At 59.2% G+C, this 175,677-nt stretch carries 174 protein-coding genes, 7 tRNA genes, 1 other RNA gene, 1 pseudogene and 2 riboswitches; of the genes and pseudogenes, 118 read left to right on the forward strand and 65 right to left on the reverse strand.

Going from position 1 to position 175,677, the window contains the following annotated elements; all coding sequences use genetic code 11:
- The 9 genes and pseudogenes from BN1128_RS08975 to npr all read left to right on the forward strand — a co-directional run.
- Window positions 1–119 (forward strand): annotated as a pseudogene (locus tag BN1128_RS08975) (3-deoxy-D-manno-octulosonate 8-phosphate phosphatase); the annotation flags it as partial.
- Window positions 116–676, forward strand: a complete 561-nt coding sequence (lptC, locus tag BN1128_RS08980; protein WP_042867838.1) for an LPS export ABC transporter periplasmic protein LptC — start codon at window positions 116–118, stop codon at window positions 674–676. The pseudogene BN1128_RS08975 and the gene lptC, both read left to right, overlap by 4 nt.
- Window positions 663–1,190, forward strand: coding sequence for a lipopolysaccharide transport periplasmic protein LptA (lptA, locus tag BN1128_RS08985; protein WP_042867839.1), 528 nt, complete (start codon window positions 663–665; stop codon window positions 1,188–1,190). The genes lptC and lptA overlap by 14 nt, the downstream gene beginning before the upstream one ends.
- A gap of 3 nt (window positions 1,191–1,193) precedes the next feature.
- Window positions 1,194–1,919: an LPS export ABC transporter ATP-binding protein gene (gene lptB / locus BN1128_RS08990; RefSeq protein ID WP_042867841.1), complete on the forward strand. Its 726-nt coding sequence runs from the start codon at window positions 1,194–1,196 to the stop codon at window positions 1,917–1,919.
- A gap of 65 nt (window positions 1,920–1,984) precedes the next feature.
- Window positions 1,985–3,424 carry an RNA polymerase factor sigma-54 gene (locus BN1128_RS08995; RefSeq protein WP_042867843.1) on the forward strand — a complete coding sequence of 480 codons (1,440 nt, stop codon included), beginning with the start codon at window positions 1,985–1,987 and terminating at the stop codon, window positions 3,422–3,424.
- A gap of 21 nt (window positions 3,425–3,445) precedes the next feature.
- Window positions 3,446–3,733 (forward strand): ribosome hibernation promoting factor, encoded by a 288-nt coding sequence (gene hpf, locus BN1128_RS09000; RefSeq protein ID WP_005305957.1) that lies wholly within the window; start codon window positions 3,446–3,448, stop codon window positions 3,731–3,733.
- Between the two features lie 2 nt (window positions 3,734–3,735).
- The gene (gene ptsN / locus BN1128_RS09005; RefSeq protein ID WP_042867845.1) at window positions 3,736–4,182 is read left to right on the forward strand and encodes a PTS IIA-like nitrogen regulatory protein PtsN; all 447 of its coding nucleotides are present in this window, start codon (window positions 3,736–3,738) and stop codon (window positions 4,180–4,182) included.
- A 42-nt stretch (window positions 4,183–4,224) separates the two neighbouring features.
- Window positions 4,225–5,091 carry an RNase adapter RapZ gene (gene rapZ, locus BN1128_RS09010; RefSeq protein WP_042867848.1) on the forward strand — a complete coding sequence of 289 codons (867 nt, stop codon included), beginning with the start codon at window positions 4,225–4,227 and terminating at the stop codon, window positions 5,089–5,091.
- A gap of 20 nt (window positions 5,092–5,111) precedes the next feature.
- The gene (npr, locus tag BN1128_RS09015) at window positions 5,112–5,384 is read left to right on the forward strand and encodes a PTS phosphocarrier protein NPr (protein WP_005314403.1); all 273 of its coding nucleotides are present in this window, start codon (window positions 5,112–5,114) and stop codon (window positions 5,382–5,384) included.
- Between the two features lie 18 nt (window positions 5,385–5,402).
- On the opposite strand, the gene BN1128_RS09020 is transcribed toward npr, so the two are convergent.
- From BN1128_RS09020 to BN1128_RS09075, 12 genes are all read right to left on the reverse strand, one after another.
- The gene (locus tag BN1128_RS09020; protein WP_042867852.1) at window positions 5,403–7,307 is read right to left on the reverse strand and encodes a BglG family transcription antiterminator; all 1,905 of its coding nucleotides are present in this window, start codon (window positions 7,305–7,307) and stop codon (window positions 5,403–5,405) included.
- A gap of 104 nt (window positions 7,308–7,411) precedes the next feature.
- Window positions 7,412–8,152 (reverse strand): 2-dehydro-3-deoxy-phosphogluconate aldolase, encoded by a 741-nt coding sequence (gene dagF / locus BN1128_RS09025; RefSeq protein WP_042867855.1) that lies wholly within the window; start codon window positions 8,150–8,152, stop codon window positions 7,412–7,414.
- A gap of 108 nt (window positions 8,153–8,260) precedes the next feature.
- Window positions 8,261–9,376 (reverse strand): DgaE family pyridoxal phosphate-dependent ammonia lyase, encoded by a 1,116-nt coding sequence (locus tag BN1128_RS09030; RefSeq protein ID WP_042867858.1) that lies wholly within the window; start codon window positions 9,374–9,376, stop codon window positions 8,261–8,263.
- Window positions 9,360–10,499, reverse strand: coding sequence for an amidohydrolase/deacetylase family metallohydrolase (locus BN1128_RS09035; RefSeq protein WP_042867860.1), 1,140 nt, complete (start codon window positions 10,497–10,499; stop codon window positions 9,360–9,362). The genes BN1128_RS09030 and BN1128_RS09035 overlap by 17 nt, the downstream gene beginning before the upstream one ends.
- Window positions 10,500–10,541: 42 nt before the next feature.
- Complete coding sequence (locus BN1128_RS09040; RefSeq protein WP_042867862.1) at window positions 10,542–11,192, reverse strand: DUF4310 family protein; 651 nt, start codon at window positions 11,190–11,192, stop codon at window positions 10,542–10,544.
- 11 nt (window positions 11,193–11,203) lie between these two features.
- Window positions 11,204–11,980 (reverse strand): DUF4311 domain-containing protein, encoded by a 777-nt coding sequence (locus BN1128_RS09045; protein WP_042867863.1) that lies wholly within the window; start codon window positions 11,978–11,980, stop codon window positions 11,204–11,206.
- Between the two features lie 40 nt (window positions 11,981–12,020).
- Complete coding sequence (locus tag BN1128_RS09050) at window positions 12,021–12,317, reverse strand: DUF4312 family protein (protein ID WP_042867865.1); 297 nt, start codon at window positions 12,315–12,317, stop codon at window positions 12,021–12,023.
- Window positions 12,317–12,682, reverse strand: coding sequence for a glycine-rich SFCGS family protein (locus BN1128_RS09055; protein WP_042867867.1), 366 nt, complete (start codon window positions 12,680–12,682; stop codon window positions 12,317–12,319). The genes BN1128_RS09050 and BN1128_RS09055 overlap by 1 nt, the downstream gene beginning before the upstream one ends.
- A complete protein-coding gene (locus BN1128_RS09060; RefSeq protein WP_042867868.1) occupies window positions 12,683–13,045 on the reverse strand; it encodes a transcriptional regulator in 363 nt (120 codons plus the stop codon). It abuts the gene before it with no gap.
- 317 nt (window positions 13,046–13,362) lie between these two features.
- Window positions 13,363–14,502 carry an outer membrane-stress sensor serine endopeptidase DegS gene (gene degS / locus BN1128_RS09065; protein WP_042867871.1) on the reverse strand — a complete coding sequence of 380 codons (1,140 nt, stop codon included), beginning with the start codon at window positions 14,500–14,502 and terminating at the stop codon, window positions 13,363–13,365.
- An 89-nt stretch (window positions 14,503–14,591) separates the two neighbouring features.
- Entirely contained in the window at window positions 14,592–15,953 is a 1,362-nt protein-coding gene (locus tag BN1128_RS09070) for a Do family serine endopeptidase (RefSeq protein ID WP_042867873.1), read from the reverse strand.
- Window positions 15,954–16,034: 81 nt separating this feature from the next.
- Window positions 16,035–16,415: a Z-ring associated ZapG family protein gene (locus BN1128_RS09075; RefSeq protein WP_042867875.1), complete on the reverse strand. Its 381-nt coding sequence runs from the start codon at window positions 16,413–16,415 to the stop codon at window positions 16,035–16,037.
- Window positions 16,416–16,555: 140 nt separating this feature from the next.
- On the opposite strand from BN1128_RS09075, the gene zapE reads away from it, so the two are divergent.
- The 8 genes from zapE to BN1128_RS09115 all read left to right on the forward strand — a co-directional run bounded on the left by zapE (window position 16,556) and on the right by BN1128_RS09115 (window position 22,729).
- A complete protein-coding gene (gene zapE / locus BN1128_RS09080) occupies window positions 16,556–17,650 on the forward strand; it encodes a cell division protein ZapE (protein WP_042868273.1) in 1,095 nt (364 codons plus the stop codon).
- A 266-nt stretch (window positions 17,651–17,916) separates the two neighbouring features.
- On the forward strand, window positions 17,917–18,345 hold the full coding sequence (rplM, locus tag BN1128_RS09085) for a 50S ribosomal protein L13 (protein WP_042039071.1): 429 nt from the start codon (window positions 17,917–17,919) through the stop codon (window positions 18,343–18,345).
- 15 nt (window positions 18,346–18,360) lie between these two features.
- Window positions 18,361–18,753, forward strand: a complete 393-nt coding sequence (gene rpsI / locus BN1128_RS09090; RefSeq protein ID WP_042019610.1) for a 30S ribosomal protein S9 — start codon at window positions 18,361–18,363, stop codon at window positions 18,751–18,753.
- A 295-nt stretch (window positions 18,754–19,048) separates the two neighbouring features.
- Complete coding sequence (petA, locus tag BN1128_RS09095) at window positions 19,049–19,639, forward strand: ubiquinol-cytochrome c reductase iron-sulfur subunit (RefSeq protein WP_005305890.1); 591 nt, start codon at window positions 19,049–19,051, stop codon at window positions 19,637–19,639.
- Between the two features lie 2 nt (window positions 19,640–19,641).
- On the forward strand, window positions 19,642–20,859 hold the full coding sequence (locus tag BN1128_RS09100) for a cytochrome b (RefSeq protein WP_042867879.1): 1,218 nt from the start codon (window positions 19,642–19,644) through the stop codon (window positions 20,857–20,859).
- A complete protein-coding gene (locus BN1128_RS09105; protein ID WP_042867880.1) occupies window positions 20,856–21,590 on the forward strand; it encodes a cytochrome c1 in 735 nt (244 codons plus the stop codon). The genes BN1128_RS09100 and BN1128_RS09105 overlap by 4 nt, the downstream gene beginning before the upstream one ends.
- Window positions 21,591–21,677: 87 nt before the next feature.
- Window positions 21,678–22,307 (forward strand): stringent starvation protein SspA, encoded by a 630-nt coding sequence (gene sspA, locus BN1128_RS09110; RefSeq protein ID WP_005314352.1) that lies wholly within the window; start codon window positions 21,678–21,680, stop codon window positions 22,305–22,307.
- On the forward strand, window positions 22,304–22,729 hold the full coding sequence (locus BN1128_RS09115) for a ClpXP protease specificity-enhancing factor (protein WP_042867882.1): 426 nt from the start codon (window positions 22,304–22,306) through the stop codon (window positions 22,727–22,729). Before sspA ends, BN1128_RS09115 begins: the two co-directional genes overlap by 4 nt.
- A 47-nt stretch (window positions 22,730–22,776) precedes the next feature.
- Here the strand turns inward: BN1128_RS09115 and dolP are convergent, their stop codons facing one another.
- From dolP to BN1128_RS09135, 4 genes are read right to left on the reverse strand one after another with little or no spacing between them, the layout of a single operon-like run.
- The gene (gene dolP / locus BN1128_RS09120; RefSeq protein ID WP_042867884.1) at window positions 22,777–23,355 is read right to left on the reverse strand and encodes a division/outer membrane stress-associated lipid-binding lipoprotein; all 579 of its coding nucleotides are present in this window, start codon (window positions 23,353–23,355) and stop codon (window positions 22,777–22,779) included.
- Between the two features lie 4 nt (window positions 23,356–23,359).
- Window positions 23,360–23,950 (reverse strand): D-sedoheptulose-7-phosphate isomerase, encoded by a 591-nt coding sequence (locus BN1128_RS09125; protein WP_005305871.1) that lies wholly within the window; start codon window positions 23,948–23,950, stop codon window positions 23,360–23,362.
- Between the two features lie 9 nt (window positions 23,951–23,959).
- A complete protein-coding gene (locus BN1128_RS09130) occupies window positions 23,960–24,352 on the reverse strand; it encodes a YraN family protein (RefSeq protein ID WP_156140166.1) in 393 nt (130 codons plus the stop codon).
- Window positions 24,273–26,060 carry a penicillin-binding protein activator gene (locus tag BN1128_RS09135; RefSeq protein ID WP_042867888.1) on the reverse strand — a complete coding sequence of 596 codons (1,788 nt, stop codon included), beginning with the start codon at window positions 26,058–26,060 and terminating at the stop codon, window positions 24,273–24,275. Before BN1128_RS09135 ends, BN1128_RS09130 begins: the two co-directional genes overlap by 80 nt.
- 199 nt (window positions 26,061–26,259) lie before the next feature.
- On the opposite strand from BN1128_RS09135, the gene rsmI reads away from it, so the two are divergent.
- The 16 genes from rsmI to lfiJ all read left to right on the forward strand — a co-directional run bounded on the left by rsmI (window position 26,260) and on the right by lfiJ (window position 41,391).
- Window positions 26,260–27,093, forward strand: a complete 834-nt coding sequence (gene rsmI / locus BN1128_RS09140; RefSeq protein WP_042867890.1) for a 16S rRNA (cytidine(1402)-2'-O)-methyltransferase — start codon at window positions 26,260–26,262, stop codon at window positions 27,091–27,093.
- 61 nt (window positions 27,094–27,154) lie between these two features.
- An RNA gene (gene rnpB / locus BN1128_RS24085) (RNase P RNA component class A) lies at window positions 27,155–27,540 on the forward strand.
- A 227-nt stretch (window positions 27,541–27,767) separates the two neighbouring features.
- Window positions 27,768–28,643: a lateral flagellar motor switch protein LfiM gene (gene lfiM, locus BN1128_RS09145; RefSeq protein ID WP_167335802.1), complete on the forward strand. Its 876-nt coding sequence runs from the start codon at window positions 27,768–27,770 to the stop codon at window positions 28,641–28,643.
- 7 nt (window positions 28,644–28,650) lie between these two features.
- On the forward strand, window positions 28,651–29,028 hold the full coding sequence (lfiN, locus tag BN1128_RS09150) for a lateral flagellar motor switch protein LfiN (RefSeq protein ID WP_042867894.1): 378 nt from the start codon (window positions 28,651–28,653) through the stop codon (window positions 29,026–29,028).
- A complete protein-coding gene (gene fliP / locus BN1128_RS09155; RefSeq protein WP_042468028.1) occupies window positions 29,028–29,762 on the forward strand; it encodes a flagellar type III secretion system pore protein FliP in 735 nt (244 codons plus the stop codon). The genes lfiN and fliP overlap by 1 nt, the downstream gene beginning before the upstream one ends.
- Window position 29,763: 1 nt before the next feature.
- Complete coding sequence (lfiQ, locus tag BN1128_RS09160) at window positions 29,764–30,033, forward strand: lateral flagellar biosynthetic protein LfiQ (RefSeq protein WP_005314303.1); 270 nt, start codon at window positions 29,764–29,766, stop codon at window positions 30,031–30,033.
- Window positions 30,030–30,812 carry a lateral flagellar biosynthetic protein LfiR gene (gene lfiR / locus BN1128_RS09165; RefSeq protein ID WP_042867898.1) on the forward strand — a complete coding sequence of 261 codons (783 nt, stop codon included), beginning with the start codon at window positions 30,030–30,032 and terminating at the stop codon, window positions 30,810–30,812. Before lfiQ ends, lfiR begins: the two co-directional genes overlap by 4 nt.
- Entirely contained in the window at window positions 30,809–31,945 is a 1,137-nt protein-coding gene (gene flhB / locus BN1128_RS09170) for a flagellar biosynthesis protein FlhB (protein ID WP_042867901.1), read from the forward strand. Before lfiR ends, flhB begins: the two co-directional genes overlap by 4 nt.
- A 3-nt stretch (window positions 31,946–31,948) precedes the next feature.
- A complete protein-coding gene (gene lfhA, locus BN1128_RS09175) occupies window positions 31,949–34,024 on the forward strand; it encodes a lateral flagellar biosynthesis protein LfhA (RefSeq protein WP_042867903.1) in 2,076 nt (691 codons plus the stop codon).
- A 195-nt stretch (window positions 34,025–34,219) separates the two neighbouring features.
- Window positions 34,220–34,307: riboswitch (cyclic di-GMP riboswitch) on the forward strand.
- A 139-nt stretch (window positions 34,308–34,446) separates the two neighbouring features.
- Window positions 34,447–35,823, forward strand: coding sequence for a lateral flagellar response regulator transcription factor LafK (lafK, locus tag BN1128_RS09180; RefSeq protein WP_042867906.1), 1,377 nt, complete (start codon window positions 34,447–34,449; stop codon window positions 35,821–35,823).
- 11 nt (window positions 35,824–35,834) lie between these two features.
- Window positions 35,835–36,161 (forward strand): lateral flagellar hook-basal body complex protein LfiE, encoded by a 327-nt coding sequence (lfiE, locus tag BN1128_RS09185; RefSeq protein WP_081097860.1) that lies wholly within the window; start codon window positions 35,835–35,837, stop codon window positions 36,159–36,161.
- Window positions 36,162–36,178: 17 nt separating this feature from the next.
- Window positions 36,179–37,921 carry a lateral flagellar M-ring protein FliFL gene (gene fliFL / locus BN1128_RS09190; protein ID WP_082030395.1) on the forward strand — a complete coding sequence of 581 codons (1,743 nt, stop codon included), beginning with the start codon at window positions 36,179–36,181 and terminating at the stop codon, window positions 37,919–37,921.
- A complete protein-coding gene (fliGL, locus tag BN1128_RS09195; RefSeq protein WP_042867913.1) occupies window positions 37,908–38,936 on the forward strand; it encodes a lateral flagellar motor switch protein FliGL in 1,029 nt (342 codons plus the stop codon). The genes fliFL and fliGL overlap by 14 nt, the downstream gene beginning before the upstream one ends.
- Window positions 38,937–38,948: 12 nt before the next feature.
- Entirely contained in the window at window positions 38,949–39,641 is a 693-nt protein-coding gene (gene lfiH, locus BN1128_RS09200; protein WP_042867918.1) for a lateral flagellar assembly protein FliH, read from the forward strand.
- Window positions 39,634–40,965, forward strand: a complete 1,332-nt coding sequence (lfiI, locus tag BN1128_RS09205; RefSeq protein WP_042867921.1) for a lateral flagellar FliI-like assembly ATPase LfiI — start codon at window positions 39,634–39,636, stop codon at window positions 40,963–40,965. Before lfiH ends, lfiI begins: the two co-directional genes overlap by 8 nt.
- A gap of 9 nt (window positions 40,966–40,974) precedes the next feature.
- Complete coding sequence (gene lfiJ, locus BN1128_RS09210; protein WP_042867922.1) at window positions 40,975–41,391, forward strand: lateral flagellar protein LfiJ; 417 nt, start codon at window positions 40,975–40,977, stop codon at window positions 41,389–41,391.
- A 3-nt stretch (window positions 41,392–41,394) separates the two neighbouring features.
- Here the strand turns inward: lfiJ and lfgN are convergent, their stop codons facing one another.
- The 3 genes from lfgN to lfgA all read right to left on the reverse strand — a co-directional run bounded on the left by lfgN (window position 41,395) and on the right by lfgA (window position 42,972).
- A complete protein-coding gene (gene lfgN / locus BN1128_RS09215) occupies window positions 41,395–41,838 on the reverse strand; it encodes a lateral flagellar protein LfgN (protein ID WP_042867923.1) in 444 nt (147 codons plus the stop codon).
- Window positions 41,835–42,110: a flagellar biosynthesis anti-sigma factor FlgM gene (flgM, locus tag BN1128_RS09220; RefSeq protein ID WP_042867924.1), complete on the reverse strand. Its 276-nt coding sequence runs from the start codon at window positions 42,108–42,110 to the stop codon at window positions 41,835–41,837. Before flgM ends, lfgN begins: the two co-directional genes overlap by 4 nt.
- A 76-nt stretch (window positions 42,111–42,186) precedes the next feature.
- Window positions 42,187–42,972 carry a lateral flagellar basal body P-ring formation protein LfgA gene (lfgA, locus tag BN1128_RS09225; RefSeq protein ID WP_042867925.1) on the reverse strand — a complete coding sequence of 262 codons (786 nt, stop codon included), beginning with the start codon at window positions 42,970–42,972 and terminating at the stop codon, window positions 42,187–42,189.
- 57 nt (window positions 42,973–43,029) lie between these two features.
- On the opposite strand from lfgA, the gene lfgB reads away from it, so the two are divergent.
- The 23 genes from lfgB (at window position 43,030) to lafU (ending at window position 61,907) form a co-directional block, all read left to right on the forward strand.
- The gene (lfgB, locus tag BN1128_RS09230; protein WP_042867927.1) at window positions 43,030–43,419 is read left to right on the forward strand and encodes a lateral flagellar basal body rod protein LfgB; all 390 of its coding nucleotides are present in this window, start codon (window positions 43,030–43,032) and stop codon (window positions 43,417–43,419) included.
- A gap of 2 nt (window positions 43,420–43,421) precedes the next feature.
- Window positions 43,422–43,847 (forward strand): lateral flagellar basal body rod protein FlgCL, encoded by a 426-nt coding sequence (flgCL, locus tag BN1128_RS09235; protein WP_042867929.1) that lies wholly within the window; start codon window positions 43,422–43,424, stop codon window positions 43,845–43,847.
- A 3-nt stretch (window positions 43,848–43,850) separates the two neighbouring features.
- Window positions 43,851–44,546, forward strand: coding sequence for a flagellar hook assembly protein FlgD (locus BN1128_RS09240; protein ID WP_042867931.1), 696 nt, complete (start codon window positions 43,851–43,853; stop codon window positions 44,544–44,546).
- Between the two features lie 18 nt (window positions 44,547–44,564).
- Complete coding sequence (gene flgEL, locus BN1128_RS09245; RefSeq protein WP_042867933.1) at window positions 44,565–45,758, forward strand: lateral flagellar hook protein FlgEL; 1,194 nt, start codon at window positions 44,565–44,567, stop codon at window positions 45,756–45,758.
- Between the two features lie 10 nt (window positions 45,759–45,768).
- On the forward strand, window positions 45,769–46,503 hold the full coding sequence (gene lfgF, locus BN1128_RS09250; RefSeq protein ID WP_042867935.1) for a lateral flagellar basal-body rod protein LfgF: 735 nt from the start codon (window positions 45,769–45,771) through the stop codon (window positions 46,501–46,503).
- Window positions 46,504–46,580: 77 nt separating this feature from the next.
- A complete protein-coding gene (gene lfgG, locus BN1128_RS09255) occupies window positions 46,581–47,366 on the forward strand; it encodes a lateral flagellar basal-body rod protein LfgG (protein WP_042867936.1) in 786 nt (261 codons plus the stop codon).
- A complete protein-coding gene (flgH, locus tag BN1128_RS09260; RefSeq protein WP_042867938.1) occupies window positions 47,366–48,037 on the forward strand; it encodes a flagellar basal body L-ring protein FlgH in 672 nt (223 codons plus the stop codon). The genes lfgG and flgH overlap by 1 nt, the downstream gene beginning before the upstream one ends.
- Before the next feature lie 8 nt (window positions 48,038–48,045).
- Entirely contained in the window at window positions 48,046–49,152 is a 1,107-nt protein-coding gene (fgIL, locus tag BN1128_RS09265) for a lateral flagellar basal body P-ring FlgIL (protein ID WP_042867940.1), read from the forward strand.
- 8 nt (window positions 49,153–49,160) lie between these two features.
- Window positions 49,161–49,559 (forward strand): rod-binding protein, encoded by a 399-nt coding sequence (locus BN1128_RS09270; RefSeq protein WP_042867942.1) that lies wholly within the window; start codon window positions 49,161–49,163, stop codon window positions 49,557–49,559.
- On the forward strand, window positions 49,559–50,878 hold the full coding sequence (lfgK, locus tag BN1128_RS09275) for a lateral flagellar hook-associated protein LfgK (RefSeq protein WP_017411903.1): 1,320 nt from the start codon (window positions 49,559–49,561) through the stop codon (window positions 50,876–50,878). Before BN1128_RS09270 ends, lfgK begins: the two co-directional genes overlap by 1 nt.
- A 10-nt stretch (window positions 50,879–50,888) precedes the next feature.
- Window positions 50,889–51,788 (forward strand): lateral flagellar hook-associated protein LfgL, encoded by a 900-nt coding sequence (lfgL, locus tag BN1128_RS09280; protein WP_005314249.1) that lies wholly within the window; start codon window positions 50,889–50,891, stop codon window positions 51,786–51,788.
- 21 nt (window positions 51,789–51,809) lie between these two features.
- Window positions 51,810–52,811 (forward strand): hypothetical protein, encoded by a 1,002-nt coding sequence (locus BN1128_RS26195; RefSeq protein ID WP_042867946.1) that lies wholly within the window; start codon window positions 51,810–51,812, stop codon window positions 52,809–52,811.
- 50 nt (window positions 52,812–52,861) lie between these two features.
- On the forward strand, window positions 52,862–54,148 hold the full coding sequence (locus tag BN1128_RS26200) for a motility associated factor glycosyltransferase family protein (RefSeq protein WP_042867949.1): 1,287 nt from the start codon (window positions 52,862–52,864) through the stop codon (window positions 54,146–54,148).
- Window positions 54,145–54,420 (forward strand): hypothetical protein, encoded by a 276-nt coding sequence (locus BN1128_RS09295; RefSeq protein ID WP_042867951.1) that lies wholly within the window; start codon window positions 54,145–54,147, stop codon window positions 54,418–54,420. Before BN1128_RS26200 ends, BN1128_RS09295 begins: the two co-directional genes overlap by 4 nt.
- Window positions 54,421–54,606: 186 nt before the next feature.
- Window positions 54,607–55,446, forward strand: a complete 840-nt coding sequence (gene lafA / locus BN1128_RS09300) for a lateral flagellin LafA (RefSeq protein WP_042867953.1) — start codon at window positions 54,607–54,609, stop codon at window positions 55,444–55,446.
- A gap of 120 nt (window positions 55,447–55,566) precedes the next feature.
- Window positions 55,567–56,850, forward strand: coding sequence for a lateral flagellar capping protein LafB (gene lafB, locus BN1128_RS09305; RefSeq protein WP_042867955.1), 1,284 nt, complete (start codon window positions 55,567–55,569; stop codon window positions 56,848–56,850).
- A 54-nt stretch (window positions 56,851–56,904) separates the two neighbouring features.
- Window positions 56,905–57,297, forward strand: coding sequence for a lateral flagellar export chaperone LafC (lafC, locus tag BN1128_RS09310; protein ID WP_042867958.1), 393 nt, complete (start codon window positions 56,905–56,907; stop codon window positions 57,295–57,297).
- Between the two features lie 122 nt (window positions 57,298–57,419).
- Window positions 57,420–57,758, forward strand: a complete 339-nt coding sequence (locus BN1128_RS09315) for a hypothetical protein (protein WP_042867960.1) — start codon at window positions 57,420–57,422, stop codon at window positions 57,756–57,758.
- On the forward strand, window positions 57,749–58,837 hold the full coding sequence (gene lafE / locus BN1128_RS09320; RefSeq protein WP_042867962.1) for a lateral flagellar hook-length control protein LafE: 1,089 nt from the start codon (window positions 57,749–57,751) through the stop codon (window positions 58,835–58,837). The genes BN1128_RS09315 and lafE overlap by 10 nt, the downstream gene beginning before the upstream one ends.
- Before the next feature lie 38 nt (window positions 58,838–58,875).
- The gene (gene lafF, locus BN1128_RS09325) at window positions 58,876–59,334 is read left to right on the forward strand and encodes a lateral flagellar basal body-associated protein LafF (protein ID WP_042867963.1); all 459 of its coding nucleotides are present in this window, start codon (window positions 58,876–58,878) and stop codon (window positions 59,332–59,334) included.
- A gap of 7 nt (window positions 59,335–59,341) precedes the next feature.
- The gene (gene lafS / locus BN1128_RS09330) at window positions 59,342–60,055 is read left to right on the forward strand and encodes a lateral flagellar system RNA polymerase sigma factor LafS (RefSeq protein WP_042867965.1); all 714 of its coding nucleotides are present in this window, start codon (window positions 59,342–59,344) and stop codon (window positions 60,053–60,055) included.
- Between the two features lie 47 nt (window positions 60,056–60,102).
- The gene (lafT, locus tag BN1128_RS09335; RefSeq protein ID WP_005314215.1) at window positions 60,103–60,960 is read left to right on the forward strand and encodes a lateral flagellar motor stator protein LafT; all 858 of its coding nucleotides are present in this window, start codon (window positions 60,103–60,105) and stop codon (window positions 60,958–60,960) included.
- The gene (lafU, locus tag BN1128_RS09340) at window positions 60,960–61,907 is read left to right on the forward strand and encodes a lateral flagellar motor protein LafU (RefSeq protein WP_042867969.1); all 948 of its coding nucleotides are present in this window, start codon (window positions 60,960–60,962) and stop codon (window positions 61,905–61,907) included. The genes lafT and lafU overlap by 1 nt, the downstream gene beginning before the upstream one ends.
- Before the next feature lie 380 nt (window positions 61,908–62,287).
- On the opposite strand, the gene BN1128_RS09345 is transcribed toward lafU, so the two are convergent.
- Window positions 62,288–63,148: a lytic transglycosylase domain-containing protein gene (locus tag BN1128_RS09345; protein WP_042868277.1), complete on the reverse strand. Its 861-nt coding sequence runs from the start codon at window positions 63,146–63,148 to the stop codon at window positions 62,288–62,290.
- 257 nt (window positions 63,149–63,405) lie between these two features.
- Between BN1128_RS09345 and BN1128_RS09350 the strand changes: the two genes are divergently transcribed.
- From BN1128_RS09350 to mutT, 20 genes are all read left to right on the forward strand, one after another.
- Window positions 63,406–63,702 carry a hypothetical protein gene (locus tag BN1128_RS09350; RefSeq protein WP_042867971.1) on the forward strand — a complete coding sequence of 99 codons (297 nt, stop codon included), beginning with the start codon at window positions 63,406–63,408 and terminating at the stop codon, window positions 63,700–63,702.
- Between the two features lie 240 nt (window positions 63,703–63,942).
- The gene (gene mraZ, locus BN1128_RS09355; protein ID WP_042867973.1) at window positions 63,943–64,401 is read left to right on the forward strand and encodes a division/cell wall cluster transcriptional repressor MraZ; all 459 of its coding nucleotides are present in this window, start codon (window positions 63,943–63,945) and stop codon (window positions 64,399–64,401) included.
- Window positions 64,402–65,340 carry a 16S rRNA (cytosine(1402)-N(4))-methyltransferase RsmH gene (gene rsmH, locus BN1128_RS09360; protein ID WP_042867975.1) on the forward strand — a complete coding sequence of 313 codons (939 nt, stop codon included), beginning with the start codon at window positions 64,402–64,404 and terminating at the stop codon, window positions 65,338–65,340. It abuts the gene before it with no gap.
- A gap of 3 nt (window positions 65,341–65,343) precedes the next feature.
- Window positions 65,344–65,658, forward strand: coding sequence for a cell division protein FtsL (ftsL, locus tag BN1128_RS09365; RefSeq protein ID WP_042867977.1), 315 nt, complete (start codon window positions 65,344–65,346; stop codon window positions 65,656–65,658).
- Window positions 65,655–67,406 carry a penicillin-binding transpeptidase domain-containing protein gene (locus BN1128_RS09370; RefSeq protein ID WP_042867979.1) on the forward strand — a complete coding sequence of 584 codons (1,752 nt, stop codon included), beginning with the start codon at window positions 65,655–65,657 and terminating at the stop codon, window positions 67,404–67,406. Before ftsL ends, BN1128_RS09370 begins: the two co-directional genes overlap by 4 nt.
- 198 nt (window positions 67,407–67,604) lie before the next feature.
- On the forward strand, window positions 67,605–69,089 hold the full coding sequence (gene murE, locus BN1128_RS09375) for a UDP-N-acetylmuramoyl-L-alanyl-D-glutamate--2,6-diaminopimelate ligase (protein ID WP_042867982.1): 1,485 nt from the start codon (window positions 67,605–67,607) through the stop codon (window positions 69,087–69,089).
- Window positions 69,086–70,441 (forward strand): UDP-N-acetylmuramoyl-tripeptide--D-alanyl-D-alanine ligase, encoded by a 1,356-nt coding sequence (locus BN1128_RS09380; protein WP_042867984.1) that lies wholly within the window; start codon window positions 69,086–69,088, stop codon window positions 70,439–70,441. The genes murE and BN1128_RS09380 overlap by 4 nt, the downstream gene beginning before the upstream one ends.
- Window positions 70,435–71,517, forward strand: a complete 1,083-nt coding sequence (mraY, locus tag BN1128_RS09385) for a phospho-N-acetylmuramoyl-pentapeptide-transferase (RefSeq protein WP_042867986.1) — start codon at window positions 70,435–70,437, stop codon at window positions 71,515–71,517. Before BN1128_RS09380 ends, mraY begins: the two co-directional genes overlap by 7 nt.
- A gap of 3 nt (window positions 71,518–71,520) precedes the next feature.
- Window positions 71,521–72,804: a UDP-N-acetylmuramoyl-L-alanine--D-glutamate ligase gene (gene murD, locus BN1128_RS09390; RefSeq protein WP_042867988.1), complete on the forward strand. Its 1,284-nt coding sequence runs from the start codon at window positions 71,521–71,523 to the stop codon at window positions 72,802–72,804.
- Complete coding sequence (ftsW, locus tag BN1128_RS09395; protein ID WP_042867991.1) at window positions 72,801–73,985, forward strand: cell division protein FtsW; 1,185 nt, start codon at window positions 72,801–72,803, stop codon at window positions 73,983–73,985. Before murD ends, ftsW begins: the two co-directional genes overlap by 4 nt.
- Window positions 73,982–75,067: an undecaprenyldiphospho-muramoylpentapeptide beta-N-acetylglucosaminyltransferase gene (gene murG / locus BN1128_RS09400; protein ID WP_042867993.1), complete on the forward strand. Its 1,086-nt coding sequence runs from the start codon at window positions 73,982–73,984 to the stop codon at window positions 75,065–75,067. The genes ftsW and murG overlap by 4 nt, the downstream gene beginning before the upstream one ends.
- Window positions 75,064–76,518: a UDP-N-acetylmuramate--L-alanine ligase gene (murC, locus tag BN1128_RS09405; protein WP_042867995.1), complete on the forward strand. Its 1,455-nt coding sequence runs from the start codon at window positions 75,064–75,066 to the stop codon at window positions 76,516–76,518. Before murG ends, murC begins: the two co-directional genes overlap by 4 nt.
- A gap of 97 nt (window positions 76,519–76,615) precedes the next feature.
- Window positions 76,616–77,368 carry a cell division protein FtsQ/DivIB gene (locus BN1128_RS09410; protein ID WP_042039042.1) on the forward strand — a complete coding sequence of 251 codons (753 nt, stop codon included), beginning with the start codon at window positions 76,616–76,618 and terminating at the stop codon, window positions 77,366–77,368.
- Window positions 77,349–78,608: a cell division protein FtsA gene (ftsA, locus tag BN1128_RS09415; RefSeq protein WP_042867998.1), complete on the forward strand. Its 1,260-nt coding sequence runs from the start codon at window positions 77,349–77,351 to the stop codon at window positions 78,606–78,608. Before BN1128_RS09410 ends, ftsA begins: the two co-directional genes overlap by 20 nt.
- A 39-nt stretch (window positions 78,609–78,647) precedes the next feature.
- Window positions 78,648–79,799 (forward strand): cell division protein FtsZ, encoded by a 1,152-nt coding sequence (gene ftsZ, locus BN1128_RS09420; protein WP_005305686.1) that lies wholly within the window; start codon window positions 78,648–78,650, stop codon window positions 79,797–79,799.
- Between the two features lie 101 nt (window positions 79,800–79,900).
- A complete protein-coding gene (gene lpxC / locus BN1128_RS09425) occupies window positions 79,901–80,824 on the forward strand; it encodes a UDP-3-O-acyl-N-acetylglucosamine deacetylase (protein ID WP_042868000.1) in 924 nt (307 codons plus the stop codon).
- A 140-nt stretch (window positions 80,825–80,964) separates the two neighbouring features.
- Window positions 80,965–81,870 carry a M23 family metallopeptidase gene (locus BN1128_RS09430; protein WP_042868002.1) on the forward strand — a complete coding sequence of 302 codons (906 nt, stop codon included), beginning with the start codon at window positions 80,965–80,967 and terminating at the stop codon, window positions 81,868–81,870.
- A gap of 59 nt (window positions 81,871–81,929) precedes the next feature.
- Window positions 81,930–84,650, forward strand: a complete 2,721-nt coding sequence (gene secA / locus BN1128_RS09435) for a preprotein translocase subunit SecA (protein ID WP_042868003.1) — start codon at window positions 81,930–81,932, stop codon at window positions 84,648–84,650.
- Window positions 84,651–84,723: 73 nt separating this feature from the next.
- Window positions 84,724–85,908 (forward strand): tetratricopeptide repeat protein, encoded by a 1,185-nt coding sequence (locus BN1128_RS09440; RefSeq protein WP_042868004.1) that lies wholly within the window; start codon window positions 84,724–84,726, stop codon window positions 85,906–85,908.
- Window positions 85,909–85,916: 8 nt separating this feature from the next.
- Entirely contained in the window at window positions 85,917–86,324 is a 408-nt protein-coding gene (gene mutT / locus BN1128_RS09445) for an 8-oxo-dGTP diphosphatase MutT (protein WP_209428555.1), read from the forward strand.
- 73 nt (window positions 86,325–86,397) lie between these two features.
- Here the strand turns inward: mutT and yacG are convergent, their stop codons facing one another.
- The 9 genes from yacG to BN1128_RS09490 form a co-directional block, all read right to left on the reverse strand.
- On the reverse strand, window positions 86,398–86,592 hold the full coding sequence (gene yacG / locus BN1128_RS09450; RefSeq protein ID WP_042039030.1) for a DNA gyrase inhibitor YacG: 195 nt from the start codon (window positions 86,590–86,592) through the stop codon (window positions 86,398–86,400).
- 9 nt (window positions 86,593–86,601) lie between these two features.
- Window positions 86,602–87,324: a cell division protein ZapD gene (gene zapD / locus BN1128_RS09455; RefSeq protein ID WP_042868008.1), complete on the reverse strand. Its 723-nt coding sequence runs from the start codon at window positions 87,322–87,324 to the stop codon at window positions 86,602–86,604.
- Between the two features lie 37 nt (window positions 87,325–87,361).
- Complete coding sequence (gene coaE, locus BN1128_RS09460; protein WP_042868011.1) at window positions 87,362–87,976, reverse strand: dephospho-CoA kinase; 615 nt, start codon at window positions 87,974–87,976, stop codon at window positions 87,362–87,364.
- Between the two features lie 18 nt (window positions 87,977–87,994).
- Window positions 87,995–88,867, reverse strand: a complete 873-nt coding sequence (gene tapD, locus BN1128_RS09465; RefSeq protein ID WP_042868013.1) for a type IVa prepilin peptidase/methyltransferase TapD — start codon at window positions 88,865–88,867, stop codon at window positions 87,995–87,997.
- A gap of 62 nt (window positions 88,868–88,929) precedes the next feature.
- Window positions 88,930–90,171, reverse strand: a complete 1,242-nt coding sequence (locus BN1128_RS09470; protein ID WP_042868015.1) for a type II secretion system F family protein — start codon at window positions 90,169–90,171, stop codon at window positions 88,930–88,932.
- 132 nt (window positions 90,172–90,303) lie between these two features.
- Entirely contained in the window at window positions 90,304–92,010 is a 1,707-nt protein-coding gene (gene tapB, locus BN1128_RS09475) for a PilB family type IVa pilus assembly ATPase TapB (protein ID WP_042868017.1), read from the reverse strand.
- Entirely contained in the window at window positions 92,011–92,448 is a 438-nt protein-coding gene (locus BN1128_RS09480; protein WP_042868018.1) for a pilin, read from the reverse strand. It abuts the gene before it with no gap.
- Between the two features lie 321 nt (window positions 92,449–92,769).
- Entirely contained in the window at window positions 92,770–93,627 is an 858-nt protein-coding gene (nadC, locus tag BN1128_RS09485; protein ID WP_042868022.1) for a carboxylating nicotinate-nucleotide diphosphorylase, read from the reverse strand.
- 5 nt (window positions 93,628–93,632) lie between these two features.
- On the reverse strand, window positions 93,633–94,103 hold the full coding sequence (locus BN1128_RS09490; protein WP_042868026.1) for a retropepsin-like aspartic protease family protein: 471 nt from the start codon (window positions 94,101–94,103) through the stop codon (window positions 93,633–93,635).
- Window positions 94,104–94,251: 148 nt separating this feature from the next.
- On the opposite strand from BN1128_RS09490, the gene ampD reads away from it, so the two are divergent.
- From ampD to BN1128_RS09520, 6 genes are all read left to right on the forward strand, one after another.
- On the forward strand, window positions 94,252–94,824 hold the full coding sequence (gene ampD / locus BN1128_RS09495; RefSeq protein ID WP_042868028.1) for a 1,6-anhydro-N-acetylmuramyl-L-alanine amidase AmpD: 573 nt from the start codon (window positions 94,252–94,254) through the stop codon (window positions 94,822–94,824).
- Between the two features lie 276 nt (window positions 94,825–95,100).
- Window positions 95,101–95,865, forward strand: coding sequence for a pyruvate dehydrogenase complex transcriptional repressor PdhR (gene pdhR / locus BN1128_RS09500; protein ID WP_042039018.1), 765 nt, complete (start codon window positions 95,101–95,103; stop codon window positions 95,863–95,865).
- Between the two features lie 79 nt (window positions 95,866–95,944).
- Window positions 95,945–98,605, forward strand: coding sequence for a pyruvate dehydrogenase (acetyl-transferring), homodimeric type (aceE, locus tag BN1128_RS09505; protein WP_042868032.1), 2,661 nt, complete (start codon window positions 95,945–95,947; stop codon window positions 98,603–98,605).
- 85 nt (window positions 98,606–98,690) lie between these two features.
- Window positions 98,691–100,580 carry a pyruvate dehydrogenase complex dihydrolipoyllysine-residue acetyltransferase gene (gene aceF, locus BN1128_RS09510; protein ID WP_042868034.1) on the forward strand — a complete coding sequence of 630 codons (1,890 nt, stop codon included), beginning with the start codon at window positions 98,691–98,693 and terminating at the stop codon, window positions 100,578–100,580.
- A gap of 160 nt (window positions 100,581–100,740) precedes the next feature.
- Window positions 100,741–102,168, forward strand: coding sequence for a dihydrolipoyl dehydrogenase (gene lpdA / locus BN1128_RS09515; protein WP_042868036.1), 1,428 nt, complete (start codon window positions 100,741–100,743; stop codon window positions 102,166–102,168).
- A gap of 126 nt (window positions 102,169–102,294) precedes the next feature.
- Complete coding sequence (locus BN1128_RS09520; RefSeq protein WP_042868039.1) at window positions 102,295–103,257, forward strand: GGDEF domain-containing protein; 963 nt, start codon at window positions 102,295–102,297, stop codon at window positions 103,255–103,257.
- Window positions 103,258–103,342: 85 nt separating this feature from the next.
- Here BN1128_RS09520 and BN1128_RS09525 read toward each other — a convergent pair whose 3' ends face one another.
- Both BN1128_RS09525 and BN1128_RS09530 read right to left on the reverse strand, forming a co-directional pair.
- On the reverse strand, window positions 103,343–104,989 hold the full coding sequence (locus BN1128_RS09525; RefSeq protein ID WP_042868041.1) for a methyl-accepting chemotaxis protein: 1,647 nt from the start codon (window positions 104,987–104,989) through the stop codon (window positions 103,343–103,345).
- Window positions 104,990–105,147: 158 nt separating this feature from the next.
- A complete protein-coding gene (locus tag BN1128_RS09530; RefSeq protein ID WP_042868043.1) occupies window positions 105,148–107,058 on the reverse strand; it encodes a methyl-accepting chemotaxis protein in 1,911 nt (636 codons plus the stop codon).
- 250 nt (window positions 107,059–107,308) lie between these two features.
- Here BN1128_RS09530 and BN1128_RS09535 point away from each other — a divergent pair, with 250 nt between their 5' ends.
- Together BN1128_RS09535 and acnB are read left to right on the forward strand one after the other, a co-directional pair.
- Window positions 107,309–109,567: a patatin-like phospholipase family protein gene (locus tag BN1128_RS09535; RefSeq protein ID WP_042868045.1), complete on the forward strand. Its 2,259-nt coding sequence runs from the start codon at window positions 107,309–107,311 to the stop codon at window positions 109,565–109,567.
- 228 nt (window positions 109,568–109,795) lie between these two features.
- Window positions 109,796–112,393: a bifunctional aconitate hydratase 2/2-methylisocitrate dehydratase gene (acnB, locus tag BN1128_RS09540; protein WP_042868279.1), complete on the forward strand. Its 2,598-nt coding sequence runs from the start codon at window positions 109,796–109,798 to the stop codon at window positions 112,391–112,393.
- A gap of 84 nt (window positions 112,394–112,477) precedes the next feature.
- Here the strand turns inward: acnB and BN1128_RS09545 are convergent, their stop codons facing one another.
- Window positions 112,478–113,227, reverse strand: coding sequence for a 3-oxoacyl-ACP reductase family protein (locus BN1128_RS09545; RefSeq protein ID WP_042868047.1), 750 nt, complete (start codon window positions 113,225–113,227; stop codon window positions 112,478–112,480).
- A 176-nt stretch (window positions 113,228–113,403) separates the two neighbouring features.
- Between BN1128_RS09545 and BN1128_RS09550 the strand changes: the two genes are divergently transcribed.
- Window positions 113,404–114,327, forward strand: a complete 924-nt coding sequence (locus BN1128_RS09550; protein WP_042868050.1) for a LysR family transcriptional regulator — start codon at window positions 113,404–113,406, stop codon at window positions 114,325–114,327.
- Between the two features lie 71 nt (window positions 114,328–114,398).
- Here the strand turns inward: BN1128_RS09550 and BN1128_RS09555 are convergent, their stop codons facing one another.
- Window positions 114,399–115,310: a LysR family transcriptional regulator gene (locus tag BN1128_RS09555; RefSeq protein ID WP_042868052.1), complete on the reverse strand. Its 912-nt coding sequence runs from the start codon at window positions 115,308–115,310 to the stop codon at window positions 114,399–114,401.
- Between the two features lie 77 nt (window positions 115,311–115,387).
- Here BN1128_RS09555 and BN1128_RS09560 point away from each other — a divergent pair, with 77 nt between their 5' ends.
- The 4 genes from BN1128_RS09560 (at window position 115,388) to mdtD (ending at window position 120,166) form a co-directional block, all read left to right on the forward strand.
- A complete protein-coding gene (locus BN1128_RS09560; protein ID WP_005314128.1) occupies window positions 115,388–116,005 on the forward strand; it encodes a LysE family translocator in 618 nt (205 codons plus the stop codon).
- A 117-nt stretch (window positions 116,006–116,122) separates the two neighbouring features.
- Window positions 116,123–117,517 carry a D-arabinono-1,4-lactone oxidase gene (locus BN1128_RS09565; protein ID WP_042868054.1) on the forward strand — a complete coding sequence of 465 codons (1,395 nt, stop codon included), beginning with the start codon at window positions 116,123–116,125 and terminating at the stop codon, window positions 117,515–117,517.
- Between the two features lie 71 nt (window positions 117,518–117,588).
- On the forward strand, window positions 117,589–118,716 hold the full coding sequence (locus tag BN1128_RS09570; RefSeq protein WP_042868056.1) for a CobW family GTP-binding protein: 1,128 nt from the start codon (window positions 117,589–117,591) through the stop codon (window positions 118,714–118,716).
- Window positions 118,717–118,777: 61 nt separating this feature from the next.
- Window positions 118,778–120,166 carry a multidrug transporter subunit MdtD gene (gene mdtD / locus BN1128_RS09575; protein ID WP_042868058.1) on the forward strand — a complete coding sequence of 463 codons (1,389 nt, stop codon included), beginning with the start codon at window positions 118,778–118,780 and terminating at the stop codon, window positions 120,164–120,166.
- A 20-nt stretch (window positions 120,167–120,186) separates the two neighbouring features.
- Here mdtD and BN1128_RS09580 read toward each other — a convergent pair whose 3' ends face one another.
- The 3 genes from BN1128_RS09580 to folB form a co-directional block, all read right to left on the reverse strand.
- A complete protein-coding gene (locus tag BN1128_RS09580; RefSeq protein ID WP_042868060.1) occupies window positions 120,187–120,675 on the reverse strand; it encodes a YbaK/EbsC family protein in 489 nt (162 codons plus the stop codon).
- 124 nt (window positions 120,676–120,799) lie between these two features.
- Window positions 120,800–121,309: a 2-amino-4-hydroxy-6-hydroxymethyldihydropteridine diphosphokinase gene (folK, locus tag BN1128_RS09585; RefSeq protein ID WP_042868061.1), complete on the reverse strand. Its 510-nt coding sequence runs from the start codon at window positions 121,307–121,309 to the stop codon at window positions 120,800–120,802.
- Window positions 121,310–121,361: 52 nt separating this feature from the next.
- On the reverse strand, window positions 121,362–121,733 hold the full coding sequence (gene folB, locus BN1128_RS09590) for a dihydroneopterin aldolase (protein ID WP_042868063.1): 372 nt from the start codon (window positions 121,731–121,733) through the stop codon (window positions 121,362–121,364).
- Window positions 121,734–121,902: 169 nt separating this feature from the next.
- Between folB and plsY the strand changes: the two genes are divergently transcribed.
- The 6 genes from plsY (at window position 121,903) to BN1128_RS09620 (ending at window position 124,620) form a co-directional block, all read left to right on the forward strand.
- On the forward strand, window positions 121,903–122,565 hold the full coding sequence (gene plsY / locus BN1128_RS09595; RefSeq protein WP_042868065.1) for a glycerol-3-phosphate 1-O-acyltransferase PlsY: 663 nt from the start codon (window positions 121,903–121,905) through the stop codon (window positions 122,563–122,565).
- Window positions 122,566–122,612: 47 nt separating this feature from the next.
- Window positions 122,613–122,688, forward strand: a tRNA-Phe gene (locus BN1128_RS09600).
- 52 nt (window positions 122,689–122,740) lie between these two features.
- Window positions 122,741–122,816 (forward strand) — tRNA-Thr (locus BN1128_RS09605).
- 10 nt (window positions 122,817–122,826) lie between these two features.
- Window positions 122,827–122,902: transfer RNA gene (locus BN1128_RS09610), tRNA-Phe, on the forward strand.
- Between the two features lie 8 nt (window positions 122,903–122,910).
- Window positions 122,911–122,986 (forward strand) — tRNA-Asn (locus BN1128_RS09615).
- 290 nt (window positions 122,987–123,276) lie between these two features.
- Window positions 123,277–124,620: a potassium channel family protein gene (locus tag BN1128_RS09620; RefSeq protein WP_042868067.1), complete on the forward strand. Its 1,344-nt coding sequence runs from the start codon at window positions 123,277–123,279 to the stop codon at window positions 124,618–124,620.
- 135 nt (window positions 124,621–124,755) lie between these two features.
- On the opposite strand, the gene BN1128_RS09625 is transcribed toward BN1128_RS09620, so the two are convergent.
- Entirely contained in the window at window positions 124,756–125,088 is a 333-nt protein-coding gene (locus tag BN1128_RS09625) for a hypothetical protein (protein WP_042868069.1), read from the reverse strand.
- A gap of 130 nt (window positions 125,089–125,218) precedes the next feature.
- Between BN1128_RS09625 and BN1128_RS09630 the strand changes: the two genes are divergently transcribed.
- Together BN1128_RS09630 and BN1128_RS09640 are read left to right on the forward strand one after the other, a co-directional pair.
- On the forward strand, window positions 125,219–125,734 hold the full coding sequence (locus BN1128_RS09630; RefSeq protein ID WP_042868070.1) for a ClbS/DfsB family four-helix bundle protein: 516 nt from the start codon (window positions 125,219–125,221) through the stop codon (window positions 125,732–125,734).
- A 347-nt stretch (window positions 125,735–126,081) separates the two neighbouring features.
- Complete coding sequence (locus BN1128_RS09640) at window positions 126,082–127,254, forward strand: CD0519/CD1768 family membrane protein (RefSeq protein ID WP_042868072.1); 1,173 nt, start codon at window positions 126,082–126,084, stop codon at window positions 127,252–127,254.
- A gap of 61 nt (window positions 127,255–127,315) precedes the next feature.
- Here BN1128_RS09640 and BN1128_RS09645 read toward each other — a convergent pair whose 3' ends face one another.
- Complete coding sequence (locus BN1128_RS09645; protein WP_042868074.1) at window positions 127,316–128,329, reverse strand: chemotaxis protein; 1,014 nt, start codon at window positions 128,327–128,329, stop codon at window positions 127,316–127,318.
- Window positions 128,330–128,537: 208 nt separating this feature from the next.
- Here BN1128_RS09645 and BN1128_RS09650 point away from each other — a divergent pair, with 208 nt between their 5' ends.
- The gene (locus BN1128_RS09650) at window positions 128,538–129,257 is read left to right on the forward strand and encodes an SDR family NAD(P)-dependent oxidoreductase (protein ID WP_042868075.1); all 720 of its coding nucleotides are present in this window, start codon (window positions 128,538–128,540) and stop codon (window positions 129,255–129,257) included.
- Here the strand turns inward: BN1128_RS09650 and BN1128_RS09655 are convergent.
- Entirely contained in the window at window positions 129,244–131,310 is a 2,067-nt protein-coding gene (locus BN1128_RS09655) for a tRNA(Met) cytidine acetyltransferase TmcA (protein ID WP_042868077.1), read from the reverse strand. The genes BN1128_RS09650 and BN1128_RS09655 overlap by 14 nt on opposite strands.
- On the reverse strand, window positions 131,307–131,621 hold the full coding sequence (locus BN1128_RS09660; RefSeq protein ID WP_042868079.1) for an HlyU family transcriptional regulator: 315 nt from the start codon (window positions 131,619–131,621) through the stop codon (window positions 131,307–131,309). Before BN1128_RS09660 ends, BN1128_RS09655 begins: the two co-directional genes overlap by 4 nt.
- A 137-nt stretch (window positions 131,622–131,758) precedes the next feature.
- Between BN1128_RS09660 and BN1128_RS09665 the strand changes: the two genes are divergently transcribed.
- The 4 genes from BN1128_RS09665 to BN1128_RS09680 all read left to right on the forward strand — a co-directional run bounded on the left by BN1128_RS09665 (window position 131,759) and on the right by BN1128_RS09680 (window position 135,446).
- Entirely contained in the window at window positions 131,759–131,965 is a 207-nt protein-coding gene (locus tag BN1128_RS09665; protein WP_042868081.1) for a bacterioferritin-associated ferredoxin, read from the forward strand.
- A 145-nt stretch (window positions 131,966–132,110) separates the two neighbouring features.
- Window positions 132,111–132,590 (forward strand): bacterioferritin, encoded by a 480-nt coding sequence (gene bfr, locus BN1128_RS09670; RefSeq protein ID WP_005314068.1) that lies wholly within the window; start codon window positions 132,111–132,113, stop codon window positions 132,588–132,590.
- A 203-nt stretch (window positions 132,591–132,793) separates the two neighbouring features.
- Entirely contained in the window at window positions 132,794–134,899 is a 2,106-nt protein-coding gene (locus BN1128_RS09675) for a DUF885 domain-containing protein (RefSeq protein ID WP_042868083.1), read from the forward strand.
- Between the two features lie 88 nt (window positions 134,900–134,987).
- Complete coding sequence (locus tag BN1128_RS09680; protein ID WP_042868085.1) at window positions 134,988–135,446, forward strand: methylglyoxal synthase; 459 nt, start codon at window positions 134,988–134,990, stop codon at window positions 135,444–135,446.
- Window positions 135,447–135,560: 114 nt separating this feature from the next.
- Here BN1128_RS09680 and BN1128_RS09685 read toward each other — a convergent pair whose 3' ends face one another.
- On the reverse strand, window positions 135,561–136,148 hold the full coding sequence (locus BN1128_RS09685; RefSeq protein WP_042868087.1) for a superinfection exclusion B family protein: 588 nt from the start codon (window positions 136,146–136,148) through the stop codon (window positions 135,561–135,563).
- 204 nt (window positions 136,149–136,352) lie between these two features.
- A riboswitch (yybP-ykoY riboswitch) is annotated at window positions 136,353–136,460 on the forward strand.
- An 88-nt stretch (window positions 136,461–136,548) separates the two neighbouring features.
- On the opposite strand from BN1128_RS09685, the gene BN1128_RS09690 reads away from it, so the two are divergent.
- Window positions 136,549–137,535, forward strand: coding sequence for a sodium:calcium antiporter (locus tag BN1128_RS09690; RefSeq protein WP_042868089.1), 987 nt, complete (start codon window positions 136,549–136,551; stop codon window positions 137,533–137,535).
- A 95-nt stretch (window positions 137,536–137,630) separates the two neighbouring features.
- Here BN1128_RS09690 and ansB read toward each other — a convergent pair whose 3' ends face one another.
- From ansB to BN1128_RS09705, 3 genes are all read right to left on the reverse strand, one after another.
- On the reverse strand, window positions 137,631–138,689 hold the full coding sequence (gene ansB / locus BN1128_RS09695) for an L-asparaginase 2 (RefSeq protein WP_042868091.1): 1,059 nt from the start codon (window positions 138,687–138,689) through the stop codon (window positions 137,631–137,633).
- Between the two features lie 131 nt (window positions 138,690–138,820).
- On the reverse strand, window positions 138,821–139,015 hold the full coding sequence (locus tag BN1128_RS09700) for a heavy-metal-associated domain-containing protein (RefSeq protein ID WP_042868093.1): 195 nt from the start codon (window positions 139,013–139,015) through the stop codon (window positions 138,821–138,823).
- A 307-nt stretch (window positions 139,016–139,322) separates the two neighbouring features.
- Window positions 139,323–140,273: an AEC family transporter gene (locus BN1128_RS09705; RefSeq protein WP_042868095.1), complete on the reverse strand. Its 951-nt coding sequence runs from the start codon at window positions 140,271–140,273 to the stop codon at window positions 139,323–139,325.
- 140 nt (window positions 140,274–140,413) lie between these two features.
- On the opposite strand from BN1128_RS09705, the gene treR reads away from it, so the two are divergent.
- The 5 genes from treR to BN1128_RS09730 all read left to right on the forward strand — a co-directional run bounded on the left by treR (window position 140,414) and on the right by BN1128_RS09730 (window position 146,108).
- Complete coding sequence (gene treR / locus BN1128_RS09710) at window positions 140,414–141,361, forward strand: trehalose operon repressor TreR (RefSeq protein WP_042868097.1); 948 nt, start codon at window positions 140,414–140,416, stop codon at window positions 141,359–141,361.
- A 191-nt stretch (window positions 141,362–141,552) separates the two neighbouring features.
- Window positions 141,553–142,983 carry a PTS trehalose transporter subunit IIBC gene (gene treB / locus BN1128_RS09715; protein WP_042868100.1) on the forward strand — a complete coding sequence of 477 codons (1,431 nt, stop codon included), beginning with the start codon at window positions 141,553–141,555 and terminating at the stop codon, window positions 142,981–142,983.
- 65 nt (window positions 142,984–143,048) lie between these two features.
- Window positions 143,049–144,710 (forward strand): alpha,alpha-phosphotrehalase, encoded by a 1,662-nt coding sequence (gene treC / locus BN1128_RS09720; protein ID WP_042868103.1) that lies wholly within the window; start codon window positions 143,049–143,051, stop codon window positions 144,708–144,710.
- A gap of 3 nt (window positions 144,711–144,713) precedes the next feature.
- Window positions 144,714–145,325: a sugar O-acetyltransferase gene (locus BN1128_RS09725; RefSeq protein WP_042868106.1), complete on the forward strand. Its 612-nt coding sequence runs from the start codon at window positions 144,714–144,716 to the stop codon at window positions 145,323–145,325.
- A 450-nt stretch (window positions 145,326–145,775) separates the two neighbouring features.
- The gene (locus BN1128_RS09730; RefSeq protein WP_042868110.1) at window positions 145,776–146,108 is read left to right on the forward strand and encodes a hypothetical protein; all 333 of its coding nucleotides are present in this window, start codon (window positions 145,776–145,778) and stop codon (window positions 146,106–146,108) included.
- A gap of 163 nt (window positions 146,109–146,271) precedes the next feature.
- Here BN1128_RS09730 and BN1128_RS09735 read toward each other — a convergent pair whose 3' ends face one another.
- The 7 genes from BN1128_RS09735 to nhaC form a co-directional block, all read right to left on the reverse strand.
- Window positions 146,272–147,702 carry a gamma-aminobutyraldehyde dehydrogenase gene (locus BN1128_RS09735; protein ID WP_042868113.1) on the reverse strand — a complete coding sequence of 477 codons (1,431 nt, stop codon included), beginning with the start codon at window positions 147,700–147,702 and terminating at the stop codon, window positions 146,272–146,274.
- A gap of 29 nt (window positions 147,703–147,731) precedes the next feature.
- Window positions 147,732–148,559 carry an ABC transporter permease gene (locus BN1128_RS09740; RefSeq protein ID WP_042062244.1) on the reverse strand — a complete coding sequence of 276 codons (828 nt, stop codon included), beginning with the start codon at window positions 148,557–148,559 and terminating at the stop codon, window positions 147,732–147,734.
- Window positions 148,560–148,696: 137 nt separating this feature from the next.
- The gene (locus BN1128_RS09745) at window positions 148,697–149,665 is read right to left on the reverse strand and encodes an ABC transporter permease (protein WP_052445505.1); all 969 of its coding nucleotides are present in this window, start codon (window positions 149,663–149,665) and stop codon (window positions 148,697–148,699) included.
- Window positions 149,662–150,675 (reverse strand): ABC transporter ATP-binding protein, encoded by a 1,014-nt coding sequence (locus BN1128_RS09750; protein WP_042868121.1) that lies wholly within the window; start codon window positions 150,673–150,675, stop codon window positions 149,662–149,664. Before BN1128_RS09750 ends, BN1128_RS09745 begins: the two co-directional genes overlap by 4 nt.
- A 143-nt stretch (window positions 150,676–150,818) precedes the next feature.
- Window positions 150,819–151,964 (reverse strand): ABC transporter substrate-binding protein, encoded by a 1,146-nt coding sequence (locus BN1128_RS09755; protein WP_042868123.1) that lies wholly within the window; start codon window positions 151,962–151,964, stop codon window positions 150,819–150,821.
- A 197-nt stretch (window positions 151,965–152,161) separates the two neighbouring features.
- Window positions 152,162–153,085 carry a LysR family transcriptional regulator gene (locus BN1128_RS09760; protein ID WP_005346246.1) on the reverse strand — a complete coding sequence of 308 codons (924 nt, stop codon included), beginning with the start codon at window positions 153,083–153,085 and terminating at the stop codon, window positions 152,162–152,164.
- Between the two features lie 104 nt (window positions 153,086–153,189).
- Window positions 153,190–154,599, reverse strand: a complete 1,410-nt coding sequence (nhaC, locus tag BN1128_RS09765; protein WP_042868127.1) for a Na+/H+ antiporter NhaC — start codon at window positions 154,597–154,599, stop codon at window positions 153,190–153,192.
- 302 nt (window positions 154,600–154,901) lie between these two features.
- Here nhaC and BN1128_RS09770 point away from each other — a divergent pair, with 302 nt between their 5' ends.
- Window positions 154,902–155,108 carry a hypothetical protein gene (locus BN1128_RS09770; RefSeq protein ID WP_042868128.1) on the forward strand — a complete coding sequence of 69 codons (207 nt, stop codon included), beginning with the start codon at window positions 154,902–154,904 and terminating at the stop codon, window positions 155,106–155,108.
- A 3-nt stretch (window positions 155,109–155,111) separates the two neighbouring features.
- Here BN1128_RS09770 and BN1128_RS09775 read toward each other — a convergent pair whose 3' ends face one another.
- The 7 genes from BN1128_RS09775 to rsmC all read right to left on the reverse strand — a co-directional run bounded on the left by BN1128_RS09775 (window position 155,112) and on the right by rsmC (window position 159,807).
- Window positions 155,112–155,378 (reverse strand): late competence development ComFB family protein, encoded by a 267-nt coding sequence (locus tag BN1128_RS09775; protein WP_042868130.1) that lies wholly within the window; start codon window positions 155,376–155,378, stop codon window positions 155,112–155,114.
- Between the two features lie 109 nt (window positions 155,379–155,487).
- Window positions 155,488–155,573, reverse strand: a tRNA-Leu gene (locus BN1128_RS09780).
- A 44-nt stretch (window positions 155,574–155,617) separates the two neighbouring features.
- A tRNA-Leu gene (locus tag BN1128_RS09785) sits at window positions 155,618–155,703 on the reverse strand.
- Between the two features lie 56 nt (window positions 155,704–155,759).
- Window positions 155,760–155,845, reverse strand: a tRNA-Leu gene (locus BN1128_RS09790).
- Between the two features lie 116 nt (window positions 155,846–155,961).
- The gene (glgA, locus tag BN1128_RS09795; protein ID WP_042868132.1) at window positions 155,962–157,422 is read right to left on the reverse strand and encodes a glycogen synthase GlgA; all 1,461 of its coding nucleotides are present in this window, start codon (window positions 157,420–157,422) and stop codon (window positions 155,962–155,964) included.
- Window positions 157,412–158,671, reverse strand: a complete 1,260-nt coding sequence (gene glgC / locus BN1128_RS09800; RefSeq protein WP_276325058.1) for a glucose-1-phosphate adenylyltransferase — start codon at window positions 158,669–158,671, stop codon at window positions 157,412–157,414. Before glgC ends, glgA begins: the two co-directional genes overlap by 11 nt.
- A 107-nt stretch (window positions 158,672–158,778) precedes the next feature.
- Window positions 158,779–159,807 carry a 16S rRNA (guanine(1207)-N(2))-methyltransferase RsmC gene (rsmC, locus tag BN1128_RS09805; protein WP_042868136.1) on the reverse strand — a complete coding sequence of 343 codons (1,029 nt, stop codon included), beginning with the start codon at window positions 159,805–159,807 and terminating at the stop codon, window positions 158,779–158,781.
- A gap of 280 nt (window positions 159,808–160,087) precedes the next feature.
- Between rsmC and dapA the strand changes: the two genes are divergently transcribed.
- The 4 genes from dapA to BN1128_RS09825 all read left to right on the forward strand — a co-directional run bounded on the left by dapA (window position 160,088) and on the right by BN1128_RS09825 (window position 164,459).
- On the forward strand, window positions 160,088–160,960 hold the full coding sequence (dapA, locus tag BN1128_RS09810; RefSeq protein ID WP_042868138.1) for a 4-hydroxy-tetrahydrodipicolinate synthase: 873 nt from the start codon (window positions 160,088–160,090) through the stop codon (window positions 160,958–160,960).
- 94 nt (window positions 160,961–161,054) lie between these two features.
- Complete coding sequence (locus tag BN1128_RS09815) at window positions 161,055–162,695, forward strand: sensor domain-containing diguanylate cyclase (protein ID WP_042868140.1); 1,641 nt, start codon at window positions 161,055–161,057, stop codon at window positions 162,693–162,695.
- Between the two features lie 4 nt (window positions 162,696–162,699).
- Window positions 162,700–163,803 carry an EAL and HDOD domain-containing protein gene (locus BN1128_RS09820; protein WP_042868142.1) on the forward strand — a complete coding sequence of 368 codons (1,104 nt, stop codon included), beginning with the start codon at window positions 162,700–162,702 and terminating at the stop codon, window positions 163,801–163,803.
- A gap of 65 nt (window positions 163,804–163,868) precedes the next feature.
- A complete protein-coding gene (locus tag BN1128_RS09825; protein ID WP_042868145.1) occupies window positions 163,869–164,459 on the forward strand; it encodes an HAD family hydrolase in 591 nt (196 codons plus the stop codon).
- 139 nt (window positions 164,460–164,598) lie between these two features.
- Here BN1128_RS09825 and hfq read toward each other — a convergent pair whose 3' ends face one another.
- Window positions 164,599–164,961 carry an RNA chaperone Hfq gene (gene hfq / locus BN1128_RS09830; RefSeq protein WP_011707507.1) on the reverse strand — a complete coding sequence of 121 codons (363 nt, stop codon included), beginning with the start codon at window positions 164,959–164,961 and terminating at the stop codon, window positions 164,599–164,601.
- Between the two features lie 177 nt (window positions 164,962–165,138).
- Between hfq and BN1128_RS09835 the strand changes: the two genes are divergently transcribed.
- Genes BN1128_RS09835 through BN1128_RS09845 form a run of 3 tightly spaced genes read left to right on the forward strand, consistent with a single transcriptional unit; the run spans window position 165,139 to window position 168,624 of the window.
- Window positions 165,139–166,416 (forward strand): paraquat-inducible protein A, encoded by a 1,278-nt coding sequence (locus BN1128_RS09835; protein ID WP_042868283.1) that lies wholly within the window; start codon window positions 165,139–165,141, stop codon window positions 166,414–166,416.
- Window positions 166,409–168,055 (forward strand): intermembrane transport protein PqiB, encoded by a 1,647-nt coding sequence (pqiB, locus tag BN1128_RS09840; protein WP_042868146.1) that lies wholly within the window; start codon window positions 166,409–166,411, stop codon window positions 168,053–168,055. Before BN1128_RS09835 ends, pqiB begins: the two co-directional genes overlap by 8 nt.
- Complete coding sequence (locus BN1128_RS09845; protein ID WP_082030394.1) at window positions 168,055–168,624, forward strand: PqiC family protein; 570 nt, start codon at window positions 168,055–168,057, stop codon at window positions 168,622–168,624. Before pqiB ends, BN1128_RS09845 begins: the two co-directional genes overlap by 1 nt.
- A gap of 84 nt (window positions 168,625–168,708) precedes the next feature.
- Here BN1128_RS09845 and ompA read toward each other — a convergent pair whose 3' ends face one another.
- A complete protein-coding gene (gene ompA / locus BN1128_RS09850) occupies window positions 168,709–169,767 on the reverse strand; it encodes a porin OmpA (protein ID WP_042868285.1) in 1,059 nt (352 codons plus the stop codon).
- Between the two features lie 232 nt (window positions 169,768–169,999).
- On the opposite strand from ompA, the gene BN1128_RS09855 reads away from it, so the two are divergent.
- On the forward strand, window positions 170,000–170,734 hold the full coding sequence (locus BN1128_RS09855) for a substrate-binding periplasmic protein (protein WP_042868150.1): 735 nt from the start codon (window positions 170,000–170,002) through the stop codon (window positions 170,732–170,734).
- A 56-nt stretch (window positions 170,735–170,790) separates the two neighbouring features.
- Here BN1128_RS09855 and BN1128_RS09860 read toward each other — a convergent pair whose 3' ends face one another.
- Window positions 170,791–171,798 (reverse strand): SGNH/GDSL hydrolase family protein, encoded by a 1,008-nt coding sequence (locus tag BN1128_RS09860; protein ID WP_042868287.1) that lies wholly within the window; start codon window positions 171,796–171,798, stop codon window positions 170,791–170,793.
- Window positions 171,799–172,036: 238 nt separating this feature from the next.
- Here BN1128_RS09860 and BN1128_RS09865 point away from each other — a divergent pair, with 238 nt between their 5' ends.
- Complete coding sequence (locus BN1128_RS09865; RefSeq protein ID WP_042868152.1) at window positions 172,037–172,417, forward strand: YgiW/YdeI family stress tolerance OB fold protein; 381 nt, start codon at window positions 172,037–172,039, stop codon at window positions 172,415–172,417.
- Window positions 172,418–172,486: 69 nt separating this feature from the next.
- On the opposite strand, the gene mltC is transcribed toward BN1128_RS09865, so the two are convergent.
- The 4 genes from mltC to gspB form a co-directional block, all read right to left on the reverse strand.
- Window positions 172,487–173,587 (reverse strand): membrane-bound lytic murein transglycosylase MltC, encoded by a 1,101-nt coding sequence (mltC, locus tag BN1128_RS09870; RefSeq protein WP_042868154.1) that lies wholly within the window; start codon window positions 173,585–173,587, stop codon window positions 172,487–172,489.
- Window positions 173,588–173,828: 241 nt separating this feature from the next.
- Window positions 173,829–174,101 carry an oxidative damage protection protein gene (locus tag BN1128_RS09875; RefSeq protein WP_005313967.1) on the reverse strand — a complete coding sequence of 91 codons (273 nt, stop codon included), beginning with the start codon at window positions 174,099–174,101 and terminating at the stop codon, window positions 173,829–173,831.
- An 8-nt stretch (window positions 174,102–174,109) separates the two neighbouring features.
- Complete coding sequence (gene mutY / locus BN1128_RS09880; protein WP_042868156.1) at window positions 174,110–175,171, reverse strand: A/G-specific adenine glycosylase; 1,062 nt, start codon at window positions 175,169–175,171, stop codon at window positions 174,110–174,112.
- 101 nt (window positions 175,172–175,272) lie between these two features.
- Window positions 175,273–175,677: type II secretion system assembly factor GspB (gene gspB / locus BN1128_RS09885; RefSeq protein ID WP_042868159.1), on the reverse strand; the 405-nt coding region annotated here is incomplete at its 5' end.

Genomic DNA, 175,677 nt, shown 5'->3' on the forward strand with positions numbered 1-175,677 from the left:
TGGCCCGGGCCGACATGGTGACCCGATTGGCCGGTGGGCTGGGTGCTGTGCGCGAGGTGTGCGACCTCATTCTGCAGGCACAAGGGCTGGGTGACTATCAGCCAGAGGCCTCGGTATGAGCAGACAGACGCTGCTGTTCGCCCTGCTGTTTCTGGTGGCGCTGGCCGCCTGGCAGCTCGGCGACATCGAGCTGGTGCCGGAGCCGACCGCCAAGGTCGAGAACTATCAGCCGGATTTCACCGCCAAGAATCTGGTCACCACCCGCTTTGATGTCGAGGGTCGTCGCACCGAGCGGCTGGAGTCGGAGTATGCGGAGTATTACCAGCTCCTCGAACAGGCCACCTTCAACAAGCCGGTGGTCTACATGTTCGACAAGCAGGGCGAGGCCGAGTGGAAAGTCACGGCCGATACCGGCGTGCTCAACACGGATGACAACGTGATCCTGCGGGACAAGGTACATCTGGACGGCCTGCTGCCCGCCTCCTTCATCTCCACGCTGGATACCCCCTATCTGGAGCTGGATCTGGTGACCCAGAACGTGAGAAGCAATCAGCAAGTCAGCATAGTGGGTAAGGATTTCCAGACCGAGGGCGTTGGCCTGAAGGGTCATCTGGAACGCAAATATTTTGAATTACTGGACCAGGGCCATGCCATATATTTCAATGAAAAACGTTAATCTGGCCCTCGCGGCCCTGCTGCTGTGCGGCACCGTGAGCGCCAAAGAGTCCGACTTTGCCGAGAAGGTCTACGTGGATGCGGTCAAACAGGTGGCCGAGATGCAGGACAATCGCATTACCTTCAGTGACGATGTCATCATCACTCAGGGCACCATCAAGATTAAGGCCGACAAGGTAGTGGTGATCCGCTCCGGCGAGAAAGGGGCCGAGGTCATGACGGCCTATGGCAATCCCGCAACTTTCTTCCAGATCCTGGACAACGGCAAGCCGGTCAACGCCCACGGCAACAGCATCCGCTACGAGCTGAAGAACCGGCTGGTGACCATCACCGGCAATGGCCAGCTCAAGCAGGAAGACAGCCAGGTCAACGGCGATCTGATCCGCTACGACATCGTCAAACAGAAGATGATCGCCGAGAGCAAGGGCCCGACCCAGCGCGTCAAGACTGTGTTCCTGCCGGATCAGGTAGAGAACTTCGACAAGCCAGCCGATCAGAAGAAGCAGGGAAAATAAGCCATGGCAGTGTTGAAAGCAGTCGGCCTGCAAAAAAGTTACAAGCGCCGCATGGTGGTCAGCGATGTGAGCCTGGAAGTGGGTACCGGCCAGATCGTCGGGTTGCTAGGCCCAAATGGTGCCGGCAAGACCACCTCCTTCTACATGATAGTGGGGCTGGTGCAGAGCGATGCCGGTCTCATCACCATAGACGATCAGGACATCAGCCTGCAGCCCATGCATATCCGAGCCCGCAACGGCATAGGCTATCTGCCGCAGGAGGCCTCCATCTTCCGCCGCCTGTCGGTGTTCGACAACCTGATGGGGGTCATGCAGACCCGCAAGGGGCTGAGCCGCGAAGAGCGGGAAGACAAGGTCGAACAGCTGCTGGAAGAGTTCAATATCACCCACATTCGCGACAACCTGGGTCAGAGCCTGTCCGGAGGGGAGCGGCGCCGGGTCGAGATCGCCCGCGCGCTGGCGGCCGAGCCACGTTTTATCCTGCTGGATGAGCCGTTTGCCGGGGTCGACCCCATTTCTGTGATAGACATCAAGAAGATCATCCAGCATCTGAAAGATAGGGGCCTGGGCGTCTTGATCACCGACCACAACGTCAGAGAGACTCTGGACGTATGCGAGAAGGCTTATATCGTCAGCCACGGCAAGATGATTGCCGAAGGTGCACCGGCCGAGATACTGGCCGATGAACAGGTCAAGCGCGTCTATTTGGGCGATCAATTCAGTCTATAGTAAGGGGGCATCTCTTCATTTCCTTTGACGACTGCCTCGCTGAACATAAGGATATCCCGACGTAGATGAAGCCGACATTACAGTTGCGTCTCGGTCAGTCCCTGACCATGACGCCGCAATTACAACAAGCGATTCGTCTGCTCCAGCTCTCCACTCTGGAACTCCAGCAGGAAATTCAGCAAGCGCTCGATAACAACCCCTTGCTGGAGCAAGAGGAGAATGAGGTGCAGGAGACCAGCCCGGAAGAGCCGGTCGACGCCAGTCAGCTCGACTCCAGTGATGCCATGGCCCAGGATCAGATGCCGGACGAGTTGCCGGTGGATACCACTTGGGAAGATGTCTATTCGGCCGGCACGGCCCAGAGCGCAGGCCCCATCCACGATGGGGAAGACAGCGTCTATCAGGGTGAAACCACCGAAAATCTGCAGGACTATCTGCTGTGGCAGATGCGACTCACGCCATTCAGCGATCTGGATGCCGCCATTGCTCTCGCCATCATAGATGCCATCGACGATTCTGGTTATCTGACCGTCTCCCTCGAAGATATACAGGCGGCGGTGAGCAGCGAGGATGTAGAGGTAGAACTCGACGAGGTCGAGGCCGTGCTCAAGCGAGTGCAGCATTTCGATCCGGTCGGCATCGCCGCCCGCTCGGTGCAGGAATGCCTGTTGATCCAGCTCGGTCAGTACGCCCCCGAACTGCCCTGGCTCACCGAGGCCAGAGAGGTGATCAACGAGCACATGGACTTGCTCGGCAATCGCGATTATCGCACCCTGGCGCGCAAGACCCGGCTCAAGGAGAGCGACCTCAAGGAGGTACTGGATCTCATCCAGCAGCTGGAGCCCAGACCGGGCAATGGCATCATACAGAGCGACTCCCAGTACGTGATCCCAGATGTGACCGTGGTCAAGAAGGGCTCCAAGTGGGTGGTCGAGCTCAATCCCGATTCCGCGCCGCGCATCCGGGTCAACGAGACCTATGCCGCCATGGCCCGCCAGGCGCGCACCAGCCAGGATACCCAGTTCATCCGCTCTCATCTGCAAGAGGCCAAGTGGTTCATCAAGAGCCTGGAGAGTCGCAATGACACCCTGCTCAAGGTGGCCAGCTGTATTGTCGAGCAGCAGCAGGGCTTTTTCGAGTATGGTGAAGAGGCCATGAAACCCATGGTGCTCAACGACATCGCCGAAGCGGTGGAGATGCATGAGTCGACCATTTCCCGGGTAACGACCCAGAAATACATGCATACGCCCCGCGGCATCTTCGAACTGAAGTTTTTTTTCTCCAGTCATGTGAATACCGAAGGAGGAGGAGAGTGCTCATCGACCGCAATTCGCGCGCTGATCAAGAAGCTGGTGACGGCAGAGAACCCCGCCAAGCCGCTAAGTGATAGCAAGATCGCGGATTTGCTGGCCGAACAGGGTATTATGGTGGCGAGACGCACGATCGCAAAGTACCGTGAATCCTTGTTGATCCCGCCATCCAATCAGCGCAAACGCCTGGTTTAGGCAAAACAAAAGGAAGACGTTATGCAAATTAACCTGACCGGACACCATGTCGAGATCACCGAAGCTCTGCGTGATTATGTGAATAACAAATTTGCCAAACTCGAGCGTCACTTTGACCACATCAACAATGTTCATGTGGTGTTGAGCGTAGAAAAACTGAACCAGATCGCCGAAGCCAAGCTGCATGTCAGCGGTGGCGAGGTGTTCGCCAATTCACAGCATGCCGACATGTATGCTGCGATTGATACCCTGCTGGACAAGCTGGATCGGCAGATCATCAAGCACAAAGATAAGTTAAATCAAAAATAACTATGCAACTTGAACACATACTGAGTCGGGACTGCACCAAAAGTGCGGTCCCTTGTACCAGCAAGAAACGCGCCCTTGAGATCATCAGTGAATTAGCCGCTGAACGCCTGGGTACCTCTCGTCAGGCGTTATTCGAGTGCCTGCTGGCCAGAGAAAAGATGGGCAGTACCGGTATCGGTGCCGGTATCGCCATTCCCCACGGCCGGATCGGTGACGAGTTTCCGCCGACCGCCATCCTGATGACTTTTGCAGAGCCTATCCCCTTCGACGCCATCGACAATCAACCGGTTGACCTGCTCTTTGCCCTGCTGGTGCCGGAAAGTGAGTGCAAGCAGCACCTCAAAACCCTTTCCCTGATGGCATCCAAACTGGGTGACAAGGCGGTTTGCCGCCAGTTGCGCCAGGCAACCAGCGATGAAGATCTCTATCAGATCATGACCTCGGCCTGATATGCAGGCCCCTGTCATGACCCCAAGCGGTGAGGGAACAAGATGCAATTAATAGTGGTAAGTGGGCGCTCCGGCTCGGGCAAGACAGTTGCCCTGCGTGTGCTGGAGGATCTCGGTTATTACTGCGTGGATAACCTGCCGGTCAACCTGCTGCCCCAGTTGATCGTGTCGGTCGAGAGCCAGTATGACAAGCTGGCGGTCAGCATTGACGTGCGCAACCTGCCGGTGAGCCCGGACAAGCTGGAGACCCTGCTGGCCCAGGTGCGCAACGAGGGCCGGGTCGAATTTTCCAGCTTCTTCTTCGATGCGGAAAATTCCACCCTGCTCAAGCGCTACGGCGAGAGTCGCCGGCTGCATCCCTTGTCGCGCAAACAGCTGTCGCTGGATGAGGCGATCCGGGAAGAGACCCACCTGCTGGCACCGCTCTCCTCTACCGCCGATCTGCGCATCGACACCACCAACCTCAGCATTCACGACCTGAGCGAGCTCATCAAGACCCGGGTGCTCGGCAAGAAAGAGAACGAGCTGGTGCTGGTGTTCGAGTCATTCGGCTTCAAGTACGGCATCCCCAAGGACGCCGACTTCGTGTTCGATGCCCGCTTCCTGCCCAATCCGCACTGGATCCCCGAACTCAAGCCCTTTACCGGCAAGGACGAGCCTGTGGCCCGTTACCTCTCCAGCCAGCCGGACGTGATGCAGTTCATCCTGCAGATTGAGCACATGCTGGCGACTTGGCTGCCGCATCTGGAGCGCAACAATCGCAGCTATGTGACTGTGGGGATTGGTTGCACCGGTGGTCAGCACAGATCAGTGTTCATCGCCGAACAGCTGGCCAGCGCATTCCGGCTGCAGGGCAAGAACGTCCAGATCCGCCACCGCACCCTCGACAAGAGTGCGCCGCAATATTGATGGACCAATAGGAAGATCAGATGACCGTCTCAGCCTCTGTGGAAGTGAAGAACAAACTGGGTATGCATGCCAGACCGGCCATGATGCTGTTCGAGCTGGTACAGGGCTTCGACGCCCACGTGCTGCTGCGCAACGAGGATGGCATAGAGGCCGATGCGGACAGCGTGATCGGCCTGCTGATGCTGGATTCCGCTCAGGGCAAGCAGGTGGAGGTGCAGGTGGAGGGCCCCGAAGAAGTGGAGGCGCTGGCTGCCGTGGTGGCGCTGTTCACCTCCGGCTTCAACGAGGAGTGACTCATTCCCCGCCCTGGTTCAGGAACCGGTGCGCGCCAGCCCCTTGAAGCTGGCAAAATCCCGACAAGCCAGCAGATTCTTGCTGGCTTTTTCGTTCATCAGCGCCAGAAACAGATCGTAGAGACCCATTGCCTCTTCGTAGTCCGTCTTGCTGATGGCCAGCACGAATATCAAAGTGGCTGTCTCGCCGTTGCCCCAGTCGATTCCCTGAGGTGCCAGCACTGTATAGACCAGGGTGCGGCGGGCCAGCAGGCCGAGGGAGTGGGGCAGGGCTATGCCTTCTCCCAGCAGGGTGGAGACGATGCGTTCTCGTTCGTGGAGTGAACTTCTGAACCCCGCTTCTACCAGGTCTTCCTGTTCCAGCTGATCGCAGATGCGGGCGAACAGCTGGCCCTGGTTGAGCGGCTCATTGATCACCATGAAGTGGTCGGCATCGAAGTATTTGTCGAGCAGGTAGGGGCGGGTGCGGTCGATCAGCACCAGCTTGCCAAGCTGTTCCAGCTGATACTGGGTCGGGAAGGGGGCGACTTGCACCACGGGCGCGTTCTTCTCGCCCACCTTGATAGTGCTGATGACGAAGTCCTGCTCGATCCGCGCCAATCCCTCGTAATCTCGCACCGACTCCAGCGTCGTCAGCTGGAGCTGGGGATATTCCCGCTTGATGCGCGCCTCCAGCACCCGGAAGGTGGCGTTGCCGGCGTCGCACAGCAGCAGCGCCTGGGGACGGCGGGTGTAGCCGATGTCGTAGTGGCGCTCCAGCCCTACCCCGATATGGATTACCAGGTAGCCGATCTCGTGGTGGGTCAGCCGGTAAGGGGTCTGTTTTATCCACTCAGAGATGGCAGCCAGCGTGATGTCGTAGGCGAGGGGATAGTACTGCTTGATGTGATCCGCCAGTGGATTGTGGCTGCCAATCTGGTATTTGACCCGCAGCAGCATGGCGCTGATGTGGGTCTGCAGATCCGCCCGCAACTGCAGATCGCCGCGCAGATCATAGGGGTAGTGCTGGTGGATATAGGCGAGCAGATGCTCGACCAGCTGCTCGCTCTCGGCGGCCATGGCCGGGCTGAGCCTGGGCGTGTCGGCGGTGAGGCGGGCCTGGATCTGGATGGCGAGGCAGGCGATCTCCTCTGCTCCCGGTGGTGTCAGGGTCGGCAGCTCGGTGTAGATGTCGCGGGCTACGGCGGCCAGCGTTGTTGTGATGTCGTCGCTGGCAAACTGGCGCAGCTCGTGGCCGGCTGCCTGGCGCAGCAGGGCGACTGCGCAGTAAATGGCGAGCTGCTGCAGGCTCTCGTCGGCGAGGCGCAGCTGGTGATGGCCGAGCTGGGCATGGATGTGATTGCCCACTACCTCCAGCGTCTTGCTGGGGCAAAGGTTGGGCAGCAGGCTCTGCAACTGGTTGTTGTGGATCAGCTCCTGATAGAGCAGCTGGGTGAGGCAGGCCCGGATCGCCGTCTCGCTCCCCTGGATGCGCATGCCCAGCCGTGGCTTGCTGTCGATGAGCAAGCCAAAGTGGGCGAGCCGCTCCCGCACCTCCGCCATGTCTCCCTGCAGTGCCGCCCGGCTCAGATACCAGGTATCCGCCAGCTCGTCGAGTTTGATCCCCTGTTCCGCCGTCAGCAGCAGGATCTGCAGGTGCAGCACCCGCTCGCGGCTGGTGCGCGGCAGGCTGCTCTCCTGCTCCTGGGCTGCCAGCAACTCGTCAAACAACCCCTGATTGTAAATCTTGAGCTGGTAGCCACTGCCGCGCTGGTGGATCAGGTGGGCGCCGTGGGTGGCGATCAGCTCGTTGAGGGTCGCTACGTCGGTGCGCACCGTGCGGGTGGAGACATTGAGGCGGCGAGCCAGCTCCTCCTGTGGCAGCGGTTCTGCATGGAGCTGGGTCAGCAGTTGATGGAGTCTGGGGTGGGGCAGCTTGGTCATGAGGGGGGACTGGACTCCTGTCGCGAAATAAAGGGTCGATGTTAACAAGCGGGTCATTAACAAGCCAGGCACCGGCCAGTGATCGGACCGGTGCCATCTTTTCGTCACGCCAGCAGCCGCTTCACCGTGGCCAGCAGGGTGCGCACATCCTCGGGGCGTGTCTGGCCGCTCTCGCTGTCGATGATGGAACTGTAGACGTGGGGGATCACCTTTTCGACACCGGCGTCCAGTGCGATGCGGACTATCTCCTCGAAGTTGTCGAGATCGATTCCACCTGTGGGTTCCAGCCAGAAGCTGTGGCGAGCACAGGCTTCGGCGACCGCCTGATACTCGTCACGGCAGGTGAGGCCACCCATAGGGAAGAACTTGACCGAACTGCCGCCCATGTCCTTGAGCAGGGCGATGGCGGTATCGATGGGCACAATCCCGTCCGGCTGCTGGGCACTGAAGGGACCGGTGGAGATCTTCACCAGACCCGGCGTGCCGGTGGGGGAAATGAGGCCATTGACCAGTGTCTCTGGCTGGCCCAGCAGCGCCCGGCTGGCACCGACCCCGGTGAACACCTGATTGACGTGCTGGGGCTGCAGCTGGCAGGCCAGCTCGGCCACCATGGCGGACTGGCGTGGATCGCCCGCCCCCAGCCCGATGGAGAGGGCGTTGTCGATGAGTTTCGCGTACTCCTTCATATCGGCGACCGCAGAGGACACATCCGGATAGTTCTTGGAGAGCACACCGACCAGCACATGGCCTTCGGCCGCCTCATAGATGTCGACGGCATTCTGTTTGGACCCTGCCAGCACGTTGAGGCAGACACGGTTGCGGTAGTAATTGGGAGTTAGGGACATCAGTGATCCTCCTGAATTAGATATGGTCTTCGATGACGGCATACTGTTTGGAACCCGCTAATACATTGAGGCAGACGCGGTTGCGGCAGTCATTGGGAACAAGGGACATCAACGGTTCTCCTGAACGAGGTTGGCAATGGCGGCATGGATCTGGTCGAGCTGGGGGATGGTGACACTGCGCACATCGATCTCGACATGCCCCTCGTTGGCCTTGTAGCCACGGCAGTAGATGGCAGGATTGCCCTGTTGCAGTCGAGTCACCAGTTGCACTGTGGTCATGCCGATCTGCTGGTGATCAAAAGCGATATCGGTGCGGGCTATGTCGCGCCCCGCGCTGTCCCACACCACTTTGGCGCTGACGCCCGGCAGCAGATTGAGTCGCTCGATGAAGGGGGCCATCTTGGCAACCATGGCGGCGCCGCTCTCCTTCTCTTTTTCCAGATAGCGCTCGATGGCATGAGTCAGGCCGAGGATCCCCTCCTTGCCCACCTTCATGGCGCGGCCTATGCCGTTGGCCTGCTGCTTGACCCACTCCACATACTGGCGTTTGCCGAGCACCAACCCGCTGGTGGGGCCTTCGATGGCCTTGGCACCGCTGTAGATGACCAGATCCGCCCCCTGGTTGTAATAGAGACGCAGATCCTCTTCGGCCGCCGCATCGACGATCAGTGGCAGCTGGTGGGCCATGGCCACCTCGGCCGCCTCTGCCACCGACAGAATGCTCTTCTGCACGCAGTGGTGGGACTTGATGTAGAGAATGGCAGCTGTGTTGGCATTGATGGCAGCGGCCAGCTGGGCAGGGGAGCACTCATTGGCATAGCCAGCCTCCACCACCTTGCCTCCCCCCAGATTGACCATGGTGCCGACCGGCGCGCCGAAGTTGACGTTGTGCCCCTTGGGCAGCACGATTTCACTCGGCACCCCGTGGGCATGGGCATGCAGCTGCTCCAGCCGGTAGGGGTCGCCACGCACTATCACGGCGGCCACCGCCTGGGCTATGCCGGCGCTGGCGCAGGAGACCACCACAGCATCTTCCACATCCAGCAAGCCTGCCAGATAGGCGCCTGTCTTGTTGACCAGATCCTTCACCTCGAAGTAGTGGCCCAGGCCGAAGTTGACCGCATCGACCACCTCCTGCTCGGGGGTGGAGACGCCGAGAATGGTCATGCGCCCGGAGGCGTTGATCACAGGTTTGAGCTGATATTTCTCATAAACAGAAGGCATGGTGTGATTTCCCATAGTGAGTCAGAACCAGTTCGCCCCCCACCAGGGCGGCGAGGGGAAGCAGTTGTAGATCGCCGCTGCGCGATTGCGCCTCGGTATCCATAAACAGGGTCGGGCCGCTGGCCAGTTCGAACAGGGTCAGATCGGCATCCGCGCCCACCTCGAGTCGTCCCTTGCCGGTCAGGCGAAGCGCATCGGCGGCATGGTCGGTGACGCAGGCGAGCACCTGCTCCAGCGTCATGCCGATGGCGAGAAACTTGGACATCACCTGGGCCAGGCTGTAGACGGGCCCCTTGATACGGTTTTTGCAGTAGATGTCGGAGCTGATGGTGTGGGGTAGTATCCCCTGGCGGATGGCAAGCTCCGCCACCTCGAAGCTGAAGCTGGCGCCGCCGTGGCCTATGTCGAGCAACAGGCCCCGTTTCATCGCCTCGCGTACCGCGACCCGCAGCTCGCCGGCCGGGGTCAGGATGCGGTTCGGTTTGCCGTTGAAGCAGTGGGTCAGCAGGTCGCCATCCCCCAGCAGGGCGACTATCTCGTCAAGGTCCGGCGGCGTGTTGCCCACGTGCACCATCAGCGGCAGCCGGCCGTGGGCCTGCTGCAGCGCCTTGGCCATGCGCAGCGGCTGCAGGCCGTTTTCACCCACCACACTGCCGCTCATGCGCGCCTTGATGCCGACAATAAAGCTGGGGTGACGGGCAATGGCTGCCGAGGCGAGTGCCATGTCCAGATCCCGGCTGTTCGCCAGCTCGTTCTGGCGCAGCAGGCCGATGCGGGAGATGTTGAGCAGGGCATGCACCCGGGTCTTGCAGCCCGAAGCGAGGCGCTGGAAGTCGTCCACGTCGTCGGCGCCTGTGCTGCCCGCGTCTATGACGGTGGTGACGCCGGACTCCACGCCCACCTTGTCCGGCTCATCGTGATAGATGGGGGAGGCGGGATAGCAGTGGGTGTGGCCGTCGATCCAGCCCGCACTTACATGCACCCGGCCAGCCAGATCCAGGGTTTGCTTCGCCTCGGTCTTTGCCGGCAGCTGGCCGAGGTCCGCTATCTTGCCGTCCCGGATGGCGATATCGATGAGCTCGCCATTTCCCTGGCGTCCCGCTCTGATGATCATGTCATGCATGGTGATGACCTCGAAGAGGCCGCCCCGCAGGGCGGCGGGGGCTTATGCAAGGGCGACCGGGAAGAAGGTGCCGAGCAGCATGGCACCCAGGATGGCACCGCCTGTGATGGGCTTGTTCCACACGTAGAACAGCAGTGCACCCAGCAGGGAGCCCAGCCCAATGGGGATGGAGGCGCCCATGGCGGAGAGGATGATCAGGGGGCCCAGGAAGCGGCCCGAGCTGTTGCCAGCTCCCATCATCACATCCGCCCCGTAGGTGGAGTTGCTCTGGTTGATGGTGAACTTGCGCGCCAGGATGATGATGCCGCCGATGGCGACCCCTATGGCCATGCCGGTCGCCAGCGAGGCACCGAAGTTCTCCACCGGGTAGAGGATGCCGGCACCCAGCAGCAGGGCAGGCACGCCCAGGCCGACCCCGGTCTGAATGGCGCCGCCTATATCCAGGATCCCCACCAGGGAGCCTTCTATGATGCGGGCAAACAGGAAGCTGGCACCAAAAGCCGCCACCGCGCCGTAGGCCCCTGTGTCCATGCCGGCTTTCAGCATGGCGACGAAAGCCACCTCGTTGAAGGCGCCGACCCCGTACAGGTAGTACATGTGGGTCCCGGCAAAGACGCCGGCCGAGAGCAGGCCGACGAAGATGGGGAAGGACCAGTCGGCGTACCAGAAGTTGTTTTTCAGTTTCTCATCCATGTGGTGGCCCCTTATTTGCCGCTAAGCAGGTTATGGACGTTCTCCAGCCACAGGGGAATGCCCATATGGAAGGATTCAATCAGTTTCATATCGAAGCCGCGGAAGAATCCGCTCAGCACGAACAGCAGCACTATGGCGGCCATCATCACGCGAGTGACGTGGTTCCAGCCGCTCTCCTCCACTCCCTTGCCGATCAGGATGCCGAGCACCAGACCCGGTACCGCGTTGCCCATGATGAGCTGCGCCAGACCGCCGAAGATGGTGGCCCAGAAGCCGGATTTCTTGCCCGCCTCTATGGCTGCCAGCCAGAAGATCACCGGCATGACGGTGTTGACCAAGAGATTTGCAGCCGGCACCAGCACCTTGACGGCGGTGACTTGCAGGGCTTCCGGCACTGCGGCGGCCGTGCTGTTGAGGAAAGCGACGACGATGGCGCCTATGATGCCGCCGGCGATGGCCATCTTCTTGGGATCGTGCAATGTGGTGGCGAGATCCCGGTTCTTGACCAGCAGTGCGGCCGTGGCCCAGTGCGGAATGATGCGGTGATCCACGTCCTGAGTGAAGGCTCCGGCCGCCACGGTCGAGGCCCAGGCGTTGAAGAAGAAGCCGAGGCCGAACGAGAAGTGGGAGGCAGGATCCCCTTCGCAGGAGTTGAGCTCGCCCAGGGTACGGAAGGCGCCCATGCCCTGTACGGTCGGGGCGTGGAACATGCGTGCCGCGCCAGCCCCCACACCGACGCCCACCAGGCCGCCGATGATGAGTGACTTGATAAATATGATTAGAAACATCCAGGGTATCCTTCTTGTTAGGGGGGGCCAGCGGGTGGCGTCACACCAGGGTGAACGTCACTTGCTCGGCGTCCAGGCTGGTGACCTTGACCGTGATCTCCAGCTGGACGCGGAACTCGCGGCGCTGGCGCGGCAGGAAGAAGAACAGGAACTTCTCCACCCGAACCGACTCTTCGGCCTTGAGCACCTGCACCTCGACCGGTTCGATCCGCAGCATCACGCGCGGGTTGTCCTTGAGCAGACTATGCTGCACCTGGCTGAGGGCGGCGGCGAACGCCTGCTGGCGGGTCGCCCCCTTGCCGTTGACAATGACCTGGGTGGTGAAGTTCTCTTTCATCAGACGCGTCCGTGCTTCTTGGCGAAGGCTTCGACCAGCTTCTGGCCCAGCTCTTCCTTGTCCATGAAGCCGAAGCCCAGCACCACGCAGCCGTCATTGATGGCGGTGACACCTTCCTCGACGGAGCGCATGCCGTAGCGGCACTTGTAGCCGTACTTGGTCTGGGCCGTGATGGCGCCGGCGCCGCCGCTGCCGCAGAAGGAGATGCCGAGATCCGCCTGCTCCTTGTTCATCACATCACCGAGCTTCATGTCGGCGGCCATGCCAGGGATCACGGTCACGATGGCGCCGGCGGTTTCTGCCCCGGCACCCACTTTCTGACCCTTGCCGAGGCGATCTCCAATCACGAGTTTGATGGCTGACATTTAGATATCTCCTTTGAGTGAGCTGAGTTCGTTTTCTTTGGCGACTTCGAAATGGACGGACAAGAGGTGCGCCTCTTCATAGGCCAGCTTGTCCAGCCAGGCGACGACCTGCTCGGCCAGTCGCAGGGAAAGGGGGGAGATCTCCTCGAACAGGCTGAGGTCGATCTCCGGCAGGGACTCGCCGCTATGGGAGCGCCACACCATGGCCTTGACGTGGGAGGCCAGCATCTGTTTCTGCACCTCGTTGGGACGAATGCCCTGCTCGCCGAGCAGGGAGTGGATGCGTGCCAGGACCAGGTCGGTCTGGCGTAGCAACGCCGGGCTATCCGGGGTCAGGTTCTGGTCATGAGTCTCTGTTTGCAATGTCTGCTCTCCAAGGCTGGCAGAAGGGATGGCTTTACCCTAAGCCCGCAGGGGTGCGCAGAGGAGGCAGCATTTTTCCAATTCGAAGCGGAAATTCCTGCTCGACTGGGCTGAAAACGACGTTTTTTGTGCGTTGGAGGGGGAAAGGGCTGCTATCGGGGCCGACTTAGTGTGATCGGTGGCGCACTTGGTCCGCGGGTCTGGCCCGACAAGGCTTGGTGGAAACTGTGAGTCGCCTCACGGATGGCAAGGAAAATAAGAGGGCATTGAGATGACAAAGGGCGGAATCCCGCCCTTGTGATGGAGAGGGCCGGGCGTCAGCTGGCAGCAGCGGCGCTCGCGTTGGAATTGCCCTTGTTCTGCTGCTTTTGCTGGTAGCGCAGGTCTTCTTCTATGGTGACTTGCACCTCCAGTGGCTTGCCATCACGAAACACCGAGATGGTGAGCTTGGTGCCGGGGCGGCTTTCGACGATCTTGTCCATGGCGGAGCGCACGCCACTGATGGCTTCCCCGTTGATCTTGAGCAGCACATCGCCTCGCGTCAGCCCGCCCCTGGCCGCCGGGCCGTTGGGATCCAGGCTCTCGATCACCAGGCCGCGCAGATCGCCCAGGTTCATCATGCGGGCCACTATGGGGTTGATCTCGACGCTGGAGATGCCGAGGTAGCCGCGGATGACCCGGCCATTGGCGATCAGCTCGTCCATGATCCGCTTGGCCAGCTTATAGGGGATGGCGAAGCTGATGCCGTAGCTCTCCTGATTGCCGTTGAGGTGATAGGCGGCGGTGTTGATGCCGACCAGGTCACCGCGGGCGTTGACCAGGGCGCCACCCGAGTTGCCCTCGTTGATGGCGGCATCGGTCTGCAGCAGATCCTGCCGGCCGTTGCTGTCCGGCCCCATGCTGGAGAGGCCGATCCGGCCGGTGGCACTGATGATGCCCTGGGTGATGGTCTGGCCGACGTTGTAGGGGTTGCCGATGGCGAGCACCACATCCCCCACATCCGGCAGCCGTTCTGGATCCTGCGGGATCACCGGCAGGTTGTCCGATTCTATGTAGAGCACCGCCAGATCGGTCAGCTGATCGGTGCCGACCAGCTCGGCACTGAACACACGGCCATCCTGCAGCGCGACTATGATCTGGTCCGCATCGGCGATGACATGGTAGTTGGTCAGCACATGGCCACGTTGGCTCATGATGACGCCGGAGCCCAGCCCCTGAGGCCTGAGTTCGGCCTGGTTGCCCTGATTGCGGGCGAAGCTGCGGGTATAGATGTTGACGACGGCAGGGCCAGCCCTGTGGGCCGCATAGGAGAAGCTCAGCTCGCGAGCATTGGTGATGATGCCGGGCAGCTGGGCACCGCCCCGGAAATCGGGAAACAGCAGCAACAGGAGAGCCGCCACGGTTAAACCGAAGCCGACAGACTTGCCCAAGTAACTGATCAAAGGTGGGATTTTCATGTCATTCTCATCCGTACATGCAGCGGGCAGAGAATAACACTATCGGTGGATAAAAATCACCCGCGGCGAGGGCCGCGGGTGTGAGGGCGTTAACGTATCACCAGGTAGAGGGAAGACTCCCCGCGCTGGATGTTCAGTGCCAGCACCTCTGGCTTGTTCTTGAGCGCCTTGGTCAGCTCGTCCAGCGAGTTGATGCGCAGACGGTTGACCCCGATGATGATGTCGCCCTTCTGCAAGCCGGAGGCGGCGGCAGGGGAGCGAGGATCGATATCGGAGACGGCTACACCGGTGACCGGTTCGGCGGTGGTGCTGAGCTTGGCCCCTTCCAGTGCCGGGTGCAGCACGCTGGCGAGGATCTCGCTGTCATCCGCCTTCTTAAGGATGACCTTGACGGTCTGCTCCTTGCCATCGCGGATGAGACCCAAGGCGACCTGCTTGTCGGCCCCCATGGTCGCTATCTTGGCGCGCAACTCACCGAACGAGCGGATGGCTTTGCCATCTATGCTGATGATGATGTCGCCCGCCTTGATGCCGGCCTTGGCGGCGGCGGAGTCGGGCATGACCTGGTTGACGAAGGCGCCATCCTTCTTGTTGTAGCCGAAGGTCTTGGCGATCTCTGAGGTCAGCTCGGTCCCCGTGATCCCCAGCTGGCCACGGCGTACTTCACCGTACTTGACTATCTGTTCGGACAGATCGCGCACCATGTTGGACGGAATTGCGAAGCCGATGCCGATGTTGCCACCGTTCGGGCCCAGGATGGCGGTGTTGATGCCGATCAGCTCACCGCGCAGGTTGAGCAGGGCGCCACCCGAGTTGCCGGAGTTGATGGCTGCATCGGTCTGGATGAAGTTTTCCAGATTTTCGATGTTGAGGCCGCTGCGGCCCAGGGCGCTGACGATGCCGGAGGTGACTGTCTGGCCCAGGCCAAACGGGTTGCCGATGGCCAGCGCATAGTCACCGACTCGCAGTTCGTCCGAATCGGCAAACTTGATCTGGACCAGATCCTCGGCCTTGATTTGCAGCAGCGCTATGTCGGACTGCTTGTCTTCACCTATCTTCTTGGCCGCATATTCACGACCATCTTTCAGATTGACCTTGATCTCGTCCGCCTCGTGCACGACGTGGGCGTTGGTGATCACGTAGCCCTTCTTGGCATCTATGATGACGCCTGAGCCCAGCGCCTGGAAGGGCTGCTCGCTCACCTGCTCGTCAGGCATGTTGGGGCCGAAGAAGAAGCGAAATTGTTCCGGCAGACGCTGGCGGGTGATTTTTTTGCCAGAGACGGAAATGTTGACCACGGCAGGCGTGACCTGTTCGAGAACCGGCGCCAGGCTCGGCATCTCCTGGTTGTTCGCCAGCAAAGAGGGCAGTGCAGCCTGCACAGGTGCCGCTGACATGGCGATACCGACACTGAGGGCTAACACACTGAACACAGAAAGAGGTTTACGCATATGAAAAACAGCTCCCAGAAAAAGTTGCAATGCAATCGTCAAGGTCTGACCACGATACAGCGCAATTAGTTCCGCAAGGAACTAGCTGGACTGCTTGAGCAGACCGGAGGCGCCGGCATAGTCACGGGGGGGGATACCCGGTTCTTCATTGGCCGGTGCATCGTTGCTCTCGTCGAGCAGCGCTTCGCGGAACAGCGGCTCCTGTGCCTTGGCCAGGAATTTGCTCTGCTCTGCCATGTGGCGATAGAGGGTCTGATACTGCTCGGCCAGCTGCTCCATCAGGGCGGCGCTGTCGGCAAAGTGGGTATTGATCTGGCCCTGGTAGCTTTCCAGCTCCGTGTGCGCTTTTTTCAGCTCTTGTTCCAGACGTCCGGCATCCCGGCTGCGCACAGTGAAGCGACCGATGATGATACCGATAATCAAGGCGGCGACAGCCAGCAGGATCCCGTTTAACAGACTCATAGATGCTCCTTGTTACAGCTAAATCAATGTGTGTTGATGCGGCCCGGATGGCCGCTACGCCTTGATGGCACTATACCGTGCCCCCCGAGAGCGTGATACCATTTTGTCCTTCATTCAAGGACTTGGAGGCGGTTGACAGGATGACCCCGCAGCAAAAATATCAGCAGGATTTGCAGCGCCCCGGCTTTGTGGCCGACCCAGCTCAGGCGATGGCCGTGACCCGCCTGGAGCGACTCTATCAGGATTTGTGCCAAAGCCCGACTCCGACCAGATCCCGCGGCCTGTTGGGCTGGTTGCAAAAGCCCAAGGCCAAGGAACCCGTCCTAGGGCTATATATGTGGGGCGGAGTGGGCAGAGGCAAGACCTGGCTGATGGATACTTTTTTCGAGAGCCTGCCGGGGACGCGAAAACTGCGGATCCACTTCCACCGTTTCATGCACAAGGTGCATGACGAACTCAAGGGGCTGACCGGCCAGGCCGATCCGCTCAAGCTCATCGCCAGCAAGCTCGCCGGCGAGATAGACGTCATCTGTTTCGATGAGTTCTTTGTTTCCGACATCACGGATGCCATGCTGCTGGGAACCTTGTTCCAGGCGTTGTTTGGTCACGGCGTGGTACTGGTGGCCACCTCGAACATACCGCCACAGGATCTTTATCGAAATGGCCTGCAGCGCGCCCGTTTTCTGCCAGCCATCGCATTGATCGAGCGTCATTGCGAGATACTTAACGTGGATGGTGGCATCGACTATCGCTTGCGTACTCTGGAGCAGGCTGAGATTTATCACTCTCCGCTGGATCAGCAGGCAAAAGCGAATCTGGATCGTTATTTTCAACAGTTAACCGGGGTGGAAGAGGCTCGGGCGGGCAGTGTCGAGATCAACCATCGTCAATTGACGTCGCTGGGGATGGGAGAAGGGGTGCTCTACATGGCGTTCGAGCAACTTTGCTGCACTCCTCGCTCACAGGGCGACTACATAGAGCTTGCCCGACTGTTTCACACCGTGTTGCTTGCTAATGTGCAACCAATGGGGGCGGGCACGGATGACGCGGCTCGCCGCTTCATCGCCATGGTGGACGAGTTCTATGAACGGCACGTGAAACTCATCATGTCGGCGGCTGTCCCCATGACAGAACTCTACGGGGACGGGCTGCTGAATTTCGAATTCAAACGTTGTCTTTCACGGCTTCAGGAAATGCAATCGCACGAATACCTTGCCAGAGTGCACCTTCCTTAGTCACAATACCGCGCCTGCCAGTCGGATGGGCATCTGCGGCAGGTAGGGCCGGGCGACATTTGCTAGCTTCATGGCAGTGAAATTAGCAGGTGATATTTAAGGCAACTTCACTTATAATCGCCCGGCCCACGTTACAGCTGTCGATAAGACAGCAACACTTTAAGCTTTACTTGTATTCGAAGGGGTACAGGTAGGCCATCGTTTGTTGTTTGTGGGAGAGCCCCCATAAGCAATTGGGTCTGTAACAGGTAATTGGGTTTAACTTAATGAAAACTTTCGTTGCCAAGCCAGAAACCGTAAAACGTGACTGGTACATTGTGGACGCAGAAGGTAAAACTCTGGGTCGTATCGCAACCGAGATCGCTTCTCGTCTGCGTGGTAAGCACAAAGCTGAGTACACTCCGCACGTTGACACCGGTGATTACATCATCGTTGTAAATGCTGAGAAGGTACACGTAACCGGTAAGAAATTTACCGACAAAATGTACCATGCTCACTCCGGTTTCCCGGGTGGTATCAAGTCAATCAGCTTCGACAAGCTGATCAAGCGTAAACCGGAAATGGTAATCGAAGCTGCTGTCAAAGGTATGCTGCCGAAGGGTCCTCTGGGCCGTGCCATGTTCCGTAAACTGAAAGTTTACGCAGGCGCCGAGCATGCTCATGCTGCTCAGCAACCTCAAGTACTGGATATCTAATCGGGAACTGGCAACATGGCAGAAAATCAATACTACGGTACCGGCCGTCGCAAAAGCTCCACTGCTCGCGTGTTTATCAAAGCGGGTAGCGGTAAAATCATCATCAACCAGCGCTCCCTGGAGCAGTACTTTGGCCGTCCGACTGCCCGCATGGTAGTTCGTCAGCCGCTGGAACTGGTTGAGATGACCGAGAAACTGGATCTGTACATCACCGTTAACGGTGGCGGCATCTCCGGTCAAGCTGGTGCAATCCGCCACGGTATCACTCGTGCTCTGATGCAGTACGATGAAACCCTGCGTGCCGAACTGCGTAAAGCAGGCTTTGTTACTCGCGATGCCCGTAAGGTTGAGCGTAAGAAAGTCGGTCTGCACAAAGCTCGTAAGCGTCCGCAGTACTCCAAGCGTTAATTCGCTTTTGGTACGCACTCTCACGAGTGTCAAAAAAGCCTGGCCATGTGCCAGGCTTTTTTTATTGGTAATATTACCTACGCCAATGCTAACACCACGTCACAAAAGACAAATATTTGTGTATTTATTGTTTTTGCCCTTCGCTTCTCTTTCTTGTCAAGTTGTTATCTTTTCTTTAAAATTCCCTCGGTTTTTCTGTGACAATTGTAACTCCGCTTCCGCCGCTGTTGTCACGGAAGAAAGGGGAACAGGGACACAATAAGAATGTGCGGAGTCCACATGGGAGAGTTTTTGGATGAGCAATGCGCCAGTTGATACCGGTCGCCGCAGATTTCTTACCTGGTCAACGGTCGCCGTTGGTGGGGTAGGAGCTGCTTTTACCGCAGTGCCGTTTATAAAGTCATGGAACCCGAGTGCCAAAGCCAAAGCGGCGGGTGCTCCGGTAGAAGTGGATATCAGTAAGTTGGAACCAGGCCAGCTCATCCGCGTGGAGTGGCGAGGCAAACCGGTCTGGGTAGTAAAACGTACCAAGCAGACGCTGGATGCCCTGGCCGCCCATGATGACAAGTTGCGCGATCCAGCCTCCGACGAACCCCAGCAGCCTGACTATGCCCACAACGGGTACAGGTCCATCAAGCCGGAAATTTTCGTGGCCGTCGGCATTTGCACCCATCTGGGATGCTCTCCCTCCTATCTGCCGGACAACTTCGGTGAACAGGTTCAGGGCGTGACTTCCGGATTCTTCTGCCCGTGCCATGGCTCCAAGTTCGACATGGCTGGTCGAGTGTTCCAGGGGGTGCCTGCACCCTTGAACCTGGTCATTCCGCCGTACCAATATCTTAGCGACACCACCATCCTGGTCGGTGCCGACGGCAAGGAGGCTTGACCATGTTTGCCAAACTGATGGGCTGGATCGACTATCGCTTCCCGCTCACTGCCATGTACAACGACCATATGGCCAAGTACCCGGCGCCAAAGAACCTGAACTTCTGGTACTTCTTCGGCTCGCTGGCCATGCTGGTGCTGGTCAACCAGATCATCACCGGCATCTGGCTGACCATGAACTACAACCCCTCCGCAGAAGGCGCCTTTGCCTCCGTGGAGTACATCATGCGGGATGTGGACTACGGCTGGCTGTTGCGTTACATGCACTCCACAGGCGCGTCTGCGTTCTTTGTGGTGGTGTATCTGCACATGTTCCGCGGCATGATCTACGGCTCCTACCAGAAGCCGCGCGAGCTGTTGTGGATCTTCGGCATGTTGATCTTCCTCTGCCTGATGGCCGAGGCCTTCATGGGCTATTTGCTGCCCTGGGGCCAGATGTCATTCTGGGGGGCTCAGGTCATCATCTCGCTGTTTGGCGCCATTCCGGTGATCGGCGACGATCTGACCCTGTGGATCCGTGGTGACTATGTCATCTCGGGGGCAACCCTGAACCGCTTCTTCGCGCTGCACGTCATCGCGCTGCCGCTGGTACTGGTGATGCTGGTGGCCATGCACATCCTGGCGCTGCACGAGGTGGGCTCCAACAACCCGGACGGTATCGACATCAAGAAGCACAAGGACGAGAAAGGCTGGCCGCTGGATGCGGTGGCATTCCACCCTTACTTCACCGTGAAGGACATGATCGGGGTGGCAGGTTTCCTGTTTCTGTTCTGCGCCATCATCTTCTTCAAGCCGGACATGTGGGGTTACTTCCTCGAGAAGCCGAACTTTGAAGTGGCCAACGGCCTGAAGACCCCGGCGCACATAGCCCCCGTGTGGTACTTCACGCCCTTCTACGCCATTTTGCGTGCGGTGCCGGACAAGTTGCTGGGCGTCATCATGATGGGTCTCTCCATCGTAGTACTGTTCCTGCTGCCCTGGCTGGATCGCTGCAAGGTGCGCTCGGTGCGTTACCGCAGCACCCTGCACAAGCTGAACATCGCCCAGTTCGTGGTCTGCTTCGTCATTCTCGGTGTTCTCGGCGTGTTGCCATCGACCCCGACCCTGACGCTGATTGCCCAGATCTGTACCTTGGGTTATTTCGGGTTCTTCGTTCTGCTGTTCTTCTACAGCAAGAATGAAAGCACCAAGCCGCTGCCGGAGAGGGTGACATTCAAATGAAAAGAATAATTTTTGCAGTGCTGACCCTGCTGCCGACGCTGGTATTTGCCAATACCGGAGCCGTGCATCTGGACAAGGCCAGTTATGACCTGAACGACAAGGCGTCCCTGCAGCGTGGTGCCACCACCTTCATGAACTACTGCTTTGGCTGCCACAGTACCCAGTACCAGCGTTACAACCGGGTTGCGGCAGACATAGGTATTCCAGAGGACCTGATGGCGGCCAACCTGATCGTCAACGGTGCCAAGATCGGTGATCTGATGGAAAACTCGGTTTCAGAGAAGGACGCGGCCAAGTGGTTCGGTGCGCCCCCCCCCGATCTGACCCTGGTGGCGCGAGTGCGCGGTGCAGACTGGATCTACACCTATCTGCGCTCCTTCTATGTGGACGAGACTCGTCCGTTTGGCGTGAACAACGTGGTGTTCCCGTCCGTGGGCATGCCCCACGTACTGGAGCCGCTACAAGGCACGCCGCGTGCCGAGTTTGCTACTCATACGGTCGACGGGGTAGAAACCCAGCAGGTTGTCAGTGTCAAATCTGACGGCAACGGTGAAATGAATAACGAAGAGTATGATCAGACGGTACTGGATCTGGTAAACTTCTTGGTCTACTCGGCTGAACCGGTACAACAGGAGCGCGAACGCATGGGCTTCTGGGTACTCGGATTCATCGTGATCTTCTTCATCTTCACTGTGCTGTTGAAGAAGGAATTCTGGCGCGACGTTCACTAAGCGACCAGATCCGGGTACTATAATGCACGGCAATGAAGACCAAGATGCTTCATTGCCGTTTCTGCTTTTTAATGACGGGAGGGTTCAATGGCTGTAGCTGCCAATAAGCGTTCGGTAATGACGCTGTTTTCCGGTGCCAACGATATGTTCAGCCATCAGGTGCGCATTGTCCTGGCGGAGAAGGGTGTTAGCGTAGATATTTGCCAGGTTGACCCAAGCAACCTGCCGGATGAGCTGGCCGAGCTGAACCCGTACAACACTGTACCGACTCTGGTCGATCGTGAGCTGGCACTGTACACCTCACGCATCATCATGGAGTATCTGGACGAGCGCTTCCCGCACCCGCCCCTGATGCCGGTCTACCCGGTAGCCCGCGGTAACAGCCGTCTGATGATGCATCGCATCGAGCTGGACTGGTACTCCCTGGCCGACAAGATCATGGCGGGTACTGACGTGGATGCGGCTCGTGCCGAACTGCGTGACAACCTGCTGGCCATCGCGCCTATCTTCGGTGAAATGCCGTATTTCATGAGCGAAGAGTTCGGTCTGGTCGATTGCTACATGGCCCCGCTGTTGTGGCGTCTGCCTAGTCTGGGGATCGATTTCGCCGGTCGTGGTGCCAAAGAGCTGAAAGCCTATATGGTTCGTCTGTTCGAGCGTGAATCCTTCCAGGCTTCCTTGACCGAAGCTGAACGTGAGATCCGCGCTGGCGTATGAGCATGGAACCAACAATGACACCCAGTCGCCCGTATCTGTTACGGGCATTCTTTGACTGGTTGCTGGATAACGAGCTGACTCCGCATCTGGTGGTCAACGTCAATATCCCCCATGTGATGGTGCCGATGCAGTTTGTCCAGGATGGACAAATCGTGTTGAACATAGCGCCACGTGCGGTGGGGCAGTTCCACATGGACAATGAAGCAGTCAGCTTCAGCGCCCGTTTTGGTGGAGTCTCCCAGCAGGTTTATATCCCGATGGCCGCCGTATTGGCGATTCATGCCAGGGAAAACGGCGTGGGTACCCTGTTCCCGCCCGAGCCAGGTTACGATCTCTGGCTGGAGCAGGCCGAAGCACCGGTGGAGCCCGAGCCGGAACCACCGCGTCCGACCGGACGTCCGACGCTGAAAGTCATCAAATAAAAACGCAGCCAGTTGGCTGCGTTTTTTTATGGCAATTTGTTCATCGTTCAGTTCTGGGCGAACTCGAAAGCCTTGATGACGCGCTTCACGCCGCTGACGTGGCGAGCGATCTCGACGGCCTGATCCCCTTCCTGGCGAGTGACCAGGCCAATCAGGAACACCTCGCCATTCTCGGTGACCACCTTGACCTTGGCGCTGTCGAAATTCTTGGCTCCCAGCATGTCCGCGCGGACCTTGGAGGTGATCCAGGAGTCATTGCTGCGCACCCCTATGCTGACCGGCTGGCCGAGGCGCAGTTCGTTGTAGACGTGGCGCACCCCTTCGATCCGGGCGACTACCTTGCCGGCCTCGAGTTTGTAGGCGTCAGAAGGTGTCTGACCGACCAGCAGCACGCGGCCATTGTTGCTGTAAACACTGATCTTGCTGGCCGCGCTCAGCGGCTTGTTGTCGGCCAGCAGGTTGGCCGCTTTCAGCTCGATGGCCTGATCGTCCCACTGGGCACCCAGGGTACGGCGATCACCGGAAGCCTTGGCAGTTCCGGCGGCACCGCCCACTACCACAGCCGCGCAGCCTTGCAGCAGCAGGGTGCCGGCCAGCAGGCCGAGCAGGAGAGTTTGTTTCTTCATGGTTTCAATCTTCCTGTTGCGGGAAAAGAGTCTGGTCGATGAGATCACACAGGCAGTGCAGGGTCAACAGGTTCACTTCCAGAATGCGGGGACGACGGGCGGATGGTACCCGGATCTCTACATCGTTGGGACCGAGCAGGCCGGCGATCTCGCCACCGTCACCGCCGCCGAGCACCACTATGGTCATGTCGCGGGAGAGGGCGGCTTCGGCTGCCTTGATCAGGCTGCGGCTGTTGCCCGTGGTGGTGATGACCACCAGGATGTCGCCAGGTTGACCCAGCGCCCGGATCTGCTTGGCATAGACCTCCTCGAAGCCATGGTCGGTGGCGATGGCGCTGATGGTCGCCATGTCGGGGGTCAGCGCCATGCCGGGCAGGGAGGGACGCTCTGTCTCGTAGCAGTTGACCAGCTCGGAGATGAACAGCTGGGCCAGCGCCGCTGAAGGACCATTACCGCATGCCATCACCTTGTGGCCATTGAGCAGACAGATGGTCAGCATCTGGGCCGCAGTATGGATAGCGTCCGGCAGCGCCTCGGCGGCGGCAATCTTGGTCTGGATGCTTTCGGTGTAGTTCTCTTTGATGCGGTCAGTCATAGGGTCCTCTTAAAATGCGTTCTGGATCCAGTCTGGCTGGTCGCCCTCGAACGCAATCACATCGAATCGGCAGGCCTGGCTGGCCTCGTTGATGGCATGTTGCTTGAAATAGTGGCGCGCTGCCAGCACGATCTTGTGCTGCTTGCGCCGGGTGACCGAGCTGGCTGCTCCGCCATGGCTGGTGTTGGCGCGGTAGCGGACCTCAACAAACACCAGGGTTTCCCCCTGGCGCATGATGAGATCGATTTCGCCACCCCGACAGCGGTAGTTGCGGGTCACGGGTTGCAGGCCGCGGGCCTGCAACCAGCGTTCAGCTACCTGCTCAAAGTGCTGTCCCTTGTTCGTCGGTGACGGGAACAGGTTCTGCCACTGCTGGCTCATCCGTGCCAATAGACCCTTCATGGGAGGCTCCCTCGAGCTGAGGCATGGCACTGTCGCTGACCAGCTTGCCGTTCTGGTAGGTGGCCCAGTCCAGTACCCGCACTATGTTGCCGCTGGCGTCCACGCTCAGCTGGCCGCTCATGCCCGGTTGCTGCATGGCATTGACCTTGCGCATCTGCTGCAGGTTTTCCGCCAGGCTGACGGCATCGTAACCGAGCGCGAACAGACGCAGCAGGTCACCCTGGGTCTGTGGCCAAAGCAGGGCGATCTGCTCCCGTTGCTTCTCGTAGCCACCCAGCAGCAGTGGCATGTCGGAGATGTGCATGCCATTGAGCTCGGAGGCAACCTCTGTGGTGGCGCTGTCGTAGCTGCGTGAGCTGCTGTAGATGGGCAGGCTGCCCATGGGATTGACCGAGATGTCCACATAGGGCTTGATCATCCGGGTCTCCAGGCTGTTGGCGACTACATAGACCACATCTATGCTGCGCGGGGCGGCTGCTGAGAGTTGCACCACTTCCCCGGCCCGGGCGGTCGAGCGGCCGCTCAGGGCATTCTTGACCATCCCCTGCACCTCGTTGCGGGCACCGAAGGTGGCCACGACCGGTTTGTCCTGGCTCACTGTGGCCCATGCCTGCTCGAACGCCTTGATGCTGCTGTAGCCGATCCGCCCCTGGGCGGCGATCAGCAAGGGCTTGCGATAACCCTGACCGTAGAGATATTGCGCGGCCTGGGTCGCATCGGCGGCAGCCGAGAGGGAGAAGTAGAAGGTGTTGTCATTGACGATCGGCTTGTCCAGCTCGTTCAGTGCCAGCACGGGCACGCTCGGATTGGACTTGAGCAGCTCCTCGACCCTGTCCTTGAGCAACGGGCCTATGATCATGTTGGCCCCTTCCTGAATGGCCTGCTTGTAGAGCTCGCCCATCGCCTTGGCCTGGGTGTCATAGAAGTTGAGGGTAAATTGACCCTGATTCTCCTTGTAAGACATCAACATGCCGTTGCGGATAGCGGCGCCCTGAGGCTCCAGGTTGCCGGAGAGCGGCAGGAACACGGCGATCTGCTGCAGCGTATTGATGTGGCTGGTAGCGAGATCCCCCAGACCGGCCGGCATGTCTTTCTGGGCCGGGTGGTTCGGGAAGGCCTGCTTCCAGCCTGCCAGCTGACGGGCCAGCTGACTGGGCTGGGCACCGAACTCGTTAACCAGTGCCGCCAGTCGCAGCCAACCCGTGGTCACGTCAGGGGCTGGTGCCTCTTCCAGTGCCTGCAGGGTGGACGGGGTCATGCTTTTCAGCAGAGACCAGATCTGCTGATGGTTGGTCGACAGCTCATTCTGGGCCAGATAGGGCTCCATCAAGATCAGCGACTTGGCGGCACCAAACTTGTTGTTGATATCCAGCTGCAGCACCACTCGCTGGCGATACCAATTTTTCTGGGTATCGGCATCCAGCGGCACGTCCGGTTTGCCCTCCAGCAGGATCAGCGCCTGGTTGGCGTTGCCCTGGGCGAGTAACAGATGTGCCTGCAATAGTTGCAGCTGCGCCTTCTGCTCCGCGCTCTGGGCCTGCTTCTGTAGTTGCTGGTAAAGCGCCGATGCCGGCTTGGCCTGGCCGAGTGCCAGGTAGCTGCGCGCTGCCATCACCTGCCAAGTAAAGGCTTCGGCCGGTTTGACGGGATCCACCTGCTCCAGATACCACTGGGCATTTTTGGTCAGATTGGAGAACGCAGACGGCATGCCTGGTTGCCCGGAAGGTTGATTGGGCCCCGAGGCACAGGCGGCTAGCAGTACTGCCGCGAGTAGGATGCCGAAGAGTCGTGATACACTTAGCTGCTTTGTAACCCGGTTCAAGTTCATTCCCCGACCAGTGTTGAAGTTCTCCATAGTGTAAACGGGCCAATATGGCGACACAATTGTCGGGACACTCGGAGATCCCATGAGTGACATCCCAACCCTGTATATAGTCCCCACTCCGATCGGTAATCTGGCGGACATCACCCAGCGTGCATTGGACATTTTACGCAGTGTCGATCTGGTGGCTGCCGAGGATACGCGTCATACCGGTATCCTGCTGAGCCACTACCAAATCTCGGTTCCCACCTTCGCGCTGCACGATCACAACGAGCAGCAGAAAGCCGATGTGCTGATCGGCAGGATCAAGGAGGGCAAGAGCGTCGCCTTGGTCTCCGATGCGGGTACCCCGCTCATCAGCGACCCAGGTTACCACTTGGTCACCCGCTGTCGCGAAGCGGGCGTCAAGGTAGTGCCACTGCCCGGTCCTTGTGCCGCCATCACGGCCCTGAGCGCTGCCGGTTTGCCGACCGACCGCTTCGCCTTCGAAGGATTTTTGCCCGCCAAAAGCAAAGGGCGTGATGACAGATTGCAGGCCGTGATCGAAGACACCCGCTCACTGGTATTTTATGAATCCCCACGTCGGGTGCAGGATACGGTAGAAGCGATTGCTCGCATTCTGGGGGAGCGTCAAGTGGTGGTGTGCCGCGAATTGACCAAGACCTTCGAATCCATCCATGGTCTGCCCGCTTCCGAGATGCTGATCTGGCTCGATCAGGACGATAACCGCTGCCGTGGCGAGATAGTACTGGTGGTCGCCGGTGCCAGCAAGGTGGATGAAGAGCTGCCCTTTGATGCGATCCGTACCTTGGGGCTGCTGGTCGCCGAATTGCCGCTGAAAAAAGCAGCAGCCCTGACCGCCGAGATCCATGGCGTCAAGAAGAATGCTCTCTACAAATACGGTCTCGAGCACTATTAATCCGGGGAAAGGCCAATTGCAGGTTTACCCGGGCCGGCGGACAAGGCTATAATCCGCGCCCGGAGTCGGCTGGGCAATCGCTGCTTCGTCGTTGTGTCCCTCGGGACAGACGGGCGAAGGGGAGGAAAGTCCGGGCTTCATAGGGCAGGGTGCCAGGTAACGCCTGGGAGGCGCGAGCCTACGACCAGTGCAACAGAGAGCAAACCGCCGATGGCCCGCAAGGGATCAGGTAAGGGTGAAAGGGTGCGGTAAGAGCGCACCGCGCGACTGGCAACAGTTCGTGGCACGGTAAACTCCACCCGAAGCAAGACCAAATAGGCCCCTATTGGCGCGGCCCGCGTTGGGGGCGGGTAGGTTGCTTGAGCCAGTGAGCGATTGCTGGCCTAGAGGAATGATTGCTACCGGGGCAACCCGGAACAGAACCCGGCTTACAGGCCGACTCCGACCTATTAAAGGTATGCAAGTACCTTAAAATCCCGGCACCTTCTGGTGCCGGGATTTTTATTTTTGGGTTGCCAGACTGTCTCGTGGCGCCTTTTAGGGTTTTGTAATAAAGTTCTCGCCCATTCTGGTCGCTCTATGTTGGCTGGACTATTTGTACCGATCACATGGCTGGCCTGATAGATGTCTCTGTGGCAGTAAGGCGAGATAAAAATGGCTAAGGTGGATTCTTCATGTCATCAAGCGGCGTAATGCTGACACCTTCTCGGTTACTTTGTGCTGAGCGGGGTAAAACCCTTCCCCATTATGATCTTCTGGGTGTCGAGCGAGCAGACCGAGAACAACTCAAACAAGTAAATGCCCAGTTAGGGACTTTCTCCCTGCAGGCGGCGGGCTGCATGGCTCAGCTATTCAATAGCGCTGACTGCGAGCTGACTTATCAGGAGTTCATCGCTGTTTCATCTCCGGAAGATGATGATGGCTTGATCTGGATTGAGGCCCGTAGTCCGCTTGATACCCAACGGGTCGCTTATTTCTCCATATCCCCTTCAGTTATCTATCGCTTGGCGGTGCTCTTCTTCGGCGGCTCTTTACGCAATCAGGAAGAAACTGTCTCTCATAGCAAAGGATTGACGGATACCGAGCAACGCTTGGTGTTGCGTCTTTGCCAATATCAGGTCGACATCTGGTCCTCCTGCCTGGGGCTGGGTGATCTCGAATGGCAATTGACCTTGATTACACGTGATGCCCTCCCGGTGTCACGGTTGTGGATGGCCGCAGCCACCCTGACGGTGGGGAGCTTTTCCCATGGTTGGCAGTTGTGGCTGGTTCCACCCGCGGAGAGAACAGGCCCTGCGGTAGGGCACACCTTGCAAGATGGCGCCTTGGAGCAGGCACTAACACATATTCCCGCACGTTTACGCGTGGTGATGGGGCAGTTGTCCATGACGCTGGCCGACCTGGAGTGTCTCAAGGTGGGCGATGTGCTCTCGCTGGATTTACCTGAAGTGGTGCCAGCCCTGATTGGTAACCGTCCCTGCTTTAGTGGACGTATCGCTGAACATAAAGGCAGCCTGGTTTATCAGGTCGCGACGGTCGTAGAGGAATAATCGAATCATGAACGAGCACACTATGAATGACCCGCTGGATTTGGATGGTCTGGATCAATTGTTTGGTGATGATATCAGCATGCCGAGTGCGGCAGACTATATGGCTCCTACCAGTAGTAGCAAGCAGCGGGATCTCTCCTTCTTTCGCCAGATCCCGGTCAAGGTAACGCTGGAAGTGGCCAGTACCGAGGTCTCGCTGGGGGAATTGATGCGAGTGGAAGAAGGGGCTGTTATCGAGCTCGATAAATTGGCTGGTGAGCCGCTTGACGTCCGGGTAAATGGTCGTCTGCTGGCCAAGGGGGAAGTCGTTGTGGTCAATGGTAAATATGGTCTGCGTCTGGTGGATGTGATCGACACCAATCTGCTGGGTGGCATGGACGACTGATGCGCCACCTGCTGTTTGCTCTGCTGTTGTGTTCGCTGCCCAGTTGGGGGGCAGACATGACATTGTTCTCGGTTTTACCGGGGGCGGAAGGTGGGGAGGACTACAACATCAAGTTGCAGATCCTGTTCTTTATGACCCTTTTGGGGCTCCTTCCGACGCTATTGCTCATGATGACCAGCTTTACCCGGATCATCATAGTGCTGGCGATTCTGCGCCAGGCGATGGGCTTGCAGCAGAGCCCTCCCAACCGTGTACTGATAGGCATCAGTTTGATATTGACGATAGTGATCATGCGCCCTGTCTGGACTGACATGTATCAGCATGCATTCATCCCTTACGACCAGAATGAAATTAGCCTGTCGGAGGGGATTGCTCGGGCTGAAAAGCCCTTACGTCATTTTATGCTGGCGCAGACCCGTGAACCTGATCTGGAACAGATGCTGCGGATCTCCGGTGAACCCACCTCCCTCACCAAGGATGAGGTTCCGTTTGGGGTCTTGTTGCCTGCTTTTGTGCTGAGTGAACTGAATACAGCCTTCCAGATAGGATTTATGTTGTTTATCCCCTTTCTGGTGATAGATCTGGTCGTTGCCAGCGTGCTGATGGCGATGGGGATGATGATGCTCTCGCCCCTGATCATCTCGTTACCGTTCAAACTGATGGTGTTCGTGCTGGTGGATGGCTGGTCCATGACGGTAGGCACCCTCGCAGCTAGCTTTGGTAGTGGAGGCTGACGTGACACCAGAGCAGAGTGTGGCGCTCATTGGTGGTGCCGTTAACCTCGTGGTGGTGATGGTTTCGGTACTGATTGTACCGAGCCTGATTGTCGGTTTGGTCGTCAGCGTGTTTCAGGCTGCCACCCAGATCCAGGAGCAAACACTCAGCTTCTTGCCACGTTTTCTGGTGACTTTGATGACGCTCATCTTCACTGGCAACTGGTTGCTCTCCCAAATCACGACCCTGTTCCACGATCTGTTTCTAAAGATACCCGGGCTGATTGGATGAATTCTCTGCTGTCCCTCAGTGCTGCCGACCTGACGGCCTGGCTGGGGCAGTGGTGGTGGCCATTCATCCGGATTGCCACCGCATTTTGGGTTATGCCGGTATTTGGTGATGGTCGGATCCCGCCACAAGTGCGTTTGCTCCTCGCCTTCATTGTCAGCCTGTTGATCGCTCCCATGTTAAAAGAGATGCCAGTGGTCGATCCTCTCAGCACTGGTGCCCTAGTGCTGACTGTGGAGCAACTGTTGTTCGGGCTGCTGTTCGGACTCTGTGTCCAGATGTTGTTCATGATCATGACCATGGCAGGGCAGATCCTCTCCATGCAGATGGGCCTTGCGATGGCAGTGATGAATGATCCCAGCAACGGGGATTCTGCACCTATCGTCAGCCAGCTGATGCTTATCTTCTGTTCACTGTTGTTTCTTGGGCTCAATGGTCATCTGGTCACTTTGGATGTGCTGGTACAGAGCTTGCGCAGCTGGCCACCGGGATCTTCGCTCGACTTGCTGGATATGAAAGGGGTCATAGGTTTGTTTGGTTGGTGTATTGGTGCCGCATTGATCCTGACCTTGCCTGCGGTGGTGGCCATGTTGATGGTCAACCTGACCTTCGGGGTCATGAACCGCACTGCGCCATCTCTGAACATATTTTCGCTGGGTTTTCCCATGACCTTGTTGCTCGGGTTGGTGACCATGGCTATTTCCATCAGTGGCGTCCCGGCCCGCTACCTTGACTTGGTGGCGCATGTGCTGGAGCAACTCAGGGCTCTGACCCCGTCATGAGCCAGAATAGCGCCCAGGATAAAACCGAAGAGGCCTCTTCCCAGAAACTGCGCAAGGCTCGGGAAGAGGGACAGATAGCGCGCTCCAAGGAGCTGAGCTCCGCCGGGCTGTTGCTGCTGGGGGGCCTCGCCATGCAATGGATGGTACCCAGCTTTGGCCACTTCTTTGCCGAGTTGATGAAACGCCCTCAACGCTTTGACTGGCAAGGCGCCCGCGATCCGCAAATGATGATTCACTGGACGGCTGAAGCCCTGCTCAGCATGTTGTGGGTGCTGCTACCTCTGTTCGGTTTTCTGGCGTTGTTGCTGGTACTGCTCAGCATAGTGCCAGGTGGCATGGTACTGACTTGGAAGAAATTACTGCCCAGCGCAGAGAAGCTCAATCCGCTCAAGGGGCTCAAGCGGATGTTCTCAACTCACAGCCTGATGGAACTGCTGAAGTCAGTGCTCAAGATCCTGCTGATTGGCTCAACGTTGGCACTGATGCTGCAGCATCAATGGCCCTTGCTGATGATGATGAACCGCATGCCGCCCCAGGCCGCGATGGAGCAGGCGCTGCGGATCCTCTCTCAGGCATTTATCTTGCTTGGCAGTGTGCAGATGTTGATTGCAGTACTGGACGTGCCGTATCAGCGTTGGTCCCTGAACAAGCAACTTCGAATGACCAAGCAAGAGGTCAAGGATGAGCACAAAAACAGTGAAGGGCGGCCTGAGATAAAGGCCAAGATCCGCCAGGTACAAGGGATGCTTGCCCGGGCTCGTATCGAGCAGCGTGTACCGCAGGCAGATGTGATCATCGTCAACCCGACCCACTATGCGGTGGCCATTAAATATGATCCTGAGCGGGCAAATGCCCCTTACGTGATTGCCAAAGGGGTTGACGGCATGGCGGAACGGATCCGCCAGGTTGCAAAGCAGCACGACAAGATGGTCATAAGTCTGCCGGATCTGACCCGGGCTATCTACTACTCCACCCGGGTCGACCAGGAAGTGCCTGCGGGTCTTTACACCGCAGTGGCTTATGTGCTGAACCATGTATTGCAGTTACGGGCCTATGCGGCAGGCAAGGGGAAAAAACCTACTCCTCTTGCCCCTTTGCATGTGCCGCCCGAGTTACGTCAACCTGAGAGGTAAGTTGTGAACTGGCGTGTATTGACCCAATCCTATACCGCGATCCCCATGCTGCTCCTGGCCATATTGGCCATGATGATCTTGCCTCTGCCCGGTTGGCTGCTGGATGTCCTGTTCACGTTCAACATAGTGTTGGCGGTTCTGGTGCTGCTGGTTTCTGTCTCGGCTCGCCGTCCGCTCGATTTCTCCGTCTTCCCCACAGTGTTGCTGGTAGCAACCCTGATGCGGTTGTCGCTCAACGTTGCTTCTACCCGCGTCGTCTTGTTGCATGGTCACGAGGGGCATGAGGCTGCCGGTAAAGTCATTCAGGCCTTCGGGGAAGTGGTCATCGGTGGCAACTATGTCGTCGGTCTGGTGGTCTTCGTGATCCTGATGATCATCAACTTCGTGGTGATCACCAAGGGTGGTGAGCGGATATCCGAGGTATCCGCTCGTTTCACCCTGGATGCGATGCCTGGTAAACAGATGGCGATCGATGCCGATCTCAACGCCGGTACCATGGATCAGCATCAGGCCCGCGCACGGCGTGACGAGATTGCCAGAGAGGCTGATTTTTACGGTGCGATGGACGGTGCGTCCAAGTTCGTGCGAGGGGATGCCATCGCCGGCTTGCTGGTGTTGATCATCAACTTGGTGGGTGGTTTGGCGATCGGTATCTTCCAGCACTCGCTGCCGGTTGCGGAGGCGTTCCAAAGTTACGCACTGCTCACCATAGGTGACGGTCTAGTCGCTCAGATCCCTTCTTTGCTGATGTCTACCGCTGCGGCCATCATAGTGACTCGGGTCAGCGATGAAGGCGAGATGTCGGATCAAGTGGGTCAGCAGATCCTGGCATCGCCACGGGTTATCTACACCGCTGCTGCCATCATGTTGATCCTGGGTCTGGTGCCAGGTATGCCTATGCTGGCTTTTCTCAGCTTTGCCGCCGTGCTGGCATGGGCCGGTTGGAGTGTCAGCAAGCGTCGGGTCAATGATCCTGATCTCGATGCAGCCCAGGAGCTGACGCGCCAGATGGTGCAGTCCGAGCCACAGGGACTGGAGTGGCAGGACCTGCCTCCTGTCGATGCGGTCGCCATTGAACTGGGCTATCGGCTGGTGCCCTTGGCAGAAGCGGACAAGGGAGCCGAACTGCTTGCCCGGGTACGGGGTATTCGCAAGACTCTGTCCGAGCAATATGGCTTCCTGCTGCCCGAGATCCGGGTGCGTGACAACTTGCAGTTGCAACCCGATCAATACCGGATCAAGTTGTCCGGTGTGGCACTTGCGGCTGGTAACGTCGACTGTCAGCGACTGATGGCCATCAGCAGCGGGGAGACGTATGGAGTCCTGGACGGTGAGCTGACCCAGGATCCCGCCTATGGCATGAATGCAGTCTGGATCTCGCCGGAGAACAAGGCCAAGGCCTTGAATCTGGGTTATTCCGTGGTCGATTCCGCGACAGTTATTGCCACTCATGCCAGCAAGTTGTTGAGAGAGCAGCTTGATTCTCTGTTTGGCCATGATGAGGTGGGCAAGTTGGGCCAGTATCTGGCTACCCAGTCACCCCGTCTGGCAGAAGAACTTAATCTGGCGCTGACCCAGATGCAGCAACTGAGGGTTTTCCGCCAGTTGCTCAAGGAGCAGATCAGCCTCACCGATATTCGAACCATTGCCACCACCTTGCTGGATGCGAGCGAACTGACCAAGGATCCTGTCTTGCTGGCATCCGATGTCAGATGTGCCTTGAAACGCCAGATTGTCAGACAGGCGATTGGATCGCGCGATATTTTAGCCGCGTTTACCTTGGAGGATCGTCTGGAGCAGACGCTGTTGGCTGCAATGAACCAGTCCCAGCAGCAGGGAAAGATTCATTTGGATAGCTTTCCGGTTGATCCTCAGTTGCTGGCGCAGTTACAGCAAAATATGCCGTTGGTGAAAGAGCAGTTGCAACAGCAAGGTCATGCTCCGGTATTGGTTGTCATGCCCCAGCTCAGACCCTTGATGGCGCGATATGCTCGTTCTTTTTCAAAAGGTCTCAAAGTGCTCTCTTATAATGAAATACCTGAAGATCTGAGGGTGGAAGTTATTGGGACACTGGGCTGAAGCTGAACTGCCATGTTATGAACTGATCGGAAGGTTATATTCCGCATATCTACTTGAATTGTCACTGGAAGCCGCTATGATGTGACTGTTTTTGACGCACCAAGTGTTAAAAATAAATAACAAATATAACAATTCACATGTGTCACACAGCGATCACTAGATAGGTGGAGCTGTCTTGTCCCAATACGGACAGTCGCATGATAAAGGCAAACTGAACTGAAAAGTCAGGACGCAAAGCCTCCGGTCTAATAGCTGAAATGCTAATGATAGCGGGGTTACCAAGGCCATTGTTACCGCCTTGATACCATTCTCTGCATAAATGAGACGCCCATTAGAGGCGCCATTTTCGGCATGGTGCGCTTTTATTTTTGACATATCAGTTCTGTTGATTGGTTTGTCCACAATCACGGGTTCGGGTTCATATGCTTTCGGATATATCTATCAAGAAAAACTCAAGACCCATTGGTATTGAGACCGCTCCTCATTTGTTATTGATCAGACCTACGTTATCAAATGGAAACGATATAGAGGGGATATTGTTGGCGCAGGGATACGCTGTTTCTTGTGTTGACTCGATCAAGAAGTCCAAATTAATTCTCGCCAATAACTCAGTTGCTCTGATCTTGCTTGATATGGATCTCATGACCGAGGCTGGCCCTCAATTAGTGCATGAATTCTGCGGCGTCGACTGCGTCATCCTGGTTAATGAACAGCAGGCTTATCTTGCGGCAGAAGCAATGCGGGCGGGGGCGATTGACTACATCATTAAACCCTTTGGCTGTCAGCAAATGCTCGATGCGGTGAAGGGGGCGCTGCGTCTGCGCCAATCCATTCCCAATCTTATCGCTACCTCTGCCATGAGCCTGCAGGTGCTGCAACTGGCCCGTCGTGCTGCCAAGACGTCTGCCACCATCCTGATTAGTGGTGAGTCGGGGACGGGTAAAGAGCGACTGGCTCGTTATATCCACGACATGTCCAACCGTGCCGGCAAACCGTTTATCGCGATCAACTGTGCTGCCATTCCTGAATCCATGCTCGAATCCATTTTGTTTGGCCATAACAAGGGGGCCTTTACCGGTGCGACAGGCACGCAACCGGGCAAGTTTGAGCTGGCGCAGGGCGGGACCCTGCTACTCGACGAAATTTCTGAGTTGCCGTTGTCGCTGCAGGCCAAGTTGCTGCGTGTTTTGCAAGAGAAGGAAGTCGAGCGGTTAGGCAGTCACCAAACCATAGCGTTGGATATACGGATTATCGCTGCCAGCAACAAAGATATACGGACGCTTGTTGCCGTGGGCCAGTTTCGGGAAGATCTGTTTTATCGTCTCGACGTGCTTCCTATGAGTTGGCCAGCGCTACGGGAGCGCCCGGATGACATACTGCCATTGGCCGAATATTTCATCGAGAGGCATGCTCCTCAGCAAGGCTACCGTCTGAGCGAAAGCGCCCGTCAGCAGCTGTTGGCGTATGGCTGGCCTGGCAATGTCCGGGAGCTGGATAACGTCATACAACGTTCATTAATCATGGCTCGCGGATTGCATATTCAAGCAGTGGATTTGATGCTGCCCAGTTACACCATTGAATCCGACGATGCGTTACCGGAAGCGTTTTCCGCCCCGGAAGGGCTCAGCGAGACGCGTCGGTATGCCGAATTTCAATTTGTACTAGAGACCCTGCGTCGCTTTCGCGGCCATCGGACCCGCACGGCAGAGGCCCTTGGTATGACGACCCGGGCACTGAGATACAAGCTGGCGGCCATGCGTGAGCAGGGCATAGATATTGAGCAGCAGCTTCAAAACTAAGGGATAACCGAGTGAAGATTGAAATGATGTCATCACAGGTGACGCTCTTGCAGCAGATGCAGGAGATGCAGCGAGTCGCCAACCAAACCCCTTCCATCGAATTAAATGATGCATCGAATGTGTCATTTACCGATGCCATGCGCGATGTCGTTGGACGAGTCAACGAGCAGCAAAATACCGCCTCAAAACTGATGACCGCCGTCGATGCGGGTCAGAGCGATGATCTGGTGGGGGCCATGGTGGCCAGCCAGAAAGCGGGTCTCAGCTTTTCTGCCCTGATGCAGGTGCGAAACAAGCTGATGACAGGCTTTGACGACATTATGCGCATGCCACTCTGAGGTAAGTGATGACTGAACTGGTAACGTCCCCGCAAGGGGCTTCGGATTCCTTCAGAACACGAGTCCAGGAAGGGTTGCGCAACTGGCGTAGTCTTTCCCGCGACAACAAATCCATTCTTACAATCGCACTATTGGCGGCCATTGTGGCTGGCACGATCGTCGTGATCCTGTGGACCTCCAGCAAGAATTACGTGCCCCTGTATGGCAAGCAGGAGCTTTACGATACCGCCAACATCATGGAGATGCTGGAAAAGGAGCAAGTGCCATTCCGTTTGGAAAAGAGCACAGGTCAAATTCTGGTCCCCGAGAGTCAGCTTGCCCATGTTCGCATGGCGCTAGCGGCCAGAGGGGTCAGAGCGGCCATGCCTGCCGGTCTGGAAGGATTGGATAATGTCACAGGCCTTGGCACCAGCGAATTCATGGAGGGCGCCCGTTATCGACATGCATTGGAAGGTGAGCTGGCGAGAACCATCATATCGCTGGATGCGGTGCGCAGTGCACGTGTTCATCTGGCGATTCCCAAGCGAACCCTGTTTGTCGGTCGTGATGAAGAAAAACCCAGTGCCTCTGTGATGCTGGATTTGCAACCGGGTCAGACAATGGAGCCTGGACAGGTAGAGGCGATAGCCAATCTGGTGGCCGGCAGCATCTCCGGCATGAAACCGGGTGCTGTAACCATAGTGGATCAGGCGGGTCAGCTGCTCAGCGCCGAGCTGGGCGACAAGGCTGGTTTCGGCAAGCAGAGCGTGCAGCAGATGGAATATGTGCGCAAGCTTGAGCAGTACATCCGGCAGCGGGCCAGCGACATGCTCTATCCCATGCTGGGCACGGGCAATTTCAGGGTGCAGATCGCCGCCGATGTGAACTTCAATGCGGTGGAGGAGACCCAGCAGCAGCTGGATCCACAGGGCGTGGTTACCAAAGAGTCCAGCAAGTCGGATAAAACCATAGACGCGTTGGCGCTGGGGATCCCCGGAGCCTTGTCCAATCGCCCTCCCGAAACAACGCCCAAAAGTGAGCAGCCAGCTCCGAATCAGGGGACTACCAGCTCGGAAACCCAGAAGAACGACTCTCGTACCGAGCGCCAAGAGATCAACAAGCAGTACGAAAATAGCCGAACCATAGTGCATACCCGCTATCAGCAGGGCCGGCTGGAGAAGATGAATGTCTCCATTTTGTTAAATCAGCAAAGTGCCCCCAAAGATGGCTGGAGTGCAGAACAACTGGAGCAAATCCGCCAGATGGTGGAACGCTCGGTCGGATTTGATGATGCGCGGGGCGATCAGATCAGCCTGCAAGTCTTCGATTTTACCGGTGCGGTGCCAATTGTTCCGCCTGAATCCGGTTGGTGGGAAACGCCTTATTGGCAAGACTCATTGCGTTATCTGGTCGGAGGCCTACTTGGCTTGACGCTGGTGTTCTTCGGGATTCGTCCGTTGGTGAAGCATCTGGTACGTACCCAGCAGCTACCCGATGAGGAACCAGCCGAAGAGCTGGACGAGCAGCAAGAACCAACTGTGGGTCTATCCATGCGACGGGATGACGATGCCGCCCTGACGGCTCCGATGATGAATAATGGTCTGATCCGTGCGGATAATCAGATGGAACCTCAGTTCTCCTCCTTGAATCTGGAGGCATTGCCAGAGCCGGGTTCCGAACTGGAAGTACAGCTTCAGCATCTGCAGTTGCTGGTCGAGAAGGACACCGCTCGGGTAGCGGAAGTGGTCAGATCATGGGTGAGTGGCAATGAACAACGTTAATCTGAACCAAAATGCCGTCGATATCGACATCGATAATCTGGAAAAGGCAGCGATTTTGCTGTTAAGCATGGGCACAGAGGCGGCAGCCAAGGTCATGCAGAAACTCTCCCGTGACGAAGTGCAGCGACTCATCTCCAAGATGGCGGGTCTGTCTGGCGTCAGCTCGATGGAGGCAAAGTGGACTTTGCAGCAGTTCTTCAACCAGTACCGTGAGCAGAGCGGGATTGGCAGCGCTTCGCGGGAATATCTGGAACAGACGCTTGATCTCGCACTGGGGCAGCGGCTCTCCCGCAGTCTGCTCGACAGCCTGTATGGCGATGTCATGAGCCAGGATATCCAGCGTTTGCAATGGGTTCCTGCCGATGTGTTGGCCCGCTTCTTCCGTAACGAGCATCCGCAAATGCAGGCGGTTCTGCTGGCGTTCCTGCCGCCCCAGACGGCATCCGCCGTACTGGATGCTCTGCCTGGTTCCGTCCACGATGATCTGTTGGTACGGGTTGCCAGCCTCAATAGCGTCAGTGAACACGTGTTGGGAGAGCTGCGTCTGACATTGGACCGCTGCCTTGCCTACGTGGCTGATCAGTCCGGAGCCAAAGTCAATGGCGTACGACAGGTGGCCGACATCCTGAACCGTTATCAGGGCGACAAGGAGCAGATGCTCTCCCTGTTGCGGGAACACGATGGTGACATGGCGCTGGAAATCGAGAAGAACATGTTCGACTTCATGGCCTTGCGTCGTCAATCGGATGAAACCTTGCAACGTCTGGTACAGGAACTGCCAAGCGATCTGTTGGCATTGGCGCTGAAAAATACCGAAGCCAGCTTCCGTAAAGTGGTGCTGGGAGCCATGCCGAAACGGATGGCCCAGGCTCTGGATGCCCAAATTCAGGGGCAGGGCAGTGTCTCCTTGCGCAAGGTTGAGCAGGCAAGGGAAGATGTCATGCAACTGGTCCGCGAATTGGTGGAGCAGGGCGAGGTTGAATTCCAGTTGTTCGAAGAGCCCACCGTCAATTAACAGGAGGCGTTCATGAGTCACAATGTTCGCAAGTTGGCGACGGGCACCACTCGTCTTTACCGTTTTCCTTCGTTGGGGCAAAGCGGAGAAGAGGCGCAGAGTCAGCAGGAGCAGTTCGAATTCGGCTATCAGCAGGGTCTGGAGCAAGGCCATGATGAAGGGTATCAGACTGGCTATCAGCAAGGGTTGACCAGCGGTCTAGTTGACGGGGAGGCCAAGGGACTGCAGCAGGGCCAAACTCGTGGTTTTTCACTGGGCCTGGCAGAAGGGCGTGCCTCGTTCGATCAGGCGCTGGTTCCCTTCGCCAAGCTGCAGGCGCAATGGGAGTCCTTGACCCGTTCTCGCATGCAGGAACAAAAAGAACTGGTTGCCCAGCTGGTGACGCAGGTTGCGAAACGAGTGATCCAGGCTGAATTTACCCTCAATCCACAGCAGGTACTCAATCAGGTGGAGCAGGCCTTGGCGAGTCTGCCAGCTGCATCAGAAGAGCTGGTGATTTATCTCAGTGAGGGAGATCGCCAGCGTTTGGCTGAGCAAGGCGTTACCCGGTGTGAGGGTTGGCCATTGCAGGTGGATAGCACCCTGAGTGTGGGTGATGCCCGTATAGAAACGCGGGCTGCGGTGATCGAAGTCAATACAGGAGAGCGCCTCGCCTCTTGTATCGAGCAGCTAAATAGTACTCTGGAATTGCCACGGGATGCATGAAGCGCTGCAACAGGCGCTTACTTCAGCGCTGGACAGTTTTGAGGATGTCCCCGGTTTTCGCCGTTATGGCCGGCTGGTTCGAGTCACAGGGTTGACGCTGGAGGTGGTTGGCTGTCAGCTGGTGATGGGCCAGCGTTGCCGGGTTGATACGGCGACAGGGGCACCGCTGCTGGCCGAAGTGGTCGGGTTCAATCGGGATATTTCCTACTTGATGCCGCTGCAACCCATGAGTGGCCTCTATGCCGGTGCACGTGTGCTTCCCATTGATGGTGAAGAGACAATACAGGTCGGTGAGCATCTATTGGGACGTGTGGTCGATGGTCTGTTGCAACCCCTGGATGGTCGTCCGTTGCGCGATGACGGTGAGCGTGTTGCTCTGTTCGCCATCCCCCCGAATCCCCTGCTGCGTACGCCAGTGCGCGAGCCGCTCGATGTGGGCATTCGCGCCATCAATGGTCTGTTGACGGTCGGCAAGGGGCAGCGCCTGGGCCTGTTTGCGGGTTCCGGGGTCGGCAAGAGTATGCTGCTGGGCATGATGACCCGCAATACGACCGCGCAGATAGTGGTGGTGGGACTGATTGGTGAACGGGGGCGAGAGGTGCGCGAATTTATCGAGCACAGCCTGGGCCCGGAAGGATTGGCGCGTGCGGTCGTCGTGGCGGCCCCTGCGGATCAATCTCCGCTGATGCGTCTGCGCGCGGCACAATTGTGTCATCGTATCGCCGAGTATTTCCGTGAGCAGGGGCGGGATGTGCTGCTGCTCATGGATTCCTTGACCCGTTATGCCCAAGCTCAGCGCGAGATCGCGCTGGCAATAGGGGAACCGCCCGCGACCCGGGGCTACCCACCTTCGGTGTTCAGCATGCTGACCCAGCTGGTTGAACGGGCCGGTAATGGCACACACCCAGAAGGTTCTCTGAGTGCTTTCTATACAGTCTTGGCGGAAGGGGACGACCAGCAGGATCCTGTGGTGGATGCGTCCCGCGCCATTCTGGATGGTCATATTGTTCTGACTCGCCGATTGGCGGAGGAGGGACATTACCCCGCGATCGACATAGGTGCCTCCGTAAGCCGAGTCATGCCACAGGTTGTTCCCGCCGAATGGCAGACGTTGGCAGTGACGCTGCGGCAGTTGTGGGGGCGTTATCAACAGGTGCGCGAGTTGTTGCCATTGGGTGGTTATCAGCCGGGAGCCGATCCGCAGATGGATGAGGCGGTACAGCGCTACCCTGCCATCGCGGCCTTCCTGCAACAGGGTATCCATGAGGAGACGCCTTTTGCTCAGGTGATGACAGGGCTGAAGCAAGTGCTTGGGAAGTCTTAAGGATCCACCATGTTGAAATCCTATCTTGGTCTGCAGCAGGATGCGTTGGAGGTGATGGGCAAGGAGCGCCAGCGTTTGCGAGAAGAGGCCATTCGAGAAGAGCATAGGGCGCTGAGGTTGCAGGATGTGATCAGCTCTCCGAGCCCCGGTTCTGCGACATTTCATCCCCTGCTGTGGCAGAACAAGCAGCAGATGGAGGGACAACTGCGCCATCTGCTGGTTCATCAGGTACAACAGTCTGCCTTGGCCAAATTGGATTTGGAGCGCCACGAAGGCCAGGTGCTCAAGCAATTTGGTCGGGTCAAAGGATTGGAGTTGCTGCTGGATAAGCGTGACCTGACCCTGCGTCAGCAACAGGAGTCACGGGATCAGCGACAGCTGGATGAGTTATCCAGTCTGCGTCATCGCGCGTTGAGAGAGGGATAAGGGTTAGTCCGGGAAGCGTTCCAGTTGGCCATAGGGCTGTTCTTGTCCCAATAGCGTATTGATTGTTTCGATCTGCCCTGCCAGTAGACGGCCATTGAGTTCGTTTTGGCGCAAGCATTGCTGTAACAATTGTTCAAGCTGTTGCCATTGGCTGGCAACGTTTTTTTGCAAACTGGCTGGCAGTTTTGCTATCAGTGTCGCCATCCCTTTTTCGTCCGGTTTCAATCCCAACGCGAGCAGATGTTGACAGCGTTGTTGTGCCTGCTGCTGAACCACTACCATCAGTTGGGTCTGCTGCTGATTGTGTTCAGCCAGCCCGTCAACATCGTGAGCGGCCAGCAGGCTGTGTTGGCGCAGTAGAAGCTGTTGCAGCTCAGCGTAGCGACCACAATCTTGCTGGATACCGATGATCAGTTGCTTGACCCGCAGCTTGGGATCCAGGCTCATCGACGATGCATATCCAGAATGGCTTGGCTCAGCGCATCCATATCGAGTTCGAGCTTGCCGTCGCTGATGGCTTGGCGGATCTGGTTCACCTTCTCCATATCCACATCCGATGTAGTTGCCAATTGCGATCTTGCCTGGTTTACAAACTGCGCCGTGGTGCTTATTTGGGCATCAGCCTGGCTGGCGCGTGCTTGTGGCTGTGCAGTCGCAGACTCCGGCTTGCGCTGCAGCTGGGTTTGAACATAGAGCGGGTCGGTGCGTGTGATTTTCATAACGTCAATTCCTGATGGTCTATTTCTGACAAGCGACCCAAGGCCAGCCTAACTTAAATCAAACCAGCCCTTTGGGTTAAAAACGGGTTTCGACTTCGCCTTTCTCTATCACCCAGGCCTGAATCTCTTTGCCTGAGCTGATGTTTCTTACTTTAATGCCATCGCCAATGGCGCCGTTTGTCAATGCCTTGCCGCGGGTGGTTGCGGAAAAACCGTCGAGGCCGGCTCTGATCAGTACTCCTTCCCCTTCCCGAATGGCCCAGGCCTTCTGCAAATCCAGTTCGCCAATCAACTGACCCATCCTGAGATTCCGATTGCTCTTGCTCCCCACAAGGGATTCGGAGCTTGGAACAAATCCGCGTTGCAATCTACTGATATCAAGAGATTTCTCGACGAGATCTCCGGCACGAATGGTTTGGCCTTTCTGGATCTCTTGTGCCGTCACCCACACTGGCAACATGAGCGTCACTTCGACACGAGCCCTTAGTTGCCATGCAGGCTCCGTGCATTCAGCCAGATAGGGACGTCGCCCCCAGGGTTGCCGATATTGACCTCCTGCTTGCAGACGAATGGCTTGTTGGCAGGGTGGCAAATGGGTCACTGCGGGAGAGAGCCAGACCTGGTAGTCGACTTCAGATGCTGACCAGCCTTGTTGCTGCAAATAGCTATTCAACGCCTCGCGGGCATCCTCTTTCAGCTGGGTCTCCAAATACCACGACAAGTCGGTTGGTGCGGCTTGCAGCGGGTATGACAGCATCAGCAGGCCAATGAGCTTCCATACGGGAAACAACACTTCCCCTTTTATCAGTGTTATCAGCCACTGTTGATGCCGTAACCAGCGGGAATAAAGGATATTCATCATTGGCATGAGTCTTGATAAAGAATGCACCGGTCTGACAGATTCATAGAAGGATGAAGCATGAGTATCTCATTTGACAGCGCTCTTGGTGTACACCCTTATGCCCTGGATGTGCGGGCGGATCGGGCGCGTATTCTGGCAGGGAACCTGGCCAATGTGGATACCCCTGGCTATCTGGCCCGAGATGTCGATTATAAGACGATTCTGGGGCGTGTCGCGCAGCAAGTTGCGACGGGAGATGCGAGTGCAGCCATCAGTCAGGGCGTCATGGCCAATGATATGCAACATCCTTTGTATCGTATTCCCTATCAGGTCTCCATGGATGGCAATACTGCCGAGCTCAGCGTTGAACAAAGCAAGTTTGCCAATAATGCTACCGACTTTCAGACCAGTCTCACCTTCCTGAATATGAAAATCACCGGGATCGCCAAAGCGATCGAGGGCCGTTAATCATGTCGTTTAATCGAATCTATGACATCGCAGGCAGTGCCATGCGCGCGCAAACCGTACGCTTGGATACGGTGGCCTCCAATCTGGCAAACGTGGACAGTGCCGCAGGCAGTGAAGAGGCTGCTTTTCGTGCCATCAAGCCGGTGTTCTCCACGCTGTATCAACGGGTACAGGATGCTGATTCGCTGGGGGCGGCTCAGGTGCAGATCGCAGGAATCGTACAGTCTGATCGCCAGGTAGATAAACGCCTCGAGCCGACCAACCCCTTGGCCGATCAGGATGGCTTCGTCTACTACTCCAACGTCAACGCAGTTGAAGAGATGGCCGACATGATGAGCGCCTCGCGCGGTTTTGAAACCTCGGTCGAAGTGATCAATCGCATCAATAGTATGCAGCAAGGTCTGCTGCGCCTGGGCCAGGGAGTGTAAGCCATGAGCCTGCCTCAGGTGAGTAGCCTGGATACTGCGCGCAGCACCAGTCAGCGTACAGCAACACCAGATATAGCCCCCAACAGTGCGGCTGCAGGCCAGAACCCTCAGGGTGGCATGCAATTACGTAACGAATTCTTGCAGATGATGGTTGCCCAGATCCAGAACCAGGACCCGACTAATCCACTGGATGGTGCCCAGTATGTCACCCAGCTGGCTCAGTTCAGCATGGTGGAAGGGGTTGAGAGCCTCAAAGTCCTGCAGCAAAAGTCGATCAACATGATGGACACCCAGCAGGTATTGCAGAGTACGGCTCTGATCGACAAGGAAGTAATGGTTCCCAGCAAGACGCTGACCCAGAGCGCTGAAAAGACGATTCGTGGGCAAATTGAGCTGGCCGGCGCTGCGGATCAGGTCGAGCTTAAGGTATATGACGAACATGGCACCCTGGTTGCGACCAAAAATTGGGGTGATAGCAAGGCTGGGGGACTTGATTATGAATTGCCTCCCTTGCCTGCCGGTGAATATAGCTTCGAGGTAAAAGCCTCGCTCGATGGTGTGGTGACCACATCCAAGAATTTTGTGGCCAGCAAGGTGGAGCGTGTCACCTTGCCAGGCACAGGCGAGATCATGTTACAGGTGGCTGGAGTGGGTGATGTGCCTCTCTTCAGTGCCATCCAGTTTGGTAAATCGGCGTAATCAGATAGGAGCGAAACTGTGTCTTTCAGTATCGGATTGAGCGGCCTGCGCGCCGTGAACCAGGAATTGAGTGTTATCAGCAACAACGTGGCTAATGCCAGTACGGCTGGTTTCAAATCGAGCCGCGCCGAATTCGCCGCTATCTATGGTGGCGGACAGGCAGGTGGTGTCGAGATGAACAACGTCTCCCAGAACTTTGACCGTAATGGCGATGTAATGCGTACCGGTAAGGGACTGGATCTCGCCATCTCCGGCAGTGGTTTTTTTGTGTTGAAAGACAGCAATGGCCAGACTTCTTATACCCGTGCGGGTATGTTTCAACGGGATGCCAGCAACTATCTGACCACAGCCAATGGTACTCGCCTGCAAGGCTATACCACCAACGATGCGGGTGAGCTGCAATCCGGTGTGATTGGCGATATTCAGGTCAAGGCGGGCAGCTTGCCAGCCAAGGCATCTGACAAGCTGGAATTCGTAGCCAACCTCAAGGCGGATGCCAGTGTGATCGATCAGACTGCCCATCCGTTCGATCCTGCCAAATCTGACAGTTTTAGCTATTCACAATCCAGCAAGGTTTATGACTCGCTGGGGGTTGAACACACAGTGACCCAGTATTTTGTCAAAACGGCGGACAATACTTGGCAGGTCAACTACGCCTTCAATGGCACCAAGACGGGTTCGCCGGTAACCATGGAGTTCAATACCAACGGTACGCTGAAATCCCCGACCACTTCCCCTGTGCTGAATTTGACGCCCCCAGGCGCAGAGAAAATTGCTCTCAGTGTTGATGTCGCACGTGTCAGTCAGTATGCCTCCGACTTCAACGCAACCCGCAACCAGTCCAATGGCTATGCCGCCGGCGATCTGACCGGGGTCAAAGTAGATGCCGATGGTGGTGTGTATGCCACTTTCACCAATGGTCAGAGTTTGCTACAGGGGCAAGTGGTGATGGCCAATTTCACCAACCCGAATGGCCTGATGCAAACCAACAACACCACCTGGCAACAATCCTTCAGCTCAGGTCAGCCGGTGTTGGGCGCGCCAGGAACCGGGACCATGGGCTCCCTCACCGCGGGGGCTTATGAAAGCTCCAACGTGGACTTGACGGGAGAGCTGGTCAGCCTGATGACTTCCCAGCGTAACTATCAAGCCAACGCCAAAACCATCAGCTCAGCTGACAAGATGACTCAGGTTCTCTTCAACTCCTTCTAAGGCTTGATGCGTGGAAAAGCTTATCTATACCGCCATGTCGGGGGCGCAACATACCCTGATGGCCCAGCAAATTCGGGCGAATAACTTGGCCAACGTCAATACCGCCGGTTTTCGGGCTGATTTTGAGCGGGTTTCCGCCTATGCACTGACCGGTGATGGCTACCCAAGCCGGGTCATGGCGCGCGAAGAGATGGCCGGCACGGATTTTAAGGCGGGTGCCCTGATGCAAACGGGTCGCAAATTGGATGTGGCGGTGCGTGGTGAAGGTTTTATCACGGTGCAAACTGCCGATGGCAAAGAGGCCTATACCCGGGCAGGTAACCTGGAAGTGGATGCTGAAGGGCTATTGACTCTCAATGGCCGCCCTGTGCTGGGAGATGGTGGGGAAATGGTACTGCCTGCTTATCGCGACTTGAGCTTCGGTAAGGATGGTTCCCTCAGCATCACGCCACCGGGTGGTGGTGCCCGCTTGGATGTGGGTCGCCTAAAGCTGGTCAACCCGGATCCGGTCGAACTGGTAAAAGGTCCAGATGGCCTCTTCCGCCTGCGTCAGGGAGGCGATGCCGAGACCAGCGAGCAGGTGGTACTGGCCTCAGGTTTTCTTGAGGGTGCCAATGTGAATGCGGTCGACGAGCTGATCAGCAGCATGTCATTGACCCGCAATTTCGAGCTTCAGGTCAAGTTGATGAAAACCGCAGATGATCAGGCCCGGCAAGGAGCCAGACTTATTTCCGGTCAGGGCTAGCAGTTAGCTTGCTAGAGCCACAAGACCCTTGATGGATGCGCGATAGCGCCCCGAATGAATTAAGTGGAGAAGCAAAGATGCATGCAGCACTTTGGGTGAGTAAAACGGGTCTGTCGGCACAAGATGCCAAGATGGCCAGCATTTCCAACAACCTGGCCAACGTGAATACGGTTGGTTTCAAGCGCGATCGCGTGGCCTTTGAAGACTTGTTCTATCAGGTACAGCGCCAGCCTGGCGCGCAGCAGGATCAGCAAAACCTGTCACCCATCGGCATTCAGATGGGTAATGGTGTGCGTGTGGTTGGAACACAGAAAGTGTTTACCCCGGGCCAGTTTCAGAATACCAACCAGGAATTGGATATGGCGGTTGTCGGTGCCGGTTTCTTTAGTGTCGAACGCCCTGATGGGGAAACGGCCTATACCCGTAACGGTCAGTGGCATCGCAATGCTGAAGGTTTGCTGGTGAATTCGGATGGGCTGCCCATGTTGCCGCAGATCCAGATCCCCGATAATGCGACCAAGGTTTCTATCGGTACAGATGGGACCGTAAGCGCAACGCTGCCAGGCCAGCAAGAAAATGTGGAGCTGGGGCGTATTACCTTGACCAATTTCACGAACCCCGCTGGGTTGGAAGCGCTTGGGGGCAACCTCTACCGTGCGACGGGTGCCTCCGGTGAAGCTATCGAAGGGGTACCGGGTGAGGAGGCGATGGGCGCCATCAAGCAGTTCACGCTGGAAAGTTCCAACGTCAACGTGGTGGAGGAGATGGTCGACATGATCACCACTCAGCGTGCCTATGAGATGAATGCCAAGGTGGTATCCGCCGCAGATCAGATGCTCAAGTTCGTCACTCAGGCGCTGTGATGATGAAGGCGATGTGGCGTTATCTTTGGGTGGTATTGCTGCTGGGTGGCTGTGCCACTTATGAACTCAAGGCCCCTGAGCCAGGTGACGAAAAGTGGGCTCCTTCCCGCCCCAAGTTATCTGTCTCGGCTCGGGGAGAAGACGGTAGCCTCTATCGCGGTGACTACATGATGACTCTGTTTCAGGATCGTCGTGCCTATCGTATCGGCGATATTCTGACCGTGGTACTTGAAGAACGTACCCAGTCGAGCAAGAAAGCCAACACCAGCATGAGCAAGAACAGCAGCATGAACGTGCCAGCACCCTCTATCGGTGGAAAAGTGCGTTCCGACTGGGGCGCTAGCCTGAGTGCAGATCGTGACTTTGATGGTGGCGCTACCTCCAGCCAGCAAAATACGCTAGCCGGTTCCATTACGGTAACGGTTGCCGAAGTGATGCCAAACGGGGTGCTGGGGATCCGGGGGGAGAAGTGGATCCGGCTCAATCAAGGAGACGAATATATCCGTCTGGGTGGCATGGTGAGAGTGGAAGATATCGATCAGAGCAACCGTATTTCCTCTCAGCGCATTGCCGATGCCCGCATTACCTATGCGGGGCGTGGTGCCCTTGCCGACACTAACCAGATGGGGTGGCTGGGGCGTTTCTTCAGTTCCGCATTCGCACCATTTTGAGGATCTACATGAACAAATGGTTTATCACCTTGATCTGCCTGAGTCTGCCCTGGTGGGCTAATGCCGCGCCCCCTGCCAAGCGGGCCTTGCTGGATATTGCCGATGTGCAGGGAATGCGAACCAACCAGTTGGTGGGCTATGGCCTGGTCGTCGGCCTGTCGGGTACGGGAGATCGCAGCCAGGTCAAATTTACCGGCCAATCCATGGCCAACATGCTCAAGCAGTTTGGCGTACAGTTGCCCGATGATCTCGACCCCAAGCTCAAGAATGTCGCTGCTGTATCGGTACAGGCGACGCTGCCGGCCTTGGCAGGCAAGGGGCAGTTGGTGGATGTCACTGTGACCTCAATCGGGGATGCCAAGAGCCTGCGTGGTGGCTCACTACTGTTGACGCCATTACGTGGTATTGATGGGGACGTGTACGCCGTTGCCCAAGGAAATTTGGTGGTCGCCGGGGTCAAGGCTGAAGGGCAATCCGGTTCTTCTGTGACCATCAATGTGCCGACGGCAGGCATCATTCCCAATGGCGCCATCATTGAGCGCGAGGCCGTCAGTAACTTTGCGGATAAACCCGAGGTGACGCTCAACCTGCACCAGCCCAATTTTAAAACGGCCCGCAATGTTGAGCGAGAAATCAACCGCCAGCTGGGTCCAGTTGCCAGAGCTGTGAGTGCAGGGCGGATCCAGGTCACAGCTCCCAAGGATGAGAGTCAGCGGATCTCTTTCATGGCGTTGCTGCAAGACATTCAAGTTGATATGGGCAAGGAGCGGCCCAGAGTTGTGTTCAACAGCCGGACTGGGACCGTGGTGATGGGGCAAGGGGTCAAGGTACACAAGGCTGCGGTTAGCCATGGCAGTCTGACCGTGACCATAGGCGAGAGCCAGAATGTCAGTCAACCCAATGCCTTCTCCAATGGACAAACGACGACGACACCCAATTCAAAGGTCCAGGTGGATCGCGAACGAAACAACATGTTTGTCTGGCCGGATGGCACTTCGCTGGAGGTGATCGTCAAGGCAGTCAATTCACTCGGGGCAACTCCCGATGATGTCATGGCCATTTTACAAGCTCTCGATGAGGCCGGTGCCCTCGAGGGAGAACTGGTAGTCATCTAAGGATCGCTATGACCAGAATAACGTCAGAGCCTGGTTTTTATCAGGATCTCAATGAATTGCAGCAGATAAAGAGCAATCCAGATCAACGTGCGGCGCTGGATGCCGCTGCGGGCCAATTTGAAGTGAGCTTTTTACAGACTGTGCTCAAGCATATGCGTTCAGCCTCCGACGCCATGCAGGATGAAGACGACAAGATTATTAAAGGAGAAGATCTATATCGCGACATGTATGACAGTCAACTGGCGATGAGTCTGGTCAAGCGTGGCGGTATGGGGCTGAAAGAGCAGATGGTCAGCCAATTGGCGCCGACATTAAAGAATGCCGAGCCTGTGGTCGCTTTAGAATCACAGACCCTGGCTGCCTTCAGTCAGCCTCTGAATTCGGCAAAAATGAGGAAAGTTGACTGATGTCGATGCTCAATATCGGTTTTAGCGGACTTAACGCGGCCCAGATCGCGTTAAATGTCACCGCCCAGAATATCGCCAACGTCAATACCATAGGCTATAGCCGCCAGGAAGCCATGATGGGCAGTCTGTCCGGCTTTGGTCGATTGGACAACGGCATGGGGGTAGAGGTAACCGGTGTTCGCAGGATCACGGATGACTACTTGGTTTCACAGCATTGGCGCAGTCGCTCTTCCACTGGCGCCTCTTATTCATTTCATCAGTACATCAATACCACCGAGCAGTTGTTGGGTAGCGAGTCGATGAATATTGCCAAGGGACTGGACAGTTTCTTTGCCTCCTTGAGTGCCGCACTCGACAGCCCGGAGACGCCAGCGCAGCGCAGCCAGATCGTCAGCTCTGCCGGTGCCTTGGCCAACCGTTTTGGCCAGTTGAACGAGAGCATGTTGACGCAAGAGAAGCAGATCGACGATCAACTGAACAGCACTGTCTCTCAGGTCAACAGCTACCTGAAACAAGTGGCCGAGCTGAATACCCAGATTAGCGAGCAGGCTTCCAAGGGGGTCAACACCTCGGTACTGGAAGACAGTCGCGAGCAGATCGTGCGTGAGTTGTCGACCTTCATGGAAGTTAGGGTCAACCGACAAAGTGATGGTTCATTCTCGTTAAGTTTGCCTCAGGGACAACCACTGGTATTGGCTGGTAGTAGCAGTACTCTCTCTTTGGCTGGTGATTCGCTCAGCCTCAGCTTTGGACCTCAGTCCTTTGATGTACCCAAGCTGCATGGTGGCAGTCTGGCCGGGGTGATCGAATACAGGACGACAGTCTTGCGCCCGCTCCGTGACGAGCTTAATCAGATAGCAAAGAAACTGGCAGATGATTTTAATGCCAAGCAGAGCGGAGGGGTCGATCTGCATGGTAACCCGGGGAAATCTCTTTTCACGTACGATCCACTCAATCCGTCTGGAACCCTGAAGATTGCAGATGGTTTCACTGGCGATGATCTGGCTTTTGCCAAGGCGGGCGGTGGTAGTGGTGACAACCGCAACTTGCAAGAGCTGCTGACCATCAAAGATAGCCAATATGATGCCTACAGTGCCTTGCTTGGCCGGATGGCGGTACAAAGTGGCCAAGCCAAGGCCACCATGGAGGCGGATGCCAATATGGAGAAACAGCTGGCCACCAAACTGAGTAGTGTCAGTGGGGTCAACACTGATGAGGAAGGGGTCAAGATCATGGCTTATACCAAGGCCTATCAGGCCAATGCCAAAGTGATCAGTACTTCCGATCAGCTCTTCAATTCCATCCTGAACATGTTCTGACGGAGTGACCATGCGCATTAGCACCAACCAGATCCAACTCAGCATGCTCGACAATCTGCAACATGGTTTCGGTGAATATGCTCGGCTTGATCGCCAGATATCGGCTAACAAACGTATCCTGCAACCCTCGGATGATCCCGTGGGGAGCGTACGCCTGCTTGGGTTGAAGAAAGAGCAGGTTGCCATGGAGCAATATCAGAAAAATATTGCCAACGCCAAGAGCCAGCTCTCTCAGGGGGAGCAGCAGCTGGAAACCATGACCAACATGCTGATGCGGTTGCGTGAGCTGACCCAAACCGCGGCCACTGGTTCACTCTCCGAAGATGATCGCCGAGCGGTAGCCAGTGAAACAGCTGTTCTCAAGGATGGTTTGCTGGATCTGGCCAATGCCCGCAACGAGAGTGGTTCGAGCCTTTTTGCCGGCAGTCAGGTGAACCAGATTGCGATCGTTAAAACGCCCTCTGGTGATTATCAGTATCAGGGTGATGCGTTGACCCGAGAAGTCAGCATCGCCAAAGGTGTTACCGTGGGGCTCAATCAGACGGCAGACCAGCTTTTCATCCAGAACGGAGACTTCTTCAAGCAGCTGGACGCCATGGTGGAAGCCATGGAAAGCGGTGCTCCCGATGCAGCGGATCAAGCTCGGAACATGCTGGATAGAAGCAAGACATTACAGGACGATATCAGCCAGATGGTGAGTTCTATTGGTGCTCGTATTAATTTGCTTGATCAAGTGGATGAAGGGCATGCCGAGAAGGGCGTCTATAGCAAGGAAGTGAGTAATCAGATAGAGTCCCTCGATTATGCCAGTGCCGTCACCCAGCAGGCTCATGTGCTGATGGCTTTGCAAGTGCAACAACAGGCATTTGCCAAGGTCAACGGCTTGAGCTTGTTCAACTACATGCCATAAATTCAGGTTCAGGGAGCCATGATGCAGATCCAACAAACCCGTTTGGGCGGAGTGGCCGAAACCCCTGCCCAGCCCCGACTGCGCGGGCGCGTGACTGCTCAAACTACGTCCCAGTCAGCCAGCAAAACGGAACGTCACCCCAATATTGTCCGGCTGGATCGCTGGGCTCTGATCGGCACGGCTCAGCAGCGAATTGCCCATGCCCAGGGAGGGGAGCAAGCCTTGAGTCAGGTGTGGGGGGAGCTTAAACGTCTGGAGCAGCAACTTGGCCAAAATCGTGCTGCGAGTGGGGATCTGGTATCGCGCCTGAAATTGTTAGAAGACAAGTTGACCCAACCTAAGGCCCCATTGACCTCAGAGCTGAGGCCGCGTCTGCTGGCTTCTGCTACAGATAGCCGCGTTCATTACAGTTCAGAGCGACTCGATTTGCTTACCCCCAAGGCGAGTGCCGAGCGTCTTGTTTTCTCTTTTCCACAAACCAGTAGTGCAGCTGAAGTTATATTGCCTGCCGGAGCCAATGAGGCTGAAGTGGTTTCAAGGCTGGATCGAGCTCTGCGCAAAGAAAATATCCAGGTACGGTTAAACGAACTCGGCAAGATTGAGTTGAGTGTGCCTGATCAATACAGACGTAAACTGGACGAACCCGTGTTGCTGAGTGGAGAAGGCATCCGGATTCCGGCTGGTAATCCTGTACCGGTTCAATTCAAGCTCAAACCAGGGCAACTGACTCAACTGGGTGAGGGTATCGACAAGGGTGAACTCAAGCAGGAGCAACAGCGCCTGAAGCGGCTGCTTGGCGAGATTGAACAGTCCGTGCGTGAGCTCAAACAGTTTCGCCAGAAAATGGTCAAACAGCTCGATCGAGTGAAGGCGCGTAGCCAGAACCTGAAACAGGAAGAGCTTGAGCAGTTGCAAGGCAAGCTCAGCCTACAGCTCAAGGAGGGTGGCTTCATGGGAACCATGGCCGGCTTGTTGGCTCAGGCAAATGTTTCCCGCCAGAATGTGGTGGCGTTGCTGACCTGAACACATTCTTCTCTTTTCCCGTTCCTCTTCTGCAAGTGACATAACACATCATGATCGACTATTTCCCCCAGCACGCAGAGCTCATCGCCCGCCGTTGGCCTGCTGTCTTGGCATGTCTGCAAGAACAGGATGTCAACAGCGTACCCGCCGAATTGGTTGAAGGGCTTAGCTCTACCCTTGCCATCAACGGTATTCAGCTGACTAGCCGTCATGACCGGATGCGGGAAGCTGAGCGGATTGCTGCCATGGCTTCAACGAAGGTGGCAGAGCTGACTCTGTATGGCACAGGGTTGGGTGACGTGCCGCGGGTGCTGCTGCAGCGAAAACGCCTGCGCCGACTAAATGTCAAGATCATGAACTCTGCCATCTTTGCTCTGGTCTTGCACTTGACGGAGCAGCTGGACTGGCTGTCCGACCCCAGGGTCAACCTGTTGCTTGCGGAGGAAAATGAGCTGGTCATGACTCCATTTCTGTTTTTGAGTGCAGAACTGGAACTGGCTGACGAACGCAGTGCCAAGATCCGGGACCGGGTCTTGATCCAGAGCAGGCGCGAAGTCCTGAATGGGGAGTTCGAAGATGAGTGGGTCTTCAAGCGGTTTGATGAAAACCTGGCCTTGCTCCGGCAAGATCAGGATGTTGCAGCTCTGTTTGGGACGATGAAAGGTAGAGAAGCTTATGTGCTGGCAACAGGACCAACATTGGCAGGCCATTTTGAACGCCTGAAACAGGTTCGCGAGCAGGCTGAACGCCCCCTGTTTATCTGTGTTGACACGGCCTTGCGACCACTGCTGGAGCATGGGATCAGACCTGATATCGTCGTTACCGTGGATCGCAATATCCACTGTGGCATCCTGCATCCTGACTGGTCCCATGATATCAAGCTGGTCTACATACCTATGGTTGACAATGGGGTCTTGGCCAGTTGGCTGGGACCACGTTATGGTGCTTATGAGGCACTCGATACCTATGTCCGACTAAGCAGCAAACTGCGGCGGGCCAGCCTCTTTACCGGTGGCAGTGTGATACATCCGGCAACGGATCTGGCCGTTAGGATGGGGGCTGGGCAAGTGACACTCTTTGGTGTCGACCTCTCCTATCCAGGTGACAAAAGCCACACCGGCTGGGATGACGGCGTGTTGGGTGGACATGCCCGTTACGGTCGACGGACCGTTCCAAACGGTAACGGCCAACCGGTCAGAACGTTGCTGAGCTTCTGTATCTATCTGAACTATATGGAGCTCTATATCAAGATCCATCCAGAAGTCGTGTTCAAAAACAGCAGTCGTGAAGGTGCTCGCATTCTGGGTACCCGCTATCACGAGGAGTTTGCCGGATGATTGATGTCGCCAGTTTCAAAACGGGGGCCAAGACGCTGGCCACTATGCTGCGAGAAGGAAGGGACGAGAGTGCTTGTTTTGAATGTGGCCGCTTGCTGCAATTATTGACGCCGCTGATGAGTCATTTTCCCTGCGAGCTGCAAGTCCGTTTGGTCACATTGGCCAAGCAGTTGCTCCAATGCCAAGAACGGCACGATTGGGTGGGGCTCTGTGATTACCTAGAATATGAGTTGCCTCACTTGCTGGATGAGATCGAGCTGGCGCTTGCCTGAGACTATCTATCATTTTTTGCGGGGGCCAATGGCCCCACAGCTGTTTTGACATCCCCATTCCCGCCTTTTTGAGCCGATCACTTAATAAATTGTCGTCTCCGGCTCAATTTTCTCCATGCCCTGGTCGTCCTTCTATTTTGTCTACCTAACAAGCTGCAGTGCAGCGTCTAAATCGAGGAAATAACCATGGGCTTGTCCATTCATACCAACTTTGCTTCCATGACCACCCAGAACCAGCTGAACTCTACCAACAAGATGCTGGGCACCGCCATGCAGCGTCTGGGTACCGGTCTGCGCATCAACTCCGCTGCCGACGATGCTGCCGGTCTGCAAATCGCCACTCGTCTGCAGGCTCAGTCCAATGGTCAGAAAGTGGGTATGCGCAACGCTCAGGATGCCATCTCTATGATCCAGACCGCTGAAGGCGCCATGGACGAGATGACCAACATCACCCAGCGCATGAAAGATCTGGCTACCCAGGCGGCCAACGGTACCAACAGCACCAAGGATCTTGATGCTATGGACGCCGAGTTCAAGGAACTGGGTAAAGAGCTGGGTAACATCCGTGACAACACCACTTTCGGCGGCACTTCTCTGCTGAAAACCGGTGGCAAATTCCAAGCTACCGGTGGTGTGACTTTCCAAATTGGTGCCAGCGTTGATGAGAAACTTGTTTTCGATGCATCCACCAAAGTAACCAGCGTCAACACCGCTATCAGTACTGCCTCTACTGCCGCCCTGACCACTGGTGCAGCTGCCCAGATTACTGCCATGGACAGTATGCTGGAGAAGATCGGTGAAGCTCGTTCTGCCTTCGGTGCCAACATCAACCGTCTGGAGCACACCGTCAACAACCTTTCCAACATGAAAGAGAACACTGACATGGCGAATGGTCGCATCATGGATGCCGATTTCGCTCAGGAAAGCACCAATATGACCAAGAACCAGATGTTGATGCAGGCTGGCATGTCCGTTCTGTCCAACTCCAACCAGATGACCGGTATGGTAACTGGTCTGCTGCGTTAATGGATTGCATGGCCGCTCCCGTGGGGCGGCCTTTGTCTGATAAGGGTTTGTCGGTTGGAAAGAGTCGAAACGGTTTTTCCCAACAGGCATGCCAGTTGAGTGAATTGAAGAGGGATTAAGATGCAAATAGATCCGGCCACCACGGCAATGCAACTGGTAGCTATCGAACGCAAGAACATGGATGCACTGCTGAAGAAGCAGATGGATGGCATCAAAGGTCAGCAGAGTGCGCTCAGCACGCTCAATACAAAGCTGTCGACTTTCCAGACCATGCTCAAAGATCTCAACAAGGCATCCAATTTACAGGCGCAGAAGGCGACTATGTCCCAGGACGGGGTCATGACGGTGACGAGTAATGGCAAGGCCAGCTCGGGGCAGTACAACTTCTTTGTGGAGCAGCTTGCCCAGTCCCATCAGATCGGTCTCAGCCTGGCTAGTGAAACGGCCCCCCTGCCTGCGGATGGTGTCTTCTCGCTCACCGTCAAGGGGAAGACCATCGACATCGATTTGGCCACCCTGCCGGCAGGCTCAACCGTCAAGGATCTGGTCTCCCACATCAACGATGCCAAGGACAATCCCGGCGTCAAGGCGACACTGGTCCGAACCGACGGCAAGGTCAACATGGTGCTGACCAGCAAGGATAGTGGGTTGGAGAATGCCATCACGGTCAATTACCGCGGGGATGCGAGCAATTCACTGGGAGCCGCGATAAGCGGCAAGACAGACATTACCAAAGCTCAGGATGCCAAGTTGCGGATGGGGGGGGACAATCCGTTGACCATCATCTCTGCCAGCAACAAGATCGAAAACGTGGTGGATGGTCTGACGCTGCAGCTGACCAAGGCTCAGAAGAGCGGTGATGCCCCCTTGCTGGTCAACATAGAGCAGGACAAGGAGGCAGTGACCGGCTCGCTCAAGAAGTTTGTCGAAAGTTATAACGAGTTGGTCGATGAGCTGGCCAAGATGACCTCCAGCGATCCCAAGGCGCCTGGTGCGCTTTCTTCCGACAGCGGGGTACGTAGCCTCAAGAGCGTACTTTCTAACAGTGTGCGTGACCTGCCCAATGGTCTGAGTCTCAGCAGTCTTGGGATCAAGACCGACAAGGCAGGCAAGCTCTCTTTCAGTGAAACGGATTTCAACAAGGCGCTGGAGAAGGACCCTGAGTTACTTGGTAAGGCGCTGATGGGGGATGATGGTCTGCTCAAACGGATGAGTGACTCACTGGATCCTTATACCAAACGCGATGGTGCTTTGAAGGGGCGCAAGAGCGGATTGGAGGCCAGTGAAAAGCGTGTAAATGAGCGAATGGAAGCACTGGATCGTCGTATGGATTCCGCGTATAAGCGCTATCTCAACCAGTTCACCACCATGAACCAGATGCTGCAGACGATGGGCTCACTCTAAGCCAGAGTCAGTCCCACCATCCGCTGCGTCTTATTCCGAACAAGCGAGTTGTACATGTTTGAACACCAAGATGGCTACGATGCCTATCAGTTTGCTGCTACTCAGGCCAAGGCAGCCAGTGCCGATCCACATCAGCTGGTGCTGATGCTGATGGATGGTCTGCTTGATGAGATGGCCAGGGCGGAAGGCCATATTCTTGCCAAGCAATTTGAGCGTAAAGGGCAGACTATCAACAAATGCCTGCAAATCCTGGGGGGACTTGATAGTGCTCTGGACATGGAGAAGGGCGGGGAGCTTGCAGCCAACCTGCATCGTCTTTACGACTACTGTGGGCAGCGTTTGTTTGAGATCAGCGTGTCCAACGATGTCGCCGGGTTTGCCGAGGTTCGTCGTATTCTGCTGGAATTAAAGGAAGGTTGGGAAGCGATGGCACAGCATCCTCGCTAATGCGGAAGCTATCCTTCCCCTGTTTCAACTCGATACCGCAGCCATTATCTGAAATTCCTCAGCTCCATATCTGGCCTGCTCCTTGCTAGTCGGTAAGGTCATCTTAATTAGGGGCCATTATCATGTCGATGACAGAGTCTAAGCCGCTCAGCACAGAACTCGAGACTCGCCAGCGTCAGTTGTTGGGGTTGGGTCGTCTGATCTTGCAACAGGCGCGTGCTGGCCAATGGGACGCTGTGCGTCTGACCGATAGCCGGTTGGCCCAATTCATTCAACACATGCTCAAGCAACCGGATTTGTGGTCATCATTGGAGCCAGCCCGTGCACAGGTGCGCAACTGGCAACAGGAGGCCTTGCTGTTATGTCAGCAAGAAACGGCACAACGTGAGCAGGAATGGCACGATCTGTCTCGGAAGCGGGAGGGGTTGCAGGCTTATGGTGAGGTACAAGAATGGGCATGATCCAGCTTGCCGGTGTCGACAGTTTAGCTAGCCTCGAATCGACCGGGTTCAACCGCCTTGCCCGTCAGCCTGACGAGCAAGGCGAAATGTACCAACCTCTGGACCTTCCGTTTACAGAAGAACTCATTACTCTGCCGGCAGAGGTTGTTGACGACGCGGATGCGGATACTGATGTGGTCGATGCCGCGCGAGAAGATGCGACTGAACAATTGGAGTCCTTCACCAACATGCCACCCGTCTTCATCCTGAAGGATGAAGTCATGAGGTTATCATCTGCACGACTTGCTCAGCCTGATGCGGAGATGAGCAGCGGGAAGGAAGGAGGAACCGTGCACGATCGTGCTCCCTCCATATCGGTGGCATTGCGTTCGTTGTCGGCATATGGGCGGTCGGAGACGGCACTACCCCATGGTGTTGAACAGACCACGTTGGGCCAGGATAAACCTGTGCTCTCCATAACTGATTTCTCCCGAATGATGGTGGGACAGCAAGCTGCCCAGACCGGCGACTTGCCATTGCGCAGCAAGCTGATAGCAAGTTTGCAACCCTTGCTGGGCGGTGAGGTGCCAGTTGAGCAGGAGCCTGGTGTACCCGAGCTCAAGGGGGTGATGGGGAACCTGTTGTCATCGCCTCTTTCCAGGCCAGCTGAGTATCAATGGGCCCCCGCCAAGTTGGCCGATAACCCGGCGCAGTGGGGGCAGCAACTGGTAGATGTGTTGAAGGACAAGGTTGAAATCCAGGTCAATCAACAGATCAAGCAAGCACATATCCGTCTTGACCCACCTGAGCTGGGGCGGCTTGAACTGACAGTTCGGGTCGATGGTGACCGTCTCAACGTTCAGCTCAATATAAGCAATCCTGCTGTGCGAGATGCATTGATCCAGTCAATGGAGCGACTGCGAATGAGCTTGGCTCCCCATCATGCTGGTGGTGTCGAGGTCAATGTTGGTCAGGGAAGCGAGCAGGGGCAGCAGGAAAAATGGCAGCAACCGCAAATCATGGCCGGCAGGCGGCAGTGGCAAGAGGAGCTCGAGCCAACTGACGGCACTATGCAGGATTGGCTGAATACCCTGGTCTGATTTTTATTATCCGGCAATAGCGAGAGTGATTTCATATTATGCGGCGTGTCATGAAGTGGTTGATGGTGGTCGTGATGGCCCTGTGTCTATTAGCCGTGCTGGCCTATGGCGTTTATCTGAAGCGTGATGTGGTCGCCGTGTGGCTGGGGCTGGCCGAACCCAAGCCAGAGTTGAGTGCGACTCCATTGTTCAAGCCGATGGAGCGCTTTGTAATCAGTCTGGAAGGAGGCGCCGAGTCTCATTATCTCGTGCTGGAATTGGCTCTGGTTACTCACAATCCGGCACAATTGAATACCCTCAATGAGCTGACCCCGCTCATCCGCAATGCGATGGTGCAGTATTTCAGTCATCGTACGCACGATGATGTGAAAAAAGAGCTGCAGAACATCACGGCATTGCAAGGCTCTCTGCTCGGTAAACTGGTGATGACACTGCAGGGCTATGGGTACAAGACCTACTTGGATGAAGTGTTGATCACCAAGGTATTGGTGCAATAACACCGACATGATGAATACCGACTGGGATACGCCGCCTGAGTTTGCCACTTCACCCCCTCGCACGGGTGAGCAGGCAATATTGACTCGTTATCTGCCGTTAGTGAAACGGGCTGCCAGCCACCTTCGCAGTCAGGTCTCTGCCTGCTTCGATCAGGAGGATATGGAACAGGTTGGCATGATGGGGCTGCTGGAGGCCTGGCGTCGTTACGATAGTGAACCGGACCCTCAGTTTGAAAGCTACGCCTTCAAACGTATCCGTGGTGCCATGCTTGATGAGCTTCGGCGTCTAGATTGGCGACCTCGTCAACTACGCCAGCAGGTGCACAGCCACAATCAAGCCCAGCGAGAGCTGTATAACCGTTTGGGACGATCTCCTACGGAGCAGGAACTGGCTGTGTCTCTGAATTGTACCGTGGAAGAAGTACGCCAATTGGCATATGCCAGTCAGGCTGAAGCGTTACAGAGCCTGGAAGAGTGGCTGGAGAATGGAGGCAAGGCGCCGGCCACTGAGTCTGATGATGTCGATATGGCCATGACCATCAGCAAGGTGCTCACCTCATTGGACAAGCGAGAGCAACTGCTGCTCTCACTCTATTACCAGCAAGAGTTGAATATGAAAGAGATCGCGCTGGTGTTGGGCCTGACCGAATCACGAGTCTGCCAATTGCACAAACAGTGCGTCCTTCAGCTCAAGCAGCGTTTGGTCGACTCCATATATTAATGCTTCACCACTTGTGGTGAGGCTCCTTGAATTCTGCGGGAGCGTTCATGCAAAAACAGATTGGTCTTGGCGTCATTTTCATTTGTGTGCTGGGTGGTTTCATGATGGCGGGAGGCAAACCGATCGCCTTGTGGCAGCCCGCTGAGCTGATCATCATCATAGGTGCTGCAGTCGGCTCTATGTTTCTTGGTAACTCGAAAGAGGTGATGCATGAGATGTGGCGCCAGATGAAGCAGTGCTTCAAATCCAACAAGGATGAGAAAGAGATCTACCGCGAGTTGCTGACCTTGATGCACCAATTGCTGGAGGAGACCCGCAATAAGGGCATGAAGGCACTCGATGAACATATTGAGAATCCACAACAGAGCTCAGTATTTTTGATGTATCCCCAGATATCGGAAGATCCTCAATTGCTCGGTTTCATCATCGATAACTTGCGTTTACTGGGAATGGGCAAGATTACGCCTCATGAGCTGGATACCATGCTGGAGCAGGAGATCATGGCTATTGAAGAGGACATGCTCAAACCGGCACATGCCCTGCACAAGACGGGTGAGGCATGCCCAGGGTTCGGTATTCTGGCTGCGGTGATGGGGATCATCATCACCATGCAGCAGCTGGATGGCCCTTTGAGCAATATCGGTGTACATGTCGCGGCCGCATTAGTGGGAACCTTCATCGGCATCTTCCTCTGCTACTGCTTGCTGGAGCCCATCAGCAACGCCATGGAGGAGATGGTCAAGCGTCGGATAGGGCTGCTGATGTGCATCAAATCTATTCTGATTGCCCAGCTTCGTGGCAAAACCCCGCTCATCTCGGTCGATTCGGGCCGCAAGATGTTGGAGCCTGACGTTAAACCCAGCTTCCTTGAATTGGAAGAGTGGGTGACAAACAGGGCCATGTAATGCGTAATCACGAGCAGATCATCATCAAACGCCAGCAACGGCGTAACAGCGCGCCCAAGGGGGGTGGGGCCTGGAAAGTGGCCTTTGCCGACTTCACCCTGGCGATGATGGCATTTTTCATGGTGTTATGGATCCTGGCTGTCTCAAGTCAGGAGGAGCGTGAGGTCGTCGCCAGTCGCCTGCGTGACTACAGCATCATGGACAGTGAAGCCAACCCGTTCGATATCCGCAACAGCCCCTACCCGGTGGATCTGGGAGGCAACCCATCCGTGCTGGAAGAGCTCAGTCCCAAGTTTGTCGAGGAAGGGCAGCGGATGCCAAAGCATATGGAGCGGAATCGCAGCATCTTTTCTGATGGGGCCAGCGGCGGTTACGAGAACCTGCTGGTGGGGAAAATTGAAGGTGAGGCACAGATGAAGCAACTGGCCGGGTTCATTGGCTCGCTGGCCGATCAGATGCAAGCCAAGAACAACCTTGAGCTGCAACTGGTACCGCAAGGCTTGAGGATCCTCATTCGCGATGATGATGAGCGCGAGATGTACAGCCGTGGCAGCGCCCGGATCAGTCCCTTCTTCCGGCATATGCTGATGGCGTTGGCCCCTATATTTCAGCGAGTTGAAAACCGAGTCATGATCTCGGGCCACACCGATAGCACCCCCTTTGCGGGTGACAACTACAGCAACTGGGAGCTTTCATCTGATCGTGCCATGATGGCAAGGCGAGTCTTGCTTGCCGGAGGCATGCCCCCAGAGCGGGTTGGGCAGGTCGTAGCCATGTCAGATACCATGCTGGAGAATACAGCCGATCCACGAGGCAGCCAAAATCGCCGTATTGAACTGCTGGTGATGACAAGCCAGGCGGAAAAGAATCTGGAACAATTATTCAGTGCGCAAACGCAAACTGCGGTGAAGCAAGCCAAGGACGACACTTCTCATGGACAACCTTGAAATGGACCTGCCGGGATCGGATAAACTTAGCGATCCTCGGCGTAAGGTCCCTCGCTGGTACCTGCATGATGGTAGTACCCCTCTGGAGTCACAAAGCTGTGGTATTGCTGCCCGTCTCATGGTGTCGGGTCTTCTGTTCGATAAGAGTATCGGCCGGGCTGTGATCAAGGATATAGGGCCGGGGGGGGTTGGTTTTCTGGCTCCTGCACGCTTTATCCTGCCCGAGATTGTCAGTCTGTCACTCTCCCCGCGTATTGTGCTGGATTGCCAAATCACCCATCGACGTTCAATTGGTCAATACCTGAGCTTCTATGGCGCCCGTTGGTCAGATCCAGAATCGGTAGATCTGTCGCCAGTGCTCAGTCATTGGCGACACTGCTTCATGGTGTCAGGAGGGGTCGCTTCGTCTCCAGCCCCAGTGGATCTGTTAACGACTCCAGTCTGATAGCGCCACGACTCATATCCATATCCAGCCCTCTTGCTGCATGTAGCAGCAAGGGATCGTGCAAGCTTTCCAATGAAATGGCTTTTTGAAGCAGGATCTGCCCCTTTTTGGTGACTGGGAGAGGGGATTTCCCACGGCTATAGACGATGGGACAGTTGGTTACTCCGGGTACGTTGGGCAGCTGCCAGGCAGGATTCCAGCGGCTGGCCTCATTCATGGCCACCCCTTTTGCCATCGCCCAATCCAGCAATGAGCAGCTATTCGGCTGCCGTATCACCTGTAAATCTTCCCCTTCTTGCCAAGATGGCAAAGCAAATTGGTATTGTTCCGCACGATCCAGCAGTTGAGATAGGGCAATGAACCGAGCCACATATAGTCGCGTTTCTGTCGGGAGCGATAGCTCCCACACATTGCGAGTACCTGCATCGAGTACTGCCTTCAGCACCCGCCCCTCTCCCGCGTTGTAAGCCGCCAGAGCCAGTAGCCAGTCTTGACCAAAAAATTGATGGAGCCAACTGAGATAGGCGAGTGCCACATCGGTTGCGAGTGGTAGCGAGTAGCGTCCATCGAAACCCGACATCATGGGAATGGAGAAGCGCGCCGCCGTAGCGGGCATCAACTGCCAAGGTCCGGCAGCTCCTGCAGTAGATACCACATCCAGTCGATAACTGCTCTCAATCAAAGGAAGGAAAGCGAGCATGGTGGGTAGCTTGCGTGCCCGAACCTGTTGTTCGACCCACCGGATCATTGGCTGTGACTGAGTGATCCGTTTTTGCAGATGGTCACGTTGCTGCAGTAGAAACTGAGTCTGTTGAGTGACTAGTTCGGCTCCTTTTCCTTGTACAGGGGTAGGAAAATCAGCCTGCCAATGATAGTTATGATAGGAATAACAATAGGGAGAGGTCAGTAACAGAGTACCAACTAGCCAACAGAGTACCCGAGTCATGATTTCAGGGTGATGCAAGGAGGGCTGAACAATAAAAACATGATGTATCTCAACAGTTTTTGACAGTTTTTGTCGACTGTTCATGTGGAATCCAGGACGTGATAAGCATGATAACACGAGTAAAAAAGACCCCGACAGCGGGCAAGGCGATCCAGAAATTTTTACTGTATTTGATTCTCGCCAATTTTGTGTTGATGGGGCTCTATGTCATGCATGCAGGGGAGCTGGCCTTTGGTACAAATCTCCTGCTGACATTTCTGCTGATCATCTACAACCTGTTGCTGTGCCAGCTGGTTTGCTTGCGGGCACGGCGAGCAGGGGATGACTACATCATTTACCCTGTGGTAGGCGTCAGCATCATTTTGTGCGCCGTTGTATTGTACCGCTTCATTATTTCTCCCTGATTATGGCGGTTTATACCCCAGGCCCTAATTAATCGATTTTATTTCTGCACGAATAACTTGTGGAAAATCAACTCATTTAATCAGTGCTACCCAAACACTGCGTCAATATGTTCCCCATGCCCGATATCCTCGCTTGAAAAGCCCTCAGCACGTCCTTAAACTTCAAGGTGGGGAAAAGTGGATCAAAGTGGTTTTTATCGGGCGATTTGCCCCCCTTAACTCATTTTCAGGGACTGCAATTTGTTGCGTGGTGCTCACGCCATCAGCCTGGACAGCAAAGGGCGACTGGCGATTCCGACCAAGTACCGTGATTGGCTGCGCGACGAAAGCGAGGGCCAGCTGGTCTGCACCATAGATATTGCCCATCCTTGCCTGCTGCTTTATCCCCTGAACGAATGGGAAGAGATAGAGCGCAAGCTCAAGATGCTCTCCAGCATGAACCCCGTAGAACGCCGCTTGCAGCGGTTGTTGCTCGGCCATGCGACCGAATGCGAGCTGGATGGCAATGGCCGTCTGCTGCTGAGCCAGCCACTGCGTAGCCACGCCGGGCTGGACAAGAAGATCATGCTGGTGGGCCAGCTCAACAAGTTTGAGCTGTGGGATGAAGCCCGCTGGCAACAACAGGTCAATGACGACATTCATGGCTTGCCCGAGGACGACTGGGCAAGCTCGCCACGACTACAGGATTTTTCTTTATAAATGACCCAAGCCGCTAAACACATCACAGTGCTGTTGCACGAAGCCGTTGAAGGGCTGGCCATCAAGCCGGACGGCATCTACGTCGACGGTACTTTTGGCCGGGGTGGTCACTCTCGTCTCATTCTCCAGCACCTTGGCCCGAACGGCCGGCTGATCGCCATCGACCGGGATCCCCAGGCCATTGCCGAGGCGGCCAAGATCCAGGATCCCCGTTTTGAAATCGTGCACGGCCCTTTCTCCGGCATTACCACCTATCTGGCCGAGCGCGGTCTGCTTGGCAAGGTCGACGGCTTCCTGCTGGATCTGGGTGTTTCTTCCCCCCAGCTGGACGATGCCGAGCGCGGTTTCAGCTTCATGAAAGACGGCCCGCTCGACATGCGGATGGACCCCACCTCAGGCCAGAGCGCCGCACAGTGGCTGGCTCGTGCCGATGTGGATGACATCGCCTGGGTATTGAAGACCTTCGGCGAGGAGCGTTTCGCCAAGAAGATTGCCCGCGCCATCGTCCACGATCGGGTCACAGAACCCTATGTGCGTACTCGCCAGCTGGCGGAGATGATTGCCCGGGTCAATCCGAGCAAGGAGAAGGGCAAACACGCCGCCACCCGCAGCTTCCAGGCCATCCGCATCTATATCAACAGCGAGCTGGACGAGATCGAGACCGCGCTGGACGGGGCCCTGCAGGCGCTGGCTCCCGAGGGGCGGCTCTCCGTCATCAGCTTCCACTCGCTGGAAGACCGGCTGGTGAAGCACTTCATCCGCAAGCACGAGAAAGGCCCCGAGGTGCCGCGCGGCATTCCGTTGACTGAGGCCCAGCTGGCCGGCGGTCGCAAATTGAAGTCGGTCGGCAAGGCGCTCAAGCCTTCCGAGCATGAAGTCACCGAAAACAGCCGATCGCGCAGCTCAGTGCTGCGGGTCGCCCTGCGACTGGCGGAGTAAGTCATGAGCGAGGTGCGTGTTCATCTGGCCAAGGAGATCCTCGGCGATCTCTGGCGGCACAAGCTGCAGGTCGTGCTGGCCGTTGCCGTGCTGATCACCGCCTTTGCCGTGATCCTGGTGACCAACATGACCCGTGGCATGACCGCCAAGCAGAACGATCTGATGGCGGAAGAGGATCGGCTCAACATCGAATGGCGTCACCTCTTGCTGGAACAGGGAACGCTGGCCGAGCACTCCCGTGTCGCGAGTCTGGCCATGGATAAATTGCAGATGGCTCGCCCGCTGGTGACCACCGAGAAGGTAATAACACAACCATGAAACGCAAGGCATCTGCCAAGGCCCCACCCAAGGCGAAAGCACCGTCACTCTATCCGTGGCGCTTTCGCACGCTGGTGTTCTTCATCGGCATTGCGTTTGCTGGCTTGATCCTGCGGCTGGCCTGGATCCAGGTGATAGATCCGGATCGGCTGCGCCAGGAAGGGGACATGCGTTCGCTGCGCACCACTGCCACCCAGGCGGTGCGCGGCATGATCACCGACCGCAACGGCGAACAGCTTGCCGTGTCTGTGCCGGTGGAGGCCGTCTGGGCCGATCCCAAGACGGTGCACGAATCTGGCGCCATTCATAACGAGCGCGCCTGGCTGGCACTCTCCGCCGTGCTCAAGCTCGACATCAACACCCTCAAACACCGCATCTCCAACCCGAGCAAGCGCTTCGTCTACCTGCAGCGCCAGGTGACGCCGGCGGTGGCGGAATACATCAAGGGCCTCAAGCTGGGCGGCATCTATCTGCGCCCAGAGGCGCGCCGTTTTTATCCAACCGGCGAGATCAGTGCCCACCTGGTGGGGGTGACCAACATAGATGGCAGCGGCATCGAAGGGATAGAGCGCAGCTACAACGAGTGGCTGACCGCGACCCCGGGTGAAATGCGGGTGCGCAAGGACAGGCAGGGTCGGGTCATCGAGCGGCTTGGCCTGGTCAAGGAAGGCAAGAACGCCAACGATCTGCAGCTGAGTATCGATCAGCGGGTTCAGGCGCTGGCCTATCGGGCGCTCAAGCGGGCCACCGACGAGAACAAGGCGACCTCCGGCTCCATGGTGATGCTGGATGTGAAGACCGGCGAAGTACTCGCCATGGTCAACACCCCCTCCTACAACCCGAACAACCGCGGCCAGTACCAGAGTTTCCGGGTGCGCAACCGGGTCGTGACCGATACCTATGAGCCGGGTTCGACCATCAAGCCCTTGATCCTGTTGAGTGCCCTGCAGGCGGGCGTCACCAGCTGGAAGGACACCATTCCAGGCGGACCTCTGTATATCGGGGCCAAGCAGATACGTGACGTGAGCATCCACAAGGCGACCAACCTGTACGATATTCTGCGCTACTCCTCCAACATCGGCATGTCGCGCATCGCGCTGCGGATGCCGGCGCAGGAGATGATCAACACCCTCAGCATGGTCGGTTTCGGCATGGATACCGGCAGCGGACTGATGGGTGAGAGCAGCGGCATGCTGCCCCAGCGTCGTCGCTGGTCCGATATCGAGCGGGCCACCCTCTCGTTCGGTTACGGTCTGCGGGTCACTCCGCTGCAGCTGGCCTCCGCCTACGCGACCCTGGCCAACAAGGGCAAGCGGGTGCCGCTCTCCATCGTCAAGGTGACCGAGCCGCCCAAGGGTGAGCAGGTCATCGACCACAACAACGCCACTGCCATGTTGCAGGCGCTGGAGTACGTGGTGAGCAATGCCATTCCGAAAGCGCAGATCCCCGGTTACCGGGTCGGCGGCAAGAGTGGTACCGCCAAGGTCGCCGTCGCCGGCGGCTACGGCAAGGATTACATGGCCTGGTTTGCCGGTTTCGCCCCGGCCAGCAACCCCCGTTTTGTCATGGTGGTGGTGATCAACGAGCCCAAGGGCGATGCCTACTACGGTGGTGCCGTTGCGACGCCGCCATTTGCCGAAGCCATGGGCGGTGTGCTGCAACTCTTCAATATTCGTCCCGATGCGGTACCGCCTGCAGTACCCGCCAAACTCGCCCGTACGGAGGCCCCCCTTGCGCCGCGCACCTGACCTGGCCCTCCATCCCATCTGTTCCGGGGCGTATTCCATGCTGTTTCGCGGTGTGAGCATCTGCATTCCTGCCCATACGGAGGCTTCCCATGTTGCACCGCGTACTTGACCTGGCCCTCAATCCCATCTGTTCCGGGGCGTATTCCATGCTGTTTCGCGGTGTGAGCGTCTGCATTCCTGCCTATACGGAGGCTTCCCATGTTGCACCGCGCACTTGATTCATTACTGCGCCCCTTCGGCATCCGTGCCCCGGCGCTCGCCCTCACCGATATCCAGCTGGACAGCCGGCGGGTCGGGCCCGGTTGTCTCTTCGTGGCCATTCGAGGTCACCAGGTGGATGGCAGACGCTTCATCGAACAGGCGGTGGCTCAGGGAGCGACCGCCGTCGTGTTTGAGGATGACGGGGAATTCGTCGCGTCTCAGCTGGCCGTGCCCTGCATTGGTATTCCCGAGCTGCCCGCCAGACTCTCCGAACTGGCCGGTTACTTCTACCAGCAGCCAGCCAACAGGCTGGAACTGGTCGGCATCACGGGCACCAACGGCAAGAGTACCACTGCGCTGCTGGTCGCCAACTGGCGCACCCTGCTGGGTGGCAGGGCCGGGGTGATGGGCACCATAGGCAATGGCTTGTTCGGTGAGCTGGTGGAAGCCGAAAACACCACCGGCAGTGCCGTGCAGGTGCAGGCCAATCTGGCCGCCCTGCAGCAGCAGGGGGCAGATCTGGTGGCGATGGAGGTTTCCAGCCACGGTCTGGTGCAGCATCGTGTGGCGGCCCTGCCTTTCGCTGCAGCGGTGTTCACCAACCTGAGCCGGGATCATCTGGACTACCACGGCACCATGGAGGCCTATGGCGCCGCCAAGGAAGAGCTGCTGAAACTGGTCGACGAACCCTGCGCCGTCATCAATGCCGACGACCGGCTGGGGCGCCAGTGGCTTGCCTCCTATCCTGCCGCTGTGGCCTTCAGCGTGCACGGCTCGATTGAAAACCACCCGGGGCGACAGTTAACGGCGCAGGATCCCCACTTCCACCAACAAGGTTTTCACACACGCATTAACTCCAGTTGGGGGAATGGTGTATTATCCGCCCCCTTGCTCGGCCGCTTCAACGTCAGCAATGTGCTGGCGGCCATGGGCGCCATGCTGGTGCTCGGATATGACTTCCAGGAACTGCTGGCAACGGCACCTCGATTGCAGCCGGTGACCGGTCGCATGGAGTGCTTCGGTGGCGGCAATGCGCCGCTCGCCGTGGTCGATTATGCACACACCCCGGATGCACTGGAGAAGGCATTGCAGGCCCTGCGGGTGCACTGCGAGGGCCAGCTCTGGTGTCTGGTGGGCTGTGGTGGCGACCGGGATCGCGGCAAGCGTCCTATGATGGCCGCCATGGCAGAGCAACATGCGGATCGCGTGATCCTGACCGACGACAACCCCCGTACCGAGGAGCCGGCCCAGATCATGGCCGACATGGTGGCGGGCCTTCGCGATCCTGCTGCCGTGCAGATCGAGCACGACAGGGTCAAGGCGATTGCACTGGCCCTCGGTCAGGCGAGCAAACAGGACATCATCCTGGTGGCCGGTAAGGGGCACGAGGATTATCAGATCATTGGAACCGACAAGCGGCACTACAGCGACCGGGAAACCGTCGCGGCCTCCTTGCACACATTATTGGAGTCATTCAGATGATGACCCTCAGGCTTGCCGAGCTGGCGCAGGTACTCAATGCCCGTCTGATCGGTGACGACGGCGAGATCACGGCTGTCAGTACCGACACCCGCACTCTGGGCGCAGGCGCCCTGTTTGTCGCGCTGCGCGGCGAGCGTTTCGACGCCCACGATTTCTGTGCGCAGGCCGTTGCCGCCGGGGCCTCTGCCCTGCTGGTCGAACGGGAACTGCCACTGGCTGTCCCCCAGCTGGTCGTCGCCGACAGCCTCAAGGGGCTGGGCCGCCTCGGCAAGCTGGTGCGCGAGCGCATCAACCCGAAAGTGCTTGCCATCACCGGCAGCTGCGGCAAGACCACGGTGAAAGAGATGGCGACCGCCATCCTGCGTCATGAAGGCGAGGTGCTGGCTACCGCCGGCAACTTCAACAATGAAGTGGGCGTGCCGCTGACCCTGCTGCGGCTTGAGCCACAACACAAGTTTGCGGTGATGGAGCTGGGTGCCAACCATCCGGGCGAGATCGCCTGGACCACCTCACTGGCCCAGCCTGACGCCGCCCTCATCAACAACGTGGCAGCGGCTCATCTGGAGGGCTTCGGTTCTCTGGAAGGGGTCTTCCACGCCAAGAGCGAGATTTTTGAGGGGTTGGGCGAGGTCGGCACCGCCATCGTCAATGCCGACAACGAATTTTGGCCAAAGTGGCGGGAACGGGGCATCCAGTGTGCCTTCTCCCTCGCAGATCAGAGTCAGCCCTTCCATGCCCGCGACATAGTGCTCAACGGGCAGGGCTGCGCCGAATTCGTGATGGTGACGCCGCAGGGTGAAATAAGCCTGACCCTGGCTATTCCAGGTCGCCACAACGTGGGAAATGCCCTGGCGGCCACCGCCGGTTGTCTGGCGCTCGGTGCCTCGCTTGCCTCCGTCAAGGCGGGGCTGGAGCAGATGGCACCGGTCAAGGGCCGCTTCTGCGTCCAGCGCTGGGGTGGCCTCACCCTGGTAGACGACACCTACAATGCCAGCGTGGAATCCGTGCTGGCGGGCATCGATGCCCTGACCGCCATGGGTGGTTACAAGGTGCTGGTATTCGGTGACATGAAGGAGTTGGGTGAGGAGTCTGCCGAGCAACACGCCCGGGTTGGACGCCATGCCCGTGAGCGCGGTCTTGACGCCGTGCTGACAGTAGGGGAACAGAGTCGCCACACCGCAGATGCCGCGGCTGGTCGACATTTCGATAACAAGGCGTCGTTGTTTGAAGTGCTTGCGCAAATGATAAATATACATCAAGAAATTTCGATTCTGGTCAAGGGCGCCCGCGGCTCCCGCATGGAAGATATCGTCAAGATGGTCGTTGACCGTCAGGAGTCAGCCACATGCTAGTCTGGCTGGCGGAACTGCTCACCCCGCACTTCACCTTCTTCAACGTCTTCTCCTACCTGACGTTTCGCGCCATCCTGTCGATCATCACGGGCCTGGTGGTGGCGCTCTGGATGGGGCCGCGCCTCATCCGCCGTCTGCAGATCATGAAGTTCGGCCAGGTGATCCGCAACGACGGTCCCGAGTCCCACCTCAGCAAGAAGGGCACCCCGACCATGGGCGGCCTGATGATCATTGCCGCCATCTTCACCTCGGTGCTGCTCTGGTGCCGCCTCGACAACCCCTATGTGTGGCTGGTGCTGTTCGTGCTCGGTGCCTACGGTGCCATCGGCTTCGCCGATGACTACCTCAAGGTGGTGCGCAAGAATACCGACGGTCTGATCGCCCGCTGGAAGTATTTCTGGCAGTCGGCGGTCGCGCTGGGCGTGGCCGTGTTCCTCTACACCACGGCCACCCACGATGGCCAGACCCAGCTGGTGGTGCCCTTCCTCAAGGATGTGATGCCGCAGCTCGGCCTGATGTTCATCGTGCTGACCTACTTCGTCATCGTCGGCACCTCCAACGCGGTCAATCTAACGGATGGTCTCGATGGTCTGGCCATCATGCCGACCGTGATGGTGGCGGGGGGCTTCGCCCTGATCGCCTGGGCGACCGGCAACGTCAACTTCGCCAACTACCTGCACATTCCCTATGTGCCCTATACCTCCGAGCTGGTGATCGTCTGTACCGCCATCGTGGGTGCGGGTCTGGGTTTCCTCTGGTTCAACACCTATCCGGCCCAGGTCTTCATGGGGGACGTAGGTTCCCTGGCGCTGGGTGGCGCGCTTGGCACCATAGCCGTGCTGGTGCGTCAGGAGTTCCTGCTGGTGATCATGGGTGGCGTCTTCGTGATGGAAACTGTCTCGGTGATCCTGCAGGTGGGTTCCTACAAGCTGCGCGGCGTGCGGATCTTCCGTATGGCCCCGATCCATCACCATTATGAGAAGAAGGGCTGGCCGGAACCGCGCGTCATAGTGCGCTTCTGGATCATTACCCTCATGCTGGTGCTGCTCGGCCTCGCCACCCTGAAGGTGAGGTAAGCCATGGTCATCATTATAGGACTCGGCAAAACCGGACTCTCCTGCGTCGATTACTTCCTCGGCCGTGGCGTCACGCCTCTGGTGATGGATACCCGCGCCAATCCGCCGGGCAAGGATCAATTGCCCGCCGAGGTCGAACTGATCCAGGGGCTGGACGGCGATCTGCTCAAGCAGGCGCACATGATAGTGGCGAGCCCGGGCATTGCCCTGGCGACCCCCGAGCTGAAAGCCGCGGCCGAGTTCGGGGTGAGCATAGTCGGCGATATCGAGCTGTTCGTGCGCGAGACCCAGGTGCCTGTCATCGCTATCACGGGTTCCAACGGCAAGAGTACTGTCACCACCCTGGTGGGCGAGATGATTGCCGAGGCGGGCCTCAAGGTCGGGGTCGGTGGCAACATAGGTACCCCGGCGCTGGAGCTGCTCAAGCAACCGATGGAGCTCTGCGTGCTGGAGCTCTCCAGCTTCCAGCTGGAGACCACTCATAGCCTGCGTGCCGCCGCCTCCGTGGTGTTAAACCTCAGTGAAGATCATATGGATCGCTATCAGGGCATGGCCGACTACCGCGCCGCCAAGATGGAGATCCATCAGCATTCCCAGCACATCCTGATCAATCGCGACGATACCCAGACCCTGCCCGATGTGGGACAGGTGTGGCAGAGTTTTGGCCTCGACTGCAACGGCTATGGCCGCTGCCTGCTGGAGGGCCGCCACTGGCTGACCCTGCACGGGGAGCCACTGCTCGCCGTGGACGAAATGAAAATTGTCGGTGCCCACAATCAGGCCAACGCCCTGGCGGCCATGGCCCTGTGCGATGCAGTGGGCATTCCCCGCGAGCCGCAACTCGCCGTGCTGCGCCGCTTCGAAGGCCTGCCACACCGTGCCCGCTTCGTGCGGGAGGTGAACGGAGTGCGTTGGATCAACGACTCCAAGGCCACCAACGTGGGGGCGACCCTGGCCGCCGTGGCTGGCGTGCGTGAATCGGTGAAAGGCCGTCTGCTGCTGCTGGCCGGTGGCCAGGGCAAGGGCCAGGACTTTGGTCCTGTGCAGGCGTTGCTTGGCAGCCAGATCGATCACATGTACTGCTTCGGTCAGGATGCCGAGGTGCTGCTGGCGCTGGGCGAGCAGACCGAGCGGGTTGCCTCCCTCGAGGCCGCGGTTGCCAAGGCCGCCGCCGATGCCAGACCCGGTGACTGGGTGCTGCTGGCGCCGGCCTGTGCCAGCCTGGATCAATTCAAGTCTTTTGAAGCGCGCGGTGATCGTTTCACCGAGCTGGTGCAGACCTTATGAACGCCCTTGGCGCCATCGCAGGTGTGCTGCAACGCTGGTTGTTACCGGCGCGCCCAGCGGGTCTCTACGATCGGCAACTGGTGGTGCTGGCACTGGCGTTGATGGCGGTGGGTCTGGTGATAGTGGCCTCGGCCTCGATCCCGGAGGGGATCGCCATCAACAATGATCCTTTCATGTTCGTGAAGCGCCACGGCCTGTTCCTGGTGATGGCGCTCGGCATCTCCTGGTTCGTGCTGCAGGTGCCCATGGCCCGCTGGCAGCACTACAACGGCCCCATGCTGGTGCTCGCCATCATAATGCTGGTGCTGGTGCTGCTGGTGGGCCGCAGCGTCAACGGTTCCATCCGCTGGTTGCCGCTCGGCCCCTTCAACCTGCAGCCGGCCGAGTTCGGCAAGCTGGCGTTGTTCGTCTATCTGGCGGGCTATCTGGTGCGCCGTCAGAGCGAGGTGCGCGAGCGCTTCATCGGCTTCATGAAGCCGATGGCCGTGCTGTTCGTGGTGGCCATACTGCTGCTGGCCCAGCCCGACCTGGGATCCGTGGTGGTGATGTTTGTGACCTCGCTGGGCATGCTGTTCCTGGCGGGGGCGCGGCTGGTGCAGTTCATCGGCCTCATCCTGGTGGGGGTGAGCGCAGTGGTGACGCTGATCATCGCCGAGCCTTACCGGATGCGGCGGGTGACCTCCTTCCTCGACCCCTGGGCCGATCCGTTCGGCAGCGGCTACCAGCTGACCCAGTCGCTGATGGCGTTCGGTCGTGGCAGCTGGTTTGGCGAGGGGCTTGGCAACTCCATCCAGAAGATGGAGTACCTGCCGGAGGCGCACACTGACTTCGTATTTGCGATCCTGGGCGAAGAGCTGGGCTACGTGGGCGTGTTGGGCGCGCTCTTCCTCATCTTCGCGCTGGCGTTCAAGGCACTCAAGCTAGGACACCAGGCACTGGTGGCCGAGCGCTTGTATGAAGGCTATCTGGCCATCGGCATCGGCATCTGGTTCAGCTTCCAGACCTTCGTCAACGTCGGTGCTGCCAGCGGCATGATGCCGACCAAGGGGCTGACTCTGCCGCTGGTCAGCTACGGTGGTTCCAGTCTCATCATCATGATGGTGGCGGTGAGCATGTTGATTCGTATCGATTTCGAGTTGCGCCAGGCCAGTGCCCAGGCGCGCGTGCGGGAGGTTTCGTGAGCAAGACTCTGTTGGTGATGGCGGGCGGTACCGGGGGCCATGTGTTCCCCGGCTTGGCCGTGGCCGATCGCCTCAAGGCCCAGGGCTGGACCATTCACTGGCTCGGCACCGCCGACCGGATGGAGGCAGAGCTGGTGCCTGCGCATGGTTATCCCATCTCCTTCATCGACATTCAGGGGGTGCGCGGTAATGGCATCAAGCGTCTGCTGGCGGCCCCTTATCGCATCGTCAAATCCGTGCTGCAGGCGCGCCGTGTGCTCAAGACCATACGGCCCGACGTGGTACTCGGCATGGGGGGCTTTGCCTCCGGCCCGGGCGGCGTGGCCGCCTGGCTGTCCGGCATCCCCTTGCTGCTGCACGAGCAGAATGCGGCGGCCGGCCTCACCAACAAGCTGCTGGCGCGCCTTGCCAAGCGGGTATTGATGGCGTTTCCGGGGGCGTTTGCACCGAGTCGTCGCACCGCCGTGGTGGGTAATCCGGTGCGCCCCGAGGTGGTTGCCCTGCCGGATCCGCAACTACGCAGCAGCGCAGAGCCGCTGCACCTGCTGATCGTCGGTGGCAGCCTGGGGGCCAGAGTGCTCAACGAGCAGGTTCCGCCAGCCGTTGTCGCTGCCGGCGTCCCCATTGCGGTGCGTCATCAGTGCGGCAAGGGCAACCGTGAGGCCGTCGCGCAGGCGTATGCCGGGCAGGGCGTCGAGGCCGAGGTGAGCGAATTTATCAAGGACATGGCTGATGCCTATGCCTGGGCCGATCTGGTGGTATGCCGCGCTGGGGCCTTGACGGTCTCCGAAGTGGCTGCCGCCGGGGTCGCCGCTATTTTTGTGCCACTGCCCCATGCGGTGGATGATCACCAGACCCGCAATGCCCTGACCCTGGTCGACGGCGGCGGTGCTGAATTCCTGCCCCAATCCGAGCTGACCACTGCCTCGCTGGCCGCACGCCTCAGCTGGCTTGCCGGCCGCAGGGAAACCCTATTGAACATGGCCCAAGCAGCCCGTCGCGTCGCTATTACCGATGCCGCCGAGCGGGTTGCCGATGAGTGTAAACGACTCGCCGCTGGGCAGACTGAGAGAGAACTATGACCAAGGTTGAACTGGCAAAACTGCGTACCGTGATCCCCGAAATGCGTCGCGTGCGTCGCATCCACTTTATCGGCATAGGTGGCGCCGGTATGGGCGGGATCGCCGAGGTACTTGCCAACGAAGGGTATCAGGTAACCGGCTCGGATCTGGCTCGCAATGCGGTGACCGAGCGGCTGGCGTCGCTGGGGGCACATATCTTCGTGGGTCACAGCGCCGAGCATGTGAGCGAGGCGAGCGTGGTGGTGGTCTCTACCGCCATCAAGCAGGACAACCCCGAGCTGCTGGCCGCCCGCGAGTTGCGCATCCCTGTGGTGCGTCGCGCCGAAATGCTGGCCGAGCTGATGCGTTTTCGTCATGGCATCGCCATCGCCGGCACCCACGGCAAGACCACCACCACCAGTCTGGTGGCTAGCATCTATGCCGAAGCCGATCGTGATCCGACCTTCGTCATCGGCGGCCTGCTCAACAGCGCCGGCACCAATGCCCGCCTGGGCAGCAGCCGTTATCTGATCGCCGAAGCGGACGAGAGCGACGCTTCCTTCCTGCATCTGCAGCCGATGGTCTCCATAGTGACCAACATTGAAGCGGATCACATGGACACCTACGGCGGTGACTTCTCTCGGCTGAAGGCCACCTTCATCGACTTTTTGCACAACCTGCCCTTCTACGGTCTGGCCGTGGTGTGTGTGGATGATCCCGTGATCCGTGGCATGCTGCCCGAGATCGCCCGCCCGACCATCACCTATGGTCTCTGCGATGATGCCGACGTACAGGTGCTGGACTTCGTGCAGACCAGCAATCGCAGCCGTTTCCGGGTCCGTCGAGCAGGTGCCGGTGAGCTGGAGGTGACCCTGAACCTGCCGGGCATCCACAATGCGCTCAATGCCGCCGCAGCGATTGCGGTCGCTACCGAAGACGGGATCGGCGATGATGCCATCATCCGGGCGCTGGCCAAGTTTGAAGGCGTGGGTCGCCGCTTCCAGCAATATGGCGAATTCGAGACCGGCCGTGGCAAGGCCATGCTGGTGGACGACTACGGTCACCACCCGAGCGAAGTCAAGGTGACCATCAACGCCGCTCGCGCCGGCTGGCCCGAGAAACGCCTGGTCATGGTATTCCAGCCGCACCGCTACACCCGTACCCGCGATCTCTATGAAGATTTTGCGGACGTGCTCTCCAAGGTGGATGTGCTGGTGATGCTGGAGGTCTATGCCGCCGGTGAAGAGCCCATTCCGGGTGCCGATGGCCGCGCCCTGTGTCGCTCCATCCGCTCCCGTGGCAACCTGGAACCCATCTTTGTCGCTACCCCGGACGACGTACCCGCCGTGCTGGCAGGACTGGTCGGAGAGGGGGATCTGGTGTTGACTCAGGGCGCGGGGAACGTAGGCGCACTGGCACGCCGTCTCGGCGAGATGAAATTGAGCATAGAGAGCATGAAATCCGGCGCCTGAGGGCCCAATGAGTATTTTGACCGCCAAGCCGGGGCCTATATAATGGCGGACCGGTCTGCAAAGGGCCGGCATGGCGCGTTAAACGGGGAAAGATCGGGTGGAGGCAAGGGCACAAGGGCGCACCAAGGGTGGCTTCATTGCAGGGGTGGCATTTTTCATCCTGGTCATGTGGGGCTTCTACCAGACAGCGCTGGATGTTAAAGGTTGGCTGACAGATGCCAATCGGTTGCCCATGAGCGAGCTGTTGCTGCAGGGGCAACACCAGTATTTGCAGACCGACGAGTTACGTAACGCCGTGCTGGATGGTGCCGAGCTGCGTAACTTCTTCGAGCTGGATGTAAACGAATTGCAGGCGCGATTGAACGCCTTACCTTGGGTGGCCCAAGTCTCTGTACGCAAGAAGTGGCCCAACAAGATCAAGGTCTATCTCACCGAGCAGGCGGTAGCGGCACGCTGGAATGGCAACCGCTTCGTCAACACCAAGGGTGAGGTGTTCAGTGCGCCGGACAGGGTGAAGACCCCCCTGATGCAGCTATCCGGGCCGGAAGATCAGGCCGTCAAGGTGCTGGAAGCCAGCCGTCAGTACGAGGCGCAGCTGGCGGCCAAGGGATACAAGCTGCTGGGAGTGAATCTGACTCCCCGCCATGCCTGGGAACTGACCCTGGATGGCAACATTCAGCTGTTTTTGGGGCGCTCGGATATAGCGCTTCGACTACAGCGGTTTATCGATGCTTTTCCGATCATCGAACCCCGTGAGCAGGTTGCTTATGTGGATCTTCGATACGACACCGGAATGGCAGTTGGCTGGAAGAAGAACGAAGAGAAAGTGAATGACCAAAACCGCAGATAGAAATCTGATTGTCGGACTGGATATCGGCACAACCAAGGTGGCGGTTCTGGTTGGCGAAGTGCTGCCAGACGGTGAGCTCAATGTCATCGGCATGGGCAGTCACGCCTCTCGTGGCATGGATAAGGGCGGGGTCAACGATCTCGATTCCGTGGTCAAGTCCCTGCGTCGTGCGGTGGAAGAGGCCGAGATGATGGCCGACTGCCAGATCAGCTCCGTGTATCTGGGGCTGTCCGGCAAGCACATCGATTGCCGCAACGAAACCGGCATGGTGCCCATCTCCGATGAGGAGGTGACCCAGGAGGACGTGGACAACGTCATCCATACCGCCAAATCGGTGCGCTTGTCCGATGAGCTGCGGGTGCTGCATGTGCTGCCCCAGGAGTTTGCCATCGACTATCAGGAAGGCATCAAGAACCCGGTCGGTTTGTCCGGGGTCCGGATGGCCGCCAAGGTGCACCTGATCACCTGCCACAACGACATGGCCCGCAACATTGAGAAATGTGTGGAGAAAGTCGGTCTGCGGGTGGATCAGCTGATCTTCTCCGCCCTGGCCTCCAGCTATGCCGTGCTGACCGAAGACGAGAAAGAGCTGGGTGTCTGCGTGGTGGACATAGGTGGCGGTACCATGGACATGTCGCTGTTTACCGGCGGTGCCCTGCGCCACACCAAGGTGATTCCGTACGCCGGCAGCACTGTGACCAGCGACATCGCCTACGCCTTCGGCACACCGCCGCTGGACGCAGAAGCGATCAAGGTGCGCTACGGCTGCGCCCTCGGCCGTCTGGTCAGCAAGGAAGACAATATTGAAGTACCCAGTGTCGGCGGTCGTCCGGCGCGTAGCCTGCAACGGCAGACACTGGCCGAAGTGATTGAGCCCCGTTACACCGAGTTGCTCTCCATGGTGAATGATGAGCTGGTGCGGGTACAAAGCGAATTGAAAGCGCAGGGGGTCAAGCATCAGCTGGCAGCCGGTGTGGTCTTGACCGGCGGCGCTGCCCAGATCGAAGGCATTGTGGAGTGCGCAGAGCAGATCTTCCAGAGCCAGGTCCGGGTAGGAGAGCCCATGAACATACGTGGTTTGAGTGATTACGTGCAGGCGCCTGTGTACTCGACTGCGGTCGGGTTGCTGCAGTACGGCCGCACCCATCAAGCCACTGGTAGCAACAAAGAATATGCCGCCAAGGCAAGCGTCGGTGGCCTGGTCAAACGGGTTAGCAACTGGCTGCGTGGCGAGTTCTAAGAATTTTGCTGAGTCAGGCAAATAAAGCGGAGAGACAACATGTTTGAATTTATGGATAGCCACACTGACGAAGCCGTCATTAAAGTGATTGGTGTGGGTGGCGGCGGCGGTAACGCGGTCGAGCACATGGTTCGTCAAAACATCGAAGGTGTCGAGTTCATTACCGTCAACACTGACGCCCAGGCTCTGCGTAACTCCAGCGCCAACACAACCCTGCAGATCGGCGGTGGCATCACCAAGGGTCTGGGTGCCGGAGCCAATCCGGAAGTGGGTCGTGATGCGGCCATGGAAGACAGGGAAGCGCTGCGTGAGCTGCTGACCGGTTCCGACATGGTGTTCATCGCCGCCGGCATGGGTGGCGGTACGGGTACCGGTGCTGCGCCGATCGTGGCCGAAGTGGCCCGCGAGATGGGCATACTGACAGTTGCTGTCGTAACCAAGCCGTTCTCCTTCGAAGGGAAGAAGCGGATGGGCTTCGCCGCCCACGGTATCGAAGAGCTGTCCAAGAACGTCGACTCCCTGATCACCATCCCCAACGACAAGTTGCTGAAGGTATTGGGTCGTGGCATCTCTCTGCTGGACGCCTTCAAGGCTGCTAACGATGTGCTGCTGGGTGCGGTACAGGGCATTGCCGAGCTGATCACCCGTCCGGGCTTGATCAACGTCGACTTCGCGGACGTGCGTACCGTGATGCGTGAAATGGGTACCGCCATGATGGGTACCGGTTCTGCCTCCGGCGATGACCGTGCCGAAGAAGCGGCCGAGAAAGCCATCTCCAGCCCGCTGCTGGAAGACGTGGATCTGGCCGGTGCCCGTGGCATCCTGGTCAACATCACCGCCGGCATGGACATGACCATCGAAGAGTTCGAAACCGTGGGTAACGCGGTCAAGGCCTTCGCCTCCGAGAACGCCACTGTTGTGGTGGGTACCGTAATCGACCCGGAAATGCACGACGAACTGCGTGTGACCGTGGTTGCCACCGGTATCGGTGCCGAGCGCAAGCCCGACATCACGCTGGTCAAGAACAACATGGTACAAGAGCGTCCGGCCCGTCAGCCCCTGATCAGCGAAGCCCTGCAGTCTCGCGTGATGGAAGAGGCTCCGGCCAAAGTGGTCAACGCCGAGCCGCAAGCTCGTCGCGAACCGGATTATCTCGATATTCCTGCGTTCCTGCGCAAGCAAGCTGACTAAGCCTCTAATGGCACTAGTTTGTTTGTTGCTTAAGGAATGTGCTAAGATGGCCTGCCAACGACCATCTGGTCCGGAATATGAGCTGTTAAGCGGATACGCCCATGATTAGACAAAGAACCTTGAAAACGAGTGTCCAGGCCACCGGTGTGGGCCTGCATTCGGGCCGGAAAGTCACAATGACGTTCCGTCCGGCACCTGTTAACACAGGGATCGTTTACTTGCGTACCGATCTTGATCCTGTGGTAGCGCTGCCAGCCAATGCCGATCAGGTGCGCGATACCGTGCTTTGTACCGCTCTGGTCAATGAAGTCGGTGTCCGTGTCTCTACCATTGAGCATCTCTCTGCCGCGCTGGCCGGGATGGGGATCGACAACCTCTATGTCGAGGTTGACGCACCCGAGATCCCGGTAATGGACGGCAGTGCGCACCCCTTTATCTACCTGCTGCAAGAAGTCGGTATCCGTGAGCAAAATGCTGCCAAGCAGTTTGTGCGGATCAAGCGAAGCATCCGGGTTGAAGACGGCGACAAGTGGGCGGAATTCCACCCCTATCGCAATGGCTTCAAAATGGATCTCGAGATCGATTTCCAGCATCCGGTATTTGAAGGACGCAATCAGCGTTGCGTGCTGGATTTCTCCGGTGCCTCTTTCGTGAAAGAGATCAGTCGTGCCCGTACTTTCGGTTTCATGCGTGACATCGAGTACCTGCGTTCCCAGAACCTGGCTCTGGGCGGAAGCCTGGAAAACGCCGTGGTGCTGGATGACTATCGGGTACTGAACGAAGATGGTCTGCGTTATGAAGACGAATTCGTCAAACACAAGATGTTGGATGCGATCGGTGACCTCTACATGTGCAACCGCAGCATCATTGGCGAATTCCGTGCCTACAAGACGGGTCATGCCCTGAACAACAAGCTGCTGCGTGCCTTGCTGGCCGAGCAGGAGGCGTGGGAACTGGTAACCTTCGAGGGTGAGGGCAACAAAGCGCCCATCACTTACTACGATAACGGTCTGGTTCTGGCCTGATAGCTGTGCAACGGAACGTCGGTCCTCTCTCCGCACCGACGTTCCGTCATTTGTTTACTCCATCCTTTAATACCGATTATCTCCCGGTTTTATTCCCCGTGCTGGCCCTTGGCCTCACCTGACCGAGCAGACTGATTTCTATGAGCATTACCCTGATCCTCAACGGCAAGCAGCGACGCAAGTTGCACTTACCCAAACAACGTCTGGCCTGGGTCGGCGGTATCCTCTTCACTGTATTGGCCCTGGGTGGTGGCTGGCTCTGGCAGAGCTGGCACCAGAAAATGGAGGCGCTGGAAGTCGCGCTGGCCATGGCCGAACAGCAAAAATCCACGCAAGGGGCCGATGAAGCCCGCGAACAGCTTGCCATGCTGGCTGCCCAGGTGGGTACCATGCAGGGGCAGCTGGGTCGCCTCAATGCGCTCGGCGAGCGGCTGACCGAGAAGGCAGACCTCGATCCCGAGGAGTTCAATTTCAAGGAGTTGCCCCCCATGGGCGGCCCTTCCTATGACGCGGATCTGGAAGTCAGCCTCAATGAGCTGCAGGATTCCATGAAGCATCTCAGCCAGCAGCTCAGCAGTCGTGAAGAGCAGCTGTCGGTACTTGAATCTTTCATCATGAATCACCATATAACCGATGCCGGTTTTATTTCCGGTTCGCCGGTCAAGCAGGAGCGAGTTTGGGTCTCCTCTGGCTTCGGTGGTCGGGTCGATCCGTTCAACGGTCGCGCCAAGATGCATAAAGGGGTGGATTTCCGTGGCAAGCCCGGCACTCCCATCCTGGCCACAGGCCCGGGCATCGTCAGCTGGGCAGGCCGCCATCCGGAATTTGGCAATATGGTGGAGATCAACCATGGCAATGGTCTGGTGACCCGCTACGCCCACAACTCCAAGTTGCTGGTCGAAGTGGGCACCCTGGTCGATGAGGGCCAGAAGATTGCCTTGATGGGACGCACCGGTCGCGCTACCGGGGTCCATTTGCATTACGAAGTGTTGAAAGACGGTCGTCAGGTCAACCCCGCACGCTTTCTTAACGCCAGACGGGGTTAGGTTTTTTTCTCCAGGTTCCAGTGACGGAACACTTATATAACCAGAAATAGTTGGTACCCATGATTAGCACACTGCTCACCAAAATTATCGGCAGCCGGAACGACAGAACGCTCAAGGCTTTGCGCAAAATTGTAAAACAGATCAATGCGATGGAACCTCAGTTCGAGGCCCTGTCCGATCAGGAATTGCAGGCCAAGACAGCTGAATATCGTCAGCGTCTGGAGCAGGGTGAGACGCTGGAGCAGTTGCTGCCGGAAGCGTTCGCCACCGTGCGTGAAGCCTCCCGCCGGGTGTTTGGCATGCGCCACTTCGACGTGCAGCTGATCGGTGGCATGGTGCTGAACTCCAACCGCATCGCTGAAATGAAAACCGGTGAAGGCAAGACGCTGACGGCCACATTGCCGGCATATCTGAATGCCCTGAGCGGTCGCGGTGTGCACGTGGTGACGGTGAACGACTATCTGGCCAAGCGTGATGCCGAAGCAAACCGCCCCCTGTTTACCTTCCTCGGCATGACGGTCGATTGCAACGTGCCAGGCATGGATGCGTCCCAGAAGCGTGACGCCTACGCCGCCGATATCACCTACGGTACCAACAACGAATTCGGTTTCGATTACCTGCGCGACAACATGGCGTTTTCGCCGGAGCAGCGCGTGCAGCGTCCGCTCAACTACGCGCTGGTGGATGAGGTGGATTCCGTGCTCATCGATGAAGCCCGTACCCCGCTCATCATCTCCGGTCCGGCCGAAGACAGCTCAGCCCTCTATATCCAGGTCAACAAGCTGATCCCTGAGCTGATCAAGCAGGACAAGGAAGACACCGAGGAGTACACGGGTGAAGGTCATTACACGGTCGACGAGAAGAACCGTCAGGCCCTGTTGACCGAAAACGGCCAGATCTTCGTGGAAGAGCTGCTCAAGCGAGAGGGCTTGCTGGCAGAAGAGGACTCTCTGTTCTCCGCCACCAACATCAGCCTGCTGCACCACGTCAACGCCGGTCTGCGTGCCCACACCCTGTTTGAGCGCAACGTCGACTACATAGTGCAAAAAGACGAGATCGTCATCGTCGACGAACACACGGGTCGCACCATGCCGGGCCGTCGCTGGTCCGATGGTCTGCATCAGGCCGTCGAGGCGAAGGAAGGGGTCAAGATCCAGAACGAGAACCAGACTCTGGCCTCCATCACCTTCCAGAACTACTTCCGTCTCTATGACAAGCTGGCGGGCATGACGGGTACTGCGGATACCGAAGCCTTTGAATTTCAGCAGATTTATGGCCTGGATACAGTCGTTATCCCGACCAACAAGCCGATGGTGCGCAAAGACATGGGCGATCTGGTCTATCTGACCGCCAATGAGAAATACGCCGCCATCATCGAAGATATTCGTCAGTGCGTGGCCAAGGGTCAGCCGGTACTGGTCGGTACCGTCTCCATCGAAAACTCGGAGCTGCTCTCCGGCATCCTGACCAAGGAAGAGATCCCGCACAAGGTGCTGAACGCCAAGTTCCACGCCATGGAAGCGGAGATAGTCGCTCAGGCGGGTCAACTCGGCGCCGTCACCATTGCCACCAACATGGCCGGTCGTGGTACCGACATAGTGCTGGGTGGCAACTGGCAGGCAGAGATTGCCCAGCTGGAGAATCCGAGCGATGAACAGATCAGCGAAATCAAGGCCGCCTGGCAGATCCGCCACGATGCCGTGCTTGCTGCCGGTGGCTTGCACATCATTGGTACCGAGCGCCACGAATCCCGTCGCATCGACAACCAGCTGCGCGGTCGTTCCGGTCGTCAGGGTGACCCGGGTTCCTCCCGCTTCTATCTCTCCATGGAAGATACCCTGATGCGGATCTTCGCCTCCGATCGTGTCACCGGCATGATGAAGAAGCTGGGCATGGAAGAGGGCGAAGCCATCGAGCACCCCTGGGTAACCAAGGCCATCGAAAACGCCCAGCGCAAGGTGGAGGGTCGCAACTTCGACATCCGCAAGAGCCTGCTTGAGTTTGATGACGTGGCCAATGATCAGCGCAAGGTGGTCTATGAGCAGCGCAACGAGCTGCTGGATACCAACGACATCTCCGAGACCATTCACGTCATCCGCGACGACGTCTACGGCGCCGTGATCGACGAGTACATTCCGCCCCAGTCTCTGGAAGAGATGTGGGATGTGCCGGGTCTGGAAGCGCGCCTGAAGGCCGACTTCGCGCTGGATCTGCCGCTGCAGCAGTGGCTGGCGGAAGATGACAAGTTGTATGAAGAGAAGCTGCGCGAGCGCATTCTGGAAGAAGCCACCAAGCTCTATGCCCACAAGCAGGAGATGGTCGGTATCGATGTGCTGCGCAACTTCGAGAAAGCCGTGATGTTGCAAACCCTGGATGGCCTGTGGAAGGAGCATCTGGCGGCCATGGATCACCTGCGTCAGGGCATACATCTGCGCGGTTACGCCCAGAAGAACCCCAAGCAGGAGTACAAGCGCGAGTCCTTCGATCTGTTCACCCAGATGCTGGAAACCCTCAAGCGTGACGTGGTCAGCATCCTGAGCCGGGTGCAGGTGCAGGGACGTGATGTGGAGGCGCTGGAAGAACAGCAACGCCAACAGGCGGAAGCCGCTCCCCACACTTATACCCATGCCGCAGCAGAGAGCCAGCTGGCCGATGAAGAGGCCGCTGCCGAAGAGGGTCACACCACCTTCGTGCGGGACGAGCAGAAGGTCGGGCGCAACGATCCCTGCCCCTGCGGCTCCGGCAAGAAATACAAGCACTGCCACGGTCAGTTGACCTGATCTGTCAGTGGCGCTTCATGCACCGCCTCCGGGCGGTGCATTCATTTCAGGGCGGCAAAAGGAGAGGGACTGGATGAGCAAGATGCCGACAGGATGGGATGCCGGTGCCCATGAGTGCTGGCTCGGAGGCCAGCGACAAGCGGCGATCCAGCAGTTGCTGGTGCGACTGAACGGTGCTGCCGTCAAACCTGTGGCGTGGCAGCTGCAGTTTGCCTATTACCTTTTCCTATGCGATGACCCGGCCTCTGCCGCGCAAGTGCTGGAGATGGCTCACCAGATGGCACCCGAGAATGACGAGGTGCTGCGCAATCTCTGCATCAGTCTGTCGCGTTCGGGACAGTACGAACGTGCGGTCGAGAGGCTGCAGATCCTGCTGGTGCGAGCGCCGGCGGATTTCCATGCGCTGGACGCGCTCTGCGCCTCGCTGGCCAAGCTGGGGCGTCATGCTGAGGCGGCGGTGGCAGGCACCAGCGCGCTGATCCTGAAAGATCGTGCTGCCCGATATCAGCCCGAGGGCTGGTCGTTACCTGACGATGAGCCTGAAACCTGGCTGGCGAGCCGCGAAGGCAAACAGGATGTCATCGCCTTCTCCCTGTGGGGCAAGGCGCCTCGCTATCTTCGAGGGGCCATCGACAACGTGCTGGCGGCCGCCTATCTCTATCCCGGGTGGCGCGTGCGTTTCTATGTGGATGAAAGCGTGCCGTCGGCACTGGCGGCTTGTCTGCGGGGTCTGGGGGCCGAGGTGCTGGTGCAAGCATCCGGTCAATCCCTGCGTCAGCGTCTGTGCTGGCGCTTCTTGGTGGCCAACGACCCGCGGGTGGGACGCTTCCTGGTGCGGGATGTGGATTCAGTGCTGAGCGTGCGAGAGCGCATTGCCGTCGATGACTGGCTTGCATCGGAGCGCTGGTTTCATATCATGCGGGACTGGTGGAGCCATACCGATCTGGTCTTGGCGGGTATGTGGGGTGGGGTGGCTGGCGTTCTGCCGCCGTTGACCCCCTTGCTCAATGCCTATCAACCCGAGGCGATGGAAACGCCGAACATAGATCAATGGTTTCTGCGCGACACGCTTTGGGGCTACTTGGCCCAGAGCTGTCTGGTTCATGATCGCTGCTTCACCCCGCCAGGGGCGATCCCCTGGCCGCGTCCCTCTCCCGATGGGGATGAGCATGTGGGACAGGATATCTTTACGGCACAAGGGGAACGCCAGGCTGGCCGCCTGGCCCCCTGGATGACCGAGTTGCCGTGTTTACGTTGAGGACAATGATGGAACAGAAAAAACGGCTCTGGGTGGCGGTTGGCGTCATCGAGAATGAACGGGGCGATATCTTTATCGCCAAGCGCTCTTCAGACCGCCATCAGGGCGATCGCTGGGAGTTTCCGGGTGGCAAGGTGGAGGCGGGGGAAGACCTGCTCACCGCGCTGGACAGGGAGCTGTGGGAAGAGATTGGCATCCGGGTGCTGGATTGCGCCCCCTTCATGGAGCTGCACCACGACTATCCAGAGAAGCAGGTGTTGCTGGATATCTGGAAGGTGACCCGTTTCAGCGGCGAGCCGTTCGGCAAGGAGGGGCAGGAATGTCTGTGGGTGCCGCTGGCGTCGCTGCATGAATACCGGTTCCCGGATGCCAACGGTCCTATCGTGGCGCGGCTGCAAGACTCTCTGACCGCCTGATGCGGTGTAGCTGAGTCAGGCGGATATGACAGAGATTAAAAAAGGGCCTTGCGGGCCCTTTTTTGTGCGTGGTTCATTGCCACTGCTCACCCTCTTCCGGGTAAGGCAACAGATCCGGATTGATGGGGCCCGGGATGCGTTTCTCCTCGTTGGCCCACTCACCCAGATCGATCAGCTGGCAGCGTTTGCAACAGAAGGGCCGAAACGGACTCTGGGGGCCCCACTCCAGCTCGGTTTTACAGGTTGGGCATTTTATCTTGGTGACCATTCTTGCTCCTTAGCAGCAGGCGAGCTGGAAGGGGACATCGCCAATCTGCTGCTCTGTGGTTGGCAGGAAGCGCAGGGCGAAACGGTTCTTGTGGCCACTCAGCGTCGGATAGCACTGCTGGGCGTCGGGCAAGCGGATCCGGATCAGCTCGGCACTCTCGGCGGTATCCTGGAAGAAACCGTTGGTGGCGATCTGATCGCTGAAGTTGCCGGATTCGCGCCACAGCCGCAGCAGCAGGGAGATGGCATTCATCAGCAAGTTGATGTCGCTGAGCCACAGTTGCATCTGCTGATGGCGAGCGACAGCCGCGGTACCGAGCCAGTGGTGCAGCTGTGGTACATCGAAGGCGCACAGACCGCCAGGGATGGAGAAGCGCTGGCGGATGGAGCCGAGCATCCGATCTTCTTTCAGTCTGGCACCCGGGCGCGGGGCGCTGAGCAGGTTGCGAGAGAGCTGGGTGCTCTCCTGCTGCATCTGCTTGATCTGGTCCAGGTCGACATCCGGCAGACTGGCCCAGTGGCTCAGACGCTGGCCTAGACGTTCCAGATCCTTGATGAGATCGGCACGCAGATCGCCACGCTCCAGCAGCTCCTGCAGATCGAACAGCCCCTTGAAGAAGGCGATGTGTGCCCAGGACTGGTCACTTTCCAGATTGTCGCGGATCTGGGAAAACAGGGACTCCAGACGAAGATAGGTCCGGCTTTTTTCATTGAGGGGGAAATCGTAAATCATGCCTAATCCTGGCCAGCCATAAACCGGCCTAGTGTACTCACACTTGGCTGGCTTGTTGAGAGGCAAATGCCATATATGTCTCGTGCAGCGCTAAAATACGCGGCTTTATGGTCTCGGGTGCGCCATTTTTGTTATCCAGCACGTCATCGGCTGCTGCGAGCCGTTCCGCACGACTCGCCTGGGCGGCCAGAATGGCCTGCGCCTGCGCCCGGCTTACGCCGTCCCGACGGCAGGTTCGCTCAATCTGGGTCGCCTCATCCACGTCAATCACCAGCACCCGGTTGGCAAGGCCGGTGAGCTTGTTTTCCACCAGCAGCGGCACCACCAGCAGACAATAGGGGGAGCGTGCGGCGGCGCACCGGCGCAGCATTTCCTGGCGGATCAGGGGGTGGAGCAGGGCATTGAGCCAGGCCTTGGCGTCCGGGTCGCTGAACACCCGCTCCCGCAGGCCGCGTCGATCGAGCTGGCCATCAGGGGTGATGACATCCGGGCCAAAATGGGCCGCGATGGCGGCAAGGGCCGGGGCGCCGGGCTCCACGACTTCGCGAGCGATGACGTCCGCATCCACTACGTCTATGCCCAGTTCGGCAAATTGATTGGCTATGGTGGTTTTACCGCTGCCAATCCCACCTGTGATTGCAACAACATACATGGGTCAGAACACCCTTTTTCAGAGGAAAGTCGTGAGATACCAGCGGGTGATGCTATCGCCCCACAGTAGCACAATCCAGCCCGCGATGGCGAGATAGGGGCCAAAGGGAATGGGTTTGCTCTGATGGTGATTGCGCAGCAGGATCAGGCCTATGCCCATGAAGGCGCCGACCAGGGAGGAGAGCAGCAGCACTATGGGCAGCGCCTGCCAGCCCAGCCAGGCGCCCAGCGCGGCCAGCAGCTTGAAGTCGCCATAACCCATGCCCTCCTTGCCGGTGAGCAGCTTGAAGGCCCAATAGAGGCTCCATAGCACCAGATAACCGGCCATGGCGCCGATCACCGCATCGCCAAGCGATACAAAACCGCCCAGCAAGTTGAACAGCAGCCCGCCCCACAGCAGGGGCAAGGTGAGCTGGTCCGGCAGCAGCATCTTGTCGAGATCGATGAAGGTGAGTGCTACCAGAACCCAGGTCAGCAGCAGGGCCGCCAGCGTGCCCCAGCCCGGTGCGAGTGTCATGGCAACGGCTACCGAGAGCAGCGCGGTCAGCAGCTCGACCAGCGGATAGCGGGCCGATATGGGGGCATGGCAGCCTCGGCAGCGACCCCTGAGCCAGAGCCAGCTCAGCAAGGGGATGTTTTCCAGTGCCGTGATGGGGTGATTGCAGTGGGGGCAGCAGGAGCGCGGCACCATCAGGTTGTAGGGCGGCTCGTCGACCCCCTCGTCATCAGGGTTGAAGTAGTTGCGATATTCGGCCTGCCACTCCCGTTCCAGCATGATGGGCAGGCGATGGATCACCACGTTGAGAAAACTGCCGATCATCAGGGAAAAGAGAAATACCAGCGAGAAATAGAGCCATGGCAAGCCGTGTGCCAGCTCGAGAAGAAGTGTCATAACCAACCGTCTGTCATGAAATGGGGGAAGGGCATGCGTTTGTGAGCGCATACCCTCGTGAATCAGCCTACTACGTCGCCCAGTTTGAAGATGGGTAGATACATGGCCACGACCATGCCGCCCACCAGTACCCCCAGCACCACCATGATGAGGGGTTCGAGCAAGCTGGTGAGGCCATCGACCAGGTCGTCCACCTCCTGTTCGAAGATGGTGGCGACCTTGGAGAGCATATCATCGATGGCACCGGACTCCTCACCGATCATCACCATCTGGATCACCATGTCGGGGAAGAGATCGACGGTGCGCATGGCCACGTTGATCTGCATGCCGGCGACCACCTCGTTGCGGATCGCCAGCACGGCGGTGCGATAGACATAGTTGCCGGAGGCGCCGGCGGCTGAAATCAGTGCATCCACCAGCGGGATACCGGCGGAGAAGGTGGTTGACAGGGTGCGGGCAAAACGCGCCATGGCCGCCTTGTGCAGTATCATGCCGACCACAGGTATGGTGAGGATGAACTTGTCTGTGTTGTCTTTGACCTTCTGGGAGGCACGCCATGCCCGTACATAGAGGAAAATGGCGAGTGCTGTGCCGCCAAAGATGACATACCACCAATGTTGCATGAAGCGGGAGATACCGATGACAAACTGGGTGAAGATGGGCAGTTCGGCACCGAAGCTTTTGAAGATATCCTCAAACTGCGGGATGACGAACAGCAGCAGTATGGAGGTGACGACAATGGCGACCAGCATGACCATGGCGGGATAGAACATCGCCTTCTTGATCTTGGACTTGAGTGCTTCCGACTTTTCCCGATAGGTGGCGATGCGGTCATAGATGGTCTCCAGCGCACCGGACTGCTCACCCGCCTCAACCAAATCACAATAGAGCGCATCAAAGTGGCGGGGGTGGCGGCGCAGCGCCTCGGACATGGGGGTGCCGGTTTCCACGTCGGCGGCAATCTGCCCCATGAGTTCACGCATCGCGGCTTTTTCGTGGCTGCGGGCTATGATCTGCAGGCTTTGCACCAGGGGGACGCCGGCGGAAAGCATGGTGGTGATTTGACGGGAGACGATGGCAATATCCATCGGCTTGATTTTGGCGCCACCCTTGGAGAATAACCCTTGGCTCTTCTTGCTCACTTTGGTGACGTTGACGCCCTGCTTGCGCAGTTCAGCCTTGACTGTGTTGATACTGTCGGCCTGCAATTCACCGGAGACCTTCTGACCTTTGCGGTTCACTCCGTGCCAGCGGAAGGCGAAGACTTTTTTGGGGACGTTCTGTTTCTGCGTTAGCGTTGCCATCACTGCGTCCTGCAATTGGGCTCTGGTATCCCGCTCAATACCTTGCTGTGCGGTTTGCCTTGGCCTGATGGAAATCCTCAGGCGCACCAGCTTGGCGACACCTGGACGAATCAGCTTGATCGATATGCACCGTCAGTTGGTGGTCACCCGATTTATTTCTGCCAGGCTGGTCACTCCCAGACGAGCCTTCTCAAGGCCGGATATACGCAGAGTGCGCATCCCCTCTTTCTGGGCAATGGCCGCGATTTGCAGAGAGTTGGCACCTTGCATAATCAATTTTGCAATGTTTTCAGACATTAGCATGATTTCGTAGATACCGACCCGCCCTTTGTAGCCGCCAGAGCAATCCTTGCAACCCACGGGTTTGAACAGGCGTAGTCCGGCAGCCAACTGTTGCTGGGTGAATCCCAGCTCCAGTAACTCGGCTTCGGGCACCACCTCGGGTGCCTTGCAGTGATCGCACAGTTTGCGGGCGAGCCGCTGGGCCATGATCAGGGTCACCGAGGAGGCAATGTTGAAGGCGGGTACCCCCATGTTCATCATGCGTGTCAGGGTTTCGGCAGCCGAGTTGGTATGCAGAGTTGAGAGCACCAGGTGGCCTGTTTGGGCGGCCTTGATGGCGATCTCGGCGGTTTCCAGATCCCGGATCTCCCCCACCATGACCACGTCGGGATCTTGGCGAAGAAAGGAGCGAAGGGCGCTGGCGAAGGTCAGCCCCGCCTTGGGGTTGACCTGTACCTGATTGACACCTGGCAGGTTGATCTCCACCGGATCTTCGGCGGTGGAGATGTTCACCTCCGTGGTGTTGAGAATATTGAGACCGGTATAGAGGGAGACTGTCTTGCCCGAGCCGGTGGGGCCTGTTACCAGTATCATCCCCTGTGGCTTGGAGAGGGCGCGCAGATATTGGGCCTTCTGCCGGTCGTCGAAGCCGAGTTGCTCTATGTTGAGCCGCGCTGCCGAGGAGTCCAGCAAGCGGATGACGATCTTCTCTCCCCACATGGTGGGCAGGGTGTTGACCCGCATGTCCATGGACTTGTTGCGGGACAGCTTCAGCTTGATGCGGCCATCCTGTGGCAGCCGCCGTTCGGCGATGTCGAGCCGTGCCATGACCTTGAGGCGGGCGGAGAAGCGGTTGGCCAGATTGACCGGTGGTGTCGCGATTTCGTGCAAGATGCCGTCGATCCGAAAGCGGATGCGATATTTGGTCTCATAGGGTTCGAAGTGCAGGTCGGATGCGCCACGCTTGATGGCATCCATCATGATTTTGTTGATGTATTTGACGATGGGAGCATCGTCGTCGGCGGTGTTGACGCTCTCATCGAGTCGCGAGTTTTCGTCCGAAACTTCCAGCTCGGAGATCTCTGATTCGTCGATGTCCTCCATGCCGAGGGCATCCTGATCGCTCTCCAGCAGTTTGCCGATGGCGGTCGTCAGCTTGTTCTCTTCGACCAGCAGCGCCTCGGTATGCAGTCCGAAGCTGAAGCCGAAATCCTCCAGTGCCGAGACGTTGGTCGGATCCGACATGGCGATATAGAGGGTATGGCCCTGGGTATAGATGGGCAGCACATGGTGTTTCTCAATCAGCTTCTGATTGAGGTATTTCTGCGGGATCTCGGCCAGGTCGAAGGCGGCAAGATCCAGCAGAGGTACCCCATACTCCAGCTCGCAGAAATCCGCCAGCGCCTTGCTGTCGAGGATCTCGTTCTCTATCAGAAAGGTCACAAAGGGTTTGCGCTGGGCCTTGGCTTGGCTCAGATAGCGCTGCGAGTCGGACTCACTAAGCAGGGAAGACGCGGCCAGGCTTAATGCCAGGCCGCTATTGGGACTAGAGGTCATTTATTTAGCCGGACAATAGTCGGCAGCACCAGTAGCACAAGCCATAGTCCACGTTAATGGGTCTGTATTTGACGGTGCTGAACTAGTTAAAACCACAGTATCGCCAACAACTAGAGGGGCCAAAACACCTGCTGCCGCGCTGGCAGTTGGTGCCGATGTAACTGTCCAAGCGTTAGTGCCACCGCCGGCAACTGTGGTTGTAATATTCCCTTGTGCGACAGCTCCACTTTGAATATCAGCAAGGACACATGCAGTACCTTTAGTTTGTACACACACCTCAATGGAGGTCTTGTACTTGCCTGTTGCAGAAGCTACTTCAGTCATCTTGGCTTTTTTGGTGTAGTTCTGATAAGCCGGCAGTGCAATGGCCGCCAGGATGGCGACGATCGCGACCACGATCATCAATTCGATAAGGGTAAAGCCTGATTGTTTCTTCATTTCAAATATCCTTTTGTCCTTGGTTCCTGGGAAGTGCCGGTGGAAAACTATCCACACGTCAATATCTTATCCGAGCTGTCCGGCTTGGCAACAGAGGTTGTGGCCTTTGTTAACCACTTTTCTATCATTTACAGATAACTTGATATAAATCATAGACAAAGAGTCTCTATCGACTCTTTTTTACTGGCGGGGCTGGGTCCATCATCACACTCCTTTGCTGAGGGATCCTGCATAAAGAAAAGGCGCCCGTGGCGCCTTTTGCAAGTCCTTCATCTTGTTATATGTCACCGGCGTCATCCTGCGATTGTGGCGCCTCCCCGACTAGACAAAGCGCATCGAGAGATCCAGTGCCCGCACATGCTTGGTCAGAGCGCCGACCGAGATAAAATCGACGCCGGTGGCGGCATAATCCGCCAGCGTGTCCAGGGTGACATTGCCGGAGACCTCCAGCTTGGCACGACCCTGATTGAGGGCCACGGCGTCGCGCATCATGGGCACATCGAAGTTGTCCAGCATCACTATGTCGGCGCCGGCCAGCAGCGCCTGTTCCAGCTCGGCCAGAGATTCAACCTCCACCTCGACCGGTTTGCCCGGATTGAGGCGGCGCGCTTCGCTGATGGCCTCGCTGATGCCGCCGCAGGCGAGGATATGGTTCTCCTTGATGAGGTAGGCGTCGAACAGGCCGATTCTGTGGTTCTTGCCGCCGCCGCAGGTCACGGCATATTTCTGGGCGGTGCGCAGCCCCGGCAGGGTCTTGCGAGTATCGAGCAGGCGGCAGTCGGTGCCCGCCAGTTCGGCCACGTAGCGGGCGGTGAGGGTGGCGACGCCGGAGAGAGTCTGTACGAAGTTCAGTGCGTTGCGCTCGCCGGTCAGCAGCACGCGGGCCGGGCCATGCAGGCGGAACAGCTCCTGATTGGGGGATAGGAGTTCGCCATCCTGTACCAGCCATTCCACTTTTACCTCGCCACCGAGCTGGACGAACACCTCGTCTACCCAGGGCTGGCCACAGAATACGCCAGCTTCGCGGGTGATGACCCGGGCACTGGCCAGGCGATCCGCCGGGATCAGCTGGGCTGTGATATCGGCGCTGGCATCCGGTTGGTCCAGCGTGGTGAGGGCTTGACCCAAGTCTTCGAGTAGTGCGGCGCGCACGGCGCGGCGGATGTCCTGTTGTAGCATGCCTGTTATTCCTGCAAGGGGCTGAGAAGCAACTGTCTGTCTTTCTGGCGCAATTCCAGCCGGCCCAGGGCATTCATGCCCACCAGGATCTCGTCCCCGTCGGCCGCCGGATTGATATAGATGGGCAAATCGTACAAGGTCAGCGGACCCATCGCCAGCGTTTCAATCTGGCCGGTCTGCACCTGAATCGTGCCTGCTGCCGTGTTGACCAGGCTGTTGCCGTTGGGACTCAGCCCGATGCGATCGGCCACCTGACGTGGCACAGTGACCCGGGTTGCCCCCGTATCCAGCAGCAGTTGCACCGGTTGGCCGTTGATGGCACCCTCCAGTCGATAGTGGCCGCTGGCATCGGCCTTGAGCAGTAGTTCGCCGCTTGCGGTGACTGTGGGTTGCGAGCGGGCGTGAAAATAGAGGGTCAGCAGCCCCATCAAAGAGAGCCAGGCCAGCAACCAGAAGCGGCGCGCCATCGGGTGCATATCCTTTCCAGAGTTGAGCAGAAGATGGTCCAGCCTAGCACAGTTGCCAGGGTGGATTGAGACGATTGCGATGAGCCTGAGAGGCGGATCGCTTTGTTGCCCATCCGGCTTTATCACATGCGTCATTCCATTGCAGATCGAGTAGATGATGACCCAGCCTAAAACAGTTTTTTCCATTGATTCAGATGGTTGGTGTGAGCAGGCCCGCAAGGTGCCGTCACCGCACCACAACGAGCGGGCCAGCTTGGACGATATCTCCCTGCTGGTGGTACACGGCATCAGCCTGCCGCCAGGGGAGTTTGGCGGGCCCTGGATCGACGATCTCTTCATGGGACGGCTGGACCCCGAGGCGCACCCTTATTTCGCCGGTATTCATCAGCTGCGGGTTTCGGCCCACTGTCTGATCCGGCGGGACGGCGAGCTGGTGCAATACGTGCCGTTTGGCGCACGTGCCTGGCATGCCGGGATATCGAGCTGGGAGGGGAGGGAGGCTTGCAATGATTTTTCCATCGGCATCGAGCTGGAAGGGACCGATGAGCAGCCCTACAGCGATGCGCAATATGAGGTGCTGGCGGGGATCAGCCGAACCATATCCAGCCATTACCCTGCCATTAGTGCGCAACGAATTGTCGGCCATTGTGATATAGCGCCAGGGCGAAAGACGGATCCAGGTGACAGTTTCGAATGGCAGCGATATCGAAAAATGCTCAACTTTAAGTAAATATTCTAAAGATAAGTTAGTGTTTTTAAAATCAATGGCTTGCCTTTGTGGTAGGCCATTTTTTCCTGCTGTTGATCAAATGTTGCCTGTGAGCCAGCTCAAAAATATTGGTCAGACCAATTTCTATGAGCTAAATCATAAATCCCTCTCTTTACCCCTTTAGTGGCAAGGCTGAACCTTGATTCAGATCATCTTTTGGGTGGACTTTTCCCAACTCCTCTGCTAATTTTCGCCCCATTCATGAAATTGGTAATACCAATTTAACAAAGTAGCCTCATGCCCTATCTCAAGATAACTCAACCCAAGCTGGCCGACGCCATTGTCGCCGAGCTGGAAAGCATGATTCTGGAAGGCAGTTTGCAGCCGGGCCAGAAGTTGCCGCCCGAGCGGGAACTCGCCATCCAGTTTCAGGTATCGCGCCCCTCCCTGCGCGAAGCTATCCAGCGCCTGGAAGCCAGAGGACTCTTGTATCGCCGTCAGGGCGGTGGCACTTACGTACAAAATGCTTTGAGCAAGGGGATTGCAGATCCCCTGTTCGAGCTGCTCAGCACCCACCCCGAAGCCCAGTATGACCTGCTGGAGTTTCGCCACGCGCTGGAAGGCATCTGTGCCTACTATGCTGCGTTGCGGGGGACGGAAGCCGATGCCGAGCGTATTCGTCAGGCGCAGTCCGCCATCGAGGAAGCCGGCCAGCAAGGTTCGCTGGTCACCGAATCCGCTGCTGTTACCCAGTTTTATCTGGCGGTGGCCGAGGCGTCCCACAACGTGGTGTTGCTTCACCTGTTGCGGGCCATGGGCCCCATGCTTGAGCAGAACATTTTACGCAATAACGAAATTTTGAATCGCCGTCCGGGAGTGGTAGCCAAGATACGTCGCCATCGTGCGCATCTGATCGAGGCTATCCTGTCGGGGGCTCCGGAGCGGGCCAGGGCTGCTTGTCATGAGCACCTGGCCTTTATCGAGGACACCTTGTTGGATATGCAGAGGGAAGACAGCCGGATCCAGCGATCCATGCGTCGGATCCGTCAGCAGGAAAACTAATCCCACAAGGCTTTATTGTCGAATGCTTGCGCCCTTCGCCGTGCAATGCCGTGCAATCACAACAAAATAGGAACCAGCCATGTCTGATATCCTGAAGAACGATGTGGACCCGATAGAAACGCTGGAGTGGCTTGCCTCTCTGGAATCCCTGCTGCGTGAAGAGGGTCCGCAACGCGCTCAGTTCATTCTTGAACAACTGGCCGAGAAAGCCCGCGTGAGCGGTGTGGACGTGGCTGCCAAGGCGAATCGCGACTACATCAACACCATCCCGTCCAGTGACGAACCGGCTTACCCGGGCGATCTGGAGATGGAACGTCGTATCCGCGCCATCATCCGCTGGAACGCCATGATGATAGTGCTGCGCGCCTCCAAGAAAGACCTGGACCTCGGTGGTCACATGTCTTCCTTCGCTTCCTCTGCGACCATCTACGAAGTTTGCTACAACCACTTCTTCCGCGCTCGCAGCGAGAAGGACGGTGGTGATCTGGTTTACTTCCAGGGTCACATCTCCCCGGGCATCTACGCCCGTGCGTTCGCTGAGGGTCGTCTGACCGCAGATCAGCTGGACAACTTCCGTCAGGAAGTGGACGGCAAGGGCATCCCTTCCTATCCGCACCCGAAACTGATGCCGGACTTCTGGCAGTTCCCGACCGTTTCCATGGGTCTGGGCCCCATCGCCGCCATCTATCAGGCTCGCTTCCTGAAGTACCTGACCGACCGTGGCATCAAGGATTGTTCCGAGCAGACCGTTTACGCCTTCCTGGGTGACGGCGAGATGGACGAGCCGGAAGCCAAGGGTGCCCTGACCGTTGCCGTGCGTGAAAAGCTCGACAACCTGGTGTTCGTGGTCAACTGCAACCTGCAGCGTCTGGACGGTCCGGTCGTGGGTAACGGCAAGGTCATCAACGAGCTGGAAGGCCTGTTCGCAGGTGCCGGCTGGGATGTCACCAAGGTTATCTGGGGTCGCAAGTGGGATGAACTGCTGAAGAAAGATACTTCCGGCAAGCTGATCCAGCTGATGAACGAAACCGTGGACGGCGACTATCAGACCATGAAGTCCCGCGATGGCGGCTACGTGCGTGAGCACTTCTTCAACCGTTACCCGGAAACCGCCGCGCTGGTCAAAGACATGACCGACGAGGAGATCTTCGCCCTGAACCGCGGTGGTCACGACCCCCGTAAACTGTTCGCCGCTTTCTCCAAAGCCGCAGCGACCAAGGGCAAGCCGACTGTCATCCTGGCCAAGACCATCAAGGGTTACGGCATGGGTGAAGCGGCCGAAGGCAAGAACATTGCTCACCAGGTCAAGAAGATGGATCTGGGCTCTGTGCGTCACCTGCGCGATCGTTTCAACCTGCCGGTCACCGACGAGCAGCTGGAAGCGCTGCCGTACCTGAAGATCGAAGAGGGTACCGAAGAGCACAAGTACCTGCACGCCCGTCGTGCCGCGCTGAAGGGCTATGTACCGACCCGTCTGCGTGAGACCACCACTCAGCTGGAAATCCCGGCGCTGGAGACCTTTGGTCCCCTGCTGGGCGAGCAGGCACGCGAGATCTCCACCACAATGGCGTTCGTGCGTTCCCTGAATGTGCTGCTGAAAGACAAGTCCATCGGCAAGCGCATCGTTCCTATCCTGGCTGACGAAGCCCGTACCTTCGGTATGGAAGGCCTGTTCCGCCAGATCGGCATCTACAGCCCGCACGGTCAGCAGTACACCCCGCAAGACCGTGACATCGTCTCCTACTACAAGGAAGACAAGCAGGGTCAGGTTCTGCAAGACGGTATCAACGAGCTGGGCGCCATGTCCTCCTGGCTGGCTGCTGCGACCTCTTACAGCACCAACGACTGCCCGATGATCCCGTTCTACATCTACTACTCCATGTTCGGCTTCCAGCGAGTCGGCGACATGGCGTGGGCAGCCGGTGACCAGCAAGCCCGTGGCTTCCTGCTGGGCGCGACCTCGGGTCGTACCACCCTCAACGGCGAAGGTCTGCAGCACGAAGATGGTCACAGCCACATCCTGGCGAACACCATCCCGAACTGCGTCTCCTATGACCCGTCCTACGCCTATGAAGTGGCGGTGATCGTCCAGGACGGTCTGCGTCGCATGTACGGAGAGAAGCCGGAGAACGTCTTCTACTACATCACTACCCTGAACGAAAACTACGCCATGCCGGCCATGCCGCAAGGCGCCGAGGAAGGTATCCGCAAGGGTATCTACAAGCTGGAAACCGTGGCCGGCAACAAGGCCAAGGTACAGCTGCTGGGTTGTGGTTCCATCCTGGGTCATGTGCGCACCGCCGCCCAGATCCTGGCGAGCGAATACGGCGTGGGTTCCGACGTGTTCAGCGTCACCTCCTTCAACGAGCTGGCCCGTGACGGTCAGGACGTGGATCGCTGGAACATGCTGCACCCGACCGCCGAGGCTCGCGTGCCTTACATCGCCACCGTACTGGGCTCCGACGCCACCATAGCCGCGACCGACTACATGAAGTCCTTCGCCGATCAGGTGCGTGCCTTCGTACCGACCGAGAACTACCGCGTGCTGGGTACCGACGGTTACGGCCGTTCCGACAGCCGTGCCAACCTGCGTCGTCACTTCGAAGTGAACGAATTCTACGTGGTGGTTGCTGCCCTGACCGAACTGGCCAAGCGCGGCGAGATCGACAAGCAGGTTGTGGCCGATGCCATCACCAAGTACGGCATCGATGCCGACAAGGTCAACCCGCTGTACGCGTAAGAGGATCGAGTGCAGTGCCGGGACACATTGCCCGGCACTGCCTTGCAAAGGTTAACGCGACAGACGCGTAAGAGGATAAAGCACTATGTCCAAACAGATTATGGTTCCGGATATCGGCGCCGATGAAGTTGAAGTCACCGAGATCATGGTGGCCGTGGGTGACAAGGTCGAACTCGACCAGTCCCTGATTGCCGTGGAAGGTGACAAAGCCTCCATGGAAGTACCGGCTCCGGCTGCCGGTATCGTCAAAGAGATCCTGATCAAGGTGGGCGACAAAGTTGCCACCGGTTCCCAGATCATGATCTTCGAAGCGGAAGGTGCTGCTGCGCCGGCGCCAGTTCAGGCTGCCGCACCGGTTGCCGCTGCTCCCGCCGCCCCTGTGGCTGCCGCTCGCAAAGACGTCCATGTCCCTGACATAGGTGACGACGAAGTGGACGTGACCGAGATCATGGTTGCCGTAGGCGACATGGTTGAAGCCGACCAGTCCATCATTGCCGTGGAAGGTGACAAGGCCTCCATGGAAGTGCCGGCGCCGTTCGCGGGCCGCGTGGTCGAGATCAAGGTTGCCGCTGGCGCCAAGGTGTCTACCGGTTCTCTGGTGATGGTATTTGAAGTGGCGGGTGCCGCGCCTGCCGCCGTTGCCGCGCCGGTTCAGGCTGCCGCTCCCGTGGCTGCTGCCCCTGTGGCCGTCGCTGCCAAAGAGGTCAATGTACCGGATATCGGCGGTGACGAAGTAGAAGTGACCGAGATCATGGTCGCCGTGGGTGACAAGGTCGACGCCGACCAGTCCCTGATCGCCGTGGAAGGTGACAAGGCTTCCATGGAAGTGCCTGCTCCGTTCGCCGGCATCGTCAAAGAGATCAAGGTGAAGGCGGGTGACAAGGTCTCCACCGGTTCCCTGATCATGGTATTCGAAGTGGCAGGCGCTGCTCCGGCCGCTGCCGCTCCGGTTGCTCAGGCCGCCGCCCCGGTCGCTGCTGCCCCTGTTGCCGCGGCTCCGGCTCCGGTTGCCCAAGCTGCTGCCGCTTCCGACTTCGTTGCCAATGACGCTTACGTACACGCCGCACCGGCCGTACGTCGCCTGGCCCGTGAGTTCGGTATCAACCTGGCCAAGGTGAAAGCCTCCGGTCGCAAGGGTCGCATCGTCAAAGAAGACGTGCAGGCCTATGTGAAGGATGCGGTCAAGCGTGCCGAGTCTGCCCCGGCAGCCGGTACAGGCACTGGCAACGGCATGAGTGTCCTGCCATGGCCCAAGGTTGACTTCAGCAAGTTCGGCCCGGTCGAAGAGCTGGAACTGACCCGGATCCAGAAGATCTCCGGTCCTGCCCTGCATCGCAACTGGGCCATGATCCCGCACGTCACCCAGTTCGACGAAGCCGATACCACCGAGCTGGAAGCGTTCCGCAAAGAGCAGAACGCGATGCTCGAGAAGCAGAAGTCGGACGTGAAGATCACCCCGCTGGTGTTCATCCTGAAAGCGGCTGCCAAGGCCCTGGAAGCACACCCGCGCTTCTGCAGCGCCCTGTCCGAAGACGGCAGCAAGCTGATCATGAAGAAGTACATCCACATCGGTGTGGCGGTAGACACTCCGGGGGGCCTGGTGGTTCCTGTGGTGCGTGACGTCAACAAGAAGGGCATCTACGAGCTGTCTCGCGATCTGGCCGAGATCTCCAAGAAGGCCCGTGCCGGCAAGCTGACCGCTGCCGACATGCAGGGCGGTTGCTTTACCATCTCCAGCCTGGGTGGCATTGGCGGTACCAGCTTTACCCCGATCGTCAACGCGCCGGAAGTGGCCATCCTCGGTGTTTCCAAGTCCGAGATGAAGCCGAAGTGGAATGGCAAGGAGTTCGTGCCGCGCCTGATGCTGCCGCTGGCCCTGAGCTATGACCACCGGGTCATCGACGGTGCTGACGGAGCCCGCTTCGTCACCACCTTGAGTGGCGTGTTGTCCGACATTCGTCGACTGGTCCTGTAAGTGAGAGGGCGGGCCCAGAGCCTGCCCTTTTTACTTCTCATTTCATTAACAGGATTGTAAACTTGCCCCGTTTTTTCACGGTTGCAGCCGCCTTGTTTGGCATTGAGTTGGCATAAGACTGCGCCGTCCGGGGATATATAAGAACGACAAAGAGGTCATGATGAGTAAAGAAATCAAAACTCAGGTCGTAGTACTGGGTGCTGGCCCTGCCGGTTATTCCGCTGCTTTCCGTGCCGCCGACTTGGGTCTGGATACCATTATCGTCGAGCGTTACTCCACCCTGGGTGGCGTCTGCCTGAACGTGGGTTGTATCCCGTCCAAGGCACTGCTGCACGTCGCCAAAGTCATTGAAGAAGCCAAGGCGCTGTCCGAACACGGCATCATCTTCGGTGCCCCGCAGACCGACATCGACAAGGTGCGCCTGTGGAAAGAGAAGGTCATCAACCAGCTGACCGGCGGTCTGGCTGGCATGGCCAAGATGCGTAAGGTTCAGGTTGTTAACGGCTTTGGTAAATTTACCGGCCCGAACACGCTGGAAGTGGAAGGTGCCGACGGCAAGACCACCGTGACCTTCGACAACGCCATCATAGCGGCTGGCTCCCGTCCGGTGAAACTGCCCTTCATCCCCCATGATGACCCGCGCGTATGGGATTCAACCGATGCGCTGGAACTGACTTCCGTACCAGGCAAGCTGCTGGTGATCGGTGGTGGCATCATAGGTCTGGAGATGGGTACCGTTTACTCTTCCCTGGGTTCCGAGATCGACGTGGTGGAATTTGCCGACCAGCTGGTACCGGCTGCCGACAAAGACATCGTCAAGATCTACACCAAGCGCGTTGCCAAGAAATTCAACATCATGCTGGAGACCAAGGTCACCGCAGTTGAAGCCCGTGCAGACGGCCTGTACGTCTCTTACGAAGGCAAGCATGCCCCGGCCGAGCCGGTTCGCTACGACAACGTGCTGGTTGCCGTAGGCCGTGTGCCGAACGGCAAGCTGATGGATGCCGAGAAGGCCGGCGTTGCCGTGACCGAGCGCGGTTTCATAGAGGTGGACAAGCAGCTGCGTACCAACGTGCCTCACATCCACGCCATCGGTGACATCGTCGGTCAGCCTATGCTGGCCCATAAGGGTGTTCACGAAGGCCACGTTGCGGCCGAAGTCATCGCCGGCAAGAAGCACTACTTCGACCCGAAAGTGATCCCGTCCATCGCCTATACCGAGCCGGAGATGGCCTGGGTTGGCCTGACCGAGAAGGAAGCCAAGCAACAAGGGCTGAACTTCGAAGTCGCCACCTTCCCGTGGGCGGCTTCCGGCCGTGCCATCGCCTCCGATTGCTCTGACGGCATGACCAAGCTGATCTTCGACAAGGAGAGCGGCCGCGTCATCGGTGGTGCCATCGTAGGTACCAACGGTGGTGAACTGCTGGGTGAAATCGGTCTGGCCATCGAAATGGGTGCCGACGCCGAAGATATCGCGCTGACCATCCACGCTCACCCGACTCTGCACGAGTCCGTGGGTCTGGCTGCCGAAGTGTTCGAAGGCTCCATCACCGATCTGCCGAACGCCAAGGCCAAGAAGAAAAAGTAATTTTCTTCCTCGCTTGCCTGAAAAAGCCGCTCGAATGAGCGGCTTTTTGTTTTTCTCCGTACCGCTTTGACTTTTCTAAAGCTACTTATGCTAAAGGTAGGTTTTGGCGCTAATGAGAGAGAACTCATGTTAGAGGCACCCATTCCATCCGATGAGGCATTGCGACTGGATACCCTGAGGCGGCTCTCTTTGCTTGATTCAGAGGCCGAGGAGCGGTTTGACCGGCTGACCCGCATGGCCCGACGGGTGTTTGATGTACCGATCGCGCTGGTGAGCCTGGTAGATGAAGAGCGCCAGTGGTTTAAATCCTGTATCGGGTTGGAGGTCAGCGAGACCGCGCGGGATATTTCATTCTGTGGTCACGCAATCATGGGTAATGAGACCTTCATCGTGCCGGATGCCTCGCAGGATCCCCGTTTTGCCGACAATCCGCTGGTGGTGGGCGGGCCCTGTATCCGCTTCTATGCCGGACAGCCACTGCAGATCGCCAACGGCTGCAAGCTGGGGACGCTCTGCATCATCGATACGGTGCCGCGGGTCTTGAGTGACGAAGATGTGGGTCTGCTCAAGGATCTGGCGGCGATGGTGGTGCGGGAACTCGAAGCGGTGCAATTGGCCACCATTGATGAGCTGACCCGGATCTCCAATCGGCGGGGGTTCGCGATGCTGGCAGAGAAGAGCCTCTCGCTGGCAAGTCGCTTGCAGATGCCACTGGCGTTGCTCTATCTGGATCTCGATGGCTTCAAGCGGATTAACGATCGGTGGGGACACGCTGAAGGGGATCGGGCCCTGATTGTCTTTGCCGGCCTGCTCAAACAGGCTTTTCGCGGCGCCGATGTGTTTGCCCGGATGGGGGGCGATGAGTTCGCCGTCTTGCTGCCCAATGTGGTGGAAGCGCAGGCGCTACTGGCCTATGAGCGTTTCAACGCCATCTTGGCCGAGCACAATCGGCGCAATGGTTGCGGTTATGCGCTGACCTGTAGCACCGGGATCGTCTGTTATGACGGGGGTGGCGGTGTGTCGCTGGCTGAACTGCTTACCCGCGCGGATGAGCTGATGTATCAGCGCAAGCGGGATGGCAAGCGCTGACGATGCCGCAATACAAGCAACCAGCAGAAACAACAGAGAGCGCCGCGGCGCTCTCTGTTGTTTCTGGCTCAATGCAAGATGCCGGTCAGAGCCGGAAATTGCCCACCAGCTTGTCGAGCTCGCCGGAGAGTTGTTGCAGGCTGCGGCTGGCATCGGTCAGCTGGTGGGCTATGTCGGCTGTCTCCATGGTGAGCTGGTTGATATCCTCCACGTTGCGATTGAGCTCGCCTACCACGCTGGACTGCTCCTCGGTGGCGGTGGCGACCTGGATGTTCATGTCATTGATCTGGGTGATGTAGGCGGTGATCTGGCCTAGCGCCCCGTTGGCCTCGTCGGCCTGGGTCACCACCGCCAGACTCTGGCTTCTGCCCTGGGTCATGGCGCTGACGGCACGGGCGCTCTGCTCCTGCAGCCGATGGATCATGCCCTGGATCTCGGCGGTGGAGGCGGCGGAGCGGTTGGCGAGGTTGCGCACCTCGTCGGCCACCACGGCGAAGCCACGGCCCTGCTCGCCGGCGCGGGCCGCCTCGATGGCGGCGTTGAGGGCCAGCAGGTTGGTCTGCTCCGAGATGCTGCGGATGGTCTCCAGAATACTGCCGATGGAATCGGTCTGGGTGGCCAGCGACTCTATCACCCCGGCTACCTGCACGATCTCGTCGGAAAGACCGACTATGCCGTGGCGCGCCTGGGCCACCACACCGGCGCCTGCTTCGGCCTGATCGTTGGCCTGCCTGGCCACTTCGGCCGCCTGGGAGGCATTGCCTGCAATCTCGCTCACCGTTGCCCCCATCTCGTGGATAGCCGTGGCCACCTGCACTGTGCGGTCGCGCTGGGCGGTACAGTTTTGCTGGGTCAGCTGGGCCTTGCTGGCGACCTCGTCGGCGGTGGCGGCCAGCTGGTGGGAGTTGCGGGCCACCTGCTCGATGGCGTTGTGGATCTTGCTGACGAAGTGGTTGAAGCTCAGCGTGATCTCCGCCAGTTCGTCGTTGCCGCTCAGCTGGGCGCGGGAGTCCAGTGCCAGATGCTCGGCGGCATAGCCTATGTATTGCTGCAGAAATCCGACCCGGCGCTTGAGGTTCATCAGTATGAGCACCGAGACCAGCAGCGAAATAAGGATGGCGGCCGTGATGATGGTGATCATCTGCATCCGCCCGCTGGCATAACTCTGCTCACCCAGTTGGTGGCGCTGCTGGGCCTGCTGGATCAGGCCGTCGAGCAGGGCGTTGGCATCCTTGCGCATGGAGCCATAGGTGACAGTGTAGCGATCCCGATAGATGCCTCTGGCCGCTTCCATATCCCCCTGCTCCAGGGCCTGCAGCATGGGATTCAGTTCGTTGCTCGCCATGCCCTCGAACTGGCTCAGCAGTCGTTGGGCATTGGCCCTGGCCGCCGGATCCGTCTGGGCAGTCACCGCCTGCTGCATGGCCAGGCGCATCTCGGGTATGTCCTCCTCCCGGCTCTCCTTGACCCGGGTGATCACCCCTTTCGCATCCTTGAGGGAGGTATCCTGCAACAGCATCATGTCGATCCCTACCCGCATGCGGGGAATGCGCGACACCACCTCCGCCATGGCGCGCATGGGGGTGGCCGTGTTCTGGTAAAGCTCGGTGGATTGTTGCTGGATGGAGCCCATGCTTCGCAGGCTGGCGCCCCCCACGAGCAGCAGGGCGAGGCAGGGCACGGTGACAGCCAGGATCAGCTGCAATTTGAGCGTCAGTTTACCTTCTAGCAAGGGAGTGCTCCTTCATGGCTGGCCATGATGTGGTCCAGGTGGGTTGTTGCCAGTATAGATATGAATTGGCCGACTCCCCGGCAAAGGGCAGGGCGAAAGAGCGGATAGCAAAAGGGAGCGCCATGGCGCTCCCTTGCTGATGGCAGGCTGCCGATGGGTTACAGCCGGAAGTTGCCGACCAGCTTGTCGAGCTCGCCGGAGAGCTGCTGCAGGCTGCGGCTGGACTCGGTCAGCTGGTGGGCTATGTCGGCCGTCTCCATGGTGAGCTGGTTGATGTCCTCCACGTTGCGGTTGATCTCGCCAACCACGCTGGATTGCTCTTCGGTGGCGGTGGCGACCTGGATGTTCATGTCGCTGATCTGGGTGATGTGGGCCGTGATATGGCCGAGGGCGGCATTGGCCTCGTCAGCCTGAGCCACCACTTCCAGGCTCTGGCTGCGGCCCTGGGCCATGGCGCTGACAGCGCGGGCACTTTGCTCCTGCAAGCGGTTGATCATGCCCTGGATCTCGGCGGTGGAGGCGGCGGATCGGCTGGCCAGGTTGCGCACCTCGTCGGCCACCACGGCGAAGCCGCGGCCCTGCTCGCCGGCGCGGGCGGCCTCGATGGCGGCGTTGAGCGCCAGCAGGTTGGTCTGCTCGGAGATGCTGCGAATGGTGTCGAGAATGCTGCCGATGGAGTCGGTCTGGTTGGCCAATGACTCTATGACCCCGGCGACCTGCTCAATCTCGCCGGAGAGCCCGACGATGCCGTGGCGCGCCTGGGCTACCACCAGGGCGCCGGCATCGGCCTGATCGTTGGCCTGCCTGGCCACGTCGGCCGCCAGCGAGGCGTTGCCGGCTATCTCGCCGACTGTGGCCCCCATCTCGTGGATGGCGGTCGCCACCTGCACAGTGCGGTCGCGCTGGGCGGTACAGTTGTGCTGGGTCAGCTGCGCCTTGCTGGCCACCTCGTTGGCGGTGGCGGCCAGTTGGCGGGAGTTGCTGGCCACCTGTTCGATGGAGGCATGGATCTTGGCGACGAAGTTGTTGAAGCCGGTGGCGACCTGGGTCAGTTCATCACGACCTTCCACCTTGAGACGCTGGGTCAGATCCCCGTCGCCACTGCCCAGTTCACGGAACAGGCGGGCCAGTTCGTTGAGTGGTCGGCTGACCGAGCCGGCCAGCAGCATGCCAAGCAGCCCCATGCCGGCGGCGATGGCCAGACTGACCAGCAGTATGTGCAGCCGCGCCTTGTCCAGCTCGGCATAGATCTCGGCTTCCGGCACCTGGGCCACCAGATACCAGTCGAGCATGGGAATGTAGCTGGTGGCCAGCACCACGGCCTGGCCATCGACCTCGGCATGGGTGGCGGCGAACGCCTGCTTGCTCAGCAGATTGGTACTGCCGCCGCTGGCCAGTTGGGCCAGATTGTCCCGGTCGATACGGGCGGCATCCGGGTGCAGCTTCACCTTGCCGCTGCCATCCGTCATGAACACGAAGCCGCTGTCACCGATGCGGAAGTTGGCAAGCATGCTGACCATGCTGTCGAGGGACTTGGCGAGCCCTGCCAGCCCACGGCCGTTGAGCTGCTGAAAGTTGACGAACAGCTTCACCTCGCCGTTGGCCTCGCGGAAGATGCTGAGCATCAAGTCTTGCGGGCTCTTGGTATAGCCGTAGAACCAGGCGTCCTGCTCCGGGGTCAGATTGCGCAGGAAGCCGTCCTGGTTGTAGTAGGCGGCACTCTGCCGGTCGGCGAAGGAGGCGGTGACCAGCCCGTATTGTGCCGTCATGTCCTTGAGCTGATCGATGAGGATGGACTCCTGCTCCTTGGGCATGCCACGGGCAACCCAGTCCAGTACGAAGCGATCATTGGCCAGCTGTTTGGCGGCACTCGCGACCGAGGTGAGATCCTTTTCGATCTCCTTGCCGATGCGCTGGGTCAGGTTGGGCAGCTCCTGCTCGAACATGCGGGTTTCGATCAGCTGCTGGGCCGAGCGCTGGCTGAAATAGCCCACCAGCAGGCAGGAGAGCACCACGGCCAGGGTGACTGTGGCCAGAATTTTCTGTTTGAGTGTCAGGCTTGCAAGCATGGGAGTGACTCAGGAGTGTGGACACGGGATTGAGCCCATATTAGCGGCAGCGCCCGGGTGCCCTTGAGAGGCTTGCCGGTTTTATTGGCAGATTGCGTTTGCGCTCACAGGACGGTGCCGGATTGTTCAGCCTCATTGGCGGCTCGGTGAGTGCGCCATATCGCTGTCGTGGCGGTTGCGGTTCCTTTTTCGCACCTTATAGTAGGCTTCATTGCTCACTTGGCTCGCACTGGATTCAATGGAAAATCATATGCGCATCTTTCGTCGGGGATGGACCCACCTGCTTCTGGTTTTGCTGGCTTGCCTGCCGTTCATGGCGGCGGCCCAGTCCGATCGGCCCAGGATTGCTCTGGTACTGAGTGGTGGCGGCGCCAAGGGGGCGGCCCATATCGGCATCCTCAAGGTGCTGGAGGAGAAGCGCATTCCGGTCGACATCATAGTGGGTACCAGCATGGGCTCCTACGTGGCGGGCATGTATGCCATGGGGCTCAGCGCCGAAGAGGTGGAACGCACCACGCTCGCCATCGACTGGAACAAGGGCTATCAGGACAAGGTAGGTCGTGACGAGCTCTCCCTGCGCAAGAAGCAGCAGAGCGAGAAGTACCAGCTGCGCACCGACATCGGCGTCAACGGTGATTCGGTCCAGTTCCCGGATGGCTTCTTCCAGGGACAGTCCATGGCCAGCCTGCTGCGCCACGCCACGTCCAACCTGCCGGCGCAGAAGAGCTTCGACGATCTGCCCATCCCCTATCGCGCCGTGGCGACCGACATGGAGACGGTGACTCCCTTCGTGCTGGGGAGCGGCAGCCTCGCCAAGGCGATGCAGGCCTCCATGTCCATTCCCGGCGCCCTCAAGCCGGTGGAGTGGGAGGGGCATATTCTGGCCGATGGTGGCACAGTCAACAACATGCCGGTGGACGTGGCCAAGGCGATGGGCGCCGATGTGGTGATCGCGGTGGATATCAGCGCCAAGCTGCGTACCCGTGAATCTCTCAAGTCCGGTCTCGCCATGATAGATCAGCTCACCACCTACATGACTCAGGTCGGCACCGAGAAGCAGAAAGCACTGCTGGGGCCGAAAGACATACTGTTGACCCCTGAGTTTGGCGGCATGGGCATAGCCGACTTCACCCTGATGCCGGAAGGGATCAAGCGGGGGGAAGCGGTGGCCAATCGCGCCTCCGCCCAGCTCGATACGCTTTCCCTCTCGTCCTCCGCCTACACCGCCTATCGCAATCAGAAACTGAGCCGGCGCGCCGAGCGCAGCGGGCAGCCCGCCTACTACATCGACAAGGTGGAGATCCTCAACAAGTCCCGCCTCTCCGACGAGACGGTGCGCGCCATGCTGAAGGTGCGACCGGACAAGGTGCAGACCAATGAGAGCCTGGAGGCGGGCATTCGCCGTCTCTACGCGCTGGAGTCGTTCGATCGCATCACCTATGAGGTGGAAGAGCGCGAGGGCGAGAACGTGCTGGTGGTGGATGCCAGCGAGAAGAACTGGGGACCGGGCTACCTCAACTTCCAGTTCGGCTTTTCCGACGATTTCGAGAGCAGCTCCAACTACAACGTCGGCATGTCCTACACCCTTACCAACGTCAATGACTGGGGGGCCGAGTGGTTGACCGAGGCATCGCTCGGTACCGCCAAGCACCTCAAGACCGATTTCTACACGCCGCTGGAGCCTTCCCAGACCTTCTACGGCGAGGCGAGTCTGGCCTATGACAAGACCCAGCGCCGCATCTTCACTCCCGAGGAGACGCGTACGGAGGATGGGGTGAGCTATATCGACTCCGAATACACCTTCACCAGCGTCGATTTGGCGGTGGGCTGGAATCGCCAGCCCTGGAGCCGCCTCTCGCTGGGGCTGGAGGGAAAAGTGGGCGATATCGACATTCGCAACGTAGCGGATGCCAAGGTGGATGCCTCCTCCTGGGGGCCCTATGTCCGCTTCGAGCACGACACCCTGGATAGTCGCTATTTCCCGTATCAGGGGGTCTACTGGGACGTCAAGAGCGGCTACTCCCACGTCACGATAGAGCCGACCGGCAAGCCGACGGAGAACACCGAGGGGGTCAACTATCACCTGACGATGATCAAGCCCTGGTCCTGGGACAGGCACAGCCTCAACCTGATGTTGGAAGGGGGCGGATCCACCTCGCAGGAAGAGTATCCGCTGTTCGTGCAGGATCTGGGTGGCCTGTTCCGGCTGTCCGGCTTCCAGCACTACCAGCTCAGCGGTCGCTACAGCCTGTTTGGCGGCCTGCGCTACATCTACCGGGTGGCGGACAACGACTTTGGCGCACTGCGGGCCCCGCTCTATCTGGGCGGTTCCCTGGAGCAGGGCGGGGTATGGGACAAGGGGGAAGACATCAGCATGGAGAGCTCGTTCACCGCTGGCTCCGTCTATGTGGGGGTGGAGAGCTTCCTCGGCCCCATCTTCCTCGGTTACGGCATGGCGGAGGGGGGCAACAACATGTTTTATCTGCAATTGGGCACCACATTCGAATAACGGCCAAATGATGCCTTTTTGTTAACTTATTTCTGCTGTGTCTTTTATCTGCCGGCAAAACCTGAGCAAGTTTAAATGGTTATGTGTTTTTGGTGAATATGTGTACAGGGTTTGGATTTTAATTAGTCGTTAAAACTTATATAGTGAGGGGCACCCTACGGGTGTCCCGCAAGGACGATCGCCGCGAGCGTGGGCGAACCCCAAAAAAAGACCAAAGAGGAATTAGTCGTGCTTGAAACATACCGTAAACACGTCGCAGAACGTGCCGCCGAGGGCGTGGTAGCCAAACCTCTGGATGCAGAGCAGGTCGCCGCCCTGGTTGAGCTTCTCAAGAACCCGCCCGCTGGCGAACAAGACTTTCTGAAAGAGCTGTTGTCCTCCCGTATTCCCCCTGGTGTTGATGAAGCGGCCTATGTCAAAGCCGGTTTTCTCACCGCCATCGCCAAGGGCGAAGCCCACTCTCCCATCCTGACCGCCGCCGAAGCTGTTGAGCTGCTGGGCACCATGCAGGGTGGTTACAATATTCAACCGCTGATCGATCTGCTGGACCACAACGCCCTGGCCCCTCTTGCCGCCAAGGGCCTCTCCCACACCCTGCTGATGTTTGACTCCTTCCACGACGTGGAAGAGAAGGCCAAGGCGGGCAATGCTCACGCCAAACGGGTGATGCAATCCTGGGCCGATGCCGAGTGGTTCCTCTCCCGTCCCGAGCTGGCCGAGAAGATCACGGTTACCGTGTTCAAGGTGACTGGCGAAACCAACACGGATGACCTGTCACCGGCGCCGGATGCCTGGTCCCGTCCCGACATTCCGCTCCATGCCCTGGCCATGCTGAAAAACGCCCGTCCCGGCATCACCCCGGACAATGACGGCACCGTCGGCCCCATCAAGACCATTGACGCCCTGAAAGAGAAAGGTTTCCCGCTGGCCTATGTGGGCGATGTGGTCGGTACCGGCTCTTCCCGCAAATCCGCCACCAACTCGGTGCTCTGGTTCATGGGCGACGATATTCCCCATGTGCCGAACAAGCGCGCCGGCGGTGTCTGCCTGGGTGGCAAGATAGCCCCCATCTTCTTCAACACCATGGAAGATGCCGGCGCCCTGCCCATCGAAGTGGATGTTTCCAAGCTGGAGATGGGCGATGTGATCGACATCTACCCGTTTGCTGGCAAGATCTGCAAGCACGGCACCGAGCAGGTGCTGGCCCAGTTTGAACTCAAGACAGAGGTATTGATAGACGAGGTGCGTGCCGGTGGCCGTATTCCGTTGATCATCGGCCGCGGCCTGACCGACAAGGCGCGGGAAGTCATGGGTCTGCCGTTCTCCACCGTGTTCCGCCGTCCTGTGCCTGTGGCCGATACCGGCAAGGGTTACACCCTGGCCCAGAAGATGGTCGGCAAGGCGTGCGGTGTGAAGGGCATTCGCCCCGGCACTTACTGCGAGCCTCGCATGACCACGGTCGGCTCTCAGGACACCACGGGCCCCATGACCCGCGATGAGCTCAAAGATCTGGCCTGCCTCGGCTTCTCCGCCGATCTGACCATGCAGTCCTTCTGCCACACTGCGGCCTACCCCAAGCCCATCGACGTGCAGACTCACCACACCCTGCCGGACTTCATCATGAACCGTGGTGGCGTCTCCCTGCGTCCGGGTGATGGCGTCATCCACTCCTGGCTGAACCGCATGCTGCTGCCGGATACCGTGGGTACCGGTGGTGACTCCCACACCCGTTTCCCCATCGGCATCTCCTTCCCGGCGGGCTCCGGTCTGGTGGCCTTTGCCGCCGCGACCGGCGTGATGCCGCTGGACATGCCGGAGTCCGTGCTGGTGCGCTTCAAGGGCGAACTGCAACCGGGCATCACCTTGCGTGACTTGGTTCATGCCATCCCTTACGCCGCCATCCAGAAAGGGCTGCTGACCGTCGAGAAAGCGGGCAAGAAGAACATCTTCTCCGGCCGCATCCTCGAAATTGAAGGTCTGCCGACCCTGAAGGTGGAGCAGGCGTTCGAGCTGGCCGACGCCAGTGCCGAGCGTTCCGCCGCCGGTTGCACCATCAAGCTGGATCAGGCGCCGATCATCGAGTACCTCAAGTCCAACATCGTCATGCTGAAATGGATGTTGTCCGAAGGCTACGGTGACCCGCGAACCATCACCCGTCGCATCAAGGGGATGGAAGAGTGGCTGGCCAACCCTGTGTTGATGGAAGCGGACAAGGATGCCGAGTACGCCGAAATCATCGAGATCGATCTGGCCACCATCAAGGAGCCCATCTTGTGTGCGCCGAACGATCCGGACGATGCCCGTCTGCTCAGCACTGTGGCTGGCGACAAGATCGACGAGGTGTTCATCGGCTCCTGCATGACCAACATCGGCCACTTCCGCGCCGCCGGCAAGCTGCTCGAGAAGTTCCAGGGCGAGCTGCCGACCCGCATGTGGATAGCGCCGCCCACCAAGATGGACAAGGATCAGCTGACCGAAGAGGGCTACTACGGCATCTTCGGGCGTGTCGGTGCCCGCATCGAGATCCCGGGCTGTTCCCTGTGCATGGGCAACCAGGCGCGCGTGGCAGAAGGGGCTTCTGTGGTTTCCACCTCCACCCGCAACTTCCCGAACCGTCTGGGCAAGGGTGCCAACGTCTATCTGGCCTCTGCCGAGCTGGCCGCGGTTGCCGCCATCATCGGCAAGATCCCGACCGTGGCCGAGTACCTGCAGTATGCCAAGACCCTGGACGCCACTGCGGCCGACACCTATCGCTACCTCAACTTCAACGAGATCGCCTCCTACACCAAGAAGGCCGATGCGGTGATCCTGCAGCAAGCGGTATAAGGATTGGCGCCGGTATGGCGCAGACAGTCCAATAAAAAGCCCCGGCTCATGCCGGGGCTTTTGTTTGTGACGTCGTGCTGAGGGTCAGGCGGAGAAACCACCGTCTATGGTCAGGCTGGCGCCTGTGATATAGCCCGCTTCGGGCCCCGCCAGGTAGGCGACGAAGCTGGCGATCTCCTCATCCTTGCCGTAACGGGCCAGCGCCATCATCCCCTTGAGCTGCGCCGCCGATTCCCCGTCAGCCGGGTTCATGTCGGTATCGACCGGGCCTGGCTGGACGTTGTTCACCGTGATGTCCTTAGGGCCCAAATCCCGTGCCATGCCCTTGGTCAAACCGACCAGGGCCGATTTGCTCATGGCGTAGACGGACCCCCCCGCCATGGGAATGCGATCTGCGTTGGTGCTGCCGATATTGATGATGCGTCCCCCCTTGCCCATGTGGTGCGCCGCCTCCTGGCAGGCCACGAACACGCTGCGGATGTTGACGGCCAGGGTGCGATCGAGATCGTCCAGGGTCAGCTCTTCAATGTTGCCCCATACCAGCACCCCGGCGTTGTTGACCAGGATGTCCAGCCGACCAAAGGTGGTGACTGTCTGGCGGATGGCGTGCTGTACGGCGATGGCATCTGCACTGTCGGCACGGATGGCCAGCGCCCTGCCACCTGCAGCCGTGATGGTCGCGACAATCTCTTCTGCCTTGCTGGCCGAGGAGACATAAGTGAAGGCCACGGCGGCACCATCGCGGGCGAGGCGTTTTACAATGGCGGCACCAATGCCGCGTGAACCACCCTGTACGAAGGCAACTTGTCCACTGAGGGATTTAACGGTCAACATCTGGTCTCTCCTGTCTGGTCATGAAGTCGTGTCTGAGCGAGTGGGGAACTCAAGGGCATCCAATCCATCACCTGCAAGATGCGGCGTTGAATGAGCCTGTAAACAGTGTGATTGATTCCTTGAAATTGATTAAGTGGCTATTATTCCAATCTCTATTTCCTTCAGGGACTGAATCCGTGGCACTACAAGACCCCTTTCTGAGTGTCAGGCACTTTGTCGCCGTGGCGCAGTCGGGCAGCTTTACCGTGGCGGCATTGGCGCTGGGGCTGACCGGCTCGGCGTTGAGCAAGAGCATAGTGCGGCTGGAGGCACGACTGGGGGTCAAGCTGTTGCACAGAACAACCCGTCGGGTGAGTTTGACCCAGGAGGGGGAGGCGTATCTGGTCAGTTGTCTCCAGGCGATTCGGGTGCTGGAGGCGACGGAGCAGAGCTTTGCATCGGGACAACAGAGTCCGTCGGGTCGCGTTCGAATCGATCTTCCCGCTGCGTTTGGCCGCCGGCATGTACTGCCGATCCTGCTGGATCTGGCTGGCAGCCATCCGCAGCTGGATCTGTCGGTGACCTTCAATGAGCGCAAGGTCGATCTCATTGAGGCCAACATCGATCTGGTGGTGCGCATAGGTGCGCTGGAGGATCAGGCCGATCTCGTTGCGCGTCGGCTGGGAGAGCAGAAGCTGGTCATCTGCGGGGCCCCTTCCTATCTGGCACGACGCGGGGTTCCCCTGACCCCGGATGAGTTGTCACGGCACGACTGCATCATCGACTGGCGCTCTGGGCATCGCCATAGCTGGCTGCTCCGAAATGGCGCAGGCCGGACTGAGGCTTACGACATCCCGGTACGCTATGAAATGGGGGATGGTGAGGCTGTGTTGGCAGCGGCGCTGGCTGGCCTTGGCCTGGTTCAGGTGCCGACCTGGCTGGTCAACGAACAGCTGGATTCGGGAGCGCTGGTCTGTGTGCTTCATGACCAGTCCGGTGGCGAGATGCCGATCAATGTCATCTGGGCCAGGAGCCAGCACATGCAGCCCAAGCTGCGCGTAGTGGTCGATGCTTTGTTGCTGGCGGCGCAAATGAGTGGCAGTGGTTTCCGGGCCCGCTGAATCTGTGTCGTCACTGTCCGGCAGCCACATGCGAGCCAGTGAAGCAGGTTGGGCCCGCGAGGTGTCGTAACCTATTTGCTCAGGGATTGCAGCCAGTTCGCCAGCTTCTCATGGGGGCTGCCGGGAATCGGTGGCGCGGGGGCGAGCAGGTGATAGCCGGTGCCATCCGGGATGAATCCGAGCGGGGCGGCCAGCAGGCCGGCGGCGACATCGTCGCACACCAGCCGGTAGGGGCCGATGGCGACGCCAAGGCCCGCCACGGCGGCCTGCAGGCTGAAGTAGAAGTGTTCGAAGGTCTGGGTCGGCGCCTCGTCGCTTGCACTCTGTCCGGCCTGTTCCTGCCAGCTTTGCCAGGCGGCGGGACGGGTCTTGGTGTGCAGGCGGGGGGCAGAGGGGCGCAGAGCCGGCAGTTCCCCTTGTCGCTCGAAAAACTGTGCCACCTTGCCCGGCTGACAGACTGGCCCGGTCTGCTCCTCAAACAGCCGCTGGCTGTAAAGGTCATCAGGCCAGTGAAAGTCGTTGCGCCGAATGGCGAGGTCTATGCCGTTGCCAAAGCTGAGGGCGCCACCGCCCGCCATCAGATGCACGTCCAGCTCGGGGTGCAGGGCTTGAAAGGCGGGCCAGCGCGGGATCAGCCAGCGCATCAGCAGGGTGGGTTCGCAGGAGATGACCAGCGACTGGGGCTTGCTCTGCTGGCGTAGCGCCTGCGCCGTCTCCCGGATCCTGCCCAGCCCTTCCCTGACGGCCTCATGGAGCCTGCTGCCCGCCTCGGTCAGAAAGACCCGGCGCTGGCGGCGCTCGAACAGCCTGATCCCCAGATCCTCTTCCAGCAGGCGCACCGCCCGGCTGATGGCGCCATGGGTGAGATGCAGCTCATCGGCGGCGCGGCTGAAGTTTTCGGTGCGGGCAGCCACTTCGAAACAGCGCAGTGCCGTCAGGGAGGGGAGGGAGAGGTCTTTTTGTGAGTTATTATCACCATTCATGTCAGAAGTTATCGTTCGTTATTAGTGTATATGCCAAATAAAATAGCCGATATTTCTCAGCATCAGGATTCTTTTTCATGACCGAACTGTTAGCCGTAGTAGCCATTACCTTCTTTGCCGTCATCAGCCCTGGGCCCGATTTTGCCATGGTGTCGCGCAACAGCCTGTTGCTCTCCCGTCGCACCGGCGTGCTGACGGCGCTCGGCATAGCGGCCGGGGTCTGTGTCCATGTGACCTACACCCTGCTGGGGGTTGGCCTGCTGATCCAGCAATCGCTCTGGTTGTTCAACCTCATCAAGCTGGCAGGGGCCGCCTACCTCATCTTCCTCGGCATCAAGATGTTGCGCGCCAGGCCTGTGACCCATGAGGAGATGGCCAGCCAGCCAACCCTCTCCAGCCTGGGGGCACTGCGCACCGGGTTTCTGACCAATGTGCTCAACCCCAAGACCACCATCTTCATCGTCAGCCTGTTCATGCAGGTGGTGCGGCCGGAAACGCCCCTTGGCGTCCAGCTCGGCTATGGCGCCTTCATAGTGCTGGCCCACGGGGTCTGGTTCAGTGCGGTGGCACTCTTCTTCTCCACCGCGTCGGTACGGGCCCGTCTCTTGGCGGTGCGCCACTGGATCGACCGGGTGTTTGGCGGCTTGCTGGTGGGGTTTGGCATGCTGCTGGCACTGACCCAGCAATCGCGCTGAGGGTGTGGGGGAGTCATCCCCCTTATCCACCCCCGACTGTAGGGGCTTGTTTTTCATGCCTTGTGGTCCACTTTTCGGTAGAATTGCCGCTCATTTAGAAGTCAGATGAGGCGCGGTATGACGGTCAAGTTCCAGGCATTTCACAGCATCAAGGCGATCAACAATCGGGAGGTGCTGTTCAACTGGTCCAAGACCAACCCCCTCGGCGCCCTGGATCAGGTGTGGCGCCCGAAGAACCGCGACGAGCTGCAGGCGCTGCTGCGTGAATACCCGGAGCGCAAGCTGCGGCTGATCGGTTCAGGCCTCTCCTTCGAACCCATTCACAGCGTCTATGCCGAGGGCAGTCAGGCACTGCTGGTGGATTTGCACCACCTGCGCGGCCAGCTGGCGAAAACCGCCGATACCGTCACCTATCAGGCGGGCACGCCGCTCGATACCATCTACGCCGAACTCATCGCCATGGAGCGGATGCTGCCGGCATCCCCCGGCGTCATCGGCATCCAGACTCTGGGCGGCGCCCTCAGCACCGGCACCCACGGTCAGGGGCTGCACCAGTCTGCCCTGTGCGATGCCGTAGAGGCGATGACTGTGATGCTGGCCAGTGGCGAGATTATCCGAGTCGATCGCCCCGACCCGCGCTTCGGCGCCTTCGTGATGGGGATGGGGATGCTCGGCATATTGCTCGACGTGACCCTGCGTACCGTGCCTAACCGCATCATGCGCTGCACCAAGTTCACCACCGATTACCCCTTCCTGCTGGAACACAACGAGCGGCTCAACCGCGAGCACGGCTTCGTGAAGAGCTGGTGGTTTGCCTGGACCGGCGAGAGCCACATCTGGCTGGTGGATCCTGCTTCCGAGGAAGAGGTGGCCCGTTACCGCGCCGCGGGTAGCGAGCCGCTGCTGCTGGAGGGTGATATCGACGCCCGCATGAACGCCACCATAGATGCTACCCTGCAGAAAATGGCGAAAGACACCAAGGATGAGGCGTTGGCGGGGGAGCACTTCGAGACGGTGCGCCGCTTCAAGGACGCCTCCGATCTGGTGGGCAACGTCTACCAGATCCTCTGCAAGGGGATCCCGGCGCCCCAGATCAACTGTGAGGTGGCGGTGCCGCTTCATCGTATGAACGAGGCGCTGGAGACCCTGCAAGCGTGGCAGCAGGCCAACCCGGGCGTATTGCACTACCCCTTTATCCTGCGTTGTACCGGTCCCTCCGAGGCCTGGCTCAGCGCCGCCTACGATAAATCGGTCTGCTGGGTCGGTTTCCTGGTCTATCTGGCGGCAGATGGCACCTTTGTCAACGGCTCCATGGAGCAGATGCGCGAACTGCAGCAACTGCTGGTGCCCCTAGGTGGCATCCCCCATTTTGGCAAGCATCTGGCGATGGATCTCTACGACTTCCCGGCTCTGCTGCCGCGCTGGAATGACTTCCTGGCCCTCAAGGGCGAGCTCGATCCCCATGGCCGCTTCGAAAACCGCTGGCTCAGCGATCTGTTTGCCAACCGGTAAGGATTGAAAATGACCCATATGCAAGATACCCGCGTGCTCATCACCCTGCCGACCCAAGGGGAGTCATCGATATGACAGATATGCAAGACACCAGGATCCCCGTGACCCTGCTGACCGGCTTTCTCGGCAGCGGCAAGACCACCTTGCTCAACCACTGGGTCAAGCAGCCGGAACTCGGCGAGTGCGCCGTGTTGATCAACGAATTCGGCTCTGTCGGGCTGGATCACCATCTGGTGCAGCAGGTAGATGAGCAGGTGGTATTGCTCGATTCCGGTTGCATCTGCTGCTCGGTGCAGGGCTCCTTGGTGGAGGCGCTGCAGGGGCTGTTCATGCGCGCCATCCAGCGCAAGATCAAGCCGTTCAAAAGGCTGATTATCGAAACCACCGGTCTGGCGGATCCGGCGCCCGTGCTCTTTACCCTGCGCGAAGAGGGCTTTATTGCCCAGCGTTACCGCTTCGATGGCACAGTGACAGTGGTGGATGCCGGCCATATCGAGCAGCAGCTGGCCGCTCAGTATGAAGCGGTGAAACAGGTGGCATTGGCGGATCTGCTGGTAGTGAGCAAGGGAGATCTGGTAGATGGCGAGCAGCTGGCTCGCGTCGAGGCCCAGCTGGCCGCCCTCAACCCGGCGGCCCCCATCGAGCGGGTCACCAACGGTGAGCTGTCGCCTGCGGTGCTGGAGAAGCTGGGCGCTTACAACGAAGCGGCGGGGCGCGACGTGCGCCAGTTGCTGACTTGGCTGCGCACCGAATCCCCCAAGCAGGGGCTGGCCTCGCCGATGCAGCCGAAGATGAAGCCGTTCGCCGCCAAGGTGGGCACGGCCGCACCGACTCACTTCGAGCACGGCAACATAGAGAGCTTCTCCCTGCGCATCGGCGAGCCGCTCAAGCCATCCCGCCTGCTGGCCGCCATTGATGCGGTGCAGGTCCAATATGGCGATGCTCTGCTGCGGCTCAAGGGGATATTGCAGTTGGAGGGAGAGAGCCAGCCTGTGGTGATCCACGGCGTTCATGGTCAACTCTATCCGCTGCAGGCTTTGGGAGATTGGCCGGAGGGCAAGGCCCAGTCCCGGCTGGTCTTTATCGTGAAAAGTCAGGACAAGGCGGGGATCGAGCGGCTGTTCCTTGATACGCTCAAGGCCCCCGAGCCCAGTCTGGAAGAGCAGCTCAGAGCCATGCTCGGCCAGCCGGATGCCTGATAGGCTAATATGACCCGCTTTCGTGCGGGTCTTTTTTTATCTGAAGAGGAGGTGGCTGCTCATGCCCGATAGCACACACATGGTTACGCCTGCTCAGCGCAAGTGGCTGCCGCCGCTGACGGCGGTCGGCTTCTTCATGCAGACCCTGGATGGCACCATACTCAATACCGCCCTGCCCAGCATGGCCGAGACCCTGGGCGAGAGCCCGCTGCAGATGCAGTCGGTGATCATCGCCTACATGCTGACGGTGGCACTGCTCATTCCCGCCTCCGGCTGGCTGGCGGACCGATTCGGCACCCGCCGTATCTATCTGGCCGCCATACTGCTGTTCACCCTGGGGTCGCTGGCCTGCGCCGCCTCCAATACCCTGCCCATGCTGGTGGCGGCCCGGGTGCTGCAGGGCATAGGCGGCGCCCTGCTGATGCCGGTGGGACGCCTCGCCGTGCTGAGGGTCTACAGCAAGCACGAGTTGTTACGGGTGATGTCGTTCGTCACCATCCCCGGGCTGGTGGGGCCCTTGATCGGCCCGGCACTGGGCGGCTGGCTGGTGGAAGTGGCGAGCTGGCACTGGGTGTTTCTCATCAATCTGCCGGTGGGAATACTCGGCTTTATCGCCAGCTGGCACTTCATGCCCGATCTGCGGCAGGGCACGGCCAAGTTCGACTGGCAGGGTTTCGTGATGTTCAGCGCCGGCATGGTACTGGTGTCGGTGGGCTTGCAGGGGCTGGGCGAGCACAGCATCTCCACCGGCTGGGCACTGTTTGCCCTGCTGTTCGGGCTGGCCGCCATGGCGAGTTACTGGCTCTATGCCGCCAATGCCGAGCAGCCACTGTTCAGTCTGGCGCTGTTCAAGACCAGCACCTTCGCCATCGGCGTCTGGGGCAACCTGTTTGCCCGCCTCGGCAGCGGTGCCATGCCCTTCCTCACACCGCTCTTCCTGCAGCTGGGGCTTGGCTTCTCGCCGAGCAAGGCGGGTATGACCATGATCCCCACCGTGCTGGGGGCCATGCTGACCAAGACGCTGGTGAACAAGCTCATTCCGAAGGTGGGTTATCGCCGCATCCTGATCGGCAATACCCTGGCACTGGGGGCCATGATCGCCAGCTTCTACTTCATCGACAACCAACTGCCCTATGGGGTGCTGCTGGGCTGGCTGATGGTGTTTGGCGCCATCAACTCGCTGCAGTTCTCCGCCATGAACACGCTTACGCTGCAAGACTTGAGCGCCGAGCATGCCAGCAGCGGCAACGGTCTGCTGTCGGTGGTGATGCAGCTCTCCATGAGCCTGGGGGTGGCGATTGCCGCCAGCCTGCTGGGACTCTTCTCAGCCGGTTCGTCGGCGGCGGATGGGCAGTGGCTGGGAGGCTTCCACCTCACCTATCTCTGCATTGGTCTCATGTCCATGCTGGCTGCGCTGATCTTCGCCCAGCTGGCGCGGGACAAGGGGTGAGCGGGTTGTGCCGTCGGCAGTCAGGCTGATGGCGCAGGCAGGTAGCTGACCAGACAGGGCAGTTGCTCAAGCACTTGGGCCAGATGGGCTGTCTCCAGCAGAAAGGTCTGTTCCGGGTGGCCCGGTGTCCAGGTGAAGGCGTGATGCTCCATTAGTTGAGGGTCTACCAGCAGCGGGATATCGGCGCGGGGCAGAAAGGGGCAGACGGCGCCAGGCAGGCAGCCGATCTCGGCCTGCATCTCATCGGCAGTGCAGATTGAGGGCTTGGCACCGAGCGCGGCCTTGACCGCCTTGTTGTCGAGCCGTCCTCCTTGATGGGTCAGCAGGAGGGCAAAGCGGCCATCCTTGAACTTGAGAAACAGCGTCTTGCTGAATACCGCCTGCCAGCCCAAGCGGGCCCTGACTCTTTCGTCGGTGGCGTAATCGAGGATGGGCTCGTGCTCATAGCGCTGGTGGGGCAGTTCGGCGAGCAGCCGGCAGTTGAAGTCGTGAATGGTGTCGAGTGGCATGGGGGTCTCCTGTGGCGAGCCCCATCCTGCCAGTCGTGGCGGGCCGGGCCCAATCACACTTTCTTATGGCGGATAAGCCGCCTTGCAAGATGCAACAAGGGCACCCTCGGGTGCCCTTGTTGATTCAGTGATGTTGCAGCTCGCACGCTTCCCAGTGAAAGGGGATGGGGCAGAGTCGCTGGGAGGTCTTGTCATAACCCTGCCACAGCTCGCCCAGCGTGCGACCATCGACCGGGTGGCGCAGGCTCGGTGCCAGTTCGGCCATCGGCCAGAGCACGAAGGCATTGGTGAGGATCTCGCCGCGGGGCAGGGCGACCGGCGCCTCGCAGACCAGATCGCCATAGAGCAGCAGATCCAGGTCCAGGGTGCGCGGAGCGAACTTCTTGGCATCCGGCTCGCGGCCGTGGGCGAACTCCATGGCTCGTAGCCGTTGGCACAGGGTTGCCAGCGGCAGGTCTGTGTCGGCGCCGACCACCAGGTTGTAGAAGGGGCGGCCATTGAAGCCCACTGCCTCGCTCTCGAATATCCGGGAGACAGCCAGCTCGCCAAACTCCGCCTGCAGGGCGTCGAGTCCGGCGCGGATGTGGTGCTCACGCTCTATGTTCGAGCCCAGGCTGATATAGATGCGGGTCATGCGGCGCTCCCTGTCATCGAGTTGGCACCCTGACGGATATAGAGGGTGGCCATCAGTTGGCGCTCGTGGCCGGGGTACGGTGGCGCAGGATCTCGACCCCGACGCCGGCGGTATTGGGTACGGCGCCCGGTTTGGTCAGGGTGACCTTGACCCATTGTACCCGCTCATCGGCCAGCACCAGCATGGCGACCTGCTCGGCCATGGTTTCGACCAGCTCCACCACCTTGCTGGAGGCGTGATCACAAATCTTGCGAGAGAGGGTGGCGTAATCCAGTGCCAGATTGATATCGTCGGTTGCTGCGGCGGGACGGTTGTCAAAGCCCATTTCGAGGTCGAAACAGAGCTTCTGGCGAATGCCTTTCTCCCACTCATAGACACCAATAGTGGTCAAAACCTCGAGTCCGCGAATAAACACCTTGTCCATGACAGTACTTCTTCTTTACTCTTGATGGGCTGTGATAACAGCGCAGGGATGCAGGCCTGGCAACCAGTTTGCCGCGCGGTCGGTTTGGGCGACACGCTTTTGGGCAACGCCAAGCCAGAGAATGTGGCCCGCATCATACCCCATTCATATCGTGGTAAAAACGACCAAGATGACGGCCCTGACGATTTTGATGATTATTCTGGCCTACCTGGGCGGCTCGCTGTCCAGTGCCGTGCTGGTTTCCCGCATCACGGGTCTGCCGGATCCTCGCGATCATGGCTCCCACAACCCGGGTGCGACCAATGTGTTGCGCCTCGGTGGCCGTGTGGCTGCCGTTGTGGTGTTGCTGCTCGACGTGCTCAAGGGCACGGCCCCCGTCTATCTCGCCTGGTATCTGCAAATCAAACCCGTCTACCTCGGCTTCATCGGGGTGGCAGCCTGCCTCGGCCACATGTACCCCATCTTCTTCCACTTCCGGGGCGGCAAGGGGGTGGCGACGGCACTCGGCACCATGATGCCCATCGGCTTTACCATGGGCGGGGCCGTAATCGGTACCTGGCTGGTCGTGCTGCTGGTGAGCGGCTACTCCTCGCTGGCCTCCATCATTACCGTGCTGCTGACGCCGCTCTTTACCTACCTGCTCAAACCCGAATACACGCTGCCGGTCTCGCTGCTCTCCTGCCTCATTCTGATCCGCCATCACGAGAATATCTCCCGTCTGCTGAAAGGGGAGGAGCCCAGAGTCTGGGGCCGCCCGGCGCAGCCCGGCCAGGAAGAAGTAGGGGAAATGGATGATGTTGCGCAAAAAAGAGACGAACGAGACAAAAAGTGAAATTTCCCGTTGACCACCTGCCCTAAAATCCGTTTAATAGCGCCCACGCCCAGATAGCTCAGTCGGTAGAGCAGGGGATTGAAAATCCCCGTGTCGGCGGTTCGATTCCGTCTCTGGGCACCAAAATTTGGTGCCATGAAATAAAAATGTGTTCATGCACAAAGGTTTAAAGTGTGCCGGCTTAGCTCAGTAGGTAGAGCAACTGACTTGTAATCAGTAGGTCACCAGTTCGATTCCGGTAGCCGGCACCATTTATATATTGCCCAGATAGCTCAGTCGGTAGAGCAGGGGATTGAAAATCCCCGTGTCGGCGGTTCGATTCCGTCTCTGGGCACCAAGTACAATTCCTCCTTAGTTCAGTCGGTAGAACGGCGGACTGTTAATCCGTATGTCGCTGGTTCAAGTCCAGCAGGAGGAGCCAACACAAAAGCCCAGCAGCAATGCTGGGCTTTTTCTATGCCTGTTTGCCACGGCCATTGTCACCTGAGTGTTGCGCAATAAGTGTGCGCCTGAGGAACAAGCTGTCGCATCCATCCCCCTTCTTCCTTCCCTGTCAGTGACTTGCCTTTTGTTTCTCGCCTAGTATGGTGACGTGCCGGGCGTTTTGCCGCGCCGCTTTCCCTGCGTCTGACCCGCCGTATCCGCCATGGCCTTGTGCACCATGACTCTCTATCTGGCGAGGGCGGGACATATTTGTGATCGAGGTAATGTATGAATGCAACCGAGCTTTGGCAGCTGTCTCCCGAGCAGTTCAATGAGTGGCGCCGGGAGAATGACTATCCCTTGATTTGGGATCTGCTGGTGGCCTCGCTGCCCTATTTCAGCGACTGGATGACAGAGCAGAAAATAGAGAAAAGCGTCATCTTCCAGATCGGTATCGCTCGTTTCATCAGCTCGCGATCCGTGCTCAGCCTCTGCGTCTACATGAGCGACGACAAGATAAGGCTGTATGAAACCGCCTCGATCGCGCTGGAATCGCTGCGCAAGAGCGGTCTCATCCGCTCAGAGACGCGTTTTGAACCCTATTGCATGTGGCTGGCCGGCAAGCATGGCAAAGATGAGGTGAAGAGGGTGCAGAGCCTGCTCTCCGTCTCCGAGAACAACAAGGGGGAGGCGCAGGTGCTGGGCAAGCATCGCCTGCTCAACATCGGCGGCGTCGAGCTGAAGAGCCCCATCATCTCCGGCCGGTTGCTCGATTTCACCTGCCTCGACGAGCTCTCGCTGGATGGCGCCGTCAACAACTCCAAGGTCTATCTGTGGCACTGTTCGGCCAAGGGCGTACGGGTCAATGGCGGCGTGATCGGGCTCGATCTGTTCGATTCCCTGCTGTGGGATCACCGGGCCTGGGCCAAGAAGCGGGAGCTGGCGCTGGAGGACGGGGTATTTCAGGACTTCACAATAGAGTGCGAGGAGATCCGTTTTCACTCCTCCCGGGCCGTGCTGAAAAACTTCAACGTACGTGCCAAGAACTTCGACGCCACCATGGAGCATACCAATCTGGACAAGGTGCAGGTGGCCTATAACGAGAACGGCCGGATCGATCACAGCGAGGCCAGCAAGTTGTACCGCAACGCCAAGCGGCTCTTCTCCAGCGTGGGGGATACCGTCGATGCCGGTGAGTGCTATTACCAGGAGAAGCTGCATGAGATGAAGTCCCTGGCAAGCCCGAGGGAGCTGTTCAAGGAACGCTGGCTGCGCAGCGGCCCGCTGAGAAAGGGGTGGCTCTCCCTGCTCTGTTATTTGAAGTGCGGCTCCAAGTTTGTCAGCTTCATTACCTGGGGCTTTGGCGAGCGGCCCATAAGAAGCCTGCTGATGTCGATGGTGGTCATACTGCTGGCGACCCTGACCTATTTTCTGGCGCCCGCCTCGGTCACCTATCACCATCTGGGGCGCTCACTCTACTTCAGCATTGTGACCTTCGTGACCCTGGGTTACGGCGACATTTCCCAGACTTCTTCCCCGCTGCAGCTGCTGTCGGCCATCGAAGCCTTCAGCGGCATGTTTCTGACCGGCCTGTTCCTCGCGGGATTTGCGTCGAAAACCAAGCAGTATTGATGACATCGCCGACCTGTCTGGGCCGTCATGCCCCGACAGGTCGCGCTCCCTCAGCACCGCCACTGAGGGCTGGATCGTGCCGAGCAAGCCACCGCAATCACCCCGTATCGTGCTCACTCCCAGGTCAGCATCTTGTCACCTTGCCGGCGTGATGCCCTGCATCTTCAGCCAGAACGCCTCCTGACAGGGGTTGTGGAACAGCTTGCGTGGCGGTGTGATGGGCATGTGGCTGATGACAACTCGATAGCTTATCCAGCATTCGGCGCACAGCTGTTCTGAGGGGACCTGGTCCTGCTCTCTCTGATGACAGATGACGACCCCATTGGCGAACCAATAGGTGGTTTGCTGGTGCTGGATCAGGGTGCCACTCTCGTCATGCTCGCTATAGTGCTCACTCTGCTGGCGTGTGATGGTCGCCGGCCCAGGTTGCCGATGGATGGCCTTGATATAGGTAATGAGCTGATTCATCGTCGTGCTTGTTTGTGATGGGAGCCGCAGCGTTTGGACGCCGGCCGCAGATGTCGCGAGCTTAGCGCTCGGCGCCGCTGGCGGCAATCCCGACCGGGCGGCAGGGTGACAGGCATGAAGGAGGACAGTGATGGGGATCCCCAGCAACAAGGTCGAGCTGCTGCTCGCCATCGACACTAATTTTGGCAAGTTGCTCAAGGCCTTGCTGGCGGTACCCGAGAGCCGGGTGCAGGAGCTGGTGATGGAGGGCCACAGCAAGGGCACCCGCATGAGCGTGGCCAATCTGGTGGCCTACCTCGTCGGCTGGAATGAGCTGGTGATCAAGTGGATCGAGCGGGATGCGGCGGGCCTGTCGGTGGATTTTCCCGAGACTGGCTTTAAGTGGAACGAGCTGGGCAGGCTGGCCCAAAAATTCTATCGGGATCATGAGGGGCTGGCCTATCCGGCACTGCTGGCCCGGCTGATGGCGGCCAGGACTCGTATCGTCGAGCTGATCGGGCTGCGCAGCGACGATGAGCTGTATGGTCGCCTCTGGTATGAGCAGTGGACTCTGGGGCGAATGATCCAGTTCAACACAGCCTCTCCCTACCACAATGCCAACGGGCGGTTGCGCAAGTGGTTGAAGGACGCGGGTGTGAAGGGGTAGATCCCGCCTTTGAGTGCCGATGGCGCGTCTGGCCTTGGGGTCAGGCCGACCCGCATTGTTTCACTGGCAAGTCCCAGTTGTTATACTGCCGCCCCGTCCTCTCGCCGGGCAGGGCGTACCGGCCGGCTCTTTGGCGCGAGACAGGCAGACTGGACAGGATCGTCCGGCAACCCATTTTTTCCTCCTTGTTTCAGCCGGCAGAGCGGCGAATCGTCAATCCGTATGGCACGGGTTCGAGCCCAGCAGGAGGAGCCATTCAAGGAGCCCTTGTCGCAAGACAAGGGCTCCTGCTTTATGGGTGCCATAACAACAATACTCACCACACAGCGACAGACTTCAGGATTGGTATGGAAAATCAAGTAGTTAAAGATTCTCGCCAGAGTGTCACCTCCCTTCGCAGCTGGCTGGAGCCGGTACTGGTGCTGGCCATCCTCGGCAGCCTGTTTGGTTACCTCGGCAGCCAGATGGGGCTCTCCGCCCTGGTCAATACCCTGTTCAACACCGCCCATCAGCTGTTGCTCAATACGGTGCTCTTCATCATGGGCATTACCGTATTGTCGGGGGCGCTGAGTCAGCTGCTCAGCGAGTTCGGGGTGATCCGCCTGCTGGAGGTGCTGCTGGCGCCTTTGATGAAGCCCATCTTCCGCCTGCCTGGGCGCACCGCCCTGGCGGCCCTGATGACCTTCTTCTCCGACAATCCGGCGGTGATCAGCCTCGCCAAGGACAGCCGCTTTCGCAAGGGCTTCACCCCTTGGCAGCTGGTCTCGCTCACCAACTTCGGCACCGCCTTCGGCATGGGGCTGATCGTGGTGACCTTCATGGCCACCCTGCAACTGCCGAGCGGGGAATCCACCGCCAGTGCAGCCCTGATTGGTCTGCTCGGCGCCCTCATCGGCTCTGTGGTCTCGACCCGGCTGATGCAGCGCATGATCCGCCCGCTGGTGGGGGAAACCCTGATTGATGACGAGGCCGTGAGCGTGGGCGCCAAGCCGGGTCTGAGTCAGGAAGCGGCCCCCACCTGGCTGCGGGTGCTCAATGCCCTGCTCGATGGCGGCAAGTCCGGGGTGGAGCTGGGGATGGCGGTGATCCCCGGGGTGCTCATCATCAGCACCTTTGTGATGCTGCTGACCTTCGGCCCGGGCGAGCAGGGTTACAGTGGCGAGGCCTTCCAGGGGGTGGCGCTGCTGCCCGTGCTGGCGGCCAAGGTGGGCTGGCTGTTCGAGCTGTTGTTCGGCTTCACCCATGCCGAGCTGGTGGCCTTCCCCGTGACCTCGCTGGGGGCGGTCGGGGCAGCCATGTCGCTGGTACCCCCCTTCATCGGCAAGGGCTGGATCACTGGCAACGAGGTGGCGGTGTTCACCGCCATGGGCATGTGCTGGAGCGGTTTTCTCAGCACTCATACCGCCATGCTGGATGCGCTCGGCTATCGTCATCTCACCTCCCGCGCCATAGTGGCCCACACCATAGGTGGCCTGTGCGCCGGGGTGGCGGCCCATCAGCTCTACCTCTGGCTGGGGTGAGGTAACAATCAGCAAAAGGGCGCCGAGGCGCCCTTTTGCTTGTGTGGCCGTGTCGACGGCCTTACAGATTGCCTGGTTTGGGGATGGGGATGCCGAGCAGGAAGTTGTCCATCATGCCGACCATGCGCCCCAGCTCGGGTTTGGTGATGGTGTCGTTGGCCCCCAGCTGCAGCGCCTTCTGGCGGTTGTCATCACTCATCAGCGACGAGAACATGACGATGGGGGTGGTCTTGAAGGCAGGGGTATCCCGCAGCCGTTTGAGCAGGTGCATGCCGTCCATGCGGGGCATCTCGACGTCTGTGATGATGCCGCTGACGAACTCGGCCACCGGGATCTTCTCCTCCTGCGACAGGCGGTCGAACTCCATCAGCATCTCCAGCCCATCCCCCCCATCCTTGGCGGTCACCACGTTGTAGCCCGCGGTGCGCAACGTGGTCTCTATCATCTTGCGGATGAAGGCGGAGTCGTCGACCACCAGCACCGTCTTGGCCTGGCGCAGTGCCATCATGCGATCGTCTATGATGACCTTGCGATCCTGGGTCACATCGTACTTCTCCATGCTCAGCTCTGGGTTGATATCGGCGATGATCTTCTCGAAGTCGAGGATCATGATGAGGTTGCCATCCCGCCTGACCACGGCCACCACGCAATCATTCTCGCCCGCCTCCAGAAACTGGCTGGGGGACTCCACATCCTCCCAGGATACCCGGTGGATCCTGCTGACGCTGTCGATGAGGAAGCCGTTCGCCATCTTGTTGAAGTCGGTGACTATGACCACCTTGTTGTTGGGGTCCGGGTTGGTCTTGATGCCAAGCCAACCTGCGAGATCCACCAGCGGGATCAGCCGCTCGCGCAGGGAGAATACACCCACCATGTGGCGTTGGGCGTTGGGGTAGTCTGTGGTCTCAGGTACCCGGATCACCTCGCGCACCTTGGCGACGTTGATGCCGTAATAGGCGATCTTTTCCCTGCCATCAGGTAGCTGCTTCTTGAGGTGAAATTCGATGATCTCGAGCTCGTTGGTACCGCTCTCGGTCAGGATGGATTTACGCTCTTCCCCGTCTTTGGACATCATGGCGACTCTCGTGCTTCTGGTTGCGCTGGCAGCACCGGCTGCGGTTTTCCCTCAGTATAGGAATGGATCCGCCCACACTGGGGAGATCCACACAAGATGGCCCACATAACTGCTTGATCCGGCAGACAGGAAGGCGCGTAACAGCTTAACAGGGAAAGAAAGAGGTGATGGAGAAGGGCATCACACTCACCGCAAACAGGAGCCGAACATGAATGAGGGCGTAGTGGTGATAGGAGCCGGGGGCGCTATAGGTCAGGCGCTGGTGGCCCGCTGGCTGGCGACAGGGGCCGGTTCCGTCATGGCGGTCAGCCGGCAGCCGGCCCCCGCCTCGCGTGATGATCCCCGCCTGCATTGGCTGGCTTGTGATTACAGCGATCAGCAGATGGCTGACGTGGTGGCTCGTATCGCCACTCTGGCCCCGAGACTGCATCGGCTGGTGATCTGCAACGGCATCCTGCATCAGGGGGAGATCAAGCCGGAAAAGCGGCTGGAAGCGCTCGATGTCGAAGCCATGACTCGCCTCTACCAGACCAATGCCTTGCTGCCGCTGCGCTGGATCAACCAGCTGCTCCCGCTGCTTGGCGCCTCGCCCTGCACCCTGGCGGTGCTCAGCGCACGGGTCGGCAGCATAGGCGACAATCGGGCGGGGGGCTGGTATGGCTATCGCGCCTCCAAGGCGGCCCTCAATATGTTGCTCAAGTGCGCCGCCATCGAACTCGCCCGGCGAGCCCCGGGCGTCAAGCTGCTGGCGTTTCATCCGGGTACAGTGGATACCCCGCTCTCGCGCCCGTTTCACGCCAATGTGCCAGCCGGCAGCTTGCAGACGCCAGAGCAGGTAGCTCGCCATCTGGTGAGTCTGATGGATCGGCTGATGCCTGACGGCGAACTCAGCTATCTCGATTGGCGAGGTGAGCCTATCGAGTGGTAGGCGTATCCAGCTGGCGAGCCAGCAGGGTGCGCAGCGCCTTGATGATGGCCGGCTTGCCCGCCAGTTGCAGCCGATTGGCCAGATGCCCCCAGTCCGCATATTGCCAGATGGTGGCGATCAGCAGCTGACGATCGCTTGGCGTCAGGCAGGCCAGTCGTGGCAGATTGCCGGCCAGCCAGCGCTGCAGGCTGGCTTGGCACAGCTCGAACGGCTTGTGGTGATGGGCGAAGCAATCAAGCTCAGCCTGTTCAAACTCATCCAGCTCAGGCATGGTCAGCTCTTGTCCCTTCACACATTGCCACACCAGTTCGGGATCCAGCTCTTTCAACTCCCCGGCCAGCAGAGTCGGTAGCTGTTGTACGAAGCGCTGGCGCCACCGGGCTAGCTCGGCCTCCCACTCGGGTTTCAGCGCCTTGAGCAGCAGGGCTGCATGGCTGCCGCTGGCGGCATCCCGCTGCAAACCGATGCGCAGTGTCACCAGCCCGGCGTTGCGCCAGAAGGGCAACAAGTCGGCGCTGGCCGAGAAAGCGGAGCCCAGATAATCGAGCCCTTCCTCCCGGTAGTAGTCCTCCAGCTGGCCGAGCAGTCGTGAGCCGAGCCCGTGGCGATGCAGCGCCGGGTGGATGGCGATGCGCATTACCCTGGCGTAGCTGCGCGCCCCTGCCGTCTTGAAACCGGCGTGGGCCAGCAGGGACTGGGGTAGCAGATGGCCGCGCGGGCGCCGTCGGCCAGCCCAGATCTGCTCGGCTAGTTCGGGAGCTATGTTGCCCTCCCGTGCCACCAGCGCCACCCCGAGCAGACTCTGCTCCTGCTCCAGCAGGTGGATGTCGAGATCCGGGCTCTCCAGCAGAGATCTGAGGTCGCTCGGCGTGGTCTGGTAGTGGGCCAGCACCAGCAGGCCGAATACTTGATTCAGCAGTGCCTCATCGGCGGCCAGCGTCCCTTGCCCGATCAGCCGCCAGCTCGGGTTGGTCGGCGGTTGGGGAGCATCCACCTCGGCATTGAGACCCAGCAGGCGGAAGATAAGCGGTTCAAGCGGATCGCGGGTACTCCAGCGGATCGGCTCGGCCAGGTGGATCTCCTGCCAATCCGGCGTCTTGCTGTCAAGCACTCGCTTGAAACGCAGGTGAAAACCGCGTCCCGTACCCTCGTAGCCGTGTTCCGTGGTGGCGAAGATGATACGGCTGTGGCGGGCCAGCATGGCCTCCAGCAGCGGCGTGGGGATGGCAGCGGCTTCGTCCACCAGCAACAGATCGGATTGCAGGGCTTCTTGCACCAGCCGGGCCGGTGAGCAGAACTCGAGGCCAACCAGCCGTTCCACCTCTGTATCCAGCGACTGTGCCGCGTGAGCAAACAGGGTGGCAACCGTGGCCTGGGAAGGGGCCGTCACCACTATCTTGAGGTCGGGTTGCTGGCGCAGCAGCTCGGCGGCGGCAAGGCCCAGCAGGCTGCTCTTGCCGCGTCCCCGATCGGCGCTCAGCACCAGAGGGCGGCGACGATGGCCGTGCAACACCCTGTGAATGGCGGGCAGGGCTGCGGCCTGATCATGACTCAGCCGCCGCTGCGCGCCTATCGGCAGCCAGGGCTCGGGGCTGGTGGGCGGGAGCAGGGAGAGCGCAGGATCGCCTGCCAGCAGGTGCACCAGCCGGGCGATGAAGCCGTGGCCAGCCCGTTCAACCTCTTCTGGCCGGGCTACCAGCCGTACCCTGTCCGGATCCGGATACTCGGGCCATTGCGCCGTGGGAGGCGTCAGCAGCAGCAGCAGGCCGCCCGCCCGCAGTGTGCCCGCCAGCGCACCGAAGGCGTCGGGATGAAAGCCGCTGAAAGCGTTGAAGACCAAGGTATCGCACTCCTGACCGAGCCGTTGCAGCGCCTTGGCGGCGGGAACGGGCCCATGGCAGGCCGGACCTTCTCCTAGCCAATAGATGACGCCGCCCAGCAGCGCTTCGGCACGGGCGATGCAATCGGCCTCGTCCCCTTCCAGCCAGATCAGTCGCCGCTCGCCAGCATGGGTAAGGGCCTGGCGCAGGGCGTTCACCTCGGCAGGGCTCATGAGGCTGAACTGTCGCCCGCTTTGACGCGGGGTTCAAACATGCGATCCCCCATCTGATCGATGAAGGTGTGCGCCTTCTGCACCATGAAGCGCTCCGCGTCGGCCGGATTGGCGAACAGATCGGAGCGGATGAAGATGTGGGTCTGCAGCATGCCATCCATCTCTTTGGTGATGCGGCCCGCCAACCGGTACTGGCCCCCTTCCGCCATGGGCTCGGGGTAGATGAGATAACCGGCGTATTCAGTGGGAGTCACCTCAACGACAGGGGCTGGCTTGCTTGCGAACAGGGCAGTGAACAGTTTCTTGAGCATGATGTTTTCCTCTGTGACGAGACATTGTCACCAAGGGGTTGATGGCTGGCAAGCAGGGGATCTTATTACTAATTGTTATTTGCACTACGAACCATTCTCATTTAGATTTCATGGCATTCCAGCATGAGGTAAACACTATGTACGTCTGTTTGTGCCGCGGCATCACAGATACCCAGATCCGCAAGGCGGTACAGGCAGGCAAGACCGAGTTTCGTCAGCTCAAGCAGTCGCTGGAGGTGGGGGCCCAGTGTGGCAAGTGTGTGCGCATGACCATGGAGATCATCGCAGCCGAACTCGACAAGGCCGAGCTGGAACAGGCGCCGCTCTACTACGAGGTGGCCTGACCTGGACCGATTTTTTTCTGACTCGACCCGCCAACAGGGTCACCCTTCCTCTCAGGCGAGCTGGCTCGCCAGACCTATTGTTGTCACTTTTCTGAACTAAGCTCTAACGATCGAGGCCTCAGGCACGAACCAAGGAGCACTGTCGATGAAAGGAGATCCCAAGATCATTGCCCACCTCAACAAGGTGCTGGCCAATGAGCTGATTGCCATCAACCAATACTTCCTGCACGCCCGCATCTACGATGACTGGGGCCTCAAGGCGCTCGGGCACAAGGAGTATCACGAGTCCATCGATGAGATGAAGCACGCCGACGAGCTGGTCAAACGGGTGTTGTTTCTGGAAGGGCTGCCCAACTTGCAGGATCTGGGCAAGCTGCGCATCGGTGAAACGGTGGAGGAGATGCTGCGCTGTGATTTGTCGCTGGAGATGGATGCCATCCCGGATCTGAAAGTGGCCATCGCCTACGCCGAGTCGGTGCAGGACTACATCAGTCGCGATCTGTTCCAGGACATTCTGGAAGATGAGGAGGAGCACGTGGACTGGCTGGAGACCCAGCTCGATCTCATCGATCGCATCGGGCTGGAGAACTACCAGCAGTCCCAGCTGCATCACGGCTCATCCTGAATAGTTATGGCATGAAAAGCCGATTCAAAAACCCGCTCAGGCGGGTTTTTTCATGTCCGGCTGCATAGCTTTTCATCGTCGCCATCTGTATGAAAAACAAGCTTATTTTTGTTAATCAGGTCGCAAAAATGCGGGCGGGAGAGATGCACTATTGGAGCCCCTTATCGGGGGCACACAATAACAACAGGTTAAAGGACTACACCATGCACTTCTTGCCCAACAAGCTGGCGCTTGCCTGCGCCATCGCACTCTCCCTCGCTGCCTGCAACGACAACAGCTCCAACGCGCCGGCGGATCCCGCCGCGACCAAGGCTTCCCTGATGCAAACCATGGACGAGGCCCTGCGCGAGAGTCAGGCGCTGGATCCCTACGGTTTTGCCATTGATGCGTCCAGCACTGCCAAACGCAAGGCGCTCGACAGTGCGCTGCTCGCCCGGCTGGACGCCCTGGACCCGAGCGTGCTGAGCGAGCGGGACCGGTTGTTCTACGACATGATCCGCTGGGATCTGCAGATCAATCTGGCGGGCTACGAGCTGCCCCAGTCCCAGATCCCGATCCACCACTTCCGCAACCGGGTGGTGGAGCTGGCCGATGACGTGGGGGCTGCGCCCGCCAGCGGCAAGGCCGCCCGCACCGTCGAGCGCGGCTTCGACTATTTCGAGCAGAGCTCGGCCGAGCGGGTCGCGCCGGGGGATGCTGCCTGGCGGCGCGACCTCGATCGCCCGGCCGCCGCACCGGTTCCGGCGGGCAAGGCGAGGGCCACCACCGCGCCACTGACCTGGTATCAGGAGCACCTCACCTGGCTCAAGGCCTATGACGGCTACCTTGCGGAGGTGAAGCACCAGTTCGAACTGGGCAGCGCCCAGGGTAACACCCTGCCGGACGAGCTGGTGGACCGGCTGCTGGCCCAGCTCAACAGCAAGCTGGATGGGGAGGCGATCGCCGGCGCCTACCTCGGCTGGCAGCAGCTGCCGGGAGAGGCGGACGAGGCGCTGCGTAGCGAGTACAAGGGGGTGCTGGACAGCATCAACGGCCGCTACCTGGCGCTGCGCGACTACCTGGATTACCAGCACGGCGGCGCCTATGCGGTGCGCCTTGGCAGCGGCGAGTGCGACGACGGTTTCTGCGGCATGACCAACGGGCGCGACTGGTATCGCTGGCTGCTGAAGAAGCACACCACCACCGACATGACGCCGGAGCAGGTGCATGCGCTGGGGCTGAGCGAGGTGGAGCGGATCTTCGGCGCCATGGTCAAGGTGTGCCATACCGTCGGCAAGTGTGACAGCGACGACGTGAGCCAGAGCAAGCAAAGCGGCCAGATCTACGCCTTCTTCCGCTATTTGAACGAGCCGGCCTTCTTCTATCAGAACCCGCTGGCGGTCTGGTCGGCCGGCCTCAACCCGGACAATGCAGCCGGGGCGACCCTGAGCGGGCCACAGCAGAAGGCGCTGGCCGAACACGAGCGGGCACTGCGGGAGTACAACGCCTTCAAGAGCAAGGCTGCGCTGGTGCTGCCGGACTTCTTCGATGCCGAGCGCACCATTCCCAAGCTGGATTACGAGGTGGTGCCCGTCTCCTATGCGGATGCGCCATACGGCGGGGTGGCCTGGTATCAGGACGGCAACCCGCAGACCGGTCGCAAGGGGCAGTTCTTCCTCAACACCTACTACCCCTATGGTCTGCAGAGCTGGAACATCAGTACCCTGCTGGCCCACGAGGCAGCGCCGGGCCACCACTTCCAGATCACCATCGCCCAGGAGCTGGCCGCCAAGGATCCCGACTTCCCGCAGTACGTGGCGAACGCCTCCTACACCGCCTATGCGGAGGGCTGGGCGCTCTACACCGAATACCTGGCGGATCACGACATGGGGCTCTATCAGGGGCGCGGTCTCTATGATCCGGCGGTGGGGGACGTGAAGGTCGAGGGATCGTCCGCCTTCAACAACCAGCTGCAGTACTTCGGTCGCCTCAACGAGGAGATGCTGAGGGCCATGCGGCTGGTGGTGGATACCGGTATCCACTGGTATGGCTGGAGCCACGACCAGGCCGTCAACTACATGAAGGAGAACTCGGCGCTGGGGGCGGGGGACATCAGCTCCGAAGTGCCGCGCTACATGGCCTACACCGGCCAGGCGACCTCCTACAAGGCAGGCCAGCTGGCGCTGATCCGGATGCGGGAGTCGGCCGAGCAGGCGCTGGGCGGAGGCTTCGACCTCAAGGCGTTCCACCACCATGTGCTGGAATACGGCATGTTGCCCATCTCGGTGCTGGAGCAGAAGAACAAGCAGTGGATTGAACAGTCGAAGTGATCACAGTTACGGCGCCCGGCAAGGCAACGGGCGCCGCTTTCGATTAGGATACGGCTCTATTCAAACAACACTGCTACGGATGATGTCCATGGAACAGATCGCCCGTGAGATGGCGGCCCACAAGCGAGTGGCGCTGGTGGCTCACGACAACATGAAGACCCCCCTGCTGAACTGGGTGATGCGGCGCAAGGAGGAGCTCAAGCTCCACCACCTCTACGCCACCGGCACCACCGGCACCATGCTCGGCAAGCAGGCACAGCTGCCTATCACCTGTCTCTTCTCCGGCCCCATGGGGGGCGACCAGCAGCTTGGCGCCCTGATCGCCGAGGGCAAGATCGACGTGCTGATCTTCTTCTGGGATCCCCTCAATGCGGTGCCCCACGATCCAGACGTGAAGGCGCTGCTGCGCCTGGCGGCCGTGTGGAACATACCGGTTGCCACCAACGAGGCCACCGCGGATTTCATCATGGACAGCCCTCACATGCAGCAGGCGTTCAGCGTGCAGATCCCGGATTATGCTGGCTATTTGAAGGCCAGAACCGAATAAGGGCAGATCCATCACTCTGTGCTGGTTACTTGAAAGCCAGAACCGAATGTAAACAAAGCAGATAGCAAAGAGCCGGACACAGTCCGGCTCTTTTATTTGAAGGATGGCAGCAAGTTAGCGCTGGAAGCCCTTCTGGGCGAACTTGGGTCTGGCGCTCATGATCTGCTCCACCTGCTCGTCGCTCATCTTGCCACGGGAGAGGCCAAGCACCTTGTAGGTGAGCAGCGGCCGCGCCGGCAGCGCTATCATCAGCGCCCGGATCTGGTTCTCGTCCTCTTTCTCCCGCACCGGCTTGCCGTAGGCGTAGGTGAGTACGCCGGCATCCATCAGGTTTTTGACGGCAGGCTCGGTGATCGGCAAGTTTATGACGCTTTTGCGTTGCAGCACGAACTCGCGCAGCACCGCCTTCTCGTTGAAATCGAGGAAGGCGATCATCTGGGCCAGCTGATCCTGTTGGCGGCGGGATTGCCATTCGTCACAGGCCCACTCCCAGGCGATCAGGAAGCCTTGACTGCAGAAGTAGGAGATGGCGATCAGCATGCCGACCCCGAGCCAGGCGGCGTGGGTCGTGGCCCACTGGCTGACGGCACCCTTCATCAGGCCGGCCGGAAACAGCAATATGATGCTGCAGCAGAGTAGCAACCAGACCATGAGCCAGTTGAGGCGGTTCAGTTGATAGAAATGTTGGATCCACCGTTTCATCGTTCATCCTTCCCAAACTATTGTGGACAGTAGACAACTCATAGCAATCGTTGTGCCAAGGCGTGGATGCCGGGGGAAAGAGTGGGGATCCGGACGGAGAAACCGAGGGCGCTGACCGAAGGGAGCGTTACATTCCCTTACAACTTATTGAGCGGATGATCATTAATTTACCTTGTGAGGCGGCCGCCGGTTTGGTAAAAAGCCCGCACTGTCATTGGGGAGTAGCAACCCGCCCGTGATCCGGGCAGGGCTCATGTCAACATTCTTGGATCTGCCGATCCATGGCATGAGCGGCGATAGCATCTATCGCTCTGCAAGACCTTTGGCCTCGATACGCAAGCCAGCCGGGCGAGCCGTATCGGGTCCATCGGTTGTTCTGCTCGCCTGGCGGTTGCCTATTATGTTGATCACCCTGCTGTTATTTCTGCTCTCTGCCGTCACCATCTACCTGGCCTGCGAATATTTCGTCAACGGTGTCGAATGGACTGGCCATCACTTCAAATTCTCCCAGAGTGCCACCGGCTCCCTGCTGGCTGCCCTCGGCACAGCCTTGCCCGAATGCATCGTCACCCTGACCGCGCTGTTGATGGGGGATGCCCCCGCCCAGCAGCAGATTGGGATAGGCGCTGCCCTCGGTGGCCCCCTGGTGCTTTCCACCATAGGCTATGCCGCCGTCGGCGTGACCCTGCTGCTGTGCATGAGCCGTGAGCACAGGGTCATAGATGGCGAGGTACAGCGCGAGATAGGCCGGGATCAGGCCTGGTTTGTCGGTATCTTCCTGGTGGCGGTGGCCCTCGGCATGGTGGCCTTCACCGGCAAAACCTGGCTGGCCCCGCTGTTCGTGCTGGTTTATCTGGTCTATGTGCGGCGCGAGCTGAAACAGACCGACAGCCACGAGGTCGAGTTGCCAGAGCCCCTCAAGCTGGATCCCAAGGCCGAGATCCCGGCGCTCGGCAAGGTGCTGCTGCAAACCCTGGTGGCGCTGGTGGTGGTGGCGCTGGCGGCCCAGGTGTTCGTTCATCAGCTGGAGAGCATGGGCGAGCTGTTCGGCCTCTCTCCCGTGCTGGCGGCCCTGCTGCTGAGCCCGGTGGCGACCGAGATGCCGGAGCTGATGAACGTGCTGATCTGGGTGCGTCAGGGCAAGAACCGGCTGGCGCTGGCCAACATCTCCGGCGCCATGATGATCCAGGGCACCATTCCCAAGGCATTCTGCCTGCTGTTTACCCCCTGGTTGCTCGACAGCACCATGATGGTCTCTTCGCTGGTGACCCTGCTGGCGGTGGTTCTGCTGTGGTGGGGCTTCAGCCGTGGGCGGATGACGGCGGGCAGGCTGGCCTGCGTGGGACTGGTGTACCTGGGTTTCTGCGGTTGGCTGATGGTGAGCTGATGGCGCGCGCTATGTGAAGATGACGCCATGAGCAAGGGCAGGATCCGATCCTGCCCTTTTTTCATGGGTTTACGTTAGCGGGCTGAGCCCCGGGATCAGAACTGCTGGAACCAGCGCTGGATCTGGGCCGGATCCTTGCTCTGGGTCAGGGAGAGCATCAGCAGGATGCGCGCCTTCTGCGGGTTCAGGGTGCCGGCGGCCACGAAGCCGTACTTGGCGTCGTCGATCTCGGCATCCAGGGTGGTGGCGCCGGTCGGCACGCGGGCGGAGCGCACCACGCGGATGCCATCCTTGCTCGCCTTGGCCAGGGTGTCGAACAGGGTGTGGTAGAGGTTGCCGTTGCCCACCCCGGCGCTGACGATGCCGTCAAACTTGGCATCCACCATGGCCTTGGCCGGCAGATCGGTGGCGTTGGCATAGTTGTAGACGATGCCCACTTGCGGCAGCTTGTCGAGCTTGCTCACATCGAACGGCGTCTTGCTGGTGTGCAGGCGGGCCGGGCTGCGCTGGTAGTCGATCTTGCCATTGTGGATGTAACCCAGCGGGCCGAAGTTGGGGGCGGCAAAGGTCTGCACCCCTGTGGTGTTGGTCTTGGTGACGTCGCGGGCATCCAGCACTGTGTCGTTCATGGCGACCATGACACCACGGCCCTTGGAGCTGGGGTCGGATGCGGTAACCACGGCGTTATACAGATTCAGCGGGCCATCGGCACTCATGGCGGTGGAGGGGCGCATGGCGCCGACCAGCACCACCGGCTTGTCGCTCTTGACGGTGAGGTTGAGGAAGTAGGCGGTCTCTTCCATGGTGTCGGTGCCGTGGGTGATGACGATGCCGTCCACGTCATCCTTGGCTAGCAGCTCGTTGACCCGCTTGGCCAGCTTGAGCCACACCTCGTCGTTCATGTCCTGGGATCCTATCTTGACCACCTGCTCGCCCTGCACGTCGGCCACGTTCTTCATCTCGGGCACGGCGGCGATCAGGGTCTCGATGGCCACCTTGCCCGCTTCATAGTTGGACTGGGTGGCGGACTGTCCCGCACCGGCTATGGTGCCACCGGTCGCCAGGATATGAACCTGCGGCAGGGCCATGGCCATGGGGGAGAGGGTCAGGCCAACAACGGCGGCGAGCAGTGTCTTGCGGATAGGGAGAGTCATGCTGCAAATCCTTCTGAGTGATAAAAATTGCAGCAAGTTTGCGCTTTCTGTTGAGGGGGTCTGTGATGACTCTCACCAAAAAACAGCTGGATACAGAACCTTAACCTGTTTTATACCTCTATAGAGATAATTTAACTTGCCGAGAAACCCTTGGCTTCAATCAGGGCGATCAGCTCCGCCTTGCTCAGTTCGCTCTCGACGACGGCCTTGCTGCTGGCAAAATCCACCTGGGCCTGGGTCACTGCACTCTGGGCCAGCAGGGCTTTTTGCAGGCTGGCGGCGCAGCCACCACAGGACATGCCGGACACTGTGAGTTCGATGGTCATGGGATATCTCCTCTGTTGATGTGAGGTCAGCCTAAAGCTGCCGCCCGCGGCAAGGTCAAGCCTTGCCGGACTGGCCAACGGCAGCCTCACTCAGCCCATCAGCCCCAGGTAGTTCATCAGGGCGGCGCCTAGGCTGGTACTGATCAATGAACCCAGCGTGGTGGTGGCGATGACATATTGACGGCCAGCACGCTCCCCACTAGCCCATCAGCCCCAGGTAGTTCATCAGGGCAGCGCCAAGCTGGTACTGATCAATGAACCCCGCGTGGTGGTGGCGATGACATATTGGCTGCCAGCACGCTCCCCACTAGCCCATCAGCCCGAGGTAGTTCATCAGGGCAGCACCCAGGCTGGTACTGATCAATGAACCCAGCGTGGTGGTGGCTATGATGTTGGCTGCCAGCACGCTGTCGCCGCCCATGGCGCGAGTCATCACATAGCTGGCGGCGGCTGTGGGGGTGGAGCTGATGAGAAACAGTATGCCGAGGGCCTGCGGGCTGAAGCCCAGCGCCCAGGCCCCCGTCACCAGCAACACAGGGATGCAGAACAGCCGGTTGGCGGTGGCCCAGCCGGTCAGCATGGCCCCGCCACGCAGGGCCTTGAGGTTGAGGCTGGCGCCGGTGCAGAGCAGGGCCAGCGGCAGCGTCATGTTGGCGAAGTAGTTGCCCGTGGTGATCACCAGCTGGGGCAGCTCGATACCGAGCAGGCCGAACGGCAGGGCGGACAGGATGGCGATGATCAGCGGGTTTTTGGCGATCCCCTTGAGGATCGGCTTGATCCCCTTGCTGCCTCCCAGACTGCGGGTCAGGGTGATGACAGCCAGGATGTTGTAGAGCACGGTTACCGAGCCCACCAGCAGGGCGGCGGCACCAATTCCCTCTGGCCCGTAGGCGTTTTGCACATAGGCCAGCCCCATGATCCCCATGTTGCCGCGAAAGCTGCCTTGCACGAAGATGCCGCGCTGACGCCGCTCCGGGATGAAGCGGGCCGCCAGGGCCTCAAGGATCAGAAAGCCGGTGAGAGTGCCGAGCAAGCCGTAGAGAATGAGCCATGGGCTCGGCATGGTGGAAAAATCGGTGCGTACCATGCTGAGAAACAGCAGGGCGGGCAGGGTGACCTGAAACACCAGGCGGGAGGCGGATTCGACGAAGCTGTCTGGCAACAGACCCAGCTGCTTTAGCCAGATGCCGAGCAGCAGCACCACGCAGATGGGGCCTGTGATGGAGAGGGAGAAGTGCAGACTTGCCAACAGATCCATGATGCGCGTCCTGTGCGATGGCGAGCGGCACGACGTTCGCCGGGGCAAAAAAGGCATTCTAACGCCATGGGCTTGTATTCACAGGGCTTAATCACAACAATGTGGGCAATTCCACCGCCGAGCCTCCTGTGAGCCAATTCATGGACAAGAAACTGACCATCCTCGACATCGCCCGCCTCTCGGGTGTCGGCAAGTCGACCGTCTCCCGGGTGCTCAACCAGGATCCCAAGGTGAAACAGGCGACCCGCGAGCGGGTGGAGCAGGTCATCGCCGAACACGGCTTCGTGCCGAGCAAGTCGGCGCGGGCCATGCGTAGCCAGAGCCAGCAGGTGGTGGGGATCATCGTCTCGCGGCTCGACTCCAGTTCCGAGAACCAAGCGGTGCGCGGCATGCTGGAAACCCTCTACCAGCGTGGCTATGACGCCGTGCTGATGGAGAGCAAATTTTCCCCCGCCAAGGTGCAGGAACATCTGGCTGTGCTGGAGCGGCGCGGGGTGGATGGCATCATCCTCTTTGCCTTCAACGATCTGGACTACGACGCCATGGCACCGCTGAAAGAGAAGCTGGTACTGGTGGCCCGGGATCATCCCGGTTTCTCCTCGGTCTGCTTCGACGATGCCGGGGCTGTGCGCACCATGCTGGCCGAGCTGGCGACCCGCGGAGTAGGTGATATAGCCTATCTGGGGGTGGATACCTCGGATCTCACCACGGGTCAGCGCCGGCTCGATGCCTATCTCGGCTACTGCGCTGAACGGGGATTGAGCCCGCGCAGTGCCCTCGGCGATCTCAGCCTGCAGAGCGGCTACCGGCTGGCGGCCGAGCTGCTCACCTCCGCCACCCAGGCGCTGGTCTGCGCCAGCGACACCCTCGCCATAGGTGCGGCAAAATACCTTCAGGAACAAGGGCGCAGCGAGGTGCTGGTGACGGGTCTTGGCAACAACCCCATGCTCAGTTTCCTCTTTCCCAACGCCCTCAGCCTGGATCTTGGCTACAAGAGGGCGGGGGAGCAGGCGGCCCGCCAGCTGCTTGGCCAGATTGAGCAGGATCACCGTCCGCTGGCGACCATAGCCCCCTGCCACACACTGTGAGCCCCATCACTTAGCCCTGCACAAAAAACGCGCTTTTTGTGACGCTGACCACGAAATGGGAACGTTCCCATTTCGATCCGTTCAAATTGGCTGCATGCTAAATGGGAACGATACCAAAAACGCTCAGACCAGCAGACTGGTTCAAAAGGGCGATGCAGACCAATATCAATGGAGTCACAGAGGGAAGACTCATGTCCAAGATCAACGCACAGCAGCTTGCCACCCTGATCGACAAGATCGGCGGCAAGGAGAACATCGCCACCATCAGCCACTGCCTGACCCGATTGCGCTTCGTCCTGAACGATCCGGCCAAAGCCGACAGCAAGGCCATCGAGACCATACCGGCGGTAAAGGGTTGCTTCACCAATGCCGGCCAGTTCCAGGTGGTGATCGGCAACGAGGTGGATGACTGGTACAAGGCGCTGACCGAAGAGCTCGGCGTCAGCGGTGGCAGCAAGGATGCCGCCAAGCTGGCTGCCCGTCAGAACATGAATCCGCTGGAGCGCGGCATCTCCCACCTGGCGGAGATCTTCGTGCCCCTGTTGCCGGCCATCATCACCGGCGGCCTGATCCTGGGCTTTCGCAACGTCATCGGCGACATCAAGATGTTCGACGACGGGACCCACACCCTGGTCGAGATCAGCCAGTTTTGGGCTCAGGTCCACGCCTTCCTCTGGCTGCTGGGTGAGGCCATCTTCCACTTCCTGCCGGTTGGCGTCTGCTGGTCTGCGGTGAAGAAGATGGGCGGCTCCGAGATCCTCGGTATCGTGCTGGGTATCACACTGGTGTCGCCGCAGCTGATGAACGCCTATGGAATTGGTCAGCAGACCCCGGAAGTGTGGGACTTCGGCCTGTTCGTCATCCAGAAGGTGGGTTATCAGGCCCAGGTCATTCCGGCCCTGCTGGCGGGGGTATTCCTCGCCTGGGTGGAGACCAACCTCAAGCGCATCATTCCGGCCTACCTCTATCTGGTGATAGTGCCCTTTATCTCCCTGCTGCTGGCGGTGATCGTCGCCCACGCCTTTATTGGCCCGTTCGGTCGCTGGATTGGTGAAGGCGTCGGCTTTGCTGCCAAGGCCGCCATGACGGGTTCCTTTGCTCCTATCGGTGCAGCCCTGTTCGGTTTCCTCTATGCGCCTCTGGTTATCACCGGCATCCACCACACCACCAACGCGGTGGATCTGCAGCTGATGCAGAGCATGGGTGGCACGCCAATCTGGCCGCTGATCGCCCTCTCCAACATCGCGCAAGCGTCGGCAGTGGTGGGTATCATCCTCATCAGCCGCAAGGAGAACGAGCGGGAGATCTCGGTGCCTGCCGCCATTTCGGCTTACCTGGGCGTGACCGAACCGGCCATGTACGGCATCAACCTCAAATACAAGTTCCCCATGCTGTGCGCCATGGTGGGCTCCAGCCTGGCGGCGCTCATCTGCGGCTTCGCCGGTGTGATGGCCAACGGCATAGGAGTGGGTGGCCTGCCGGGCATCCTCTCCATCCAGCCCCAGTATTGGGCCGTTTACTCAGTCGCCATGCTGGTGGCCATAGTGGTGCCCGTGGTGCTGACCCTGCTGGTTTACCAGCGCCAGCAAGCGGCTGGCAAGCTGGCCCAGGCAAGCGCCTGAACATAGTCATCAGGGCGCCCCGCGGGTCGCCCTCTCCTTTTTCATTCGAGACAAGAGCAAGATCCATGAGCCAAACACCCTGGTGGCAGAGTGCCGTGATTTACCAGATCTACCCCAAGAGCTTTCAGGATTCCGCTGCCCGCGGTATCGGCGATCTCAAGGGGATCATGGCCCGCCTCGACTATCTCAAGACCCTGGGGGTCGATGCCCTCTGGCTGACCCCGGTCTACGTCTCCCCGCAGGTCGATAACGGTTACGACATCGCAGACTACTACGCCATCGACCCCGTCTACGGCACTATGGCCGACTTCGAGGCGCTGCTGGCCGCCGCCCACGAGCGGAACATCCATATCGTGATGGATATAGTGGTGAACCACACCTCCACCGAGCACGCCTGGTTCAAGTCGGCGCTGGGGGATAAAAACAGCCCTTACCGCGACTACTACATCTGGCGCGATCCGGTGGATGGCGGCGTGCCCAACAACTGGCAGTCCAAGTTTGGCGGCAGCGCCTGGGAGCTGGATCAGGCTACCGGCCAATACTACCTGCACCTGTTTGCCCGCGAGCAGGCGGATCTCAACTGGGAAAACCCTCTGGTGCGTGCCGAGGTCAAAAACATCATTCACTTCTGGGCTCAGAAGGGCGTGGACGGTTTCCGCCTCGACGTTATCAACCTCATCTCCAAGGATCAGGCCTTCCCGAATGACGAGATAGGCGATGGCCGCCGCTTCTATACCGACGGGCCACGCATCCACGAATTCCTGCAGGATGTGAGCCGCGACGTATTCGCCCCGGTCGGAGCCATGACGGTGGGGGAGATGTCCTCTACTTCGCTGGAGCACTGCCAGCGTTACGGTGCACTCGATGGCTCCGAGCTCTCCATGGTGTTCAATTTCCACCATCTGAAAGTCGATTACCCCAACGGCGACAAGTGGACAAAGGCGCCGTTCGATTTCCTCGAACTCAAGCGCATCTTCAACCACTGGCAGAGCGGCATGCACGGCAAGGGCTGGTCGGCGCTGTTCTGGTGCAACCACGATCAGCCGCGTATCGTCTCCCGCTTCGGCGACGAGGGCGAGCATAGGGTGGTAGCCGCCAAGATGCTGGCCAGCACCCTGCACGGCCTGCAGGGCACCCCCTACATCTATCAGGGGGAGGAGATCGGCATGACCAATCCGGGTTATGGCAGCATCCATGACTATCAGGATGTGGAGAGCCGCAACATCTTCGCCATCAAGCAGGCCGAAGGCATGAGCGAGGCCGAGATCCTCGCCATTCTCGGCGCCAAGTCCCGCGACAACTCCCGTACTCCGATGCAGTGGAGCACGGCTCCCAACGCGGGGTTTACCCAGGGCACGCCCTGGCTCAGGCCCGCGGCCAATTACACCGAGATCAACGCCGAAGCGGCACTGGCCGACCAGCACTCGGTGTTCTGGCACTACCGGGATCTGATCGCGCTTCGCAAGGCGCATCCCATCTTCACCCAGGGGGATTACCAGGAGCAGTTGCCAGGCCATCAGCGCATCTGGGCCTATACCCGTAGTGCCAACGGCCAGACCCTGCTGGTGGTGAGCAACTTCTACGGCGAGCCGGTTGAGTTTGCCTTGCCTGCCGAGCTGCAAGCCGTTGAAGGTCGCCTGCTGCTTGGCAACTACCCGGATAGCCCGGCCCGGCCGCAGTCCTGTATGCTGCGCCCTTATGAATCCCTAATCTGGCTGGCGGAATAGACGATGACACAGGCAACGCCCATGGCGGCGGCAATAGCACGTGGCCCCGAGTGGCAGAAGATGGTGGCGGGGGAGCCCTATGATGCGGCTGACCCCGAGCTGAAAGCTGCGCGCGAGCGCTGCCGCAAGCTCTATCACACCTTCAACACCAGTTGGCAGGAGAAACCGGCGCGGGATGTCTTGCTTCATGACCTGCTCGGTGGCCATGGCCGGGAATGCGCCATCAACCCGCCGTTCTTTTGTGACTATGGCGCCAACATCTTCGTCGGCGAGAACTTCTACGCCAACGTCAATTGCACCATCCTCGATGTCTGTGAGGTGCATATCGGCGACAACGTGCTGCTGGCTCCCGGGGTGCAGATCTATACCGCCGCTCACCCGGTGGCGGTAGTGCCGCGGGTGGCCGGAGTCGAGTTCGGCAAGCCGGTGCGTATTGGCAACAACGTCTGGATCGGCGGCAGCGTCGTCATCTGCCCCGGCGTCACTATTGGTGACAACTGCGTCATCGGGGCGGGCTCTGTGGTCACCCGGGATATTCCGGCCAACGTGGTTGCCGTCGGCAATCCCTGCAGGGTGTTGCGGCCCATGACGACAGCGGAACTGGCAGGAATATGATTATCAAAGGGCAGGAGATCCTGCCCTTTGTGTTGTCCGTCTGTGAACTTATTCCAACCCTCACTCCACCGAGGAATAGGGGTCTAAGCGTGCTTCCTGCGCTAGCCAAACTGGGAGCGATACCGTGTCGTACTCCCCCCCCCCCCAAGACCAGTGCCAGTTACGGCGTTGGCGATACCTGAACCCAAGATGGATATCCCCATCAGATTTTTTGAACATCTAGGCCAGTTTATCTCGCTAACAAAGGTCGTCAGAGGCGTTTAATATTCACTCAACGCTTAGGCAGGAACGCCAAGCGGCCAAATAACAGGTCGTTCCAGGCTGTGACACCATCAAACAGGGTGTCGGATGTCAGTGAAAGAACAACATACTATTTGAATAACCTCTTGCACGGATGCATTGATTCAGGCCGAAACGGCCTTGGCAATGACATAAAAACCAAGAGAGTGAATGAACATGAAAAACGTAATCAAGATGCTGGCCGTTGCAGGCCTGATGACCGCCGGTTTCGCCCAGGCTTCCGTCCCCGCTGACTTCAATGCCGCGCCGGGCGTGCTGTTTGTAAACTGGCATGCGACCGCCGCCGTGGATGGCAAGACCAACCCCACGCTGGAAGTGCGTGACGAGTCTGGCGATGTCGTGGCCTCAGTCCATGCCAATCTGGTAGGTACCCAGCAAGTTCGCATTCCAAGCCGCGCTCAGGGCAACCTGACCGTCAGCCTGGGTGAGCAGAGCAGTGACTACCGCATCCCGTTTGGTGTCGGCAGCGGCAAACAGCGCTAAGCCGTACACGCAGGCAGAGAACGATGGCCGCAGGCCAGACCGACAATTGCCGGCAAAGGCCCCGGTCATGTTCCGCTACCGTGGCGTGAACATGCAGAGTGCTCAGAGAGAAGGCCCCGCATTGCGGGGCCTTCTGCTTTTGTGATCGGCGATCAGGCCCTTGTCAGAGCTTGACCATGATATGGCGCGGCACAGTGTAATCCTCCAGCGCATAGAGGGAGAGATCCTTGCCATAGCCCGACATCTTCATGCCGCCGTGGGGCATCTCGGAGGTGAGCATGAAGTGGGTGTTGATCCAGGTGCAACCATATTGCAGGTGGCTGGCCACCTTGCTGGCAAGGCTCAAATCCTTGGTCCAGACCGACGAGGCGAGACCATAGTCCGAGTCGTTGGCCCACTGCACCACCTGCTCGGCATCGTTGAAACGGGTCACCGACACCACAGGGCCGAACACCTCACGCCGCACGATCTCATCCTCCTGACGGGCCCCGACTATCAGGGTCGGCTCGAAGAAGAAGCCGTTGCCGGGGCGGATCTTGCCCCCCGCCGTCACCTCCACATGGCCGCTGCTCTGGGCCCGCTCGACAAAGCTGGCGACCCGGTTGCGCTGTCTGTCAGAGATAAGCGGCCCCATCTCCACCCCCTCCTCGTACTGGCTGCCCACCTTGATGGAGGCCACCGCATCGGTCATGGCGGCGACAAACTTGTCGTAGATCTTGCCCTGGGCGTAGATACGGCAGGCGGCGGTGCAATCCTGGCCGGCGTTGTAGAAGCCGAAGGTGCGAATACCCGCCACCACCGCCTCCAGATCCGCATCGTCGAAGATGATCACCGGCGCCTTTCCCCCCAGCTCAAGGTGGGTGCGCTTCATGGTACGGGCGGCGCTCTGCAGGATCTTCTGGCCGGTGGCGATGTCACCGGTGAGCGACACCATCCGTACCAGCGGGTGTTCCACCAGCGGCGCCCCCACGCTCTCGCCCCGCCCGCAGATGACGTTGATGACGCCGCGGGGGAAGATCTCGCTGGCCAGCTCGGCAAGACGCAAAGCGGTGAGCGGAGTCTGCTCGGAGGGTTTGAGCACCACCGTATTGCCCGCCGCCAGCACCGGCGCCATCTTCCAGGCCGCCATCATCAACGGGTAGTTCCAGGGGGCGATACTGCCCACCACCCCGATGGGATCGCGGCGGATCATGCTGGTGTGCCCCTCGATATACTCCCCCGCCAGCGGCCCTTGCAGACAGCGAGCGGCCCCGGCAAAGAAGCGGAAGCAGTCCACCACTGCGGGCAGCTCATCGTTGAGTACCGCCAGATAGGGTTTGCCGCAGTTGAGGGATTCCAGCGCCGCGAACTCCTCGGCGTGGCGCTCGATGAGATCCGCCAGACGCAGCAGCAGGTTGCTGCGCTGGGCCGGAGTGGTGCGGCTCCACTGGGCGAAGGCGCGCTGGGCGCCGTTCACCGCCCGGTTCACCTGCTCGAACGAGGCTTCGGGTACGGCGGCGATCTGCTCGCCGTTGGCCGGGTTGAGAATGGGTTCGGCCTGCCCCTCACCGGTCACAAACTGGCCATCAATCAAGAGTTGGGTAGAGAGTTTCATGGTTGTATCCTTGCGCACGCGTTGAGTCATCATTTGCCACTGCCAGCGACATCATGGGTGTCGCGAGTGAGGTAGTAGGCAAGCAAAATGGGGATAGTGGTAAAGGCTACTATGATGAGGGCCACCACGTTGGTGACCGGCCTGTCTCGGGGGCGGATCAGCTCCTGATACATCCAGATGGGCAACGTGGTCTGCTGGCCCGCAGTGAAGGTAGTGACGATCACTTCGTCAAAGCTCAGGGCAAAGGCCAGCATGCCTCCCGCCAGCAGCGCCGTGGCCAGATTGGGCAGGATCACGTAGCGCAGGGTCTGGAAGCCGTCGGCCCCGAGATCCATCGACGCCTCGATCAGCGACTGGTTGGTGCGGCGAAAACGGGCCAGCGCATTGTTGTAGACCACCACCACGCAAAAGGTGGCGTGGCCGATAACGATGGTCCAGAAGCTGAAGGGGATCTCCATCAATCCGTAGGCAGAGCGCAGCGCGATACCGGTGACGATGCCGGGCAGCGCGATGGGCAGCACCAGCAAGAGCGACACCACCTCCTGACCGAAGAAGCGGCTGCGGGCAATGGCCCCTGCCGCCAACGTGCCGAGGATCATTGCCGCCAGCGTCGCCAGTCCCGCCACCTCCAGCGACAGCTGGATGGCGCGCCACACATCGGGACGATTGAGGGTCACCTCGAACCACTTGAGGGTGAGCCCGGGGGGCGGAAACTGGTAACTCTTGCTCTCGCTGGTGAAGGCGTAGAGGAAGATAAACAGAATGGGAAAGTGCAGGAACAAGAGCCCGCCGATGGCGGCGTACTTGAGCAGGCCCGAAGGGCGCTGTCCTTGACTGATCACTGAGCTAGCTGACATGACGGCCTCCTTGCTGCCGGTTCAAAGCAATTGGGTCAGAGTGCATCGAACGCCCCCTGCCGTTTGACGGTCGTCGGTGGATAGCCATGATCAGGCTGGGCACCCGAGGAGATACATGGATGAGTGCAATATGGGCATCAAAGCGCATCAAAGGCTCCTAACCGTTTCGCAATCGCCAGATAGATGGCGATGATAAGGATCGGCACCAGCGAGAAGGCGGCGGCAAAGGGCAGATTGCCCGCCGTCCCCTGCTGCATGTAGACCACCTGACCGATATACATGGTCGAGTTGCCAATAATGCCGGGGATGATGTAATCACCGAGGGTCAGCGAGAAGGTGAAGATGGAGCCCGCCACCACACCGGGCAACGCCAGCGGCAGGATCAGGTTGCGAAAGGTCTGGGCGGGGGTCGCCCCCAGATCGCTGCTCGCCTCCAGCAAGGAGCGCGGAATACGCTCCACCGCCGCCTGAATGGGCAGGATCATGAAGGGCAGCCAGACGTAGACGAACACGATAAAGGTGCCGAGCCGCGAAAACGACAGCGAAGGGCCACCTATCACCGGCAGTGAAAGGATGGCATCGAGCAGCCACTCCAGCCCCATGCTGTCGGCCAGCCAGCTCACCACCCCCTCCTTGGCCAAGATCAGCTTCCAGGCATAGACCCGCACCAGATAGCTGGACCAGAGCGGCAGCATGATCCCCACATAGAACAGCGCCCGGGTCTTGCCACTGGTGTAGCGCGCCATGTAGTAGGCAACCGGAAAACCGAGCAGGGCGCAGGCCAGGGTCACCAGCAGTGACATGCCGACGGTGCGGCCGATCACATCCAGATTCTCCGGCCGCAGCAGGGCGACGAAGTTTTGCAGCCCCAGCTCATGGCGCACCTGACCGCTGAACTCGTCCAGCCCGAAGAAGGCGTTGGAGAGCAGCATCAGCAAGGAGCCGACATAGATGATGCCGAGCCACAGCAGCGGCGGCCCCAGCAGGATCGCCAGCAGCAGGCCGGGACGGCCGTAGAGCAGGGTCGAGAGGCGCCGCAGTGGCCTGAAACGGGCAGGTTCGAGCTGATGGTTCATGGCAAGACTCGCACTGTGAGGGGCACTCATGGCTGCGCCCCTTGATGGGCGGCGCTCAGGCGATGGATGGCCTGCTCCGGCCAGCTGAGGCTGACCCTGCTGCCACGCGCCAGACGGGCCTGCCCCTCGTTGGGGTGGTTGACGATGATCTCGAGCTGCTCCCCCAGATCGACCCGATAACGGACGAAGGGGCCCAGATACTCAACCTCGCGGATCTCCCCCGACCAGCCCGGCGTGCCCGCCTCACTGAGCCGGATCCGCTCCGGGCGCACCATCATCTGGCTGCCGTCGCCGCACAGCCGTCTGGCCTGCTCCCCTTCGAACAGATTGACGGTGCCGACGAAGCGGGCCACAAATGGCGTCGCCGGGGCGTCGTAGATGGTATCGGGGGCAGCAATCTGCTCGATCTTGCCCTGACTGAAGATGCAGATCCGGTCGCTCATGGAGAGCGCTTCCTGCTGATCGTGGGTGACGAAGATAAAGGTGATGCCAAGCTGGCGCTGCAGCGCCTTGAGCTCAAGCTGCATCTGCTCGCGCAACTTGAGATCGAGGGCCCCCAGCGGCTCATCCAGCAGCAGGATGCGTGGCTGGTTGATGAGGGCCCGGGCGATGGCGATGCGCTGGCGCTGGCCGCCGGAGAGCTGGCTTGGGCGGCGCTTGCCGACCCCCGGCAGCCGTACCAGCTCCAGCATCTCGTCCACCTTGCGGTAGCGCTGTGCCTTGGCGACCCCCTTGAGCATCAGGCCATAGCCGATGTTGTCGCGCACATCCATGTTGGGAAACAGGGCATAGTCCTGAAACACTGTGTTGAGGTTGCGATCATAGGGCGGCACGGTGGAGCAGGGTTCGCCAAACAGGCGGATCTCCCCGTCGCTCGGGTACTCGAAGCCCGCGATCATCCGCAGGCAGGTGGTCTTGCCGGAACCGCTCGGCCCCAGCAGGGTAAAGAATTCCCCTGAGGAGATCTGGAAAGAGATGTCGTCGACCGCCTTCACCTCGCCATAGTGGCGACTGACCCGGTCAAATTGTACGGCGTTCATGGGGCGTCCTTGTCTGTGCAGGGATGGGCCGGACTCCTGTCCGGCCCGCTTGATTATCCGGTTTGGGCGGTTGTGCAGAGGAGGCGCGGCTCCCCTACCGTGAGCAAGGTGGTCACCGTGGCGGCCACCTTGCTAAACCAGCCTCAGCGACCGCCCAGAATGGCGATATAGTCGGAAACCCAGCGGTAATAGGGCACACAGGTTCCCTGGCTCTTGCACTGGGAGACCGGAGTGCGCCAGAAGCGAACCCGATCGAAGTTGTCGATACCGTTGGTTTTGCACCCTGTCGGGCCAAGCAGGGCATTGCCCTCGCAGGCGGCAGGCACCACAGGCACAGAGCCAAACCATGAGGCGAGATCCCCCTGCAGCTTGTTGTTCAGGGAGTGCTCCAGCCACTTGTAAGCGCAGGTGAGGTTCTTGGCATCGCTGTGCACCATGCTGGTATCGGCCCAACCGGTGACCCCCTCCTTGGGCACAGTGGTGGCGATGGGCTGCTTGTCGGCGATCAGGGTGTTGGCCTGGAATGGCCAGGAGCCGGAAGCGACCACGCCTTCGTTCTTGAAGTCATCGATCTGGACAAAGGCATCATGCCAGTAGCGTCCCACCAGCTGGCGCTGCTTGCGCAGCAGATCGAGCGAGGCCTTGTACTGATCCTCGTTCAACTCGTAAGGATCCTTGATACCAAGGGCGGGCTGATGGGTCATCAGATAGAGGGCGGCATCGGCGATGTGGATCGGGCCGTCAAAGGCCTGCACCCGCCCCTTGTTGGACTTGCCATCCGCCAGGGTCTGCTCCTCGAACACCACGTTCCAGGAGTCCGGCGCCTTGGGGAACACCTTGGTGTTGTACATCAGGATATTGCCGCCCCACTGGTAGGGCACGCCGTAGTGCTTGCCATCCACCGTGTGCCAGGGGGCATTTTGCAGCCGGGGATCAATCTTGCTGTAACTCGGAATGAGCGCCAGATTGAGCGGCTGCACCTTGCCACCGGCAATCAGACGCAGGCTGGCATCGCCGGAGGCGGTCACCAGATCGAAGCCCCCCTCGTTCATCAGCGCCACCATCTCGTCCGAGGTGGCCGCCGTCTTGACGCTCACCTTGCAGCCGGTCTCCTGCTCGAAACCGGTGACCCAATCGTAGTTCTTGTCGGTCTCGCCACGTTCGACGTAGCCAGCCCAGGCCACGATATTGAGCTGGCCTTCACCCTTGCCGAGCTCGGTCGGGGCAGCCTGGGTCTGGCCTGCCAGCAGCGCCGGGACAAGAGCCAGCATCAGAGGGGTCAATTTCATCATGCACTCCTTGCATTGTGTTGACTTGCATCAGGTGAAGGAACGCCGCCATGGGCGTTAACATCCCGTTAACCAGCAATGAGCTTAGGGGAGTGGCAATACGATGAATATTTCAATTTTTGGTGGCTCAGGTATCAGCTAAATCGATATCGAGTGCAGATGAATCTGAATTTTAGTGGCAACACTGCAAGAGATGGCTAGCGAGGGAGCGCCTGACGGGCCCGCAACCGGCTCTGATCCCGCGCGATATCGATAAATTCCCGCGCAGTCCAATCCAGCCGTGAACCACGGCGCCACACCAGTCCGATATCGATGGCGGGAATGGGCTCCTTGATGGGGCGCGCCTCGACCCGCTCCTGCTCCAGCGACCAGGGGCGATAGGCAAAATCGGGCAACAGGGCGACCCCGAGCTGGCTCGCCACCAGACTGCGCACCGCCTCCACCGATGCGGTGCGCAGCACGATACGGGGGGAGATGCCGTAGCGGCGCAGGCCGCCACCAATGATCTGATCGAGCTGATCGGCGGTCAGCGAGATCATCGGCTCCTCTCCCAGCGCCGTCAGGGAGAGGGTCGACTCGGCGCAGAGCGGATGGTTGGCGGCCAGCCAGAGCCGCAGCGGCGAGCGGGTCAGTAGCTCGGTATCAAACGCCTCTTGCCGGATGGTGCGGTTGGTCATCAGGATCCCCACATCCACTTCGCCGTTGACGATCTGGTGCTCCAGAAAAGGCTGTTCATCCTCCTTCACCTCGATCTGTACCGCCGGAAAGGCGCGGCGAAAGCGGCCAAGCGCCTCGGACAGGTAGTAACCCGCCACCAGGGTGGTCACGCCGATGGTGAGTCGCCCCTGATCCTGCTGAGCCACCGCTTTGAGGGAGTGGCTCGCCTCGGTCATGGCACCGAGAATACGGCGGGCGTGGAGCAAAAACTGGTGGCCCTGGGTGGTGAGGGTGACGCCGCGCGGGTTGCGTTCGAATAGCGGGGCGCCCAGTTCGGTCTCCAGCTCGCGAATGGCGCTGGTGACCGCCGACTGGGAGATATGCAGCTCGGCGGCGGCACGGCTCACTGAAAAGCTGTCGGCCACGGCCACGAAATAACGGATCTGGCGAAAGGTAAAGTTCATCGGGCATCCTGCCACTCGCGACTGGGGTGGCTGCCAGCTTAACCTTGAATCCCGCTCAAACAAAAGGCGCCGTGATGGCGCCTTTGTCATTGATCTCGCAACGATTAGCGGGAGCTGGCAGCGGCCACCAGCGGAACCCGGTTCACCGCCTTGCCCATGTAGGCGAGGGTGATGGTCACTATGATGCAGGTGAAGCTGAGCCACATGTAGGGCAGGTAGTCGAGGGTGGCGACCCCGAGCACCCCGGCCATGAAGATGCCGTTGTCGCTCCAGGGCACCATGCCGCAGGTGAGGGTGCCGCCGAACTCGGCGTTGCGGGAGAGGTTCTTGCGTGCCAGTCCCAGCCGGTCGTAGTTCTTGGCCATGATCTTGGGGGTCAGGATCAGCGACACATACATGGCCGAGCCGAACACGTTGGCCAGGAAGGCGGTGCCTATGGTGTGGCTGGTCAGGCTGCCGACGCTGTTGATGCGCTTCTCGAAGGCGCTGGCAATCACTTCCAGGATGCCGACCTTCTCCAGCAGGCCGCCAAAACCCAGACCGAAGATGATGACGGCGACCGAGCCCAGCATGGACTCCATGCCGCCACGACCCAGGATGTTGTCGATGAAGTCGATGCCAGAGGTGATGGGGAAGGGGCTGTAGGCGGAGTGCATCGCCTTGACCGGATCCATGTCCTGAAATGCGATGGCCCAGATCAGGCCCAGCAGGGCGCCGAAGCTGATCACCGGGAAGGCGGGCTTGCGGTTGGCCAGCAGGCCCAGCACCAGCACCACGGGGACTATGGCCAGCGGCGTGATGTTGAACTGCTGGTCGAGCGCCTCCATCACCAGATTGACCTGCTCCAGGCTGACATTGCCCGAATACTGCATGCCGACCACGGTGAACAGCACGGCCGTGATGACATAGGAGACCAGGCTGATGGGCAGCATCCCCTTGATGTGTTCCACCACATCGACGTTGGACATGGTCGATGCCAGCACCACAGAATCGGAGAGCGGGGAGAGCTTGTCACCGAAATAGACACCGGAGAGCACTGCGCCGGCCACCAGGGGCGCGGGGACGCCTAGGCTGTGGCCAATGCCCATCATGGCGATGCCAGCGGTGGCGGCAGAGCCCCAGGAGGTACCGGTTGCCAGGGAGGTGAGGGAGCAGATGATCAGGGTCGCCAGCAGGAAGATGGAGGGGTGTATTACCTTGAGACCGAAGTAGATGATGCTGGGCACTATGCCGCCGGCGATCCAGGTGCCGACCAGGGCACCGACGGAGACCAGGATCAGGATTGCCCCCATCCCCTTGGATACGCCATCGACGGCGGCCTGCTCCAGGGACTTGTAATCATGGCCGAGCTTGATGCCGAGCCCCATGATGACGAACCAGGCGATGAACAGCGCCAACTGGATTGGCAGGTCTAGCACGCTGGTAAACGAGAAGGCCAGGGCCAGGAAAATGGCCAGGCAGGCAAACACCTGCGACATGCCCGGTAGTCGGATGTGGTTTTGTTGGTTTTGCATAGATACTTCCTAAACTCTTGCTCGCCAAGGTCAGTCCCTCTCGTCCTGTGGATACACGTATCCCGAGGGGCCAACCCAAAAAGAGGCCGCAATCTACCACAAACCTGGGGGGGCAAATCCCAACAGATTTAGCAAAAATGCAGTTTTGATTGAAAAACTTACAAATTAGTTGATCTCATAACCCGTTTTTGAGTGCTCTGTTTGCCCCTATGGGACATTCGACTCTGATAGAAAAGTCCGATTGCATACTCCTAAAATACAAATGATAATCGTTATCAAATAATGCGGGAGGAGGCATCACCATGACCTGGATTGTGAGAGTCATGCTGTTGGTCGGGCTGCTGGCCGTGCTGGGCTGGGGTCAGGAGAAGGAGTACGGCATCTGGAGTCTTGGCTTTGTGCTGGCCGCCTGGGTCATGCTGGAACCCAGGCTGAGGCCTGCCCTTATTTTGCTGCCGGTCGCCGGGATGACCGGCATAGCTGCTCTGATCTGGCAACAGCCCTGGTGATGATCAGGGGATGGGGGCGTTCCGGACCTTCTCTTGTGCCAGCTTGAGCGACTCCACGACGTTTTTTTCCATCTCGGTACGCTTGGCATCGGTCAGGAAGTAGATCATATCGACGTCGTGACGTATGTAGTGGGAGGGCAGCTGGTTGAGGGTCAGGCAGCAGAGATCGGCCATCTGGTTGGCGTTCAGCGTCAGGTTCAGACCCTGTCTCTCAATCTCCTTGAGCACCAGATGCTCGTAGAAGTTGTGAATGTCGGTATCCAGTATCATATGCGTTCCTTGGCATGACGATGGGCGGTAAGTCGTCAAAAGCATAGTCATAACAAGGAGTAAAAACAAAAAGCCCATCACTTTCGTGATGGGCTTTTTATGTAATGAATGGTGCGAAGAGAGGGACTCGAACCCTCACATCCGTGGGACACTAACACCTGAAGCTAGCGCGTCTACCAATTCCGCCACCTTCGCACATTGTGTTACCAGTTTTGATTTACATGCTGTCTGGAGAAGCATGGTGCGAAGAGAGGGACTCGAACCCTCACACCCGGGGGGCACTAACACCTGAAGCTAGCGCGTCTACCAATTCCGCCACCTTCGCACATTCGGGTTATCAGTCTGGATTGACATGCTGTCTGATAAAAGCATGTTGCAGTATGGTGCGAAGAGAGGGACTCGAACCCTCACATCCGTGGGACACTAACACCTGAAGCTAGCGCGTCTACCAATTCCGCCACCTTCGCATCACTGCGGTGGGGGATTCTATAGAGTTTTGGAAGAGCGTCAACAGCCAAAGGGGACTTTTTTCGCTGTTGACGTTCAAAGCCGTGCTAAGGGCACAAAACTTCAGCAATTAGCGTCATTGGCGCGCCAGGGCGTCCTGATACATCTGCTCATACAGGGTAACCGAGTCCGGCCAGTTGAAGCGGGTGTTCATGGCGTTGCGCTGCACTCTGGCAAACCGTTCGGGATCCTGCAGGTAATAGAGCAGACTGCGGCGCATGGCGTCGAGCAGTATGTTGGCGGTCGGATCATTGAAGCAGAAGCCGGTGGCGTGCTCAGGATCGGCATCCCAGTCCACTACGGTATCCTTGAGGCCACCGACGGCTCGCACCAATGGCAAGGTACCGTAGGCCAAGCTGTACATCTGATTGAGACCGCACGGTTCGAACAGGGAGGGCATCAGGAAGAAGTCGGCGCCGGCTTCCACCAGGTGGGCCAGCCGGTCGTCATAGGTGTTGATGAAGGCAAACTTGTCCGGGTATTGCTGGGCCATAGCCTGCAACTGGGCGGCGAGGGAGGGATCCCCCGAACCCACTATCACTACCTGCACCTTGTGATGCAGGAACTTGTCCAGCACCGGCAGCAACAGGTGCACCCCTTTCTGCTCGGTCAGCCGGCACACCATGCCGTAGATGGGCAGATCTGCCACCGGCAGGCCCGTTTCCTGTTGCAACGTCTGCTTGCAGACCCGCTTGCCGGCGAGGTTGTCGACGTCATAGGTGGCGGGCAGGAAGTCGTCGAAGGCCGGATCCCAGTCCTGATAGTCGCAGCCATTGAGAATGCCGCGCAGGTCGGCTGCTCGCTGCTGGAAGATACTGGCCATGCCGTGGGCGCCCAGATGGGTCAGCAATTCACTGGCATAGTTGGGACTGACTGCATTGATCTTGTCGGCATAGAGCACACCGCATTTGAGCAGATTGACGTGACCATAGTCGTAGCTGACTCGCTGTTCATAGTCAGCAATTTCGGGCATGGCCCAGAACTGCTCCCGACCGAATACCCCTTGAAAGGCCGCATTGTGAATGCTGATCACGCTGCGGGTATGCTGGAAGAAGGGGTTGTGAGCATGGCGGGTCTTGAGCAGCAGCGGCAGCAGACCGGTATGCCAGTCGTTGCAGTGCACTATCTCGGGGGCGAAGTTCAGCTGCTCGCAGGCATGCAGGGCCGCTGCCGAGAAGAAGGCGAAGCGCTCGCCGTTGTCGCCATAGGCCTGGTTGTTCTCGGCGTAGAGCTGGGGTCGATCGAAATACTGCGGGCAGTCGATCAGATAGACACAGACCCCTTCCAGCTCCATCTGATAGATGCGATAGCCGATGTCCGGCAGTCCCGGATGGGTTGGCAACCAGCGAGAGGCGATCAGTCTGGCCTCATCACGGCGTTTGATCGTCTTGTAGAAGGGCAAGATGATCCTGACGTCATGGCCCTTCTGGGCCAGATACAATGGCAGGGCTCTGGCTACATCTGCCAGGCCCCCGGTCTTCACAAGCCCCTCAACTTCCGAGGCAACAAACAGGATTTTCAGTGGGTTAATAGCCAACTCTTGCTCCCTTAGGTACCACGACGATACCGCCTTCGGATACGGTAAATCTCTCTCTGTCATGGTCCAGATTTTCACCGATCACAGTGCCGGGTGCAATTTCAACGTTCTTGTCAATGATGGCGCGCCGAATGGAACAGCCCTCGCCAATCTTCACATCCCCGAGCAACACCGACTCGCTGATGTGGCTGCAGGGGCCTATGTTGCAGCGAAAACCCAGGATGGAGCGCTGGATCTGGCTGCCCTGAATGAAGCAACCGCCGGAGATCAGGGAGTTGGCAATCTTGACCTTGCAGTCGTCGGTGTCGACGAAGGTGGCGGGCGGCAAGGGCGGATAGTGAGTGTGCAGCGGCCACTTGCGGTTGTAGAGGGAAAAGGGGGCATCGTCCGCCACCAGATCCATGTGCGCCTGCCAGTAGGAGTCGAGGGTGCCCACGTCGCGCCAGTAGACGTTGGGTTTCTCGCCCGGGATCACGTTGGTGCTGTAGTCATAGACATAGACGGGGGCGCGCGGAAACAGGCTGGGGATGATGTCCTTGCCAAAATCGTGGCTGGAGCTCTCCTCGGCTGCGTCACGCTTGAGCTCGCGGTAGAGCGCTTCGGTTTCGAAGATGTAGTTGCCCATCGAGACCAGTGCCTGGGTGGGATCCCCCGGAATGTGTTTGGGATGTTTGGGTTTTTCTTCGAAGCCTATCATGCGCCCTTCCTGATCCACCTCGATCACCCCGAAGGCGCTCGCCTCCTCGATGGGCATGCGCAGGGCGGCGACGGTCAGGGCGGCGGCCTTCTGCTTGTGGAAGGTCACCATCTGGCTGACATCCATCTTGTAGATATGGTCGGAGCCGAAGATGCAGACGTGCTCGGGGTCGGAGATCTCGATGAAACGCAGGTTCTGGTAGATGGCATCGGCCGTACCGTCATACCAGCGTTTGCCCATCCGCATCTGGGCAGGAATGGGGTCGATGAAGCGGTCCGTGATGCCGACTATGTTCCAGCCCTTCTTCATGTGCAGATAGAGGGACTGGGACTTGAATTGGGTCAATACGTAGATGCGCAGGAAGTCTGCGTTGACGAAGTTGTTGAGGACGAAGTCGATCAGTCTATAGCTGCCACCGAACGGGACAGAAGGCTTGCTGCGAGTGGTGGTAAGCGGCTGGAGACGGGTTCCTTCGCCGCCTGCCAGTATCATGGTGAGTATGCCTGCCATCGTATTTCTCTCCCTGAATTGATGATATGAAAAGGTTTTCAGCTCACTGTAAAAAAACACCCCTAAAGGGGTGGTTAAACGATTGACAATTACCTTATCAGATCCCGGATGGGGCCCTCTACTTGTTTTATTACACCGGTTACACTTATTTACACTTTGCTCAGATACACCTTGAATTTGCTGTCGCTGTTGACCACTTCGGTCCGTTTGAAGTGCGTATCCAGTATAGGCTGATATCGCAGGAAGGCGTTGGCGACTATGGTCAGGCCACCATTCGCCGACAGGTATTCCGGTGCCTTGGCGAGGAAGGTCTCGGTGGCCGCATAGAAGGTCTTGAGCCCGGCGTGGAAGGGAGGGTTCGAGACGATATGTTGAAATTTTTCAGCAATGTCGGAGTAAACGTCCGAGGCATGGACCTTTCCCTGCAAGCCATTGACAGCCAGGGTGCGGCGGCTCGACTCCAGCGCCAGCGCGCTGATATCCACCATGCTGACCTCCAGATCCGGATTACGCTTGGCCAGCATTGAACCGATGACACCGGCGCCGCAACCAAAATCGAGCAACTTGCCCCGCATCGGCGGCAGGCTGGCGAGCAACATCTGGCTGCCCAGATCCAGCTCGTCGGCACTGAATACCCCCGGCAGCGCCAGCACGGTCAGTTCCGTCTCACCAGCCTTGCATTCATACCGGCTGAACCAGGCGTCCAGTTCGAACGATGCCACCGGTTTGCTCAGCTCACCGTGATAGAGGGAGCAGCGGCGCGCCGAGTCGCGCTTGATGGGCTTGTCGCCGTAAGGGGCCAGCAGCTTGTCGGCGCCGTTGATGCCGCCGCGATTCTCGCCGGCCAGAAACAGGTCGGCACCCGCTTCCAATAAGGGGGTCATCATGGCCAGCAGGTATTGCGCCTCGGCCTTGGCCTTGGGCATCAGCAGCAACAGGGCATCGAAGCGGGGGGCGCCACCGAGCTGGTGGTCGAACAGAATTGCCTCGCCGAGGGCCGCCTGCTGGCTGCGGTAATAGCAGTAATCGGTGGTAAAGACGGTCAGGGTCTGGGCCAGGGTCGCCAGCTGGCGGGGATAGTCATCCTCCAGCGCGCCACAGACAAGTAGCCGCTTGCCGACAAAGAGGGCTTGGTTTCGTTCCAGCATCTGGCTGACGGCACTGATAGGGCTGCTCATCGGGTCTCTCCACGCAATTTTGGGCGGCCATTATACATAGCCCCTTTCGCCTTGACATTTATGCCGTGTTCCCGAAATATGCCCAGACACCATTTTTTGACCAGAGATGACGAAATGCGGTTCAACGGGTTGAAACGAAAGCACAAAAAAAGCCTGACATTCGGGCCTGCCGACGTTCGCGCGTAACCTCTCATCCCTGAGAAGATTCAAACCCCGGTTGCGCAGCCCGTACCGGGGTTTTTTATTGCCATATGCGCGTCATTTAGGAGAAGGAGATCCCATGTTTCAAGGTTCTATTGTTGCGTTGATCACCCCGTTTCGACAGGGCAAGCTGGATGAAGAGGCGCTGTTGCGTCTGGTGGAGTGGCATATCGAGCAGGGGACCCACGGCATAGTGCCGGTCGGTACCACGGGCGAGAGCCCGACCCTGACCCACGACGAGCATTGCCGGGTGGTGGAACTGGTGGTCAAGCAGGTGGCGGGGCGCATTCCTGTGATAGCCGGTGCCGGCTCCAACAACCCGGTCGAAGCCATCGAATACACCCGCCACGCCGAGCAGGCGGGGGCCGATGCAACCCTGCATGTGGCCGGATACTACAACCGCCCCAATCAGGAGGGGCTCTACCACCACTTCAAGGCGGTGCACGACGCGACGACCAAGCCCATCATCGTCTATAACATTCCGCCGCGCGCCATCGTGGACGTGCAACCGGCTACCCTGGCCCGCCTGGCCGAACTGCCGCGCATCGCCGGGGTGAAGGATGCCACCGGCGACCTGGCTCGTCCCTGGACCGAGCGCCAGCTGATCACGAAGCCGTTTGCCTGGCTCTCCGGCGAAGATGCCACCGCCGTAGCCTACAACATAGGTGGCGGTCAGGGCTGCATCTCGGTAACGGCCAACGTGGCCCCCAAGCTGGTGGCCGAGGTGCAGAACCTGACGCTGGCTGGTGAGTGGCAGGCCGCCCGTGAGTTGCAAGACAAGCTCATTCCGCTGCATCAGGCGATGTTTGCCGAGCCGAGCCCGGCGGGCGCCAAGTATGCGGTCTCCCTGCTGGGCTTTTGCAGCGAAGAGTGCCGCCTGCCGGTGATGCCACTGTCCGAGGCGACCCGCGAACGCATCCGCAGCGCGATGCAGGCATTGAATCTGTTATAAAAATTGGGCTCTGGATCGCGCTTTTGACTGCCTAGTCAGTTAATGTGCAAAGTTTGCCGATATACTCGCTTGGATACAACCAAGGATGGCAGGCATGCAGGAATGGGATCCAGAGCACTTCACCAGTTTTGAACACCTCTGTGAAGTGACGCTGGCAACGGTCAGGGAAAAGACAGAAGCCGAACAAATCTACCTCTGGTTGCGGGCTCCCGAGTCCCAACTTTACAGCTTTCAGCTCGATCAGGGGCTGATCTGCCTGAATGCGGATATTGCCGCCCCCCTCAAACTCCCTGTCATCTTCATCGAACAGGCCATCGACAAGGGCCAGCTGGTGGTGGAGCAGATAGCCCCGACCACTGATGTCTGGGAGACGGTCGAACCCGAAATTCCACGCCTGCGTGCCTGCTTCCCGCTCAAACGCCAGAAGGGGTTGAAGGCCGTGGTCTATCTGGAAACCCGCCGTCGTCTCGATCGCCTCTCCCGACGCCAGCAGCAGAGCATCCAGCTGCTGATGCACTACCTGGCCGCCGAGCTGGAGAGCCGGTTGCTCGCCACCCAGATCGATCAGGAGCGGGATCAGCGCAGGCACACCCAGGCCGATCTCATCCGCAGCCAGGCGCTGCAAGACTCTTTCCTCAGCCTGTTGCAGGCGCTGCATCAGGTGGGTGTCAAACTCTCTCGTTGCGACAGTGAGCATCAATTGCTGCACGATGCTGTGGCGCTGGCCCGTCAGGACCTGCAGTTTGATCGCATCGCCATCTTCCTCGTCGACGCCGAGTTCAAGACTATGCACGGCACCTGGGGCACCAACGAAGCGGGTGAACTCATCGACGAGCACCACTTCATCAGCCCCATTCCGGAGCACCCCACTGTGCAGGAGGCCCTGCGCCGCAAGGATTATGTGCTGGTGCTGGAAGATGCGCCGCTCTACTACGAGAAGCAGGAGGTGGGGCGTGGCTGGAATGCCATGGTCTCGCTGTGGGACGGCGCCACGCCCATCGGCTGGATCGCCGCCGACAACCTGCTGTGGCGGCGGCCGCTCAAGGCGTACCAGAGCGAGATCTTCAAACAGTATGCGGCCATGCTCTCCCAGTTGTTGATCCGTCAACGCACCCAGGCTGCGCTGGAGCGCTTCAACCGGGAGCTGGAGCTGAGGGTCAGCGAGCGCACCATGCAATTGGCGGAGACCAACCGGGCGCTGGAGGAGGCCAACAAGCGACTGTCGCTGCTGTCGCTGGAGGATCCCCTGACCGGCATCGCCAACCGTCGCCACTGGGATCTCACCATGCAGCGGGAGTGGGAGTGGGCCCGTCGTCATCAGGGCCTGCTGGCGGTACTGATGATCGACGTGGACGAGTTCAAGTCCTACAACGATCACTTCGGCCATGCCAAGGGGGATCAATGCCTGCAACAGGTGGCCAGTTTGCTGCAGGAGGCGGAGCGGCGGCGCACCAACCTGGTGGCCCGCTACGGCGGGGAGGAGTTCGTGATCCTGCTGTGTGGCCCGCAACCCGAAGAGGCTGAGCGGTTGGCGGAGCGGATTCACAAGGAGCTCGGTGAACTAAAGATCCCTCATCCAGCTTCCCGAGTTGCTGATTTCATTACGGTTAGCATAGGCTTTAGCTATCTGGTTCCCTCGCTGGATGGAACATGGCAGAGCTTGACCGAACAAGCCGATCAGGCGCTCTATCATGCCAAGTCGCAGGGGAGGGCGTGTACGCTAGCCTATCGGTGAGCCCATGTTGTTACGTCGCTATCCTATCTTCAATCGTCGTCTCGCCCTCGTTGCTTATGGTATGGACTATCAGCTTGCTGACCCCGCCGAATGGACTCTTCTCGCGACACAATGCCGCCTGCTGGCCCAGGGGCGCCAATACTTGCTGCCCTTCAGCCATGAGCAACTCGATGAGCAACGTCCCCTGTTGTTCGATCAGGACACGATCCCACTGGTCGAGGCCTCGGCCGAGCGGTTGCCCGCCTCGTTTCCCGTACTGGCACAGTGGCGAGATTATCGACGCCGTCTGGCCGTGCACGGTGCCCAGCGGGAGCCCCGCTGGTTCAACACCTCGCGGCTGCTGGTGTTCTGGATGGGGGAGGAGGGGATTAGCCAGCCGACCGAGCACAAGCGGATGGCGCTCGACATCGAGACCTGGGGCGATTTTCTGCCGCTCAAGGAGGCGGGGGTGGACTTCTTTGCCGGCGGTTTCCTCGCGCGTCCCGAACTGGTGAATCAGCGTGCCGCCCAGCCGGACATGAAGCTGGTGCAGGAGATATTGCAGATTATCTGCCATGAGGAGTTCTCCTTTGCCAGGGTCGCCAGCCTGCTGGAGCAGGACGCCTGGTTGCCGGGCCAGCTGATGACCTATGTCAACGCCCCCGGGTTCGATCACGCCAGTCCCATCGTCTCGGTCACACGGGCGCTTTCCTATCTGGGGGAGCAGGAGATCCGCAAGTTCGTGCTCATCTACGGGCTGGCGCGGGTCAGTCAGCATATGCCGGAGGCCTGTACCCGCATGGCCATCGCCCGTGGCCGTTTCTGCGAGCTGATCGCCGTGACCGCGCTCGGCAAGGCCGCCGCCAGCTGGGCGTTTCTGGTGGGGTTAGTATTGGATGGGTCGTTGCTCTCCGAGCAGCTCAAGGCCCATCTGCCCAAGGATGTGAAGCGGGCGCTCGAATCCAGTGAGGGGCCGCTCTTTCATCTGTTCCAGCTGGTGAAGACCTATGAGCAGGGGAACTGGCCGCTGCTTGCCCAGCTGGCGCCTAACTATCAGCTGGATCCCGCCAAGCTGACCCCCATCTATTTTCAGGCACAAATGTGGGGGCAAGCGTTTCTCGCCACCTAGGTCATGGCGACGGGGCGCGGCTCTGGCTAGAATGGGGACCCATTTTCAGACACAGATCCCGCACCATGACCCTCTCCGGATTTCAAGGCCTGGTATTTGACCTCGATGGCACCCTGGTGGACTCCATGCCACTGCACCTTGCCGCCTGGGCGCACACGGCCCGGGAGTTTGGCTTTCACTTCGATGCTGATTGGTTCTATGAACTCGGTGGCATGCCGAGCCGCAAAATCGCCCTGCTGGTCGCCGAGCAGCAGCAGATTGCCCTGGACCCGCTGGTGGTAACCCGTTGCAAGACGGATCACTACGTGGCCAATCTGCACAAGGTCACCGTCTTTCCGGCCATGCTGGAACTGGTTCAGCGCCATCACGGCCTGCTCCCCATGGGGATAGGCACAGGGTCGCCCCGAGTCAATGCCGAGGCCGTACTGCGCAATACCGGGCTGGATCGTTACTTCCCCGTGGTGGTGACCGCCGACGATGTGGATCTGCACAAGCCCCATCCAGATACGTTTCTGCTGGCTGCACGTCGGCTGGGGGTCGAGCCGGCGACCTGTCTGGTGTTCGAGGATACGGGAATTGGCGTACAGGCCGGTCAGGCTGCGGGGATGCAGACCTGCATGGTCAGGGATGGCAAACCGGTCGACTTGCAGTATTGAAGTGAAGGAAGGTGAAACAGGCGGATCCACTCGGAGGAAGAGTGGAGTCCATTCTCATACGGGACAGACATGATAAATGAGAATGGACTCGGTCACCCTTTGACGCAGCAATGGCGTGGGGGTGATTCAGGCAAGCATATTACTGCTCGCTGCTACCGCCGCCCTGGTTGTCATCGTAACGACCGGGGGCGCCATGGGGACGCGGTGCCATGGAGACGCGCGGCTTGCGGGCACGCTGTATGCTGACCTGGGGACGGCCGGAGTGCATGGCGATGGTGGAGATCTTGGCCTTGTAGACCAGCTGCTGGTTGCCATGGGCATCGGTCAACAGCACGCTGTACTGGTCGAAACCGCTGATGGTCCCCTCCAGCTTGATGCCGCTCACCAGGAAGATGGCGACCTGACTGCGATTCTTGCGCAACCAGTTGAGGGCAGAATCTTGCCCGTTCCCGAGGGAGAAGGCTTGCTCGATCGTGGAGTAGCTTGGGGATTCAGTTGTCATAAATTATTGTCCCGCGGAAAAAAAGTGGCGTTTGATTGTGCTAAATGGTCACTGGCTTGTCAAAGTCATTCTCACTCCCATCCCGGATGGTGCAACGACAGTGCTGGTCGGCAGGGGCCGCTGCTGTAATAATTGGCGGCTCTGGCCCCGTGGTGGGCCTCATGCTGGGGTTTCATCTTGCATTCGGTTTCAAACCAACACCTACCCACCTATACCCATGACGCGACCGCGTGCGAAGAGTGTGACCTGCTGGTGCCGGCCGCCGCGCTGGCCGTCGGGGAGACGAGCAGCTGTCCGCGTTGCGGCCATACCCTGAGCCGTCATTTGCCGGAGCAGGAGCGCAGGCCCATCGCTTACGGCTTTGCGGCCATCATCATGTTCGTGCTCTCCAACGCCTTTACCTTCATGTCGTTCTCGGCCAAGGGAGTGGGGCAGGAGATGACGTTTCTGCAGTGCATCACCACCCTGGTGGATCAGGGCTATCTGTTTCTGGGCGCCGTGCTGAGCCTGACCCTGATCGGCCTGCCGCTGGTCTACATCGGCTCCATCATGCTGGTGCTGTGGCGGGTCGACAAGGACTTGCACAGCAATGCCCTGCGCTCCCTCGGTCGTCTGCTGTGCCGGATCAAGCCCTGGCTGATGGTGGATGTCTTCCTGATCGGGGTGCTCATCTCGCTGGTCAAGCTGATGGGGATGGCTGACATCAAGATGGGGCTGTCGTTCTGGGCCTTCGTCGGCTATACGGTGCTGCTCATCAAGATGATCTCGTCGCTCGACCGGATGTGGCTGTGGCAACGGCTGTTCGGCCCGACCGAGGCCCGCGAGCTGGATGCGGATGCCGAGGCCGCAGCCATGGCGTCCGGGCTGGTGGGCTGTCACATCTGTGGCGCCCTGAGCGAGGCGGGCGAGCACAGTTGCCCGCGCTGCGGCGGCAAGCTGCACAGCCGCAAGCCGGGCGGTCTGAACCGTACCTGGGCCCTGCTCTTCACCTCGGTGATCCTCTATGTGCCCGCCAACCTCTATCCCATCATGGATACCGTCTTCCTGGGAGATGACAGCCCTTCCACCATCCTCGGTGGCGTGGTCTTGCTGTGGGCCATGGGCTCCTACCCCATAGCCGCGGTGATCTTCATCGCCAGCGTAGTGGTGCCGCTGGTGAAAATCCTGGCGCTGTTGTGGCTTTGCTATATGGTACAGCGCGGCCACGGTGCCTCGCCCCTTGGCAAGCTCAAGCTCTATCGCATGACTGAATTTGTGGGACGCTGGTCGATGATCGACGTCTTCGTGGTGGCCATTCTGGCGGGCCTGATCCGGCTCGACAACCTGATGACCATCTACCCCGGCCCCGCGGCCGTCGCATTTGCGGGTGTGGTGCTGATCACTATGGTGGCAGCCATGAGTTTCGATTCCCGCCTGATCTGGGATTTACAACAAGGAGAACGCGAACGTGAGTGAGCGTAAGAAAAGGTGGAAACCCGGCTCTGATTTTCTGAGCTCGGCCGCCGCAATCTGGATGGTGCCGCTGCTGGCGCTGTTCATCGGTATCTGGATGTTGTTCCAGCACTGGTATTCGCAAGGTCCCAGCTTCACTCTGACAGTGGCCACCGCCGAAGGCATAGTGGCGGGCAAGACGGTGATCCGCTCCCGCGAGGTGGAAGTGGGCCGCATCGAGGCGGTGGAGCTCAGCGAGGACTACAGCCATGCGGTGCTGAAGGCTCGCCTGACCAATGCCGCCGCCGGCATGCTCAAGAAAGACAGCCAGTTCTGGGTGGTCAAGCCCAGGGTCGGCCGGGAAGGGGTCTCAGGTCTCGGCACCCTGCTCTCCGGCGCCTACATCGAGCTGGCCCCCGGCAAGAAGGGCAGGCCGCTGGACGAATACGCCATGCTGGACAAGCCGCCGCTGGCCTCCCAGGACGCCAAGGGGTTGCGGCTCTCCCTGAGCAGCCGGGATACCCGTGCACTCGGGGTGGGCTCGCCCATCAATTATCAGGGCTTTACCATAGGCCAGGTGGAAGAGGCCAAGTTCCTGCCCGAGAAGAGCGAGATGCAGTACCAGATCTTCATCAACGCCCCCTATGACGTGCTGGTGAGTGGCAACTCCCGCTTCTGGATGACCCCGGGCTTCGAGGTCTCCATGAGCAGCGAGGGGATGAAGGTGAAGATGGATTCGCTGGAGAGCCTGCTCGACGGCGGCATCACCATGGGTCTGCCCCCTGGCTGGGCGCCTGGCGAGCCAGCCAAGCAGATGGATGACTTCACCCTGTTCCAGGATCAGGCCAGCGTGCTGGCTGGTAGTCTGGATCAGTTCATCGACTATGTGTTCCTGTTTGAAGACAGCGTTGGCGGCCTGCACCCTGGCGCGGCGGTGGAGTATCGCGGCATCCGGGTCGGTACCGTCATCTCGGCACCCTATCTCATTGACGAGAAAGGGGTGCAGATATTCCAGAACCGGCAGATACCGGTACTGGCGCGCATCGAGGTGCAGCGTCTCTCTCACCGCTACGCCAATGCGGAGAAAGAGCAGTGGCGCGCGCTGTTTGGCAAGCAGTTCAAGGAGGGGTTGCGGGCGACGCTCAAGACCTCCAGCCTGTTGACCGGGGGCAAGGTGGTGGATCTGAACTTCTATCCGGATGCACCCAAGTATCGGGCCATCAAGCTGGCCGGTTATCAGGTATTCCCGACCGTGCAGGCCGGGCTTGATCAGATCGAGCGCAAGGTGAACCAGATCCTCGACAAGTTCGTCGACATGGACACGGCCAAGACCCTGAACCAGGTGAATCACACCCTGGTCACTCTGGACCAGACCCTCAAGAACGTCAGTGCGGTGAGCGCCAATCTGGACAAGTTTACCGGCCAGAGCGCGACCCAGCAGTTGCCGGCGTCCCTGAACGACAGCCTGAAGCAGTTGCAGAGCACGCTGCAAGAGTACGATGCCAACTCCCAGACCAATCAGGATCTGCGTCAGTCGGTACAGTCGCTCAATCAGCTGATGCGTGAGTTGCAGCCACTGGTGCATTCGCTCAACGAGCAGCCGAGTTCGTTGATCTTCGATCGCGCCCGTCCCCGTGATCCCGAGCCCAAGCGAGGCCAATGATGAAGAAACAGATGATGACGCTGGCCTTGTTGGGCCTGCTGGCGGGTTGCAGTTCGGCGCCGACGGCGCTGCACTACTACTCCCTTGATGCCGAGGCGCAGCAGCCAACTACGATGACGGCGCAACCGCAGCACCAGCTGGTGCTCAAACCTGTCTCCCTATCCGGCCAGCTGGACAGGATGAGCCTGGTCTATCAGCTGGAGGGCAAGGAGTTGCACTTCGCCGAGTACCATCGCTGGGCGGGTTCCCTCGATGCCCAGCTCGATCAGCTGACCCTGAACGGTCTCTCCAGCCGGCTGCCCGGCTGGGTGGTGCGCCAGGACGGTGCCCGCAAGGGGCCAGTGCTGACCATCTCGGTCGAACGCTTCCAGGGGCGCCACGACGGGCGTGCCGTGCTGAGTGGCCGCTGGCGACTGCTGACGGAAGAGGGCACTGTCCTGCGTGACGTCCCCTTCCAGCTGGTGCGGGTGTTGCCGGAGGATGGCTACGGCTCCCTGGTCAGCGAGCTGGGACAGGGCTGGCAACAGCTGCTCGACCAGATTGCAGCAGAGGTGCGCAAGGGGGCCTGAGGCCGTCATGAATGAAAACGGGAGGCCAGAGGCCTCCCGTTTTTTTATCCAGGTACCACAGACCCGGTGCCAAGAAGGTGGAACTTACTGTTGAACGTCAGAGACCCCTTCCACCTTGACCTCGACCCGGCGATCCGGTGCCAGGCAGACGATCAGCTCACGCTTGGATTTGCTGGTGCAGCTGTCGCCGGTGACGGGGGAACCCTTGCCACGCCCTTCCACATTGACCTTGCCTGCCGGCAGGCCCTTGCCGACCAGGTAATCGGCGACTGTCCGTGCACGCTGTTCTGAGAGCTTCTGGTTATAGGCATCCGAGCCGATGCGGTCGGTATAGCCGATGACTGTGGCGACGCCATCCTTGGGTCGGGCTTGCTCAATCTGGCTGTAGAGGTTATCCAGCGCCTGTCCGCCTTCCGCTTTGAGGGTCGCTTTGTTGAAGTCGAACAGCACGTCCGAGCTCAGGGTGAACTGCTTCTCGACCACCACGGGCTCAGGCGCGGGGGCCGGAACCGGGGCAGCAACCACGGGAGCAACCTGACCGAAGCGGTAGACCACGGCGACCGCCAGCAGGCCGTTGTCGAGCTCGGCCCCCGTCTTGTCGAGCGCCTTGTCGCCGAGCGGCGTGGTGTACTGGTATTCGAGGCGGGCGGCCCAGTCGCGGTTGAAGGCGTATTCGGCCCCCAGTGCGCCGACGAAGGCGGCCCCATTGTCATTGTCGAACTGCTTGCTGTCGGTCCAGGCGTAGGCACCACCGAGGCGAGTGTAGAGATCCAGGTTGTCGCTCACCGGCAGACCTATCTTCATGGTGAGCTGCGCCAGCTGGGCCTTGATCTCGTCCTGGCTGATGTCGGTGGGCGTCAGCAGGTCGGTTGCGGTGTACTTGTATTTGCCGAGCCAGTCGTAACCGAGCTCGACGCCGAGGTTCTGGTTGATCTGGTAGCCGAGGAAAGCGCCGGCACCGACGTCGTTCTTGTCCTCTTCGCCGATGGCGTAGTTATCTTTGATGCTCTGGTTGTGATCGACACCATAGAAGTTGGACCAACCCAGCTTGGCACCGCCATACCAGGTGTTGTCTTGTCCGGCAGCCTGGGCGTTGGCCGCAAGCAAGCCTGAAACCAGTAAGGTAATCAGTGTTTTATTCATGTTGAGCCTCTGCAATTTCATATTGGGGGGAGGTTGTTTTTAGGTTGCCTCTCCTTATGGGTCGGGGCTTATAGCACAGCCACAACAGATTAAAGGTAGTCGCTTTCCGTGGGTTCTCAAGCAACTGATATAAAACAAATTGTGATTATTATTACCGCAGTTGAACTGTGTGATTTGATCTCTGGGGCGGGGCGGCAATAGTTAACCGAGGCAGGATCGCACCGGGGTGGGCATGAAAAACAAATGGATATGGCTGTGCTGGTCGCTGTGGCTGGCGCCGGTCTGGGCCGCTGATACGCTGCAGGTGGTGACTGAAGACTATGCCCCCTACAACTATCTGGAAGAGGACGAGATCAAGGGGCTGGGCACCGAAGTGGTGGAGGCCATGCTGGAGGAGGCGGGATTCGAGTACGGCCTCGATATCTACCCCTGGGCGAGGGCCATCTCGCTGGCCCGCAGCCGCCCCAATGTGCTCATCTACAGCATCAGCCGCTTCCCCGAGCGCGAGGCGCAGTTCCAGTGGATCGGGGTGATCGCCCGCATCAACTTTCATGTGTTTGCTCTGGCCAAACGCGACGACATCAAGCCGTTCAGCCAGTTATCACACGCGCGTGCCTGGTCTATCGGCACAGTGCGCAATGATGCGCTGGAGCAGTATCTGATCGGTCTCAACTTCTCCAACCTGCAGCGCAACAACAGCAACGAGGCCAATATGCTCAAACTGTTGATGGGGCGCATCGATCTCTGGCCCGTGTCGCAGGAGGCGGCGAACTACTATGTGCGGCAGGCGGGCTATGAGCCCGGCGCCCTCAAGATAGTGCACGACATCGAAGACTTTACCGGGGGAGAACTCTACGTGGCGGCGAGCCTGAAGACGGCACCCGAGGTGATCAAGCGGCTGCAGGAGGCGCTGGCCACCATCAGGCAGAACGGCGTCTATGACGGCATAGTGAAGCGCTATCGCTGATTGATGGTGCTGTGACGAGGTAAAAGAGGGGCCGACCGAGTGTCGGCCCCTTGTCATCAGTGGGCGAGGAACTCGTACTGGCTCTCGATGAAGGTGGCGGCGCGCTCGCTCAGGGCAGCGTGCACGACAGTGGTCGGGTGGACCTGATCCCAGAACATCTTGCCCTCACAGTTGAGGGTGCTGGCGCTGCGGCGGGCCATGGGGCTGGCGACGGCCTGTGCCAGCAGCGGGTTGCCGGCGATGGCGAGGCGCTCCTGCGGGTTGAAGGCGGAGAGCTGGCTGTCGGTGCTGGCGCTGCGGGAGGCAAACGGCTTCCACACATAGCTGCCACCGTAGCAGGCGTTCTCCGTATCGCTCAGGCCGAAGTTCTGCGGCTCGCGCAGCATCTCGGCAAACTGCTTGTCGATTTCGAACAGCTTCACCATGCCGGTGGGGGCCAGCTGGCGTGCCAGATTCAGCAGCAATTGGTTGTGGTAGGCGGAGACATGGCTGGCCGCCTCGACCACCTTCTGGCTGCGGGCCGAGGGGTTCTGGCCCAGATCCGGCAGGTTGAACAGCAGTATCTGCTTGGCACCGTTCAGCACCATGCGGTTGGCCGCATCGCTGATGGCGTCGCGCACCCGCTTGGCATCCTGTTCTGTGTTCCAGCCGTAGGCCAGATAGTCGTTGGCGCCGACCCAGAGGATCACCAGATCGTCCGGCTTGAAGCTGTCTTTTTGCAGGAACTGGGTGACCTCGTAGTCCAGGTTGTTGATGACCTGATACTTGGGATTCCAGGAGATCTTGTTGTAAGCCACGGCGGTGGCACCGCCTTCCGCCTCGTTGGCTATGGTCAGGCCCGGGAACTGCTTGGTCAGCTGCTCCAGCCAGACGGGCCCGTTGGAGAAGCGGCCCTCATAGTAGGGGGGGCTGGAGGGGAGGTAACCGCGCATCTTGCTGTACATCTTGCCGGTATCGGAGAGGCTGTCGCCAAACATCACGATCCGGGAGAAGGCGGGACGGCTGTCGGCGGCCTGAACTGTTAGCGCGATTAGTCCCAATAAACACACGAACCATTTTTTCATCTTGTCGTTCTCGTTGATTTGAAAGCAGGTGGTGCCTGCAGGCTTTTCCTCGATAGGCAAACGGGCTGGGAAGCTGTTTTGCCATTTTGCAGGGTATCCAGCCGAATTAAATTTCTCAGCAGGCAGTGCTGATTAAATCGATTACGGTCACATCCCCTTCACCCAGATGGGGAGGCTTCACGTTTGTTTCACGCCCCGGCTTGCACACTGCTCCCGTACCCAATGACAGGAGCATGAAATGAACAAGGCAAGCGTAATCGGTCTGTTGACCCTGATGTCCATCTCTTCTTTCGCCATGGCGGCCTATACGGGCCCGCAGGATCAGAACAAGGTGTCCGTCGCTCAGTTGAAGGATCTGGCCGATGACAGCTGGGCCACCCTGGAAGGCAAGCTGGTCAAGCACCTGGGCGGCGAGAACTACATGTTCCGTGACGCCAGTGGCGAGGTGGAAGTCGAAGTGGATCAGGATGTGTGGCGCGGCATTGAGGTGGGCTCGGACGATCTGATCCGCATCCGTGGCGAAGTGGACCACAGCTGGAACAAGACAGAGGTGGAGGTGGAGAGCCTGGAGAAGGTGGGTGCCGCTCCGCAGAGCAAGGGCGGGTTTGTCGCCAAGTAAGGCAGGATAGCCGTACGCCAGACGTAACAAGGGCGCCTCCATGGAGGCGCCCTTTTGCTGTTTGTCTGCTTAGCCGGTGCGGGCCAGCGTGCGCTTGAATCCCTTCTCGGCCTGATTGACCTTGTAGAGATAGCGTCTGGCCTCCGCCTTGGGGTGCTGCTCGGTCAGGATCTGGTACACAGCCTCGGGGGAGAGCTGGTTGATCATGCCGGGCGCCGCCTTGCGGTCGCTGGAGAAGGTGTTCAGCACGCCGCCGGCACCACCGTTGTAGGCCGAGATGACGGCATAGCGGCGGGAGAGCGGATCCTGGATGTCCACCAGATAGACGGTCTGCAACAGGTGCAGGTAGGCGGTGCCCACGTCTATGTTGTAGGCCGGATTGAACAGATCATCCCGGGTTGGCTGGCCATTCTTGCCCTTGACCCGCACGTAGACGTCCCGTCCTGCGGTGGCCGGGATCACCTGCATCAGGCCATAGGCGTTGGCGTGGCTGACCGCATAGGGGTTGAAACTGCTCTCTGTCTTGATCACCGCATAGATGAGGCTTTCGGCGACGCCGTACTTGCGGGAGGCTTCCCGTATGATGCCGGCATACTTGTAACCCCGTCTGTCCTCGTGGTTGGCCACCATGGGGATGTCGACGAAGAAGATGGTGCGGATCCCCAGGGTGCGCTTCTTCATCGCCGTGCTGAGCAGGTAATCGGCGTAACGCTCGGCCCGCCAGTCGAAGCGGATCGGCTGGCCCAGGTTGTCCAGCACCTGACCATAGAGGAAGGGCTCGCCACCGGGCAGAATTTCACGGTCGGAGTACAGATCCACTTCCGCCGGATCGTCCGGGGTCAGCAGGGTCTCTATGATGGCGCGGCGCAGGTGGGCACGAGGGTCAAGTCCGGAGACGGTTTCCACCATGATGTGGCCGCTGGAGAAGTCGATGTGAGCCCGGCTCTTGTACTGATCCGTGTATTTGACGTAGTCAAATTTGCCCGCGAACAGCGCCTCACGCCCCCATATCTCGTTCACGTTATGGGAGAGCGCGCTGATCATGTGTTCGAAACCGCGAATGTCCTTGCCGTTGACCAGATCGTCATCCTCACTCCCGCTGGGCTTGGGGGAGGATGAGCAGGCAGAGAGAAACAGCAGGGTGCAAAGCAGCCAAAAAATTCGGCCCATAGGATCCTCAAACTGGGCGGCGGGGCCGCCCGTCATTCATTGGCTGTGAACCGGGAGATGTATCGCCGTCGCTGGCTCACAGGTACAACTTACTGGTTCATAGACCGGTCACTGGCTGTGAACCGGGAGATGTATCGCCGTCGCTGGCTCACACGTACAACTCACTGGTTCATAGACCGGTCACTGGCTGTGAACCGGGAGCTGTATCGCCGTCGCTGGCTCACAAGTACAACTCATCGGCTCATTGGCTGGGAGGGGTATAACCGTCTATGGCCACTTCACCCGCTTCAAACAGGTAGCTCACCATCTCTTTTTCCAGCAGCTGACGATGCTCCAGGTTCATCATGTTCAGCTTCTTCTCGTTGATCAGCATCACCTGCTTCTTCTGCCATTCGGTCCAGGCTTCCTTGCTGATGTTGTCAAAAATCCGCTTGCCGAGTTCACCGGGGTAGAGTTGGAAATCCAGGCCCGGGCCCTCTTTTTTCAGGCGTTGGCAAAATACAGTACGGCTCATGTTGACCTCTATGGTTGTAAGTCCGGGTAGGCGAGCAGGCGGGCCGTGGCGGCTGCCAGACCCACCTCTGCAGGATGGCGTAAGTTATACCAGAGTCGGTTATCCGCTTCCATGAGCTGGGGGGCCGGTGGCGCATCGATTTCAATCAGGAAAGGCTGAATATCGAGATGGAAGTGGCTGAATGTATGCCTAAATCCGCTCAGTTCCCGATAATCATGGCCGCTCAGCCCAAGCCGCTGCATCAGCCCTTCGACCTCCGTCAGCGACTCCACCTGCGGGAAGCAGTAGAGCCCGCCCCAGATCCCCTGTGGTGGCCGCTTCTCCAGCAACAGCTGGTCGCCGTGACGAATGAGCAGCATGATGCCAGCGCGGGCCGGAATGCTCTTCTTGGGTTTGCTGTTGGGGTAGGCGCTGGGCTTGCCCTGCGACAGCCCCTGGCAATCGGCCTGCACCGGGCAGCGCTCGCAGGCGGGTTTGCTGCGGGTGCAGACGGTGGCACCCATGTCCATCATGGCCTGGTTGTAGTGGGCCACGCCGAGCTTGGGCGTGAGGCGGATGGCGAGCTCCCACAGATCGTTCTCCACCTGTTTCTGGCCAGGCCAGCCCGGCAGTGCCAGCCAGCGGGTGAGCACCCGCTTCACGTTGCCGTCCAGAATGGCGTGGGGCTGGCCAAGGGAGAGGGAGAGCACGGCGCCCGCGGTGGAGCGGCCTATGCCGGGCAGGGCCATGACCTCTTCCAGCCGCTCCGGGAACAGGCCGCCGTGCAGTTCGCAGATCTGCCGGGCCGCCTTGTGCAGGTTGCGGGCGCGGGCGTAATAGCCGAGCCCGGTCCAGTGGTGCAGCACCTCGTCGATGGGGGCATGGGCCAGGGCCTGCACGTCGGGGAAGCGGGCCATGAAGCGTTGATAATACGGGATCACGGTGGCGACCTGGGTCTGCTGCAGCATGATCTCGGAGACCCAGACCCGATAGGGCGTCTTGTCCTGCTGCCAGGGCAGGGTCTTGCGGCCGTGGATCTGGTACCAGTCCAGAATCCGGGTGGCGAAGGTGGTGTTGTCTGAATTGCTCACATGGCTCTCATATTATTGATTAAAAAGGGGAGCTCTCAGGCTCCCTCTTGAAATGGACGCCAGCTCAGCGGGGCTGAGCCGGCGTTGTGGTCGTGACGGGATCAGCCGCGCCAGTCCTGCAGTGCCTTGAGACTGACGTTCTGGCCCGCCACCTGCAGGATGATGTAATCCTGGGCTATGGCGATCAGGGTGACGCCGGGGGCGACCTCGCTGCCCTCGCGAAACTCACGGCCGTTCAGCATCACGGCCCGCTTGGCCGGGTTGGACGAGAATACATGGGAGCCGTAGGCCAGGGCAGGGATCCGCTGCTTCAGCTCCAGCGGCAGGGCGCTGATCGGCATGGCCTGAGACTCGCTCTGGGCCTGGGGCGCCGTCTCCTCCATCAGCGGTGTGCTATTGAGTGCATTCATGATGCGCTCGGCCAGCCCCTGGCTGCCGTTGGCGGCAGGGGCACTGTCATTGGGGGCGACTCTGGGGCGCACCACGGGTTCCGGCAGCGGCGGGGG

Source organism: Aeromonas piscicola, from assembly GCF_000820005.1.
Lineage (GTDB): Bacteria > Pseudomonadota > Gammaproteobacteria > Enterobacterales > Aeromonadaceae > Aeromonas > Aeromonas piscicola.

Excerpts from the sequence above, each read along its gene's own strand:
- lptC (WP_042867838.1), top strand. The coding sequence starts at position 116 with ATGAGCAGACAGACGCTGCTGTTCGCCCTGCTGTTTCTGGTGGCGCTG.
- lptA (WP_042867839.1), top strand. The coding sequence starts at position 663 with ATGAAAAACGTTAATCTGGCCCTCGCGGCCCTGCTGCTGTGCGGCACC.
- lptB (WP_042867841.1), top strand. The coding sequence starts at position 1,194 with ATGGCAGTGTTGAAAGCAGTCGGCCTGCAAAAAAGTTACAAGCGCCGC.
- BN1128_RS08995 (WP_042867843.1), top strand. The coding sequence starts at position 1,985 with ATGAAGCCGACATTACAGTTGCGTCTCGGTCAGTCCCTGACCATGACG.
- hpf (WP_005305957.1), top strand. The coding sequence starts at position 3,446 with ATGCAAATTAACCTGACCGGACACCATGTCGAGATCACCGAAGCTCTG.
- ptsN (WP_042867845.1), top strand. The coding sequence starts at position 3,736 with ATGCAACTTGAACACATACTGAGTCGGGACTGCACCAAAAGTGCGGTC.
- rapZ (WP_042867848.1), top strand. The coding sequence starts at position 4,225 with ATGCAATTAATAGTGGTAAGTGGGCGCTCCGGCTCGGGCAAGACAGTT.
- npr (WP_005314403.1), top strand. The coding sequence starts at position 5,112 with ATGACCGTCTCAGCCTCTGTGGAAGTGAAGAACAAACTGGGTATGCAT.
- BN1128_RS09020 (WP_042867852.1), bottom strand. The coding sequence starts at position 7,307 with ATGACCAAGCTGCCCCACCCCAGACTCCATCAACTGCTGACCCAGCTC.
- dagF (WP_042867855.1), bottom strand. The coding sequence starts at position 8,152 with ATGTCCCTAACTCCCAATTACTACCGCAACCGTGTCTGCCTCAACGTG.
- BN1128_RS09030 (WP_042867858.1), bottom strand. The coding sequence starts at position 9,376 with ATGCCTTCTGTTTATGAGAAATATCAGCTCAAACCTGTGATCAACGCC.
- BN1128_RS09035 (WP_042867860.1), bottom strand. The coding sequence starts at position 10,499 with ATGCATGACATGATCATCAGAGCGGGACGCCAGGGAAATGGCGAGCTC.
- BN1128_RS09040 (WP_042867862.1), bottom strand. The coding sequence starts at position 11,192 with ATGGATGAGAAACTGAAAAACAACTTCTGGTACGCCGACTGGTCCTTC.
- BN1128_RS09045 (WP_042867863.1), bottom strand. The coding sequence starts at position 11,980 with ATGTTTCTAATCATATTTATCAAGTCACTCATCATCGGCGGCCTGGTG.
- BN1128_RS09050 (WP_042867865.1), bottom strand. The coding sequence starts at position 12,317 with ATGAAAGAGAACTTCACCACCCAGGTCATTGTCAACGGCAAGGGGGCG.
- BN1128_RS09055 (WP_042867867.1), bottom strand. The coding sequence starts at position 12,682 with ATGTCAGCCATCAAACTCGTGATTGGAGATCGCCTCGGCAAGGGTCAG.
- degS (WP_042867871.1), bottom strand. The coding sequence starts at position 14,502 with ATGAAAATCCCACCTTTGATCAGTTACTTGGGCAAGTCTGTCGGCTTC.
- BN1128_RS09070 (WP_042867873.1), bottom strand. The coding sequence starts at position 15,953 with ATGCGTAAACCTCTTTCTGTGTTCAGTGTGTTAGCCCTCAGTGTCGGT.
- BN1128_RS09075 (WP_042867875.1), bottom strand. The coding sequence starts at position 16,415 with ATGAGTCTGTTAAACGGGATCCTGCTGGCTGTCGCCGCCTTGATTATC.
- zapE (WP_042868273.1), top strand. The coding sequence starts at position 16,556 with ATGACCCCGCAGCAAAAATATCAGCAGGATTTGCAGCGCCCCGGCTTT.
- rplM (WP_042039071.1), top strand. The coding sequence starts at position 17,917 with ATGAAAACTTTCGTTGCCAAGCCAGAAACCGTAAAACGTGACTGGTAC.
- rpsI (WP_042019610.1), top strand. The coding sequence starts at position 18,361 with ATGGCAGAAAATCAATACTACGGTACCGGCCGTCGCAAAAGCTCCACT.
- petA (WP_005305890.1), top strand. The coding sequence starts at position 19,049 with ATGAGCAATGCGCCAGTTGATACCGGTCGCCGCAGATTTCTTACCTGG.
- BN1128_RS09100 (WP_042867879.1), top strand. The coding sequence starts at position 19,642 with ATGTTTGCCAAACTGATGGGCTGGATCGACTATCGCTTCCCGCTCACT.
- BN1128_RS09105 (WP_042867880.1), top strand. The coding sequence starts at position 20,856 with ATGAAAAGAATAATTTTTGCAGTGCTGACCCTGCTGCCGACGCTGGTA.
- sspA (WP_005314352.1), top strand. The coding sequence starts at position 21,678 with ATGGCTGTAGCTGCCAATAAGCGTTCGGTAATGACGCTGTTTTCCGGT.
- BN1128_RS09115 (WP_042867882.1), top strand. The coding sequence starts at position 22,304 with ATGAGCATGGAACCAACAATGACACCCAGTCGCCCGTATCTGTTACGG.
- dolP (WP_042867884.1), bottom strand. The coding sequence starts at position 23,355 with ATGAAGAAACAAACTCTCCTGCTCGGCCTGCTGGCCGGCACCCTGCTG.
- BN1128_RS09125 (WP_005305871.1), bottom strand. The coding sequence starts at position 23,950 with ATGACTGACCGCATCAAAGAGAACTACACCGAAAGCATCCAGACCAAG.
- BN1128_RS09130 (WP_156140166.1), bottom strand. The coding sequence starts at position 24,352 with ATGAAGGGTCTATTGGCACGGATGAGCCAGCAGTGGCAGAACCTGTTC.
- BN1128_RS09135 (WP_042867888.1), bottom strand. The coding sequence starts at position 26,060 with ATGCCGTCTGCGTTCTCCAATCTGACCAAAAATGCCCAGTGGTATCTG.
- rsmI (WP_042867890.1), top strand. The coding sequence starts at position 26,260 with ATGAGTGACATCCCAACCCTGTATATAGTCCCCACTCCGATCGGTAAT.
- lfiM (WP_167335802.1), top strand. The coding sequence starts at position 27,768 with ATGTCATCAAGCGGCGTAATGCTGACACCTTCTCGGTTACTTTGTGCT.
- lfiN (WP_042867894.1), top strand. The coding sequence starts at position 28,651 with ATGAACGAGCACACTATGAATGACCCGCTGGATTTGGATGGTCTGGAT.
- fliP (WP_042468028.1), top strand. The coding sequence starts at position 29,028 with ATGCGCCACCTGCTGTTTGCTCTGCTGTTGTGTTCGCTGCCCAGTTGG.
- lfiR (WP_042867898.1), top strand. The coding sequence starts at position 30,030 with ATGAATTCTCTGCTGTCCCTCAGTGCTGCCGACCTGACGGCCTGGCTG.
- flhB (WP_042867901.1), top strand. The coding sequence starts at position 30,809 with ATGAGCCAGAATAGCGCCCAGGATAAAACCGAAGAGGCCTCTTCCCAG.
- lafK (WP_042867906.1), top strand. The coding sequence starts at position 34,447 with ATGCTTTCGGATATATCTATCAAGAAAAACTCAAGACCCATTGGTATT.
- fliGL (WP_042867913.1), top strand. The coding sequence starts at position 37,908 with ATGAACAACGTTAATCTGAACCAAAATGCCGTCGATATCGACATCGAT.
- lfiH (WP_042867918.1), top strand. The coding sequence starts at position 38,949 with ATGAGTCACAATGTTCGCAAGTTGGCGACGGGCACCACTCGTCTTTAC.
- lfiI (WP_042867921.1), top strand. The coding sequence starts at position 39,634 with ATGCATGAAGCGCTGCAACAGGCGCTTACTTCAGCGCTGGACAGTTTT.
- lfiJ (WP_042867922.1), top strand. The coding sequence starts at position 40,975 with ATGTTGAAATCCTATCTTGGTCTGCAGCAGGATGCGTTGGAGGTGATG.
- lfgN (WP_042867923.1), bottom strand. The coding sequence starts at position 41,838 with ATGAGCCTGGATCCCAAGCTGCGGGTCAAGCAACTGATCATCGGTATC.
- flgM (WP_042867924.1), bottom strand. The coding sequence starts at position 42,110 with ATGAAAATCACACGCACCGACCCGCTCTATGTTCAAACCCAGCTGCAG.
- lfgA (WP_042867925.1), bottom strand. The coding sequence starts at position 42,972 with ATGATGAATATCCTTTATTCCCGCTGGTTACGGCATCAACAGTGGCTG.
- lfgB (WP_042867927.1), top strand. The coding sequence starts at position 43,030 with ATGAGTATCTCATTTGACAGCGCTCTTGGTGTACACCCTTATGCCCTG.
- flgCL (WP_042867929.1), top strand. The coding sequence starts at position 43,422 with ATGTCGTTTAATCGAATCTATGACATCGCAGGCAGTGCCATGCGCGCG.
- BN1128_RS09240 (WP_042867931.1), top strand. The coding sequence starts at position 43,851 with ATGAGCCTGCCTCAGGTGAGTAGCCTGGATACTGCGCGCAGCACCAGT.
- lfgG (WP_042867936.1), top strand. The coding sequence starts at position 46,581 with ATGCATGCAGCACTTTGGGTGAGTAAAACGGGTCTGTCGGCACAAGAT.
- flgH (WP_042867938.1), top strand. The coding sequence starts at position 47,366 with ATGATGAAGGCGATGTGGCGTTATCTTTGGGTGGTATTGCTGCTGGGT.
- fgIL (WP_042867940.1), top strand. The coding sequence starts at position 48,046 with ATGAACAAATGGTTTATCACCTTGATCTGCCTGAGTCTGCCCTGGTGG.
- BN1128_RS09270 (WP_042867942.1), top strand. The coding sequence starts at position 49,161 with ATGACCAGAATAACGTCAGAGCCTGGTTTTTATCAGGATCTCAATGAA.
- lfgK (WP_017411903.1), top strand. The coding sequence starts at position 49,559 with ATGTCGATGCTCAATATCGGTTTTAGCGGACTTAACGCGGCCCAGATC.
- lfgL (WP_005314249.1), top strand. The coding sequence starts at position 50,889 with ATGCGCATTAGCACCAACCAGATCCAACTCAGCATGCTCGACAATCTG.
- BN1128_RS26195 (WP_042867946.1), top strand. The coding sequence starts at position 51,810 with ATGCAGATCCAACAAACCCGTTTGGGCGGAGTGGCCGAAACCCCTGCC.
- BN1128_RS26200 (WP_042867949.1), top strand. The coding sequence starts at position 52,862 with ATGATCGACTATTTCCCCCAGCACGCAGAGCTCATCGCCCGCCGTTGG.
- BN1128_RS09295 (WP_042867951.1), top strand. The coding sequence starts at position 54,145 with ATGATTGATGTCGCCAGTTTCAAAACGGGGGCCAAGACGCTGGCCACT.
- lafA (WP_042867953.1), top strand. The coding sequence starts at position 54,607 with ATGGGCTTGTCCATTCATACCAACTTTGCTTCCATGACCACCCAGAAC.
- lafB (WP_042867955.1), top strand. The coding sequence starts at position 55,567 with ATGCAAATAGATCCGGCCACCACGGCAATGCAACTGGTAGCTATCGAA.
- lafC (WP_042867958.1), top strand. The coding sequence starts at position 56,905 with ATGTTTGAACACCAAGATGGCTACGATGCCTATCAGTTTGCTGCTACT.
- BN1128_RS09315 (WP_042867960.1), top strand. The coding sequence starts at position 57,420 with ATGTCGATGACAGAGTCTAAGCCGCTCAGCACAGAACTCGAGACTCGC.
- lafE (WP_042867962.1), top strand. The coding sequence starts at position 57,749 with ATGGGCATGATCCAGCTTGCCGGTGTCGACAGTTTAGCTAGCCTCGAA.
- lafF (WP_042867963.1), top strand. The coding sequence starts at position 58,876 with ATGCGGCGTGTCATGAAGTGGTTGATGGTGGTCGTGATGGCCCTGTGT.
- lafS (WP_042867965.1), top strand. The coding sequence starts at position 59,342 with ATGATGAATACCGACTGGGATACGCCGCCTGAGTTTGCCACTTCACCC.
- lafT (WP_005314215.1), top strand. The coding sequence starts at position 60,103 with ATGCAAAAACAGATTGGTCTTGGCGTCATTTTCATTTGTGTGCTGGGT.
- lafU (WP_042867969.1), top strand. The coding sequence starts at position 60,960 with ATGCGTAATCACGAGCAGATCATCATCAAACGCCAGCAACGGCGTAAC.
- BN1128_RS09350 (WP_042867971.1), top strand. The coding sequence starts at position 63,406 with ATGATAACACGAGTAAAAAAGACCCCGACAGCGGGCAAGGCGATCCAG.
- rsmH (WP_042867975.1), top strand. The coding sequence starts at position 64,402 with ATGACCCAAGCCGCTAAACACATCACAGTGCTGTTGCACGAAGCCGTT.
- ftsL (WP_042867977.1), top strand. The coding sequence starts at position 65,344 with ATGAGCGAGGTGCGTGTTCATCTGGCCAAGGAGATCCTCGGCGATCTC.
- BN1128_RS09370 (WP_042867979.1), top strand. The coding sequence starts at position 65,655 with ATGAAACGCAAGGCATCTGCCAAGGCCCCACCCAAGGCGAAAGCACCG.
- murE (WP_042867982.1), top strand. The coding sequence starts at position 67,605 with ATGTTGCACCGCGCACTTGATTCATTACTGCGCCCCTTCGGCATCCGT.
- BN1128_RS09380 (WP_042867984.1), top strand. The coding sequence starts at position 69,086 with ATGATGACCCTCAGGCTTGCCGAGCTGGCGCAGGTACTCAATGCCCGT.
- mraY (WP_042867986.1), top strand. The coding sequence starts at position 70,435 with ATGCTAGTCTGGCTGGCGGAACTGCTCACCCCGCACTTCACCTTCTTC.
- murD (WP_042867988.1), top strand. The coding sequence starts at position 71,521 with ATGGTCATCATTATAGGACTCGGCAAAACCGGACTCTCCTGCGTCGAT.
- ftsW (WP_042867991.1), top strand. The coding sequence starts at position 72,801 with ATGAACGCCCTTGGCGCCATCGCAGGTGTGCTGCAACGCTGGTTGTTA.
- murC (WP_042867995.1), top strand. The coding sequence starts at position 75,064 with ATGACCAAGGTTGAACTGGCAAAACTGCGTACCGTGATCCCCGAAATG.
- ftsA (WP_042867998.1), top strand. The coding sequence starts at position 77,349 with ATGACCAAAACCGCAGATAGAAATCTGATTGTCGGACTGGATATCGGC.
- ftsZ (WP_005305686.1), top strand. The coding sequence starts at position 78,648 with ATGTTTGAATTTATGGATAGCCACACTGACGAAGCCGTCATTAAAGTG.
- lpxC (WP_042868000.1), top strand. The coding sequence starts at position 79,901 with ATGATTAGACAAAGAACCTTGAAAACGAGTGTCCAGGCCACCGGTGTG.
- BN1128_RS09430 (WP_042868002.1), top strand. The coding sequence starts at position 80,965 with ATGAGCATTACCCTGATCCTCAACGGCAAGCAGCGACGCAAGTTGCAC.
- secA (WP_042868003.1), top strand. The coding sequence starts at position 81,930 with ATGATTAGCACACTGCTCACCAAAATTATCGGCAGCCGGAACGACAGA.
- BN1128_RS09440 (WP_042868004.1), top strand. The coding sequence starts at position 84,724 with ATGAGCAAGATGCCGACAGGATGGGATGCCGGTGCCCATGAGTGCTGG.
- mutT (WP_209428555.1), top strand. The coding sequence starts at position 85,917 with ATGGAACAGAAAAAACGGCTCTGGGTGGCGGTTGGCGTCATCGAGAAT.
- yacG (WP_042039030.1), bottom strand. The coding sequence starts at position 86,592 with ATGGTCACCAAGATAAAATGCCCAACCTGTAAAACCGAGCTGGAGTGG.
- zapD (WP_042868008.1), bottom strand. The coding sequence starts at position 87,324 with ATGATTTACGATTTCCCCCTCAATGAAAAAAGCCGGACCTATCTTCGT.
- coaE (WP_042868011.1), bottom strand. The coding sequence starts at position 87,976 with ATGTATGTTGTTGCAATCACAGGTGGGATTGGCAGCGGTAAAACCACC.
- tapD (WP_042868013.1), bottom strand. The coding sequence starts at position 88,867 with ATGACACTTCTTCTCGAGCTGGCACACGGCTTGCCATGGCTCTATTTC.
- BN1128_RS09470 (WP_042868015.1), bottom strand. The coding sequence starts at position 90,171 with ATGGCAACGCTAACGCAGAAACAGAACGTCCCCAAAAAAGTCTTCGCC.
- tapB (WP_042868017.1), bottom strand. The coding sequence starts at position 92,010 with ATGACCTCTAGTCCCAATAGCGGCCTGGCATTAAGCCTGGCCGCGTCT.
- BN1128_RS09480 (WP_042868018.1), bottom strand. The coding sequence starts at position 92,448 with ATGAAGAAACAATCAGGCTTTACCCTTATCGAATTGATGATCGTGGTC.
- nadC (WP_042868022.1), bottom strand. The coding sequence starts at position 93,627 with ATGCTACAACAGGACATCCGCCGCGCCGTGCGCGCCGCACTACTCGAA.
- BN1128_RS09490 (WP_042868026.1), bottom strand. The coding sequence starts at position 94,103 with ATGCACCCGATGGCGCGCCGCTTCTGGTTGCTGGCCTGGCTCTCTTTG.
- ampD (WP_042868028.1), top strand. The coding sequence starts at position 94,252 with ATGACCCAGCCTAAAACAGTTTTTTCCATTGATTCAGATGGTTGGTGT.
- pdhR (WP_042039018.1), top strand. The coding sequence starts at position 95,101 with ATGCCCTATCTCAAGATAACTCAACCCAAGCTGGCCGACGCCATTGTC.
- aceE (WP_042868032.1), top strand. The coding sequence starts at position 95,945 with ATGTCTGATATCCTGAAGAACGATGTGGACCCGATAGAAACGCTGGAG.
- aceF (WP_042868034.1), top strand. The coding sequence starts at position 98,691 with ATGTCCAAACAGATTATGGTTCCGGATATCGGCGCCGATGAAGTTGAA.
- lpdA (WP_042868036.1), top strand. The coding sequence starts at position 100,741 with ATGAGTAAAGAAATCAAAACTCAGGTCGTAGTACTGGGTGCTGGCCCT.
- BN1128_RS09520 (WP_042868039.1), top strand. The coding sequence starts at position 102,295 with ATGTTAGAGGCACCCATTCCATCCGATGAGGCATTGCGACTGGATACC.
- BN1128_RS09530 (WP_042868043.1), bottom strand. The coding sequence starts at position 107,058 with ATGCTTGCAAGCCTGACACTCAAACAGAAAATTCTGGCCACAGTCACC.
- BN1128_RS09535 (WP_042868045.1), top strand. The coding sequence starts at position 107,309 with ATGCGCATCTTTCGTCGGGGATGGACCCACCTGCTTCTGGTTTTGCTG.
- BN1128_RS09545 (WP_042868047.1), bottom strand. The coding sequence starts at position 113,227 with ATGTTGACCGTTAAATCCCTCAGTGGACAAGTTGCCTTCGTACAGGGT.
- BN1128_RS09555 (WP_042868052.1), bottom strand. The coding sequence starts at position 115,310 with ATGAATGGTGATAATAACTCACAAAAAGACCTCTCCCTCCCCTCCCTG.
- BN1128_RS09560 (WP_005314128.1), top strand. The coding sequence starts at position 115,388 with ATGACCGAACTGTTAGCCGTAGTAGCCATTACCTTCTTTGCCGTCATC.
- BN1128_RS09565 (WP_042868054.1), top strand. The coding sequence starts at position 116,123 with ATGACGGTCAAGTTCCAGGCATTTCACAGCATCAAGGCGATCAACAAT.
- BN1128_RS09570 (WP_042868056.1), top strand. The coding sequence starts at position 117,589 with ATGACAGATATGCAAGACACCAGGATCCCCGTGACCCTGCTGACCGGC.
- mdtD (WP_042868058.1), top strand. The coding sequence starts at position 118,778 with ATGCCCGATAGCACACACATGGTTACGCCTGCTCAGCGCAAGTGGCTG.
- BN1128_RS09580 (WP_042868060.1), bottom strand. The coding sequence starts at position 120,675 with ATGCCACTCGACACCATTCACGACTTCAACTGCCGGCTGCTCGCCGAA.
- folK (WP_042868061.1), bottom strand. The coding sequence starts at position 121,309 with ATGACCCGCATCTATATCAGCCTGGGCTCGAACATAGAGCGTGAGCAC.
- folB (WP_042868063.1), bottom strand. The coding sequence starts at position 121,733 with ATGGACAAGGTGTTTATTCGCGGACTCGAGGTTTTGACCACTATTGGT.
- plsY (WP_042868065.1), top strand. The coding sequence starts at position 121,903 with ATGACGGCCCTGACGATTTTGATGATTATTCTGGCCTACCTGGGCGGC.
- BN1128_RS09620 (WP_042868067.1), top strand. The coding sequence starts at position 123,277 with ATGAATGCAACCGAGCTTTGGCAGCTGTCTCCCGAGCAGTTCAATGAG.
- BN1128_RS09625 (WP_042868069.1), bottom strand. The coding sequence starts at position 125,088 with ATGAATCAGCTCATTACCTATATCAAGGCCATCCATCGGCAACCTGGG.
- BN1128_RS09630 (WP_042868070.1), top strand. The coding sequence starts at position 125,219 with ATGGGGATCCCCAGCAACAAGGTCGAGCTGCTGCTCGCCATCGACACT.
- BN1128_RS09640 (WP_042868072.1), top strand. The coding sequence starts at position 126,082 with ATGGAAAATCAAGTAGTTAAAGATTCTCGCCAGAGTGTCACCTCCCTT.
- BN1128_RS09645 (WP_042868074.1), bottom strand. The coding sequence starts at position 128,329 with ATGATGTCCAAAGACGGGGAAGAGCGTAAATCCATCCTGACCGAGAGC.
- BN1128_RS09650 (WP_042868075.1), top strand. The coding sequence starts at position 128,538 with ATGAATGAGGGCGTAGTGGTGATAGGAGCCGGGGGCGCTATAGGTCAG.
- BN1128_RS09655 (WP_042868077.1), bottom strand. The coding sequence starts at position 131,310 with ATGAGCCCTGCCGAGGTGAACGCCCTGCGCCAGGCCCTTACCCATGCT.
- BN1128_RS09660 (WP_042868079.1), bottom strand. The coding sequence starts at position 131,621 with ATGCTCAAGAAACTGTTCACTGCCCTGTTCGCAAGCAAGCCAGCCCCT.
- BN1128_RS09665 (WP_042868081.1), top strand. The coding sequence starts at position 131,759 with ATGTACGTCTGTTTGTGCCGCGGCATCACAGATACCCAGATCCGCAAG.
- bfr (WP_005314068.1), top strand. The coding sequence starts at position 132,111 with ATGAAAGGAGATCCCAAGATCATTGCCCACCTCAACAAGGTGCTGGCC.
- BN1128_RS09675 (WP_042868083.1), top strand. The coding sequence starts at position 132,794 with ATGCACTTCTTGCCCAACAAGCTGGCGCTTGCCTGCGCCATCGCACTC.
- BN1128_RS09680 (WP_042868085.1), top strand. The coding sequence starts at position 134,988 with ATGGAACAGATCGCCCGTGAGATGGCGGCCCACAAGCGAGTGGCGCTG.
- BN1128_RS09685 (WP_042868087.1), bottom strand. The coding sequence starts at position 136,148 with ATGAAACGGTGGATCCAACATTTCTATCAACTGAACCGCCTCAACTGG.
- BN1128_RS09690 (WP_042868089.1), top strand. The coding sequence starts at position 136,549 with ATGTTGATCACCCTGCTGTTATTTCTGCTCTCTGCCGTCACCATCTAC.
- ansB (WP_042868091.1), bottom strand. The coding sequence starts at position 138,689 with ATGACTCTCCCTATCCGCAAGACACTGCTCGCCGCCGTTGTTGGCCTG.
- BN1128_RS09700 (WP_042868093.1), bottom strand. The coding sequence starts at position 139,015 with ATGACCATCGAACTCACAGTGTCCGGCATGTCCTGTGGTGGCTGCGCC.
- BN1128_RS09705 (WP_042868095.1), bottom strand. The coding sequence starts at position 140,273 with ATGGATCTGTTGGCAAGTCTGCACTTCTCCCTCTCCATCACAGGCCCC.
- treR (WP_042868097.1), top strand. The coding sequence starts at position 140,414 with ATGGACAAGAAACTGACCATCCTCGACATCGCCCGCCTCTCGGGTGTC.
- treB (WP_042868100.1), top strand. The coding sequence starts at position 141,553 with ATGTCCAAGATCAACGCACAGCAGCTTGCCACCCTGATCGACAAGATC.
- treC (WP_042868103.1), top strand. The coding sequence starts at position 143,049 with ATGAGCCAAACACCCTGGTGGCAGAGTGCCGTGATTTACCAGATCTAC.
- BN1128_RS09725 (WP_042868106.1), top strand. The coding sequence starts at position 144,714 with ATGACACAGGCAACGCCCATGGCGGCGGCAATAGCACGTGGCCCCGAG.
- BN1128_RS09730 (WP_042868110.1), top strand. The coding sequence starts at position 145,776 with ATGAACATGAAAAACGTAATCAAGATGCTGGCCGTTGCAGGCCTGATG.
- BN1128_RS09735 (WP_042868113.1), bottom strand. The coding sequence starts at position 147,702 with ATGAAACTCTCTACCCAACTCTTGATTGATGGCCAGTTTGTGACCGGT.
- BN1128_RS09740 (WP_042062244.1), bottom strand. The coding sequence starts at position 148,559 with ATGTCAGCTAGCTCAGTGATCAGTCAAGGACAGCGCCCTTCGGGCCTG.
- BN1128_RS09745 (WP_052445505.1), bottom strand. The coding sequence starts at position 149,665 with ATGAGTGCCCCTCACAGTGCGAGTCTTGCCATGAACCATCAGCTCGAA.
- BN1128_RS09750 (WP_042868121.1), bottom strand. The coding sequence starts at position 150,675 with ATGAACGCCGTACAATTTGACCGGGTCAGTCGCCACTATGGCGAGGTG.
- BN1128_RS09755 (WP_042868123.1), bottom strand. The coding sequence starts at position 151,964 with ATGAAATTGACCCCTCTGATGCTGGCTCTTGTCCCGGCGCTGCTGGCA.
- BN1128_RS09760 (WP_005346246.1), bottom strand. The coding sequence starts at position 153,085 with ATGAACTTTACCTTTCGCCAGATCCGTTATTTCGTGGCCGTGGCCGAC.
- nhaC (WP_042868127.1), bottom strand. The coding sequence starts at position 154,599 with ATGCAAAACCAACAAAACCACATCCGACTACCGGGCATGTCGCAGGTG.
- BN1128_RS09770 (WP_042868128.1), top strand. The coding sequence starts at position 154,902 with ATGACCTGGATTGTGAGAGTCATGCTGTTGGTCGGGCTGCTGGCCGTG.
- BN1128_RS09775 (WP_042868130.1), bottom strand. The coding sequence starts at position 155,378 with ATGATACTGGATACCGACATTCACAACTTCTACGAGCATCTGGTGCTC.
- rsmC (WP_042868136.1), bottom strand. The coding sequence starts at position 159,807 with ATGAGCAGCCCTATCAGTGCCGTCAGCCAGATGCTGGAACGAAACCAA.
- dapA (WP_042868138.1), top strand. The coding sequence starts at position 160,088 with ATGTTTCAAGGTTCTATTGTTGCGTTGATCACCCCGTTTCGACAGGGC.
- BN1128_RS09815 (WP_042868140.1), top strand. The coding sequence starts at position 161,055 with ATGCAGGAATGGGATCCAGAGCACTTCACCAGTTTTGAACACCTCTGT.
- BN1128_RS09820 (WP_042868142.1), top strand. The coding sequence starts at position 162,700 with ATGTTGTTACGTCGCTATCCTATCTTCAATCGTCGTCTCGCCCTCGTT.
- BN1128_RS09825 (WP_042868145.1), top strand. The coding sequence starts at position 163,869 with ATGACCCTCTCCGGATTTCAAGGCCTGGTATTTGACCTCGATGGCACC.
- hfq (WP_011707507.1), bottom strand. The coding sequence starts at position 164,961 with ATGACAACTGAATCCCCAAGCTACTCCACGATCGAGCAAGCCTTCTCC.
- BN1128_RS09845 (WP_082030394.1), top strand. The coding sequence starts at position 168,055 with ATGAAGAAACAGATGATGACGCTGGCCTTGTTGGGCCTGCTGGCGGGT.
- ompA (WP_042868285.1), bottom strand. The coding sequence starts at position 169,767 with ATGAATAAAACACTGATTACCTTACTGGTTTCAGGCTTGCTTGCGGCC.
- BN1128_RS09855 (WP_042868150.1), top strand. The coding sequence starts at position 170,000 with ATGAAAAACAAATGGATATGGCTGTGCTGGTCGCTGTGGCTGGCGCCG.
- BN1128_RS09860 (WP_042868287.1), bottom strand. The coding sequence starts at position 171,798 with ATGAAAAAATGGTTCGTGTGTTTATTGGGACTAATCGCGCTAACAGTT.
- BN1128_RS09865 (WP_042868152.1), top strand. The coding sequence starts at position 172,037 with ATGAACAAGGCAAGCGTAATCGGTCTGTTGACCCTGATGTCCATCTCT.
- mltC (WP_042868154.1), bottom strand. The coding sequence starts at position 173,587 with ATGGGCCGAATTTTTTGGCTGCTTTGCACCCTGCTGTTTCTCTCTGCC.
- BN1128_RS09875 (WP_005313967.1), bottom strand. The coding sequence starts at position 174,101 with ATGAGCCGTACTGTATTTTGCCAACGCCTGAAAAAAGAGGGCCCGGGC.